Source organism: Streptomyces sp. NPDC043726 (assembly GCF_056436565.1).
In genome coordinates, this window is record NZ_JBWKCI010000005.1 from 122040 (window position 1) to 347014 (window position 224975).

The 224975-nt window shown below is 71.8% G+C and carries 205 protein-coding genes, 6 tRNA genes, 3 pseudogenes and 1 riboswitch (2 of these 215 cut by a window edge); of the genes and pseudogenes, 127 read left to right on the forward strand and 87 right to left on the reverse strand.

The genetic code is table 11. The features are described from left to right. On the forward strand, positions 1-1174 hold the 3' portion of the coding sequence (locus tag AC068Z_RS16135; protein ID WP_478555575.1) for a phosphocholine-specific phospholipase C. 878 nt of this gene lie to the left of the window's left edge; the window shows 1174 of its 2052 coding nt (coding positions 879-2052); its start codon lies off the left edge, out of view; it ends in the stop codon at positions 1172-1174. A 22-nt stretch (positions 1175-1196) separates the two neighbouring features. Here AC068Z_RS16135 and AC068Z_RS16140 read toward each other — a convergent pair whose 3' ends face one another. Together AC068Z_RS16140 and AC068Z_RS16145 are read right to left on the reverse strand one after the other, a co-directional pair. Continuing rightward, complete coding sequence (locus AC068Z_RS16140; protein ID WP_478555577.1) at positions 1197-2315, reverse strand: DMT family protein; 1119 nt, start codon at positions 2313-2315, stop codon at positions 1197-1199. Further along, complete coding sequence (locus AC068Z_RS16145) at positions 2312-3145, reverse strand: phosphatase PAP2 family protein (RefSeq protein ID WP_478555579.1); 834 nt, start codon at positions 3143-3145, stop codon at positions 2312-2314. The genes AC068Z_RS16140 and AC068Z_RS16145 overlap by 4 nt, the downstream gene beginning before the upstream one ends. Before the next feature lie 216 nt (positions 3146-3361). On the opposite strand from AC068Z_RS16145, the gene AC068Z_RS16150 reads away from it, so the two are divergent. Further along, positions 3362-3985, forward strand: a complete 624-nt coding sequence (locus AC068Z_RS16150) for a TetR/AcrR family transcriptional regulator (RefSeq protein WP_478555581.1) — start codon at positions 3362-3364, stop codon at positions 3983-3985. Between the two features lie 222 nt (positions 3986-4207). Here the strand turns inward: AC068Z_RS16150 and AC068Z_RS16155 are convergent, their stop codons facing one another. Beyond that, positions 4208-5296 carry a DUF2510 domain-containing protein gene (locus AC068Z_RS16155; protein WP_478555583.1) on the reverse strand — a complete coding sequence of 363 codons (1089 nt, stop codon included), beginning with the start codon at positions 5294-5296 and terminating at the stop codon, positions 4208-4210. A gap of 194 nt (positions 5297-5490) precedes the next feature. On the opposite strand from AC068Z_RS16155, the gene AC068Z_RS16160 reads away from it, so the two are divergent. After that, a complete protein-coding gene (locus AC068Z_RS16160) occupies positions 5491-8175 on the forward strand; it encodes an ATP-binding protein (protein WP_478555585.1) in 2685 nt (894 codons plus the stop codon). Positions 8176-8241: 66 nt separating this feature from the next. Here AC068Z_RS16160 and AC068Z_RS16165 read toward each other — a convergent pair whose 3' ends face one another. The 8 genes from AC068Z_RS16165 to AC068Z_RS16200 form a co-directional block, all read right to left on the reverse strand. Next, a complete protein-coding gene (locus AC068Z_RS16165; protein ID WP_478555587.1) occupies positions 8242-9033 on the reverse strand; it encodes an SDR family NAD(P)-dependent oxidoreductase in 792 nt (263 codons plus the stop codon). Between the two features lie 64 nt (positions 9034-9097). Then, positions 9098-10216 (reverse strand): bifunctional 3-oxoadipate enol-lactonase/4-carboxymuconolactone decarboxylase PcaDC, encoded by a 1119-nt coding sequence (gene pcaDC, locus AC068Z_RS16170; RefSeq protein WP_478555589.1) that lies wholly within the window; start codon positions 10214-10216, stop codon positions 9098-9100. Continuing rightward, a complete protein-coding gene (gene pcaB, locus AC068Z_RS16175) occupies positions 10213-11520 on the reverse strand; it encodes a 3-carboxy-cis,cis-muconate cycloisomerase (RefSeq protein ID WP_478555591.1) in 1308 nt (435 codons plus the stop codon). The genes pcaDC and pcaB overlap by 4 nt, the downstream gene beginning before the upstream one ends. After that, positions 11517-12122 carry a protocatechuate 3,4-dioxygenase subunit alpha gene (gene pcaG, locus AC068Z_RS16180; RefSeq protein ID WP_478555593.1) on the reverse strand — a complete coding sequence of 202 codons (606 nt, stop codon included), beginning with the start codon at positions 12120-12122 and terminating at the stop codon, positions 11517-11519. The genes pcaB and pcaG overlap by 4 nt, the downstream gene beginning before the upstream one ends. A 5-nt stretch (positions 12123-12127) precedes the next feature. Then, positions 12128-12901 (reverse strand): protocatechuate 3,4-dioxygenase subunit beta, encoded by a 774-nt coding sequence (gene pcaH, locus AC068Z_RS16185; protein ID WP_478555595.1) that lies wholly within the window; start codon positions 12899-12901, stop codon positions 12128-12130. A 40-nt stretch (positions 12902-12941) separates the two neighbouring features. After that, positions 12942-14144 carry a thiolase family protein gene (locus AC068Z_RS16190; RefSeq protein WP_478555597.1) on the reverse strand — a complete coding sequence of 401 codons (1203 nt, stop codon included), beginning with the start codon at positions 14142-14144 and terminating at the stop codon, positions 12942-12944. Continuing rightward, positions 14141-14785 carry a CoA transferase subunit B gene (locus AC068Z_RS16195; protein WP_478555599.1) on the reverse strand — a complete coding sequence of 215 codons (645 nt, stop codon included), beginning with the start codon at positions 14783-14785 and terminating at the stop codon, positions 14141-14143. The genes AC068Z_RS16190 and AC068Z_RS16195 overlap by 4 nt, the downstream gene beginning before the upstream one ends. Next, positions 14785-15540: a CoA transferase subunit A gene (locus tag AC068Z_RS16200; protein ID WP_478555601.1), complete on the reverse strand. Its 756-nt coding sequence runs from the start codon at positions 15538-15540 to the stop codon at positions 14785-14787. The genes AC068Z_RS16195 and AC068Z_RS16200 overlap by 1 nt, the downstream gene beginning before the upstream one ends. A gap of 197 nt (positions 15541-15737) precedes the next feature. Here AC068Z_RS16200 and AC068Z_RS16205 point away from each other — a divergent pair, with 197 nt between their 5' ends. After that, positions 15738-16202, forward strand: coding sequence for a MarR family winged helix-turn-helix transcriptional regulator (locus AC068Z_RS16205; protein ID WP_478555603.1), 465 nt, complete (start codon positions 15738-15740; stop codon positions 16200-16202). Positions 16203-16228: 26 nt separating this feature from the next. Here the strand turns inward: AC068Z_RS16205 and AC068Z_RS16210 are convergent, their stop codons facing one another. Further along, on the reverse strand, positions 16229-17212 hold the full coding sequence (locus tag AC068Z_RS16210; RefSeq protein ID WP_478555605.1) for a DUF3048 domain-containing protein: 984 nt from the start codon (positions 17210-17212) through the stop codon (positions 16229-16231). A gap of 175 nt (positions 17213-17387) precedes the next feature. Here AC068Z_RS16210 and AC068Z_RS16215 point away from each other — a divergent pair, with 175 nt between their 5' ends. Then, entirely contained in the window at positions 17388-18578 is a 1191-nt protein-coding gene (locus AC068Z_RS16215; RefSeq protein WP_478555607.1) for a zinc-dependent alcohol dehydrogenase, read from the forward strand. Here AC068Z_RS16215 and AC068Z_RS16220 read toward each other — a convergent pair whose 3' ends face one another. Then, a complete protein-coding gene (locus AC068Z_RS16220) occupies positions 18579-19643 on the reverse strand; it encodes an ATP-dependent DNA ligase (RefSeq protein WP_478555609.1) in 1065 nt (354 codons plus the stop codon). Between the two features lie 74 nt (positions 19644-19717). On the opposite strand from AC068Z_RS16220, the gene ligD reads away from it, so the two are divergent. Then, positions 19718-20734, forward strand: coding sequence for a non-homologous end-joining DNA ligase (ligD, locus tag AC068Z_RS16225; RefSeq protein WP_478555611.1), 1017 nt, complete (start codon positions 19718-19720; stop codon positions 20732-20734). 42 nt (positions 20735-20776) lie between these two features. Here the strand turns inward: ligD and AC068Z_RS16230 are convergent, their stop codons facing one another. From AC068Z_RS16230 to AC068Z_RS16240, 3 genes are all read right to left on the reverse strand, one after another. Then, the gene (locus AC068Z_RS16230; protein WP_478555613.1) at positions 20777-22843 is read right to left on the reverse strand and encodes a HEAT repeat domain-containing protein; all 2067 of its coding nucleotides are present in this window, start codon (positions 22841-22843) and stop codon (positions 20777-20779) included. 172 nt (positions 22844-23015) lie between these two features. Beyond that, positions 23016-25193 (reverse strand): OmpL47-type beta-barrel domain-containing protein, encoded by a 2178-nt coding sequence (locus AC068Z_RS16235; protein ID WP_478555615.1) that lies wholly within the window; start codon positions 25191-25193, stop codon positions 23016-23018. After that, entirely contained in the window at positions 25193-27670 is a 2478-nt protein-coding gene (locus tag AC068Z_RS16240) for a ThuA domain-containing protein (RefSeq protein WP_478555617.1), read from the reverse strand. Before AC068Z_RS16240 ends, AC068Z_RS16235 begins: the two co-directional genes overlap by 1 nt. Before the next feature lie 163 nt (positions 27671-27833). Here AC068Z_RS16240 and AC068Z_RS16245 point away from each other — a divergent pair, with 163 nt between their 5' ends. Together AC068Z_RS16245 and AC068Z_RS16250 are read left to right on the forward strand one after the other, a co-directional pair. Continuing rightward, positions 27834-28787, forward strand: coding sequence for a multicopper oxidase domain-containing protein (locus AC068Z_RS16245; RefSeq protein ID WP_478555619.1), 954 nt, complete (start codon positions 27834-27836; stop codon positions 28785-28787). Positions 28788-28830: 43 nt separating this feature from the next. Continuing rightward, positions 28831-29516 (forward strand): annotated as a pseudogene (locus tag AC068Z_RS16250) (substrate-binding domain-containing protein). Here AC068Z_RS16250 and AC068Z_RS16255 read toward each other — a convergent pair. Continuing rightward, positions 29513-30979 (reverse strand): hypothetical protein, encoded by a 1467-nt coding sequence (locus tag AC068Z_RS16255; protein WP_478555621.1) that lies wholly within the window; start codon positions 30977-30979, stop codon positions 29513-29515. The pseudogene AC068Z_RS16250 and the gene AC068Z_RS16255 overlap by 4 nt on opposite strands. Positions 30980-31073: 94 nt before the next feature. On the opposite strand from AC068Z_RS16255, the gene AC068Z_RS16260 reads away from it, so the two are divergent. The 6 genes from AC068Z_RS16260 to AC068Z_RS16285 all read left to right on the forward strand — a co-directional run bounded on the left by AC068Z_RS16260 (position 31074) and on the right by AC068Z_RS16285 (position 35226). After that, positions 31074-31865 carry a VOC family protein gene (locus AC068Z_RS16260; protein WP_478556341.1) on the forward strand — a complete coding sequence of 264 codons (792 nt, stop codon included), beginning with the start codon at positions 31074-31076 and terminating at the stop codon, positions 31863-31865. Between the two features lie 148 nt (positions 31866-32013). Then, positions 32014-32259: a WhiB family transcriptional regulator gene (locus tag AC068Z_RS16265; RefSeq protein ID WP_478555623.1), complete on the forward strand. Its 246-nt coding sequence runs from the start codon at positions 32014-32016 to the stop codon at positions 32257-32259. Positions 32260-32533: 274 nt separating this feature from the next. Further along, positions 32534-32609: transfer RNA gene (locus AC068Z_RS16270), tRNA-Gly, on the forward strand. Between the two features lie 10 nt (positions 32610-32619). Then, positions 32620-32694: transfer RNA gene (locus AC068Z_RS16275), tRNA-Glu, on the forward strand. Positions 32695-32725: 31 nt separating this feature from the next. Beyond that, on the forward strand, positions 32726-34054 hold the full coding sequence (locus tag AC068Z_RS16280; protein ID WP_478555625.1) for an SDR family oxidoreductase: 1329 nt from the start codon (positions 32726-32728) through the stop codon (positions 34052-34054). Then, the gene (locus AC068Z_RS16285; protein ID WP_478555627.1) at positions 34051-35226 is read left to right on the forward strand and encodes a leucine-rich repeat domain-containing protein; all 1176 of its coding nucleotides are present in this window, start codon (positions 34051-34053) and stop codon (positions 35224-35226) included. The genes AC068Z_RS16280 and AC068Z_RS16285 overlap by 4 nt, the downstream gene beginning before the upstream one ends. Positions 35227-35252: 26 nt before the next feature. Here the strand turns inward: AC068Z_RS16285 and AC068Z_RS16290 are convergent, their stop codons facing one another. Both AC068Z_RS16290 and AC068Z_RS16295 read right to left on the reverse strand, forming a co-directional pair. Beyond that, a complete protein-coding gene (locus AC068Z_RS16290) occupies positions 35253-37046 on the reverse strand; it encodes an ATP-binding protein (RefSeq protein WP_478555629.1) in 1794 nt (597 codons plus the stop codon). Beyond that, positions 37047-38450 carry a DUF2201 family putative metallopeptidase gene (locus tag AC068Z_RS16295; protein WP_478555631.1) on the reverse strand — a complete coding sequence of 468 codons (1404 nt, stop codon included), beginning with the start codon at positions 38448-38450 and terminating at the stop codon, positions 37047-37049. It abuts the gene before it with no gap. 90 nt (positions 38451-38540) lie between these two features. Here AC068Z_RS16295 and AC068Z_RS16300 point away from each other — a divergent pair. Beyond that, positions 38541-38616 (forward strand) — tRNA-Trp (locus tag AC068Z_RS16300). A 75-nt stretch (positions 38617-38691) separates the two neighbouring features. Here AC068Z_RS16300 and AC068Z_RS16305 read toward each other — a convergent pair. The 4 genes from AC068Z_RS16305 to AC068Z_RS16320 form a co-directional block, all read right to left on the reverse strand. After that, a complete protein-coding gene (locus AC068Z_RS16305; protein ID WP_478555633.1) occupies positions 38692-39531 on the reverse strand; it encodes a hypothetical protein in 840 nt (279 codons plus the stop codon). A 90-nt stretch (positions 39532-39621) separates the two neighbouring features. Beyond that, positions 39622-40599, reverse strand: a complete 978-nt coding sequence (locus tag AC068Z_RS16310; protein WP_478555635.1) for an acyl-ACP desaturase — start codon at positions 40597-40599, stop codon at positions 39622-39624. Positions 40600-40816: 217 nt separating this feature from the next. Then, positions 40817-41593 (reverse strand): dimethylargininase, encoded by a 777-nt coding sequence (gene ddaH / locus AC068Z_RS16315; protein ID WP_478555637.1) that lies wholly within the window; start codon positions 41591-41593, stop codon positions 40817-40819. 174 nt (positions 41594-41767) lie between these two features. Then, entirely contained in the window at positions 41768-43393 is a 1626-nt protein-coding gene (locus AC068Z_RS16320; protein WP_478555639.1) for an ABC-F family ATP-binding cassette domain-containing protein, read from the reverse strand. 337 nt (positions 43394-43730) lie between these two features. On the opposite strand from AC068Z_RS16320, the gene AC068Z_RS16325 reads away from it, so the two are divergent. Further along, entirely contained in the window at positions 43731-44561 is an 831-nt protein-coding gene (locus AC068Z_RS16325) for an isocitrate lyase/PEP mutase family protein (protein ID WP_478555641.1), read from the forward strand. 13 nt (positions 44562-44574) lie between these two features. Here AC068Z_RS16325 and ssgD read toward each other — a convergent pair whose 3' ends face one another. Further along, positions 44575-44991, reverse strand: coding sequence for a spore wall synthesis regulator SsgD (ssgD, locus tag AC068Z_RS16330; protein WP_478555643.1), 417 nt, complete (start codon positions 44989-44991; stop codon positions 44575-44577). Positions 44992-45206: 215 nt separating this feature from the next. On the opposite strand from ssgD, the gene AC068Z_RS16335 reads away from it, so the two are divergent. The 4 genes and pseudogenes from AC068Z_RS16335 to mmpA all read left to right on the forward strand — a co-directional run bounded on the left by AC068Z_RS16335 (position 45207) and on the right by mmpA (position 48077). Next, positions 45207-46322 carry a WD40/YVTN/BNR-like repeat-containing protein gene (locus AC068Z_RS16335; protein WP_478555645.1) on the forward strand — a complete coding sequence of 372 codons (1116 nt, stop codon included), beginning with the start codon at positions 45207-45209 and terminating at the stop codon, positions 46320-46322. Positions 46323-46387: 65 nt separating this feature from the next. Continuing rightward, a complete protein-coding gene (locus tag AC068Z_RS16340) occupies positions 46388-46717 on the forward strand; it encodes a plasmid stabilization protein (RefSeq protein ID WP_478555647.1) in 330 nt (109 codons plus the stop codon). 28 nt (positions 46718-46745) lie between these two features. Next, positions 46746-47426, forward strand: a pseudogene (locus AC068Z_RS16345) (endonuclease V); the annotation flags it as partial. A gap of 504 nt (positions 47427-47930) precedes the next feature. Further along, positions 47931-48077 (forward strand): morphogenic membrane protein MmpA, encoded by a 147-nt coding sequence (gene mmpA / locus AC068Z_RS16350; RefSeq protein ID WP_478555649.1) that lies wholly within the window; start codon positions 47931-47933, stop codon positions 48075-48077. 311 nt (positions 48078-48388) lie between these two features. Here mmpA and AC068Z_RS16355 read toward each other — a convergent pair whose 3' ends face one another. Then, the gene (locus tag AC068Z_RS16355) at positions 48389-49567 is read right to left on the reverse strand and encodes a saccharopine dehydrogenase family protein (RefSeq protein WP_478555651.1); all 1179 of its coding nucleotides are present in this window, start codon (positions 49565-49567) and stop codon (positions 48389-48391) included. A 92-nt stretch (positions 49568-49659) separates the two neighbouring features. Here AC068Z_RS16355 and AC068Z_RS16360 point away from each other — a divergent pair, with 92 nt between their 5' ends. The 5 genes from AC068Z_RS16360 to AC068Z_RS16380 all read left to right on the forward strand — a co-directional run bounded on the left by AC068Z_RS16360 (position 49660) and on the right by AC068Z_RS16380 (position 55977). Further along, positions 49660-50040: an MmcQ/YjbR family DNA-binding protein gene (locus tag AC068Z_RS16360; protein WP_478555653.1), complete on the forward strand. Its 381-nt coding sequence runs from the start codon at positions 49660-49662 to the stop codon at positions 50038-50040. 180 nt (positions 50041-50220) lie between these two features. Beyond that, a complete protein-coding gene (locus AC068Z_RS16365) occupies positions 50221-51351 on the forward strand; it encodes a CaiB/BaiF CoA transferase family protein (RefSeq protein ID WP_478555655.1) in 1131 nt (376 codons plus the stop codon). Then, complete coding sequence (locus AC068Z_RS16370) at positions 51348-52490, forward strand: acyl-CoA dehydrogenase family protein (protein WP_478555657.1); 1143 nt, start codon at positions 51348-51350, stop codon at positions 52488-52490. The genes AC068Z_RS16365 and AC068Z_RS16370 overlap by 4 nt, the downstream gene beginning before the upstream one ends. Positions 52491-52549: 59 nt before the next feature. Next, entirely contained in the window at positions 52550-53764 is a 1215-nt protein-coding gene (locus AC068Z_RS16375) for an acetyl-CoA C-acetyltransferase (protein WP_478555659.1), read from the forward strand. Between the two features lie 41 nt (positions 53765-53805). Next, on the forward strand, positions 53806-55977 hold the full coding sequence (locus AC068Z_RS16380) for a 3-hydroxyacyl-CoA dehydrogenase NAD-binding domain-containing protein (RefSeq protein WP_478555661.1): 2172 nt from the start codon (positions 53806-53808) through the stop codon (positions 55975-55977). Between the two features lie 433 nt (positions 55978-56410). Here the strand turns inward: AC068Z_RS16380 and AC068Z_RS16385 are convergent, their stop codons facing one another. Next, entirely contained in the window at positions 56411-57124 is a 714-nt protein-coding gene (locus AC068Z_RS16385; protein ID WP_478555663.1) for a MerR family transcriptional regulator, read from the reverse strand. Between the two features lie 212 nt (positions 57125-57336). On the opposite strand from AC068Z_RS16385, the gene AC068Z_RS16390 reads away from it, so the two are divergent. Further along, entirely contained in the window at positions 57337-58803 is a 1467-nt protein-coding gene (locus tag AC068Z_RS16390; protein WP_478555665.1) for an amino acid permease, read from the forward strand. Between the two features lie 59 nt (positions 58804-58862). Continuing rightward, positions 58863-59342, forward strand: a complete 480-nt coding sequence (locus AC068Z_RS16395; protein ID WP_478555667.1) for a macro domain-containing protein — start codon at positions 58863-58865, stop codon at positions 59340-59342. Positions 59343-59385: 43 nt separating this feature from the next. Here the strand turns inward: AC068Z_RS16395 and AC068Z_RS16400 are convergent, their stop codons facing one another. Next, a complete protein-coding gene (locus tag AC068Z_RS16400; protein WP_478555669.1) occupies positions 59386-60897 on the reverse strand; it encodes a M1 family metallopeptidase in 1512 nt (503 codons plus the stop codon). 199 nt (positions 60898-61096) lie between these two features. Between AC068Z_RS16400 and AC068Z_RS16405 the strand changes: the two genes are divergently transcribed. From AC068Z_RS16405 to AC068Z_RS16415, 3 genes are all read left to right on the forward strand, one after another. Beyond that, a complete protein-coding gene (locus tag AC068Z_RS16405) occupies positions 61097-63037 on the forward strand; it encodes a Xaa-Pro dipeptidyl-peptidase (protein ID WP_478555671.1) in 1941 nt (646 codons plus the stop codon). Positions 63038-63227: 190 nt separating this feature from the next. After that, positions 63228-64475 (forward strand): M14 family metallopeptidase, encoded by a 1248-nt coding sequence (locus AC068Z_RS16410; RefSeq protein ID WP_478555673.1) that lies wholly within the window; start codon positions 63228-63230, stop codon positions 64473-64475. Positions 64476-64550: 75 nt separating this feature from the next. Further along, a complete protein-coding gene (locus AC068Z_RS16415) occupies positions 64551-66254 on the forward strand; it encodes a BCCT family transporter (RefSeq protein ID WP_478555675.1) in 1704 nt (567 codons plus the stop codon). A 34-nt stretch (positions 66255-66288) separates the two neighbouring features. On the opposite strand, the gene AC068Z_RS16420 is transcribed toward AC068Z_RS16415, so the two are convergent. Continuing rightward, on the reverse strand, positions 66289-67239 hold the full coding sequence (locus AC068Z_RS16420; protein WP_478555677.1) for an FAD-dependent oxidoreductase: 951 nt from the start codon (positions 67237-67239) through the stop codon (positions 66289-66291). 66 nt (positions 67240-67305) lie between these two features. Here AC068Z_RS16420 and AC068Z_RS16425 point away from each other — a divergent pair, with 66 nt between their 5' ends. After that, positions 67306-68328, forward strand: coding sequence for an oxidoreductase (locus AC068Z_RS16425; protein ID WP_478555679.1), 1023 nt, complete (start codon positions 67306-67308; stop codon positions 68326-68328). A gap of 49 nt (positions 68329-68377) precedes the next feature. Next, positions 68378-70018 carry an ABC-F family ATP-binding cassette domain-containing protein gene (locus AC068Z_RS16430; RefSeq protein WP_478555681.1) on the forward strand — a complete coding sequence of 547 codons (1641 nt, stop codon included), beginning with the start codon at positions 68378-68380 and terminating at the stop codon, positions 70016-70018. Here AC068Z_RS16430 and AC068Z_RS16435 read toward each other — a convergent pair. The 4 genes from AC068Z_RS16435 to AC068Z_RS16450 form a co-directional block, all read right to left on the reverse strand. After that, positions 70015-71196, reverse strand: a complete 1182-nt coding sequence (locus tag AC068Z_RS16435) for a serine hydrolase domain-containing protein (RefSeq protein ID WP_478555683.1) — start codon at positions 71194-71196, stop codon at positions 70015-70017. The genes AC068Z_RS16430 and AC068Z_RS16435 overlap by 4 nt on opposite strands. A gap of 127 nt (positions 71197-71323) precedes the next feature. Further along, positions 71324-73696 carry a Tex family protein gene (locus AC068Z_RS16440; RefSeq protein WP_478555685.1) on the reverse strand — a complete coding sequence of 791 codons (2373 nt, stop codon included), beginning with the start codon at positions 73694-73696 and terminating at the stop codon, positions 71324-71326. A 103-nt stretch (positions 73697-73799) separates the two neighbouring features. After that, a complete protein-coding gene (locus tag AC068Z_RS16445; protein ID WP_257027966.1) occupies positions 73800-73931 on the reverse strand; it encodes an LPFR motif small protein in 132 nt (43 codons plus the stop codon). Positions 73932-74012: 81 nt separating this feature from the next. Next, positions 74013-74882 (reverse strand): SCO6745 family protein, encoded by an 870-nt coding sequence (locus AC068Z_RS16450; RefSeq protein WP_478555687.1) that lies wholly within the window; start codon positions 74880-74882, stop codon positions 74013-74015. Between the two features lie 116 nt (positions 74883-74998). Here AC068Z_RS16450 and AC068Z_RS16455 point away from each other — a divergent pair, with 116 nt between their 5' ends. Both AC068Z_RS16455 and AC068Z_RS16460 read left to right on the forward strand, forming a co-directional pair. Next, the gene (locus AC068Z_RS16455; RefSeq protein ID WP_478555689.1) at positions 74999-75958 is read left to right on the forward strand and encodes a GlxA family transcriptional regulator; all 960 of its coding nucleotides are present in this window, start codon (positions 74999-75001) and stop codon (positions 75956-75958) included. A 54-nt stretch (positions 75959-76012) separates the two neighbouring features. Further along, positions 76013-76648: a DJ-1/PfpI family protein gene (locus AC068Z_RS16460; RefSeq protein WP_478555691.1), complete on the forward strand. Its 636-nt coding sequence runs from the start codon at positions 76013-76015 to the stop codon at positions 76646-76648. Here AC068Z_RS16460 and AC068Z_RS16465 read toward each other — a convergent pair. Continuing rightward, complete coding sequence (locus AC068Z_RS16465) at positions 76635-77390, reverse strand: enoyl-CoA hydratase/isomerase family protein (RefSeq protein ID WP_478555693.1); 756 nt, start codon at positions 77388-77390, stop codon at positions 76635-76637. The two genes, AC068Z_RS16460 and AC068Z_RS16465, sit on opposite strands and share 14 nt — an antisense overlap. Positions 77391-77503: 113 nt before the next feature. On the opposite strand from AC068Z_RS16465, the gene AC068Z_RS16470 reads away from it, so the two are divergent. Beyond that, positions 77504-78079, forward strand: a complete 576-nt coding sequence (locus tag AC068Z_RS16470) for an HdeD family acid-resistance protein (protein WP_478555695.1) — start codon at positions 77504-77506, stop codon at positions 78077-78079. Positions 78080-78254: 175 nt separating this feature from the next. After that, positions 78255-78731 (forward strand): ATP-binding protein, encoded by a 477-nt coding sequence (locus AC068Z_RS16475; protein WP_478556343.1) that lies wholly within the window; start codon positions 78255-78257, stop codon positions 78729-78731. 7 nt (positions 78732-78738) lie between these two features. Here AC068Z_RS16475 and idi read toward each other — a convergent pair whose 3' ends face one another. The 3 genes from idi to galE (AC068Z_RS16490) all read right to left on the reverse strand — a co-directional run bounded on the left by idi (position 78739) and on the right by galE (AC068Z_RS16490) (position 81543). Continuing rightward, the gene (gene idi, locus AC068Z_RS16480; RefSeq protein WP_478555697.1) at positions 78739-79332 is read right to left on the reverse strand and encodes an isopentenyl-diphosphate Delta-isomerase; all 594 of its coding nucleotides are present in this window, start codon (positions 79330-79332) and stop codon (positions 78739-78741) included. 164 nt (positions 79333-79496) lie between these two features. Next, positions 79497-80435, reverse strand: a complete 939-nt coding sequence (locus AC068Z_RS16485; protein ID WP_478555699.1) for a cation diffusion facilitator family transporter — start codon at positions 80433-80435, stop codon at positions 79497-79499. A 142-nt stretch (positions 80436-80577) separates the two neighbouring features. Further along, positions 80578-81543 (reverse strand): UDP-glucose 4-epimerase GalE, encoded by a 966-nt coding sequence (galE, locus tag AC068Z_RS16490; RefSeq protein WP_478555701.1) that lies wholly within the window; start codon positions 81541-81543, stop codon positions 80578-80580. Positions 81544-81819: 276 nt separating this feature from the next. On the opposite strand from galE (AC068Z_RS16490), the gene AC068Z_RS16495 reads away from it, so the two are divergent. The 20 genes from AC068Z_RS16495 to AC068Z_RS16590 all read left to right on the forward strand — a co-directional run bounded on the left by AC068Z_RS16495 (position 81820) and on the right by AC068Z_RS16590 (position 102830). After that, entirely contained in the window at positions 81820-83613 is a 1794-nt protein-coding gene (locus tag AC068Z_RS16495) for a DUF5941 domain-containing protein (RefSeq protein WP_478555703.1), read from the forward strand. Then, complete coding sequence (locus tag AC068Z_RS16500) at positions 83610-84362, forward strand: phosphocholine cytidylyltransferase family protein (RefSeq protein WP_478555705.1); 753 nt, start codon at positions 83610-83612, stop codon at positions 84360-84362. The genes AC068Z_RS16495 and AC068Z_RS16500 overlap by 4 nt, the downstream gene beginning before the upstream one ends. Then, positions 84350-85411 carry an iron-containing alcohol dehydrogenase family protein gene (locus tag AC068Z_RS16505; RefSeq protein ID WP_478555707.1) on the forward strand — a complete coding sequence of 354 codons (1062 nt, stop codon included), beginning with the start codon at positions 84350-84352 and terminating at the stop codon, positions 85409-85411. Before AC068Z_RS16500 ends, AC068Z_RS16505 begins: the two co-directional genes overlap by 13 nt. Next, complete coding sequence (locus AC068Z_RS16510) at positions 85389-86168, forward strand: CDP-alcohol phosphatidyltransferase family protein (RefSeq protein WP_478555709.1); 780 nt, start codon at positions 85389-85391, stop codon at positions 86166-86168. Before AC068Z_RS16505 ends, AC068Z_RS16510 begins: the two co-directional genes overlap by 23 nt. Next, positions 86165-87049, forward strand: coding sequence for a glycosyltransferase family 2 protein (locus tag AC068Z_RS16515; protein ID WP_478555711.1), 885 nt, complete (start codon positions 86165-86167; stop codon positions 87047-87049). Before AC068Z_RS16510 ends, AC068Z_RS16515 begins: the two co-directional genes overlap by 4 nt. A 96-nt stretch (positions 87050-87145) precedes the next feature. Beyond that, the gene (locus AC068Z_RS16520) at positions 87146-88075 is read left to right on the forward strand and encodes an ABC transporter permease (protein ID WP_478555713.1); all 930 of its coding nucleotides are present in this window, start codon (positions 87146-87148) and stop codon (positions 88073-88075) included. Beyond that, complete coding sequence (locus AC068Z_RS16525) at positions 88068-88844, forward strand: ABC transporter ATP-binding protein (RefSeq protein WP_478555715.1); 777 nt, start codon at positions 88068-88070, stop codon at positions 88842-88844. Before AC068Z_RS16520 ends, AC068Z_RS16525 begins: the two co-directional genes overlap by 8 nt. A 356-nt stretch (positions 88845-89200) precedes the next feature. After that, a complete protein-coding gene (gene hpnC, locus AC068Z_RS16530) occupies positions 89201-90133 on the forward strand; it encodes a squalene synthase HpnC (RefSeq protein WP_478555717.1) in 933 nt (310 codons plus the stop codon). After that, complete coding sequence (gene hpnD / locus AC068Z_RS16535) at positions 90130-91080, forward strand: presqualene diphosphate synthase HpnD (RefSeq protein WP_478555719.1); 951 nt, start codon at positions 90130-90132, stop codon at positions 91078-91080. The genes hpnC and hpnD overlap by 4 nt, the downstream gene beginning before the upstream one ends. Beyond that, complete coding sequence (locus AC068Z_RS16540) at positions 91080-91220, forward strand: DUF6380 family protein (protein WP_478555721.1); 141 nt, start codon at positions 91080-91082, stop codon at positions 91218-91220. The genes hpnD and AC068Z_RS16540 overlap by 1 nt, the downstream gene beginning before the upstream one ends. Then, positions 91217-92611 carry a hydroxysqualene dehydroxylase HpnE gene (hpnE, locus tag AC068Z_RS16545; RefSeq protein WP_478555723.1) on the forward strand — a complete coding sequence of 465 codons (1395 nt, stop codon included), beginning with the start codon at positions 91217-91219 and terminating at the stop codon, positions 92609-92611. The genes AC068Z_RS16540 and hpnE overlap by 4 nt, the downstream gene beginning before the upstream one ends. Then, positions 92608-93750 carry a polyprenyl synthetase family protein gene (locus AC068Z_RS16550; RefSeq protein WP_478555725.1) on the forward strand — a complete coding sequence of 381 codons (1143 nt, stop codon included), beginning with the start codon at positions 92608-92610 and terminating at the stop codon, positions 93748-93750. The genes hpnE and AC068Z_RS16550 overlap by 4 nt, the downstream gene beginning before the upstream one ends. Before the next feature lie 117 nt (positions 93751-93867). Continuing rightward, a complete protein-coding gene (gene shc, locus AC068Z_RS16555) occupies positions 93868-95859 on the forward strand; it encodes a squalene--hopene cyclase (protein ID WP_478555727.1) in 1992 nt (663 codons plus the stop codon). Next, complete coding sequence (locus AC068Z_RS16560; protein ID WP_478555729.1) at positions 95859-96500, forward strand: phosphorylase family protein; 642 nt, start codon at positions 95859-95861, stop codon at positions 96498-96500. The genes shc and AC068Z_RS16560 overlap by 1 nt, the downstream gene beginning before the upstream one ends. A 5-nt stretch (positions 96501-96505) precedes the next feature. After that, on the forward strand, positions 96506-97528 hold the full coding sequence (hpnH, locus tag AC068Z_RS16565) for an adenosyl-hopene transferase HpnH (RefSeq protein ID WP_478555731.1): 1023 nt from the start codon (positions 96506-96508) through the stop codon (positions 97526-97528). A 4-nt stretch (positions 97529-97532) separates the two neighbouring features. Then, on the forward strand, positions 97533-98690 hold the full coding sequence (gene ispG / locus AC068Z_RS16570; RefSeq protein WP_478555733.1) for a flavodoxin-dependent (E)-4-hydroxy-3-methylbut-2-enyl-diphosphate synthase: 1158 nt from the start codon (positions 97533-97535) through the stop codon (positions 98688-98690). Positions 98691-98717: 27 nt separating this feature from the next. After that, on the forward strand, positions 98718-100613 hold the full coding sequence (dxs, locus tag AC068Z_RS16575; RefSeq protein ID WP_478555735.1) for a 1-deoxy-D-xylulose-5-phosphate synthase: 1896 nt from the start codon (positions 98718-98720) through the stop codon (positions 100611-100613). Beyond that, positions 100610-101995, forward strand: coding sequence for an aspartate aminotransferase family protein (locus tag AC068Z_RS16580; protein ID WP_478555737.1), 1386 nt, complete (start codon positions 100610-100612; stop codon positions 101993-101995). The genes dxs and AC068Z_RS16580 overlap by 4 nt, the downstream gene beginning before the upstream one ends. Positions 101996-102090: 95 nt before the next feature. Next, a complete protein-coding gene (locus AC068Z_RS16585) occupies positions 102091-102711 on the forward strand; it encodes a helix-turn-helix domain-containing protein (RefSeq protein ID WP_478555739.1) in 621 nt (206 codons plus the stop codon). Beyond that, positions 102708-102830 (forward strand): DUF6126 family protein, encoded by a 123-nt coding sequence (locus tag AC068Z_RS16590; RefSeq protein WP_093717978.1) that lies wholly within the window; start codon positions 102708-102710, stop codon positions 102828-102830. The genes AC068Z_RS16585 and AC068Z_RS16590 overlap by 4 nt, the downstream gene beginning before the upstream one ends. A gap of 9 nt (positions 102831-102839) precedes the next feature. On the opposite strand, the gene AC068Z_RS16595 is transcribed toward AC068Z_RS16590, so the two are convergent. Beyond that, the gene (locus AC068Z_RS16595) at positions 102840-103625 is read right to left on the reverse strand and encodes a tyrosine-protein phosphatase (RefSeq protein ID WP_478555742.1); all 786 of its coding nucleotides are present in this window, start codon (positions 103623-103625) and stop codon (positions 102840-102842) included. A gap of 489 nt (positions 103626-104114) precedes the next feature. Beyond that, positions 104115-104274: riboswitch (cyclic di-AMP (ydaO/yuaA leader) on the forward strand. Between the two features lie 4 nt (positions 104275-104278). Between AC068Z_RS16595 and AC068Z_RS16600 the strand changes: the two genes are divergently transcribed. The 4 genes from AC068Z_RS16600 to AC068Z_RS16615 all read left to right on the forward strand — a co-directional run bounded on the left by AC068Z_RS16600 (position 104279) and on the right by AC068Z_RS16615 (position 107935). Next, positions 104279-105253 carry a peptidoglycan DD-metalloendopeptidase family protein gene (locus tag AC068Z_RS16600; RefSeq protein ID WP_478555744.1) on the forward strand — a complete coding sequence of 325 codons (975 nt, stop codon included), beginning with the start codon at positions 104279-104281 and terminating at the stop codon, positions 105251-105253. A 140-nt stretch (positions 105254-105393) separates the two neighbouring features. Then, on the forward strand, positions 105394-106107 hold the full coding sequence (locus AC068Z_RS16605; protein WP_478555746.1) for a DUF6250 domain-containing protein: 714 nt from the start codon (positions 105394-105396) through the stop codon (positions 106105-106107). A gap of 145 nt (positions 106108-106252) precedes the next feature. After that, positions 106253-107038 (forward strand): SGNH/GDSL hydrolase family protein, encoded by a 786-nt coding sequence (locus AC068Z_RS16610; protein WP_478555748.1) that lies wholly within the window; start codon positions 106253-106255, stop codon positions 107036-107038. A 129-nt stretch (positions 107039-107167) separates the two neighbouring features. Beyond that, complete coding sequence (locus AC068Z_RS16615; protein WP_478555750.1) at positions 107168-107935, forward strand: SIMPL domain-containing protein; 768 nt, start codon at positions 107168-107170, stop codon at positions 107933-107935. Positions 107936-107945: 10 nt separating this feature from the next. On the opposite strand, the gene AC068Z_RS16620 is transcribed toward AC068Z_RS16615, so the two are convergent. Both AC068Z_RS16620 and AC068Z_RS16625 read right to left on the reverse strand, forming a co-directional pair. Then, complete coding sequence (locus AC068Z_RS16620) at positions 107946-108566, reverse strand: TetR/AcrR family transcriptional regulator (protein WP_478555752.1); 621 nt, start codon at positions 108564-108566, stop codon at positions 107946-107948. A 55-nt stretch (positions 108567-108621) separates the two neighbouring features. After that, on the reverse strand, positions 108622-109800 hold the full coding sequence (locus tag AC068Z_RS16625) for a Glu/Leu/Phe/Val dehydrogenase dimerization domain-containing protein (protein ID WP_478555754.1): 1179 nt from the start codon (positions 109798-109800) through the stop codon (positions 108622-108624). A 149-nt stretch (positions 109801-109949) separates the two neighbouring features. On the opposite strand from AC068Z_RS16625, the pseudogene AC068Z_RS16630 reads away from it, so the two are divergent. The 15 genes and pseudogenes from AC068Z_RS16630 to AC068Z_RS16700 form a co-directional block, all read left to right on the forward strand. Beyond that, positions 109950-111092: pseudogene (locus tag AC068Z_RS16630) on the forward strand (MBL fold metallo-hydrolase); the annotation flags it as partial. Between the two features lie 601 nt (positions 111093-111693). Next, complete coding sequence (locus AC068Z_RS16635) at positions 111694-113505, forward strand: sensor histidine kinase (protein WP_478555756.1); 1812 nt, start codon at positions 111694-111696, stop codon at positions 113503-113505. Positions 113506-113579: 74 nt separating this feature from the next. Further along, positions 113580-114014 carry a roadblock/LC7 domain-containing protein gene (locus AC068Z_RS16640; protein ID WP_478555758.1) on the forward strand — a complete coding sequence of 145 codons (435 nt, stop codon included), beginning with the start codon at positions 113580-113582 and terminating at the stop codon, positions 114012-114014. Between the two features lie 2 nt (positions 114015-114016). Then, positions 114017-114388, forward strand: coding sequence for a DUF742 domain-containing protein (locus tag AC068Z_RS16645; RefSeq protein ID WP_269664727.1), 372 nt, complete (start codon positions 114017-114019; stop codon positions 114386-114388). Beyond that, complete coding sequence (locus AC068Z_RS16650; protein WP_478555759.1) at positions 114366-114980, forward strand: GTP-binding protein; 615 nt, start codon at positions 114366-114368, stop codon at positions 114978-114980. The genes AC068Z_RS16645 and AC068Z_RS16650 overlap by 23 nt, the downstream gene beginning before the upstream one ends. Positions 114981-115040: 60 nt before the next feature. Then, on the forward strand, positions 115041-115616 hold the full coding sequence (locus AC068Z_RS16655; RefSeq protein WP_478555761.1) for a GAF domain-containing protein: 576 nt from the start codon (positions 115041-115043) through the stop codon (positions 115614-115616). A 154-nt stretch (positions 115617-115770) separates the two neighbouring features. Next, entirely contained in the window at positions 115771-116799 is a 1029-nt protein-coding gene (gene tdh / locus AC068Z_RS16660; RefSeq protein ID WP_478555763.1) for an L-threonine 3-dehydrogenase, read from the forward strand. 18 nt (positions 116800-116817) lie between these two features. Next, positions 116818-118011, forward strand: coding sequence for a glycine C-acetyltransferase (locus tag AC068Z_RS16665; RefSeq protein ID WP_478555765.1), 1194 nt, complete (start codon positions 116818-116820; stop codon positions 118009-118011). 17 nt (positions 118012-118028) lie between these two features. Then, complete coding sequence (locus tag AC068Z_RS16670) at positions 118029-118931, forward strand: LysR substrate-binding domain-containing protein (RefSeq protein WP_478555767.1); 903 nt, start codon at positions 118029-118031, stop codon at positions 118929-118931. Positions 118932-118976: 45 nt separating this feature from the next. Further along, the gene (locus AC068Z_RS16675) at positions 118977-120350 is read left to right on the forward strand and encodes a B12-binding domain-containing radical SAM protein (protein ID WP_478555769.1); all 1374 of its coding nucleotides are present in this window, start codon (positions 118977-118979) and stop codon (positions 120348-120350) included. A gap of 33 nt (positions 120351-120383) precedes the next feature. Beyond that, a complete protein-coding gene (locus tag AC068Z_RS16680) occupies positions 120384-120968 on the forward strand; it encodes a helix-turn-helix domain-containing protein (protein WP_478555771.1) in 585 nt (194 codons plus the stop codon). After that, positions 120965-121474: an N-acetyltransferase family protein gene (locus AC068Z_RS16685; protein ID WP_478555773.1), complete on the forward strand. Its 510-nt coding sequence runs from the start codon at positions 120965-120967 to the stop codon at positions 121472-121474. The genes AC068Z_RS16680 and AC068Z_RS16685 overlap by 4 nt, the downstream gene beginning before the upstream one ends. A gap of 30 nt (positions 121475-121504) precedes the next feature. Further along, positions 121505-121864: an MmcQ/YjbR family DNA-binding protein gene (locus AC068Z_RS16690; RefSeq protein ID WP_478555775.1), complete on the forward strand. Its 360-nt coding sequence runs from the start codon at positions 121505-121507 to the stop codon at positions 121862-121864. 116 nt (positions 121865-121980) lie between these two features. Continuing rightward, on the forward strand, positions 121981-123276 hold the full coding sequence (locus AC068Z_RS16695; RefSeq protein ID WP_478555777.1) for an MFS transporter: 1296 nt from the start codon (positions 121981-121983) through the stop codon (positions 123274-123276). A gap of 81 nt (positions 123277-123357) precedes the next feature. After that, positions 123358-123434 (forward strand) — tRNA-Pro (locus AC068Z_RS16700). A gap of 74 nt (positions 123435-123508) precedes the next feature. Here the strand turns inward: AC068Z_RS16700 and AC068Z_RS16705 are convergent. From AC068Z_RS16705 to AC068Z_RS16765, 13 genes are all read right to left on the reverse strand, one after another. Then, on the reverse strand, positions 123509-123637 hold the full coding sequence (locus AC068Z_RS16705) for a hypothetical protein (RefSeq protein WP_478555779.1): 129 nt from the start codon (positions 123635-123637) through the stop codon (positions 123509-123511). 86 nt (positions 123638-123723) lie between these two features. Continuing rightward, positions 123724-125943, reverse strand: coding sequence for a catalase/peroxidase HPI (gene katG, locus AC068Z_RS16710; RefSeq protein ID WP_478555781.1), 2220 nt, complete (start codon positions 125941-125943; stop codon positions 123724-123726). Between the two features lie 35 nt (positions 125944-125978). Further along, complete coding sequence (locus AC068Z_RS16715; protein ID WP_451728748.1) at positions 125979-126416, reverse strand: Fur family transcriptional regulator; 438 nt, start codon at positions 126414-126416, stop codon at positions 125979-125981. A 110-nt stretch (positions 126417-126526) separates the two neighbouring features. Continuing rightward, positions 126527-127054: an NUDIX hydrolase family protein gene (locus AC068Z_RS16720; protein ID WP_478556346.1), complete on the reverse strand. Its 528-nt coding sequence runs from the start codon at positions 127052-127054 to the stop codon at positions 126527-126529. 42 nt (positions 127055-127096) lie between these two features. Further along, positions 127097-128242, reverse strand: a complete 1146-nt coding sequence (locus tag AC068Z_RS16725) for an amidohydrolase family protein (protein WP_478555783.1) — start codon at positions 128240-128242, stop codon at positions 127097-127099. Between the two features lies 1 nt (position 128243). After that, positions 128244-129647 carry a glutamine synthetase family protein gene (locus AC068Z_RS16730; protein WP_478555785.1) on the reverse strand — a complete coding sequence of 468 codons (1404 nt, stop codon included), beginning with the start codon at positions 129645-129647 and terminating at the stop codon, positions 128244-128246. 43 nt (positions 129648-129690) lie between these two features. Beyond that, positions 129691-130503: an SAM-dependent methyltransferase gene (locus tag AC068Z_RS16735; protein ID WP_478555787.1), complete on the reverse strand. Its 813-nt coding sequence runs from the start codon at positions 130501-130503 to the stop codon at positions 129691-129693. Positions 130504-130646: 143 nt separating this feature from the next. Continuing rightward, complete coding sequence (locus AC068Z_RS16740) at positions 130647-131456, reverse strand: hypothetical protein (protein ID WP_478555789.1); 810 nt, start codon at positions 131454-131456, stop codon at positions 130647-130649. Positions 131457-131579: 123 nt separating this feature from the next. Next, positions 131580-132389: an SAM-dependent methyltransferase gene (locus tag AC068Z_RS16745; RefSeq protein ID WP_478555791.1), complete on the reverse strand. Its 810-nt coding sequence runs from the start codon at positions 132387-132389 to the stop codon at positions 131580-131582. Positions 132390-132584: 195 nt separating this feature from the next. Further along, entirely contained in the window at positions 132585-132917 is a 333-nt protein-coding gene (locus AC068Z_RS16750) for a DUF3140 domain-containing protein (RefSeq protein ID WP_478555793.1), read from the reverse strand. 31 nt (positions 132918-132948) lie between these two features. Next, positions 132949-133431, reverse strand: coding sequence for a Dps family protein (locus AC068Z_RS16755; protein WP_478555795.1), 483 nt, complete (start codon positions 133429-133431; stop codon positions 132949-132951). After that, positions 133428-133685 (reverse strand): WhiB family transcriptional regulator, encoded by a 258-nt coding sequence (locus AC068Z_RS16760; RefSeq protein WP_478555797.1) that lies wholly within the window; start codon positions 133683-133685, stop codon positions 133428-133430. Before AC068Z_RS16760 ends, AC068Z_RS16755 begins: the two co-directional genes overlap by 4 nt. Positions 133686-133745: 60 nt before the next feature. Then, a complete protein-coding gene (locus AC068Z_RS16765; RefSeq protein WP_478555798.1) occupies positions 133746-134555 on the reverse strand; it encodes a lysophospholipase in 810 nt (269 codons plus the stop codon). 163 nt (positions 134556-134718) lie between these two features. On the opposite strand from AC068Z_RS16765, the gene AC068Z_RS16770 reads away from it, so the two are divergent. Both AC068Z_RS16770 and AC068Z_RS16775 read left to right on the forward strand, forming a co-directional pair. Beyond that, positions 134719-135906, forward strand: a complete 1188-nt coding sequence (locus tag AC068Z_RS16770; protein WP_478556348.1) for a thiolase family protein — start codon at positions 134719-134721, stop codon at positions 135904-135906. A 136-nt stretch (positions 135907-136042) separates the two neighbouring features. Further along, positions 136043-136816, forward strand: a complete 774-nt coding sequence (locus AC068Z_RS16775) for a sulfite exporter TauE/SafE family protein (RefSeq protein ID WP_478555800.1) — start codon at positions 136043-136045, stop codon at positions 136814-136816. Positions 136817-136820: 4 nt separating this feature from the next. On the opposite strand, the gene AC068Z_RS16780 is transcribed toward AC068Z_RS16775, so the two are convergent. Beyond that, a complete protein-coding gene (locus tag AC068Z_RS16780) occupies positions 136821-137606 on the reverse strand; it encodes a TIGR01458 family HAD-type hydrolase (protein WP_478555802.1) in 786 nt (261 codons plus the stop codon). Between the two features lie 26 nt (positions 137607-137632). Continuing rightward, complete coding sequence (locus AC068Z_RS16785; protein ID WP_478555804.1) at positions 137633-139039, reverse strand: DUF6351 family protein; 1407 nt, start codon at positions 139037-139039, stop codon at positions 137633-137635. A 145-nt stretch (positions 139040-139184) separates the two neighbouring features. Between AC068Z_RS16785 and AC068Z_RS16790 the strand changes: the two genes are divergently transcribed. Beyond that, the gene (locus tag AC068Z_RS16790; protein ID WP_478555806.1) at positions 139185-139931 is read left to right on the forward strand and encodes a cobalt-precorrin-6A reductase; all 747 of its coding nucleotides are present in this window, start codon (positions 139185-139187) and stop codon (positions 139929-139931) included. Here AC068Z_RS16790 and AC068Z_RS16795 read toward each other — a convergent pair. The 4 genes from AC068Z_RS16795 to AC068Z_RS16810 form a co-directional block, all read right to left on the reverse strand. Next, positions 139918-140325: a hypothetical protein gene (locus AC068Z_RS16795; protein ID WP_478555808.1), complete on the reverse strand. Its 408-nt coding sequence runs from the start codon at positions 140323-140325 to the stop codon at positions 139918-139920. The two genes, AC068Z_RS16790 and AC068Z_RS16795, sit on opposite strands and share 14 nt — an antisense overlap. Positions 140326-140400: 75 nt before the next feature. Beyond that, on the reverse strand, positions 140401-142482 hold the full coding sequence (locus AC068Z_RS16800; RefSeq protein WP_478555810.1) for an MDR family MFS transporter: 2082 nt from the start codon (positions 142480-142482) through the stop codon (positions 140401-140403). Positions 142483-142540: 58 nt separating this feature from the next. Continuing rightward, positions 142541-143314: a precorrin-6A synthase (deacetylating) gene (gene cobF / locus AC068Z_RS16805; protein ID WP_478555812.1), complete on the reverse strand. Its 774-nt coding sequence runs from the start codon at positions 143312-143314 to the stop codon at positions 142541-142543. Between the two features lie 63 nt (positions 143315-143377). Then, positions 143378-143899: a DUF309 domain-containing protein gene (locus tag AC068Z_RS16810; protein ID WP_478555814.1), complete on the reverse strand. Its 522-nt coding sequence runs from the start codon at positions 143897-143899 to the stop codon at positions 143378-143380. A 101-nt stretch (positions 143900-144000) separates the two neighbouring features. Here AC068Z_RS16810 and AC068Z_RS16815 point away from each other — a divergent pair. The 5 genes from AC068Z_RS16815 to AC068Z_RS16835 all read left to right on the forward strand — a co-directional run bounded on the left by AC068Z_RS16815 (position 144001) and on the right by AC068Z_RS16835 (position 147706). Then, a tRNA-Pro gene (locus AC068Z_RS16815) sits at positions 144001-144074 on the forward strand. Positions 144075-144190: 116 nt separating this feature from the next. Beyond that, entirely contained in the window at positions 144191-144832 is a 642-nt protein-coding gene (locus AC068Z_RS16820) for a phosphoribosyltransferase (protein ID WP_478555816.1), read from the forward strand. A gap of 27 nt (positions 144833-144859) precedes the next feature. Then, positions 144860-145573, forward strand: coding sequence for an NUDIX domain-containing protein (locus AC068Z_RS16825; RefSeq protein ID WP_478555818.1), 714 nt, complete (start codon positions 144860-144862; stop codon positions 145571-145573). Positions 145574-145683: 110 nt separating this feature from the next. Then, on the forward strand, positions 145684-146670 hold the full coding sequence (locus AC068Z_RS16830; protein WP_478555820.1) for an aldo/keto reductase: 987 nt from the start codon (positions 145684-145686) through the stop codon (positions 146668-146670). 229 nt (positions 146671-146899) lie between these two features. Then, complete coding sequence (locus AC068Z_RS16835; RefSeq protein WP_478555822.1) at positions 146900-147706, forward strand: DUF427 domain-containing protein; 807 nt, start codon at positions 146900-146902, stop codon at positions 147704-147706. Here AC068Z_RS16835 and AC068Z_RS16840 read toward each other — a convergent pair. From AC068Z_RS16840 to AC068Z_RS16850, 3 genes are all read right to left on the reverse strand, one after another. Beyond that, a complete protein-coding gene (locus AC068Z_RS16840; RefSeq protein WP_478555824.1) occupies positions 147696-148397 on the reverse strand; it encodes a TetR/AcrR family transcriptional regulator in 702 nt (233 codons plus the stop codon). The two genes, AC068Z_RS16835 and AC068Z_RS16840, sit on opposite strands and share 11 nt — an antisense overlap. Before the next feature lie 672 nt (positions 148398-149069). Beyond that, positions 149070-150293, reverse strand: a complete 1224-nt coding sequence (locus AC068Z_RS16845) for a carboxylate--amine ligase (RefSeq protein WP_478555826.1) — start codon at positions 150291-150293, stop codon at positions 149070-149072. A gap of 16 nt (positions 150294-150309) precedes the next feature. Further along, positions 150310-151653, reverse strand: a complete 1344-nt coding sequence (locus AC068Z_RS16850) for a sugar transferase (RefSeq protein WP_478555828.1) — start codon at positions 151651-151653, stop codon at positions 150310-150312. A 259-nt stretch (positions 151654-151912) separates the two neighbouring features. On the opposite strand from AC068Z_RS16850, the gene AC068Z_RS16855 reads away from it, so the two are divergent. Then, positions 151913-153112, forward strand: a complete 1200-nt coding sequence (locus tag AC068Z_RS16855; RefSeq protein ID WP_478555830.1) for a glycosyltransferase — start codon at positions 151913-151915, stop codon at positions 153110-153112. A 35-nt stretch (positions 153113-153147) separates the two neighbouring features. Here AC068Z_RS16855 and AC068Z_RS16860 read toward each other — a convergent pair whose 3' ends face one another. The 7 genes from AC068Z_RS16860 to AC068Z_RS16890 form a co-directional block, all read right to left on the reverse strand. Beyond that, positions 153148-155256, reverse strand: a complete 2109-nt coding sequence (locus AC068Z_RS16860) for a glycosyltransferase (protein WP_478555832.1) — start codon at positions 155254-155256, stop codon at positions 153148-153150. A 37-nt stretch (positions 155257-155293) separates the two neighbouring features. Further along, positions 155294-156049: a polysaccharide deacetylase family protein gene (locus AC068Z_RS16865; RefSeq protein WP_478555834.1), complete on the reverse strand. Its 756-nt coding sequence runs from the start codon at positions 156047-156049 to the stop codon at positions 155294-155296. Further along, positions 156046-156630, reverse strand: coding sequence for a YveK family protein (locus tag AC068Z_RS16870; protein ID WP_478555836.1), 585 nt, complete (start codon positions 156628-156630; stop codon positions 156046-156048). Before AC068Z_RS16870 ends, AC068Z_RS16865 begins: the two co-directional genes overlap by 4 nt. Beyond that, a complete protein-coding gene (locus AC068Z_RS16875; RefSeq protein ID WP_478555838.1) occupies positions 156627-158087 on the reverse strand; it encodes an O-antigen ligase family protein in 1461 nt (486 codons plus the stop codon). Before AC068Z_RS16875 ends, AC068Z_RS16870 begins: the two co-directional genes overlap by 4 nt. After that, positions 158087-160339, reverse strand: coding sequence for a glycosyltransferase (locus AC068Z_RS16880; RefSeq protein WP_478555840.1), 2253 nt, complete (start codon positions 160337-160339; stop codon positions 158087-158089). Before AC068Z_RS16880 ends, AC068Z_RS16875 begins: the two co-directional genes overlap by 1 nt. Beyond that, on the reverse strand, positions 160336-161775 hold the full coding sequence (locus tag AC068Z_RS16885) for a flippase (RefSeq protein ID WP_478555842.1): 1440 nt from the start codon (positions 161773-161775) through the stop codon (positions 160336-160338). Before AC068Z_RS16885 ends, AC068Z_RS16880 begins: the two co-directional genes overlap by 4 nt. Positions 161776-162104: 329 nt before the next feature. After that, entirely contained in the window at positions 162105-163253 is a 1149-nt protein-coding gene (locus tag AC068Z_RS16890) for a cellulase family glycosylhydrolase (protein WP_478555844.1), read from the reverse strand. Positions 163254-163342: 89 nt separating this feature from the next. Between AC068Z_RS16890 and AC068Z_RS16895 the strand changes: the two genes are divergently transcribed. Together AC068Z_RS16895 and AC068Z_RS16900 are read left to right on the forward strand one after the other, a co-directional pair. Further along, positions 163343-164362: an LCP family protein gene (locus AC068Z_RS16895; RefSeq protein ID WP_478555846.1), complete on the forward strand. Its 1020-nt coding sequence runs from the start codon at positions 163343-163345 to the stop codon at positions 164360-164362. 190 nt (positions 164363-164552) lie between these two features. Continuing rightward, positions 164553-166424, forward strand: coding sequence for a glycoside hydrolase family 15 protein (locus tag AC068Z_RS16900; protein WP_478555848.1), 1872 nt, complete (start codon positions 164553-164555; stop codon positions 166422-166424). Here the strand turns inward: AC068Z_RS16900 and galE (AC068Z_RS16905) are convergent. Then, entirely contained in the window at positions 166378-167427 is a 1050-nt protein-coding gene (gene galE / locus AC068Z_RS16905; RefSeq protein WP_478555850.1) for a UDP-glucose 4-epimerase GalE, read from the reverse strand. The genes AC068Z_RS16900 and galE (AC068Z_RS16905) overlap by 47 nt on opposite strands. Before the next feature lie 111 nt (positions 167428-167538). After that, positions 167539-168312 (reverse strand): GntR family transcriptional regulator, encoded by a 774-nt coding sequence (locus tag AC068Z_RS16910; protein ID WP_478555852.1) that lies wholly within the window; start codon positions 168310-168312, stop codon positions 167539-167541. Positions 168313-168558: 246 nt separating this feature from the next. On the opposite strand from AC068Z_RS16910, the gene AC068Z_RS16915 reads away from it, so the two are divergent. The 6 genes from AC068Z_RS16915 to AC068Z_RS16940 all read left to right on the forward strand — a co-directional run bounded on the left by AC068Z_RS16915 (position 168559) and on the right by AC068Z_RS16940 (position 173973). Beyond that, entirely contained in the window at positions 168559-169578 is a 1020-nt protein-coding gene (locus AC068Z_RS16915; RefSeq protein ID WP_478555854.1) for a sugar ABC transporter substrate-binding protein, read from the forward strand. After that, entirely contained in the window at positions 169578-170654 is a 1077-nt protein-coding gene (locus AC068Z_RS16920; RefSeq protein ID WP_478555856.1) for an ABC transporter permease, read from the forward strand. The genes AC068Z_RS16915 and AC068Z_RS16920 overlap by 1 nt, the downstream gene beginning before the upstream one ends. Before the next feature lie 5 nt (positions 170655-170659). Further along, on the forward strand, positions 170660-171559 hold the full coding sequence (locus tag AC068Z_RS16925) for an ATP-binding cassette domain-containing protein (RefSeq protein WP_478555858.1): 900 nt from the start codon (positions 170660-170662) through the stop codon (positions 171557-171559). 2 nt (positions 171560-171561) lie between these two features. Further along, entirely contained in the window at positions 171562-172461 is a 900-nt protein-coding gene (locus tag AC068Z_RS16930) for a sugar phosphate isomerase/epimerase family protein (RefSeq protein WP_478555860.1), read from the forward strand. 10 nt (positions 172462-172471) lie between these two features. Then, the gene (locus tag AC068Z_RS16935) at positions 172472-173485 is read left to right on the forward strand and encodes a Gfo/Idh/MocA family protein (RefSeq protein WP_478555862.1); all 1014 of its coding nucleotides are present in this window, start codon (positions 172472-172474) and stop codon (positions 173483-173485) included. A 74-nt stretch (positions 173486-173559) separates the two neighbouring features. Continuing rightward, complete coding sequence (locus AC068Z_RS16940; RefSeq protein WP_478555864.1) at positions 173560-173973, forward strand: VOC family protein; 414 nt, start codon at positions 173560-173562, stop codon at positions 173971-173973. Between the two features lie 52 nt (positions 173974-174025). On the opposite strand, the gene AC068Z_RS16945 is transcribed toward AC068Z_RS16940, so the two are convergent. The 3 genes from AC068Z_RS16945 to AC068Z_RS16955 are packed head-to-tail and all read right to left on the reverse strand — an operon-like array spanning position 174026 to position 176983. Next, positions 174026-175030 carry a Gfo/Idh/MocA family protein gene (locus AC068Z_RS16945; protein WP_478555866.1) on the reverse strand — a complete coding sequence of 335 codons (1005 nt, stop codon included), beginning with the start codon at positions 175028-175030 and terminating at the stop codon, positions 174026-174028. 47 nt (positions 175031-175077) lie between these two features. Continuing rightward, positions 175078-175854, reverse strand: a complete 777-nt coding sequence (locus AC068Z_RS16950) for an SDR family oxidoreductase (protein WP_478555868.1) — start codon at positions 175852-175854, stop codon at positions 175078-175080. Between the two features lie 16 nt (positions 175855-175870). Further along, positions 175871-176983 (reverse strand): phytanoyl-CoA dioxygenase family protein, encoded by a 1113-nt coding sequence (locus tag AC068Z_RS16955; RefSeq protein ID WP_478555870.1) that lies wholly within the window; start codon positions 176981-176983, stop codon positions 175871-175873. Positions 176984-177090: 107 nt separating this feature from the next. On the opposite strand from AC068Z_RS16955, the gene AC068Z_RS16960 reads away from it, so the two are divergent. Further along, on the forward strand, positions 177091-178113 hold the full coding sequence (locus tag AC068Z_RS16960) for a LacI family DNA-binding transcriptional regulator (RefSeq protein ID WP_478555872.1): 1023 nt from the start codon (positions 177091-177093) through the stop codon (positions 178111-178113). A gap of 15 nt (positions 178114-178128) precedes the next feature. Here AC068Z_RS16960 and AC068Z_RS16965 read toward each other — a convergent pair whose 3' ends face one another. Then, positions 178129-179283, reverse strand: a complete 1155-nt coding sequence (locus AC068Z_RS16965) for a Gfo/Idh/MocA family protein (protein WP_478555874.1) — start codon at positions 179281-179283, stop codon at positions 178129-178131. Positions 179284-179394: 111 nt separating this feature from the next. Between AC068Z_RS16965 and AC068Z_RS16970 the strand changes: the two genes are divergently transcribed. Further along, on the forward strand, positions 179395-180399 hold the full coding sequence (locus AC068Z_RS16970; protein WP_478555876.1) for a LacI family DNA-binding transcriptional regulator: 1005 nt from the start codon (positions 179395-179397) through the stop codon (positions 180397-180399). Here AC068Z_RS16970 and AC068Z_RS16975 read toward each other — a convergent pair. Further along, a complete protein-coding gene (locus AC068Z_RS16975) occupies positions 180389-180733 on the reverse strand; it encodes a cupin domain-containing protein (protein WP_478555878.1) in 345 nt (114 codons plus the stop codon). The genes AC068Z_RS16970 and AC068Z_RS16975 overlap by 11 nt on opposite strands. Positions 180734-180855: 122 nt before the next feature. Here AC068Z_RS16975 and AC068Z_RS16980 point away from each other — a divergent pair, with 122 nt between their 5' ends. The 9 genes from AC068Z_RS16980 to AC068Z_RS17020 all read left to right on the forward strand — a co-directional run bounded on the left by AC068Z_RS16980 (position 180856) and on the right by AC068Z_RS17020 (position 188648). Continuing rightward, complete coding sequence (locus AC068Z_RS16980) at positions 180856-181371, forward strand: hypothetical protein (protein ID WP_478555880.1); 516 nt, start codon at positions 180856-180858, stop codon at positions 181369-181371. A gap of 29 nt (positions 181372-181400) precedes the next feature. Further along, complete coding sequence (locus AC068Z_RS16985; RefSeq protein WP_478555882.1) at positions 181401-182492, forward strand: maleylacetate reductase; 1092 nt, start codon at positions 181401-181403, stop codon at positions 182490-182492. Between the two features lie 135 nt (positions 182493-182627). Next, on the forward strand, positions 182628-183278 hold the full coding sequence (locus AC068Z_RS16990; RefSeq protein ID WP_478555884.1) for a GntR family transcriptional regulator: 651 nt from the start codon (positions 182628-182630) through the stop codon (positions 183276-183278). A gap of 47 nt (positions 183279-183325) precedes the next feature. After that, a complete protein-coding gene (locus tag AC068Z_RS16995; RefSeq protein ID WP_478555885.1) occupies positions 183326-184075 on the forward strand; it encodes a PIG-L deacetylase family protein in 750 nt (249 codons plus the stop codon). Beyond that, entirely contained in the window at positions 184072-184776 is a 705-nt protein-coding gene (locus AC068Z_RS17000) for a 4-carboxy-4-hydroxy-2-oxoadipate aldolase/oxaloacetate decarboxylase (RefSeq protein ID WP_478555887.1), read from the forward strand. Before AC068Z_RS16995 ends, AC068Z_RS17000 begins: the two co-directional genes overlap by 4 nt. Positions 184777-184799: 23 nt before the next feature. Further along, the gene (locus AC068Z_RS17005) at positions 184800-185861 is read left to right on the forward strand and encodes a 4-oxalomesaconate tautomerase (RefSeq protein WP_478556350.1); all 1062 of its coding nucleotides are present in this window, start codon (positions 184800-184802) and stop codon (positions 185859-185861) included. Then, positions 185858-186808, forward strand: coding sequence for a VOC family protein (locus AC068Z_RS17010; protein WP_478555889.1), 951 nt, complete (start codon positions 185858-185860; stop codon positions 186806-186808). Before AC068Z_RS17005 ends, AC068Z_RS17010 begins: the two co-directional genes overlap by 4 nt. 137 nt (positions 186809-186945) lie before the next feature. Further along, complete coding sequence (locus tag AC068Z_RS17015) at positions 186946-188271, forward strand: MFS transporter (RefSeq protein ID WP_478555891.1); 1326 nt, start codon at positions 186946-186948, stop codon at positions 188269-188271. Positions 188272-188480: 209 nt separating this feature from the next. After that, positions 188481-188648 (forward strand): hypothetical protein, encoded by a 168-nt coding sequence (locus AC068Z_RS17020; protein WP_478555893.1) that lies wholly within the window; start codon positions 188481-188483, stop codon positions 188646-188648. A 4-nt stretch (positions 188649-188652) separates the two neighbouring features. Here the strand turns inward: AC068Z_RS17020 and AC068Z_RS17025 are convergent, their stop codons facing one another. Next, positions 188653-189057 (reverse strand): cupin domain-containing protein, encoded by a 405-nt coding sequence (locus AC068Z_RS17025; RefSeq protein ID WP_478555895.1) that lies wholly within the window; start codon positions 189055-189057, stop codon positions 188653-188655. 234 nt (positions 189058-189291) lie between these two features. Between AC068Z_RS17025 and AC068Z_RS17030 the strand changes: the two genes are divergently transcribed. The 12 genes from AC068Z_RS17030 (at position 189292) to AC068Z_RS17085 (ending at position 200229) form a co-directional block, all read left to right on the forward strand. After that, complete coding sequence (locus tag AC068Z_RS17030; protein ID WP_478555897.1) at positions 189292-189846, forward strand: carboxymuconolactone decarboxylase family protein; 555 nt, start codon at positions 189292-189294, stop codon at positions 189844-189846. Continuing rightward, positions 189843-191336: a sugar ABC transporter ATP-binding protein gene (locus AC068Z_RS17035; RefSeq protein ID WP_478555899.1), complete on the forward strand. Its 1494-nt coding sequence runs from the start codon at positions 189843-189845 to the stop codon at positions 191334-191336. Before AC068Z_RS17030 ends, AC068Z_RS17035 begins: the two co-directional genes overlap by 4 nt. Then, positions 191333-192349 carry an ABC transporter permease gene (locus AC068Z_RS17040; RefSeq protein WP_478555901.1) on the forward strand — a complete coding sequence of 339 codons (1017 nt, stop codon included), beginning with the start codon at positions 191333-191335 and terminating at the stop codon, positions 192347-192349. Before AC068Z_RS17035 ends, AC068Z_RS17040 begins: the two co-directional genes overlap by 4 nt. A gap of 31 nt (positions 192350-192380) precedes the next feature. Then, a complete protein-coding gene (locus tag AC068Z_RS17045; protein ID WP_478555903.1) occupies positions 192381-193343 on the forward strand; it encodes a sugar ABC transporter substrate-binding protein in 963 nt (320 codons plus the stop codon). 93 nt (positions 193344-193436) lie between these two features. Next, the gene (locus tag AC068Z_RS17050; RefSeq protein WP_478555905.1) at positions 193437-194348 is read left to right on the forward strand and encodes a LysR family transcriptional regulator; all 912 of its coding nucleotides are present in this window, start codon (positions 193437-193439) and stop codon (positions 194346-194348) included. A 111-nt stretch (positions 194349-194459) separates the two neighbouring features. Further along, positions 194460-195362 carry a VOC family protein gene (locus tag AC068Z_RS17055; RefSeq protein ID WP_478555907.1) on the forward strand — a complete coding sequence of 301 codons (903 nt, stop codon included), beginning with the start codon at positions 194460-194462 and terminating at the stop codon, positions 195360-195362. A 22-nt stretch (positions 195363-195384) separates the two neighbouring features. Continuing rightward, a complete protein-coding gene (locus AC068Z_RS17060) occupies positions 195385-196833 on the forward strand; it encodes an NAD-dependent succinate-semialdehyde dehydrogenase (protein WP_478555909.1) in 1449 nt (482 codons plus the stop codon). Further along, on the forward strand, positions 196830-197600 hold the full coding sequence (locus AC068Z_RS17065) for a fumarylacetoacetate hydrolase family protein (RefSeq protein ID WP_478555911.1): 771 nt from the start codon (positions 196830-196832) through the stop codon (positions 197598-197600). The genes AC068Z_RS17060 and AC068Z_RS17065 overlap by 4 nt, the downstream gene beginning before the upstream one ends. After that, entirely contained in the window at positions 197597-197968 is a 372-nt protein-coding gene (locus AC068Z_RS17070; protein ID WP_478555913.1) for a VOC family protein, read from the forward strand. The genes AC068Z_RS17065 and AC068Z_RS17070 overlap by 4 nt, the downstream gene beginning before the upstream one ends. A 25-nt stretch (positions 197969-197993) precedes the next feature. After that, positions 197994-198773, forward strand: a complete 780-nt coding sequence (locus AC068Z_RS17075) for an alpha/beta fold hydrolase (RefSeq protein WP_478555915.1) — start codon at positions 197994-197996, stop codon at positions 198771-198773. Beyond that, the gene (locus AC068Z_RS17080; RefSeq protein ID WP_478555917.1) at positions 198770-199246 is read left to right on the forward strand and encodes a GlcG/HbpS family heme-binding protein; all 477 of its coding nucleotides are present in this window, start codon (positions 198770-198772) and stop codon (positions 199244-199246) included. Before AC068Z_RS17075 ends, AC068Z_RS17080 begins: the two co-directional genes overlap by 4 nt. 2 nt (positions 199247-199248) lie before the next feature. Then, on the forward strand, positions 199249-200229 hold the full coding sequence (locus AC068Z_RS17085; RefSeq protein ID WP_478555919.1) for a uroporphyrinogen decarboxylase/cobalamine-independent methonine synthase family protein: 981 nt from the start codon (positions 199249-199251) through the stop codon (positions 200227-200229). Here the strand turns inward: AC068Z_RS17085 and AC068Z_RS17090 are convergent. Continuing rightward, positions 200205-200513 carry a putative quinol monooxygenase gene (locus AC068Z_RS17090; RefSeq protein WP_478555921.1) on the reverse strand — a complete coding sequence of 103 codons (309 nt, stop codon included), beginning with the start codon at positions 200511-200513 and terminating at the stop codon, positions 200205-200207. The two genes, AC068Z_RS17085 and AC068Z_RS17090, sit on opposite strands and share 25 nt — an antisense overlap. Before the next feature lie 103 nt (positions 200514-200616). Here AC068Z_RS17090 and AC068Z_RS17095 point away from each other — a divergent pair, with 103 nt between their 5' ends. The 5 genes from AC068Z_RS17095 (at position 200617) to AC068Z_RS17115 (ending at position 207038) form a co-directional block, all read left to right on the forward strand. After that, positions 200617-202071, forward strand: a complete 1455-nt coding sequence (locus AC068Z_RS17095) for an aldehyde dehydrogenase family protein (RefSeq protein WP_478555923.1) — start codon at positions 200617-200619, stop codon at positions 202069-202071. After that, positions 202071-203282 carry an L-2-hydroxyglutarate oxidase gene (gene lhgO / locus AC068Z_RS17100; protein ID WP_478555925.1) on the forward strand — a complete coding sequence of 404 codons (1212 nt, stop codon included), beginning with the start codon at positions 202071-202073 and terminating at the stop codon, positions 203280-203282. Before AC068Z_RS17095 ends, lhgO begins: the two co-directional genes overlap by 1 nt. 129 nt (positions 203283-203411) lie before the next feature. Next, a complete protein-coding gene (locus AC068Z_RS17105; RefSeq protein ID WP_478555927.1) occupies positions 203412-204272 on the forward strand; it encodes an amidohydrolase family protein in 861 nt (286 codons plus the stop codon). 1 nt (position 204273) lies between these two features. After that, positions 204274-205974, forward strand: coding sequence for a thiamine pyrophosphate-dependent enzyme (locus tag AC068Z_RS17110; RefSeq protein WP_478555929.1), 1701 nt, complete (start codon positions 204274-204276; stop codon positions 205972-205974). Positions 205975-206003: 29 nt separating this feature from the next. Then, positions 206004-207038: an Ldh family oxidoreductase gene (locus tag AC068Z_RS17115; RefSeq protein ID WP_478555931.1), complete on the forward strand. Its 1035-nt coding sequence runs from the start codon at positions 206004-206006 to the stop codon at positions 207036-207038. A 40-nt stretch (positions 207039-207078) separates the two neighbouring features. On the opposite strand, the gene AC068Z_RS17120 is transcribed toward AC068Z_RS17115, so the two are convergent. Further along, complete coding sequence (locus AC068Z_RS17120; RefSeq protein WP_478555933.1) at positions 207079-207657, reverse strand: TetR/AcrR family transcriptional regulator; 579 nt, start codon at positions 207655-207657, stop codon at positions 207079-207081. Between the two features lie 120 nt (positions 207658-207777). On the opposite strand from AC068Z_RS17120, the gene AC068Z_RS17125 reads away from it, so the two are divergent. Both AC068Z_RS17125 and AC068Z_RS17130 read left to right on the forward strand, forming a co-directional pair. Further along, the gene (locus AC068Z_RS17125) at positions 207778-209220 is read left to right on the forward strand and encodes an MFS transporter (protein ID WP_478555935.1); all 1443 of its coding nucleotides are present in this window, start codon (positions 207778-207780) and stop codon (positions 209218-209220) included. 45 nt (positions 209221-209265) lie between these two features. Next, positions 209266-209339 (forward strand) — tRNA-Pro (locus AC068Z_RS17130). Positions 209340-209436: 97 nt separating this feature from the next. Here AC068Z_RS17130 and AC068Z_RS17135 read toward each other — a convergent pair. Genes AC068Z_RS17135 through AC068Z_RS17145 form a run of 3 tightly spaced genes read right to left on the reverse strand, consistent with a single transcriptional unit; the run spans position 209437 to position 212194 of the window. Beyond that, positions 209437-210036, reverse strand: coding sequence for a GerMN domain-containing protein (locus AC068Z_RS17135; protein WP_478555937.1), 600 nt, complete (start codon positions 210034-210036; stop codon positions 209437-209439). Beyond that, positions 210033-211466, reverse strand: coding sequence for a sensor histidine kinase (locus tag AC068Z_RS17140; RefSeq protein ID WP_478556352.1), 1434 nt, complete (start codon positions 211464-211466; stop codon positions 210033-210035). Before AC068Z_RS17140 ends, AC068Z_RS17135 begins: the two co-directional genes overlap by 4 nt. Before the next feature lie 35 nt (positions 211467-211501). Further along, on the reverse strand, positions 211502-212194 hold the full coding sequence (locus tag AC068Z_RS17145) for a response regulator (protein ID WP_478555939.1): 693 nt from the start codon (positions 212192-212194) through the stop codon (positions 211502-211504). 229 nt (positions 212195-212423) lie between these two features. Here AC068Z_RS17145 and AC068Z_RS17150 point away from each other — a divergent pair, with 229 nt between their 5' ends. Next, the gene (locus AC068Z_RS17150; protein WP_478555941.1) at positions 212424-213164 is read left to right on the forward strand and encodes a DUF3152 domain-containing protein; all 741 of its coding nucleotides are present in this window, start codon (positions 212424-212426) and stop codon (positions 213162-213164) included. A 7-nt stretch (positions 213165-213171) separates the two neighbouring features. On the opposite strand, the gene AC068Z_RS17155 is transcribed toward AC068Z_RS17150, so the two are convergent. Both AC068Z_RS17155 and absR1 read right to left on the reverse strand, forming a co-directional pair. Continuing rightward, a complete protein-coding gene (locus AC068Z_RS17155) occupies positions 213172-214257 on the reverse strand; it encodes a glycoside hydrolase family 19 protein (protein WP_478555943.1) in 1086 nt (361 codons plus the stop codon). Positions 214258-214386: 129 nt separating this feature from the next. Then, a complete protein-coding gene (gene absR1 / locus AC068Z_RS17160) occupies positions 214387-215472 on the reverse strand; it encodes a beta-glucuronidase AbsR1 (protein ID WP_478555945.1) in 1086 nt (361 codons plus the stop codon). A gap of 97 nt (positions 215473-215569) precedes the next feature. Here absR1 and AC068Z_RS17165 point away from each other — a divergent pair, with 97 nt between their 5' ends. Next, on the forward strand, positions 215570-217348 hold the full coding sequence (locus AC068Z_RS17165; protein ID WP_478555947.1) for a LuxR family transcriptional regulator AbsR2: 1779 nt from the start codon (positions 215570-215572) through the stop codon (positions 217346-217348). Positions 217349-217396: 48 nt separating this feature from the next. Here the strand turns inward: AC068Z_RS17165 and AC068Z_RS17170 are convergent, their stop codons facing one another. Then, the gene (locus tag AC068Z_RS17170; RefSeq protein WP_478555949.1) at positions 217397-220006 is read right to left on the reverse strand and encodes a CHAT domain-containing protein; all 2610 of its coding nucleotides are present in this window, start codon (positions 220004-220006) and stop codon (positions 217397-217399) included. A gap of 108 nt (positions 220007-220114) precedes the next feature. Here AC068Z_RS17170 and AC068Z_RS17175 point away from each other — a divergent pair, with 108 nt between their 5' ends. From AC068Z_RS17175 to AC068Z_RS17185, 3 genes are read left to right on the forward strand one after another with little or no spacing between them, the layout of a single operon-like run. Continuing rightward, positions 220115-221554, forward strand: coding sequence for a S8/S53 family peptidase (locus tag AC068Z_RS17175; RefSeq protein WP_478555951.1), 1440 nt, complete (start codon positions 220115-220117; stop codon positions 221552-221554). Then, positions 221551-222189 carry an RNA polymerase sigma factor gene (locus AC068Z_RS17180; protein WP_478555953.1) on the forward strand — a complete coding sequence of 213 codons (639 nt, stop codon included), beginning with the start codon at positions 221551-221553 and terminating at the stop codon, positions 222187-222189. Before AC068Z_RS17175 ends, AC068Z_RS17180 begins: the two co-directional genes overlap by 4 nt. After that, positions 222186-222692 (forward strand): hypothetical protein, encoded by a 507-nt coding sequence (locus tag AC068Z_RS17185; protein WP_478555955.1) that lies wholly within the window; start codon positions 222186-222188, stop codon positions 222690-222692. Before AC068Z_RS17180 ends, AC068Z_RS17185 begins: the two co-directional genes overlap by 4 nt. Position 222693: 1 nt before the next feature. Here AC068Z_RS17185 and AC068Z_RS17190 read toward each other — a convergent pair whose 3' ends face one another. The 3 genes from AC068Z_RS17190 to AC068Z_RS17200 all read right to left on the reverse strand — a co-directional run. Then, positions 222694-223914, reverse strand: a complete 1221-nt coding sequence (locus tag AC068Z_RS17190) for a cytochrome P450 (protein WP_478555957.1) — start codon at positions 223912-223914, stop codon at positions 222694-222696. Positions 223915-224040: 126 nt separating this feature from the next. Continuing rightward, complete coding sequence (locus AC068Z_RS17195; RefSeq protein ID WP_478555959.1) at positions 224041-224823, reverse strand: N-formylglutamate amidohydrolase; 783 nt, start codon at positions 224821-224823, stop codon at positions 224041-224043. A 16-nt stretch (positions 224824-224839) separates the two neighbouring features. Continuing rightward, positions 224840-224975 carry the 3' end of a DinB family protein gene (locus tag AC068Z_RS17200; RefSeq protein WP_478555961.1) on the reverse strand. It continues 425 nt past the right edge of the window, so only the last 136 of its 561 coding nucleotides appear in the window; its start codon lies off the right edge, out of view — the gene reads right to left on this strand; the stop codon is at positions 224840-224842.

The window sequence follows — 224975 nt, forward strand, 5'->3', positions numbered from 1 at the left end:
GCTGCCGCAGATCTCCTGGATCGCCGCCCCCGAGGCCTTCAGCGAGCACTCCAACTGGCCCTCGAACTACGGCGCCTGGTACATCGCCCAGGTCCTGGACGCCCTCACCGCCAACCCGGCGGTCTGGTCGAAGACGGCTTTGTTCATCACGTACGACGAGAACGACGGCTTCTTCGACCACCTGGTGCCGCCGCTCCCGCCGAAGGACGCCTCCCAGGGCAAGTCCACCGTCGACGTCTCCCTCGACCTCTACCCGGGCGACAGCCGCCGCCCGGCCGGTCCCTACGGCCTCGGCCCGCGCGTGCCGATGCTCGTCGTCTCGCCGTGGAGCAAGGGCGGTTACGTCTGCTCCGAGACCCTGGACCACACCTCGATCCTGCAGTTCATGGAGCGCCGGTTCGGCGTGAAGGAGACCAACATCTCCCCGTGGCGGCGGACCGTGTGCGGCGACCTGACCTCGGCCTTCGACTTCTCCCGCAAGGACAGCCGCCCGGCCGCCCTGCCGGGGACGGACGAGTACGAGCCGCAGGACCGCGAGCGGCACCCCGACTACAGGCCGACCCCGCCGGCCGACCCGGACATGCCCCGCCAGGAGCGCGGCCTGCGCCCGGCCCGCCCGCTGAAGTACGCCCCGTACGTGGACGGCTCGGTGGACGCGGCGGCCGGCAAGTTCACGCTGACCTTCGCCTCCGGCCCCAAGGCGGGCGCCGCCTTCCTGGTGACCTCCGGCAACCGCACCGACGGACCGTGGCAGTACACCACCGAGGCCGGCAAGTCCCTCGCGGACACCTGGAACTCGGTGTACTCGAACGGCTCGTACAACCTGACCGTGCACGGCCCGAACGGCTTCCTGCGCGTCTTCAAGGGCCCGAACAAGAGCGCCGGGCCCGAGGTCACCGCCCGCCACACCGGTGACCGCGTCGAGCTGACCCTCACCAACAAGGGCTCCGGGACCGTCCGGCTGAAGGTCACCAGTGCCTACGGCGGTTCACCGCGGACCTTCACGGTGCGCCCCGGCGCCACGGTCCGGCACACCGCCGACCTCACGGCGAGCCGGCGCTGGTACGACCTGTCCGTCACCTCCGACGTCGACCCGGCGTACCTGCGGCGGTTCGCGGGCCACGTCGAGAACGGCCGTCCCGGCGTGAGCGACCCGGCGATCGCCACCGACTAGGCCGGCCAGGCCGGCGCGCTTTTCACAGCGGCGTGAGGTGTCCCGGCTGCGGCTGCCGGGGCACCAGCGCCGGCTCCGCCGCCGCCGTGCCCGGCTCCAGCGCCAGCACGGCGGCGACGGGGTGGTCGTCGTCGGCGTAGGGCACCGGGTGGTCGTCGCCGGTGTACGGCAGGACGGGCTCGGTGTCGGCGTACGGCAGGACGGGCTCGGTGTCGGCGTACGGCCGGACGTGCGTGGTGTCGGCGTACGGCACCGAGTGGTCGCCGGTGGTGTGCGGCACCGCGTCGGCGTCGGTGGTGTGCGGCACCGCGTCGGCGTCCACGGGGTGCGTGACCCGCGTCAGCATGATCACGCCCCACGCCGCGAGGCAGGCGCCCGCCAGCGCGAGCAGGATGCCGGCCGCGCCGCCCTTGACGCGCTCGTCCAGCAGGGCGAGGCCGATCAGCGCGGCGGCCACCGGGTTGGACAGGGTCACCAGCGCGAGCGGTGCGTCCAGGCCGTCCCGGTAGGCCGACTGCGACAGCAGCAGTCCGCCCGCCGCGAAGGTCGCGACGACCAGGGCCACTCCGATCACCTGCATGCTCAGCAGCGATCCCGAGCGGTCCGTCGCGGCCACCGTCACGGTCTGGGTGAGCGCCGAGGCCACTCCGGAGGCGACCCCGGACGCGGTCGCGTGCCGCAGCCCCTGGCGCTTGCCGGGCCGGCCCAGCGCCGCGATCAGCACCGAGGTGACCCCGGCGACCGCCACCGCCTCGGAGACGCTCAGCACGTCGTCGGGGGCGTGTCCGGAGGCCGTGACGAGGATCGCCGCGAGGCCGAGCAGGGTGAGGGCGGTGCCCCGCCACTCCACGGCGCTCACCCGGCGGCCCGCGACCCGCGCGCCCAGCGGCACGGCCGCGACCAGGGTGAGCGCGCCGAGCGGCTGGACCACGGTGAGCGGCCCGTACTTCAGGGCGACCACGTGCAGCAGCGCGCCGGTGGCGTTCAGACCCACCGTCGACCACCAGGCGCCCGAGCCCAGCAGCCGCAGCACTCCGGTGCCCGGTGTGCGCGAGGCGAGCCGTTCCTGGGCGACGGCGGCGGCCGCGTAGGCGACGGCCGAGAACAGGGACAGCACTACCGCGAGCAGTGTGGCGTTCATCGGCCCGCTCCCACGAGAGTCGGTTCATCGGACAGTGCTCCGGCCGGTGCTTCGGTCCGTGTTTCGGCCGGTACGAGGTGCCTGGTGCCGCGTCCCGCGGTGGTCCTGGTGCGGTGCGGCGGGTGGATCACGGCGAGGGCGAGGCCCAGCAGGGCCGCGGCCACGATCGCGTCGAGCCAGTAGTGGTTGGCGGTGCCCACGATCACCAGCAGGGTCAGCAGCGGATGCAGCAGCCACAGCCAGCGATGGCGGGAGCGGGTGGCGACGATCAGCCCGATCGCCACCATCAGGGCCCAGCCGAAGTGCAGCGAGGGCATCGCCGCGAACTGGTTCGACAGGTGGTCGTCGGCGGGCGGGCCGTACACGGAGGGGCCGTACACCCGCGCGGTGTCGACCAGGCCGGTCGCGTCGAGCATCCGCGGCGGGGCCAGCGGGAAGAGCAGGTGTCCGACCAGGGCGACCGCGGTGACGGTGGCCAGGATCCGGCGGGCCCACACGTAGTGCGCGGGGCGGCGCAGGTAGAGCCAGACCAGGAAGGCCACGGTGGCCGGGAAGTGGACGGTCGCGTAGTAGGTGTTCGCGACATGCACCAGGGTGTCGCCGCTCAGCAGCACCGACTGCACCGAGCCCTCGCCGGGCAGACGGACGGCTCGCTCCAGGTCCCACACACGGTGCGCGTTGCGGAAGGCCTCGCCGGTGTGGCCCGTGGCCAGCTGCCGGCCGAACTTGTAGACGAGGAAGAGCCCTGCGACGAGCAGGAGCTCACGGACGAGCGGCGGACGCGCTATCGCGTCCGACTCGGCTTCTGCAGGCTCGGTGCGGGCATTCATTCCCCCGGCCCTTTCGCTGACGGTGGTGCGTGGGTGGTGCGGGCGGCGGCCCGCGGGGTGGGTGACTCCGCGGACGCGCCGAACTCATCGATACGGGTGAGTACCGAAACGACACTGTACCGATACGGCAGTGTACCGATACGGTGGGGTACCGGTACACTGGCGTATCGATTGACATAGGCCACACTGGAAGAACCCGAGCGAGGAGAAGAGCCGATGACGTCGCAGGCCGCGGACGGACCGGAGACGGTCGCCGCCTCGCGCCGCTCCAAGATCACGCCCGAGCGTGAGCGGGAGTTCTTCGACGCCGTCCTCGACCAGATCCGCGAGTGCGGATATGACGCCGTCACGATGGAGGGCATCGCCGCGAGCACGCGATGCAGCAAGTCCACGCTCTACCGGCAGTGGAAGACCAAGCCCCAGTTCGTCGCGGCGGCCCTGCGCTCCAGCCGCCGCCCGCGCTTCGCCGGCATCGACACCGGGACCCTCGCGGGGGACCTGCGGGAGGCCGGCCGGGCGGTGGGCGACTGGTCCGGCGACACCACGGTCCTGCTCCAGGCCTTCGGGCACGCGGTCACCCAGGACCGTGAGCTCCAGCACGCGCTGCGCGAGGCGCTCGTCGAGCCCGAGCTGGCCGCCCTCCAGGCGATCATCCAGCGCGGGGTCGAGCGCGGCGAGGTCGCCGCCGACCATCCGGCCCTGCCGTACGTCGCCGCGCAGATCTTCGGCGTGCTGCGCGCCCGGCCGGTCCTGGAGGGCGAGTTCGCCGACCCGGACTATCTGCTCCGGTTCGTGGAGGCCGCCGTACTGCCCGCGCTGGGCCTGACACAACAGACATGAGACCCAGGCCGCCGTCCACGGGATGACTGGACGGTGACCTGCGACGCGCCGCACCGTGGGGACGGGGGCGGCGCGCACCCCCCGGCCGGGTGGGGTCCCTCTTTGAGCGGAGAGGTGCCCCACCCGGCCGTTCGCTCACCCGGGTGCCGTGCGCATGCCTTTCCTGGCATGCCGCTGCTTTACCCGGATGCCGCTGCTGTCCCGGGATGCCGAGCGACGGCGTCAGACGTCCTGGCCGCTGCCGCCGCCGGACGCCACCTCGATCCCCTCGGTGATCTCGTCGATCACGCTCTGCTTCTCGCCGACGTCGACACCGAAGCGGACCACCACGATCTGCCCGGAGTCCGCGGGGGAGGGGAAGGCGAGCGATTCGACGTAACCGTCGGCGCCCTTGCTGGTGATCGCCTTCCAGCGGACCAGATAGCCCTTCTGCCCGGCCACGGTCACCGCCTTGGAGGCCAGGACCTCGTGCGAGGTGATCTCGCCGTACCCCTCGCCGTAGGACTGCTCGGCGTTCTTCTCGATGTCCGCCTTGGCGACCGCCTCGGCGGTCTCCCCCGAGGTTCCCAGCACCCGCGCGGGCGCCGAGTAGGCGCCGCCCTTGGTGCAGTTCTGGGAGGTGTCGCCAGGGCACTTGTACGAGTCCTCCGAGGTCACCGAGGCGCCCACGGTGATCTCCTGGCCGTACCAGCCGTCCGGCACCGGCAGGCTGATCCCGCTGATCGAGTCGGTCACCGAACCGCTCTCGATCCGGGGCGCCTCGGAACCCTCGGGGGACGGCGACTGCTGCCCGTCCGGACCGCCGTCCTCGAAGGGATCCTGGCCGTCCGGTCCGCCCTGGTCGTCCGGTCCGCCCTGACTGCCCGGGGTCCGCTGCGCGGTGGCGGTGCCGCCGTCCGAGTCCCCGCTGTCGGCGAGGACGTACACGCCCACCCCGATGCTCGCGAGAACCGCGACAGCCACCGCCACGGCTATGCCGGTGCGCAACCCGCGCCGTCGGCCGTCGGGCGGTGTCGGATACCCCGGATACCCGGAATGCCCCGGATACCCCTGATACCCCGAGTAAGCCGGATAGCCCTGGTTCGGCGGATAAGCCGGGTTGCCCGCGTCGACCGGGTGGGCCGGGTGGGCCGGGTGGGCCGGCTGTCCCCCGGCGGCCGGCGAAGGCGCCGGCGGACCCCATGCGGCGGCGGATCCCGCGGGGCGGGTCTGCTCCGTCCATGCCCTGCCGTCCCACCAGCGCTCGCCGGCCGGACCGTCGTTCGTCTGCCCCGGGTCGGGATACCACCCGGGAGGAGTCACCTGCGTCATGGGTCCACCGTATGAGGCGACGGTGAAAGCCGTATGAGAGGGATCCGGACCGGTCTGAACCCCCGCGCTGTCATCTTCCCGAACGATCTGTCACCCGTGACGGCAACAGCTGCCCGGACCGCCCTCCAAGCCGACTGCTCGAGGACTACGCTCAAGTCCTGTACGTCGTTCGGGCGACTTGGGGAGGTAGCGGGATGACGGAGGTACGGCCCACGCCGGCCACCTCGGCTTCCCTGTGGGAGCGCGACGCCGAAGTCGCCGCCGTCGTACGGGCGGTGGAGACCCTGGCCGCCGACCGTTCCTCCCCGGGCAGCCTGTTGGTGATCCGCGGCGAGGCGGGCCTCGGCAAGACCGCCCTGCTGGCCGAGACCCGGCGCATCGCCGAGGCGCGCGGCTGCCAGGTATGGTCGGCCCGCGGCGGCGAGACCCTGCGGTCCGTCCCCTTCAACGTCGTACGACAGTTGCTCCAGCCCGCGCTGGTGTCGCTGCTGCCGGAGGAGGCCCGCGAGTACCTCGGTGACTGGTACGACATCGCCGGCCCCGCCCTCGGCATAACGGAACCGGGCGAGCGCCGCGCCGACCCGCAGGGCGTGTGCGACGGTCTGGTCGCCGCCGTACGCCGGCTGGCGCGGCGCGACTGGCCGCTGGTGCTGCTCATCGACGACGCGCACTGGGCCGACCAGGAGACCCTGCGCTGGCTCGCCGCCTTCACCGAGCGCCTCGACGACGTGTCCGTGCTGGTCGTCGTGGCCCGGCGGCCCGGTGACGTGCGCGGCGAGAGCGCCCGCCACCTCGACGCGGTGGCCGCCGCCGCGAGCCGCCCCGTCAACACCCTCAGCGCACTGAGCCCGGACGCCACCGCGAGCCTCACCCGCGCCACCGTCGGCGGACACGCCGACGCCGCGTTCTGCCGCGAGGTCTGGGCCGTCACCGCCGGGAACCCCTACGAGACCGTCGAACTCCTCGCCAAGGTGCAGGACACCGAGATGGACCCGGTCGAGTCCTCCGCGGCCGAACTGCGCGCCCTGAACCGCTCCGCCCGCGGCGGCGGACTCGTCGCCCGCCTCGAAGGGCTCGGCATCGAGGCCACCCGGTTCGCCTGGGCCGCCGCCATACTCGGTGCCGGAATCACCGTCGGCCAGGTCGCCCGGCTCGCCACCATGAGCCACGAGGACGCCGTGCGCTGCGCCGACCTGCTGTGCAACGCCCGTATCCTCACCGCCCCCGACCCGGCCGCCGCCCCGGTCGAGGAGGGCGACCTGGAGTTCGTCCACCCGCTGATCGCCTCCGCCGTCTACAACTCCATCCCGCCCGCGCTGTGCACCGCCATGCACGGCATCGCCGCCCGCGTGGTCACCGACTCCGGGCGCGGCGCCGCGGCCGCCTCCCGCCACCTGCTGGAGGTCCACCCGGACGACGACGCCGAACTCGTTGGGCAGTTGCGCGAGGCCGCCGCCGAGCACCTCGCCGTCGGCGCCCCGGACGCGGCCCGCCGCTGTCTGGAACGCGCGCTGCGCGAACCGCCCCTGCCCGAGGTTCACCCCCATGTGCTCTACGAACTCGGCTGTGCCGCCCTGCTGACCGCACCGGCCACCACCATCAGCCATCTGCGCAGCGCCCTCGCCATGCCCGGACTCGACGGCCCCGAGCGGGTGGACGCGGTGTACCGGCTCTCCCAGGCGCTGCTGCACAACGACCAGCTGGAGGAGGCGGTCCGTACCGTCGAGGCGGAGGCCGCCCGGCATGAATCCGGCCCCGCCCGGCTGCGGTTGCAGGCCGTGCAGTACATGTGGGAGGGCATCCACGCGGGCGAGGCCAGCTCGCCGGAGCGCTCCGAGCGGCTCGCCGCACTCGCCCGCACCTGCACCGGCCGGGACAACTCCGAGCGCGCCCTGCTCATCCTGCGCGGCTTCGACGCCATGGCCCACGGGGAGAACGCCGAAGAGGTCGTCGAGCTGTGCGACCGTGCCCTCGTCAACGGCCGCCTCGCGCCCGGACTCGGCTGGACCGACCCCGAGTGGGGCGTCGAGATCCTGATGATGCTGGCCAGCGCGTACACCTACACCGACCGGCTCGACCGCGCCGAGACCATGTTCACGGAGGCCCTGCGCACCTACGAGTCGGCCGGCTGGAGCGGCGGCCACCTCGCCCTGGCGCACGCCTTCCTCGGCTTCGCCCACCGCCGGCGCGGCCGTCTGAAGGAGGCCGAGAGCTCCCTGCGCGAGTCCCTGCGGATCGCCGAGCGTGTGGGCCGGGGACTGCCGCTGTACTGGTCGGCGAGCTGCAACCTCGTCGACACCCTGCTGGCCCGCGGCCATGTCCAGGAGGCCTGGGACGTCGCCGAGCAGTACGGCTTCGCCCCGCCCTACCCGTCCACCATCGTGCTGCCCGACCCGCGCTCCGTGCGGGGCAGGCTGCTGCTCGCGGTGGGCCGCACCCAGGACGCCGTCAACGAACTGGAGGCGGCCGAGAAGGCGGCGAACGCCCGGGGCCATCACAACCCGGTGATGGTCCCGTGGGCCGTCGACCTGGCCCGGGCCCTCGCGACCGAGGACCCGGCGCGGGCCGCCCAGCTCGCCACCGACGTCCGTCGGCGGGCCGAGCGCTTCGGCACCGACACGGCCATCGGCGAGGCCCTGCGCTGCGCCGCCGCCCTGGAGACCGGCCAGCGCGCGGTGCGGCTCGCCGCGCAGGCGGTCACCTTCCTGGAGGCCTCGCCCTGCCAGTACGAACACGCGGCGGCCCGCATCGAGTACGGCATCGCGTCCCGCTCCACCGCCGAACTGACCCGCGGCCTGACCTTGGCCCGCAAGTGCGGAGCGGACGGCCTGGCAACCCAGGCGGAGGAACTGCTGGCGTCCGGGGCGGGGTTGGACTAGAGGGCGGTCGATGGGCGGGGTTGGACTGGTGGGGAGGTGCAGCCTTCCTGGAGCGGCGGCGACGGCTCAGGCGCCGAGCAGCTGGTCCGTGACCGCCGCCAGCCGCTTGCGCACGTCCGGGTCGTACGTCGCCTCGTGCGACCGGGCCGGGGCCGTGCCGTCGAAGAAGCCGCCGCTGCCCAAGTCCCGGGTCGCCAGGGCCAGTACGCCCGGCGCTCCGTCGGCGACGGTGCTCCAGGGCGTGACGCCGCCCTCGCGGACCATCGCGGTGTCCATGAAGGTGGCCGGGTGCAGCACGTTCACCGAGACCCCGGTGCCCGCCAGCTCCTCGGCGAGCGAGAAGGTGTGCGCGGCGAGCGCGAACTTGCTGCGGCAGTACGCGGCGAAGCCCTCGTACCCGCGTGTGAACCCGGGGTCGTCGAAGTCGACGGGCTCCTGGCCGACCGAGCCGACGTTGACGATCCGGGCGGGAGCGTTCGCGCGCAGCACCGGCAACAGGGCGCGGGTGAGCGCGACCGGCGCCAAGTAGTTCACCGCGAGCCGCAGTTCGTGCCCGTCGGCGCTCGACTCCCGGCCCGAGCCGCGCGAACCGCCGCCCACGCCGGCGTTGTTGATCAGCACATCGAGATCCGGATGCGCGGTGGCTACATGGGAGCCCAGCTCACGCACCTGCGACAGCGAGGCGAGGTCGGCGACGAAGCCCTCCGCGTCGCCCTCCGCGCGCAGCTCCTCGACGAGCCGCTCGGTGCGCCCGGCGTCGCGGCCGTGGGCCAGGACGACATGCCCGGCGCGGACCAGCTCGAAGGCGACGTAGCGGCCGAGACCGGAGGTGGCGCCGGTGATCAGAATCGTGGACATGCCTCCACCGTAGCCACGCGGGGGCGACGGGTGCGCGCCGTCGGTGCGGGCGGGACCGCCGAGGTCAGCCCTCCTCTTCCGCGAGCACCCGCTGCGCCGTCGCGAACGCCGAGTTCGCCGCCGGAACTCCGCAGTACACGGCCGTCTGGAGGAGTACCGCGCCGATCTCCTCCGGGGTGAGCCCGTTGCGCCGGGCCGCCCGGACGTGCATCGCCAGTTCCTCGTAGTGGCCATGGGCGACCAGCGCGGTCAGTGTGATCATGCTGCGTTCCCGGCGGCTGAGCGTCGGGTCGGTCCAGATCTCGCCCCACGCGTAGCGGGAGATGAAGTCCTGGAACCGGGCCGTGAAGGGGGTCTGGCGGGCCTGGGCCCGGTCCACGTGCGCGTCGCCGAGCACCTCCCGGCGCACCTCCATGCCGCGCGGGGCGGAGCCGCCGAGGTGGGCGCGCAGGGCGGTCAGGACGGCCTCCGGGCACTGGGCGGGCGCCAGATGGGAGGCGCCCGGGATCTCCACGAGTGCGGCACCCGGTACCGCGTCGGCGATCTCCCGGAGATGGGCCGGCGGTGTCGCCGGATCCTCCCGGCCCGCGATCAGCAGCGTCGGGGCGGAGATCTCCGTGAGCCGGTCGCGCAGGTCGAACGCGGCCAGCGCGTCACAGCAGGCCGCGTACGCCTCCGGATCGGCGTCCCGATGGTCCTGGACCAGCCGCGGCACGGTGAACCCGGGCGTGAACCAACGGGAGTTCGCGCCCTCGGCAAGCCCGGCGAGCCCTTCGGCGCGCACCAGCGCGGCCCGCTCCTCCCAGGGCTTGGCCCCGTTGAAGTGGGCCGAGGAACAGATCACGGCGAGCGAGGACACCCGCTCCGGATGGTGCACCGCCAGATGCAGGCCGACGGCCCCGCCGAGCGACACCCCGGCATAGGCGAACCGCTCGACGCCGAGCGAGTCGGCGAGCCGCAGCACCAGTTCCGCCAGGTCGCCGACGGTGGCGCCGGGCCCGATCAGGTCCGCCGCCGAGCCGCCGTGCCCGGGCAGGTCCCAGCGCACCACCCGGTGCCCGATGGACAGTTCGGGCGCGACCGCGTCCCACAGGGCGTAGGAGGTGCCGAGCGACGGACCGAGCAGCAGCGGGGGAGCGGAGGCGGAACCCTCGTCACGGTGGTTGAGGAGTAGGTCGGTCAACGTCGCTCCAGAGCACGGTCGGTGAGGGCAGCGGCGCTGCCGGTGTAGCGGGTGGGGTCGGTGGGCTCGGAGAGGTCTACGTCCTTCAACTCCGGCTCTGCAGAGAGGAGTTCGGCAAGCGAGCGACCCTCCGCGTGGGCGCGCCGGGCCAGCTTTGTCAACAGTTCCTTGGCGCGGGCGCGGCCCAGCAGCGGGGTCAGCTCGGCGGACAGCCGCTCCGAGACGATCAACCCGTGGGTGAGATCGAGGTGTTCCCGCATCGCGGACGCGTCGACCCGCAGCCCCTCGGCGAGTTCGGCCGCGTCCCGGGCTGCGCCGCCGGTCAGCCGGAGCAGCTCACGCAGCGGTTCCCACTCGGCGTGCCAGGCCCCGGCCGGCCGCTCGTCCTCGGCGGCCAGTGAGCCGTACAGCGTCGCCGCGAGCTGCGGCGCCCGCCGGGCCGCCGCTGCGATGAGCGTGGACCGCACGGGATTGGCCTTGTGCGGCATGGCCGACGAGCCGCCGCCGCTGCCCTCCGCCAGCTCGGCGATCTCGGTCCGGGACAGCGTCAGCACATCCGCCGCGACCTTGCCGAGCGCCCCGGCCGTGAACGCCAGGCACCCGGCCAGATCGGCGACCGGGGTCCGCAGGGTGTGCCAGGGCAGCGTCGGCGCCGCGAGCCCCGCCTCCCGGGCGTAGGCCGCGACCAGCGCGGTCGGGTCCTCGATGCCGTACGCCGTGAAGGCGGCCAACGTCCCGGCCGCGCCGCCGAGTTGGACGGGAAGCGACTCCCGTACGGGCCTGACCCGGTCCCGCGCGTCCAGCACCAGCGCCCGCCAGCCGGCGGCCTTCAGCCCGAACGTCGTCGGTACGGCGTGCTGGGTGAGCGTGCGCCCCGGCATCGCCGTGTCCCGGTGCTCGGCGGCCAGCCGGGCCAGCGCCGAGCCGGTGCGGTCCAGGTCGGCGAGGAGAAGGCCGAGGGTGCGGTGGGCGACCAGCATCGTGGCGGTGTCCATGATGTCCTGGCTGGTCGCGCCCCGGTGCACGTACGGGCCGTACTCCTCGCCCACCGCCTTCGTCAGATCGGCGACGAGCGGGATGACGGGGTTGCCCCCGGCGCGGGCGCGCGCCGCGATCGACCCGAGGTCGAATCGGCCCGCGTCGGCGGCCTCGGTCACCGCCGCCGCGGCACCGGCCGGGCCCTGGGCCCGGGTCAGCGCGGCCTCGGCGTCGAGCAGGGCCTGCAGAAAGGCGGTGTCACTCGTCGCGGACGCGGCGGCGCAGGACGCCCACCCGGGGCCGAGCAGACTGTCGGCAGAAGTCACTGGAACTCCAGGAAGACCGTCTCGCCTTCGCCCTGAAGGCGGATGTCGAAACGGTAGGTGCCCTGGCCCTGATCTTCGGCGATCAGCGTGGCGCGTCGCTCCGGCGCCACCCGCGACAGCAGCGGGTCCGCGGCGAGGGCGGCCTCGTCGCCCGGCAGGTAGATCCGCGTGTACAGGTGCACGAGCAGCCCCCGCGCGAAGAGACACACGCTGAGGTACGGAGCGCTCTGCCCGCGCGCGCCCGGCCGCAGCGTCCGCGCCGTCCAGTGACCGTTGGCGTCGGTCTGGACGCGCCCCCAGCCGGTGAACTCCACGCCGTTGCGGCCCAGGAAGCCGCCGCTGGCGGGGTCGCGCCGCATGGAGCCGTCGACCTGGGACACCCGGCCCTCCGGGTCGGGGCCCCACAGCTCCAGGAACGCGTCCGGCAGCGGGTTGCCCTCGCCGTCGTGGACGTATCCCCGGAGCGCGATCGTGTCCGGGTGGCCCACCGGGGCGATGTCACCGCCGCCGGGGAAGGGCAGGGCGTGGCCGTAGAAGGGGCCGACGGTGTGCGACGGGGTCGGCAGCACGGTCTCGGGGCGGCTGGTGTCGATCTTCGTCATGGCGGTCAGCGCCCTTCCTCGATCCAGGTGGCGTTCGGGCCGTCGAGCACGATGTCCCAGTGGTAGCCCATGGAGAACTCCGGCACCGACAGACTGTGGTCGTACGTCGCGATCAGCCGCTGCCGGGCCGCGTCGTCCGTCACCGACTGGATGATCGGGTCGTACGGGAACAGCGGGTCGCTCGGGAAGTACATCTGCGTCACCAGCCGCTGCGTGAACGCCGTACCGAAGACCGAGAAGTGGATGTGCGCAGGACGCCAGGCGTTGAGGTGCTGACGCCAGGGGTACGGGCCCGGCTGGATCGTCGTGAAGTGGTACTGCCCGCTGTCGTCGGTCAGCGTCCGGCCTACGCCGGTGAAGTTCGGGTCCAGCGGGGCGTCGTGCTGCTCGCGCTGATGGGCGTACCGGCCGGCCGAGTTGGCCTGCCAGATCTCCACGAGCTGACCGCGGATCGGACGTCCGTCGCGGTCGAGCAGGCGCCCGGAGACGGTGATGCGCTCACCGATCGGCTCGCCGTTGTGCTGCCGGGTCAGGTCGTTGTCGATCTCGGTGATGTCCCGCTCCCCGAAGGCGGGGGAGTGCAGCTCCACCAGCTCCGGATCCTTGCTGACGTCGATCGCGACCGGCGGCTGCTTGGGGTGGCGCAGAACGGAGGAGCGGTACGGCGCGTAGTCGCGGCGCGGGTGATGCTCGACGGGGGCGCCGTCGGCGACGCGCTTCTCGTAGGCGGCGTGCTCGGCCGCGATCTCCTGGTCGATGTCGTGCTGGGTGAGAGTCATGGGATGGATTCCTCGGGGTTCTTCGCGCTCGACGGGTGTCTCAGCGCTCAAGGACGAGGGCGAGGCCCTGGCCGACGCCGATGCAGAGGGTGGCGACGCCGATGCCACTGCCCTTGCGGGCGAGTTGGTGGGCGACGGTGCCGGCGAGGCGGGCACCGGAGGCGCCGAGGGGGTGGCCGAGGGCGATGGCGCCGCCCTGCGGGTTGAGGACGGCGGGGTCGAACTCGGGCCATTCGGCGACGCATCCGAGGACCTGGGCGGCGAAGGCCTCGTTGAGTTCGAGGACGTCGAGGTCGGCGAAGGTCTTGCCGGCCTTGGTCAGGGCACGGTGGACGGCTTCGACGGGGGCGAGGCCGAAGTAGTGCGGGTCCAGGGCGTTGACGCCGGTGGCGCAGACGCGGGCGAGGGGTTCACGGCCGGTGGCCTTCAGGCCCTCCTCGTCGACGAGGAGGAGGGCGGCCGCGCCGTCGTTGAGGGGCGAGGCGTTGCCAGCGGTCACGGTCCCGTCGTCCTTGCGGAACGACGGCTTCAGCTTGGCCATGGCTTCCAGGGAGGCGTCCTGGCGCACGCATTCGTCGGCGCCGAAGACGACGGGGTCGCCCTTGCGCCGGGGGACCGGGACGGGCGCGAGCTCCGCGTCGAACAGGCCCGCCTGCTGGGCCGCGGCCGCCTTCTGGTGGCTGCGCAGCGCGAACTCGTCCTGCTGGTCCCGCGTGATCTTGTGCTTGTCGGCGATGAGTTCGGCGGACTCGCCGAGCGGGACGGTCCACTGGGGTTGCATCCGCGGGTTGACCATGCGCCAGCCCAGGGTGGTGGAGTACAGCTCGGTGTGCGCGGCCGGGAAGGGCTTGTCGTTCTTGGGCAGCACGTACGGCGCCCGGGTCATGGACTCCACACCGCCCGCTACGGCGATGTGGGCGTCCCCGGCCGCGATGGCGCGGGCCGCCTGGATGACCGCCTCCAGGCCGGAGGCGCACAGGCGGTTGACGGTGACGCCGGGCACCGAGGTGGGCAGGCCCGCCAGCAGGGCGGCCATGCGGCCGACGTTGCGGTTCTCCTCGCCGGCGCCGTTGGCGTTGCCGAAGTAGACGTCCTCGATCCGGGACGGGTCCAAGTCCGGCGTACGGGCGAGGAGTTCACGCAGGGCGTGGGCGCCGAGGTCGTCGGGGCGGACGCTCGCGAGAGCGCCGTTGTAACGGCCGATCGGCGTCCGTACCGCGTCGACGATGTAAACCGGGTTCACAGCCCATCCTCCGCAACGGTCAGTTTCGCGTCGGTCTTCGCGACGATCTCGTCAACGCCCACCCCGGGCGCCGTCTCGACGAGCACCAGACCCTCCGGCGTCACATCGATCACCCCGAGGTCGGTGATGACTCGGTTCACGCACGCCTTGCCCGTGAGCGGCAGCGCGCACTCGGTGAGGATCTTCGGCGAGCCGTCCTTGGCGGTGTGGGTCATCACCACGATGACCGTACGGGCGCCGTGGACCAGGTCCATCGCCCCGCCGATCCCGGTGATCAGCTTCCCCGGGATGGCCCAGTTCGCCAGATCACCGCCCGCCGACACCTGCATCGCCCCCAGCACGGCCACATCGATATGACCGCCCCGGATCATCGAGAACGACAGCGCCGAGTCGAAGAAGGAAGCCCCCGGCAGAACCGTGACCGTCTCCTTGCCCGCGTTGATCAGATCCGGATCGACCTGATCGTCCCTCGGATACGGGCCGGTGCCGAGGATCCCGTTCTCCGACTCCAGGATCACCTCCACACCCTCCGGGAGGTAGTTCGGGATCAGCGTCGGCAGCCCGATCCCGAGGTTGACGTACTGCCCGTCCTCGAGCTCACGCGCCGCCCGCGCGGCCATCTCTTCCCGCGTCCAGGCCATCAGCTGCTCACCGTCCGCTGCTCGATCTTCTTGTCCGCCGCCTGCTCCGGCGTGAGCGCCAGGACCCGCTGCACGAAGACGCCCGGCAGGTGCACCGCGTCCGGGTCGATCTCGCCGGGCTCGACGAGCTCCTCCACCTCGGCGATCGTGACCCGTCCGGCCATCGCCGCGAGCGGGTTGAAGTTGCGGGAGGACTTGCTGAACACCAGGTTCCCGTGCCGGTCACCCTTCGCCGCCCGGACCAGGGCGAAGTCGGTGCGGATCCCGTGCTCCAGCACGTACTCGGTGCCCTCGAACTCCCGCACCTCCTTCGCCGGCGAGGCGAGCGCCACGCCGCCGGAGCCGTCGTAGCGCCAGGGCAGCCCGCCCTCGGCGACCTGCGTGCCCACCCCGGCCGGGGTGTAGAAGGCGGGGATCCCGGCGCCGCCCGCCCGCAGCCGTTCGGCGAGCGTGCCCTGCGGGATCATCTCCACCTCCAGCTCCCCGGCCAGGTACTGCCGGGCGAACTCCTTGTTCGCGCCGATGTAGGAGCCGGTCACCCGCGCGATCCGCCCGGCCGCGAGCAGCACCGCCAGCCCGGACTCCATCGCCCCGCAGTTGTTGGACACCACCGACAGGCCGCTCACGCCCCGCTCGTACAGGGCCCCGATCAGCACGTTCGGCACACCGCTCAGCCCGAAACCACCCACCGCCAGCGACGCGCCGTCCGGCACATCAGCCACCGCCTCGACAGCCGTGGCGACCACCTTGTCCATCCGTGAAGCCCCATCTCGTCCGAGCGCCCGGTCCACAATTAATCAGGGCACTGAGTATTTCAGCGGGTGTCCCTCACGCTGCCATCGGGGGGCTTGGGCGTCAAGGCCTGCGCAAAACGGCAGGTCGCCGGTGCAGACGGTCTTCGTCGAGGCGGGTATCGTTCAGTGCACCGACGAATTCGATGACGGGAGCGCACATGGCCGCGGTGGATCTGACCACCCACCCCGGGCACCTGGCCCGGCGGTTGCAGCAGGCGCACTACCTGTTGTGGAACACGATGGTCTCGGAGGAGATCACCTCGCCGCAGTTCGCCGTCCTGAACGCGCTCGTCGCCGAGCCGGGCCTGGACCAGCGGACCGTGGGGGAGCGGGTGGGGCTCGACCGGTCCACGATCGCGGAGGTCATCAGCCGGCTCGGCCGCCGCGGGCTGCTGGACAAGGTCCGTGACCCGCAGGACGGCCGGCGCTTCCTGCTGCGCCTGACGGACGACGGGGTGCGCACCCACCGCAAGCTCACCGTGCGCACGGCCCGGATGAACCAGATCTTCCTCGCCCCGCTCTCAGCCGAGGAACAGACCGTCTTCTTCGACCTCATCCAGCGGGTCGCGGACGCGGCCGAGGGGCTCCGCAATCCGACGGAACCCCTCGTGGCGCAGAACTGAGCCGCGTGTCCTGAACCGGCTCCGGCTCAGGCGCCCTTCACCAGCACCACCCACACCTGGCCCTCCGCGAAGTTCACCGGGCTGCCGTCCGAGGTGGTGAACTCGGTGCCGTCCCCCGCGCTCGAGCGCTTCCAGCCGACGTCGTAGGCCCGCCCGTCGCGCAGCACCTTCGCCTTCCCCGAGCCCACGGTCTCGGTGTACGGCGTGTAGTTGCCGTTCGAGTCGTGGAAGTCGGACCTGCGGATGTTCACGTACTGCACGACGACCGTGGCCGGGGCCACCCGGGTGCCGTCCGCCATCACCGTGGGAGCGCCGTCCTGCGAGACCAGCCAGCGGCCGTGGCTCTCGGACCAGGTGAAGTCGAAGCGGGCGGCCGGGTAGCCGACGGTCTCCGAGGTGTCGGCCGTACCGCCGGAGGGCGCGGGTCCGAACCGGAAGCCGGTGGTCAGGGCCTCGGCGCCGGGGGCGGAGCCGACCAGCCGGTCGGGGCGGACATAGAGGTTGTGCGGGGAGGGTTTGTCGGTGCCGCGGAAGTAGGCGTCGGAGGTCCTGCCCGGCGGCTGGGCGTTCAGGGGCGCCTTGTCGATCAGCGGGAGCAGCTTGCGCTGGGCGCCGGAGAAGGCGAGCGTCGGCTCGTCGAACTGGCGCAGCAGCTCCAGGTCGGACTCGCGGGCGCTGCGCACCGGGCCGATGACCTCGGGCAGCTCGCTGGCGTACACCGCCATCAGCCGGCTCAGTCCGCCCTCGACCTGTTCGACGTAGACGAGGTCCGCCGAGTCCAGGCCCGTCTGGGGCTTCGCCTTGCGGACATTGTCGATCTTCACGGCCAGGACCGATCCCTCGGCCGCGCGGGTGGGTCCGACGCTCCCCCGCCGCTCGTCGTCGGATCCGCGGCCGTCGTCCCGGCCGCCGTCCGGCGTGCCGCACCCCGCCGCCAGGGAGATCGTCATCGCCGTGGCCAGCAGTGCCGCGGTCGTCCCGGCGCGTCTCCTGCGCGTCCTGCGTCCCATGCTCACCGGAGCCACCCCGTTCTGTTGTCATGATTGTGCGCTTATAAGTTCATTGCTGGCCATACCCGCTCGAATCTGGTTGACCGCGTGGAATACACCGATCGGCGCACGCGCGGTTCACCGCAGGGGCCATGGGTACCCGGGGCGCCCGAGCTGATGGAGGGAGCCGGTCCTCGTGAAGGCTGTGACGTGGCAGGGCAAGCGGGACGTGCGGGTGGAGAACGTGCCCGATCCGACCATCCAGGAGCCGACCGACGCGGTCATCCGCATCACCTCCACCGGGCTGTGCGGCTCCGACCTGCATCTTTACGAGGTGCTCACCCCGTTCATGACCCCGGGCGACATCCTCGGACACGAACCGATGGGCATCGTCGAGGAGGTCGGCGCGGGCGTCATGGACCTGAGCGTCGGGGACCGGGTCGTGGTGCCCTTCCAGATCGCCTGCGGCGACTGCTGGATGTGCCTGAACGGGCTGCCCACCCAGTGCGAGACCACCCAGGTCACCGGCGAGGGCATGGGCGCCGCGCTCTTCGGCTACACCCGGCTGTACGGCGCGGTACCGGGCGGTCAGGCCGAGTACCTGCGCGTCCCGCAGGCGCAGTTCGGCCCGATCAAGGTGCCCGAGGGCCCGTCCGACGACCGTTTCCTCTACCTCTCCGATGTGCTGCCCACCGCCTGGCAGGCGGTCGAGTACGCCGGAGTCCCCGAGGGCGGCAGCGTCGCCGTGCTCGGACTCGGGCCGATCGGCGACATGGCCTGCCGGATCGCCATGGCGCGCGGCGCCGGCAGCGTGTTCGGCGTGGACCTGGTCACCGAACGGCTGAACAGGGCCCGGGAGCGGGGCGTGGAGACCTTCGACCTGCGGGACTTCGACAGCGAGAAGGAGCTCGTCAGCGCGATCCGCGACCGCACCGACGGACGCGGCCCCGACGCCGTGATCGACGCGGTCGGCACCGAGGCGCACGGCAGCGCGGCCGCCCGCCTCGTCCAGCAGGCCAGCAGCATGCTCCCGCGGGCGCTGAGCGGCCGGATCGCGGAACGCTTCAGCGTGGACCGGCTCGCCGCCCTGTACACCGCCATCGACCTGGTCCGCCGCGGCGGCACGCTCTCGCTCGTCGGTGTGTACGGCGGTCAGGCGGACCCGATCCCGCTGCTCACCCTGTTCGACAAGCAGGTCCAGATCCGCATGGGGCAGGCCAACGTACGCCGCTGGACCGACGAGATCCTGCCGTTCCTGACCGACGAGGACCCGCTCGGCGTCGACGACTTCGCCACCCACCACGTGCCGCTGGCCGACGCCCCGCACGCGTACGAGATGTTCCAGCGCAAGCAGGACGGCGCGGTCAAGGTGGTGATGCGGCCCTGATCAGCGGCCGAGGATCTCCTCCAGGTCGTAGCGGACGGGCTCCTCGAGCTGGGCGTAGGTGCAGCTCTCCGGGGTCCGGTCCGGGCGCCAGCGGCGGAAGCGGGCGGTGTGCCGGAAGCGCGCCCCGTTCTCCATGTGGTCGTACGCCACCTCGATCACCCGCTCCGGCCTGAGCGGCACCCAGGACAGGTCCTTCTTGCCCGACCAACGGCTCGGCGCCCCCGGCAGCCGGGCCGTCTCGTGCGCCGCCTCCTCGGCCCAGGCCGCCCAGGGATGTCCCTTGGTGTCGTCCATGCGCAGCGGCTCCAGCTCCTCGATCAGCTGGGCGCGCACCTTCATGGCGAAGGCGGCGGAGACCCCGACATGCTGGAGGGCGCCCTGGTCGTCGTAGAGCCCGAGCAGCAGTGAGCCGACGACGGGCCCGCTCTTGTGCAGCCGGTACCCGGCCACGACGACATCGGCCGTCCGTTCGTGCTTGATCTTGAACATGGCCCGCTCGTCCTGGAGATAGCGCGAGGCGAGCGGCTTGGCGATCACCCCGTCCAGACCGGCCCCCTCGTACTGCTCGAACCACTGCTCGGCCACCTCGACATCGGTGGTCGCCGGCGCCACGTGCACCGGCGGCGTCGCCCCCGCCAGCGCCCTGGTCAGCAGCTCCCTGCGATCGGTCAGCGGCACGTTCAGCAGCGACTCGTCCGCCAGGGCCAGCAGGTCGAAGGCCACGAAGGACGCCGGGGTCCGCTCGGCGAGCGTCCTCACCCGGGAGGCCGCCGGATGGATCCGCTCGGTGAGCGCGTCGAAGTCCAGCCGCCCCTCCCGGGCGATCACGATCTCCCCGTCCAGCACGCACCGCTCGGGCACCCGCTCCTTCAAAGCCTCCACCAGCTCGGGAAAGTACCTGGTCAACGGCTTGGTCGTACGACTCCCCAGCTCGACCTCGTCCCCATCGCGAAACACGATCGCCCGAAACCCGTCCCACTTCGCCTCGTACTGCATCCCCGCAGGAATCTTCGCCACGGACTTGGCGAGCATGGGCTTCACGGGGGGCATCACGGGGAGGTCCATGGTCCGATTCTGCGCGCACCCGCACGCCCCTGCCCGGTGTGCGAGCCGTGAGAGGTAGGCCTACCGTGGCTCGCATGGGCGATGCGGTGGAGCTGGAGGTGGGTGGGCGGACTGTTCGGCTGTCCAGCCCCGACAAGGTCTTCTTCCCGGAGCGCGGGTTCACCAAGCTGGACCTCGCCCGGTACTACCAGGCCGTCGCGCCCGGCATCCTGCGCGCGCTGCGGAACCGGCCCACCACCCTGGAGCGCTACCCGGACGGCGTGAACGGCGAGAACTTCTTCCAGAAGCGTGCCCCGAAGAACATGCCCGACTGGATCCCGACCGCCCACATCACCTTCCCCAGCGGTCGCAGCGCCGACGAGATGTGCCCCACCGAGGAGGCGGCCGTGCTGTGGGCCGCCCAGTACGGCACCCTCACCTTCCATCCCTGGCCGGTGCGCCGGGACGACGTCGACCGCCCCGACGAACTCCGCATCGACCTCGACCCCCAGCCCGGCACCGACTTCGACGACGCCGTCCGCGCCGCCCACGAACTGCGGGCCGTGCTCGACGAGTTCGGTGGCCTGAAGGGCTGGCCCAAGACCTCCGGCGGACGCGGGCTGCATGTCTTCGTGCCCATCGAGCCCCGCTGGACCTTCACCCAGGTCCGGCGGGCCGCCATCGCCGTCGGCCGGGAGCTGGAGCGCCGGATGCCGGAGCAGGTGACCATCAAGTGGTGGAAGGAGGAGCGGGGCGAGCGCATCTTCGTCGACTACAACCAGACCGCCCGCGACCGCACCATCGCCTCCGCCTACTCCGTACGCCCCCGCCCGCACGCCCCCGTCTCCGCCCCCCTGCGCTGGGAGGAGGTCGGCGTCGCGCACCCCCGTGACTTCGACCTCGCCACCATGCCCGTGCGCTACGCCGAACTCGGTGACGTCCACGCGGACATGGACGACCACCGCTTCTCCCTGGAGGCCCTGCTGGAGCTGGCCCACAAGGACGAGCAGGACCACGGGCTCGGCGATCTGCCCTACCCGCCGGAGTACCCCAAGATGCCGGGGGAGCCCAAGCGGGTCCAGCCGAGCAGGGCCAAGCACGACCTCACGTGACCAAGCGCGACCCTACGTGACCAAGCACGACCCCACGTCGGGTCAGGCCGCCAGCACGCGCCGGCAGTCGGCCAGCAACTCCTCGTCCTGGTCCACGTGGTACCGCGTCCTCGCCACCGGCCCGTCGTTGCCGTGCCGCCGCGCACGAGCCAGCTCGGCCCGGACCAACGGCACCGCGGGCGCCGCCGCCGGTCCCAGCTCCGCCAGACAGCGGGCTATGGCGGGACGCTCGTTGTAGGCACCGGACCACCCTTCGAGCAGAGCGGGCACGACCTCCTCGGCGCACCCTGTCACTCCCCACAGCGCGATGGCCGCCCTGACCGGGTCGTCGCCGTCTCTCATCGCCGACCGCAGGAGCGGCGCCAGCGGCTCGGCGGCGCGGCCCACCCGGCCGGCCACCACGCAGGCGTCCGCCCGGCGGTTCGCCTTCTCCTCGCGCAGTGTCTCCCCGAGCACCTCCAGCACCAGACCCAGGTCCCCCGCGCCCGTCACCGCCCACAGCGTCTCGACGGCGCGCACCCGCCGGTACGGCTCGGACTCGGCGGCGACGAACTGCCGTATTCGCTCGGCGTGTTCGGCCGCGTCCGCGCCGTACCGGGCCAGTCCGCGCAGGGCCGTCATACGGGTCGCGACGTCCTCGCTGTCCAGGAAGTAGGCCATCACGCGCAGCGCCCCCGCCGGCGCGGGCACGCTCAGGGCGTCGAGGATCCGGGCCCGGCTGCGGTGCGCCTCGGGACGCAGGTCCCTGAGCCGCTTCGCCAGCGCCAGGAGCAGCTCCTCGGAGTAGTGCGGGCCCAGCGCCTCCACGCTTCTTTGGAGGTCGTAGGAGAGGGACGCGCCCGAGTCGACTGCCCAGGCCAGCTCCGGTACGGCCCGTGGGTCGCCCTGGAGTGCCAGGGCCTCCAGCGCGCGGCCGTAGCGGGTGGTCCACCACCAGTTGTTCTCGCCCGCCTCCTGCCGTAACGCGGGCAGCGCCTCGGCGAGGGTGTCGGCGACGCCCCGGGCGAGGGGGTGGAGATGGGCCAGCGCGCCGAGGGCGTCCCGCGCCACACGCTCGTCCTCGTCGAGGGCAAGCCGGGCCAGCAGCCGCACCGGCTCCTCGCCCGGCAGCCGCCAGCCCGACAGCAGCAGGGCCGCCTGGTCGATCGCCGCGATCCGCTGGCCGCGGTGCGGGCTCGCCAACTGGTCGGTCAGCAGGGCGAGCCGCTCGTCGGTGCGGTCACCGAGCGCGAAGTGGAGCCGCTCCAGCAGCTCGACAGCCCCGTCGGCGTCGACCTCCGCGCGGTGGTCCGCCTCCAGCTCACGCAGATACGACACCAGGGTCTCGGTGCGCGGCCGGGGTTCGACGGGCGCGTCAGCGGGTGCGTCGCGCGCGATGCGCATCGCCTCCCGCGCGGAATCAGCCGTGTCGGGAGGCAGCAGGTGCGGGGCGCAGCGGGCCAGCGCGGTGAGGGCCGTGAGCAGGAGCGCGGGGCGCGGGCGGGCGTCGTAGACCACCCGCAGCAGGCATCGGCCCGCCTCCTCGCCCAGCTCCTCGGGGTGGCGTGCGCCCAGGTCGCCGAACGCCGACAGGACGGCGCGCGCGACATCGGGGTCCGGTTCGGCGGGGAGCCTTCGGCGCAGGGCGGTCAGCACCTGGCCGCCGTCCGGGTGCAGTCGTACGAGCGCGTCCGGTACCTGGGCGCGCAGTTCCGGGTCCGGATCGTCGAGGAGGGGCAGCAGGTCGGCGGAGCGGCCGCGGATCAGGGCCGAGGCCGTGACGTAGTTCGCCACCCATGCCTCGTGCTCCGCCTCGTCCTCGAAGTCGGTCCAGATCTCCTCCGGGTCCGGTTCTTGCTCGCCCGCGATGCTGCCGAGCAGCGCCAGGACCGCGCCCCGGTCCCGGACCGCCGGCTCGGTGAGCAGCTCGAAGAGGAAGGGCACGCAGGCGACCGTGCAGTCGTACACATCACCCTGGTGGTGCACCGCGCCGTACATGCCGTCCAGCGCGCGGTCCCGCTCGGCCGGGTCGTCGGACGCCAGCCCGCGCAGCAGGTCCGGCACGTCCGAGGCGTCGCCGTAGGCGTGGTGCATGGACGCCCAGTCGACGTCCTCGATCCCCGTGAACACGCGTCCAGCCCCCGTTCGTCCGTGGCGTGCGACCGCCGTTGATCACAGCATGCCGCACGCCACTGACAATCGATCACGAGCGCCGGGCTCGCCGGACTCCGCTCACGGAGCCTTGCTCACGGGACTCCGCTCACGGAGCCTCGCTCACGGGATTTCGCTCACGGACCCCCGCTCACAGCTCCTTGATCCGGATGTCCCGGTACGACACCACGTCCGTCGTGCCGTGCACCTGGAGCCCGAGGTAGCCGGAGGCGAACCGCCGCCCGTCCGTGCCCGGGTCGTCCGAGCGGGGCGGGTAGAAGTCCTGGCCGCCGGTGTTGTCGAACTCGTTGATCAGCACGCCGTTGCGGTAGACCGAGTAGTGCTGGTCCACGACCCGGATCTCGTAGTCGTTCCAGGTGCCCTTCTCGGTCACGCCCGCGCCGGCCAGGCCCACGCGGTCGAAGCCGTAGATCGAACCGGTCTTGTACATGTCGCCGTCGGGCCGGTCCAGCACCTGCACCTCGTGCCCGTACTTGATGGCGACCCACTCGGGCCGGGTCTCCTCGGGGTGGTCATGGACCCACGGGAAGCGCACGAACACCCCGGAGTTGGCGTTGCCCGTGCCCGGAGCGTCGTCCCGCCACTGCAGGCGCAGCGAGAAGTCGCCGTACTTCCGCTCGGGGAACCACAGCATGCCGAGCCCGGCCTTGGTCGTGCCGCTGGTCATCGACCCGTCGGGGTTCAGCCCGAACGAACCGCCGCCCACGTGCTGCCACTTGGCGAACGAGCCCGCGCTCCCGTCGAAGATGGTGCGGTAGCCCTCGGTCTGCCCCGGCCTGCCGATCCCGGACTGACGGGCGGCCTTGGTGACGGCGTTGTACTCGCGCTGGTCGACGACCCCTTCCCTCAGGAGCCGGTCGAGGACCGTCTTCACGTGCTTGAGGAACAACGCGTGGGACGTCCACTCCTTCTCGTCCTCGATCAACTCGTTGATGCGGCACCGGTTGTTGGTGAGCCGGTTCGGCACCCCGGAGTCGACCGTGCCGACGATCACCGTCAGTCGCTCGTCGTACTCCGGACAGGGCGGTGCCGGAACCCCGCCCGCCACGACCGTGAAGCTCACGGTCCGCGCCGCGGAGGTGTTGCCCGCCTCGTCGGTCGCCCGGTACGCCAGCGTGTGCGCGCCCGCGCGGTCGACGATCACCGGCGCCGAGTACGCGAGATAGGGCCCGCCGTCGAGCGAGTACTCCACGCTCTCGACGCCCCCCTCGTCGGTCGCGCTGACCGTGACCTTGGCGCTCGCCACATACGCGCCGTCGGAGTTGCGTGTGCCCTCCACGGTCACCCCGGTCACCGGCGGCGTGGTGTCCTCGGGCGGCGCGGCGACCACCGTGAACTCCACGCTCTTCTCGGCGGCGACGTTCCCCGCCTTGTCGGTGGCGCGGAACCGCACGGTGTGCGTGCCGACCTGATGGACCATCACCGGCATGGTGTACGGCTGCCAGGCGCCCGTTCCGATCGCGTACTCGATGGTGTTGACGCCCGAGCCGGTGTCGGAGGCGGTGACGGTGACGGTGGCCATGTCGACGTAGGTGCCGTCAGGGTTGCGTTCACCGCTCACCGTGGCCGAGGTCTCCGGCGCGGTCGTGTCGTCGGTGGGCGGGGCCACGACGGTGAACTCGGCGCTCTTCTCGGCGGCGACGTTCCCCGCCTTGTCACTGGCCCGGTAGCGGATCTTGTGGCTGCCGACCTGGTCCACCACGACCGGCGTGGTGTACGGCTGCCACGCCCCCGCGTCCCCGATCGCGTACTCGACACGGTCCACCCCGGAGCCGCCCTCGTCGGTGGCGTGGATCATCACGCTCGCCGAACCGACGTACTGCCCCTGGGAGTTCTGCGTGCCGCTGACGTGCGCCGAGGTCACGGGCGCGGTGGTGTCCTCGCCGGTTCCCTCGGTGACGACCAGGATGCCCTGCATCTGGCCGTGGCCCGGGATCGTGCAGGAGTAGAAGTAGCGGCCCGGGGTGAGCGTGACCTGGGCGGTGTGGCGGCCGCCCATGTCGTCGCCCGGGGTCGCCAGGATGTTGAGGTTGACATCGCTGTTGAACTCGGGGTCGCTGGTGGCGAACGTCAGCGTGTGCGGCATGCCGGTGGTGTTGCCGGTCGCCGCGCTGTTCTCGAAGACGATCGTCGCCGTGCCCGCGACGGCGGTCGTGGGCGCCGAGTTGTACTTGGTGATGTCGTCGCCCGCGGTCCAGGTCAGCACCTGTTCCGCGGCGACCTGTTCGGGCTGCGCGGTGGACGGCGCGGCCTGGAGGCCGAGCATGAGCAGTACGGCCGCCAGCAGGGCCGTGAAGAGTCTTCGCATCACTGAACTCCTCTCGCCAGCCGGTCCGCGGCCGGGGTCGGCCCGCCGCCCGAGTAAGTGACACGCCACAGCGCCGACTTGGCGTCCGAGGTGAAGAAGCCCCGGCCGTAGTCGAGGACGTAGAGCGCGCCGTCCGGACCGAACTTCCAGTCCATGAGGTTCTTGATGCCGTCGTTGCCGATCGGCACGATCTTCTTCAACGACTCGGAGTGCACGGGCAGTCCGCCCTCACCGTGGTTCTTGGGATCGGTGAGGACCGCGTTGCGCGGCTGGTCGGCGTCGTAGAAGTCACCGACGAACCACTTGCCGTCCCAGTAGGCGGGCCATTTCACGGCACTCGCGCTCGCCCCGTCGTACCGGTAGACCGGGCCGTTCATCGCGGCCTGTCCGCCGCCCTTGAGCCACGGCAGCAGGTACTTCGCCTCCTCCTGCTTGTAGGAGGGCACCCCGTTCGCGTCCCGCGGGAAGTCCGGGGCGCCGCCCTGGGGCGAGTACCAGATGTTGTTGCCGGTGACCGGCGGCAGATTGACCAGGCCGTCGTTGTTCGGCGACTCGTTCTTCGGGCGGTCGCAGTCGTACCAGCCCAGCGGCTTGGCCGGATCGGGCAGATTGCGGTCCCGGTAGGGCTGCTTGTTGCCCATGCAGTACGGCCAGCCGCGGTTGCTCGCCTTGGTGATCACCGCGAAGGTGTCGTACTTGGCCGGACCCCAGGTCGGCGACGGCGCACCCGCGTCCGGGCCGACCCAGCCCGCGTAGAGGATGTCGGTCGACTTGTCGACGAAGATACGGGCGGGGTTGCGCACGCCCATCACATAGATCTCGCCGCGCGTCTTGCCGCCGCCCTCGTCGGTCTCCCGGCCGGTGAACAGGTTGCCCTCCGGCAGGGTGTACGTCCCGTCCGGCTCCGGATGGATGCGCAGGATCTTGCCGTTGAGGTTGTTGGTGTTGCCGGCGGTGCGCCGCGCGTCGGCGAAGGAGACGCCCTTGTAGTTCGGCTGGGGGTTGTTGCCCGAGTAACCGTCGCTGAAGCGGCTGGAGTTGTTGTCACCGGTCGCGATGTACAGGTTGCCCTTGGAGTCCCAGGCCATCCCGCCACCGGAGTGACAGCAACTGTGGATCTGAACCGGCCACTTGAGCAGCGTCTTCTCACTGCTCAGGTCGAGCTTGTTCGTCGCGAGGTCCAGCGTGAAACGCGAGACCCGCCGCTCGGCCATCCGGGTGTCCCGGTTGATCTGGGAGTGCGGGGTGTAGTGCAGGTACACCCACCCGTTCTCCTGGAAGCGCGGGTCGAGTTCGATGCCGAGCAGCCCTTCCTCGACCTTGACCAGCTCGTCGCCGCCGCCCTTGTTGCCGAAGACGGTGAGCCCGCCCGCCAGGGTGACCTTCTTGGTCTTCGGGTCGTAGACGTGGATCTCGCCCCTGCCCTTGCCGATGTCGGGGTTGTTCCAGTCGGTGATCACGGGCTGGGAGGAGTCGGCGCCGCCGCGCCCGATGTAGAGCACCCGCCCGTCGGGGGCGGTGACCAGCCCGTGCGGTTCGCCGATCTGGTCGTTCTGACCGGGCTGGTTGGGCTGGGTGAGCCGCTCGGCCGTGTAGTTCCCGGTGACGGTGGCCTTGCAGTCGGCCTGTGCCAGCCGGGTCGTCCACAGCAGGGCGCCGCGCAGATGGGCGCGGAACTCGGTCTCGTCGTACGACGACACCGTGCCGCCCATGCCGGTGTAGAAGGACCGGCCGCCGTCGTAGTCCCGGCACCAGCTCACCGGGTGGTCCCAGCCGTTGGCGCTCGCGCCGGGCTGGTACGTCGACTCGCGCACCCGGGCGACGGTGTGCACCGAACCGGTCGGGTTCTTAACCCAGTTGAGCCAGCGGTCGGGCCGCTTCCACTGCACCGGCAGGTCCTTGGTGGCCGGATGCCGCCGGTCGCCGACCTCGACGGTGGCCCGCTGGGCGGTGGTCGGACCGGTGGTGGCGGGCCGCGCGCCGATCAGGCCCGTGAACCACTCCGAGTACGGCTCCGCGCGCGCCGCGTCGTGCAGGCCGACGAAGCCGCCGCCCGCCTCCATGTAGGCCTCGAGCCCCGCTTCCTGCTCGGGATCGAGGACGTCGCCGCCGCCGGTCGGGAACACGACGGCGTTGTAGCGGCCCAGTTGGGCCTCGTCGGTGAAGACCGAGGCGTCGTCGGTCGCCTCGACCTTGAAGCGCTCGGCCGTCGGGCCCGACAGCCCGATCTTCTCGACCGTCTCGATCGCCGCGTTCACCAGGGGTGACTCGTCACCGGCGGCGGCCGAGCCGTAGAAGATCAGCACCCGTACGTTCGCGCCGCCCGGGGGCGACTTGATGGACATCGTTGTCAGGGACGGGTCCGGGGCAGGGCGCGCGCTCGCGGGCGGACCCGTCACCAGTCCGGCGGTGACGACCCCGGCCGCGACGAGTGCCGCCCAGCCGCGTCTTCTCGTGCTCAACCCTCGTAAGTGCATGGGCACCTCCTCGGTCACAGCAACAGCGCCAAGGAAGCTAGACCTCTTTGCTTCACTCGCCAATACCTATGGCCGTAATGGCACGAACTTTGTCCTGAGTGTGGATAAACGCCTCGCGTCCCGCTACTGTCTCGAACTCCGTACCGGAATTGGGGAGTTCGGCATGGACAGACGCGGGTTCAACCGGCGGGTACTGCTGGGCGGAGCGGCCCTGACGACGACATCGTTGTCGCTGGCGCCCGACGCGATCAGCGCCGACCGTGCGGCACGGACGGCGGCCGCCGGTGGCGTGGTCAGGCACATCAAGCTGTACGCCGAAAAGCTGGCCGACGGGCAGATGGGCTACGGACTGGAGAAGGGCAAGGCGACGATCCCGGGCCCGCTGATCGAGATCGCCGAGGGTGACACCCTGCACATAGAGTTCGAGAACACGATGGACGTGGCGGCGAGTCTCCATGTGCACGGGCTGGACTACGAGATCACCAGCGACGGCACCAAGCTGAACAAGAGCGACGTCGAGCCCGGCGGCACCCGCACCTACACCTGGCGCACCCATGCTCCCGGCCGCCGCAAGGACGGCACCTGGCGGGCGGGCAGCGCCGGCTACTGGCACTACCACGACCACGTGGTGGGGACCGAGCACGGAACGGGCGGCATCCGTAAGGGACTTTACGGGCCGGTGATCGTCCGGCGGGCGGGTGACGTCCTGCCGGACAAGACGTACACGATCGTCTTCAACGACATGCTGATCAACAACAAGCCGGCGCACTCCGGGCCCAACTTCGAGTCCACCGTGGGGGATCGGGTCGAGTTCGTGATGATCACGCACGGCGAGTACTACCACACCTTCCACATGCACGGTCACCGCTGGGCCGACAACCGCACGGGCATGCTCACCGGCCCCGACGACCCGAGCCAGGTGATCGACAACAAGATCGTGGGCCCGGCGGACTCCTTCGGCTTCCAGGTGATCGCCGGGGAGGGGGTCGGCGCGGGCGCGTGGATGTACCACTGCCATGTGCAGAGCCACTCCGACATGGGGATGGTGGGGCTGTTCCTCGTGAAGAAGACGGACGGGACGATCCCGGGCTACGAGCCGCACGAACACGTGCACTGAGGCTCACGGCACCCCGGCTGTCTGACTCGATGAGGAGCCCGACGTGACCCGTGGGGCCCCGCGTCCCACGCTGGAGGCCGTGTCCGCGCGGGCCGGGGTTTCGCGGGCCACCGGGGTACGTGCCCCATCGGGCCGCCCGCAGTCTGGTCCCGCGGTGCCACGACGCTGACAACCAACTCGTCCTGCTGCTCACCGAGGGCCGCGACGGCCACGCCCGCCACCTCTCCGGCGGGCACGTCGACGGCGCCCTCGTCGTCTCGCCGCACCTCGACGACCCGCTGCCCGGACTCATCCCATCCAACAGGCCGCGATTTCAACGGTGTTCGGTGGTCGGCCCGGCTGGAGCGGGAATCGGGACGGGGTGGTGTACGTCGACAGCGACAACCGGGGCCGCGCGCGAGGTCGTGCGGCACCTGGTCGCCCTCGGGCACCCTCGGGTCGCCCACATCACCGGGGCCCTGGACCAGACCTCGGCCGTTGACCGGCCCGACGGCTATCGGGACGTGATGGGGGACGCCGGCCCGAGCCTGATCTCCGAGGGTGAATGCACGCCGGGCGGGGGTGAGCGGGCGATGCACGAACTCCTCGACCGCTGCCCGCCGCACGACGGTCCGTCAGGACATGGAGCGGATGGGCCGGTTGATGGCACAGCTGCTGCTACGGGGGCTCGGCGGCGGGCCGGCCGGCGTCGTGATGCCGACGACCGTCGTGCGGCGGGCGTCGGCCTAGGACGCCGGCGGGCGGAGTGCGTCCAGGACCTCCTGCAACAGCTCCTCACGGTCCTCGGGGTCCGGGTAGAGCTCGTCGTCCACGGGGAGTTCGGGCCAGCCGTCGTAGTCGAGGCGCTCCAGGAGCCCCGCCCATTCCGCGCGTACGTCGTCGGGCGCGACGTTCTTCAGGCCGCAGACGAATGTGGCGACGCCCAGGAACACCGGCTCCACGTCCGGGCGTCGGAGTTCGCGCGTCAGGCGGGCGAAGCTTCCCGGCTCCTCTCGGAACAGCGCCCCTTCCACGCTCGCGGCACGCACCGCCGCGTCGGTCGCGTCCGCCTGGCGGGCCAGGGCCTGCGAAGCCGCACGGGTGTTGACCGCGTCCTCGCACACGAACAGGGCGAGCGAGGAAGCGGCACCGCGTACGACGGTGATGTCCCGGTCGTGCTCCAGGGCCCGGATGAGCGCGGCCACGGCATCGGCCTCGCGTGCATGCCCCGCCGCGAGGCAGGGCAGGCCGGACGCGGCGGCGTGCCGTACCTTCGCCGCGGGGTGGTCCAGGGCCGTCAGGAAGGCGTCGACCGGGGGATCGTCCAGCGCGCGGTCGTCGTGCAGCGTGGCGTAGCAGCGCAGCACCCCGGCTAGCGTGAAGGGCTCCGGATCGGTCGCCCGTACCCCTTCGAGCGCCTCCCGGACGGCGTCGTGCCGCATCACCTCGTCCATCAGGAGCACGCAGTCCAGCGCGTCCACCCCCAGCGTCACCCGTTCGGGTGCGGAGCTGCGGCACAGCGTCAGCGCCTCCTCGAGGCGCAGCGTGGCTCGGGCGCGGTCCTGCCAGGTCCGTGCGGCGTCGGGAGCGCACAGGGCGACCAGCACATCACCGCGCTCCTCGCTCTCCGCCGGCAGGGCCAGGGCCCGCTCAAGCGCCTCGCGGGTCTCCGCGCGGGCGCGCTCGGCCTCCGACGCGGGCAGCGGAGCCGCCTGGAGCACCGCCTCGTGCACCAGCCCGACGGCGACGCCGAAGGCCACCACGTAATCGAAGGAATCCGGCCGCATCCGGGCCAGCTCATGGTGGCGCCAGCCCTGCCCGCGCAGCCGCTTCAGCCTGCCGCGCACATGGTCGGCCAGATCGTCGTCGACGGTCTCCATGGCCGCGCCCACGCCCAGCTCGGCCAGGAACCCGGTCCACTCACGCACCAGAGCGGCAGGGTCGTCGACAGGTGAGGCAAGCACGTGTTCGACACGCTGCCGTGTCGCCCGGTCCCGGCACAGCGCGTCACAGAACGGCCCCGCGATCGCGTCGAACGTCTCCGGTGTGGGCTCCCCGTCCAGCGCCCCCGCCAGCGTTCGTACGGCCCACGCGGCATCCCGCGCCTCGGCGATCTCCTTCGCCGCGGCCGCCCGGACCTCCGCGTCCGCGGACTCCAGCCGTGCCGTGAGCCTCCGCTGCCGCTCCTGCTCCCTGCGCTTTCCGAAGAACACGCCGACAGCCTAGGACGCGCTCCTGCGGCGATTGTCAGTGGGCGGTGGAAGACTCGGCAGAGCAGGCGACGGGAGTCCGTAAGAGGAGGGCATGATGCTCACCACCCGTTTTGTCCACGGCGCGCCCAACTGGGTCGATGTCGGTACCTCCGACATCGAGGGCGCCAGAGCCTTCTACCGCGCCCTGTTCGGCTGGGAGTTCCAGTCGGCGGGACCCGAGGCCGGCGGGTACGGCTTCTTCCAGTTGGACGGCAGGACCGCCGCCGCGGGCATGCAGACCACGGCCGAGCAGGGCCCGCCCGCCTGGACCGTGTACTTCCAGAGCGGCGACGCGGACGCCACCGCCGAGGCGGTCCGCAAGGCCGGGGGCAGCGTGCTGGTGCCTCCCGACGACGTCATGGGCCAGGGGCGGATGGCGATCCTCGCCGACCACGCGGGCGTGTCCTTCGGGATCTGGCAGCCCGCCGCGCTGAAGGGCCTCGATGTCGTCGGCGATCCCGGCTCGCTGTGCTGGGTCGAGCTGTACACCCGGGACATGGCCCGGGAGGCCGCCTTCTTCGACGCCGTGTTCGGCTGGGAGACCTCCGCCCAGCACTTCCCCGGCGGCGTCTACACCTGCATCAACCCCGCGGGCGCGGCCGAGGACGCCATGTTCGGCGGCCTGGTCGCCCTGGCCGACGACCCGACCGGGTCGGAGACCGAGCCGTACTGGCTGCCGTACTTCGAGGTCGAGGACACCGACGTCGTCGTCACCAAGGCGCAGGAGCAGGGCGGCCGCGTCCGGATGCCCGCCACCGACGTCGAGGGGGTCGGCCGTATGGCCAAGCTGGAGGACCCCTACGGCGCGCGCTTCGCGGTGATCAAGAGCGCCCCGCAGGAGAACTGACGGACGACGCCCCGGCGATATCTCGCGCGCGCCGCCGTGCTTTCGCGGATGCGGCGGGGGCATCATCGTGGCGCGCCCGGGGCCCCGCCCGCGCGGCGTTGATCCGGCGTTGATCGAACGTTTTTCGCCGTCGGGCACGCTTCGGGCCATGTTCATCGACACCGTCACCACGCCCGACCTCGCCTGGCAGCAGGAGGCGTTGTGCGCACAGACCGGCGCGGACTTCTTCTTCCCCGAGCCGGGCAGCTCCGTACGGGAGGCGAAGCGGATCTGCGGCCTCTGCCCGATCCGCTCCGCCTGCCTGGAGTACGCCCTCGACAATGACGAGCGCTTCGGCGTGTGGGGCGGCCTCTCGGAGAAGGAACGCCTCGCGCTCAGGCGTACGTCACACTGAACCGCCGCGTCCCGGCCGGCATCCGCACGTCCCGGCCCGTCACAGGCAGCTCCCGCCCGTCCGCGGACACCGACCGCACTCCGCCGAACGCGCCTTGATCGAGGAGCGGTGCGGCGCCGGACTCCTGACGGTGGTCCTGACGGTGGTCCTTCACCCCGACCACGCGCCAGTAGCCGTACAGGGCGTTGGAGGCGAGGGCGCCTCCTTGACGTCGGGGCGGTCCGTAAATGCGTGCTACCGGCCGTCCGGAGTGGGGTTAGGATCCGGGGGCGCACCCGGGCGTAGCGCAGAGGCAGGCGCACCCGCCTTGCCCAGGCGGAACCACATCGGTTCGAATCCGATCCCCGGGTCCGCTTCGGGGGCCCTGTAGAGCAGAGGCAGACTCGCCGCCTTCTCAGGGCGGATACGCCGGTTCGAATCCGGCCGGGGCCACCACAGTCACACGGTACGCACGGGGCGGGGACGGATGGGCGACGGCATCGACGCGGAGGAACTGGCCGCCTTCCACCGTACGGTCGGCAAGCTGCGGGCGCTGCCCGTCGACGACCCGGTGCGGCTGCGGGCCGAACAGGTCGCCGCCTCCTTCGCCCGGGACGGACGGCTGCGGCGGCGCAAGGCCCGCGGCGCGGAGTCCTCCGCGGCCGACGCGGCGGCCATGGCGGCGACCGCGACCGGGGCACTGGACCGGCGCGAGGACGCCCCGCTGACCGACCCCGGGGCGTCCGGCGTCTTCCACAAGCCGCGCACCTGCTATGTCTGCAAGTCCCCCTATCGACAGGTCGACGCCTTCTACCACCGGCTGTGCCCGGAGTGCGCCGCCGACAACACGGCCCGCCGCCTGCTGAGCACCGATCTGAGCGGGCGCCGGGCCCTGCTCACCGGCGGCCGGGTGAAGATCGGTTTCCAGCTCGCGCTGATGATGCTGCGGGACGGCGCGGAACTGCTGGTGACCAGCCGGTTCCCGCACGACACCGTGCGTCGCTTCCGGGCCGTCCCGGGCAGCGAGAAGTGGCTCGACCGGCTCACCGTCCTCGCCGTGGACCTGCGCGATCCGCGCCAGGTGCTCGGCCTGTGCGAGGAGCTGCGGGCCGAGGGCGAGCCGCTGGACATCCTCGTCAACAACGCCGCGCAGACGGTACGGCGCCCACCCGAGTCCTACGCCCTGCTCGCCGGCGGGGAGTACGACGCGCTGCCCGAAGGCGCCCGGCAGGCCCCCGGCTTCACGCCGATGCGGATGCTGGGGAGCGGGGCCGCCGCCCTGCCCGCCGCGCTGCGCGAGGCCGACGAGGCCGGGCTGCTGCCCGACCCCGCCCCGGAGAACTCCTGGTCCGCGAGACTCGGCGCGCTCGACCCGGCCGAGGTGCTGGAGACACAGCTGGTCAACGCCCTCGCCCCGGCGCTCCTCTGCGACCGGCTGCTGCCGCTGCTGCTCGCGTCCCCGCGTCCGCGCCGGTACGTCGTGAACGTGACGGCGGTGGAGGGCCGTTTCGCGGTCCGCAACAAGATGCCGGGCCACCCGCACACCAACATGGCCAAGGCCGCCCTCAACATGCTCACCCGCACCAGCGCGGCCGAACTCGCCGCCCAGGGCGTCCACATGTGCGCCGTCGACACCGGCTGGATCACCGACGAGAACCCGGCCCCGAAGAAGGCGCGCATGGCCGGGGCGGGTTTCCGCACCCCGCTGGACATCGTGGACGGCGCGGCCCGGGTGTACGACCCGATCGTGCGCGGCGAGGCGGGCGATCCGGTGTCCGGGGTGTTCCTGAAGGACTACCGGGAGGCGGAGTGGTGAGCGAGGAACCGGGGTTCGCCGGAGTGCCACGGGTCGTGCCGCGGCCCGTCGTCGATCTCGGGCCCCTGCTGACGTGGCTGCGGTCCGGACAGGCGGTCGGCGAACGGGTCGACTTCACGGCCGGTACGGCGCTGCCCGACGGGCGGCTCGATCTGTGCAAGCAGGGGCTCGGCGCGGAGGGGGCCGCTTTGGTCGCCGAGGCGCTGTCCGAGGGGCCCGCTCCGGTACGGCATCTGCTCCTCGGCACGGACGGGCTCGGGGACGAGGGCGCCGCCGTGGTGGCCGGGACCGGCGCCGAGGTCGAGACGCTCTACCTCGGCTGCAACGGCATCACCTCCGGCGGCGCCTGCCGCATCGCCGACCAACTGCGCGCCTCCCCGCAGGTCGTCACCGGAGTGTGGCTGAAGCGGAACCCCCTGGGCGGCGGGGGAGGGCATGCGGCGGCCGACATCGTCGACGCCGCCCGCTCCCTGCGCACCCTCGACCTGGTCCAGACGGGACTCGACGCCCCGGGCGCCGCCGTGCTCGCCGAAGCCCTGCTCACCGCCGCCGCGAACGGGCGCCGCATCGAACGGCTCTTCGTCGGCGGCAACCCCCTCGGAGCGGCCGGTGCCGAGCCGCTGGGCGCGGTGATCGCCGCGGGCGCGATCGGCGAACTCTACGTCTCCGCCGCCCGGTTGGGCGACGAGGGTGCCGAGCGGCTGGCGGACGCGCTGGAGGGGGCCCCGTACGGACGGCTCGCGCGGCTCTCCGTGGCCAGCAACGGCATCGGCCCGCGGGCCGCGGCGCGGCTGGTGACGGCGGCCACGGCGGCCGGGGTGACCCTGCTGGACCTCGGCCGGGTCCGGGCGGCCGCCGTGCTCGGCGCGGCCGACAACCACCTCGACCTGACGGCCGCCGAGACCGTCGCCGACGCCCTCGCGGCCGCCGAACACCGGCTGACCCACCTCGTCCTGACCCACACCGGCATGCGCAGCCGCGAGGCCCATCGCCTCCTGGACGCCGCCCCGCGCGCCACGACGGCCACCCGGTTCGTCCTCGGCCAGGGCATCGCCGCCAGCGTCAAAAGGCGCCTGGACGCCCTGAGCGCCCATGTGCCGCCCCCGACGGTCCCGGCCGACGTGGCGGCGGTACGCAGTGTCCACCGCACCGCGCCACCCGTCCCGCCCTGACCTCAGGAGCCCTTCCCCGCCGCAGCTCAGCGTCGCATCCCCATGAACACCTCCGTCCAGAAACGCTGTTGCTGCCGCGAGGCGCCCACCAGATAGGTCGCCCGCAGCTTCGCCGGAAGCAGGGCGACCAGGCGGGTCACCACCGCCCGGTGCTTCTTCAGCTGGGACAGCTCGGCGTTGGCGAGGATCTGGTGGACGACGTCGCTGTCGTCGGCGCCCTCGTCGCTCGCCTCCGCCGCCCGCCGCAGCCGCGCCTCCCACGCCTGGGCGTCCCGGGCGAGTTCGGCGAGGCCCGTGACCGGGCGGCCCTTGAGACGGTCGATCAGGGCGGTGAGCGGCACCGGCGCGTACTCGCCGTCACCGAGGTAGACCGTCGCCATCTCCAGCGGCAGCCCCCGCCGGTGCAGCTTGATCAGCCGCTCCAGCGTGCGCTTGGTGATCCAGGCCCGGCCCTCGTCGTCGATGTCGTGCTTCCACCACTCCAGCACCGTCTCGGCGTCCGCGCCGTACCGCGCGAGCAGCCACTCGTTGGCCGGGATGTCCTCGGGCTCCACCTGGAGCGAGGCCGTGAACCGCGTCGCCTGCGCGATGTTGTTCCGCGCTACCAGCAGCTTGCGGCCCAGGTGGTACGGCGGGTTCTGGACCGCTATCTGCGCGCGCAGGTTCTCGATCGGCCGTCCCGCCAGCGACCACTCCTGGGTGAGCTCCATCAGCTTGGCGAACGCGGCCTTGTCCTTGGGCCGGTTGTACTCGTCCCAGACGATCGCCTTGGGCTCGGGCCCGGTGAACTTCGCGGCCAGCAGGTTGTCCAGGGTGCCGTCGGCCGAGGGGATCGGCGCGCACAGGTCCTCGACGTTGGTCACGGGCAGCGAGAAGTACAGCGCGTCCCGGCCGAGCCCCTCGCGCAGGGTCTGCCGCACCAGCTCCGTCTTGCCGCACCCCGGCGGACCCTGCAGCAGCACGGTCCAGCGGTTGCGCAGCGCGGCCCGCACCACCTGCCGTACCGGGTCCGGGATCGTCGACGGATTGGGCACGCCCAGCGCCGTGGCGATCCGGTCCAGGATCTCGGCCGTGCGGTTCTGCCCCGGCCTGCCGTCCGGGCCGGGCTCCGCGAGCCGCAGCCGCTCGCCGTCGACCAGCGGCAGACCCCAGCGCAGCGGGAAACCCTCCCGCGCGTTGGCCAGCACATGGTCGAGCGTGCGCGGGGACAGCAGCTCCCGCAGGGCCGGGGACAGCGACGCCCAGAAGGAGAACACCGGACGCAGGTCCCACGGGCGGTACTTGGCCGCCAGATGGCGCCGCCAGGACGTGTCGTTCGCGGTGATCCGCATCGTCACCATGCGGTCCAGCAGCGCCAGGTCGCCGCGCCGCGCCGAGGTCTCCGCCAGCGACTCGTTGTCGGTGAGGAAGACACCGACACAGCCCAGCGCCCGCAGATCGTGCTCGCCCAGCGTCCAGTCGCAGGCGACCTGCATCAGCTGCGACTGGATCGTCTCGCCGGCCTGCAGCGAGTCGTCGATGAGCAGCACGAACGGCCTGCCCGGCTTCAGCTGGCTCATCACCAGCTGGCGCAGCACCAGTTCACCGGTGTGCGGATCGCGCACCGGCGCGTTGACGAGCAGGTCGTCCGGCGTCAGGTTCGCCGCGGGGACGTAGACCAGCGCCGTGTCCGGGTGCGCGCGAGCGATGTGCGAGAAGAACGTCGACGTCTTGCCGATGCCGTGCTCGCCGAAGATCTGTCCCGTCTGGCCCATGTCGATCATCGCGTCGACGAAGGACTCCAGGCGGGAGAGCGTCTGCCGCTTCACTTCCGTGGTCATCTACCGTGATCCTGTGGTCACGCGATGGCAGTCCATCGCAGGGGTGTGCCGCTCGGGCCACTCGTCGCCGCCCTCAGTGATCAGCCAGATCCATTTCTCCGGCTCGGCGGGCGTGATCGTCGGCGCGTATCCGTCGGTGAGGACGACCACCGCGTCCGGGGTCTCCTCGAAGCGGCGGCCGTGTATCTCCGTACGGCCCTCCACGTAGTCGGCGACCACCTGGAAGCTGGTGCCGCCTCCGCCGTAGACGCGCTCGCCCGGTACGAAGGGCATCACCACGGCGTCGAAGGACAGCCAGTGGGCGTGCACGCCGTCGATGCGGCCGACGAGTTCGGTGAGCCAGGTGATCACGCGCTGGGGCATCGAGCCCGAGGTGTCGTAGGCGATGACCAGCACCTTGTCCCGGACCGGGCCGCGGCGCGACAGCATCGGGTCCTGGCCGAGCGCGGCGAGCAGGGCGCCGCGCTTCTTCGGGTACAGCAGCCGCTCGCCCTCGCGCAGCCGGGACGCGAGCACGTCGACCAGCCAGCGCTGCCACCAGTCGACGGTCCGGGTGCGGGTGGTCTCGCCGCGCAGGGCGCCCGCGCCCAGGTTGCCCCAGAGCTTGGCCGCGCGGCTGTTGCCGTCCTCGGTGCGGCCCATGAGGTCCAGCAGTTCGGCCTCGGCGCCCGCGTGTCCGCGCCGGGCCGCCAGCAGGGAGTTGAGCAGCGCGGAGCCGGCGACCAGGTCGACGGTCTCCTGGTCGGCGGGGACCGCGCCGTCCACCAGGTGCAGACACAGGCGCCGTTCGGGCACGGGTGGGCGGTGCATGCGCTTGAGTTCGCCGTAGACGCGCATGTCGGTCTCCACGAACCGGTCGTACTCCAGCGGCTCCAGGTCGTGGGCCGTCAGGTCCGCGCGGTACCGCTCGTACACCTCGCGCGGGTCGACTCCCGTAGGCCGGCCGTCCAGCAGGGGCAGTTCCCGCCGGTCGAGCCGGGCCAGGGCGACATGGTTGATGGACACCTCGCAGGCCAGCTCGAAGACCGGGTCGGCACGCAGCTCGGGATCGGCGAACAGGTGCCGGTGCACCAGATGCCGGGCCTCGTGGAAGAGCACGAACTTCACGCCGGGCAGGCCGAGTCCGACGAAGAAGTCCGGGTTGTACAGCAGCAGGCACGAGCCGTCGCCGGACGCGACCACGGCCGCCGTGTCCACGGCCGTCGTCGGGATCTGGTGCCGGCATTTCGCGTACAGCCAGGACGCCACGGCCGATTCCGTCAGCCCGAAGTCCAGCAGCGCGGCCTCCTTCAGCCGCCGCGCCTCCTCGATCACCCCGGCGTCCGCCGGGCGGTACCGCTCCAGCGCCCTGCGGTCGGTCAGCTCGACCACGGGGACATGCCGACCCCGCTCTCCGTACGCCATGTGCGGCCCCCCGTGCTGGACTTCCCCCTGGGATCATTGGTACCAGGCCCCACTGACAACGGGCCAAGGCATTACGATCTGGCCCCAAGGGCGGGGTCGTAGCGCAGAGGCAGGCGCACCGGTCTCCAAAACCAGAACACGCCGGTTCGAATCCGGCCGCCCCGCCCCCTTTTCCCGGCCGCCCCGCCCCCCTGTTCCCGGCCGCCCCGCCCCCTGGTCGCCGGTCGGGCGAGCGCCCGGCTCAGGCGATGGCGCCCGCGGTGACGATCAGTTCGGGCGCGGTCCCGTGGAACGTCTCCATCAGCTGCGCCAACACCGCCCACGCCTCCTCCCGGTCGCCCAAGTGCTCCCGGACGAGCGGTCGCAGGGCGTCCCGCGCCTCGGACAGGCGCCGGGGAAAGAGCGCGTGGCCCATCCCCAGCACCTCCAGCACGGTGACGGCGGGGTCGTGGGTTAGCGCGAAGTCGGCCGGTCCCTCCAGGACGCCCGCCTGCCGCAGCCGGTGGGTGAACTTGGCGTGCGAGCCGAAGCCGGCGCGTACGGCGGGCGGGCAGTCGGGGCGGACGGACAGCGCCCAGCGGGCGTAGCCGGGCAGGGGGCGCTCGCGGTCCGCAGCGCCGACCGTCTCCCAGTCCTCGCGGGTGAGGACCATCGACGCGGCCGCGCGGCCCTCGTTCATCGCGGTGACCGCGCGCAGGCAGCCGACGAGGCCTTGGCGGACGTAACTCTGCGGTACCTCCGGCTCCTGGTCCCGCAGCAGCGCGTCCACCCGGACCGGGTCGGTGCGGCCGGGGCCGAACGGCACCCCGCGGACGACGGCCCGGCGCAGGCCCGCGTCCGTCTCCAGGTACCGCCACACCACGGCGTTGAGCGTCGGGTCGTCGTTCTCGAGGATCCACAGGGCGACCGAGACGGGCAGGCGGTTGCCCCAGTTCCAGGCGCGATGCAGCCGTCGTACGGACGCCTCGGGGGCCTCGGGCTCGGGCAGGCCGGTGCGGACCCGGACCCGGGCCGCGGTCTCCTCGTCGACCAGGCCGAGCAGAAATCCGACCGCCTGTTCCGACCTGGTGTTCTCACGCATGGGCTGCATGATGCCGCAGGCCCGCGATCTCGCCCAAGGAAAATACGGCGGGCCCGCTCCACCGGAGCGGGCCCGCCGAAGAGATGCGCGTCAGCCGGCCGCGCGCGCCGCCATCCGCGCCTTGCGCGCGGCGAGCTTCTCGTCGAACTTCGCGGCCTCGGCGTCCAGGCCGCCCATGAACAGACCGAGTTCGTCCTGCGCCTGCTGACCCTCGGGGCCGAGGCCGTCGATCTCCATGATCTTCAGGAAGCGCAGCACCGGCTGGAGCACGTCGTCGTGGTGGATGCGCATGTTGTAGACCTCGCCGATGGCCATCTGCGCGGCGAACCGCTCGAAGCCGGGCATGCCGTGGCCGGGCATCCGGAAGTTCACGACGACGTCCCGCACGGCCTGCATGGTCAGGTCGGGGGCGAGCTCGAACGCGGCCTTCAGCAGGTTCCGGTAGAAGATCATGTGCAGGTTCTCGTCGGCCGCGATCCGGGCCAGCATGCGGTCGCAGACCGGGTCGCCGGACTGGTGGCCGGTGTTGCGGTGCGAGATGCGGGTGGCGAGCTCCTGGAAGGCGACGTAGGCCACCGAGTGGAGCATCGAGTGCCGGTTGTCCGACTCGAAGCCCTCGCTCATGTGGGCCATGCGGAACTGCTCCAGCTTGTCCGGGTCCACCGCGCGCGAGGTCAACAGGTAGTCGCGCATCACGATGCCGTGCCGGCCCTCCTCGGCGGTCCAGCGGTGCACCCAGGTGCCCCAGGCGCCGTCCCGGCCGAACAGGCTGGCGATCTCGTGGTGGTAGCTGGGGAGGTTGTCCTCGGTCAGCAGGTTCACCACCAGCGCGATCCGGCCGATCTCGGTGACCTTGGACTGCTCCTTGTCCCAGGCCTCGCCGTCCTCGAAGAAGCCGGGGAAGTTACGGCCGTCGGCCCAGGGCACGTACTCGTGCGGCATCCAGTCCTTGGCCACCTTCATGTGGCGGTTCAGTTCCTTCTCGACCACTTCCTCGAGCGCGTAGAGCAGCCGGGCGTCGGTCCAGGCCGAGGAGGGGCTGCCGAGGTGCGGGGAAGTGATCGTCACGGGAACTCCAGGGGACGTAACACGAGCGGGAGCGGACCGCCGGGCGGTCGGTGGAACCTACGGGATCGTAGGCTACGAATCCGTAGGTTACGAAGCCGTAGGTTAAGAGTGCTGTAAAGATCGCTGCTCAGGCCGGGTTCCCAAGGACGTCGAGGGCATGCCGAAGGGCCCCGGGAAGCGCAGGTCCCGGGGCTGGGAGGGTGAGGGTGTCACCCGGTCAGGCGTACAGCTCCCGCACGCGCACCGAGAGACATGTCACACATCCTTCGAGCTTCTCGAACTCGCTGATGTCGACCACGACCGGATCATGGCCGAGGTCGGCGAGGAGTTCCGCCGTCTTCGGCGCGCTCGCGGAGATCAGCAGCTTGTGGCCGCCGAGCAGGACGACATGGCCGCCGGCCTCCTCGGGCACCGACAGGAAGCGCGGGAACAGCGCCGGCCGGTCGACCTTCGGGATGTGTCCGATCACCGTGCCGTCGGGCAGCGCGGTGACCGCGGACTTCAGGTGCAGCACCTTGCTCACCGGTACGGCGACGACCCGCGCCCCGAGCGGTTCGAAGGCGGCCCGCACCTGCTGGACCCCGGCCGCGTTGGTGCGCCCGCCGCGGCCGACGTAGATCGTGTCACCGACCTTCAGCACGTCGCCGCCGTCGAGGGTGCCCGGCTCCCAGATCCAGTTGACCGAGCAGCCGAGCGAGGCGACGGCCTCCTCGACGCCGATGGTCTCGGCGCGGCGGGCCTCGGCGCCGGGGCGGGTGATCAGCGCGACGTTCTTGTACATGACGACGGTGTCCTCGACGAACACCGAGTCGGGGCAGTCGTCCGCCGGCTCCACCTCGACGGTCTCCCAGCCGTGCGTGCGCAGGGCCTCGACGTAGGCCTCCCACTGCTCCTTCGCGAGGTCGACGTCGACCTTCTCCCGCTCGATGTGGGTCACCAGACCCTCGGCGAGGCGCGGGCTGGGGCGGCGGACGAGGGCCTTCTTGCTGGGCACGGGGTTCTCCGAATCGGCGGCAGGTTCCGGCGCCGTCGTCCGGCACCGACTGGACATCATGCAGGCCGGGTCGGCCGGGACAAAACCCTCGTCACCAGGCTGTGGCCCTCCTGAGACGGTCCGCGGTGGAGGTTCCCGGGACGTCGCGGAGACCCCGCGACGTCCCGGTGAAGATCACCTCCCCACCACCGACCCGAGAGCCTCGGGCGTGGTCTCCGTCAGCTCGCCGTCCAGCAGCAGCCACCGGGTGATGCCGATCGACTCCAGGAACGGCAGGTCGTGGCTGGCCACGATCAGCGCCCCCTCGTACGACTCCAGGGCCGTGGTGAGCTGTCGTACGCTCGCCATGTCCAGGTTGTTCGTCGGCTCGTCCAGCATCAGCAGCTGCGGTGCGGGCTCGGCCAGCATCAGCGCCGCCAGCGCCGCCCGGAAGCGCTCGCCGCCGGAGAGCGTCGCCGCCTTCTGGTCGGCACGGGCGCCCCGGAACAGGAAGCGCGCGAGCCGCGCCCGGACCCGGTTGTTGGTGGCGCCGGGCGCGAACCGGGCCACGTTCTCGGCGACGGTCAGCTCGTCGTCGAGCACATCGAGCCGCTGCGGCAGGAACCGCATCGGCACCTGTGTCCGCGCCTCGCCCGACACCGGCGAAAGCTCCCCGGCGATCGTGCGCAGCAGCGTGGTCTTGCCCGAGCCGTTGCGCCCGATCAGCGCGATCCGCTCCGGCCCGCGCAGATCGAGACCACCCACCCGCGCGCCGTACGCCAGCTCCAGATCCATGAGGGTGAGGACCTCACGGCCCGGCGGTACGGCCGTGTGGGGCAGGTCGACGCGGATCAGGTCGTCGTCCCGTACCGCCTCCACCGCCTCGTCGAGCCGCTCCTTGGCCTCGGCGAGCTTCTCCTCGTGCATGATCCGGTGCTTGCCCGCGGACTCCTGCGCCGCCCGCTTGCGTGCCCCCATGACGATCTTGGGCTCGCGCTTCTGATCCCACATCTTCTGGCCGTACCGCTTGCGGCGGGCCAACTTGACCTGGGCGTCGGTCAGTTCGCGCTTCTGCTTCTTCAGGTCGGCCTCGGCGACCCGCACCATGCGCTCGGCCGCCTCCTGCTCGACGGCGAGCGCCTTCTCGTACGCCGAGAAGTTGCCGCCGTAGAAGGTGATCTCCCCGGAGCGCAGATCCGCGATCTGGTCGACGAGGTCGAGGAGTTCACGGTCGTGGCTGACCACGACCAGGACCCCCGGCCAGGAAGACACGGCCGCGTACAGCCGTCGGCGCGCGTACAGGTCGAGGTTGTTGGTGGGCTCGTCCAGCAGCAGCACGTCGGGCCGGCGCAGCAGCAGCGCGGCCAGCCGCAGCAGCACCGACTCGCCGCCCGACACCTCGCCGACCGTGCGGTCCAACTGGATGTGTCCGAGGCCGAGTTCGCCGAGGGTGGCGAGCGCCCGCTCCTCCACGTCCCAGTCGTCGCCGACCGTCTCGAAGTGCTCCTCGGCCACGTCACCCGCCTCGATGGCGTGCAGCGCGGCCCGCTGAGCGGCGATGCCGAGCGCCTCGTCGACGCGCAACCGGGTGTCGAGCGTGACGTTCTGCGGGAGGTAACCGACCTCGCCGGCCACCCGGACGGTGCCGTCGGCCGGGCGCAGCTCCCCGGCGACGAGCTTCAACAGGGTCGACTTTCCCGACCCGTTGACCCCGACGAGCCCGGTGCGGCCGGGGCCGAAGGCGGTGTCGAGCCCCTCGAAGACGGGGGTGCCGTCGGGCCAGGTGCAGGCGAGGGACGTGAGGGTGATGGAACTGGACATGCGGGCCTCCGCGGTTGCTCGAAGCGATCAAGGGCAAACGCGTATCGAGACACCGGCGACCCACGGGGGAGGCCTCACGGGGGCATGAGAAAAGCCCTGCACCGGAGGACGGCTCGAACGCCGAGGTCGCACGCTGCGCACACACCTCTGGGGCGTGATGACGCGGTGTCTCAGGACCTCAGACGAGCAACGTCCTTCTCCAATCGGCGGCAACAGGGACGCTTTACACCGTACGAGGGGGCCGGGAGGGTGTCAACGGAATTGATGCGGAACGGCCGCACGGTGCTGTCGGATTCCTGCCAGCGCCCGCCCCGGCCAGGCTGGTTGAGTTGACGGCATGACGAAGGACACCCTCCGCGCCCGCGCTCTCGCCTTCCGCTCCCTGCACGTGCCGGGCACCCCGCTCGTGCTGCCGAACGTCTGGGACGCCTCCAGCGCCCGGATCGTCGCGGACGCCGGTGCCGCCGCCGTGGCCACCACCAGCGCGGGGCTCGCCTGGGACCTCGGCGCCGCGGACGGCGACCGGCTGGACCGGGACCGCGCGCTGGAGGCGGTCGCGGGCATCGCGGCGGCCGTGGACCTGCCGGTGACCGCGGACATCGAGAGCGGCTACGCCGAGGACCCCGCGGGCGTCGGCGAGACGGTCCGGGCGGTGCTCGCGGCCGGCGCGGTGGGGGTGAACATCGAGGACGCCCTGCACGAGGGCGGGGTGCTGCGGGCGGTCTCCGAGCAGGCAGACAGGATCGCCGCCGCCCGTAGGGCCGCGGACGCCGAGGGGGTGCCGCTGTTCGTGAACGCCCGGATCGACACGTTCCTGCGGGGCGCCGGGGGAGTGGAGGAGACGGTGGAGCGGGCCGCCGCCTACCTCGCCGCGGGCGCCGACGGGATCTTCGTCCCCGGGGCCGTCGAACCGGGGACGGTGAAGCCGCTCGTCGATGCGATCGACGCGCCGCTGAACGTCATGGCGGGTCCCGGCGCTCCGACGGTGGCCGAGCTGGCCGCGCTCGGCGTGGCACGCGTCAGCGTCGGCTCGGGCATCGCCCAGGCCGCCCACGCTCTCGTCCGGCGCGCCGCGCGGGAGCTGCTCGGGGCCGGGACGTATGAGTCACTGGCGGACGGGCTCGACTACGGCGAGCTCAACGCGCTGCTCGGGTCGGGCGGCCGCTGACCGGCACCGTCCGTCAGCAGGCGTCCCGCATCAGTTCCGCGAGGTCGTGGTCCAGGTCGAGCTGGAGGTGCTCGAGACCGACCGGCACCAGCTCGCTCGTGGCCGCCAGGAAGCGGCGGACCTCGCCCGTGCGGACGTGCACGACGGCGGTGCCCTCGGGGGCGTGGAACTCCACGACGGTGCGGTCGTAGCCGTAGGGCCGGACGCGTACGTCGCCCTGGCCCACGTTCTCCCGCAGACCGTCCGTGAGCAGTTCACGGCTGAAGGTCCAGCAGACCTCCACCCCCTCCAGGGTGGCCGGGGCCGGGAAGGTCATGCGGACGGCGAACGGGTCGCGCCGGTCGTAGTGCAGCGTGGCGGGAATGCTCTGCATCCGCGGCGCGGCGGCGACGAGACGGGCCTCTACGGGCTGCTCGATGACGTAGGACAACGCCTTGCTCCCTTGCGACGGCTGGACGGGCCCCGGGCTGAGGCGGCCGGGCACTGTAAGAGACGACGGAATCCGCCGATGCGTGCACACCGGAGGCGAGTGACCTCGGTCACCGCGTTTCATGCACAGGAGTGACGCGGTTCGCCTCCCGGTACCCCGCACGCCATATGAGGCGGTCTGGACGACGTGGGACGTGTGGGCTAGCTTCGCCCGCCATGAGGGCCTTGGGGAACACGCGACGCTGGGGACGCACGGTTCGCACGACGGCCGCGGGGGTGGTGTGCGCGGCGGCGCTGGCCGCGGGGACGGCCGTACCGGCCGGGGCGCACGAGGCCGGGCGGCCCGAGGTGTCCGACCGCGCGCACTGGGAGCTGAAGGACACGGGCACCCCGACGGTCCGCTACCGCGGTCTCGCCGCCGTCAGCCGGGACACCGCCTGGGTGGCCGGCAGCGCGGGGACGGTCCTGCGCACGACGGACGGCGGGGCGAGCTGGCGCAACGTCTCGCCGCCGGGGGCCGGGGAGTTGCAGTTCCGGGACGTCGAGGCGTTCGACGCGCGCCGGGCCGTGGTGCTCGCCATCGGCGAGGGGGAGGCGTCGCGGGTGTACCGCACCGAGGACGGCGGCGCGACCTGGACCGAGGCCTTCCGCAACACCGACCCGCGCGCCTTCTACGACTGCATGGCGTTCTTCGACCGCCGGCACGGGCTCGCGATGAGCGACCCGGTGGACGGGAGGTTCCGGATCCTGTCCACGGCCGACGGCGGCCGTTCCTGGACGGTCCTGCCCGACGCCGGGATGCCCGCGGCGCAGGACGGCGAGGCCGGGTTCGCGGCCAGTGGGCAGTGCCTGGTGACGGCCGGGCCGAAGGACGTCTGGCTGGCCACCGGCGGGGCGGCACGCGCGCGTGTCCTGCACTCCGCCGACCGCGGGCGCACCTGGACGGCCGCCGACACCCCGATCCCGGCCGGCGACCCCGCGCGGGGCGTCTTCGCCCTCGCCTTCCGCGACCGCGTCCACGGACTCGCCGTAGGCGGCGACTACCGCCCCGACCAGACCTCCCCGCGCGCGGCGGCCCGCACCACCGACGGCGGCGCCGGCTGGCAGCCCGCCACGACACCCGTGAGCGCCTACCGCTCCGGCGTGACCTGGCTCCCGCACAGCCGCACCGCCGCCCTCGCGGTCGGCCCCACCGGAACCGACCTGACCACCGACGGCGGCCGCACCTGGCGGACCGTCGACACCGGTTCGTACGACACCGTCGACTGCACGCCCGACCGGGGCTGCTGGGCGGCGGGCGAGAAGGGACGCGTGGCCCGCCTGGAGCGCTGATCCGGAATGTGGGTACTCGGCCGCTGACCGTGCGACGACGCTGACAGCGGAAGGAGTGGGTTCCCATGCCGGCCGGTTCGAGTCCCAAGCGGGAACGGCAGTACGAGCACATCAAGAAGAGCGCGCAGGAGCGGGGCGAGAGCACCGGGCGGGCCGAGGAGATCGCGGCCCGCACCGTGAACAAGGAGCGCGCCCGCTCCGGCGAGTCCAAGACCGCCAGCCGCACCTCGACACAGGACATGTCGTCCGGCAAGCGGGGCGGACAGCGGTCCGGGAAGGGCTCCCAGGGTCCGACCTACGACCAGCTCTACGAGGAGGCCAAGCGCCGCAACATCCAGGGCCGTTCGGACATGAACAAGAGCCAGCTCAAGCGCGCCCTGGGGGACAAGGGCTGACCCCTGGACCCGTACGCTCGTCCGCATCATGACGACCGTACGCATCCCCGCGGGCTGGCCCGCGACCGAGGAAGACGCCCGCGCCGTCCAGGACGACCTGCGCACCCGCGTGGTGCTCGACGAGCCGGGGCCACCGCCCGGGACCGGGCGGGTGACCGGGGTCGACGTGGCATACGACGACGAGCTGGACGTCGTCGCCGCGGCGGCCGTCGTCCTGGACGCGTCCACCCTCGACGTCGTCGCGGAGGCGACGGCCGTCGGCCGCATCTCCTTCCCGTATGTCCCCGGCCTGCTCGCCTTCCGTGAGATCCCCACGGTCCTGGCCGCCCTCGAAGCGCTCCCGTGCGAACCGGGCCTGGTGGTCTGCGACGGCTACGGCCTCGCCCACCCCCGCCGCTTCGGCCTGGCCAGCCACCTGGGCGTCCTCACGGGCCTTGCGACCATCGGCGTGGCCAAGAACCCCTTCACCTTCGCCTACGACGACCCCGGCGCGGCCAGAGGATCCTCGTCCCCGCTGCTCTCCGGCACCGAGGAGGTCGGCCGGGCCCTGCGCACCCGGGAGGCCGTCAAACCGGTCTTCGTCTCCGTCGGCCACCGGGTGAGCCTCGACAACGCCTGCGCCCACACCCTGACCCTCACCCCGGCCTACCGCCTCCCGGAGACGACCCGCAGGGCGGACGCCCTGTGCCGCCACGCCCTGCGGGCCGCTGTCGCGCCGAACGAGGAACTCGCGGCACGCGCGCGTGCGGACCGTCATCAGTCCTGGGGCCGCGCCCTGTTCGAGCGGCAGCGCGACCCGGTCGCCTGGGCGGGCCGCGTGCTCGAAGCCGCCGTCGCGGACGGGCGGCGGGCGCCGGAGATCGTCGTGGCGCTGGACCTCGCGGGCGACCCGGACCAGTGGCACCGGGGCCGTGAGGTGTTCGAGCTGCTGCGGGGCGCCGGTGCGGCCGAGGGGCTCGCGGCGCAGGAGCACCTGGTGCTCAGGCTCGGGGAGCTGGTCGGCAAGCTCGCCCACAACGCGGCGGGCCCGCCGCCCTTCTTCGACCATCACGCGGGCTGGGAGATCGGCCCCCTCGCGTGCCGCATCGCGGCCGAGGAGCCGGCGCTCCGGGACCACCTCGAAGCCGCGCTCGGGGGCTGGGCCCCGTCTGAGTACGTCGACTGAGTACCCGTACGGATGTCCGCGCCCGGCCCGCCCGGCAGGCTCGGGCGCATGACGTCCCACCGGTCCCCGAAGCCCCTCGCCGACCCGAACCGTCCCGTCGAGCGTGCCGTGACGGCGGCGCTCGTGCTCGCCCTGCTCGCGGGGCTCGCCTGGATCGGAGGGATGATCTACACGGTCGCTCAGTGGCCGTTTTAGGCGTACGGCGGCCGTGCTGCCCTGTGGCCGTTGTGGGCGTATAGCGGCCGTGGTGCCCAGGGGGCCGCTGTAGGCATGCGGCGGCCGTGCTGCCCAGGGCTGCTGCAGTCGTACAGCGGCCGTGCTGCCCAGGGCTGCTGCAGTCGTACAGCGGCCGTGCTGCCCAGGGCTGCTGCAGTCGCACAGCGGCCGTGCTGCCCAGGGCTGCTGCAGTCGCACAGCGGCCGTGCTGCCCAGGGCTGCTGCAGTCGCACAGCGGCCGTGCTACCCAGTGGCCGCCGCAGGCGTGCAGCGGCCGTGCTGGGAGCCCTCTAGCGGCTCGCCGCCACCCGGAACACGATTCCCGCCCGCCGCAGGCGTTCGATCAGCGCGTCGCCCATCGCCACCGCCGTGGTGACCTGGCCGGACGTCGGCGGGAGATCGTCGAACGCCAGGCAGAGGGCCGACTCGGCGAGCATCTTCGCCGTCTCGTCGTAGCCGGGGTCACCGCCCGAGACCTCGGTGAAGACCCGGCGGCCGCCGCCCTGGCCGACGAAGCGGACCGAGAACCAGCTCCGCGCGCGCTTCTCCGGGCTGGGTCCCTCGCCCGGCTTGAGCCGGTCCGACAGCCAGCGGCGGGCGGGCGGCAGTTGGGCGGCGGCGGCGAGACCGCCCACGCCGACCAGGCCGGCCACGGCGACGGGCAGATGCCGTACCGCCGCGTAGTGCCGGTAGCGGAAGTCCGGGCCGTAGCGGTCCAGGGCCTTCGCGGAGCGGCGCACGATCTGCGGGTCGATGGTCGGCAGCGGCACCGCCCACGCGCCCACCTCCCCGGCGAACCGGGGCGCGCCCGTCGGGGCCAGGGCCCGGCGTCCCACCAGCCGCGGCTCGTGCCGGTGGCGTTCCCGCGCGGCGGCCAGCATCTGGCGTCCGCGTGCCATCTGGCCCAGCGCCGAGGCGAAGGTCCCGCCGGAGAACATGGCACCGGCCGTCACGAAGCCGTCGACCGTCAGCGGCACGCCCTCGGGCAGCTGCCGGACCGTGAAGTACGCGCCCAGGTCGTGCGGGACGGAGTCGAACCCGGCCGCGTGCACGAGCCGGGCGCCGGTCTCCCGCGCGCGGGCGTCATGACGCACGTACATCAGGTCCACGAACTCAGGCTCGCCGCTGAGGTCGAGATAGTCCGTCCCGTTGTCCGCGCAGGCCGCGACCAGATCCTCGCCGTACCGCACATAGGGCCCCACCGTCGTGGCCACCACGCGCGCGTGCCGGGCGAGTTCACGCACGGAGTCGGGGTCCGCCACGTCCGCGCGCAGCACCCCGACGCCCTCGCCGCCCGGCAGTGACTCGCGCAGCCGCCTCAGTTTCGCCTCGTCGCGGCCCGCGATCGCCCAGCGCAGCCCCTCCGGCGCGTTGGCCGCCAGGTACTCCGCCGTGAGCGCCCCGGCGAAGCCGGTCGCCCCGAAGAGCACGATGTCGTACGGACGGTCCGTCCTGTTCAGCCTGCTCATGACACCTCTCGGTCCCGTACCTCGCGCCGTTGTCGGTGGCCGAGGCTAGCGTGAGGGATGCGGAGCCCGACGACGAGCCCGGGAGGCAGCGCATGGCCGTGGACCGGAACGCCCTGAAGAAGTGGGAGAAAGTACGCCAGTTCGCCCTGGGCATGCCCGGCGCGACCGAAGAGTTCCCGTGGGGTGAGACCGTCGCCAAGGTCAACAAGAAGGTGTTCGTCTTCCTCGGCGTCGACGACGGCAGCTATCCGCTGGGCGTCACCGTGAAGCTCAAGGACGAGGCCGCCCACGCCCACGCGCTGACCTGCCCCGGCGCCGAGCCCGCCGGATACGGCCTGGGCAAGGCGGGCTGGGTCAGCGTCCCGCTGGAGCACAAGGGCGCCCCGGCGGCGGAGCTGCTGTGCGACTGGGTGGAGGAGAGCTACCGCACGATCGCGCCGAAGCGGCTCGTCGCGGAACTCGACACCGAGTGAAGCGCGGAACTCGACACGGAGTGAAGCGCGGAACTCGACACGGAGTGAAGCGCGGTACTCGACACGGAGTGAAGCGCGGTGTAATTGACTAAGCGCTCGCTCTGCTCTTGTGCTCGGTCGGACAAATTCCTAACATCACTGGTGTTACAGCAGTAGTGTCACACCTACCCTGGGGACCGGATGGCAAAGACGCCAGGACACGGCCCGCTCACCGGCGTACGCGTGGTGGAGCTGGCCGGAATCGGGCCCGGCCCGTTCGCCGCGATGCTCCTCGCCGACCTCGGCGCCGACGTGGTCCGCGTGGACCGGCCCGGCGGCCCCGGCCTCGCGATCGATCCCGCGTACGACGTGACCAACCGCAACAAGCGCTCGGTGATCGTCGACCTGAAGGCACCCGACGGACCCGCGCGCGTGCTCGATCTCGCCGCCCGCGCGGACCTCCTGATCGAGGGCTACCGCCCCGGAGTGGCCGAGCGTCTCGGCGTCGGCCCGGAGGACTGCCGGGCGCGCAACCCCCGGCTCGTCTACGGCCGGATGACCGGCTGGGGCCAGGACGGCCCGCTCGCCCCGCGCGCGGGCCACGACATCGCGTACATCGCGCTCACCGGCACCCTCGGCATGATCGGCGTCCCCGGCACGCCCCCGCCCGCCCCGGCCAACCTGCTCGGCGACTACGCGGGCGGCTCCCTCTACCTCGTCGTCGGCCTGCTCGCCGCCCTGCATCACGCGCGCGCGACCGGCACCGGCCAGGTCGTGGACGCCGCCATCGTCGACGGCGCCTCCCACCTCTCCGCGATGATCCACGGCATGGTCGCCGCCGGCGGCTGGCAGGACCGCCGCGGCGCCAACCTCCTCGACGGCGGCTGCCCGTACTACGGCACCTACGAGACCGCGGACGGCAAGTACATGGCGGTCGGCGCGCTGGAACCGCAGTTCTACGACCGGTTCCTGGACCTGCTCGGCGTCGAGGGCCACGCGGACGCCCGCAAGGACTGGGCCCGCTGGGGCGAGCTGCGCGAGGCCGTCACCGCACGCTTCAAGTCCCGTACGAGAGACGAGTGGACGGCGGTGTTCGAGGGCTCCGACGCCTGCGTCGCCCCCGTCCTCACGCTCCGCGAGGCCCCGCACCACCCGCACCTGGCCGCCCGTGGCACCTTCACCGACCACGGCGGCATCACCCAGCCCGCCCCGGCGCCCCGCTTCTCCGCGACCCCCACCGCCGTCCGCTCCGGGCCCGCGCGGCCCGGCGCCGACACCGAGGACGTGGCGCGCGACTGGGACGTACCCGATCTGATGAAGGGCCCCGAATGAAGCGGCGGATCTACTCCGACGAGCACGAAGCGTTCCGTGAGACCGTGCGCGGCTTCCTCGCCAGGGAGGTGCTGCCGCACTACGAGCAGTGGGAGAAGGACGGCGTCGTCTCCCGCGACGCCTGGCGCGCGGCCGGGAAGCAGGGCCTGCTCGGGCTCGCCGTGCCCGAGGAGTACGGGGGCGGCGGCACCGCGGACTTCCGCTACAGCGCCGTCATGGCCGAGGAGTTCACCCGTGCGGGGACGCCGGGGCTCGCCCTCGGACTGCACAACGACATCATCGGGCCTTATCTGACCTCTCTCGCCACCGAGGAGCAGAAGCGCCGCTGGCTGCCCGGCTTCTGCGACGGCTCGCTGATCACGGCCATCGCCATGACCGAGCCGGGCGCGGGCTCCGACCTCCAGGGCATCACGACGCGCGCCGAGGACCGGGGCGACCACTGGCTGCTGAACGGCTCCAAGACGTTCATCTCCAACGGCATCCTCGCCGACCTGGTGATCGTGGTGGCGAAGACGACCCCGGAGGGCGGCGCGCACGGCCTGTCCCTGCTCGTGGTCGAGCGAGGCACGGAGGGCTTTCAGCGCGGCCGGAACCTCGACAAGATCGGCCAGAAGGCGCAGGACACGGCCGAGTTGTTCTTCCAGGACGTCCGGGTGCCCAAGGAGAACCTCCTGGGTGAGCTGAACGGCGCCTTCGTCCACCTGATGACGAACCTCGCCCAGGAGCGGCTCAGCATCGCGATCGCCGCCATCGCGGGCGCGGAGCACCTGCTGGAGATCACCACGCGGTACGTCAAGGAGCGCGAGGCCTTCGGCCGGCCGCTCGCGACCAAGCAGCACATCCGGTTCGAGATAGCCGAGATGGCCACGGAGTGCGCGGTCACCCGCACGTTCCTCGACCGGTGCGTCGAGGAGCACTCGGCCGGGGGGCTCGACGCCGTCCACGCCTCCATGGCCAAGTGGTGGGCGACCGAGCTGCAGAAGCGGGTCGCCGACCGCTGTCTGCAACTGCACGGCGGCTACGGCTACATGAGCGAGTATCCCGTCGCCCGGGCGTTCACGGACGGACGCATCCAGACCATCTACGGCGGTACGACCGAGATCATGAAGGAGATCATCGGCCGTTCCCTGCTCGGCTGACAGCCCTCCCGCTCGGCCGAAGCCTCCTGCCGGGCCGACCCTCACCGAAAGGCTTCCCTGTGAGCACCGAAGCGTACGTGTACGACGCGATCCGCACCCCGCGCGGCCGCGGCAAGGCGAACGGCGCCCTGCACGGCACCAAGCCCATCGACCTGGTCGTCGGACTCATCCACGAGATCCGCGCCCGCTTCCCCGGCCTCGACCCGGCCGCCGTCGACGACATCGTGCTGGGCGTCGTCGGCCCGGTCGGCGACCAGGGCTCCGACATCGCCCGGATCGCCGCGGTCGCCGCCGGACTTCCGGACACCGTGGCCGGCGTACAGGAGAACCGCTTCTGCGCGTCCGGTCTCGAGGCCGTCAACATGGCCGCCGCCAAGGTCCGTTCCGGCTGGGAGGACCTGGTCCTCGCGGGCGGTGTGGAGTCCATGTCCCGGGTGCCGATGGCCTCCGACGGAGGCGCCTGGTTCAACGACCCGATGACCAACCTCTCCGTCAACTTCGTGCCCCAGGGCATCGGCGCCGACCTGATCGCCACGATCGAGGGATTCTCCCGGCGCGACGTCGACGAGTACGCGGCGCTGTCGCAGGAGCGGGCGGCCGCCGCCTGGAAGGAGGGCCGGTTCGAGAAGTCGGTCGTCCCCGTGCGCGACCGCAGCGGCCTGACCGTCCTCGACCACGACGAGCACATGCGCCCCGGCACCACCGCCGACTCCCTCGCCAAGCTGAAGCCGTCCTTCGCGGACATCGGCGACCTGGGCGGCTTCGACGCCGTGGCGCTGCAGAAGTACCACTGGGTGGAGAAGATCGACCACGTCCACCACGCGGGCAACTCCTCCGGCATCGTGGACGGCGCCGCGCTGGTCGCCATCGGCTCCAAGGAGGTCGGCGAGCGCTACGGCCTCACCCCGCGCGCGCGGATCGTCTCCGCCGCCGTCTCCGGCTCCGAGCCCACCATCATGCTCACCGGTCCGGCCCCGGCCACCCGCAAGGCCCTCGCCAAGGCCGGTCTGACCATCGACGACATCGACCTCGTCGAGATCAACGAGGCCTTCGCCGCGGTCGTCCTGCGCTTCGTGAAGGACATGGGCCTGTCGCTGGACAAGGTCAACGTCAACGGCGGCGCCATCGCCCTCGGCCACCCGCTCGGTGCCACCGGCGCGATGATCCTCGGCTCGCTCGTCGACGAACTGGAGCGCCAGGACAAGCGCTACGGCCTCGCCACACTGTGCGTGGGCGGCGGCATGGGCATCGCCACCGTCGTCGAGCGCGTCTGACCACCCCAGCGGCCACACGAGACTTATACGGAGACCCCCTCATGACCACCACCATCCGCTGGGAACAGGACCGCACGGGCGTCGTCACCCTCGTCATCGACGACCCGAACCAGTCCGCCAACACCATGAACCAGGCCTTCCGCGACTCCCTCGCCCAGGTCACCGACCGGCTGGAGGCCGAGAAGGACACCATCCGCGGTGTCATCATCACCTCCGCCAAGAAGACCTTCTTCGCCGGCGGCGACCTGCGCGACCTGATCCGGGTCACCCCCGAGACGGCACAGGAACTGTTCGACGGGGGCATGGCCATCAAGCGCCATCTGCGCCGCATCGAGACCCTCGGCAAGCCGGTCGTCGCGGCGCTGAACGGCGCGGCCCTCGGCGGCGGTTACGAGATCGCGCTCGCCTGCCACCACCGCGTCGCCCTCGACGCGCCCGGCTCCAAGATCGGCTGCCCCGAGGTCACGCTCGGCCTGCTCCCGGGCGGCGGCGGAGTCGTCCGCACGGTCCGCCTCCTCGGCATCGCCGACGCGCTGCTGAAGGTCCTCCTCCAGGGCACCCAGTACAACCCGCGGCGCGCCCTGGAGAACGGCCTCGTCGACGACGTGGCCGCCACCCAGGAGGAGATGCTGGCCAAGGCCCGCGCCTTCATCGAGGCCAACCCCGAGTCCCAGCAGCCCTGGGACAGGCCCGGCTACCGCATCCCCGGCGGCACCCCCGCCAACCCCAAGTTCGCGGCCAACCTCCCCGCCTTCCCCGCCAACCTGCGCAAGCAGACGAACGGCGCCCCCTACCCGGCCCCGCGCAACATCCTCGCGGCGGCGGTCGAGGGCTCCCAGGTCGACTTCGAGACGGCCCAGGTGATCGAGGCGCGCTACTTCGTCGAGCTGGCCGCCGGGCAGACCTCGAAGAACATGATCCAGGCGTTCTTCTTCGACCTCCAGGCCGTCAACTCCGGCGCCAACCGCCCGAAGGGGATCGAACCGCGCCAGGTCCGCAAGGTGGCGGTGCTGGGGGCCGGGATGATGGGCGCGGGCATCGCCTACTCGTGCGCCCGCGCGGGCATCGAGGTCGTCCTGAAGGACGTGGCCCTGGAAGCGGCCGTCAAGGGCAAGGGCTACTCCGAGAAGCTCTGCGCGAAGGCCGTGAGCCGGGGCCGTACGACGCAGGAGAAGGCGGACGCCCTGCTGGCCCGCATCACGCCGACGGCCGACCCGCAGGACGTCGCCGGCTGTGACGTGGTGATCGAGGCGGTCTTCGAGAACCCCGAGCTCAAGCACAAGGTCTTCCAGGAGATCCAGCACATCGTGGAGCCGGACGCGCTGCTGTGCTCCAACACCTCGACGCTGCCGATCACCGCGCTCGCCGAGGGCGTGGAGCGCCAGGCCGACTTCATCGGACTGCACTTCTTCTCCCCGGTCGACAAGATGCCCCTCGTCGAGATCATCAAGGGCGAGCGGACGGGGGAGGAGGCGCTGGCGCGCGCCTTCGACCTGGTGCGCCGGATCAACAAGACGCCGATCGTGGTGAACGACTCCCGCGGCTTCTTCACCTCCCGCGTCATCGGCCACTTCATCAACGAGGGCGTGGCCATGGTCGGCGAGGGCATCGAGCCCGCGTCGGTCGAGCAGGCGGCGGCCCAGGCGGGCTACCCCGCGAAGGTGCTGTCCCTGATGGACGAGCTGACGCTCACGCTGCCGAGGAAGATCCGCAACGAGTCGAAGCGCGCCGTGGAGGAGGCGGGCGGCACCTGGGCCACGCACCCCGCGGAGGCCGTGATCGACCGCATGGTCGACGAGTTCGGCCGCGAGGGCCGCAGCGCCGGCGCCGGGTTCTACGACTACGACGAGTCCGGCAAGCGCGCGGGCCTGTGGCCGGGGCTGCGCGAGCACTTCACCCGCGACGGCGCGCGCATCCCCTTCGAGGACATGCAGGAACGCATGCTGTTCTCCGAGGCGCTGGACACCGTCCGCCTGCTGGAGGAGGGCGTCCTCACCTCGGTGGCCGACGCCAACATCGGCTCCGTCTTCGGCATCGGCTTCCCCGGCTGGACCGGCGGCGTCCTGCAGTACGTCAACGGCTACGAGGGCGGCCTGCCCGGCTTCGTGGCACGCGCGCGCGAACTCGCCGAGCGCTACGGCGACCGCTTCACGCCGCCCGCGCTGCTGGTGGAGAAGGCGGAGAAGGGGGAGACGTTCAGCGACGCCCGCTGAGGCACTGACGTACCGCTGAGCGACACGCTCGGCCTGCTCCTCGGGGGACCGCGGCCCGACGCTGACCCGCGAACCGGTCCCCGTCCCCCGAGAAGCCCTCATGGGAACCCGTCCCGCCCTCGCCCTCCTGGAGATCCTCCGCGGCGAGGGCGTGGACGAGCCTTCCGCAACCCCGGCACCACCGAACTCCCGTTCCTGGCCGCCCTGTCGGCACCGGCCGCCCCGCCTTCGTCAGCCTGCACATCGCAGCGGGCCTCGCCAACGCAGCTGGTCGCCGACGTCACCGCCGAGGGGCGGATATCCGCCGTCTCAGGGCGGCCGTGTTCACCGCGCCGCCCACGATGGTGCGGCGGCCGCGGACGGCGGGTTCGAGCGGATCCGCGCGGGGCAGGCCGTGGCGCGCACCCAGGAGCACCTCTGAGCCCTTCGTGTCTCAGGCGGGTCCGTCCACCTCCGACGCCTTCACCCAGTCCCGCAGCTCCTCCTTCAGCGACCGCTGGAACGTCGTCAACAGGGCCTGCACGACGAGCGGTTGCATGTCGGAGGAGAGCGACTTGACGTCGTGGGCGGCGCGTTCGGACACCTCGCCGCGGAACAGCTGCGCCAGCTCGTGGGCGGCGGCGCGGGAGTGCTCGATCAGCACCTTCCGCGCGGCGAGGATCGCCTCCTGCGACAACGGCATCTCGAGCAGCCGGACCCCGAGCCGCAGCACCCCGACGTCCACCCGGAACGCCTCTCCGTCGGCCCCGATCACACCCATCGCGGCGAGCCGCTCCAGATCCTCGTCAGCCAGCTCCCGCCCCGCCCGCCGCTGCAGTTCCGTCCGCGACACCGTCTCCACGGCGTCCGGGGCCCAGGAGGCCACCACAGCCCGGTGGATGGCGAGATCCTCGGTGCTCAGGCCGGACGGCAGCCGCTGCATGTACCGCTCGATCGCGGCCAGCGTCATCCCCTGCTGCTGCAACTCCTCGATGAGCGCGAGCCGCGCCAGGTGGTCCCCGCCGTAGTGCCCCACCCGGCGCGGACCGATCACCGGCGGCGGCAGCAGCCCCTTGGTGCCGTAGAACCGGACCGTGCGGACCGTGACGCCGGCCCGCGCGGCCAGCTCGTCGATGGTGAGGGTCGGCTGCTCGGCGTCGGTCGTCATGTGCAGCAGTATCGCTGTCTCACCAGAACTGTGAAACCTCCGGCGCCCCTGTGAGAAGTAGCGCTCTGTGACGTTTGCCACCGCATACGGTGCGATCGGCGTGGGAAGGTGCGCTCCTGGTCTGTGCTGCCCCACACGGCGGTACGGACCACACCTGTGTAAGGACACCCGGGCACACCCCCGCCCGGGCGCACCAGAGAGTGGTACCCCCTGTGAGCAAGGACGCCGTGGACACGGCACAGGTCGCCGGCCACCCCCGGGCGACCGGTATCCCCGCGGACGCGGGCGACGCCGGCTACAGCAAGGACCTCAAGCCCCGCCACGTCAACATGATCGCCATCGGCGGCGCCATCGGCACCGGCCTCTTCCTCGGCGCCGGCGGCCGTCTGCACAACGCGGGCCCCGCGCTCGCGATCGCCTACCTGATCTGCGGCATCTTCGCCTTCTTCGTGGTGCGGGCCCTCGGTGAGCTCGTCCTCTACCGCCCCTCCTCGGGCTCCTTCGTGTCGTACGCGCGCGAGTTCCTCGGCGAGAAGGGCGCCTACGTCGCCGGCTGGATGTACTTCCTGAACTGGTCCACGACCGGTATCGCGGACATCACCGCCATCGCCCTCTACACGCACTACTGGAGCGCGTTCACCGACATCCCGCAGTGGGTGCTGGCCCTCGTCGCCCTGGCGGTGGTCCTGGCGGTCAACCTCATCTCGGTGAAGATCTTCGGCGAGATGGAGTTCTGGTTCGCGATCATCAAGGTCGCCACACTCGTGGCCTTCATGTTCGTCGGCATCTTCCTGCTCGCGACCCAGCACGAGGTCGGCGGCCAGACGCCCGGCCTGGACGTGATCACCGACCACGGCGGTGTCCTCCCGCACGGCCTGATGCCGGTCGTCCTGGTGATGCAGGGCGTGATCTTCGCGTACGCCGCCCTGGAGCTGGTCGGCGTCGCCGCCGGCGAGACCGCCGAGCCGGAGAAGGTCGTCCCGCGCGCGGTGAACTCGATCATGTGGCGGGTCGGCCTCTTCTACGTCGGCTCGGTCGTCCTGCTGGCCCTGCTGCTCCCCGGCTCGGTGTACTCCGCCGACGAGAGCCCCTTCGTCACGGTCCTGTCGAAGATCGGCGTCGAGGGCGCGGGCGACGTGATGAACCTGGTCGTGCTCACGGCCGCGATGTCGTCCCTGAACTCCGGCCTGTACTCGACGGGCCGGATCCTGCGCTCGATGGCGATGGCGGGCTCGGCCCCGAAGTTCACCGCCCGCATGAACCGCAGCCAGGTGCCCTACGGCGGCATCCTGCTGACCTGCGCGGTGTGCGTGCTCGGCGTCGGCCTGAACTTCCTCATGCCGAGCCAGGCCTTCGAGATCGTGCTGAACGTCGCCTCCCTCGGCATCATCAGCACCTGGGTGATCATCATGATCTGCCACCTGATGTTCGTTCGCCGCGCCAAGGCGGGCCTGGTCACCCGCCCGTCCTTCCGGCTCCCGGGCAGCCCGGTCACCGAGATCGTCACGATCGTCTTCCTGCTCGCCGTGCTCGGCCTGATGTGGAACGACCCCGAGGTCGGCCGCAAGACCCTGCTGCTGATCCCGGTCATCGCCGTGATGCTGGTCGCCGGCTGGTTCGGCGTCCGGCGCCGGGTGGCCAGGACCGCGGAACAGGAGCTGACCGAGCTCACCAAGTAGCACCGGACTCACCAGGCAATTCAGGGGCCACTGTCAGTGGCACCGCCTACGGTGGCGTCATGTCGGAGATCACGTACGTCCGGGGTGACGCCACCGTTCCGTCGGTCAAGGGCGTCAAGCTGATCGCCCATGTCTGCAATGACATCGGGGGCTGGGGGAAGGGCTTCGTGCTCGCCGTCTCGCGCCGCTGGCCGGAGCCGGAGAAGGCCTACCGCTCCTGGCACCGGGACCGCGCCGGCAACGACTTCGGCCTGGGAGCCGTCCAGTTCGTCCAGGTCGAGCCGTACGTGTGGGTGGCCAACATGGTCGGCCAGCGCGGCATACGCACCGGCAGCAAAGGCGTCCCCGTACGCTACGACGCGATCGACGCGGCGCTGGAACGGCTGGCGGTGAGGGCGGCCGACCTGGGCGCCTCCGTCCACATGCCCCGGATCGGCTGCGGCCTCGCGGGCGGCAAGTGGTCCCGCGTGGAGCCGCTCATAGAGGAGCGGCTCGTGCGCCGGGGGATACCCGTCACGGTCTACGACCACGGGGAGTGAGGCGGTCCGGGCCGGAGCCGGTCCCGGGCCGCCCCACGACCGCCTAGTGCTCGTGCTCGTGCTCGTGCTCGTGCACGTCGTTCGTCGCCGCGATCTTCTCCCACGACCTCGGCTTCGCCGGAGCGGACGCCTCGCGCGCGATGGACGCGGAGCGCGCCGCGGGCGCGGCCGGCTTCGTCGGCTGGAACAGCCACGTGTCGAAGAGCGCCCCCAGCGGCTGCCCGGACACCTGCTCCGCGTACCGCTGGAAGTCGGCCACCGTCGCGTTGCCGTAGGCGTACTTCGCCCCCCAGCCCTTCAGGATCGCGAAGAAGTCCTCGTCCCCGATCTCGTTCCGCAGCGCCTGGAGCGCGAGGGCGCCCCGGTCGTACACCGCGATGTGGAACTGGTTCTCCGGACCCGGGTCACCCGGCCGTACGGTCCAGAAGGGATCGTCGGCCGCGCGGGAGGCGTACACGTAATCGGCGAGTTCCTGCGCCGTTCCCTCGCCCTCGTGCTCGGACCACAGCCACTCCGAGTAGCGCGCGAAGCCCTCGTTGATCCAGATGTCCTTCCATCCGGAGACCGACACGAAGTTGCCGTACCACTGGTGGGCCAGCTCGTGCACGACCAGATAGGTGTTCGTGCCGCCCGCGAACCGCACCGGGCTGTAGAAGGGCCGGGTCTGGGTCTCCAGCGCGAACCGGGTGGTGGTGTTCGGCACGTACCCGCCGAGCGCGTTGTACGGATACGGCCCGAAGTACTCGCTCAGCCAGTCCGCGATCTCGCCCGACCGCTCGATGCTGGCCCTCGCGGCGTTGTAGTTGTCGCCGAGGTCCTTGCTGTAGGCGTTGACCACCGGGATGCCGCTCTCGGTCGTGCCGGTGGTGAGGTCGAAGCGGCCGACCGCGAGCGTGGCGAGATACGTGGCCTGCGGTTTGCTGGAGCGCCAGTTCCAGCGGGTCCAGCCGAGCCGGGAACTCGTCGACTGGAGCGTGCCGTTGGAGACGGCCTGGGTGCCGTCCGGCACCGCCACCGACACGTCGTAGGTGGCCTTGTCCAGCGGGTGGTCGTTGCTGGGGAACCACCACCAGGCGGCCTCGGGCTCACCGGAGGCGACCCCGCCGTCCGGGGTGCGGTGCCAGCTGGTGAATCCGTACGCCTGCTTCGACGACGGCACCCCGCTGTAGCGCACCACCACGGCGACCTCGGTGCCCTTGGCGAGCGGCTTCTTCGGGGTGATCTCCAGTTCGTGCTCGCCGGAGGTCGTGAACGACGCCTTCGCGCCGCCCACCCGCACCTCGCTGACGTCCAGCAGGAAGTCCAGGTTGAACCGCGACAGGTCCTGGGTGGTGCGGACCAGCAGGGTGGCGGTGCCGTCCAGCTGGTCCGTCTCCGGCTGGTACTTCAGCCGCAGGTCGTAGTGGGAGACGTCGTAGCCGCCGTTGCCGTAGGCCGGGTAGTAGGGATCGCCGATGCCCGGGGCGCCGGGGGAGGAACTCGCGGCCGATGCCGGGATCGCCAGCAGGAGGGAGGCGGCCGCGAGCGCGCCCGGTGCGAAGAATCTGCGGTGCACGAAAGCTCCAAGTCGTTGGGGACCGAAGGCTGTTCGGAGCCTATTCACTCCCTGTGTGCCCGCCCGTGTCCATGGCCGCGACTGTCACACGATCGCCATTCGGCCGACATGAACCGCCGGGCTCCGCCGTCTCCCGCGGCTCCTTGAGCGTCCGGTTGCCCTCTTCTGCGCGGGAGTTGACCGATGTACCGTCCCGCGCATGCCGATACGCACGCGCTTCACGACCTGGAGACCGCTCGCGACGGCGGCCACGGCCGCCCTGATGGCCACCTTCCTCACACCGGCGACGGCCCAAGCGGGCCCGCGCACCAGTGAACCCGTCTACTCCTACGACGCCGCCATCCGCGAGGCCGTCTGGGTGGACACCGGGCTCGACGGCGACGGAGACGGACGCACCGACCGGGTCGCCGTCGACATCGTCCGCCCCAGCGAACCCGCCCAGAAGGGCCGCAAGATCCCCGTCATCATGGACGCCAGCCCCTACTACTCCTGCTGCGGCCGGGGCAACGAGAGCCAGAAGAAGACGTACGACGCCGACGGCGACGTCGTCCAGATGCCGCTCTTCTACGACAACTACTTCGTGCCGCGCGGCTACGCCTTCGTCGCCGTCGACCTGGCCGGCACCAACCGCTCCGACGGCTGCGTCGACGTCGGTGGACGCTCCGACATCCAGTCCGCCAAGGCCGTCGTCGACTGGCTGGGCGGCCGCGGCAGGGCGTACACCACCCGGACGGGCGACACCAAGGCCCGGGCCACCGGCTGGACCAACGGCAAGACCGGCATGATCGGCAAGAGTTACGACGGCACGATCGCCAACGGCGTCGCCGCGACCGGAGTCGAGGGCCTGGAGACGATCGTCCCCATCGGCGCCATCTCCTCCTGGTACGACTACTACTTCGCCCAGGGCGCCCCCCTCTTCGACTCGGGCCCCGACTGGCTGTCGAACTACGTCGAGAGCCCCGACGCCCGCGCCCGCTGCGCCGCCGTCCAGCAGAAGATCGTCGCCGGCGCCCCGCGCACCGGCGCCTGGACGCCGCTGTGGAGCGAGCGGAACTACGTGCCGGACGCCGACAAGGTCGAGGCCAGCGTCTTCGTGATCCACGGCATGCAGGACCTCAACGTCCGGACCAAGCACTTCGGCCAGTGGTGGGACGCCCTCGCGAAGAACGGCGTGGACCGCAAGATCTGGCTCTCCCAGGTCGGGCACGTCGACCCCTTCGACTTCCGGCGCGCCGAGTGGGTGAACACCCTGCACCGCTGGTTCGACCATGAACTCCTCGGTTACGACAACGGCATCGACGACGAACCGATGGCCGACATCGAACGGCACCCCGACCAGTGGTCCACCTCGAAGGTCTGGCCCCCGCGCGGCACCGAGCGGACGACCCTGCGCCCCGCCGAAGGAGCCCAGGAGGGCGTCGGCACCCTCGGCCTGACCCGGGGCACCGGAACCGAGACCTTCACCGACGACCCGGCGCACGACGAGACCGACTGGGCCGCCCGCATCGATCAGGCCACACCCGACAAGGCGGGCTTCGTCACCGGACCGCTCACCCGGGACCTGCGTCTGTCCGGCTCCTCGAAGGTCACCGTCACGGCCACCCCGACCACGTCGAGCGCGCATCTGTCGGCCGTGCTCGTGGACCTCGGCCCCGACACCATCCGGGACTACGCCACCGCGGGCGAGGGCATCACCACGCTCCCCGAGCGCACCTGCTGGGGCGCGAGCACCTCCGGCGACAGCGCCTGCTTCAAGGAGACCGCCGCCAAGACGGCCGACGTCGACTACACGGTCCTCAGCCGCGGCTGGGCCGATCTCGCCTCGACCGGGGGCGCCCCCCTCACGCCGGGCAAGCCGTACACCGTCACCCTCGACCTGGCGGCCACCGACCACGTCGTCCCGGCCGGCCACCGGCTCGCGCTGATCGTGGCGGGCACCGACAAGGACCTCATCGAACCGCCGTCCACGAAGCCGACCCTGACGCTCGATCTGTCCCGCACCTCGGCCCGGGTGCCGCTGACCGGCGGCGCCGACGCCTTCCGCGCGGCCACCTCGGGCCCGGCCGCCGCACCGGGCGAGGCCGTCCTGGACGGCGTACGAGACCCACGCACCGCCCAGCGCGTTCCGGAGGCGTCGTGAAGTCCCGCCGAGCCGCAGCGAGTCCCGGAGGCGTCGTGAGATCCCGCAGAGCCGCGGCGAGTGCGGCAGGCGTCGTGAAGTCCGCCCATGCCGCGGCGAGCCCATCAGGCGTCGTGAAGTGCCCCGAAGCCGGCGTGAGTCCCGTACGCATCATGAGCCCCGCACAGCCGCAGCGAATCCCGGAGGCACTGTGAAGTCCCGTATCGCCGCGGTGATCGCGGCCGCCCTCGCCGTACCCCTGCTGTCGGTCCCGGCGCACGCGGCGGACACCCCGCCCCGCACCGGCTTCGAGGAGTCCGGCGGGGCCCGCTGGACCGGTCAGTCCGAGGAACAGGACTTCCTCGCGGCCGTCGACCGGGGGAGCGACCGGGTGTCGATCAGCCGGATCGGCACCACGAAGCAGGACCGGCCGCTCCAGCTCGTGCGGATCGGCACCCGCCCCACCACCCGCACGGTCCTGCTGGTGTGCAGCCAGCACGGCGACGAGCCCTCCGGCCGTGAGGCCTGCCTGACCACGATCCGTGACCTCGCCTACGGCGACGACGCCAGGACCCGGCGCCTGCTGGCGACGACCACCGTGCTCGTGGTGCCCACCGCCAACCCCGACGGCCGGGCCGCCGACACCCGCGGCAACAGCGACGGCGTCGACATCAACCGCGACCACATCGCCCTGCAGACCAAGGAGGGCCGGGCGCTGGCGGCGGTGATCCGCGACCGGAAGCCGGACGTGGTCTACGACCTGCACGAGTACGGCGGCACACCCCCGTACTACGACAAGGACCTGTTCGACCTCTGGCCGCGCAACCTCAACACCGCCCCCGCCCTGCACGACGAGGGCCGGAACCTGTCGCTGGACCATGTGCGCCCCGCCGCCACGGCCGAGGGATACACCACCGGCACCTACGGCATCTGGACCGACCCCGTCACCGGCGAACCCGTCCGGCAGGTCGCGGGCGACGGCCAGGAGCGCATCCTGCGGAACATGTCCGGTATCAAGCACACCGTCGGCCTGCTCATCGAAAGCCGGGTGGAACCACTGACGGAGGTGCCCGAGCAGATCAACAACCTGCGCCGGGTCAACTCCCAACTCGCCGCGCTGAAGGGCCTGTTCTCCTTCGCCGGGGAGCGCGGCCGGCAGGTCGACGCGGCCACCGCCGCCGCCCGGCTCGCCGGCTGGCGGGACACCGGCCCGGTCTACCTCGGCGGCGCCGACAACGACCCGCCCGAGCCCGCCGAGGTGCTCCAGGACCCGCCCTGCGGCTACCGGCTGACGGACGCCCAGTACGCCGGGATCAAGGACGAACTCGCCCTGCACGGCGTGCGTACGCAGGGCACGTACGTCCCGCTCCGCCAGTCCCTGCGCGCCCTCGTGCCGCTGCTGCTCGACGAACGGGCTCCGTACCACGTCACGGTCGGGGAGCCCGACACCGACTGCTGAAGCGGCTGAGAACCGCGGTACCTGTGGTAGGCCGTAGGGGCCACTAAACGGGCATACCTACGGAAGGTGCCACAGTTGACGCAGGACCTGAAGAAAAGGGGTGACTGGGAAGGCCCGTCGGGTGTTCCCGGTCACCAGGCCACGGACCGGGTGGTGTTCGGCGTCACCGCCGCCATCACCGTGGCCTTCGTGATCTGGGGCTCGGTGGCGACTGACTCGCTGGAGAGCGCCTCCACCAAGATGCTCAACGGCCTGATCCACAACGGCGGCTGGGCCTTCATGCTCGCGGCCTCCTGCTTCGTCGTCTTCGCCCTGTGGCTCGCGATCAGCCGCTACGGCCGGATCCACCTCGGCGCCGAGGGCGAGGAGCCCGAGTTCCGCACGGTCTCCTGGGTCGCGATGATGTTCAGCGCCGGCATGGGCATCGGCCTGATGTTCTACGGCGTCAGCGAGCCGCTCACGCACTACCTGACCCCGCCGCCGGGCACCGACCCCGCCGACTCCGCCGAGCGCATGGAGACGGCGATGGCGACCACCCTGTTCCACTGGACGCTGCACCCCTGGGCGATCTACGCGGTGGTCGGCCTCGGCATCGCCTACAGCACCTTCCGCATGCGCCGCCGGCAGACCATCAGCGCGGTCTTCACCCCGCTCATCGGCGAGAAGCACGCGAACGGCGTCGGGGGCCGGGTGATCGACATCCTCGCGATCATCGCCACCGTCTTCGGCTCCGCCGCCTCCCTCGGCCTCGGCGCGCTCCAGATCGGCTCCGGCTTCCAGGAGCTGGACTGGATGGACGACGTCAGCGACGGGCTGCTGGTCGCCATCATCGCCGTACTGACCCTGGCCTTCGTGGCCTCGGCCGTCTCCGGTGTCGAGCGGGGCATCCAGTGGCTGTCCAACACCAACATGGTGCTGGCGCTGATCCTCGCGGTCTTCGTGTTCATCGCGGGCCCCACGATCATCGTGCTCGACCTGCTGCCCACCTCGATCTTCGCCTACCTCGGCGACCTGCCCCAGCTCGCCGGACGCACCGAGGCCAGCTCCGGCGAGGGCGTCGCGGACTGGCTCGGCAGCTGGACCGTCTTCTACTGGGCCTGGTGGATCTCCTGGACGCCCTTCGTGGGCATGTTCATCGCCCGGATCAGCCGGGGCCGCACCATCCGGCAGTTCGTCGGCGGGGTCATCCTGGTGCCCAGCACGGTCAGCCTGGTCTGGTTCGCGATCTTCGGCGGTACGGCGATGAAGCTGGCGGAGGGCGGCGCGCTGGAGGGCGAGGACACGCCCGAAGGGCAACTCTTCGGCGTGCTCCAGGAGTTCCCCATCGCCACCGCCACCAGTCTGCTGGTGATGATCCTGGTCGGCATCTTCTTCGTCTCCGGAGCCGACGCCGCCTCCATCGTGATGGGCACGCTCTCCCAGCGCGGAGCGCTCGAACCCGGCCGTCTCGTCGTGGTGTTCTGGGGTGTGGTGACCGGCGCGGTCGCCGCGATCATGCTGCTCGTCGGCAGCGGTCAGGGCGACGCGCTCACGGGCCTGCAGAACCTCACGATCCTGGCGGCGGCGCCCTTCGTCCTGGTGATGATCGGCATGTGCGTGGCACTCATGCGCGATCTGCGCCGGGATCCGTTGATCGTGCGGGGCGAGATGGCCGACGAGGCCGTCGAACTCGCCGTCATCGCCGGACATCGCGAGTACGACGGCGAGTTCGAGATCAAGATCGGCCCGGGCCCGGGCACCGAGACCGAGGGCGACCCCCTGGGCCACGACCACTCCTGAGCCGAACGGAGAGGCGAGGGGCCCGCGATCGGCCTCAGGGGGAGGTGAGCGCCGCCGCCTCCTCCGCGCAGCCCCAGGCCACCGTGACCCCGGCCCCGCCGTGGCCGTAGTTGTGCACCAGGATCCGTCCGTCCGGCAGGAGTTCGCGCTCCAGCCGGACCGCGTCCCGCACCGGCCGCAGCCCCACCCGGTGCTCCAGCACCCGTGCCCCGGCGATCTCGGGCCGCAGCTCGGCACAGCGCCGCACGATCGCCTCGGCCACCTTCGGGTCCGGCTCCGTCGACCAGGCGCCCTCGTCGGCCGTCCCGCCGAGCAGCAGCCGGCCGGGCTGCGGGAAGAAGTACGCCATCTCCCCGGCGGCGTCACTGGAGGTGAGCCAGGTGTCGATGCCGGGGTTCTCCACGACCACCAGCTGCCCCCGCACCGGCCGCACCGACGGATCAGGGACGAGCTCATGGGCGCCGAGCCCCGTGCAGTTGACCACGACCGGCGCCTCGGCCTCCGTGAGCGCGGACACCGTACGCGTCTCGACCGACCCGCCCGCCCTACGGAATCGTTCCCGCAGCCACGGCAGATGAGTCGACATGTCGATGAGCGGCAGCCGGGCCCACAGCCCCGCTCCGCCGTACTCCTCGTCCGTGGTGGCCCGCAGCTCCGGCACGGCCGAGGCCGCCCAGGCGTCCGTCCCGTCCAGGTCCCCTTCGCCCAGTACCCCCTCGATCATCCGTACGCCCGTGGCGCCGGGGTCCGCCGCCAGTTCCGTGTACACGGCGAGGGAGCGCAGGGCCCAGTCCCGGGCCAGCGCGAGGGGTTCGATCCGGTACGGCCACCACAGCGCGCCCGCGACCGCCGAGGTGGTCCGCTCGACGGGGTCCCGGGTCCACACCCGGACCCGGCGGCCCCGCTCGGCCAGGACCACCGCCGTCGTCAGCCCGATGACCCCGCCACCGACCACGATGACTTCGTCGTTCCGCCCGGTCTCCACCCGGCGACCGTAGCGGAATGTGCCATGCCGTGCTCACATCACCCCCGCGCTGGGGATACTCACATCATGTCTGCCGAGTACGCGACCTTCGGCCTGGCACCGGCGATGCGGGCCGGTGGAGTCCTCGCCAACGGTGACTACCAAGTGCACCGGGACTTCGTGGACTTCATCGTCGACGGCCGCCCGCTGCTGTTCCAGCTCTCCGACCTCGACGCCGTCTCCCCGCTCGCCTCCGACGTCCCACCCGCGATCTTCACCGCCCAGGTCCAGAGCCTCCTGCTCGAGGCGGACGCCCCGCTTCCGGACGGCCGTTACGTCATCTATGGCTGCCCCGAGTGCGAGAGCCTGGCCTGCGGCGCGGTCACCGCCGCCATCGAGCCGGACGGCGAGGACTTCATCTGGCGCGACTTCGCCTGGCAGACCGGCGAGCACGCCGATCTGCAGCTCAACGGCTACCACGGCATAGGGCCGTTCCGCTTCCACGGCGCCGAGTACCGCGCGGCCCTCGCCTCCCTCCTCGACCAGGCGCCCGCCGCCGCCCGGCGCCGGGTCCTGCTGATCGGCGCCCGGGTAGCGCTGCTGGCCAAGCTCGCCGCCGCCCTGCGCACCATCGGCATCGGCGCCGACATCACCCGCGACGCCGAGGGCGTGCCCGCCGACGAACTCCGCCAGTACGGAGCCGTCGCCTTCGGCCGCGCGGTCAGCCAGGAGGAACGCTCCGCCGTACGCCGCGCCTTCGACCGCGCCGGGCTGGAGGTGGCGTACGTCGACGGACTCGCCCCGATCGTCCCGCTCCTCGTGGCCCAGATAGAGCACGCCCTGGACCGCAGCCCGGTGCAGCAGCGTCGGCTGACCCGGCTGGTCGCGGTGGACGGTGAGGCGGGCCTGGAGGTGACGTCCCCCTGCCGGGTCCAGCTCACGGCGTATCGCCTGGACCGCCTCTACCGCACCCACGCGCACGAGGTCTTCGACGGCGTCCTGGAGGCCGGCCGCCACCGGATCGCCCTCGACGCGAGGGCGGTGAAGGGGGAGTCGTTCGTGGTGGCGCGGACGTCGGGGAGCGTGCTGGTGGAGGCGATGGCCCGCTGAGACGGGGCGAGGGGACCGCCCGCACCCGGCCGTTAGGATCGGGGGTCTGATGACTGCCACCCTCGTCGTGAAGAACCTCGCCGCCGGCCACGGCGACCGCGCCCTGTTCAGCGGGCTCGACCTCGTCGTCGCGCCCGGAGACGTGATCGGCCTGGTCGGGGCCAACGGCGCCGGGAAGTCCACGCTGCTCAGGATGCTCGCGGGCCTGGCCACGCCCGAGGAGGGCGAGCTGCGGCTCTCCCCGCCGACCGCGACCGTCGGCCACCTCCCGCAGGAGCCGGAACGGCGGTCCGGCGAGACCGTCCGCCAGTTCCTGGCCCGGCGCACCGGTGTCGCCGAGGCCCAGCACACCATGGACGAGGCCACGCAGGCCCTCGTCGACGGAGCGCCGGGCGCGGACGACGCGTACGCGACGAGCCTGGAGCGCTGGCTGGACCTGGGCGGCGCCGACCTGGACGAGCGCGCGGAGGAGATCGCCGACTCCCTGGGCCTGGCCGTGGACCTGGACCAGCCCATGACCTCCCTGTCGGGCGGCCAGGCGGCCCGCGCCGGACTCGCCTCCCTGCTGCTCTCCCGCTACGACGTCTTCCTCCTCGACGAGCCGACCAACGACCTCGACCTGGACGGCCTGGAACGCCTGGAGCGCTTCGTCACGGGCCTGCGCGCCGGCACCGTCGTCGTCAGCCACGACCGCGAGTTCCTCACCCGCACGGTCACCAAGGTCCTCGAACTCGACCTCGCCCAGCAGCAGATCAACCTCTACGGCGGCGGCTACGCGGCCTACCTGGAGGAGCGCGAGGTCGCCCGCAGGCACGCGCGCGACGACTACGAGGAGTACGCCGACAAGAAGGCCGCCCTCCAGGACCGGGCGCAGATGCAGCGCTCCTGGATGGACAAGGGCGTGAAGAACGCGCGCCGCAAGTCGGGCAACGACAACGACAAGATCGGCCGTAAGTTCCGCAGCGAGGCCAGCGAGAAACAGGCCGCGAAGGCCCGCCAGACCCAGCGCATGATCGAACGTCTCGACGTGGTCGAGGAGCCGCGCAAGGAGTGGGAACTGCGCATGGAGATCGCCTCGGCCCCGCGCTCCGGAGCGGTGGTGGCGACCCTGCGGGACGCGGAGGTGCGCCGGGGCGGCTTCACGCTGGGCCCGGTCTCCCTCCAGATCGACTGGGCGGACCGGGTCGCGGTCACCGGCGCCAACGGCGCGGGCAAGTCGACGCTGCTGGGCGCCCTGCTCGGCCGGGTCCCGCTGACCTCGGGACAGTCGGCGCTCGGCTCGGGCGTGCTGATCGGCGAGGTCGACCAGGCCCGCAAGCTCTTCCACGGCGAGGAGGCGCTGCTGGACGCCTTCGCCGCGGCCGTCCCGGACACCGAACCGGTGGAAGTGCGCACCCTTCTGGCCAAGTTCGGTCTCAAGGCGGACCATGTGCTGCGCCCGGCGGCCACCCTGTCACCCGGCGAACGCACCCGCGCCGCCCTGGCGCTGCTCCAGGGCAGGGGCGTCAACCTGCTCGTCCTCGACGAGCCGACGAACCACCTGGATCTGCCGGCCATCGAGCAGCTGGAGTCGGCGCTGGACTCCTACGAGGGCACCCTCCTGCTGGTGACCCATGACCGGCGCATGCTGGACGCGGTCCGGGTCACCAGGCGCCTGGAGGTCGCGAACGGGAAGGTCACCGAGCGCTAGTCCTTGCCCTTCAGCAGGGCGCAGACGAAGTTCTCCTGGACGGCGCGCATCCTGCGGAGCAGATCCGGCTTGAGGGCCTGGTTGATCTGTGTCGTGGTGGAGAAGGTCAGGGACTTGCGCCCGTCCGGAGTCGCCGCGATGAGCTGGGTGTAGCCGGGGGTGTTGCCGGCGTGGCCGAGGACCACTCCGCAGCGGGTCGTGTACCGGAAGACGGCGAGGCCGGCATGGTTCCTGCCCGGCCCCGCGGGCTCGGACGCGCCGTCGATCCAGGCGCGCTGCTCCTGGACGACCTTTCGGCCGTAGAGCTTGCCCCCGGCGTAGCCGCGGACGAAGCGGGTCATGTCGGCGGGCGTGGAGACGATGCCGCCCGAGGCCCACACCCCGGACATGCTGATGAGTTCGCTGACGTCCTCCGGCGGCTCCGGCGGGGACACGTCGTAGCCGTGCAGGTACGGCGTGGGCATCCGGTAGCCCTGCGGCAGGCTGGTGTCGCGCAGGCCCAGCGGTCGGTAGACCAGTTCCCTCAGCAGCCGCTCGTACCGCTCGCCGGTGGCCGCCTCGGCCATCAGGGCCACGGCGATGTTGTCGGAGTTGGAGTACTGGTACCGGCTGCCCGGCGGGAACTCGAGGGGGCGGTCGGCGACAAAGTCGAGCAGCTTGCGGGAGTCGAAGCGGTGCCGCGGGTCGGCCAGCAGGATCTCCACGAACCCGGGTGACCTGGAGTAGTCCGGCAGCCCGCTGGTGTGGTTCAGCAACTGCCGCAGGGTCACGGCACTCCACGCGTCCGGCAGGTCGGGCAGGCGCTCGCCCAGGGTGTCGTCCAGGCTCAGATCGCCGAGCTGGACGAGCGAGAGGGCGACCGCGCCGCTGAACGCCTTCGCGGTGCTGGCGATCCGCATGTGGTCGTGCGGGCGGGGCTCGCGCTCGGTGCCGAGCTCGGCCACGCCCGCCTTCACGACCTGGGTCCTGCGGCCGTCCTTGAGGACGGCGATGATGCCGGGCGGACCGCCGGGTCTGCGGATCAGGTCCTCCAACTGGCGCTGGAGGGCGGGGTCGCCGTCCGGCCGGGGCTGCGTCGCGGCGCCCGCCACGGCGGGGGACAGGGTGGTCAGACAGAGCGCGAGGAGCGGGACCGCACCCCTCAGGGGGCGGCGCGGGACGTGGCGGCGGATCGGCATGGGCACTCCCGGGGGGCGTGGGCTGGACGCGCTCCAGCCTCGCTTCCCGCGCCGCCGTGGGCCGCTCGTGTTGCTGCACACGGCTCAACGGCCCGGCCGCTCCGCGCGGGAGCGGCCGGGCCACGGGTCAGCGCTTGCCCTTCTTCGGGTCCAGCAGCCCCGCGCGCCGCAGGGCGTCGGCCATCGCGCTGTTCGCGGGCGGCGGCGCCTGGCGCGAACCGCCACCACCGCCACCGCCGCCACGCCCCTGGCGCTGCTGCGGGGGACGCCCGCCGCGCTGCTGACGGCGCTCACCACCGGCGCCACCGCCCTGCCCCTGCGCGGCCGCCGCCTCGTCGTCCAGGCGCAGCGTCAGCGAGATCCGCTTGCGCGGGATGTCGATGTCGAGGACCTTCACCTTGACGATGTCACCGGGCTTGACCACGTCCCGCGGGTCCTTGACGAACGTCTTCGACATCGCGGAGACATGCACCAGACCGTCCTGGTGGACACCGACGTCGACGAAGGCACCGAAGGCCGCGACATTGGTGACGACCCCTTCCAGGACCATCCCGGAGGACAGGTCGGAGATCTTCTCCACGCCCTCCTTGAAGGTGGCCGTCTTGAAGGCGGGCCGCGGGTCGCGCCCGGGCTTCTCCAGTTCCTTGAGGATGTCGGTGACGGTCGGCAGACCGAAGGTCTCGTCCACGAACTCCTGCGGCTTCAGCGACCGCAGCACACCGGTGTTGCCGATGAGCGAGGCCACCTCCTGGCCGGAGGACTTCACCATCCGCCGGACCACCGGGTACGCCTCCGGGTGCACGCTGGAGGCGTCCAGCGGGTCGTCGCCGCCCCGGATCCGGAGGAAGCCCGCGCACTGCTCGTACGCCTTCGGGCCGAGCCGGGCGACCTTCTTCAGCTCGGAGCGGGAGGTGAACGGGCCGTTGGCGTCGCGGTGGGACACGATGTTCTCGGCGAGTCCGGAGGTGATGCCGGAGACCCGGGCGAGCAGCGGCGCGGACGCGGTGTTCACGTCGACCCCGACGCCGTTCACACAGTCCTCCACGACCGCGTCCAGGGAGCGCGACAGCTTCACCTCGGACAGGTCGTGCTGGTACTGGCCGACGCCGATCGACTTCGGGTCGATCTTCACCAGCTCGGCCAGGGGGTCCTGGAGACGGCGGGCGATGGAGACGGCGCCGCGCAGCGACACGTCCATGTCGGGCAGCTCCTGCGAGGCGAACGCGGAGGCCGAGTACACCGAGGCCCCCGCCTCGGACACCATCACCTTGGTGAGCTTCAGCTCGGGGTGCCGGGTGATGAGTTCCCCGGCGAGCTTGTCGGTCTCGCGGGACGCGGTGCCGTTGCCGATCGCGACCAGCTCGACCGCGTGCTCCTCGGCGAGCCGGGCCAGCTTGGCGATGGCCTCGTCCCACTTGTTGGCCGGGACGTGCGGGTAGACGACGTCCGTGGCGACGACCTTGCCGGTCGCGTCGATGACGGCGACCTTCACGCCCGTACGGAAGCCCGGGTCCAGGCCCAGCGTCGCGCGCGTGCCGGCCGGGGCGGCGAGCAGGAGGTCCCGCAGGTTCGCCGCGAAGACGTTCACCGCCTCGTCCTCCGCGGCCGTGCGCAGCCGCAGCCTGAGGTCGATGCCGAGGTGCACCAGGATCCGGGTCCGCCAGGCCCACCGGACCGTGTCCGTCAGCCACTTGTCGGCGGGACGGCCGCGGTCGGCGATCCGGAACCTGCTCGCGACGATCCCCTCGTACGACGACGGCCCCTCGGTCGGCTCCTCCGGCTCCAGGACGAGGTCGAGCACCTCCTCCTTCTCGCCGCGCAGCATGGCGAGGATCCGGTGCGAGGGCAGTTCGGTGAACGGCTCGGCGAAGTCGAAGTAGTCGGCGAACTTGGCGCCCGCCTCCTCCTTGCCCTCGCGCACCTTGGCGGCGAGCCGTCCGCGCACCCACATGCGCTCACGCAGCTCGCCGATCAGGTCGGCGTCCTCCGAGAACCGCTCGGTGAGGATCGCGCGGGCGCCGTCGAGGGCAGCCAGCGGATCGGCCACGCCCTTGTCGGCGTCCACGAACGCGGCCGCCGCCGCGAGCGGCTCGACCGTGGGGTCGCTGAGCAGTCCCTCGGCGAGCGGCTCGAGACCTGCCTCGCGGGCGATCTGCGCCTTGGTCCGCCGCTTGGGCTTGTACGGCAGGTAGATGTCCTCCAGGCGCGCCTTGGTCTCGGCGCCCCGGATCCGCGCCTGAAGCTCGTCGGTGAGCTTGCCCTGCTCGCGCACGGACTCCAGGATCGCCGTCCGGCGCTCCTCCAGCTCCCGCAGATAGCGCAGCCGCTCCTCGATCGTGCGCAGCTGCGCGTCGTCGAGCATCTCGGTCGCTTCCTTGCGGTAGCGGGCGATGAAGGGCACCGTCGAACCGCCGTCCAGCAGTTCCACGGCGGCCTTCACCTGCCGCTCCCGTACGCCGAGCTCCTCGGCGATCCTGCCTTCGATGGACCCTGTTGCCATGGACCCGCCGGGTGTCGTCACGATCCCGTACCGCCTTCTCACTGAGGTTGCGCGGCAATTGTGGCAGGTGACACCGACAGCGGGGGATCAGGGCGGGGCCGAGTCAGGCACGGCGCCCACGCGTGCTGCTCGAGGCGCCGCCGAACAGCCGGGCGAGGGCCCGGAAGGGCAGCGTCACCACGGTGGCTATGGCGCCGCCGATCTGGCGCAGTACGTCTGCGATTGCACGGAACACGAGAGTCCCCTTTCCTTTTCGGTCACGTCGGCCGATGGACTACGGGTACCTCGTCAGCTCCGCGGTATGCCCGGATGTTGATCAGGCCTTGCCGATCAGGTCCGCCGGGAAGGCGCCCGCGGCCAGCGCGGTCCGGACGAAGCCGGAGCCGAGCTCCGTCAGCCGGGCCACGTCCTCGGCGCCCAGGTGCTCGTAGGGGGCCCGGTCCAGACGGTCCGTCTCGCGCTCGATCCGGTCGCGCAGCGCGACGCCCTGCTCGGTCAGCTCGCCGGCCTCGTCCAGCAGCCCGCGCTCGCGCAGGCGGGCGGCGGCCGCGTCCCATTCCTCCTGGCTCCAGCCCCGGGTGACCAGCTGCCACCTCGGGGTGAAGCCGCGGCCGGTCGCCGTGTGCGTCACCAGGGCCTCCAGGCCGTCGAGTTCCGCGGCCAGCAGGGCGGTGAGGTGTCCGTCGCCGCGGTACTCGCGCAGCAGCGTGGCGGCGTGGAAGTACGCCATGTGCGGCTCCTCGGGCACGGGCAGATCGGCGTGGGCCGCGTACAGCGGTCGCGCGTGGCGCTCGCACGCCTCGGTCGCTCGCAGGGCGAGGCGGGCGGCCTCGGCCATCTCGGCGGAGGCGAGGACCTCCTCGCCGAGCAGCCTGCGGAGCATGGCGTCGACGGCACGCGCGCGTGCCGCCAGGACCTGCTCCGGGCGGGCGGTCTCCCACACGGCGGGGACGTGCCGGGCCACGGCCTCGTACTTGTAGTTGTAGAAGGTCGCCGTGACCGTGCCCGGCCCCACGGCGCCGAGCGCGGCGGCCCGCACCGCGAAGTTCACGGCCTTGGGGTGGGTGATCCCGAGGGCGCTCGCCTCCTCGCCCAGTTCGGGCGCGAAGTAGTGCATGGAGTGCAGCGTGTTGAGCGCGTTGTGGCAGCGGCGGCCCGCGCGCGGATCCAGGGCGGCTGTAGTCATGCCGGGCAGGTTACCGACCGCTTGGTATCCCCGGTCCAGGCGGGTGTCGGCAGGTGGCAGGAAAGGTGGGGAACTCGTCATTGCGGCCATCGCCGGGCCCGCCAAGAATCGTGTTCATGGCGCAGCGAACGATTCTCCTGGTCCTCTTCGACGGAGTGCAGAGCCTCGATGTCACCGGGCCCCTGGAGGTCTTCACGGGGGCGGAGAGGCAGACTCCGGGCACCTACGGCGTCCGTACGGCCTCCTTGGGCGGCGGTCCCGTCCGCAGCTCCAGCGGCCTGACCCTCGTACCGGACACGTCCCTCGCCGAGGCGTCCGAGCCGCACACCCTCCTGGTCCCGGGCGGCCAGGGCACCCGAGCCCCCGACCCGCGGCTGACGGCGTGGCTGCGCGAGCACGGGCCGCGCGCCGAGCGGCTGGTCTCCGTCTGCACCGGAGCGATCCTGCTCGCCGAGGCGGGTCTGCTGGACGGCCGCCGGGCGACGACCCACTGGGCCTACTGCGCCAAGCTGGCCCGCGACCACCCGGCCGTGGAGGTCGACCCCGATCCCATCTACGTCCGCGACGGCTCCGTCTCCACCTCCGCCGGCGTCACCTCCGGCATCGACCTCGCGCTCGCCCTGGTCGAGGAGGACCTCGGCCGGGACACCGCCCTGTCCATCGCCCGCCATCTGGTGGTCTTCCTGCGCCGACCGGGCAACCAGGCCCAGTTCAGCGCGCAGCTCGCCGCCCAGACCGCCCGGCGCGCACCGCTGCGGGACGTCCAGCAGTGGATCACCGAGCACCCGGCGGACGACCTCGGCGTCGAGGCCCTGGCCGCCCGCGCGGGACTCTCCCCGCGCCACTTCGCCCGCGCCTTCCACGCCGAGACCGGCACGACGCCCGGCCGGTACGTGGACCAGGTCCGCCTGGAACACGCCCGGCGTCTGCTGGAGGACACCGCGGGAGGTGTCGAGGAGATCTCCCGGGCCAGCGGCTACGGCACCCCCGAGGCGATGCGCCGAGCCTTCCTCAAGACCCTCGGCACGGCCCCGTCGGAGTACCGCCGCCGCTTCCACCCGGCCCCGACGGCCTGAAAGCCGACGCGCACCACTGGGCCCCATCCTCAATACCGACCCGAGAGGTTCCCGATGCAGATCGCCATCGTCCTGTTCGACCGTTTCACCGCCCTGGACGCCGTGGGCCCCTACGAGACCCTCAGCCGCCTCCCGGACGCGGAGACCGTGTTCGTGGCCGAGGAGGCGGGCCCCGTGCGCACCGACACCGGGCACCTCGCGCTCACCGCCGACCGGACCCTGGCCGAGGTTCCGAGCCCGGACATCGTCGTCGTGTCGGGCGGTCCCGGCCAGACCCCGCAGATGGAGAACACGGTGCTGCTGGACTGGCTGCGCGCCGCCGACGCCACCAGCACCTGGACGACGTCCGTGTGCACCGGCTCGCTGCTGCTGGCCGCGGCCGGCCTCCTCGAAGGGCGCCGGGCGACCTCGCACTGGCTGGCCCTGGACTTCCTGAAGCGGTACGGGGCCGAGCCCACGGGGGAGCGGGTGGTCGTGGACGGCAAGTACGTCACCGCCGCCGGCGTCTCCTCCGGCATCGACATGGGGCTGACGCTCCTGGGGCGCATCGCGGGCGACGAACACGCCCAGGCCGTACAGCTGTTGACGGAGTACGACCCGCAGCCGCCCTACGACGCGGGCTCCCCCGAGAAGGCGCCCGCGCACCTGGTCGAGGAGTTCCGCTCCAAGAGCCGCTTCATCCTGACGTAGGCACGCGCCAGGTGAAGCGCGGCTGCCTGCGCTGCAGGAAGGCGGTGACCCCCTCGGCGAGGTCGCCGCTGCCGCGCGCCTGCTCGGCCCAGTGGGCGTCCCGGTCCAGACGGCCGTCGGCGAACTCCTTCGCCGCGGCCTGCGTCAGCTGCGAGCGGCCGACCAGGATCCGGGTGAACTCCGCCACCCGCTTGCCCAGTTCGCCCGCGGGCAGCACCTCGTCGACCAAGCCGGTGCGCAGCGCCCGCGCGGAGTCGATCAACTCGCCCGAGAACAGCAGGTACTTGGTGGCGGACGGACCCGTGAGCGCCACCAGCCGCCGGGTGGCGGAGGCCGGATACACCACGCCCAGCTTCGCCGGTGTCACCCCGAACACCGAGCCCTCCTCGGCGAACCGCAGATCGCAGGCCGCCGCGAGCTGGGTGCCCCCGCCCACGCAGTGCCCGCGGACGGCGGCGAGCGTCGGCTTGGGAAACGCGGCGAGCGCCTCCTCGGCCCGCCGGGCGAGACCCTGCGCCTCCTCGGGCGTGTCCCGGAGCGCGCCGATGTCCGCCCCCGCGCAGAACGTCCCGCCCGCCCCGGTCAGCACCAGCGCCCGCACCTCGGGGTCGGCGGCCAGCGTGTCGAGCAGCGGGGGCAGCGCCGCCCACATCGCCGAGGTCATCGCGTTGCGCTTCTCGGGGTGGTGGATGACGACGGTGGCCACCGAGTCGGTGACGCTGTGCAGCAGCTGGGGCTCCATGCGCCGGATGCTATCCGGCCCGCCGGACGGCCGATCAGGAAGGGCGACGCGGAGGGTTACGGCACCGGCCGCGGAGGGGACCCGGAGGCAGGGGACCGAGCGAGGAGGCGCCGATGGCCGAGTCCACTCAGGAGCTGCGCCGGGGTTTCGGCAGGCTCACCGTACTGGGCGTGATCCTCGTCGTCGCGGGGCTGGTCGGCCTGGTCTACACCGCCGCGGCCACGCTCACCTCGATGCTGCTGTTCGGCTGGCTGCTGCTGATCGGCGGCGTCGTCGGGCTGCTGCACGCGGTCCAGGCACGCGGGGACAGTTTCTTCTGGCTCGGCCTGGTGATCGCGGCGCTGAACATCGCGGCGGGTGTGGTGATCATCAGCAAGCCGGAGGCGGCGGCCGAGGCGCTGACCATGTTCGCCGCGCTGCTGTTCCTCACCGGCGGGGTGTTCCGGCTGGTGGGCGGCGCGGTCGTGCGCGGCCCGCAGTTCGGCTGGACGCTGGTCCAGGGCGCCTTCGACCTGTTGCTGGGCATCCTCGTGCTGGCCTCCTGGCCGAGCAGCAGCAAGTACGTGATCGGCACCTTCTTCGCGCTCGCGCTGCTCTTCGACGGGCTCGGACTGATCGCCACGGGGTACGGCGGGCGGCGCGTGGTGGGCATGGTCTCCGAGGCGGCCAAACCCGTACAACCCGAATAGTTCGTAAAGTCGGCACAGGTGGGACAGGAGCGGTCCCGCTCATCACCACGTCATACGTCATCGATCACAAAGCGCTCGAAAACCGCTGACTTGTGTTCAGTTCCATGGGTCGGAGCGGCTCGTTATCAACACTCGACTCGTGGTGACAATCGAGCGCAAGGGTGGCGACCGGACGATGGAGAACCACGGGCGCGGGTCCGCCCCTCGCCCAACGGGCGACCCACAGCCCTACGAGGGCGTGTGGCGGTTCACCGCCTCGGCCGTCGACGCGTCCGTCCCGCAGGCACGGCACGCCGTACGGGACCTGCTGTACCGCCAAGGGGTGCCGCTGACGGACGACCAGGTGCACGGTCTGCTGCTGATCGTCTCCGAGCTGGTCACGAACGCCGTCCGGCACGCGGCGCTGCTGTCGCCGATGCTCGCCGTGGAGGTCGCCGTCGGCGCCGAGTGGGTGCGCGTGTCCGTGGAGGACAACCACCCCTACCGCCCGACCGCCCTGGAGGCCGACCACGGCCAGACCGGCGGACGCGGGCTGCTGCTGGTGCGCGAGGTCGCCCGGGAGGCCGGCGGGGTGTGCGACGTCGAGCACACCGCGAGCGGCGGCAAGGTGATCTGGGCAGCCCTGCCGCTCAGGCCCGCGCACGTGCCGTAGAAGACGCTCACCAGCCGGCGGACGGGCCCGTCAGCTCGCGCACCGCGGGACGGGCCGCGTCCAGCACCGTCATGAACCAGGACGAGAAGGTGTCCTTCGCGTGCCGCTCCGCCAGCTCCTCGGGCGTCACGAACGCGGTGTCCCCGACCTCCTCCGGGTCGGGGCGCAGCCGCGACTGCACCAGACCCACGAACAGGTGGTTGTACTCCTGCTCCACCAGGCCCGAGTCCGGGTCCGGGTGGTTGTAGCGGACCGTGCCCGCCTCAGCCATCAGCGACGGCGAGACCCCGAGCTCCTCGTACGTCCGCCGGGCCGCCGCCGCGAAGGGCGCCTCGCCGGGGTAGGGGTGACCGCAGCAGGTGTTGGACCACACACCGGGGGAGTGGTACTTGCCGAGCGCCCGCTGCTGGAGCAGCAGCCGGCCCCGCTCGTCGAAGAGGAACACGGAGAATGCGCGGTGCAGCTGCCCCGGCGGCTGATGGGCGGCGAGCTTCTCCGCGGTGCCGATCGTCACACCGTTCTCGTCGACCAGTTCGAGCAGAATCTCGTCCGCGGTGCCGTTCGACGGAGTGTGCGTCTCGGCGGCAGGTGTGATCGGCATACCCATCCTTCACATCGGTTGTGCGCCCCAAGTGTGCCGCACGAATCCGGCACTCCCGGCAGTTGATCGTGCCCGGCGCGGCGGCGACGGAACCCTGGCGGGACCCGGCTGTGGGAGTGAAGACGCCGCCGCGCGCCGGACCGCTGCGCTCCACGAGAACCGGGTCAGTGACAGAGCCGTGCCTCGTGCTCGGCGTGCCCGCCGGGCTCCAGCTGGAAGGTGCAGTGCTCCACGTCGAAGTGGTCGCCGAGGCAGTTCTGGAGCTCGTGGAGCATCTTCTCGTGCCCGATCGCGCTGAGCGCCTCGGAGCTGACGACCACATGCGCGGAGAGCACCGGCATGCCGGAGGTGATGGTCCAGGCGTGCAGGTCGTGGACGTCCTCGACGCCGTCCAGCGCCAGTATGTGGGCCCGTACGTCCGCCATGTCGACGTTCTTGGGGGCGGCCTCCAGCAGCACGTCGAGGGTCTCGCGCAGCAGCTTGACGGTACGCGGCACGATCATCAGGCCGATCAGCAGCGAGGCGATCGGGTCGGCCGCCTGCCAGCCCGTGGTCAGGATCACCACGGCGGAGATCAGCACCGCCACCGAGCCCAGCGCGTCGGCGGCCACCTCCAGGAAGGCCCCCCGGACGTTCAGGCTCTCCTTCTGGCCGCGCATCAGCAGGGTGAGCGAGATCATGTTCGCGACCAGACCGATCGCGCCGAACACGATGGTCAGCCCGCCCTCGGTGTCGGCGGGGGTGATGAACCGCTGGATCGCCTCGTACAGCACGTAGGTGCCGACGCCGAGCAGCAGCACGCAGTTGGCGAGCGCGGCGAGGATCTCGGCACGGGCGTAGCCGAAGGTGCGGTTGCCGGTCGCCGGGCGGTTCGCGAAGTGGATCGCCAGCAGCGCCATGGCGAGCCCCACCGCGTCGGTCGCCATGTGCGCGGCGTCCGCGACGAGCGCGAGCGAGTCGGCGACCACGCCGCCGACGATCTCCACCACCATGACGGTGAGCGTGATCGACAGCGCGACGCGCAGTCTGCCGCGGTACGCCGTGGTCGCCGTACCGCCGGCGTGAGCACCGTGCGTGTGGCCGTGGTCGTGCCCAGCCCCCATGGAGAGCCGCCTCCTGTCATCGCTTCCGGATCACAGTGAACTACGGGTGGGGGGTATGGGGCAACGCGGCACTGAACACCGTTGTCATCTGCTCTGACCTGCGGAAACGATCCGCAGGTCAGCCAACTGCCGACGCCGGTGATCACCCGCCGCGATGCAGTCGCCAGCCTTGCCAGGCGGACTCGACCATCTCTCGAACCGACCGGGAGGCCGCCCAGCCCAGCTCCTCGGCGGCCCGCGCCGCCGAGGCCACCGCGCGCGGGGCGTCCCCGGGGCGCCGCCCCTCCACCACCGGCGGCCGGGTGTCACCGGTCACCTCGCCGATGACGTCGATCAGCTCGCGCACCGAGACGCCCTTGCCGCGGCCGATGTTCACGGTGAGATCGCCGTCGAGACCGGTGAGCCGGCGGGCGGCGGCGAGGTGCGCCTCGGCGAGGTCGGCGACATGGATGTAGTCCCGGACACACGTGCCGTCCGGCGTCGGATAGTCGTCGCCGAAGATCCGCGGGGCCTCGTCGCGGGTGAGCCGGTCGAACACCATGGGGACGATGTTGAAGACGCCCGTGTCGGCGAGCTCGGGCGCCGCCGCCCCGGCCACGTTGAAATAGCGCAGACAGACCGTGGAGATCCCGTGGGCCCGTCCGGCGGCCCGGACCAGCCATTCGCCGGTGAGCTTCGTCTCGCCGTAGGGGTTCACCGGGGCGCACGGGGTGTCCTCGGTGATGAGGTCCACATCGGGGTTGCCGTAGACCGCGGCCGAGGAGGAGAACACCAGCCGCCGGACGCCCGCCTCGGCGACCGCGTCCAGGAGCGTGGCCAGACCGCCCACGTTCTCCCGGTAGTAGCGGGTGGGCTGCGCCACGGACTCGGCGACCTGCTTGCGCGCCGCGAGATGCACCACACCGGTCACCGCGTGCTCCGCGAGAACCCGCTTGAGCAGCTCGCCGTCGAGGGACGAGCCCTGGATCAGCGGCACTCCGGCGGGCAGCCGCGCGGGCACCCCGGCCGAGAGGTCGTCCAGCGCCAGCACCCGCTCCCCGGCGTCGTTCATGACCCGGGCCACATGGGCCCCTATGTATCCGGCCCCGCCTGTGATCAGCCATGTCATGGTGGCCCACCCTATGCTCAGGCCGCGCGGGCGAAGGAAATGCGTCAAATGTCCGCTCTGGAAGCACAGTTTGTGGCCCGGGCCCCGTTTCCCCGATGATGATCGCGGCAAGGCGGTGGCGAACCGTGTCGATCGGGCCGTGAAACGGTCGGTGAACGCCAAGTTCCCGAGATCCGATAGCCTCTGCCGACATGCCGCCCGGGTGTCACGGCTCAGGGCGCCCCCACCATGTCAACGACCGACGCCGGTGCGTCGGCACCCAGGGAGTGAGTTCGGTTGTCGACCGCCATCCTCACCGGTCAGCCGGTCCCCGGATCGTCGATCGAGGGCGACCTGCGCTCCCTCGGCTTCGACGTGCGGGCCGCGGCCGACGCCGCGGAGGCCGAGACGCTGCTGGCCCAGGTGCCGAGCCGGGAGCGGGTCGCCGTGGTCGACGCCCGCTTCGTCGGCCATGTGCACGCGCTGCGCCTCGGCCTGACCGACCCCCGCTTCCCGCTCGCCGCGATCCCCGGTGCCGTCACCGCCCAGCCGGCCGCCCGGCAGGCCCTGACCCGGGCGCTGGCCCGTGAGAACTCCGCCGCCGGCACCACCCTGGTGGACAGCCTCGCCGACCGGCTCGTCGAGGCCCTCGACACCGAGGTGCACCGCCCCGAGCTGGGCAGCCTCGTCGCGGAGGTCCCCGCCGACCCCCAGGCCCGCAACGAGGCACGGCAGTCCGTCGCCTCCGTCGACGACGAGGCCGTACGCCTGAAGTCCGCCGTGAAGGCGCGGGACGGCTTCTTCACGACCTACTGCATCAGCCCCTACTCCCGCTACCTCGCGCGCTGGTGCGCCCGCCGCGGACTGACCCCGAATCAGGTCACCACCGCCTCGCTGCTCACCGCGCTCATAGCGGCGGCCTGCGCGGCCACCGGCACCCGGGGCGGCTTCGTCGCCGCCGGCGTGCTCCTGCTCTTCTCCTTCGTGCTGGACTGCACCGACGGCCAGCTCGCCCGCTACTCCCTGCAGTACTCCACCCTCGGCGCCTGGCTCGACGCCACCTTCGACCGGGCCAAGGAGTACGCCTACTACGCCGGCCTCGCCCTCGGGGCCGCCCGGGGCGGCGATGACGTCTGGGCCCTCGCCCTCGGCGCGATGGTCCTCCAGACCTGCCGGCACGTCGTGGACTTCTCCTTCAACGAGGCCAACCACGACGCCACCGCCAACACCAGCCCCACCGCCGCCCTCTCCGGCAGGCTCGACAGCGTCGGCTGGACGGTCTGGGTGCGCCGCATGATCGTGCTGCCGATCGGCGAGCGCTGGGCGATGATCGCGGTGCTCACGGCGGTCACGACCCCCCGGATCACCTTCTACGCCCTGCTCGTCGGCTGCGCCTTCGCCGCGACGTACACCACGGCGGGCCGCGTCCTGCGCTCCCTGACCCGCAAGGCCCGGCGCACGGACCGAGCGGCGCAGGCGCTGGCGGACCTGGCCGACTCCGGCCCGCTCGCCCACGGGCTCGCGGCGGCGCTCAAGAACACCGTCCGCAAGCTGCCCGGCTTCGCCGCCCCCGCCGTCGCCCTGCTCGGCGGCCTCACGGTGGTCGCCACGGCGGCGTTCACCGACTTCGGCGGTCCCTGGCCGGTCGTCGGCGCCCTCGTCTACGCCGTGGCCGCCGGCCTCGCCGTCGCCCGCCCTCTCAAGGGCGCCCTCGACTGGCTGGTCCCGCCGTTCTTCCGGGCGGCCGAGTACGGAACGCTGCTCGCCCTCGGAGTTGAAGCCGGGGTGAACGGAGCCCTTCCTGCGGCTTTCGGGCTGGTGGCCGCTGTCGCCTACCATCACTACGACACGGTGTACCGCATCCGCGGCAACGCCGGAGCGCCCCCGGCCTGGCTGGTGCGCGCCATTGGGGGGCACGAAGGACGGACGCTGCTCGTCACCGTTCTCGCCGCGGTGCTCTCCGCCTCGCAGTTCACGGTCGCGCTCACGGTCCTGGCCGTGGCCGTCGCCCTGGTGGTGCTCGTCGAGAGCATCCGCTTCTGGGTCTCCGCTGGAGCCCCTGCCGTACACGATGAAGGAGAACCCGCATGATCGGCCTCGTGCTGGCGGCCGGCGCCGGACGGCGTCTGCGCCCCTACACCGACAGCCTTCCCAAGGCTCTGGTGCCGGTGGGCCCCGCGGGCATAGAGGGCGAACCCACGGTTCTGGACCTGACCCTCGGCAACTTCGCCGAGATCGGTCTGACCGAGGTCGCGATCATCGTCGGCTACCGCAAGGAGGCCGTGTACGCGCGCAAGGAAGCCCTCGAGGCGAAGTACGGCCTGAAGCTCACCCTCATCGACAACGACAAGGCCGAGGAGTGGAACAACGCCTACTCCCTGTGGTGCGGCCGTGACGCCCTCAAGGACGGCGTGATCCTCGCCAACGGCGACACCGTCCACCCGGTCTCCGTCGAGAAGACGCTGCTCGCCGCCCGCGGCGAGGGCAAGAAGATCATCCTCGCCCTCGACACCGTGAAGTCGCTGGCGGACGAGGAGATGAAGGTCGTCGTCGACCCCGCCAAGGGCGTCACGAAGATCACCAAGCTGATGGACCCGGCCGAGGCCACCGGCGAGTACATCGGCGTCACCCTCATCGAGGGAGACGCCGCCCCCGAGCTGGCCGACGCCCTGAAGACGGTCTGGGAGACCGACCCGCAGCAGTTCTACGAGCACGGCTACCAGGAGCTCGTGAACCGCGGCTTCACGATCGACACGGCGCCGATCGGCGACGTTCAGTGGGTGGAGATCGACAACCACGACGATCTCGCCCGCGGACGGGAGATCGCGTGCCGGTACTGACCAGGCTGATCCCCTCGCCGGTCGTCGTGGACATCCGCCCGGGTGCCCTCGACGACCTGGCCTGTGTGCTCGCCGACGAGCGCGTCTCGCACTCGGGCAAGCTGGCCGTCGCCGTCAGCGGCGGCTCCGGCGCCCGGCTGAAGGAGCGGCTCGCCCCCTCGCTGCCCGGCGCCAGCTGGTACGAGGTCGGCGGCGGCACCCTCGACGACGCGGTCCGGCTGGCGAGCGACATAAAGGCCGGCCACTACGACGCGGTCGTCGGGCTCGGCGGCGGCAAGATCATCGACTGCGCCAAGTTCGCCGCGGCCCGGGTCGGCCTCCCGCTGGTCGCCGTGCCGACGAACCTCGCGCACGACGGTCTGTGCTCGCCGGTCGCCACGCTCGACAACGACGCCGGGCGCGGCTCCTACGGCGTGCCCAACCCGATCGCGGTCGTCATCGACCTCGACGTCATCCGTGAGGCCCCGGTCCGCTTCGTGCGCGCCGGGATCGGGGACGCCGTCTCCAACATCTCCGCCATCGCGGACTGGGAGCTGGCCAACCGCGTCACGGGCGAGAAGATCGACGGCCTGGCCGCCGCCATCGCCCGGCAGGCGGGCGAGGCGGTGCTGCGGCACCCCGGAGGCATCGGGGACACCGACTTCCTCCAGGTGCTCGCCGAGGCGCTGGTCCTCAGCGGCATCGCCATGTCGGTGTCGGGCGACTCCCGCCCGTCCTCCGGCGCCTGCCACGAGATCAACCACGCGTTCGACCTGCTCTACCCCAGGCGCGCCGCAGCCCACGGCGAGCAGTGCGGCCTGGGCGCGGCCTTCGCGATGTACCTGCGCGGAGCCCACGAGGAGTCGGCCTACATGGCCGAGGTCCTGCGCCGGCACGGGCTTCCGGTGCTGCCGGAGGAGATCGGCTTCAGCACGGAGGAGTTCGTCCGTGCCGTCGAGTTCGCCCCGCAGACCCGGCCCGGCCGCTACACGATCCTCGAACACCTCGACCTGAAAACCGACCAGATCAAGGACATCTACGCCGACTATGTCAAGGCCATCGGTAGCTGAACTCCGTCCGGTCGTCCACCCCGCGGGGGTGAAGGACCGGCGCAGCGGTGAGCACTGGATGGGGCGCCTCTACATGCGTGAGGTGTCCCTGCGGGTCGACCGCTACCTGGTGAACACCAGGGTGACGCCCAACCAGCTCACGTACCTGATGACCGTCTTCGGCGTGCTCGCGGCCCCGGCACTGCTCGTGCCGGGGATCCCGGGCGCCGTGCTCGGCGTGGTCTGCGTCCAGATGTATCTGCTGCTCGACTGCGTCGACGGCGAGATCGCCCGCTGGAAGAAGCAGTACTCGCTCAACGGCGTCTACCTCGACCGGGTCGGCGCCTACCTCACCGACGCCGCCGTGCTCACCGGCTTCGGGCTGCGCGCCGCCGACCTGTGGGGCAGCGGCCGTATCGACTGGCTGTGGGCCTTCCTCGGCACGCTGGCAGCGCTCGGCGCCATCCTGATCAAGGCCGAGACCGACCTGGTCGGGGTCGCCCGGCACCAGGCCGGCAAGCCGCCGGTCCAGGAGTCGGCGGCCGAGATGCGCTCCTCCGGCATGGCCCTGGCCCGCAAGGCCGCCTCCCTGCTCAAGTTCCACCGGCTGATCCTCGGCATCGAGGCATCGCTGCTGATCCTGGTGCTGGCGATCGCCGACCAGATGCGCGGCGACCTGTTCTTCTCGCGGCTCGGTGTCGCCGTACTCGCCGGCATCGCGCTGCTGCAGACCCTGCTGCACCTGGTGTCCATCCTCGCGTCGAGCAGGCTGAAGTGAGCGCGCCCATGAAGGTCGGCGCGGTGATCATCACCATGGGCAACCGCCCCGACGAACTGCGCGCCCTCCTCGACTCGGTCGCCAAGCAGGACGGCGACCGCGTCGAGGTGGTCGTCGTCGGCAACGGCTCACCGGTCCCGGACGTCCCCGAGGGCGTCCGCACGATCGAGCTGCCCGAGAACCTCGGCATCCCCGGCGGCCGCAACGTCGGCATCGAGGCCTTCGGCCCCAGCGGCCGCGACGTCGACATATTGCTCTTCCTCGACGACGACGGGCTCCTCGCCCAGCACGACACCGCGGAACTCTGCCGCAACGCCTTCGCCGCCGACTCCAGGCTCGGCATCGTCAGCTTCCGCATCGCCGACCCGGACACCGGCGAGACCCAGCGCCGCCACGTCCCCCGGCTGCGGGCCGCCGACCCGATGCGCTCCTCCCGGGTCACCACCTTCCTCGGCGGCGCCAACGCCGTCCGCACCCAGGTCTTCGCCGAAGTCGGCGGGCTCCCGGACGAATTCTTCTACGCCCACGAGGAAACCGACCTGGCATGGCGGGCCCTCGACGCGGGCTGGATGATCGACTACCGGTCCGACATGGTGCTGTACCACCCCACGACCGCGCCCTCGCGGCACGCGGTCTACCACCGCATGGTCGCCCGCAACCGCGTGTGGCTGGCCCGCCGCAACCTCCCCACGCTCCTCGTCCCGGTCTACCTGGGCGTCTGGATGCTGCTCACTTTGCTGCGCCGCCCCTCGCGGCCCGCGCTCAAGGCCTGGTTCGGCGGCTTCCGCGAGGGCTGGACGAGCCCGTGCGGCCCCCGGCGCCCGATGAAGTGGCGTACGGTGTGGCGGCTGACCCGGCTGGGCCGTCCTCCTGTCGTCTGACAAGCTTCACTGAACGCACAGGAGGTCCACACCCAGGCCTCAGGCACACGGCATGCCCGCACAGGCTGCGCATCCCGAAGACGAAAGTTTCCACTAGTGAGTGAGACAACGCACGACGGACAGGTCGCGGTGACCGCGCCTCCGTCGCCCGACGAGGGACTCACGGCGGCCGACCTCGCCGCCAAGTACGGGCTGAGCGTGAGCGGCGCGCGCCCCTCGCTCGTCGAGTACGTCCGCCAGCTCTGGGACCGGCGTCACTTCATCCTCGCCTTCTCACGGGCGAAGCTGACCGCCCAGTACAGCCAGGCCAAGCTCGGCCAGCTCTGGCAGGTGGTGACACCGCTGCTCAACGCGGCCGTGTACTTCTTCATCTTCGGCGTCATCCTGGAAGCCGACCGGGGCATGTCCCGCGAGGTGTACATCCCGTTCCTGGTCACCGGCGTGTTCGTGTTCACCTTCACGCAGAGCTCGGTGATGGCGGGCGTCCGCGCGATCTCCGGCAACCTCGGCCTGGTCCGCGCGCTGCACTTCCCGCGCGCCTCGCTGCCGGTGTCCTTCTCGCTCCAGCAGCTCCAGCAGCTGCTCGCCTCGATGGTCGTGCTGGTGGGCGTGACCTGCGCCTTCGGCAGCTACCCGGATCTGTCCTGGCTGCTGATGGTCCCGGTCCTCGCCCTGCAGTTCCTGTTCAACACGGGCCTCGCCCTGATCATGGCCCGGGCCGGCGCGAAGACCCCGGACCTGGCGCAGCTGATGCCGTTCGTGATGCGGACCTGGATGTACGCCTCGGGCGTCATGTACTCGATCCCGATCATGCTGGCGGACAAGCCGCAGTGGATCGCGGACATCCTCCAGTGGAACCCGGCCGCCATCTACATGGACCTGATGCGCTTCGCGCTCATCGACGGCTACGGCTCCGAGAACCTCCCCAACCATGTCTGGGCGGTCGCGGGCGGCTGGGCCCTGCTGTTCGTGGTCGGCGGCTTCGTGTACTTCTGGAAGGCGGAGGAGAGGTACGGCCGTGGCTGACACCCTGGTTCCCACCGTCATCGCCGACGAGCTGCACATCGTCTACCGCGTCAACGGCGCCAAGGCCGGCAAGGGCAGCGCCACCGCCGCGCTCAGCCGCATACTCAAGCGGGGCTCCGACGACGCGGCGCGCGGGGTGCGCAAGGTGCACGCCGTCAAGGGCGTCTCCTTCACCGCCTACCGCGGCGAGGCCATCGGCCTGATCGGCTCCAACGGCTCCGGCAAGTCCACCCTGCTGCGCGCCATCGCCGGGCTGCTGCCCGCGGAGAGCGGCAAGGTCTACACCGACGGCCAGCCCTCCCTGCTCGGCGTCAACGCGGCCCTGATGAACGACCTCACCGGTGAGCGGAACGTCATACTGGGCGGGCTCGCCATGGGCATGTCCCGGGAGCAGATCAAGGAGCGGTACCAGGACATCGTCGACTTCTCCGGGATCAACGAGAAGGGCGACTTCATCACCCTGCCGATGCGCACCTACTCCTCCGGTATGGCGGCCCGGCTGCGGTTCTCCATCGCCGCCGCCAAGGACCACGACGTCCTGATGATCGACGAGGCCCTGGCCACCGGCGACCGCAAGTTCCAGAAGCGCTCCGAGCAGCGCATCCGGGAGCTGCGCAAGGAGGCCGGCACGGTGTTCCTGGTCAGCCACAACAACAAGTCGATCCGTGACACCTGCAACCGGGTGCTGTGGTTGGAACGGGGCGAGCTGCGCATGGACGGGCCGACCGACGAGGTCCTCAAGGAGTACGAGAAGTTCACGGGCAAGTAGTCCACCCCGGACCGGCTCACCCGGCCCACCCCGCTTCCCACGGCCCCGCCGGAACCCTTCCGGCGGGGCTCCGCGTCTGCAAAGGAAACGTCAACTTCGGCTGGTCTTAGGAATCTTGGGACCAATCGGTGTGTTCTTGTGATGCGCAGGACACCCCGGCGAACCACCGTGCGTTGTACAACGTAAGCTGTACCGGTCCCCAATCGCGGCAAGTGGGGCCATAATGCCCCACACCCTCTGCCAGGGAGCCGCGCGGACAGCCGGGCGGCGTGTCCGAAATAGTGTGTATTGGGTCGGCAGTGTAGAACGGGAGATGTGACGGCAATGGCTACGGAAACTCCCCAGCTCAACGCAGCATGTGCCGTCCCCGCCCCGGGAAGTCCGCGGTGACGGGAACCGGCACGCCGCACGCCGGAGACGCGGAGCGCGGCACGCTCGACAAGGCCGCGCACGAGAACTTCCCCGTGGCCCCCTTCTTCCTGCCCCGGGCCTGGCGCACCGACCTCATGGCGGTCTACGGCTTCGCCCGCCTCGTCGACGACATCGGTGACGGCGATCTCGCCCCCGGCGGCGCCGACGCCCGTTTCCTCGGCGTGTCGGCCAAGGACGCCGACGACCGCCTGCTGATGCTGGACGCCTTCGAGGCCGACCTGCGACGCGTGTTCGACGCCACCCCCCGGCACCCCCTGCTGCGCCGCCTCCAGTCCACGGTCCGCAGCCGCTCGCTCACCCCCGAGCCCTTCCTCGGCCTGATCCAGGCCAACCGCCAGGACCAGCTCGTCAGCCGCTACGAGACCTACGACGACCTGCTCGCGTACTGCGAACTGTCCGCCAACCCCGTCGGGCACCTCGTCCTCGCCGTCACCGGCACCGCCACCCCCGAGCGGATGCGCCGCTCCGACGCGATCTGCACCGCCCTCCAGATCGTCGAGCACCTCCAGGACGTCGCCGAGGACCTCGGCCGCGACCGCATCTATCTGCCCGCCGTGGACATGAAACGTTTTCATGTCCAGGAGGCGGATCTCGCCACGAAAACCGCGGGCGCATCAGTGCGCGCACTGGTTGCATACGAAGCACAACGCGCCCGCGAACTCCTGAATGAAGGCGCCCCTCTGGTGGGTAGCGTCCACGGCAGGCTGAGACTGCTGCTCGCGGGGTTCGTGGCGGGGGGAAGGGCGGCGATCCGTGCGATCGCCGCCGCCGAATACGACGTACTTCCCGGCCCGCCCAAGCCCGGCAAGGTTCAGTTGCTGCGCGAGGTGGGCGTGACTCTGCGAGGAGAGGGGTGATCCGGACCGTGGAGTTCGCACCACACGCGTCCGCACCGGTACTCGCCGCCTACAGCTACTGCGAGGCCGTCACCGGACAGCAGGCCCGTAATTTCGCGTACGGCATCCGGCTGCTGCCCACGCCGAAGCGCCGCGCGATGTCGGCGCTGTACGCGTTCTCGCGCCGTGTCGACGACATCGGTGACGGGGCGCTGGCCGACGACGTCAAGATCGCCAGGCTCGAGGAGACCCGGGCCCTGCTGAGCCGGGTCCGCGGCGGCGCGGTCGACGAGGACGACACCGACCCGGTCGCGGTCGCGCTCGCCCATGCCGCCGAGGTCTTCCCGATCCCGCTCGAGGGCCTGGACGAGCTGATCGACGGCGTGCTGATGGACGTACGCGGCGAGACCTACGAGACCTGGGACGACCTGAAGGTGTACTGCCGCTGTGTGGCCGGCGCCATCGGACGGCTCTCGCTCGGCGTGTTCGGCACCGAACCGGGGGCGCGCGGCGCCGAGCGCGCGCCGGAGTATGCCGACACGCTCGGGCTCGCACTCCAGCTCACCAACATCCTCAGGGATGTGCGCGAGGACGCCGAGGGTGGCCGTACCTACCTGCCCGCCGACGATCTCGCCAAGTTCGGCTGCACGGCCGGGTTCGCCGCGCCGACCGTGCCGGAGGGCGCCGACTTCGCGGGCCTCGTGCACTTCGAAGTGCGCCGCGCCCGCGCCCTGTTCGCCGAGGGATACCGGCTGCTGCCGATGCTCGACCGGCGCAGCGGCGCCTGTGTCGCCGCCATGGCCGGCATCTACCGCCGCCTCCTGGACCGCATCGAGCGGGAACCGGAGGCGGTGCTGCGTGGGCGGGTCTCGCTGCCCGGACGCGAGAAGGCGTATGTCGCCGTACGCGGTCTGTCCGGTCTGGACGCCCGCCATGTGACCCGGCGGGCCGTCAGGAGGCGGGCCTGATGGACAATCCGGTCCAAGGTGATGCCACCGGTGAAAAGTGGCAGGCAACCCTCCGCGGCACGACGGCGTCCCTGACTGAGACGGCCGACCGTGCAGGGTTCAAGCATCGCGGCGACCGTTCGGGGGAGGGCACACGATGACCGACGGCATCACACCCGGCGGCGAAGCCGTCGTGGTCGGCGGCGGCCTGGCCGGCGTCACCGCGGCGCTGGCGCTGGCCGACGCCGGAGTGCGTGTGACGCTGCTGGAGGGCAGGCCGCGCCTCGGCGGGCTCGCCTTCTCCTTCCAGCGCGGCGACCTCACCGTCGACAACGGCCAGCACGTCTACCTGCGCTGCTGCACCGCATACCGCTGGTTCCTCGACCGCATCGAGGGGACCGCGCTGGCGCCGCTGCAGGATCGTCTCGACGTGCCCGTACTCGATCTGGCCCGGCCCGAGGGGCGGCGCCTGGGCAGGATCCAGCGCGATCCGCTGCCCGTACCGCTGCATCTGGGGCGCAGCCTCGCCACCTACCCGCACCTCTCGCTCACCGAGCGCGCCGCCGTCGGGCGTGCCGCGCTCGCGCTGAGGGGGCTCGACCTCGCTGATCCGGCGCTGGACGACCAGAACTTCGGCACCTGGCTGGCCGCGCACGGTCAGTCCGAGCGTGCCGTCAAGGCCCTGTGGAACCTGGTCGGGATCGCCACCCTCAACGCGGTCGCGGAGGACGCCTCGCTGGGGCTCGCCGCGATGGTGTTCAAGACCGGTCTGCTGTCCGACCCGGGCGCCGCCGACATCGGCTGGGCCCATGTCCCGCTGGGCGAACTGCACGACCGGCTGGCCCGCAAGGCGCTCGACTCCGCGGGCGTGCGCACCGAGGTCCGTACCCGTGTCACCTCCATCTCCGCTGACGACAACGGCCGTTGGGCCGTGGAGGTTCCCGGCGAGACGCTCCGGGCGGACGCCGTCGTGCTCGCCGTGGCGCAGAGCGAGGCCCACGGCCTGCTGCCCGAGGGAGCCCTGGACGACCCGGGGGCGCTGCTCAGGATCGGCACCGCGCCGATCCTCAACGTCCACGTCGTGTACGACCGTCCGGTGCTCAGCACCCCCTTCTTCGCGGCCCTCGGGACGCCGGTGCAGTGGGTGTTCGACCGGACCCGTTCCTCCGGGCTGCGCGAGGGGCAGTACCTCGCGCTGTCCCAGTCGGCCGCGCACGGCGAGATCGACGCGCCGGTGGCCGAACTGCGCGAGCGCTATCTGCCGGAACTGGCCCGGCTGCTGCCGCTCGCCCGGAAGGCCGAGGTGCAGGACTTCTTCGTGACCCGGGAGCGCACGGCGACGTTCGCCCCCACCCCCGGGGTCGGGCGGCTGCGGCCCGGCACCCGGACCAAGGCACCCGGCCTGTACCTGGCCGGAGCGTGGACCGCCACCGGGTGGCCCGCGACCATGGAGAGTGCGGTCCGCAGCGGTGTGAGCGCGGCCGACGCCGCGCTGAGCGCCCTGGGCAGGCCCCGCCCCCGCCACCTCTTCGAGTTCGAGGAGGCGGCATGAGGCTCGACGAACCCGAGCGCGCGGCAGGCCCCCGCACCCCCGGTACCGCAACAAGAGGAGAGACTGTGCCCACTGTGCCCCCGGCCTCGAAGGCCGCTGCAGCGACCGCGGTGGACGTGACCGCGCTCCTGGAGCGCGGCCGGACCCTGGCCACGCCGGTACTGCGGGCGGCGATCGACCGCCTGGCGCCTCCCATGGACACCGTTTCCGCCTACCACTTCGGCTGGCTCGACGCCCAGGGCAGGCCCACGGCCGGCGACGGAGGCAAGGCCGTGCGCCCCGCCCTCGCCGTGCTCTCAGCCGAGGTCGTCGGCGCCGCTCCCGAGGTCGGCATCCCCGGCGCGGTCGCCGTCGAGCTGGTGCACAACTTCTCCCTGCTGCACGACGACCTGATGGACGGCGACGAGCAGCGCCGCCACCGCGACACGGTGTGGAAGGTGCACGGCCCCGCCCAGGCCATCCTGGTCGGCGACGCCCTGTTCGCCCTCGCCAACGAACTCCTGCTGGAGCTCGGCACCGTCGAGGCCGGCCGCGCCACCCGCCGGCTGACCACCGCCACCCGGGCCCTCATCGACGGCCAGGCCCAGGACATCTCCTACGAGCACCGCGACCGCGTGAGCGTCGAGGAGTGCCTGGAGATGGAGGGCAACAAGACCGGCGCCCTGCTGGCCTGCGCCAGCTCCATCGGCGCCGTGCTCGGCGGGGCGGGCGACCGCGTCGCCGACACGCTGGAGAAGTACGGCTACCACCTCGGCCTCGCCTTCCAGGCCGTCGACGACCTCCTCGGCATCTGGGGCGACCCGGAGTCCACCGGCAAGCAGACCTGGAGCGACCTGCGCCAGCGCAAGAAGTCGCTGCCGGTCGTGGCCGCGCTCGCGGCGGGCGGCAGCGCCTCCGAGCGGCTCGGCGAGATCCTCGCCGCCGACGCCAAGAGCAGTGACTTCGAGAACTTCTCCGAGGAGGAGTTCGCCGCCCGCGCCGCCCTCATCGAGGAGGCCGGCGGACGCGAGTGGACCGCCGAAGAGGCCCGCCGTCAGCACACCGTCGCCATCGAAGCGCTGGACGCCGTCGACATGCCCGACCGGGTGCGGGCGCAGTTCACGGCGCTCGCCGACTTCGTCGTCGTACGAAAGAGATGATCACTATCGGTCGAATAGCCCTCGCGTAGTCGCCGGCCGGTGTCGCGGGAAGAGCAGCACCGGCCGACGGCGGACCCACAGCAGAGCACCACTTGCACACTGCACGAAGGGGAAGCCATGACAGCGACGACCGACGGAAGCACCGGGGCCCTGCCGCCCCGCGCTGCCGCGGCCAGCGAAACCGACAGCACCATCCCCCTGGCGACGGGGGTTCACGACGCCGCCGAACGCGCCGTACGGCGCGCCACCGACTACCTGCTGTCCCGGCAGAACGTCGAGGGCTGGTGGAAGGGCGACCTCGAGACGAACGTCACCATGGACGCCGAGGACCTGCTGCTCCGTCAGTTCCTGGGCATCCAGGACGAGTCCACCACCAGCGCCGCCGCCCTGTTCATCCGCGGCGAGCAGCGCGCGGACGGCACCTGGGCGAGCTTCTTCGGCGGGCCCGGCGAACTCTCCACCACCATCGAGGCCTACGTCGCCCTGCGGCTGGCCGGTGACACCCCGGACGCCCCGCACATGGCGAAGGCGGCGGAGTGGATCAGGGCCCAGGGAGGCATCGCCGCCGCCCGGGTCTTCACCCGGATCTGGCTGGCCCTGTTCGGCTGGTGGAAGTGGGAGGACCTGCCCGAACTCCCGCCCGAACTGATCTACTTCCCGACCTGGGTGCCGCTCAACATCTACGACTTCGGCTGCTGGGCCCGGCAGACCATCGTCCCGCTGACGATCGTCTCCGCCAAGCGCCCGGTGCGGCCCGCGCCCTTCGCGCTGGACGAGCTGCACACCGACCCGGCCAACCCCAATCCGCCCAAGCCCCTTGCTCCGGTGGCGAGTTGGGACGGCGCCTTCCAGCGGCTCGACAAGGCGCTGCACCAGCTGCGCAAGATCGCCCCGCGCGGGCTGCGCCGGGCCGCGATGCGCTCGGCCGCCCGCTGGATCATCGAGCGGCAGGAGAACGACGGCTGCTGGGGCGGTATCCAGCCGCCCGCGGTGTACTCCATCATCGCCCTGCATCTGCTCGGCTACGACCTCAAGCACCCCGTGATGCGTGAGGGCCTGGCCTCGCTGGACCGTTTCGCCATCTGGCGCGATGACGGGTCCCGGATGATCGAGGCCTGTCAGTCCCCGGTCTGGGACACCTGCCTGGCCACCATCGCGCTGGCCGACGCAGGCGTGCCCGCCGACCATCCGCAGCTGGTCAAGGCCGCCGACTGGATGCTCGGCGAGGAGATCGTCCGGCCCGGCGACTGGGCGGTCAAGCGCCCCGGACTGCCGCCCGGGGGCTGGGCGTTCGAGTTCCACAACGACAACTACCCCGACATCGACGACACCGCCGAGGTCGTGCTCGCGCTGCGCCGGGTCCGTCACCACGACCCGGAGCGGGTGGAGAAGGCGATCGGGCGCGGGGTGCGCTGGAACCTCGGCATGCAGTCCCGCAACGGCGCGTGGGGCGCCTTCGACGTCGACAACACCAGCCCCTTCCCCAACCGGCTGCCGTTCTGCGACTTCGGCGAGGTCATCGACCCGCCGTCGGCCGACGTCACCGCGCACGTCGTCGAGATGCTCGCGGTCGAGGGCCTCGCCCACGACCCGCGCACCCGGCGGGGCATCCAGTGGCTGCTGGCCGAACAGGAGCCGGACGGCTCGTGGTTCGGACGCTGGGGCGTCAACTACATCTACGGCACCGGCTCCGTCGTACCCGCCCTCGTCGCCGCCGGATTCCCCGGCTCGCACCCGGCGATCCGCCGGGCCGTGACCTGGCTGGAGTCCGTGCAGAACGACGACGGCGGCTGGGGCGAGGACCTGCGCTCCTACAAGGACGTCAAGGGCTGGAGCGGCCGGGGGGCCTCCACCGCCTCGCAGACGGCGTGGGCCCTGATGGCGCTGCTCGCCGCGGGGGAGAAGGACTCCAAGGCCGTAGAGCGCGGCGTCGCATGGCTCGCGGCCACGCAGCGCGCTGACGGCTCCTGGGACGAGCCGTACTTCACCGGTACCGGGTTCCCCTGGGACTTCTCCATCAACTATCACCTGTACCGGCAGGTCTTCCCGCTCACCGCGCTGGGCCGGTACGTGCACGGCGAACCCTTCGCCGCGGCCGAGGGGGGCTGATGAGCACCCAGCCCGCTCCGGCTCCGCTGCTGATCGCCTGCGCGCTCGGCATCGAGCACCTCGCGCTGCGCACGAGCGACCGCGGCGGCGCCGACGGGCCGGTCACCGTGGTGCGGACCGGCATGGGCCCGAAGGCGGCCGAGCGGTCCGTCACCCGGGTCCTGGCCGACCCGGCGCTCGCCGGGGCCGCGGTCCTGGCCACCGGCTTCTGCGCGGGGCTCGCCCCCGGGATGCACCCCGGCGACCTGGTCGTCGCCGAGGAGACCCGGGATCCGCGCGGGACCACCCAGTGCGTCGGGACCGAGCTGCTCGTCAAGGAACTGGTCCGCGCCGTTCCGGGGCGGACCGTGCACACCGGACCGCTCACCGGATCCGACCATGTGGTCCGGGGCCAGGAACGGTCCGATCTGCGTGCGACCGGCGCAATCGCGGTCGACATGGAGTCGGCGGCGACACTCCTGAGCGCCGTGCGCGCGGGCGAGCGCCCCGTTGCGGCCGTACGGGTGGTCGTGGACGCTCCAGAACATGAACTGGTCCGGATCGGCACGGTACGCGGGGGAATATCAGCGTTCCGTGTCCTCAGGTCGGTCCTTCCCGCATTTTTCGAATGGCACCGTTCTTTGCTGCTCCCCAGGAGGTGAGCCAGATGGCCATGCCGCTGCGCCAGTCCATCAAGGTCGCTACTTACTTGGCAGAACAAAAGCTCCGCAAGCGCGACAAGTTCCCGCTGATCGTCGAGCTGGAACCGCTGTTCGCGTGCAACCTCAAGTGCGAGGGCTGCGGGAAGATCCAGCATCCGGCGGGGGTGCTCAAGCAGCGCATGCCGGTCGCTCAGGCCGTGGGAGCGGTGCTCGAATCCGGCGCGCCGATGGTGTCGATCGCCGGGGGCGAACCGCTGATGCACCCTCAGATCGACGAGATCGTGCGGCAGTTGGTGGCCAAGCGGAAATACGTCTTCCTGTGCACCAATGCCATGCTGCTGCGCAAGAAGATGGACAACTTCAAGCCCTCACCCTATTTCGCCTTCGCCGTGCACATCGACGGCCTGCGCGAGCGCCACGACGAGTCGGTGGCGAAGGAGGGCGTGTTCGACGAGGCGGTGGAGGCGATCAAGGAGGCCAAGCGGCGCGGCTTCCGGGTCACCACCAACTCCACCTTCTTCAACACCGACACCCCGCAGACCATCGTCGAGGTGCTGAACTTCCTCAACGACGACCTCAAGGTCGACGAGATGATGATCTCGCCCGCCTACGCCTACGAGAAGGCGCCCGACCAGGAGCACTTCCTGGGTGTGGAGCAGACCCGCGAGCTGTTCAAGAAGGCCTTCGCGGGCGGCAACCGGCGCCGCTGGCGGCTCAACCACTCCCCGCTCTTCCTGGACTTCCTGGAGGGCAAGGTCGACTTCCCGTGCACCGCGTGGGCGATCCCGAACTACTCCCTCTTCGGCTGGCAGCGCCCCTGCTACCTGATGAGCGACGGCTATGTGCCGACGTACCGCGAACTCATCGAGGAGACCGACTGGGACAAGTACGGCCGCGGCAAGGACCCGCGCTGCGCCAACTGCATGGCGCACTGCGGCTACGAGCCCACCGCCGTCCTCGCCACCATGGGCTCCCTGAAGGAGTCGCTGCGCGCCATGCGCGAGACGGTCAACGGAAACCGGGAGTGAGGTCATGACCGCCATCCCCTTGGGCCTCCCCGAGGTACCCCTCCGGCCGATCGCCGAGCGGCGCGTGTCGCGGCGGATCCAGGTCGGACCGGTGGCGGTCGGGGGCGGCGCCCCGGTCTCGGTGCAGTCGATGACCACCACCCGTACGTCGGACATCGGCGCCACGCTCCAGCAGATCGCCGAACTCACCGCGTCCGGCTGCCAGATCGTCCGCGTCGCCTGCCCCACGCAGGACGACGCGGACGCCCTCGCCACCATCGCGCGCAAGTCGCAGATCCCGGTGATCGCCGACATCCACTTCCAGCCCAAGTACGTGTTCGCGGCGATCGAGGCCGGCTGTGCGGCCGTACGCGTCAATCCCGGCAACATCAAGCAGTTCGACGACAAGGTCAAGGAGATCGCGCGGGCCGCGAAGGACCACGGCACGCCGATCCGGATCGGGGTCAACGCCGGTTCACTGGACCGGCGGCTGCTGCAGAAGTACGGCAGGGCCACGCCCGAGGCGCTGGTGGAGTCCGCCCTGTGGGAGGCGTCCCTCTTCGAGGAGCACGGCTTCCGGGACATCAAGATCTCCGTGAAGCACAACGACCCCGTGGTCATGGTCAGCGCCTACCAGCAGCTCGCCGAGCAGTGCGACTACCCGCTGCACCTGGGCGTCACCGAGGCCGGTCCGGCCTTCCAGGGCACGATCAAGTCGGCGGTGGCCTTCGGCGCCCTGCTCAGCAGGGGGATCGGCGACACCATCCGGGTGTCCCTGTCGGCGCCGCCCGCCGAGGAGGTCAAGGTCGGCATCCAGATCCTGGAGTCCCTGGGGCTCAGGCAGCGGCGGCTGGAGATCGTCTCGTGCCCCTCCTGCGGGCGCGCCCAGGTCGACGTCTACAAGCTGGCCGACGAGGTCACCGCCGGCCTGGAGGGCATGGAGGTGCCGCTGCGGGTGGCGGTCATGGGGTGTGTGGTCAACGGTCCCGGCGAGGCCCGGGAGGCGGATCTGGGGGTCGCCTCCGGCAACGGCAAGGGGCAGATCTTCGTGAAGGGCGAGGTCATCAAGACCGTCCCCGAGTCGAAGATCGTGGAGACCCTGATCGAGGAGGCGATGAAGATCGCCGAGCAGATGGAGCAGGACGGCGTCGAGTCGGGGGAGCCGGCCGTCACCGTGAGTTGAGCAGCACGGACCGAAGGGGGCCCGATCGTGACGATGCTGGAGAACATCCGGGGACCACGCGACCTGAAGGCGCTGTCCGAGGCGGAACTCGGGGAACTGTCCGACGAGATCAGGGAGTTCCTGGTGCACGCGGTCGCCAGGACCGGCGGGCATCTCGGGCCCAACCTGGGGGTGGTGGAACTGTCCATCGCGCTCCACCGGGTCTTCGAGTCGCCGGTCGACCGGATCGTCTGGGACACCGGCCATCAGAGCTATGTGCACAAGCTTTTGACGGGGCGCCAGGACTTTTCCAAGCTGCGCGGCAAGGGTGGCCTGTCCGGCTATCCCTCGCGTGAGGAGTCCGAGCACGACATCGTCGAGAACAGCCATGCCTCCACCGCGCTGGGCTGGGCCGACGGGCTCGCCAAGGCCCGCCAGGTGCTGGGCGAGAAGGGGCATGTCGTCGCGGTCGTCGGGGACGGCGCGCTGACCGGCGGCATGGCCTGGGAGGCGCTGAACAACATCGCGGCCGCCAAGGACCGGCCGCTGATCATCGTCGTCAACGACAACGAGCGGTCGTACGCGCCCACCATCGGCGGCCTGGCCAACCACCTCGCCACCCTGCGCACCACCGACAGCTACGAGCGGGTCCTGGCCTGGGGCAAGGACGTCCTGCTGCGCACGCCGGTGGTCGGGCACACCGTCTACGAGGCCCTGCACGGCGCCAAGAAGGGCTTCAAGGACGCCTTCGCCCCGCAGGGCCTCTTCGAGGACCTCGGCCTGAAGTACGTCGGCCCGATCGACGGCCACGACATCGGCGCCGTGGAGTCCGCGCTGCGCCGCGCGAAGCGCTTCCACGGGCCCGTCCTCGTCCACTGCCTCACCGAGAAGGGCCGCGGCTACGAACCCGCCCTCGCCCACGAGGAGGACCACTTCCACACCGTCGGGGTGATGGACCCGCTCACCTGCGAGCCCCTCAAGCCGTCCGGCGGACCCTCCTGGACCTCGGTGTTCGGCGACGAGATCGTGAAGATCGGCGAGGAGCGGGAGGACGTCGTGGCGATCACGGCGGCCATGCTGCACCCGGTGGGCCTCGGCAAGTTCGCCGAGCGGTTCCCGGACCGGGTCTGGGACGTCGGCATCGCCGAGCAGCACGCGGCCGTGTCCGCCGCGGGCCTCGCCACCGGCGGCGTCCATCCGGTCGTCGCCGTCTACGCCACCTTCCTCAACCGCGCCTTCGACCAGCTGCTGATGGACGTCGCCCTGCACCACTGCGGGGTCACCTTCGTCCTGGACCGGGCCGGGGTCACCGGAGTCGACGGCGCCTCCCACAACGGCATGTGGGACATGTCGATCCTCCAGGTCGTCCCCGGTCTCCGGATCGCCGCCCCGCGCGACGCCGACCAGCTCCGGGCCCAGCTGCGGGAGGCGGTCGCCGTGGACGACGCGCCCACGCTGGTGCGGTTCCCGAAGGAGTGCGTCGGCCCCTCCGTCCCGGCGGTCGACCGGATCGGCGGCCTCGACGTGCTGCACCGCTCGCCGGGCGAGCCGGACGTCCTGCTGGTCGCCGTCGGAGTGATGGCCCCCGTCTGCCTCCAGGCCGCCGAGCTGCTGGCGGCTCGCGGCATCAACTGCACGGTCGTGGACCCCCGTTGGGTCAAGCCCGTCGACCCGGCGCTGCCCGGCCTCGCCGCCGGGCACCGCCTCGTCGCCGTCGTCGAGGACAACAGCCGCGCCGCCGGAGTGGGCGGCGCCGTGGCGCTCGCCCTGGGCGACGCCGACGTCGACGTGCCCGTACGGCGGTTCGGCATCCCCGAGCAGTTCCTCGCCCACGCCAAACGCGGCGAGGTGCTGGCGGACATCGGCCTCACGCCCGTCGAGGTCGCCGGACGGATCAGCGCGAGCCTGGCCGTCCAGGAGCAAGCCAAGGAGACAGCCCCATGACCACGGAGTTCGACCTCGGCGCACTGCTGGCCGAGCGCGGCGCCGAGCGCTACGAGCTGCACGGCAGGTACCTGAACCACCAGCTCCCGCGCATGCTGCACACCATCGGCTTCGACAAGGTCTACGAGCGGGCCGAGGGCGCCTACTTCTGGGACGCCGACGGCGCCGACTACCTGGACATGCTCGCCGGGTTCGGGGTGATGGGCCTCGGCCGCCATCACCCCGTCGTCCGGCAGGCGCTGCACGACGTCCTGGACGCCCGGCTCGCCGACCTCACCCGCTTCGACTGCCAGCCCCTGCCCGGGCTGCTGGCCGAGCGGCTGCTCGCGCACAGTCCGCACCTGGACCGGGCCTTCTTCTCCAACAGCGGCACCGAGGCGGTCGAGACCGCGCTGAAGTTCGCCCGACGGGCGACCGGAAAGCCACGGATCCTCTATTGCGACCACGCCTTCCACGGGCTGACCACCGGCTCCCTGTCCGTCAACGGCGAGGACGGCTTCCGGGACGGCTTCGCCCCGCTGCTGCCCGACACCGCTGTCCAGCTGGGCGATCTCGACGCCCTGGAAAGGGAGTTGAAGAGGGGCGACGTCGCCGCGCTGATCGTCGAGCCGATCCAGGGCAAGGGCGTGCACGAGGCCCCGCCCGGCTACCTCCGGGCCGCCCAGGAACTGCTCCACCGGCACAAGGCGCTGCTCATCGCCGACGAGGTGCAGACCGGGCTCGGCCGCACCGGGGACTTCTACGCCTTCCAGCACGAGGACGGCGTGGAGCCGGACCTGGTGTGCGTGGCCAAGGCGCTCTCCGGCGGCTATGTGCCGGTCGGCGCCACCCTCGGCAAGGACTGGATCTTCAAGAAGGTCTACTCGTCCATGGACCGGGTGCTCGTGCACTCCGCGAGCTTCGGGTCCAACGCGCAGGCCATGGCGGCGGGGCTCGCCGTGCTCGCCGTCATGGAGAACGAGCAGATCGTGGCGGGCGCCCGCGCCACGGGCGAGCTGCTGAAGTCGCGGCTCGCCGCCCTGGTCGACAAGTACGAGCTGCTCGCCGACGTACGCGGCCGGGGCCTGATGATCGGCATCGAGTTCGGCCGGCCCTCCTCGCTGCGGCTGCGCGGCCGGTGGACCATGCTCCAGACGGCCCGCAAGGGGCTGTTCGCGCAGATGGTCGTCGTACCGCTGCTCCAGCGGCACCGGATCCTCACCCAGGTCTCGGGCGATCATCTGGAGGTGATCAAGCTGATCCCGCCGCTGATCGTCGGTGAGCGGGAGGTGGAGCGGTTCGTGGACGCCTTCACCGAGGTGATGGACGACGCGCACAGCGGTGGCGGGCTGATGTGGGACTTCGGCAAGACGCTGGTGAAGCAGGCGGTCGCCAACCGCTGAGGGGCGCGGCCGGGCCCTCGATGAGGTCGTCACCGAGATTTGCCTCTGGGGCAAGAAATTTGTCGTAGAGGCAAATCCGCGGCTGAATGGAGAGCATGAGCTCTCCCGAGACCGGGCCGGCCGACGACCTGCCCGAGGTGGCGCCGCAGCTGCGTGCCCTGCGGCGCCAGGCCTCCCTCACCCTGGAGGCCGCCGCCCGCGCCGCCGGGCTCTCGCCCGCCCATCTCTCCCGACTGGAGACCGGGCAGCGCCAGCCCTCACTGCCGATGCTGCTCTCGCTCGCCCGTATCTACGGTACGACCGTCTCGGAACTGCTCGGCGAGACGGTCGCCGACCGGGACGCCGTCGTGCGCGCCGCCGACATGGAACCGACCGAGGCCGGCGGCTGGACGTATTGGCAGGCCGGCGCGCCCGGCCGGGGGATGCAGGCGCTGCGCCTGCACGTCCCCTTCGGCTCCCAGGGCGACATCGTGCGGGTGCACCCAGGCGAGGAGTGGCTCTACGTCCTCGGCGGGCGGCTGCGGCTGCGCCTCGGGGACACCACGCACCGGCTCGCACCGGGTGACAGCGCCCACTTCGACTCGCTCACCCCGCACCGGATCGCCGCCCTGGACGAGGGCGGGGTCGAGCTCCTGTTCGTCCACACCCTGCTGCAGAGCCCCACGGCCACGCTGTGCCTGGGACCCCTCCCCTCACCGACCGGAGAGACGCCATGACCGACATGGAAGAGAAGTTCCCGCGCGCCCTGTGGGTCCGCCTGATCATCTACATCGCGGTGGGGCATGTCTTCGCCGCGTTCATCTACCTGCTCTTCGAGCTGGGGGCGAAGCAGTAGCCGTACGGCTCAGTCGAGCAGGCGGTCCCGCAGGCGCTCCCGGACCTCGGGGGTGATCCGCAGCCCCTGCTCCAGGTAGGTGTCGACGTCGCCCCAGGTCTCCTCGATGGTCTCGAAGGCCGCCGTCAGATATTCGGCGCGCGCGTCGAAGAGCGGGCTGAGCAGCTCCATGATCTCGGGGGTGTAGCTGCTGCTGCGCTGCACCTTGTAGCGGCGGTGCTTGGCGTTCGACTCCAGGTAGTCGGCGATGATCGCCTCGCGCTCGACGCCCAGCGCCAGCAGGGTCACCGCGATCGACAGACCGGCCCGGTCCTTGCCCGCCGCGCAGTGCATCAGGGCCGGGACGCTGTCCTCGGCGAGGGAGTGCAGCACCTGGGAGTGCTCGGCCGTGCGCTCCTTGATGATGGTGCGGTACGACTCGATCATCCGGTTCGCGGCCTTGCCGTCGTCCAGGATCTCCCGCAGCTGCTCGATGTCGCCGTCGCGGACCATCTTCCAGAACTCGGCGCCGTCCGCCGGGTCGGACAGCGGCAGGTTCACATTGCGCACCCCCGCGAGCTCGACGTCGGGGCCCTCCAGCTTCTGGTCCGCGGTGTTGCGGAAGTCGAAGATCGTGTGCAGGCCGAGGGAGCCGAGGAACGCAGCGTCCTGGTCGGTCGCGTGCGCGAGATGGCCGCTGCGGAACAGCACGCCCTGGCGCACCCGGCGGCCGTCCACCGTCGGCAGTCCGCCGACATCGCGGAAGTTGCGCACTCCGGCCAGCTCGGGCTCGGTCGACGGGACCTGCTGCGTCACTTGGGCTCCTCCCACCGGATGCCGCCGACTCTGCACGTCTGCGGGCACGGTCCGACGATACGACATGGACCCTGGTCGGCCAGTGAATACGGCAAAACGGGCGAACAACGCTGAAACCCTGCTCATTCACCGCCGGTTTACGCGGCAATCGTGATGCGGCACTTCTCCGACTGCGCCACTTCTGGCCCTTCTGTCCGAATTGCAGCCTTCATTCCAACTCGCTCTGGAATAAAGGACTCTGGAGCAACGTCACGTGAGCAGGGTCATATCCGTGACGGTGCGTCGCCCGTCATGTCCACGTAATTCACGTGCTTTTCAAGGGCATTTGCGGGAACCGGACGCCTCCTAATGCACGGAAAGTGACGGCGAATTCCCACAAGGGATCAAGAGGGATGGGTTCGGGCGGAACCTTCTGCTTGTCCCTTTGCGTCTTGGTCGCTTACGTTCCCACCCATCCGAGCGGATGCCGAATCCTGCCGCCGCTCGGAATCCGCACACTCACCCGTGCACGGCAGGAGCGGGGGACCCACAGGCACCACCGCCTGGTCCGGTCTCCGGAACAGGCTTGGGGTCAAGTCGTGCCCAGCGCGCGGCCGGACATCTCCAGTCCGCACCCGACAGCTCACCTCGTAGGCGCCGGAGAGGAATTCGCCATGCCCGCGAAGGGTAAGCACCGCCGTCCCAAGACCCTGCGTTTCACCCGCACGATCGCCGTCGCCGGAACCGGTGGCGCCGCGCTCGCCCTCCCGCTTCTGGGGGCCACCGGCGCCCACGCGGCCCCGTCGCAGTCCGTTTCGGAAAAGGCCGTTCAGTCGGTTCAGGCGGCAGACAAGAAGGCGGCCGAGAAGAAGGCCACCGCGAAGAAGACGACCGGTGCGAAGACGTACACGGTGCGGTCCGGGGACTACCTCTCGAAGATCGCCGACGAGCAGAATGTCAGCGGTGGCTGGGAGAAGCTCTACCAGGACAACCGTGCCGCCGTCGGCGCCGACCCGTCGCTGATCCACCCGGGTCTGAAGCTGTCGATCGGCAAGAAGGCCGCCTCGACGGCCACCGCCGAGAAGCCGGCCGCGAAGTCCTCCACCCAGTCCTCGGCCGAGTCCTCCTCGGACTCCGCCAAGTCCTCGTCGGACTCCGCCAAGTCGTCGCAGTCCTCGGAGGCTTCGCAGGCCGCCGAGTCCAAGGCGACCACGACCACGCAGGCCGCCCAGTCCTCCGCGAGCGGCTTCACCGCTCCGGTCTCCGGCGCCGGTGTCGGCACCGCCTACAAGGTCGCGGGCAGCATGTGGTCCAGCGGCTACCACACCGGCGTCGACTTCGTCGTCCCGACCGGCACCTCGCTGAAGGCCGTGGGCGCGGGCACCGTCGTCTCGGCCGGCTGGGCCGGCGCGTACGGCAACCAGGTCGTCATCCAGCTCGCCGATGGCCACTACGCCCAGTACGCCCACCTGTCCTCGCTGTCCGTCTCCAGCGGTCAGTCCGTGACGGCGGGCCAGCAGGTCGGCCTCTCCGGCACCACCGGCAACTCGACCGGACCGCACCTGCACTTCGAGATCCGCACCACGCCGGACTACGGCTCGGACGTCGACCCGGTCGCCTACCTCCGCGCCCAGGGCGTCTCCCTCTGACGGAGGCTCCTCCAGGACAACCTGCCTGACACGCCACCGAAGGCCGGACCCCCGATCCCCGGGTCCGGCCTTCGGTGGTGTCGCGCGCTTCCCCCGGTGGTGCGCGCTTTCCCCGAGGGTCAATGGGGTAAGCGCTTTCCATGACGATCACCCGGAGATCCTTCGGCGCCCTGGCGGCCGGTGCGGCGGCCCTCACCGTCCTCTCGGCGCCCGCGAGTGCCACACCCGCCCACCGTCGCCTCCTCGCCCGCGACGACTTCCGCCACGGCCTCGGGCGGTGGGTCGCCGAACTCCAGGACGGCGGCACCGTCGCCGCCTCCCGCGGTGTGCTGGAGATCGACGTGCCGAGCGGCGCCACGGTCTGGTTCAAGGAGCGGCTCGCAGGGCCGTACCTCCTCGAGTACACCGCCACCCCGGTCGCGCGGGGCGGTGCCAACGACCGGGTCTCCGACCTCAACAACTTCTGGAACGCCACCGACGTCCGCTCCCCGGACGACCTCTTCGGCGTCGCACGCGGCGGTGCGCTCGACGAGTACGACCACCTGACGACGTACTACGTCGGCTACGGCGCCAACTACAACACCACCACGCGGATGCGGCGGTACGTCGGTCGCGCCGGGGTCCGTCCGCTGCTCCACGACTACACCGAGCCGCTGCTGGTGCCGAACGAGCCGAACCGGGTCCGGATCGTCTCCGACGGCTCGACGGTCCAGTGGTGGAACAACGGGCGGCTCGTCTTCGACTACGTCGACCCGGAGCCGTACACCGGTGGGCACTTCGCGTTCCGGACCGTCTGGAGCCACTTCCTGATCACGGACTTCCGGGTGTGGCGGTTGCGGCCTCAACAGCCATGATCCGGGGTCTATTCCGGAGTTGGCGAAGGCTTTAGGAGTGGCTTATCTCACCGACCGTCAACCCCTGCCTACGGTCGCGTAGGTCACATTCGAAGGTGAATCATGAGCCGATGTGGCAGACGATTCGAAGAGTGACAAAAGAGCGGTGATCGGGTCGTACGTGGCGGTGGGGGACAGCTTCACCGAGGGCGTCGGCGATCCCGGCCCCGACGGGGCGTTCGTCGGCTGGGCCGACCGGTTCGCGGTGCTCCTCGCGGACCGTCGGCCCGAGGGCGACTTCGGCTACACGAACCTGGCGGTGCGCGGCAAACTGCTGGACCAGATCGTGGCGGACCAGCTTCCGCGTGCCCTGGAACTCGCCCCGGACCTGGTCTCGTTCTGCGCCGGCGGCAACGACATCATCCGGCCCGGCACCGACCCCGACGAGGTCGCCGAGCGTTTCGAGCGGGCCGTCGCCCGGCTCACCGAAGCGGTCGGCACCGTCATGGTGACCACCGGCTTCGACACCCGCGGTGTGCCCGTGCTGAGGCATCTGCGCGGCAAGATCGCGACGTACAACCTGCATGTGCGGGCCATCGCCGACCGGTACGGCTGCCCGGTGCTCGACCTGTGGTCCCTGAAAACCGTGCAGGACCGGCGCGCCTGGGACGGCGACCGGCTGCACCTCTCGCCGGAGGGGCACACACGCGTGGCGCTGCGCGCCGGCCAGGTGCTCGGCCTCGAGGTGCCGGCCGACCCGGACCAGCCGTGGCCCCCGCTGCCGCCGCGCGGCACCTTCGAGGTCCGGCGGGACGACGTGCACTGGGCGCGTGAGTACCTGGTGCCGTGGATCGGACGCCGTCTGCGCGGGGAGTCCTCGGGCGACCACGTGACGGCCAAGGGCGCCCTGTCGCCGGGCGACATCAAGATGCGGATCGAGGCGGCGGTCTGAGCACCGTCGACCCGGCGCGCGGGGGGCTCGACCAGTGAGGTGACGGCGGGGGAGTGGTGCACGCGCGCGTGCGGGCCCCGGTGCTGGGATGGGCGCGAACCGCCCCGACGTCCGGAAGGCCGGCACCGTATGTCCGCACCGCTGCCCCGCACCACCGCCACCCTCGCCGTCGCCCTGCTCGCCCTCGGCCTGCCGTTCCTCGCCGCCGCACCGGCGACCGCCCTGACCGCCACCGCTCCCGCCTCCGCCGTATCGGTCGTGCGCGGCGCGCCGGAGTCGGCGACGGTCACCGTGACCGGTGTCGGGTCCGCGACCGCGGCGCCCGACCTGGCGACCGTCAGCGTCGGGGTGGAAGCCGTCGGCAAGACCTCCCAGGCCGCGCTGGAGGCCCAGAGCAAGGCCGCGAAGGCGCTGCTGAACGCGGCGCGGGAGCGGGGCGTGGGTGACCAGGACGTCCGTACCGAAGGGCTGACCCTGATGCCCGTGTACGACCACCAGGAGGGCAAGTCCGCCCTGACCGGCTATCAGGCCACGCAGATGTTCTCGCTCAAGGTCCGCGAGGTCGAGCGGACCGGCGAGGTCCTCCAGGCCGTCACGGACGCCACGGGCGACGCCGGCCGGATCCACGGCGTCGTCTTCGACGTGGCCGACCGCACCGAACTGCGGGCACGCGCGCGTGGCGCCGCGCACAGGGACGCGCACGCGAAGGCGCTCCAGTACGCCGAGTTGAGCGGGCGGCGGCTCGGCCGGCTGGTCTCCCTCACCGAGAGCACGTCCGGCGGCCCCTCCCCGCTGCCGCTGCCGGCGGACGTCGTCGCGGGCGGGGCGGGCGTGCCGGTCGCGCCGGGGGAGATCCAGGACGAGGTCCGGGTCACGGCGGTGTACGAGCTGGACTGACCGGGGCGGCTCACCGCGCCGCCGCGGTCAAGGCCTCCCGCTCCACGCCCAGTTCACGCGCGAGAGCCTCCTCGGCCCACTCCTGGGCCCGCGCGCGGGAGAGCGCGCCCTGGTAGGACGTCAGCTGGACGGCGAGCCCGTCCAGCAGGGCCGTCAGACGCAGCGCGGCGCCGGTGGGGTCGGGGCAGTGGAACTCGCCCGCGGCCACCCCTTCGGCGATGACCTCGGCGAGAGCGGCCTTCCACTCCCGGTCCAGGGCCTGGGTGACCTCGCGCAGCGCGGGCTCGCGCAGCGCCGCCGCCCAGCCCTCGATCCACAGCCGCCAGCCCTTGGCCTGGCCGGTGGGCGCGTACCAGCGCACGGCGGTGCGCAGCCGGCGCAGCGCGGTCGTACGGCGGCCGAGCAGCTTGCGCAGATGCGCCAGGTCGTCCTCGGCGGCGTACGCGAAGGCGGCGGCGACCAGCTTCTCCTTGGTGGAGAAGTGGTAGAGCACCAGGGCGTTGCTCACGCCGAGCGCCGAGGCCACGTCGGCGATCCTGACCGCCGCCACGCCCCGCGCCTCGATCTGCTCGATGGCGGCCCGCAGCAACTCCTCGCGCCGCTCCGCCACGCTCAACCGCACCCTCGCCACGCGGCTCACCCTAACGCCTGGGACCGGGGCGCTCCCGGCGGGTGGGCGGGTGCGCTCACCGATAGCTGCCGTACCGCTCCACGATCACCGGCAGCAGGTCCGCGGCGAGGGCGTGGGCCGCCGCGCGGGGGGTCGTGCCCTCGGTCTCCGCGCGGGTCAGCACGCGGTCGGTCAGGGTGCGCATCGCGCGGCGGGTGTGGGTGAAGGCCTCGGTCGCGTCCGGGCCGATGTCGCCGAAGAGCGTCCACCACCACCAGGCGTTCGTCCCGGAGTTGACCACGACGTCCGGCAGCACGGTGACGCCCCGCGCGGCCAGCAGGGCCTCTGCCTCGGGCAGGACCGGCATGTTGGCCGCCTCGACGATCCAGCGGGCGGTGATCCGCTCCTGGTTGACCGTGTCGACGGCGTACGACACGGCCGCGGGCACCAGCACCTCCGCCTCCGCCGACAGCCACGCGTCGCCCGGCAGCTCGCGGTCCCCGGGGCGCAGTGCGGCGCGGTCCACGATGCCGTAGCCGTCCCGTGCCGCGAGCAGGGCCTCGACGTCCAGGCCCGCCGGGTTGGCGACGGTGCCCTTGAGGTCGGCGACGGCGACCACCGTGAGCCCCGCGCGTGTGAGGAAGCGGGCCGTGGCCCCGCCCATGGTGCCGAGCCCCTGGACGGACACGCGCGTGCCCGCGTACGGCACCCCGGCCCGGTCGAGGGCCGTGAGCACCGACTCCGCGACCCCGCAGCCGCCGACCAGCTCGTCCAGGCCGATGCCGTCGACCTCCACGGCGAAGGCGTCCGCCAGCCGTCGCCGGGCGCCGGTCTCGTCGTCGAGCAGGGGGTACACCGCCTGGATCGACGACAGCAGCCCCGCCTCGGCGGCCGCCCGGTCCACCAGGTCCTGGCCGAGCCCGAGGTCCTCGCCCGTGGTCCAGCAGGTCTCGACGTACGGCCGTACCGCCCGCAGATAGCGCACGAGGAGGTCGTACGCGCCCGGATCCCGCGGATCGCAGTCGATGCCGCCCTTGGCGCCGCCGAGCGGGACGTAGCGGCCGGCCGGGTCGTAGTGCAGCGCTTCCTTCATGGACATGCCCCGGGCGAGGCCGGTGACCTCGTCCAGGGTGCAGCCCTCGCGCATCCGCAGCCCGCCGCTGGACACCCCGCGCACCAGGCCGTCGATCACGAGAAATCCCTGGCGGCCGGTGACGTGGTCGGTCCAGACGAGGGACAGCAGGGGGGCGGTCATGGGACTCCTTACTGAATTACCAGTCAGTATCCTGAGCGGGCGTCCGCACTGTCAACGTGTGCACGGATCTTCAGTGAGCGGCCGGCGAGGGTCGTTGTCACAGGCGGCGACCATAATGGGATGCCTCGACGACTCCACCTGGAGGTACCGTGACCGGTTTCCGTTCCCTGAGCTCCGTGCTCCGTGCGCTGGAGCCGGCGGGCTTCGGCGCGGAGCCGACCGGTGAGCGCCTGGCGCGCATCCGCAGATCGCCCCACTTCAAGGACGGCGTGTTCCAGAACCCCGGGGGAGTGGCGCGGACCCGGCCCTCCGGTTCGATGCTGGAGTTCGCGAAGGTCTTCTTCGCCAAGGACGAACGGCCGCGCAGATCCCCGCGCGGCACCGTGCCCGTGCACGCCACCACGCTCGCCGACCTCGCGCACCCGCCCGCCACCGGACTGCGGATCACCTGGATGGGGCACTCCAGCGTGCTCGCGGAGATCGACGGGCACCGGGTGCTCTTCGACCCGGTGTGGGGTGAGCGCTGCTCCCCGTTCTCCTTCGCCGGGCCCAAGCGGCTGCACCCGGTGCCGCTGCCGCTGGCCGCGCTCGGCCCGGTCGACGTCGTCGTGATCTCGCACGACCACTACGACCACCTGGACCTTCCCTCGATCAAGGCGCTGGCCGGCACCGACACGGTGTTCGCCGTGCCGCTCGGCGTCGGCGCCCACCTCGAGCGCTGGGGCGTGCCGGCCGACCGGCTGCGCGAGCTCGACTGGCACGAGTCGACCAAGATCGGCGGGCTGACCCTGACCGCCACCCCGGCCCGGCACTTCTGCGGGCGCGGTCTGCGCAACACCCAGCACACCCTGTGGGCCTCCTGGTCCGTCGCCGGGTCCGAGCACCGGATCTACCACAGCGGGGACACCGGCTACTTCGAGGGCTTCAAGGACATCGGCGCCGAGCACGGCCCGTTCGACGTCACGATGATCCAGCTCGGCGCCTACAGCGACTTCTGGCCGGACATCCACATGACGCCGGAGGAGGCCATGCGCGCCCACCTCGACCTCCAGGGCGGGCAGGCGCACGGCGTGCTGCTGCCGATCCACTGGGCCACCTTCAACCTCGCCACGCACGCGTGGGCGGAGCCCGGGGAGTGGACCAGGGACGCCGCCGACGAGGTCGGCCAGGCGGCCGCCTTCCCCCGGCCCGGTGAGCCCTTCGAGCCCGCCGGACTGCTGCCTGTGCAGCCGTGGTGGCGAGCCGTCTCCGCGCCCCTCACGCACTCGTGGCGCCGTCCGGAGTCCGTGCTCGCGGCCGCGGCAGAGAAGGCCGGACAGGCCGCGGTGACAGGAATGGACGCGGCGGGCAAGGCCGCAGGGACGGAAGAGGCCGCGGCGGCGGGCAAGGCCGCGGAGACGGGGAAGGCCGCGGCGGAGGGGAAGGGCGCTGAGCCCGGAGGGGGCGAGGGGCCGCAGGTCCGGACCGACCTGGACCTGGCGGGCGACCGCTGAAGGCGGGCAGCCGCCGACACGGTGGGTGACGGTCGGGCCAAACCCCCCGGGAGTGTGAAGGCGGCCCCGGCGGGTTGACGGCGGTCCGGGAAAAAGTGAACGGCGAGGGCCGGGAAGCGTGGGGCTTCCCGGCCCTCGCCGTGCGTCTATGACCGCTTCCGACCAGGTGTGATCGGCATCTTTTCGTTCGAGGGCGAGGTTCGACAGTCGCTGTCGGTCTCCTTGGTGAAGCCTCATACCAGAGCCGCACTCCGCGCGTGCGAGTTTGTCAACTGCCCACCGCACATGATGCGTTGCCGACTACTGTCAGTGCCCGTCGGACGACGCAGGGCCGTCTTTTTTGCGCTCTCCCGACCGACATCGCGATGGCGCACGCCCGACGGACAGTACGAGGACCCCGATGTCTCACCTCCGCCCACCGGCCGCACGCGCAGACCGCCGTGAAGGCGGGCGGCACGGTCGGCCTGTCGCCCGCCCCACGCCCGCGCTGCCCGAGACGCACATACGGCCGCAGCTGCTGCGGCTCGCCGTGCTTCCGCCGGTCGCGGTCGCCCTCGCCGCCTGCGCGGCCGTGCTGTTCACCGTCCGCACCACCGGCGCCCGGCCGAGCCTCACCCTGTGGGCCATGCTCACCGGCGCCGTCGCGGTCGCCCTCGCCGGCATCGTGATCGCCGCCGTGGTCGCCGAACGCACCGCCCGCTGCCTGAGCGAGCGCATCGGCGCCCTGCGCCGCAGCAGCGCCCGCGGCGAGGCCGACCTGCGGGCCCTCGTCGAGTCCCTGCGCCGGGGCGACACCCCGACCCGCCGCAAACCACGCAGCCGCCCGCCCGAGGACGCCGACGACCTCGACCTGCTCGCCGCCGACCTGGCCCGCGCCCACGACGGGGCCGTCACCGCCGTCGTCCAGGCCGCGCAGCTCTCCAGCCAGGCCGGCAGCGAACAGAAGCTGGAGGTCTTCGTCAACCTCGCGCGCCGGCTGCAGTCGCTCGTGCACCGCGAGATCTCGATCCTCGACGAGCTGGAGAACGAGATCGAGGACCCCGACCTGCTCAAGGGCCTGTTCCACGTGGACCACCTCGCCACCCGGATCCGCCGCCACGCCGAGAACCTCGCCGTCCTCGGCGGCGCCGTCTCCCGCCGGCAGTGGAGCAACCCGGTCTCCATGACGGAGGTGCTGCGTTCGGCCATCGCCGAGGTCGAGCAGTACTCCCGGGTCAAGCTCGTGCCGCCCATCGACGGCACCCTGCGCGGCCACGCCGTCGCCGACGTCATCCACCTGCTCGCCGAACTCGTCGAGAACGCCACCGTGTTCTCCGCCCCGCACACCCAGGTGCTGCTGCGCGCCAACCTCGTCACCTCGGGGCTCGCCGTCGAGGTCGAGGACCGCGGGCTCGGCATGCCCGTCGGCGAGCAGGAGCGGATGAACGCGCTGCTCGCCGACCCCGACCAGGTCAACGTCGCCAGCCTGCTGGCGGACGGCCGCATCGGCCTGTTCGTCGTCTCCCAGCTCGCCCGCCGGCACGGCATCAACGTCCGGCTCCAGACCAACATCTACGGCGGCGTCCAGGCCGTGCTCGTCGTCCCGCAGGGCCTGCTGGGCGCCGAGCCGGGCAGCCCCGCGGCGGTGGCGGGCGGCGCCGCCACGGCCGTAGCGCAGCAGCCGGCGCAGGCGCAGCCGGCCGCGCGGCCGGTGGCACCGCCTCAGCCGCAGCGGCCGGGGCCCCGGGCCGCCGCGCCCACGGCGAACGGCAGCGGGCCCGTGCCCCTGCCCGTGCGCGGGGCCCACGAGGACCGGCGCACCATCGCCGAGGCCGTACCGGGCATCCGGCCCGAGGACCGGCACATCGTCGCCGAGCACACCGCCGCCCCGCCCACCCCGCGCTCCGGCGCCGTGCGCGGCACCATGGGCAAGCCCCAGCTGCCCCGGCGCCGCGCCCAGGAACACATCGCCCCCCAACTGCGCGACGGCCCCGCCCCGCGTCAGGAACCCGAGCACGTCCCCGGGCACGACCCCGGCCTCATGGCCGCCTTCCAGCGCGGCATCGGCCTCGCCGAGGCCCAACAGCACCTGGAGTCGGAGGACTTGGACCACACCGGCGCGGACTTCATGGAGGCGGACGTGCCCACGGCGCGCATAACCGAGGCACGCCCCGCGCACCTGTCCCGCCCCGAGCACACCCACCGGCACGACGGGAGCGCGACAGCCGGATGACCACGCACGCACCCACCCCCACCCCCACGCCCAGCGCTCCCGCAGACCTTCGTACCTCAAGGAGTCGATCCATCATGGCGAGCGAAGCGCCGACCGGCCATGCGTCCGATCTCGACTGGCTGATGAGCGGCCTCGTGCAGCGCGTCCCGCACACCAGCAGTGCGGTGCTCCTCTCCTGCGACGGGCTCGTGAAGTCGGTCCACGGCCTCGACGCGGACAGCGCCGACCACATGGCCGCCCTGGCCTCCGGGCTGTACTCCCTCGGGCGCAGCGCCGGGATCCGCTTCGGTGACGGCGGAGACGTCCGCCAGGTCGTCGTCGAACTCGACTCGACCCTGCTGTTCGTGACCACCGCCGGATCCGGCACCTGTCTCGCGGTACTGGCCGGCCGCGAGGCCGATGCCGCCGTGCTCGGCTACGAGATGGCCATGCTGGTCAAGAGCGTCCGCCCCTACCTGGTCACCGCCCCCCGGCAGCACGCCGTCGAACCGTCGGCGTCGAGGCCTTGAGCGTGGCGGCGGCCGGCGACGGGCCCTGGCTCGACGACGCGGCCGGACGGCTGGTGCGCCCCTTCACGGTCAGCAACGGCCGGACCCGGCCCACCGTCGCCCTCGACCTGATCTCCCAGGTGATGGCCACCGGGGCGACCCCCCTCGGCTATCTGGGCCCCGAACACACGGAGGCGCTCGACCTGTGCCGCGCCCCCGTCTCGGTCGCCGAGGTCGCGGCCCACCTGAAGCTGCCGGCGGCGGTGACCAAGGTGCTGCTGTCCGACCTCGTCGACTGCGGGGCGCTCACCACCAAGCCCCCCGAGTTCCACCACAACCCGACTGACCGGGCTCTTCTGGAGGCAGTGCTCGATGGACTACGACGACAGCTCTGACCACGACGGCGGCGACCCGTTCCCCACCGCGCTGAAGATCCTGGTGGCGGGCGGCTTCGGGGTCGGCAAGACGACCTTCGTCGGCGCCGTCAGCGAGATCGCACCGCTGAGCACCGAGGAGCTGCTCACCACGGTCAGCGCCGCGACCGACAACCTCGACGGCGTCGAGAACAAGGTCGAGACCACGGTGGCCATGGACTTCGGCCGCATCACCCTCGACCCGCAGCATGTCCTGTACCTGTTCGGCACGCCCGGACAGGAGCGGTTCTGGTTCATGTGGGACGAGCTCTGCGAGGGCGCGCTCGGCGCGGTCATCCTCGCCGACACCCGGCGCCTGGAGGACTGCTTCGCCGCCGTCGACTTCTTCGAGCAGCGCGGCCTCGGCTTCATCCTCGCGATCAACGAGTTCGACGGCTCCTACCGCTACGACCCCGAGGAGGTCCGCACCGCCCTCGACCTCGATCCCGACGTCCCCGTCGTGCGCTGCGACGCCCGGATCTCCAGCTCGGGCGTCCAGACCCTGCTGACCCTGGTCAAGCACCTCATCGCCCATGCCCCGGCCGCCCCCACCGGCCATATCGCCCACATGTGATCCCCGCACACCCCAACGGAGCCCGCCCATGTCATACGACCACAGCGACGGAGTGCGCCGATGAGCTACGACCCGCCCCGCCCGGCCGGTCGTCTGCTGCTCACCCCGGAGGACAAGGAGGCCCCGGCCCGCGCGCGCCGACTGCGCGGGCTGGGACTCGGGGAACGCAACGATCCCGCCCTCGACGCCTACGCGGGCCATCTCGCCGAGGTCACCGGGGCGCCGTACGCGATGGTCAACTTCCTCGACGAGCACCGGCAGTTCTTCGCGGGCCTGTGCCGCCCGGCGAGCGTGCCGTACCGCAAGGGCGACGGCACCGGCCCCGAGGTCGGCCGCAGCCTGCCCCGCGACCACGGCTTCTGCCCGCATGTCGTCGTCCGGCGCAAGGCGCTGGTCCTCGAGGACGTGCTCGACTACCCGCGCTTCGCGGGCAACCCGGTCGTCGACGAGTTCGGCATCCGCTCCTACCTCGGCGCGCCCCTCATCGACAGCACGGGCATGGTCCTGGGGACGGTGTGCGTGGCCGACGTGGCGCCCCGGACCTGGGGCAGGACCGGCCTGGAGACGATCAAGTCCACCGCCGCGGACCTCGCCGTACGGCTCGAACAGCGGGACGACGGCGGACTGCCGAGGTGAGGGTGTGAAGCGGAGCTTGGGCCGCGGTTAAGAAATCCTCGATGGACCAGGGGCGCGACGGTACGGCAGATTGCAGTGGTCACCACTCCTCTTCCCGGGTCCGGGCTGTTTCGGCATGCCCATGTCCGGGATCTCACCCTCAGGAGCCGTACGCGTGAAGGCGCTGGTCAAGGAGAAGGCGGAGCCCGGGCTCTGGCTCGCGGACGTCCCCGAGCCCGCCGTCGGACCCGGCGACGTACTCATCAAGGTGCTGCGCACCGGCATCTGCGGCACCGACCTGCACATCCGGTCCTGGGACGGCTGGGCGCAGCAGGCGATCCGCACCCCGCTGGTGCTCGGGCACGAGTTCGTCGGCGAGGTCGTGGAGACCGGCCGGGACGTCACCGACATCAAGCCCGGCGACCGGGTCAGCGGCGAGGGTCACCTGGTGTGCGGCAAGTGCCGCAACTGCCTGGCCGGACGCCGGCACCTGTGCCGGGCCACGATCGGGCTCGGAGTCGGCCGGGACGGCGCCTTCGCCGAGTACGTCGCCCTGCCCGCCGGCAATGTGTGGGTGCACCGGGTCCCGGTCGACCTCGACGTCGCCGCGATCTTCGACCCGTTCGGCAACGCCGTGCACACCGCGCTGTCCTTCCCGCTGGTCGGCGAGGACGTGCTGATCACCGGCGCGGGCCCGATCGGTCTGATGGCCGCCGCGGTGGCCCGGCACGCGGGCGCCCGCAATGTCGTCATCACCGATGTCAGCGAGGAGCGCCTGGACCTGGCCCGGAAGATCGGTGTGAGCCTGGCGCTCAATGTGGCGGAGACCCGGATCGCCGACGGACAGCGGGAGTTGGGGCTGCGCGAGGGCTTCGACATCGGCCTGGAGATGTCCGGCCGGCCCGAGGCCATGCGCGACATGATCGCCAACATGACGCACGGCGGCCGGATCGCCATGCTGGGCCTGCCCGCCGAGGAGTTCCCGGTCGACTGGGCCCGGATCGTCACCTCGATGATCACCATCAAGGGCATCTACGGCCGCGAGATGTTCGAGACCTGGTACGCGATGTCGGTCCTGCTGGAGGCCGGCCTCGACCTCAGCCCCGTGATCACCGGCCGCTACGACTACCGCGACTTCGAGGCGGCCTTCGCGGACGCGGCGAGCGGCCGCGGCGGCAAGGTCATCCTCGACTGGACTGCGTAACCCTTAGGAGCTTCTTCGATGTTCGACTCCGTGCGCGACGACCTGCGCACCACTCTCGACGAGATCCGTGCCGCCGGGCTGCACAAGCCCGAGCGGGTCATCGGCAGCCCGCAGTCCGCGACCGTCGAGGTCACCGCCGGCGGACAGCCCGGTGAGGTGCTCAACTTCTGCGCCAACAACTACCTCGGTCTCGCCGACCACCCCGAGGTGATCGCCGCCGCCCACCAGGCGCTGGACCGCTGGGGCTACGGCATGGCGTCGGTGCGCTTCATCTGCGGTACGCAGGAGGTGCACAAGGAGCTGGAGGCGCGGCTCTCCGCCTTCCTCTGCCAGGAGGACACGATCCTGTACTCCTCCTGCTTCGACGCCAACGGCGGTGTCTTCGAGACGCTGCTCGGCCCCGAGGACGCGGTGATCTCCGACGCCCTCAACCACGCCTCGATCATCGACGGCATCCGGCTGTCCAAGGCCCGCCGCCTCCGCTACGCCAACCGTGATCTGGCCGACCTGGAACAGCAGTTGAAGGAGGCGCAGACCGCCCGCCGCCGGCTGATCGTCACCGACGGCGTCTTCTCCATGGACGGCTATGTCGCGCCGCTCGCCGAGATCTGCGACCTCGCCGACCGCTACGACGCCATGGTGATGGTCGACGACTCGCACGCCGTCGGCTTCGTCGGCCCCAGCGGCCGCGGCACCCCCGAGCTGCACGGCGTCATGGACCGCGTCGACATCATCACCGGCACCCTCGGCAAGGCCCTCGGCGGCGCCTCCGGCGGTTATGTCGCCGCCCGCGCGGAGATCGTCGCCCTGCTCCGGCAGCGCTCCCGCCCGTACCTGTTCTCCAACACCCTCGCCCCGGTGATCGCCGCGGCCTCCCTGAAGGTGCTGGACCTGCTGGAGTCCGCCGACGACCTGCGGGTCAGGCTCCGCGAGAACACCGCGCTGTTCCGCCGCCGGATGACCGAGGAGGGCTTCGACATCCTCCCCGGCGACCACGCCATCGCCCCCGTCATGATCGGCGACGCGGCCGAGGCGGGCCGGATGGCCGAGCTGCTGCTGGAGCGCGGGGTGTACGTGATCGGGTTCTCCTACCCGGTCGTGCCGCAGGGCCAGGCCCGCATCCGCGTCCAGCTGTCCGCCGCGCACTCCACCGAGGACGTCGACCGGGCCGTCGACGCCTTCGTCGCCGCCCGGGCGGAGCTGGCCGGCTGACCTGAGACAATCGACGGGTGATCGAAGCGCGGCGGCTCCACATCCTTCGTGCGGTGGCGGACCATCGCACGGTGACAGCGGCTGCCGCCGCGCTGTATCTCACGCCCTCGGCGGTGTCGCAGCAGCTCACGGCCCTGGAGCAGGAGACGGGCCACCGGCTGGTGGAGCGCAGTGCCAAGGGCGTACGGCTCACCCCGGCCGGTGAAATCCTGCTCAGCCACACCAACGCGGTCCTCGCCCAGCTGGAGCGGGCCGAGGCGGAGCTGGCCGCGTACGGCTCGGGGGCGGCCGGCACGGTCACCGTCGCCTCCTTCGCGACCGGGATCGCCCAGGTCGTCGCCCCGGCCGTGGCCCGCCTCGCGGACGCGGCGCCCGGCATCAGGATCCGGGTCCAGGACGCCGAGGGGGACGCCAGCCTGCCGATGGTGCTGGACCGGCAGGTCGACATTGCGGTCGCCGTCGAGTACCGCGGCGCCCCGCCCGCCGACGATCCCCGGCTGAGCCACCTCCCGCTGTACGCCGAGCCCTTCGACGCGGTGGTGCCGATGACGCACCGGCTCGCCGATGTGGCCGAGGTGCCGCTGGGGGAGCTGGCCAAGGACCCGTGGATCGGGCCGTACCCCGGCAACCCCTGCCATGACGTGGTCGTCCTCGCCTGCGAGAGCGCCGGCTTCCAGCCGCGTCTGGAGCACTCCTCGGACGATTTCCGCGCGGTGGTGGCGCTGGCCTCGGCGGACGTCGGCGTCGCCCTGGTGCCGCGCTCGGCGCTGCGCGGCATGGACCTGACCGGCGTGGTCGTCCGCCCGGTCGACGGGGTGGCACCCACGCGCCGGGTCTTCGCGGCCGTACGCCGGGGCGCGGAGGAGCATCCGCTGATCCGGCCGGTGCTGGACGCGCTGGTGGCCGCGGCGGAGGGCTAGAGGGGGTCGGGAACCGGCCGCGCGCCTTCCGGAGTCTGGGTTGTCATGCGTGTGACGATGATCCTTCCGGCCCTCACCGAGGCGACCAGCCCGCTGTTCCGGCCCATCAAGTACTCGCTGTTCCCGCCGCTCGGCCTCGCCACCCTGGCCGGCTATCTGGACCCCGGCGACGAGGTCACCCTCCACGACGAGCACGTCGAGCGGATCGACCTGGAGTCCCTGGACACCCCCGATCTGCTGGTCGTCCAGCCGTACATCACCTCGGCCCGGCGCAGCTACGAGATAGCCGACCACTTCCGGGCCCGGGGTGTGCATGTCGCCATGGGCGGACTGCATGTCACCTCGCTGCCCGAGGAGGCGGCGGCCCACGCAGACACGATCTTCACCGGCCCCGGGGAGGACACCTGGCCGCTGTTCCTGAAGGACTTCCGTGACGGCGTCCCCGCCCGGCGCTACGACTCGACGCGACGGACGCTGGCCGGACTGCCGCCGGTACGACGGGATCTGATCAAACGTCATCTGTACCTGGTGCCGAACTCGATCGTGGTGTCGAGGGGTTGTCCGCACCACTGCGACTTCTGCTACAAGGACGCCTTCTTCGAGGGCGGGAAGTCCTTCTACACCCAGGCCGTCGACGACGCCCTGGCCGAGATCGACCGCCTGCCCGGCCGTCATCTCTACTTCCTCGACGACCACCTGCTCGGCAACCGCCGCTTCGCCGAGGCCCTGTTCGACGGCATGAAGGGCATGGGCCGGCTGTGGCAGGCGGCCGGCACGGTCAACTCCGTCCTGAAGCCTGACCTGTTGGAGCGTGCGGTGGAGGCGGGGCTGCGCAGCCTGTTCGTCGGGTTCGAGACCGTCAACGACGCCAACCTCGCCGAGCGCCGCAAGAACCAGAACATCGGCACCGACTACGCGGCGGCGGTACGGCGGCTGCACGACGCCGGAGTCATGGTCAACGCCAGTTTCGTCTTCGGGCTCGACCAGGACGGCCCCGACGTCTTCGACCGGACCGTGGCCTGGGCGGTGGAGCAGGGCATCGAGACGGCGACCTTCCACATCATGACGCCGTATCCGTCGACCGGACTGTGGAAGCAGCTGGAGGCCGAGGACCGGATCGTGCACCGGGACTGGGATCTGTACGACACCCGTCACGTCGTCCACCGGCCCAAGCGCATGACACCGCGTCAGCTGGAGGACGGGTACTGGCGGGCGTACCGCGACTTCTACCGCTGGTCCAGCATCTGGCGGGGTGCGGCGGCCCAGCCCGGGACGCACGAGCGGCTGCGGCACCTCGCGTACGCGGGCGGGTGGAAGAAGTTCGAGCCCGCGTGGGATCTGCTGATCCGGTCGAAGCGGGTGGTGCGCGCGCTGCCGGCGCTGGAGCGGACGCTGGCGGCCTTCGGCGGGAGGGAGTGACTGCTGTTTCATATGTGGGATATGGTCCCGAATATGAAACAGGCTGTCGTGGAGGACGGGCCCGATCCCGTCGACGTCCGGCTCGCCGCCCGGCTGGCCGAGCTGCGGGCCGCCCACGGGTGGTCGCTGGGTGAGGTGGCGGAGCGCAGCGGGGTCAGCAAGTCGACCCTGTCCCGGGCCGAGCGGGCGGAGATCAGCCCCACCGCCTCGCTGCTGAACCGGCTGTGCGGGGTGTACGGGCGGACCATGTCCCAGTTGCTCAGCGAGGTGGAACCCGAGCCCGCCCCGCTGGTGCGGGCCGCCGAGCAGCAGGTCTGGTCGGACCGGGCCTCCGGGTTCGTACGGCGGTCCGTGTCCCCGCCGCACCCCGGGTTGCGCGGCGAGCTGATCGAGGGGCGGCTGGCCCCGGGCGCCGATATCGCCTACGACCGGCCGCCCGTGCCGGGTCTGGAGCAGCACGTCTGGGTCCTGGAGGGGGCGCTCGACGTGACGGTGCAGGACGCCGGGCACCACCTGGACGCCGGGGACTGTCTGCGGCTGCGGGTGTGGGGGCCGACACGGTTCCGGTGCGGCGGTCCGGGCGAGGCGCGGTACGTGCTGGCGGTGGTGCTGCCGTGATCGTCACGCGTCTGGACGAGGACCAACTGTCGGACTGCGTCGACCAGTTGGCGGATCTGCTGGTGGACACCGTGGCGGGGGGCGCGTCGATCGGCTTCCTCGCACCCCTGGACCGCGCGGAGGCGCGGGCCTGGTGGAAGGCGCGGGCGGACGGGCGGTTCGCCGTGTGGGTCGCGCTCGACGGCGGGCGGATCGTCGGCACTGTCGGCCTCGCCTTCCCCGACAAGCCCAACAGCCGCCATCGCGCCGAGCTGGTCAAGCTGATGGTGCACCGGGAGGCCCGGGGACGCGGCCTCGGCCGCACGCTCCTGGCCACCGCCGAGGAGGCGGCCGGCGCCGCGGGCGTCACCCTGCTCCACCTGGACACCGAGACCGACAGCCCCGCGGAGCAGCTGTACCGCTCGGCGGGGTGGACGCGAGCCGGGGTGATCCCCGACTACGCGGCGGACCCGGGCGGAGTGCTGCGGCCGACGACCCTGTACTACAAGCGCATCGGCACCGGCTGACTGTCAGTGCGAGCGGCTACGGTGCCTGCCATGCACGATGCCGAAGACGTACGCCGTATCGCCCTGTCCCTGCCGGACACGACGGAGAAGATCGCCTGGAGCATGCCCACGTTCCGGGTGGCGGGGAAGATGTTCGCCACGCTGCCCGAGGAGGAGACCTCCATCGCGGTGCGCTGCCCCAAGGAGGAGCGCGACGAACTGGTGCTGGCCGAGCCGGACAAGTTCTGGATCGCCGATCACGAGGCGCAGTTCGCCTGGGTGCGCGTGCGGCTCGCGGCACTGGAGGACGAGGGGGAGCTGCGGGACATCCTCGCCGACTCCTGGCGTCAGGCGGCGCCCACCCGACTCCTGGAGGCCTACCCGGAGTTGGGGCTGCCGGGCGCCGAGTGAAATCCCTCGGGCATTGTCAGTGCCGCGTGGCATGATCCGGAGGCGAGCGTGGCAGCCGGGGCGGAGGGGGCTCCGGCTGCCTCAGGGGCGGGTGTGCGCGGAGGGGAGCGGGGGGCATGGCGAGGGGGCTGTCGAAGCCGGTGCCGGAGGGGGCGGCCGGGGGTCATCCCGTGTGGTCCCGTGACTTCGGCCTGTTCTTCGTGGCCCGTGCGGTCGCCCGGCTCGGTGACACCATGCTGCCGGTGGCCCTCGCCGCCGGACTGCTCCAGCACGGCTACGGCGCGGGCGCGGTCGGCCTCGCCATGGCCGCCACCGCCGCCGCCTTCGCCGGGTTCGTCGTCTTCGGCGGGGTGATCGCCGACCGGTTCAGCACGCGGCTGCTGATGATCTGGGCGGACGTGGTGCGCCTGGGCACCCAGGCGCTGGCCGCCGGTCTGTTCTTCACCGGGCACGTGGTGCTGTGGGAGATCTGCGCGATCGGCTTCGTCAACGGCGTCGCGGGCGCCGTCTTCCAGCCGGGCGTCGCGAGCACGACACCCCGGCTGGCCGCCGATGTCCAGGGCGCGAACGGCGCGATACGCATCGCGGAGTCGGCGGCCCAGCTGGCCGGGCCGGCCCTCGCCGGCGCCCTGGTGGGCCTCGCCTCCCCGGGCGGGGTCTTCGCGGCCCACGCGGCGACGTACGCCGTGAGCGCGCTGTGCCTGCTGCTGCTCCGCCTGCCCCCGCTGCCCTCCGGCGGCGCCCCGGCACCGAGCACCTTCCGGGCGGACCTGGTCGAGGGCTGGCGGGAGTTCAGGTCACGCGCCTGGCTCTGGGGCGTGATCGCCGTCTGGTGTCTCTACATGCTCACCGTCTGGGGCCCGAGCATCCCCCTGGTGGCGACGGAGGTCGTACAGGAACACGGCCCCGGCGCCTACGGCCTGATCAACTCCGCCCTGGGCGCCGGCACCGTGGTCGGCGGCCTGCTGGCCCTGCGGCTGCGCCCGCGCCGCATGCTCCGCGCGGGCGCGATCAGCCTCTTCGCCTTCGTCGGCTTCCCGGCGACGGTGGGCCTCGGCCTGGACGTACCGGCGATGGCGGCCGGTGCCGCCGTGGCGGGGGCGGGCATGTCCTTCTGGAGCGTGATGTGGGCGACCACCGTCCAGACCCAGGTCCCGCCCGAGGTCCTCAACCGCATCCACGCCTACGACGTGGCGGGCTCCCTGGCGATGATGCCGGTCGGCCAGGCCCTGGCGGGGCCCTCGGCCGCCGCCCTCGGCACCGACCAGGTGCTCCTGGTGGCGGCCGTGATGAGCCTGGTCGTGGCCGCGACCCTGCTCGCGGTGCGCCCGATCCGGGACCTGGAACGCGTCGACGCGCCGACCACCGGCTCGATGCCCGCCGGGGACCCGGAGCGGGTGGGCACCGAATAAACCGGTGCGCGACCACCGAGCCGAGTGCGGTATTGTTTCCATGTTCGTTCGGCCGGGGGAAAGACCAGGTCAGACGGGCATCGGGACGTGGCGCAGCTTGGTAGCGCACTTGACTGGGGGTCAAGGGGTCGCAGGTTCAAATCCTGTCGTCCCGACCAGCTTCATCGCAGGTCGGAGGCCGTCTTCTCAGAGATGAGAGGACGGCCTTTCGTCGTCTCCGTCGCTGCTTTTCTCAGAGACGGACCGTCAGTTCCACCGCCACCTCGTCGCCCGCCGAGAGCCGCTCCGGCTTGCGTACCGCCGCCTTCAGGGGCTCCAGGTCACGCCATTCGATCACCTTGCCGGTGAAGGTGAGATCCACTGAGTCGTCTCCAGCCGGGGGAGAGGAGGAGCAAACGACCGGGCCGGCCGACGGAAGGTCGGCCGGCCCGGGTGTGGCTGGTGTGATCAGACCAGGTCGAAGCGGTCCAGCTCCATGACCTTGGTCCACGCCGCGGCGAAGTCCTTCACGAACTTCTCCTTGGCGTCGTCGCTCGCGTAGACCTCAGCGAGCGCCCGCAGCTCGGAGTTCGAGCCGAAGACCAGGTCGGCACGCGTGCCGGTCCACTTGACCTCGCCCGTGGCCAGGTCGCGGCCCTCGAAGGTGGCCTGGTCGGCGGAGGTCGACTTCCACTCCGTGCCCAGGTCGAGCAGGTTGACGAAGAAGTCGTTCGTCAGCTTGCCCGGGGTCTCGGTGAGCACGCCGTGCTTGGTGCCGTTGTGGTTGGCGCCCAGCACGCGCAGGCCGCCGACCAGGACCGTCATCTCGGGGGCGCTGAGGGTGAGCAGGTTGGCCCGGTCCAGCAGCAGGTACTCGGCCGGCAGACGGTTGCCCTTGCCGAGGTAGTTGCGGAACCCGTCGGACGTCGGCTCGAGGGCCGCGAACGACTCGGTGTCCGTGTGCTCCTCGGTCGCGTCGACACGGCCCGGCGTGAAGGCCACCGCGACCTCGACCCCGGCGTCCTTGGCGGCCTTCTCCACGGCGGCGGTGCCGCCGAGGACGATCAGGTCGGCCAGGGAGACCTTCTTGGCGCCGGAGTTGAACTCGCTCTGGATGCCCTCCAGGGCACGCAGCACCTGGGCGAGCTCGTCCGGGTTGTTGACCTCCCAGCCGCGCTGCGGCTCCAGGCGGATCCGGGCGCCGTTGGCGCCACCGCGCTTGTCGCTGCCGCGGAAGGTGGAGGCGGAGGCCCACGCGGCCGACACCAGCTGCGAGACGCTCAGACCCGAGTCGAGGATCTTCGCCTTCAGCGCCGTGACGTCGGCGGCGTCGATCGGCTCGCCCTCGGCCTGCGGCAGCGGGTCCTGCCAGATCAGCGTCTCGGACGGGACCTCCGGGCCGAGGTACAGCGACTTCGGGCCCATGTCACGGTGGGTCAGCTTGAACCAGGCGCGGGCGAAGGCGTCCGCGAACTCCTGCGGGTTCTCGTAGAACCGGCGGGAGATCGGCTCGTAGATCGGGTCGAACTTCAGCGACAGGTCGGTGGTCAGCATCCGCGGGCGGTGCTTCTTCTCCGCGTCGAAGGCGTCCGGCACGATCTCCGGGGCGTCCTTGGCGATCCACTGGTGGGCGCCGGCCGGGCTGGTGTCCGGCTCGTACTCGTACTCGAAGAGGTTCTTGAAGAAGCCGTTGCTCCACTGGGTCGGCGTCGTGGTCCAGATGACCTCGAGACCACTGGTGATCGTGTCCTTGCCGACACCCGTGCCGTACGTGCTCTTCCAGCCCAGGCCCTGCTCCTCCATGGAGGCGGCCTCGGGGTCGTTGCCCACGTGGTCGGCCGGGCCGGCGCCGTGGGTCTTGCCGAAGGTGTGGCCACCGGCGATGAGGGCGACGGTCTCCTCGTCGTTCATCGCCATCCGGCGGAAGGTCTCGCGGATGTCGCGGGCCGCGGCGATCGGGTCCGGGTTGCCGTTCGGGCCCTCCGGGTTGACGTAGATCAGGCCCATCTGGACCGCGCCGAGCGGGTTCTCCAGCTCACGGTCGCCGGAGTAGCGCTGGTCGTCGAGCCAGGTGGTCTCGGGACCCCAGTACACGTCCTCGTCGGCCTCCCAGACGTCCGCGCGGCCGCCGGCGAAGCCGAAGGTCTCGAAGCCCATCTGCTCAAGGGCGACGTTGCCGGTGAGGATCATCAGGTCGGCCCAGGAGATCGCCTGGCCGTACTTCTTCTTGACCGGCCACAGCAGACGGCGCGCCTTGTCCAGGTTGCCGTTGTCCGGCCAGCTGTTCAGCGGCGCGAAGCGCTGCTGGCCGGCGCCGGCGCCACCGCGGCCGTCGCTGATGCGGTAGGTGCCCGCGCTGTGCCAGGCCATACGGATCATCAGCGGGCCGTAGTGGCCGAAGTCCGCCGGCCACCAGTCCTGCGAGGTGGTCAGCACCTCGGCGATGTCCTGTTTCACGGCCGCCAGGTCCAGGTTCTGGAACGCCTCGGCGTAGTCGAACTCCTCGCCCAGCGGGTTCGTCACCGGCGGGTTCGAGGCAAGGATCTTCAGGTTGAGGCGCTCCGGCCACCACTGACGGTTGCCGCCGCCCTGGGTCGGGTGCGCGGCACGCCCGTGCGCGACGGGGCAGCCCCCCGTGCCCTCCTCCGTCTTGGGGTCGGTGACGATTGCGTCGGGGTTCTCGGCCATTGCGGAATCCTTCCGGGCTTTGGTGGATCTCGTGCTCAGAGACTTTGGGGGGTCGAGCAGTCGGGGCAGGTGCCCCAGTAGATGACCTCGGCCTCGTCGATCGTGAATCCGTGATCGTCCGAGGCGGTCAGGCACGGGGCGTCACCCACCGCGCAGTCGACGTCGGCGACGACACCGCACGACCGGCACAGGATGTGGTGATGGTTGTCCCCGACACGACCCTCGAACCGGGCCGGGCTGCCGGCCGGTTCGATACGGCGTATGAGTCCCGCCGTGGTGAGGGCGTGCAGGCCCTCGTACACGGCTTGCAGGGAGATGTGGCCCACGCGGTCCCGCACTCCGGAGGCGATGGCCTCGACGCCCAGGTGGTCACCGACCCGGACGGTTTCCAGGAGCGCGACGCGCGCGGCCGTCACCCGCAGGCCCGCGCCGCGCAGCTCGTCGGCGGTGGTCGGGGTTCCGGATGAGCTCATGCGCCGAACCTACCCTCAAAAACACGAACGGTTCAAGAAAACGACAGATTCCAATTTGATGGCGGGGAGGCGTCGCGGGGAGGGCCGGCCCGCGAAACGCTCCGTGACCGTCAGATCACGCAGCCCACATGCGCCAGCGCCTGCTTCAGCAGCACGCCGTGGCCGCCCGGCATCTCGCTCTGCACCGCGGGGGACAGGGCCTCCTGCGGGCTGAACCACACCAGGTCGAGGGCGTCCTGCCGGGGGCGGCAGTCACCGGCCACCGGAACCACGTAGGCGAGCGACACCGCGTGCTGACGCGGGTCGTGGTACGGCGTGATGCCCTGCGTCGGGAAGTACTCCGCGACCGTGAACGGCTGGAGGGAGGCCGGGACCCGGGGCAGCGCCACCGGGCCGAGGTCCTTCTCCAGGTGCCGCAGGAGGGCGTCGCGCACCCGCTCGTGGTGCAGCACGCGGCCTGAGACCAGGGTCCGGCTGACCGTTCCGTCCGGTCCGATGCGCAGCAGCAGGCCGATGCTGGTCACCTCGCCGCTGTCGTCGACGCGCACGGGCACGGCCTCGACATACAGAATCGGCATGTTGGCGCGGGCCATCTCCAGCTCGTCGGAGGTCAGCCAACCGGGCGTGGTTTCGGTCATATCAGACATTGCTTGATCATACTTTCCGGTAACGGCGCGCGCTCAGTCGCGACGGGGGACGGTTTCGGCGGGAAGTCCGTACAGGCGGCGGGCGTTGGCGGAGCCGGTCCACCGCACGATCCGTAAGGCGTCGGGCAGACTCAGCTCGTCCTCGTCGACCCGGTCCTGGAGCAGCGCGGCGAGCCCCCGCCGGAAGGAGACCGCGCCGAGCAGGTGGAACTCGGCCAGACCGTAGGCGTCGGAGCTGTACAGCAGCTTGCGGAACGGGGTGATCTCCAGCGCCTCCTCCAGCACCGCACGCGCCCGGGCCGGCCCGACGTGGTGCAGGGTGAGGCCCACATCCAGGTACACCTGCTCGAACACGGCGGCCAAGTAGGCGGCTTGGCGCTGATACGGCCAGCAGTGCAGCAGCAGCACGGGGATCGTGCCCGCCGTCAGATGCAGCCAATCCGTCAGGTGGGTCGGGTCCACGCGGTGCATCCGGATGTCGTTGTCCCCGAACCCGGTGTGCAGTTGGAGCGGCAGCCCGAGGTCCACGGCCGTCCACAGCAACTGCCGTACCAGCACCGGCTCGGCGAGCCGCCCGCCCGCCGCGAGCCAGCGCCGGGCCGCCTCGGTGACCTCCGCCTCGGTGGGCCGGGCCGGGTCGAGGTCGAAGCCGGTGCGGTAGGCGGCGACGGACTTCACCGCCACCACCCCGGGCCGCCGTACGGCCTCCGCGGCGGCCCGGCGGAAGGCGGCACCGTACGCGTCCGGCTCGACACCCGCCCGCGCCACCGACTCGGCGACGTTCTCCAGTCGTACGACCTCGTAGGCGGCGCCCCCGGCCGCCTCGGCCAGCTCGCGCGGCGCCGTCAGCGGGAGCGGGGTGTAGCCGGTGTCGACGCAGAACACCTCGGTCCCGGCGGCGGCGAGCAGGCGCCGGGTCACCTCGCGCGGGCCGAGTTCGGCGCGCCGGTCCAGATAGGCGTCCGGGGCCGCGTGCCGGGGCAGGTCGAGCAGGGGTGCGCAGTGCCGGCGTACGGCCACACCGACCGGGGTGTCGAAGGGGGAGATCCCGGGCCAGGCGGCGCCCTCGGTCAGCAGGGACTCGAAGCCGGGCCGGTCCAGGGCCTCGGTGGCCACGCCATGGCAGTGATGGTCGACCAGGGGGAGCGCGGCCAGCGCCTCCCGCACGGTGGCCGTCACGTCAGTACCGCCAGCGGTAGGCCGCCGCGACCTCCGCGTCGTCGAGTCCGTCGACGGCGGCGATCTCGCCCTCCCGTACGGCCGTCACCGCGTCGGCGAGGACCGGTCCGAGCGCGGCGGACAGCACCTCGTCCCCGCGGAACGCCTCGACCGCCTCCCCGAGCGAGGTCGGCAGCCGGTGCACGCCCCGGGCGTGGGCCTCCTCCGCGCCGAGGCCGCTAGGATCGCCGGTGATCTCCTCGGGCAGGGAGGCCGAGTGCGTGACGCCGTCCAGGCCCGCCGCGATGACGCAGCCGAGGGCGAGATAGGGGTTCGCGGCCAGGTCGACCGGCTTGATCTCGATGTTCGCCGCCAGGCCCCGCAGGCCCGCGGTACCGGTGATCACCCGGACGCCCGCCTCCCGTGTCTCCCGGCCCCAGGCCGTGAACACCCCAGCCCACTGGGAGGGTTTGAGCCGCAGATAGCTGGCCGGACTGGGCGCGGTCACCGCCGTCAGCGCCGGAAGGCGGGTGAGGACGCCCGCCGTGAAGGACTCCGCGTCGGCCGTCATGCCGTGCCGGCGGTCGCCGCCCGCGTGCAGGTTGGCGCCGTCGCGCCAGGCGGAGAGGTGCAGATGGCCGCCGTTGCCGACGCCCTCGGCGAAGACCGCGGGGGCGAAGGAGACCACCAGGCCGTGCCGCCGCGCCACCGCCCGGATCGTCTGCCGCACCAGGACGCTGCGGTCGGCCGCCGCCACCGGGTCCAGCGCGCCCACCGACAGCTCGAACTGCCCCGCCGCGTACTCCGGATGGATCTGGTCGACCTCCACGCCCTGCTCGGCGAGCGCGGCCAGCAGATCGGCGGTGCAGTCGCTCAACTCGATCTGCCGGGTGGCGCCGTACGCCGGACCCGTCACCGCGGGCACGAACTCGCCCTCGGCCAGGGCCCCTTGACCGACGGCCCACTCGATCTCGATGGACGCCCGGAAGGTGAGACCGTGGCGCCGCTCGGCCTCGGCGACCAGGTGCCGCAGGAAGGTGCGGACGCAGCCGGGGTGCCGCTCGCCCTCCTGGGTGATCCGGTCGACCGGCGCCCACGCCCAGCCGGGCTGCGCGGCCAGCACCACCAGCCGGTCCAGGTCGGGATAGAGCCGCAGGTCGCCGTCCGGGGAGCCGAGGACGTCGGTCGTGACGATCGAGTCGTTCGCCAGGAACGTGTCGAACACCGGCGACATCCCGACGCCCCAGGCCGCCGCCGAGGGCAGCTTCGCCGTGGGGATCGCCTTGACCCTGACGATCCCGGCGGTGTCGACATAGGCCAGCACGATGCCGTGCACCCCGCGCCCGGCCAGCTCCCCGCTCAGCGCGGTGGCCCGCTCGATGTCCCCGGGACGCCCTCCGGGCACGGGATCGGCAAGGGTGGTCATGCGCTCTCCTCGTCGAGCTGGGCCGCGAAACTCGCTGTGGGCGTCAGGGTTTCACGGCCACCGCGCCGTACTGCGGCACCGCGACGGGAGAGTCGGACTCGGCGCGCCACACCGAGCACGACACCAGGCCCGGATCGAGCAGTTCCAGCCCTTCGAAGAACGCGGCGATCTCGGCGCCGCTGCGGGCGGTGATCGGGGGAGTGGCGTTCTCGTTCCAGAACTCCATCGCCGGGATCTGGCCCGCGCCGCCCACCTCGTCGTCGAAGGTGGGGTGGGTCAGGACCAGGTAGCTGCCGGAGGGGACGGCGGCCATCACCCGGCGGGCGATGTCGCGGGCCTTGTCGGCGTCGAGGACGAAGTTGAGGATGCCGAGCATCATCACCGCCACGGGCTTGCTGAAGTCCAGCGTGGACGCGGCGCGTTCGAGGATCGCGTCCGGGTCGTGCACATCGGCGTCGACGTAGGCGGTGACGCCGTCGTCGGTGCCGGTGAGCAGGGTGCGGGCGTGCACGAGCACGATCGGGTCGTTGTCGACGTAGACGATCCGCGCGTCCGGGGCCACCCGCTGGGCGATCTCGTGGGTGTTGTCCGCCGTCGGCAGACCGGTGCCGATGTCCAGGAACTGCCGCACCCCGCGCTCCTCGGCGAGGAAGCGCACCGCCCGGCCGAGGAAGTCGCGGTCCGCGCGGGCGATGTCCCGGATGATCGGGAACATCCCGGCGACCTGCTCGCCGACCTGCTGGTCGACCTCGTAGTGGTCCTTGCCGCCGATCCAGTAGTTCCACACACGCGCGTTGTGCGCCACACCGGTGTTCAGCCTCGACGACACGTCCGCCGGGGTGTGGCCTTCGGTCACGACTCGTTCCTCTCCTCGCACGTACGGCCGAAACCGGCCGTGAGGCCATTGTGCCGTCCCTTGATCACCCTGTCTCCGGAATCGGCACAGGACCAGCGGCGATTGGGCGGCGCGAGGGTGAACTCGGCGGAACGTCCTCGCGGTTACGCGGACGGCGTCTTTCCGGCCTGGACGTCCTTCAGGCGCTGGGTGCCCTTCTCCACGGCGTCCTCGACGGAGTCGTCCTCGACGCCGTCCAGGCCGCCCGCGGTGACCGTGATCGCGTCGGAGCCCACCTGCACGGCCGCCACGTCCTGGGTGAGCGTGGTGGGCGAACCCTCGACGTCGCCCTTGACCACCACCCGCAGTCCCTGCCGGGCGTCGCCCTCGTCGGGCAGCGAGGTCCCGGTCACCTCGACCGTCCGCTCCTCGCCCGCCTTGTCGGTGGCGGTGAACCGGTCGCACTTCTCCGGCAGGGTCTTCATCCAGGCCAGGGACTCGCCGACGTCGGTCCGGTCGTACGCGGCGACCTGGTACAGCAGCCGGGAGTCCCCCTCCTGGAAGCCGCGCAGCGCCGACGCGCCGGAGGGCTTGCCGAGCAGGTCCTCACTGTACAGGCCGTCCAGCAGCCGCTGGCAGTCGGCGGCGTCCGCCTTGCCGGTGAGGAAGTCACCCACGTCGACCTGCGCGATGAGCAGGGATTCGCGCCAGTCCTCGGCGTTCTCGACCTGGGTCCAGTCGTCCTCGAGGTCCGTCTCGGTGATCAGCGCGGACTGGGCGCCGGCCTCGGTGAGGGAGGGCGCGGCGGTGGTCTGCGCGGCCAGCGGGGTGGCGGCCACGTCCGAGGGGCTGGCGGTCACGTCCGAGGCGCCGGCGCTGTCCTTCGCGTCGTCCGAGCAGGCGGCGCAGGTCAGCAGGGTGGCTGCCGCCAGGGCCGCGGCGAGAGCGGGGGCCGGTCGACGGGTGCGGGTCATGGCGGGATGCCTCCTCGGGACGCTTTCCCCCAGCGCATCACCGGCCCGTCGCGACCACCAGCGGCACCGGCCCGTTCGGGTGACGGCGCTCAGTGCTTGACGGCGCTCAGTGCTTGACGCCGCTCAGTGCTTGACGCCGACTCCGCCGTACAGCGACACGGGCCCGTCACTCAGCGGGGACTCGTCCCGGCCGAGGTCCGGGCGCCAGTCCCGCACCGAGACGATGCCGGGTTCCATCAGATCAAGTCCCCTGAAGAAGCCGCCCACTTCGGCCCGCGTACGGGCCACGAGGGTGACCCCGCCCGCCGCGTACCGCTCGATGCCCGCCCGGACGTTCGCCGGCTCGAAGTCGGCCGTCATGCAGGACAGGACCAGGCAACTGCCCGGAGCCAGCGCGTCGACGAGGGTGCCGACCAGGTCGTACGCGCCGTCCTCGTCGGCGACGAAGTGCAGCAGGGCGATCAGGGACAGGGCGACCGGGCGGTCGAAGTCGAGGACGCGGGAGGCCTGTTCGAGGATCGCGCGCGGGTCGCGGGCGTCGGCCTGGACGTACTCCGTCACGCCCTCGGGTGTCCCGCGCAGGAGGGCCTCGGCGTGGGCCAGCACGATCGGGTCGTTGTCGACGTAGACGACCCGCGCTTCCGGAGCGAAGGACTGCGCGATCTGGTGGAGGTTGGGCTCGGTGGGTATGCCGGTGCCGATGTCCAGGAACTGGCGGATTCCCGTCGTCCCGGCGAGCTGGCGGATGGCCCGCTGCATGAACCAGCGGTTGCTGCGGGCGGCGCGCGGCGCGCCCGTGTCGATCGCCATGATCTGCCGGCCGAGCTCCTCGTCGACCGGGTAGTTGTCCTTGCCGCCGAGGTACCAGTCGTACACCCGGGCCGGATGGGGCCGGGTCGTGTCGATGCGGACGGCCGGCTCGGTCCCGGTCACGCGGCGCTCCTCTGCTCGGTCGGCACGCTGTGCGTCGCGGGCAGTCTTTCACGATCATCCGATGAGGCTGAGACTGTCTTCGGCCACCTCCGGGGCGGGCGGCTCCGGCCAACACGACGGCGAGAGAGGCGAGTTCGCACCCGCCTCCCTCGCACACGGCGTCAGCTGTTCGTGTCGCTCAGCGGATCGTGTCGCTCACGGCTTCAGCGGATCGTGTCCGACGGACATCAGCAGGTGACGGCGGCGCGGGTCCTGCGCCGCGGGTTCGTTCTCCACGTCCGCCTCCTCGGCGACCGTGTCGACCACCTCGTACATCACCTCGATGTCGGCGTCGGTGAGGTCCGTGCGGCGCTTCTGGAGGATCGCGAGGACGTGCTGTCCCGTCGGTGTCCCCGCGTGCTCCGGCAGCGGTTCGGTCTCCTCGGAGGCCTCGCTGACCCGCAGCCAGGCGGCGAGCTCCTGCGAGGTCATGTTCACCGCGCGGTGGAACTCCTCCCACAGCGTGTCGAGTTCGAGGGAGTCGGTCATCGTCTTTCCCTTCCGCTCTCCGGGGACGTGCTCACTCGTCGCGGGGCCAGTTCTCCGCGTCGAACATCCAGCGCTGCTTCTCCAGTTCGCCGGTGATGCTGATCAGCAGGTCCTGGGTGACCGGATCCGGCCCCTCGGTGGCCTGGATACGGTCCCGCAGCCGGCCGATGGCCGCCTCCAGCGTCTCCACCATGAGCTGGACCACCTCGGTGTCGCGCAGCCAGCCTTCCCCGGCGCCGGGCAGCCCGAAGGACGCGGCGACGGTCTCGGGGCGGCCGTCCGGCGACACGCCGAGCGCGGCGGCGCGTTCGGCCACCGTGTCGGAGAAGGCGCGCGCGGCCGAGACGACCTCGTCCAGCTGCAGGTGGATCGAGCGGAACCTCGGTCCGACGACGTTCCAGTGCGCCTGCTTCCCGACGAGCGACAGACCGAGCAGATCCACCAAGGTGTCCTGCAGGGCGTCGCCGGCGATCCGGCGTTCCTTGTCGGGCAGAGTGCTCCTCACCACGGTCATAGTGCTGTTCTCCTCCTCGCGTGTTCCCTGGTCGTCCGGAGCAGTGCGGCGCGTTCCTCCTCGCAGGTCCCGCCCCACACCCCCGAGACCTGGCCGCTGTGCAGCGCGAAGGCCAGGCATGGGGTGCTCACCGGGCAGCGGGCGCAGACGCTCTTCGCGGCCGTGATCTCCCGCAGCGCCGGTCCCCGGGTGCCCACGGGAAAGAACAACTCGGGGTCCTCACCCGCGCAGGCCGCGTTCCGCAACCACTCCATGGGGGCGCGGGTGCCCCCGGTGTACGGGTGCAAACGCGACGGTCCACGGAGTGGCTTGTCTCACTTGGTGAGTACGTCGTCCAGGAAGCGGACCAGGTCGGCGAAGACCTCCTCCTTGTTCGTCTCGTGGAACACCTCGTGCCGGGCGCCGGGATAGACGTGCTCGGCCAGCCGTTCGCCGCGCAACGCCTCGACGCCGGCCCGGCTGCCGGCGAGTGGCACCAGCCGGTCGTCGTCCCCGTGCAGCCACAGCAGGGGCAGCGGCCCGACGTCGCCGCCCTTGGACACGACGTCCAGCGTCCGGACGAAGGCCTGCAACGTCGGCCGCTTCATCGCGCCGTGCCACACCAGCGGATCGTCGGCGTACGACGAGCCCACCTCGGGGTCGCGGGAGAGCGCGCCCGGGCTGATCGGGGTGTCCGGGATCTCGTCGAGGGCGAGCAGCCGGCGCGGCAGCGCCCAGTCGCCGATGACCGGCCCGGACAGCACCAGCGCGGTGAGTTCCGTGCCGTACCGCTGCGCGAAGCGGGCCGAGATCAGTCCGCCCATGGAGTGCCCGACCATGACCAGCGGGACGCCGGGATGCGCGGTCCGGGCCAGCTCCGCGACGGCGTGCACGTCGGTGACGACGTCCTCGAAGTCCTCGATCAGCACCCGCTCGCCCGACGACTGCCCGTGTCCCGTGTGATCGGGGGCGAAGACCGCCGCGCCGTGGCCTGTGAGGACCCCGGCCACCCCTTCGTACCGGCCGGAGTGCTCCCCGTAGCCGTGCACGACGAGCGCCAGGTACCGCGGATCCCGCCTCGGCCATTCGCGTACGACGATCGGGCCGCGGGTTGCGGCCAGGATGTGTTCGCGGCTGTCGGCCATGTCTCCTCCGGCTGCGTCGGTGAGGGTCCCCGGGGATCTTCCCAGGGGTGCGGTCGGCGGTCTATAGTCCGAAACTAGCGGTGCTAATTAAGCGGTGCTGTCATCAGAGTCGCTGGTCATGACCGGTCGTGAGACCGCCGGCGCTGTCGGTCAGGAGTTCCCCGTGCGTCCCGTCCATTTCGCGGCCGCCCGCCGCACCCCCATCGGCAAACTGCGCGGAGCGCTGTCCTCCGTACGACCCGACGACCTCGCCGCCGCCGTGATCCGGGGCCTGGTCGCCGATGTGCCCGCGCTCGACCCGGCGCGCGTCGACGACGTGTACTGGGGCGCCGCGAACCAGGCCGGCGAGGACAACCGCAATGTCGCCCGCATGGCCGCGCTGCTCGCCGGGCTGCCCGAGTCGGTGCCCGGCGCCACCGTGAACCGGCTGTGCGCGTCCGGCCTGGAGGCCGTCACCACCGCCGCCCGCACCATCGCCGCGGGCGAGGCGGACATCGTGCTCGCGGGCGGCTCCGAGTCGATGAGCCGCGCCCCCTTCGTGTTGCCCCGGCCCGACGAGGCACTGCCGCACCGCGTCGAGACCGTCGACACCCGGCTCGGCTGGCGGCTGGTCAACCCGGCGATGCGGGACCTCCACGGGCTGCTGTCCATGGGGGAGACCGCCGAGGAGGTCGCCGCTCGGTACGGCGTCTCGCGCGAACGGCAGGACGAGTTCGCGCTGCGCAGCCACCGGCTGGCCGCCGAGGCCCGCAAGAACGGCCACTTCGACGACGAACTGCTGCCGGTGGAACGTCCCGACGGGGTCGTCGTCGACAGTGACGAGTGCGTGCGCGAGGACACGTCGTACGAGAAGCTCGCGCGGCTGAAGCCCGTCTTCCGGGAGGGCGGCACGGTCACGGCGGGCAACGCCTCGCCGATGAACGACGGCGCGGCCGGACTGATCCTCGTCAGCGAGGAGGCGCTGAACGACCTCGGGCTCGAGTCGCTCGGGCGGTATGTCGCCGGGGCGTCCGCTGGGGTGCATCCGGATGTGATGGGCATCGGTCCGGTCCCGGCCACCCAGAAGGTGCTCGCGCGGGCGCGGTGGAGCGTGGGGGACCTGCAGGAGGCCGAGTTCAACGAGGCGTTCGCGGCCCAGGCGCTGGCCTGCGTGGACCGGCTGGGCGTCGACCCGGAGCTGGTCAACCCGAGCGGCGGTGCCATCGCGCTCGGGCATCCGCTGGGCTGCTCCGGCGCGCGGATCCTGACCACCCTGCTGCACCGGATGCGGCGTACGGGGGCCGAGCGGGGCCTCGCCACGATGTGCGTGGGCGTCGGGCAGGGCAGCGCGGTGCTGGTGGAGCGGCACTGAACGAGCTGCCTCCGGTGAGCCGGTGCCGCCTGGTGAGCCGGTGCGGCCTGATGGGCCGGTGCCGCCTGGTGAGCCGGTGCCGCCTGATGAGACGGTGCTGACGCGTTGATTGAATGTGCATAGCATCAGTTTCCGCATGAACACGATGACGCTGTGGCACATCACCGGCTGGGAGTTCGCCGCGCTCGCTTTCGCGGCACTGCTCGTCGGCTTCTCGAAGACCGCCGTGAGCGGGGCCAACACGGTCAGCCTGGCGGTCTTCGCCGCGGTGCTGCCCGCCCGCGCCTCCACGGGCGTACTGCTCCCGGTGCTGATCGCCGGGGACGTGCTGGCCGTGCTCACCTACCGGCGGCACGCCCACTGGCCCACCCTGTGGCGGCTGTTCCCCGCGGTCGCGGGCGGAGTGGTGGCGGGCACGCTGTTCCTGATGTGGGCCGACGACGGGATCGTCCGGACCTCCATCGGCGCGATCCTGCTGATGATGGCCGGGGTGACGGTGTGGCGCCGCCGGGTCGCGGACGCCGAGCGGGACCCGGACGCGGTCGTCACCCGCGGCGGCCGGATCAAGGCCCGCTCCTACGGCGTGCTCGGCGGGTTCACCACGATGGTGGCCAACGCCGGTGGCCCGGTGATGTCGATGTACCTGCTCTCGGCGGGCTTCCGGAAGCTCGGCTTCCTGGGCACCTCGGCCTTCTTCTTCCTGATCGTCAATGTGTCGAAGGTGCCGTTCAGTGTCGGCCTCGGTCTGATCGACGGCCGCTCGCTGCTCCTCGACGCGGCGCTCGTGGGGTTCGTGGTGCCCGGTGCGTTGCTCGGCAAATGGGCTGTGAACCGGATCAACCAGCGGCTCTTCGAGCAACTCGTCATCGCGGCGACCGTCGTGGGAGGCGTCCAGCTGCTTCTGCCCTGAACCGCTACTCCCGCCCGGAGCCCCGCAGCAGCTCCGGCAGGTCGGCGAAGGAGTCGAGCACATGGTCGGGCGTGCCGCTCGCCTCCCGCAGGGTCTCCGGGAGGAACTTGCCGGTCCTGACCAGTACCCCGGTGATCCCCGCCCGCTGGGCCGCCAGTACGTCCGACTCCACGTCGTCCCCGACCATCAGCGCCTGGTCCGCGCCCGCCCCGAGCCGGGCCAGCGCCGCCTCGAAGAAGGCCGCCGACGGCTTCCCCGTCACCTCCGCCTCCACCCGCGCCGCCCGTTCCAGGCCCACCAGGAAGGCCCCGGAGTCGAGCCGCAGCCCCTCCTCCGTGCGCCAGTACAGGTTCCGGTGCATGGCGATCAGCCGTGCCCCCCGCTGCAGATGCCCGAACGCCCGATTCAGTTCCGCGTACCCGAACTCCTCCCCGGCGCCTCCGACGATGACGACGTCCGGATCCTCGTCGACGAGCGTCACCCCCTGAAGGTCCTCCGCCACCTCGCCACTGTTCAGCAGCGCGCACCGCGCCCCCGGCATCCGCTCGGCCAGATACGCGGCCGTCACCGAGGGCGCCGTCAGGATGTCCTCGGCCAACACCGGGAACCCCCCGTCCGCGAGCGTCCCGGCGATGGACGCCCGCGTCCGCGAGGTCGTGTTGGTCACCAGCGCCACCCCGAACCCGGCCTCGCGGATCTCCCGCAACGCCTGGACCGCACCGGGGAGCGGCTGCCAGGAGACGGTGAGGACACCGTCGATGTCGATGAGCACGGCACGCACGGATTCCATGCCCGGACCCTAGCGAGCCGGGTGGCTCAGGGCGCGATCCCGACCCCCGCGACACGGCTCCAGGCCCGCTCCTGCGCGCCCGTCATCGCCGGCCACGCCAGCCCGCCCGGCCGGGGCTCGACCCGGGAGGCGTAGGGAGCGGGCCGGAAGCCGGGGTCGTAGAAGCACCCGGAGGCACACCCGGCCGCGACGGACCGGGCCGTCGGCCGCACCCCCGTGCGCACCCACCGCTCCAGCGCGGCCATCGAGTTGGCGTACTCGGCGCCGCTCAGCTCGCTGTGCTCGCTCTCCCGGGTGAACGTCTGCACCAAGTACCGCTCCCGGCCCGCCCCTTGGAGGGTGGCCCGGTAGGCGGCCTCGTGCTCGACGAACGCCGTCGGGTCGTCGATCGCGTGCAGCGTGAGCACGGGGATCCGGACCTTACCGGTCAGATCACTGTCGTACGACAGGTCCCGCACGGCCGTGGGATCGGCGGCGAACCGCTCGACCCCGGCGTTGAGCGCCCGGTCGTCGTGCGAACCGGAGTACCGCACACCGTGGTTGTAGAACGGGTTACGGCCGCCCAGGCGCTCGTGCACGATGTCGCGGAACGTGAACGTGGCGAACCGCAGATGCGACTCCAGGGTGCGCTCCGGGATTCCGGTGACGGCGAGGATGTCGTCGAGGTTGCGCTGTTGCGCGGCCGTGCGGTCCTGCGGGGCGGAGGCGTGGCCCGTGCACTCCTGGAGGCGGGCGCGCAGCCCGGCGGACGTCATCGTGGAGTCGGCGCGCAGCCCCTGCCACAGCGGGTACCGGGGCTCGCTCGGGCGGGGGTGGGTGCCGCAGTAGTACTGGTAGACGACGCGGAGATCGACCCGGTAGTCGTAGCCACGCGAGCCGCCCGCCAGGACGCCGTTGGTGAGCAGCGCGCCGTCGTAGCTGCCCCGGTAGGTCTCGGCCACCTTCGCGGCGACGTTCCCGCCCCACGACTGCCCGTGCACGTACGTGCGTTCCGGTTCGCCGAACGCGCCGACGAACACCCGCCGCACGCTCTCGGTGTCCGCCGCCGCCATCCGCGTGCCGTAGCCGCCGCGCCGGTAGGAGGAACCGGCCCAGGCGTACCCCTCGTCCACCATCACCGACCAGCGGCCCAGGTCGTCGAGGCCGCGCGCGGGGTCGGAGCCCGCGCCCAGGTCGGGGCCGCCGTGGGCGTGCACCACGAGCGAGCCGTTCCAGTCGGCGGGGACGGCGAGGGCGTAGTGGGCGCCGTTCGCGTCCTGGCCGGTGTAGCAGGTGGCCTTCGTGGCGACTTGGGCCGGGCAGGCGGCCGGGACCGGTCCCGCGGCGGCCGCTCCTTCGGCGGCGGGGGCGGCGGCGGTCAGGCTTCCGACGGCCAGGACCGCCAGGCACACGGCAAGGCCGCGTCTCAGCGTGCGGGTTGTCGTCCCGTTCAAGGCACTTCTCCTCGTCTTCTTCGACGTCGGGGCGCGATGCTAGGGAGCGGCGAGGACGAGCGACACCGTCTGATCGTTTGTGTTCATAGAGTTCGCCGACCGGGGGCCCGCACGGTCCGGGCCGGTGCGCCCGTAGGCTCACCCCATGCCCCCGCACGTCCTGATCCTCGGCGGTACGACCGAGGCCCGTGAACTCGCCGCCGCGCTGACCGCGCGCCCCGGCCTGCGCGTCACCACCTCGCTCGCCGGCCGGGTGAGCAGGCCCGGAACCGTCACCGGCGACGTGCGCATCGGCGGTTTCGGCGGCGCGGAGGGGCTCGCGAACTGGCTGCGCGAGGAACGGGTGGACGCTCTGGTCGACGCCACGCATCCGTTCGCCGCCGCGATCACCGCGAACGCGGCACGCGCGGCGGCGGCCACCGGCGTCCCGGCCGTCGTGCTGCGCCGGCCCGGCTGGCGGCCGGGGCCGGAGGACCGCTGGCACTCGGTCCCCTCCCTGGACGCGGCGGCGGACCTGTTGCCGAGCCTCGGCCGCCGGGTCTTCCTGACCACGGGCCGCCTGGGCCTCGCGGCCTTCGCCCGGCTGACCGATCTGCACTTCGTCGTACGCTCCGTGGAGCCGCCCGAGCCGCCGCTGCCGCCCCGCACCGAAGTCCTGCTGGCGCGGGGCCCGTTCACGGTGGCCGACGAGAGGGCCCTTCTCGAGGCCCACTGTGTCGACGTCCTGGTGACGAAGGACAGCGGGGGAGCGGCGACGGCCGCGAAACTGACGGCGGCGCGGGAGCTCGCGCTGCCGGTGGTGGTCGTACGGCGTCCGGAGCTGCCGTCCGGTGTGGTGGCGGTGCCGGACGTGGCCGCCGTACTGGCGCGGCTCGGGCTCAGCCCTGGATGACCGAGGCCCGCATCCGGTCGATGACGCGCAGCACCTCGGCGCGGTTCTTGGCGCTCTTGATCCAGGCGGGGAGCCTGCCGACGCAGGTCATCTTCCGGCCGTGCTCGTACCAGGGGGCCCGCTCCCGCAGGTCCGCCGCGACGAACCGCCGGATCAGGTCGAGGTGTTCGAGGCTGTACGCCCACAGCTCGCCGTGCCGGGTCGCGCCCCGCAGCCACAGCGTGGGCCAGGTGCCCTGGGCGACGGGACCGCACATTCCGCAGGAACGGCAGATCACCCGGGCCCGCTCGAAGTGCGCGATCCGGTCGCAGCGAGGGCAGTGGACCAGCACCGAGTCACGGAAGGCCTGGTCGGTCGTGCCGGGATCGTGGAAGCGGGCCGGGGCGGGGGACATGGCCTGAGCATGACGGCAGCCGGTGCCGCGGGGCAATCCGGTTTCAGCGGGCCGCAGGGACCTACGACCGGGCGTTCACTGTGCCGTGGCCGGCTCCGCCTGCCGGGGTCGGGACGACGGCAGGCCGGTGGTGAGGTCCTCCACCAGGAGCCGCTTGGCGATCGTGTCCACGGCGGCCCGCAGCGCCGTACCGGAGGGGCGGCCGATGTCCTGTTCCACCCGGTCCATGAGCCAGGCGCCCCAGGACTCGGTGATGACCGCCGCCTCGCGGGCGCCCGCCCGGGTGTGCGCGAGCAGGGAGCCGGTGCGCGTCAGATACCCCTCGTCGACCATCCGGTCGAAGACCGGCAGCAGCACCTCCGGCGGCACATGGCGGCGGGCGGCGATCAGCCCGAGGCTGGCGTGCCCGACCACCCGGGTGAGCAGCTCCACCTGCATCACGGCCCAGGCTCCGGCCACGTCGAGCCGGGTGTCGGAGCCCTGCACCAGGCGCCGGGCGGTGTCCAGGTCCGTACTGCCGATGATCTTCGCGACGGAGGCCTCCAGGACCGCCTGCGAGTCGGCGCCGCGCGGCTGGGCGAACCCCTCGCCCATGTCCGTCGATCCCATCCGGGCGCTGTCGCGCAGTTCGACCTGCTTGAGGAAGAGCGCGACGACGAAGCCCAGGGCCGCGACCGGCACACACCACAGGAACACGGTCTGGAGCGTGTCCGCGTAGGCGTCGACGATCGGGGCGGCCACCTCCGGGGGCAGCCCGTGCACGCCCTCGGGACTGGTCGCGGCCTGGGCGACGACCGCCGGATCCGTGCCGGGGAGCGTGGCGGCCTCGGCGACACCTTCCCTCAGGTTGGGGGCGAGGCTGTTGGTGTAGATGGTGCCGAAGACGGCTGTGCCGAAGGAACTGCCCAGCGTGCGGAAGAAGGTGACGCCCGAGGTGGCGGTGCCGAGATCGGCGTACTCGACGGTGTTCTGCACGGCGATCGTCAGCACCTGCATGCACAGGCCGATGCCGGTGCCGAGCACGAACATGTACAGCGACTCCAGCCAGGCACCGGTCGACGGCCCCATGAGGGACATCAGATACAGGCCGACGCCCATCACCAGGGAGCCGACGATCGGGAACAGCCGGTACGTGCCGGTCTTGCTGACCACGTTGCCGCTGAACACCGACGCGATCAGCAGGCCGATCACCATCGGCAGCGTGCGCACGCCGGAGACCGTGGCCGAGTCGCCGTCGACGTACTGGAGATAACTCGGCAGATAGGTCAGCGCGCCGAGCATCGCGAAGCCGACGATGAAGCTGAGGATCGAGCAGACGGTGAAGACCGGATTGGCGAACAGCCGCATGGGCAGCATCGGTTCGGCCGCGCGGGTCTCCACCCAGCAGAACGCGCCGAGGGCGAGCAGCCCGCCCACGAACAGGCCGATGATGACGCCCGAGCCCCACGCGTACTCGTTGCCGCCCCAGCTCGTCGCGAGGATCAGCGCGCCGGCGCCGATCGCGACGAAGGCGATGCCCAGGTAGTCGATGATCGGCCGGGCGGCCGACTTGACGACGGGGATGGTGCGGGCGGCGGCGAAGACGACGACGATCGCGATGGGGACGTTGACGTAGAACGCCCAGCGCCAGGACAGATGGTCGGTGAACAGCCCGCCCAGCAGCGGTCCGATGACGGTGGCCACCCCGAACACGGCCCCGATGGCGCCCTGGTACTTGCCGCGCTCGCGCAGCGGGATCACATCGGCGATCAGGGCCATCGAGGTGACCATCAGACCGCCCGCGCCGACGCCCTGCATCGCCCGCCACACGATCAGCAGCGTCATGTTGTCGGCCAGGCCGCACAGGAACGAGCCCGTGATGAACACGATCGCCGAGACCTGGAAGACCACCTTGCGGCCGAACATGTCACCGAACTTGCCGACCAGGACGGTCGCCACGGTCTCGGCGAGCAGATACGACGTCACCACCCACGACATGTGCGCGGCACCGCCGAGGTCCGACACGATCGTCGGCAGGGCGGTGCCGACGATCGTCTGGTCCAGGGCGGCCAGCAGCATGCCGAGCATGATCGTCACGAAGACGATGTTGCGGCGGCGCACGTCCAGCACGGGGGGTTCGGCGGCGGGCGGCCGCGCGGTTTCCTCGGCGACTGTCACGAGGACACGATCACACCGGGGCACCGGCCGCGCATGCGGGGCCGTCCGCCCGGGTGCGTCAGCTGTTCTCCGGGTTGCGGCGCAGCAGATACGTGTCCATGATCCAGCCCTTGCGCTCCCGGGCCTCGGCCCGCAGCCGCTCGATCCGCGGGGCGGCCTCGGCGATCGGTCCGGAGTCGAGGATCTCGTCCGGGGTGCCTATGTAGGCGCCCCAGTAGATGTCGATGTCCTGGTCGGCATACTGCCGGAAGGTCTGGTGCGCGTCGAGCATCACGACCACGTCGTCCACGCCCTCCGGGAATCCCTCGGCGAGCCGCCGCCCGGTGGTGATCTGCACGGGCCGCGCGACCCGGTTGAGCCCCGTGCGGTGCCGGGCGACGAGCGCGGAGACACTGCTGATGCCGGGCACGACGTCGTACGCGAAGGCCACCCGCCCCCGCTCCAGCACCTCCTGGAGGATCGCGAGCGTGCTGTCGTACAGCGCCGGATCGCCCCAGACCAGGAAGGCGCCGGTGGTGTCCTCCGCCAGTTCCTCGGCGATCATCCGCTCGTAGATGTCGGCGCGGGCGCTGCGCCAGTCGCCGACCGCGGGGGAGTAGGCGGAGCCGCCGGCCGCGCGGTCCCGCTCCGGGTCGCGCGCCTCGACCACGCGGTACGAGCCCTCGGGCACATGTGCGTCGAGCATGTCCCGGCGCAGCTGGGTGAGGTCCGACTTCACCTCGCCCTTGTCCAGGACGAAGAACACGTCCGTGTCCCGCAGCGCCCTGACCGCCTGGAGGGTCAGCTGGTCGGGGTCGCCCGCGCCGATACCGATGACATGAATCTTTCGCACGCCCCGAGTCTGCCGCACGCCACTGACAGCGCCGACACCAGGCCCTGCCGGACCCGGGCGGCCCTAGGGCACGGCACGCAGCCTGGGCGCGCACTCGGCCGCGTCGACCGGAGCGGCCGTCGTCTCCACGGTCGCGGCCAGCTCACGGGCCCAGGCGATCACCCCGGGCAGTTCGATCCCGTACGGCCGTTGGGTCCCCGACGCCGTTTCCCACTCCTCCACCGCGCCGGCCCCGCGCCGGAGCAGCCGCGGGCCGCCGGTGACATTCCCGCGCGCCGAGTGCGTCAGCCCCACGGCGATCTGCGCCAGCCCCTTCCACAGCCCGCGCTCCTCTTCCGGGCCGGACTTCCAGGCGTCCTCGAACACCTCGTGCGCGTGGAAGGGCTTGCCCGCGTCCAGCAGCTCCTGTGCCTCGGCGACGGACTGCTCGGGGGTGCGGACGACGCCCTCCGGCTGGCGGGCGACGCCGTCGGCGCCGTACGGCAGCGGCCGCCCGAGCCCGTCCCGGGGCCGTGCGTTGCGCGCCCGCCCCTCGTTGTCCCGGTCCCGTGCCCCGGCCGCTTCGCTCGACGATGTGCTGCCCATACGCCCGATTGTGCCGCGCCCGGCGCCCCCTTCGAAGGCGCCCCCGCTGTGGGGTAAAGTGCTGTTCGCGCGATCACGCATCTCACCGTGCGTGAGCGCACCGGGACGTGGCGCAGCTTGGTAGCGCACTTGACTGGGGGTCAAGGGGTCGCAGGTTCAAATCCTGTCGTCCCGACGGTGCGGAGGGTCTTCGCGGGCGGAAGCTCGTGGGGGCCCTTTTCGTATGCCCTCGTATGGGCGTGTTTCGTCCTGGGTACGCGGAGCGCGCGGCGCACAAATGGGGTGACGATCATGACGCTGTTCCGTGATCGGGGGCATGCGGGGCGGGAGCTGGCCCGGGAGCTGCGGGGCCGGGACGTGGAGCATCCCGTCGTCCTGGCACTTCCCCGGGGCGGGGTGACCGTGGCCCAGGAGGTGGCCCGCGCCCTGGACGCCCCCCTCGACGTGCTGGTCGCCCGCAAGATCGGCGCGCCCTTCCAGGAGGAGCTGGGGGTCGGCGCGATCTGCGGTGACGACCCTCCGGTCTTCGACGACTGGACCCTCGGGCGGCTCGGCCTCAGCCGGGAGCAACTGGCACCCGTCGTCGCCCGGGAGCGTGCCGAGCTGCATCGGCGCGAGGAGCTCTACCGGCACGGCCGACCCGCCCTCGACCTGCACGGACGTACCGTCATCGTGGTCGACGACGGACTCGCCACGGGAGCCACGGCCCGGGCTGCCCTGCGCTGGATCCGCGGCCGTACGCCCCGGCGGGTACTGCTGGCCGTGCCGGTCGGCTCGCCCGAGGGCCTGGAACTGATGAGCCGGGAGGCCGACGAGGTGATCTGTCCGCACCGGCCGGTCGACTTCATGGCCGTGGGCCTCTGGTACGACGACTTCGACCAGCTCACGGACGCCGATGTGCTGGCCGCGCTGCGGACGGACGCCGGGGGCTGACGAGCGCGGTGATGGTAGAAGCGGACCATGACCTCTTCCTCGGGGCCCGCGGGGCCCTCTGTGCCCCCTGCGCCCTCGTCCGTGCCCGGCGTCGACGCTCCCGACCGCCGCGGCCGTACCGGACTCGACCGGACCGGCCTGGACCTGACCGGTAACCCGCGCGTGAAGGTGCGGAACGTCGAACTGCTCTCCAGCCACTGGTACGTCGAGCGGACCACGACCTTCGACTTCCGGCACGCCGACGGCACCTGGTCCACGCAGGAGCGCGAGACCCACGACCGCGGCAACGGCGCCACCATGCTCCTGTACGACGCCGACCGCGAAACCGTGCTGCTCACCCGCCAGTTCAGGTTCCCGGTGTACGTCAACGGCCACCCCGACGGCATGCTCGTGGAGACCCCCGGCGGACTCCTCGACGACGATGACGAGCACCCCGAGATCGCCGTGCGCCGCGAGGTGGTGGAGGAGACCGGCCACACCATCGGGGCCGTACAGCATGTGTTCGACGTCTACATGAGCCCCGGCTCGGTCACCGAACGGGTGAGCTTCTACGCGGCCCAGTACGGTCCCGCCACCCGGACCCACGAGGGCGGCGGCCTGGACGAGGAGGGCGAGGACATCGAGATCCTCGAACTGCCGTTCAGCAGGGCCCTGGAGATGATCAGGACCGGGGAGATCGCCGACGCCAAGACGATCATGCTGCTCCAATGGGCGGCTCTGGAGGGGCCGTTCGCCAAGTAGCCCGGCCGGCGCTTGACTTGAAGTGCGCTTCAAGCTGAAGACTCCCTCTCGTTCGCCACGGACGCTCGTCCGCCACGGACGCTCGTCCGCCACCGACGGGAGGGGACCCCATGAAGTACCGCACCATCGGCACCGACCCGCTGCACCGCCGCGAGGTCAGCGTCCTCGCGCTCGGCGCGATGCTGTTCGGCTCCTACACCGACGAGGAGACCTCCTTCGCCGTGCTCGACCGCTATGCCGAGGCCGGCGGCACCTTCATCGACACGTCCGACAACTACGCCTTCTGGGCGGACGGCGGCCAGGGCGGCCAGAGCGAGGAACTGCTCGGCCGGTGGCGGCGCAGCCGGGGCGTCGGCGACGAGATCGTCATCGCCACCAAGCTCGGCGCCCGGCCCCTGGCCCCGGGCACCGGCTTCGTCGACAACCCCGAGGGCCTGTCGGCGAAGGTGATCCGGGAGGCCGCCGAGCGCAGCCGGGAGCGGCTCGGCGTCGAGAAGATCGATCTGCTCTACGCCCACATCGAGGACCACCGGGTGCCCCTGGAGGAGACCGTCGAGGGGTTCGCCGAAGTGGTGGCCGAGGGCACGGTCGGCCTGCTGGGCGTCAGCAACCACGCCGTGTGGCGGGTGGAGCGGGCCCGCGCCCTGGCCGCGGCGGCGGGACTGCCCGGCTATCAGGTGCTGCAGTACCAGCACAGCCATCTGCGGCCCCGATTCGACGTGCCGAGCGAGCTCTTCCCGGACGGCAGCCTCGGCCACGCGGGCGCCGAACTCCTCGGCTACCTGCGCGCCGAGCCCGACCTCACCCTGGTCGCCTACTCGCCGCTGCTCGCGGGTGCCTACACCCGGCAGGACAAGCCGCTGCCGCAGGACTACGACCACCCGGGCACCCCGGCCCGGCTGAAGGTGCTGAGGGAGGTGGCCCGGGAGGCCGACGCGACCGTCAACCAGGTGGTGCTGGCCTGGCAGATCGGCGGGGAGCTGCCGGTGATCCCGCTCGCCGGGGCGTCGTCGGTGGCGCAGCTGGAGGAGAACCTGGCGGCGGTGGACCTGGAGCTGACGCCGGAGCAGCGGACCCGGCTGGACGCCGCCCACTGAGCGGAGGGCGCCCGTGGGGGAGCAGGACCGTGAGTGGAGGTGCCCGAGGGGAAACAGGGCCGTGGCAGGGGGCCTGCGGAAAGCAGGGCTGTGCGAGGGGTCCGAGGGGGAGTAGGGCCGTGAGTGCGGGCGCCCGCGGGTAGCAGGGCCGTGCGGAGGCGTCCGTGGAGGCGCCCGCGGGAACCGGGGCCGCAGTAGGCTCCGAACTGGAGCCGAAGGAGAGTGGATCATGTCCGTGTTCCCCACCGAGCGGTCCGTCCGTACCACCCCCGAAGGCCTGCTGTGGGAGCCCTGCGAGCGCTGGGTGCGCGGGATGAAGGGCGAGGTCACCGTCGTCGACAGCCGGCACCCCGTCCTCGTCTGGGAACCCGAGGGGATCCCCGTCCCGCGCTACGCCTTCCCGCGCGAGGAGGTCCGCACCGACCTCCTGCGCCCGGCGGAGAACCCCCCGACGGGCACCCACACCGGCTCGACGGTCTTCTACGACCTCGAAGTCGACGGAGCGCGGGTGGCGAACGCCGCCTGGACGTTCCCGGCGGCCGATCTCGCCGGGCACATCGCCTTCGAGTGGTTCCTGCGCCCGCACAGCGGCCTGGACCACTGGTACGAGGAGGAAGAGGAGATCTTCGTCCACCCGCGCGACCCGCACAAACGGGTCGACGCGGTGCGCAGCAGCCGGCATGTGCAGGTGGAGATCGGCGGCACGGTGGTCGCGGACACACGGCGCCCGGTGCTGCTCTTCGAGACGGGCCTGCCGACCCGGTACTACGTCCCCGCCGAGGACGTCCGCCTCGACCTGTTCGAGGAGACCCGGCACCGCACGTCCTGCCCGTACAAGGGCACCGCCCGGTACTGGACCTTCGCGGGCGGTGCCGACGTCCCGCGCAACATCGTCTGGAGCTACCCGGAACCGCTGCCGGCGGTCGGCGCCATCGAGGGCCTTCTGGCGTTCTTCAACGAGGCCGTCGACCTCGTCGTGGACGACGAACGCCTGGAGCGCCCGCACACCCTCTTCAGCGAGTCGCTCAGGAAGTGAACCGGTCGAGGAGGGCGTCGAGGCCCGCGGTGAGTCCCTCCGGGCCGCCCCGCTCGGCGAGCCCGGGGGCGGCCTCGCGCAGGCGGGGCAGCTCCTGGGACGGCATCCGGTGCAGCCCCAGCCGGAACGCGGGATCCGGCTCGTCGGGGTTGTCGACCATCTCCCGCAGCTCCACGGCCACATAGCCGAGCAGCCAGGCGGTGTAGGCGCGGAACACGGCGGCGGCGCGTGCCTCGTCCAGCCCCGCGTCGCGGAGCAGCGCCAGCACCCGCTCATGCTCCTTGAGCACGGCCAGCGGGCGGCGGGCCAGCGGTACGGCCAGCATCCGGGTGGACAGCAGCGGCACCGCCTGCGGATGGGCGAGACAGACGTCGTACGTCGCCCGCGCGATGGTCCGCAGGCCCTCCCGCCAGTCGGTCGGCGGGACCGTGTCGCTCAGCCGCCGCTCCAGCTCCAGGTAGAGCGCCTCCACCAGGCCGTCGAGCAGGGCGTCCTTGCTGGCGGCGTACCGGTACAGGGCCATCGCCTCCACGCCGAGTTCACTGCCGAGCCGCCGCATGCTCAGCGCAGAAAGCCCCTCCCGGTCCACCAGCTCCAGCGCACTGGAGAGCACCCGCTCCCGGCTCAGGCGTCCGTAGCGGCCGCGGTCACTGGCGCGCCTGCCGGGCGTGGGCCTGCTGTCCTTCGCCATGTTCGCGACCTCGGTCTCTGGGGAGCGACGGCGTGCATGTACGGAGGAAGCGTACAGAGTATTCCTGATGTCGTCAGGCCTGGCCGCGGCTGCTCATTTGAAGGGTCAAAGAAGGGTGTGTATCTGAAGTCATCGCCCTTCTCGTCCTTCATTTCCGCACCTGGCCCCGGGTGGGGGCTAGCGGATTTCCGTGCCGCGGAGGGCAGGACTTCCGGGGGTGAGCGGCAAGAAATTCAGGATCATTTTGGATTCCGGCGAGGAGTTCGACAGTCGAGCCGTGGTCCTGGCCGTGGGAATTGCGCGTTTCGCCGAGGTGCCGTCCGTGCTGGCCCACTTGGTGGACGCCGGACTGGTCTTCTGCTGCGGACCGTTCTCGGTCCCTACGGCGCGTGGGGGCTGCGGGACCGGATCGACGGGCGCGTTCCGGTGCGGTGCGGCGTCCGCCTCGACTCCGCGAAAGCCGACAACGGCGGCGGAGTACGGACCTCGACCGTTTGGACGTGCTGAGCCCGGAGCTGCGTCGCAGGATCGTAAAGAACGCTGGTGCTCCCCGGCTCTCCGGTGATGTCGAGTCCTCGGTCCCGGGCCTGTTCTTCAGCGGACTGTCCGCGGCTCCCACCTTCGGACCCCTCCTGCGGTTCATCTCCGGGGCCGGATTCGCCTCCCGGCAAATCAGCCGCGCGCTTGACGCGCTGGCTTGGTGAGCAGTGGCCTGGTGAGGCGTCGGCCGACCGTGCCACCGAAGCGGACCGACTCGGCGACCGCGGGCCAAGGGTCGTCCCAGCTCAGCCAGGCACGCTCGGTCCCGCGGCGGGGCAGCACAGCGGGGGGGACGCGGCGTTCCTGCCAGGCGTCGACGGTGGCCGACAGAAAGTCCAGCTGACCCACGACGAACGTACGGCCGTAGGTCTGCTCCACTCCGGGAATCCGCTGTCCCGTCAGGTCCAGGTACATCGCCCGGACCACATCGACGCCCTGCCCGGACTCGAAGAGCCGGAACTGTGCCCCGATGCGGGGGTTGAAGTCGACCAGCTTGTACAGGCCGTCCCGCCGGTCGAAGCGCCAGTCCAGATCGGCCACGCCGCTGTACCCGATCCGTCGGCAGAGTCCGGCGGCCAGCCGGGCGAGCCGGGGGTTCGGCTGCGCCCACGCCCTGGTGGTCGCTCCGCTGTGCGCGGGCCAGGACCGGACCTTGTACCCCGTGAAAACGGCCAGGGGTGTGCCGCCGGATCCGCAGTAGAGATGGGTGATCCAGTCCTCGGCCTCAGTGGGCGGGATGTATTCCTGCATCAGTACCGAGGGCGTGATGCGTGACCCGATGAGGGCGAGCAGTTCCTCCTCGTCGCGCACCACGGTGGTGTGGGTCACGACGGGGGAGCGCACCCTGGTGTAGGCCTCCAGGTTCTTCAGCACCAGCGGATAGCCCAAGTCGCTCGCGTAGGCGAGGAGTTGTGCGCGGTCGACAGGGGCGTGGGCCCGCGGTGTGGGTACGTGGTGCTCGGTGCAGACGCGGCGCAGGCCCTCCTTGCTCGCCAGCGTGCGGGGCAGGGCGGCCGGGACCGGGGGCAGCATGAACCACTCGGCGAGCCGTTCCGCGTGCTCCGCCAGAAGGACGGCGGACTCGTCGTCGGTCGGCACGGCGACGGACCGGCGGCCGATCGCCCGGCCGAGCCGAAGGAGTGCTGAGATGAGGATCCGGGGGTCCTCCAGACCCGTTGTCGGCAGGACGAACCGGCCGGCGAGATGGCGGGACACGGCGCAGGGGGTGTACCGGTCCTCGACCATGGCGTACACGGGAACACCCGCCCTGCCCAGGCTCCGCAGCGCGCCGAGGCAGCCGTGGTTCTGCGGGGAGTGGCCCACCTTCACGAGCAGCGCTGGCACATCGTGCTTCATGGCGGCCTCGGTCCTCTCAGTACGCTCCGGTCCCGCGGAAGACCGCGCCCGGAGTGCGGGCCAGGATGCGCAGATCCAGCCCTGTCGACCAGTTCTCGACATAGCTCAGGTCGAGGCGCACCCGCTCCTCCAGCGGAAGCTCGGATCGTCCGCTCACCTGCCACAGTCCGCTCAGGCCGGGCTTGACCAGCAGGCGGAGCCTTCTGATGTCCTCGGGCAGCGCGAACGTCTCGTCCGGTGGCAGCGGCCGTGGGCCGACGAGGGACATCTGACCCGCCACCACGTTCAGCAGCTGGGGGAGTTCATCCAGCGACCAGTGGCGGAGAAACCTTCCCACCCGGGTGATCCGGGGATCGTCGACGACCTTGAACAGGGCGCCGTCGCCGTACTGGTTGAGCGCGGAGAGTTCGGCCTTGCGCCGTTCGGCGTCCCGATGCATGGTCCGGAACTTCAGCACCGTGAACTCGTGGCCGCGCAACCCGATCCGACAGTGCCGGAACAGTGCGGGCCCGGGGCTGTCGAGCCGTATCAGGAGGGCGACGACCAGCATCAGCGGGGCGAGGAGGACGAGACCGGCGGCGGCGAGCACCCGGTCCGACAGTTCCTTGGGGACGCGGGGGAGCCGGGAGAGGGTGGGCGCGTGCAGCTCCATCAGCGGGAGCCCCGCGACCGGTGTCACGGCCAGCCGGGCGGCCGCCACGTCGGCCAGTACCGGCGCGAGCAGGAGCTCCACCCGCTCGGCCTGGAGCTGCCAGGAGAGCCCGCGCAGCTCATCGGCCTCCAGCCCGGGGCCCGGCAGCGCGATCACCGCGTCGCAGCCGCTCCGTCGTACCGCTTCGGCCGTGTCGTCCACGCCGCCGTACGAGGCCACCCCGTCGGGCACGACATGGTCGGCGTGGGCGGGGTCGGTCAGGCAGACGCCGACGATCTCGAGTCCGCAGTCGCCGTTCCGGCGCACCAGGGAGATCAGGTCGGCGGCCGAGGAGGCGGGTCCGACCACCACCGCCCGCTCGAGGTTTCGTCCGTGGTGCCATGCCGCGCGCATGCGTAGTTGCCGCGCCTGGCGCAGCAGGAGCGTCGCCGCGACGGTGGGGGGCAGTGCGAAGAGTGTGTCGTGCAGCGGTCCGGCCTCGGGCGCGAACCACCAGGCCGCGCTCGCCGCCACGGCGAGCAGTCCCGCGGCGCTCAGCACCCGGCGGAATACGTGCGTTCCGGCGCGTAGGCAGTGCTGCTCGTAAGCCCCTTGCACCGCGAGGCAGAGGACCCACGCGGCGGGCAGCAGGGCGGGGACGAGCCACCGGTCGTACAGGAGCAGCACGGTGACGGAGGCCGTGAGGGCGGCGATCACGTCCGTCGTCATGAACGGGATCGTCGGCACATGGCTCCCGCTCGGCCGGTGCGGTGTGCCGGGTGCGGCTCGTCGCAGTCGCTGCGGCGGGTCGCCTCGGGCTGCCCTGAGCGTGGTCATCGGGAAGCGCCCCTTGGAAAGTTGGTGCCCGAATCTGTACATTTACGTTGTAAACATACATGTTCTCTCCGAGTGGCGGTCCTGGTCAAGGGGGCCGAGAGTGTACGTGTACGGCGTAGATCAGACGCTCGCTCCCAGGGAGGCCGCTGAGATGACGACGACGCCGAGCAGCCGGTGCGTCCTGCACGTTGCGCAATCGAGCGAGGGGGGTGTCGCCACCGTCGTCGTCGGCCTCATCCGTGGGCAGAGTGCCTGGGGCGACCGCGTTGTCGTCGCATGTCAGCCGGACAGCCCGCTGGCCGCGCACGCCGCGCGGGCCGGTGCCGAGGTCCTTGCGTGGGAGGCCCGCCGCGCGCCGGGCCCTTGGCTGCTCCGGGAGATGGACACGCTCCGGCGCATGGTGGCCACGGTCCGCCCCGATGTCGTACATCTGCACAGCTCAAAAGCAGGGCTGGCCGGACGCATCGCCGTGCGGGGGCAACTGCCGACCGTGTTCCAGCCCCACGCATGGGCCTTCGATGCCGTGACCGGCCCGCTGCGCGCGGCCACGGTCCGGTGGGAGAGAGCCGGGGCGCGCTGGACGCACCGGTTGGTGTGCGTGAGCGAGGGGGAACGCGCGCGGGGCAGGGCCGCGGGAGTCATGGCTCCGTACGTGGTCGTCCCCAACGGGGTGGACCTCGAGCACTTCGACGACCCGGGCGGCACAACCCGTGTGGCGGCCAGACGCCGCCTGGGCGTGGCCCTTTCCGTGCCGCTCGCGGTGTGCGTCGGACGACTGTGCAGGCAGAAAGGCCAGGACGTACTGCTCAGCAGCTGGGGAGCAGTCGTCGACCGCATCCCCGACGCGCGACTCGCCCTGGTCGGTGACGGACCGGACCAGGGCTCGCTGGAGGAGCGGACCTCCGCCGCAGGGGCCTCCGCGCGAGTGGCCTTCGCGGGCGCGGTGGAGGATCCCCGGGACTGGTACCTCGCGGCGGATCTCGTCGTGCTGCCTTCGCGGTGGGAAGGGATGGCGCTCGCACCCCTGGAGGCCATGGCGACGAGCCGGCCGGTGGTGGTGACCGACGTGGCGGGGGCCCGCGAAGCACTTCCGCCGGACCATGCCGCGCGCTCGGTCGTACCGCCGGACGATCCGCGAGCACTTTCCGACGCGGTCGCCGCTCTGCTGTCTGACCGTGCGGCCTGTGCGGCTCTGGGCCGTGACGCCCGCCGGCACGTGCGCCGACACCACGACATGAACAGGGTCGTCGAGCGCATGCGCACGGTGTACGACTCGGCCTGCGGCCTCTGGGACATGCGCACCCCGCGCTTGCCGCGCCGCTCAGCGCGCGGGACGGGAGTCGGCGTCTGAAGGCCCCGGCAGACCCTCGGCAGGTCGCGGCCGACTCAGGGCCGCCGCTCCGTCCGCCGTAGCGTCAGCCCGTGGACCGCCCCCGCCGCCTTGGTGAGATCGCGTGCCGCCGTGACCAGGGGGATGAAGGGCAGGGCGGACCAGTGCCTCCCGCGCACGGCACGCGCCAACGGCAGTGACAGGTAGGTCAGGGCCGCAGCAGCGGTGAGGACGCGGGCACGGGGGCCGTGCCGTACCGCGGCCGGGGCGGCGAGGTAGGCGACCGCTCTCAGGAGATCGCGGCCCAGCAGGCGAGCGTCGGCCAACTGCCCGTTGCCCTGGCCGTACCGGTAGTACATCACCGCGGTCCTGCGCATCGTGGGCCGCTGCGCCCATTCCACCTCGGCCGACGTGACCAGCACGGCGCGACGGCCTGCCGCGATGACGGCCCGGGCGAAGGCCAAGTCCTCGGCCGTCCTGAGGTGTTCGGCGAATCCGTCGGCGTCCTGCCACGCCGCGCGGGTGAAAGCCATCGAACGGCCGCTGGGCGTCGAGGCGTCGAATGCCCGGCCGAGGAGTCGCGTGTACACGCGCGTCCAGGGCCCAGGACGCAGGACTTCCTCCGGTACCGGGTACCCCACCAGCGCCATGGCCTCGGCCGCCGCGCCGTCGCTGCTCACTCGGTACGCGCCGGTGAGCAGATCGGCGGGGTGCGGCTCGGCCCAGGCCGCACGCAACCGGGCCAGCCAGTCCGGAGCAGGGACGCAGCCCGCGTCGGTGCAGGCGATGAGAGGGTTGCGGACCGCGCGGACGCCCGCGTTGCGCGTCGCGGGTAGACCTTGATGCGGGCGTCTGATGACACGCACCCTGGCGTCAGCGGCCGCCAGGGCGATGGCTCGATCCGCGGTGTCGTCGGTCGAGCCGTCGTCCACCACCACGATCTCGTCACCGTCCACGGTGAGTTGCGGCAGCAGCAGTTCCAGAAGCCGGTCGACATCCTCCCCCTCGTTCCAGAAGCAGGTCATGACCGAGACCGGGGCCGTCCCTGCCAGCCCGGCGCCGGACAGCCGTGCGGCCTCGGAGAGCGCCTGTGCCAACAGGCCCGCGCACGCCTCGGGGCCGGGACGAGGGGGCGGGGACTGCGCGGCGCTGCCCGCCTTCGCTCGGCCGCCCGACCTCGCGAGCCGGTGCAACGCCGCCGCGAACTGCGCCGGTTCCTCGGGCGGCACCGTGATCACGACCCCGCCTGTCCGATGGGCACCCGGATCCCGGACCGTAGTGATCACCGGAACGCCGCAGGCCATCGCCTCTTCGGCGACCGGTCCGGGACCGGCCGACTCCGGCGCTTTGCCGTGCGGCTTCCCCGGCAGTACGGCGAAGGCGTCGGCGGCGGAAAGGAGGCGCCCCATGTCGGGTACAGGACCGGCGAAGTCCACCTGGCCGGCGGCGCCCAGGCTGTTCGTCAGTGCCACCAGCCGCTCTCGCTCGTCAGGTCCGGCCGTGCCGGAGGGACCGAGCACGGCCAGCCTCCACCCCGACAGGCCGGGCTCGGCGAGAGCCGCGACGGCGTCGTCCAGGCCACCGCTGCCGCCCGTGTCCGCAGCGGTGAGCAGGAGCAGTTCGTCCTCGCCGAGCCTTACGCCGTGCCGGACCAGCTCCGCGCGCGCTGCCTCGGGGGGCAGTGCGGCACGACCGGAGGCGGGCACGGGCACCAGTGTGGCATTGGGATGCCTCGAGGCATCGAGCAGATCGTGATCCGTCGCCACACAGCCGTCCGTCATCGCCCCCAGCATCGTCATGACAGGTCCGTCGAGCACGTGGTCGTGCTTGACCCACACGCACCGAACCCCGGCGAGCCAAGCCGCCGGAGCGGCGATCAACGCCGCCCGGACCCCGTGGGCGAGAAGTACGTCGGGGCGGTTCGCGCGGAGGTGGCGTGCCAGCCACAGGGCCGTGCCGCCCAGGGCCGCGACGGAAACGTCGGACGCACGCACGTAGCTCGGTATCCCGCGATGAGTGAACTCGTCCCGCAGCGGTCCGTCCGAGGGCAGCACCGCCTCGACCGACAACCGGTTCGTGGCATCCAGCAGGCCGAGCAGCCAGGTCTCGGCCGCACCGACGCCGCCGGTGGCCGCCACCACGGTGACGCGCAACTGATCCGTCATGGGAAATCACTCTCATCCATCGTTTCCTCGGGCGTGATCACGTCCTGTCGGCCCGGCCGACGAGGGAGTGCAGGGCCGGACGCAGCCCGGGGACGCGTCCGGACATGCGCCGGAGAGCCGTGTAGCCCGGCCGGGTCTTCAGGCGGAAGGTGGTGTCGGTGTCGACGGGGTTGACATCGACACGGGGCACGGCGAACCGGCCGGCCTTCTCGTGGATGCTGAACGCGACGTCGAAGCCCGCATCGGCGACGGCGGTGCGCGCGGTGGCGTCATGCTCCCCGTACGGGTACGCGAACGCGCGTGGCCGACGGCCCGTGAGATCGGCCAGTGCCCGGGCGGCGTCCGTGACGTTGCGGTTCAGCGTCACGGCGTCGGCGCCCGCCAGATGGCTGTGGTCCCACCCGTGGCTTTCCACGTCCAGCCCCGCCTCGGCCATCTCCCGCACACCGTCCGCGTCCACGAGGGGCTCGTCCGGCATGTCGGCCATCCAGCGGGACCTGTCGCCGAGCAGTCCGCTGAGCACGAAGACGGTGGCGGGCACGCCCAGCTCCCGCAACACGGGCAGCCCTTCATCCAGGAACGACCGGTATCCGTCGTCGAAGGTCAGCAGCACGCTGTGCCTCGGGGCATCACCCCGCAGGTACGCCGCGAGCGACAGGAATGTCCAGCCCCGGTTCAGCAGCATGCCGAGCTGTCTGCGCAGACGCTCCGGCGGAACGAACAGATTGTGGGGATCGTTCCGTGCACCGCGCGTGCCGACCGCGTGATACATCAGTACCAGTACGCCGCTCATCGGGCCTCCTTGGCGGTTCGCCGGTCGAAGTGCCGGACGCCGAATGCCACCCAGCCGCCGACCAGCACGGCCGCGATGAACGCGACGGCGAGCAACAGTGCGCGGGAGGGCGTGTGTTCGGCGGCGTCCGGATCGGCGGGAGCGGTCACCTCACCCGAGATCAGCGTGTCGTCGGCGGTCGCGCGGGCGACGGAGGAGGCGATCGCGTTTGCGGCCTGGGCGCCTTGCGCGGCGTTACCGTTCTCCACCTCGATGTCGACGTTGGCGGTGCCCTGTTGCACCGTCACCGAGAGTTGGTCCCGCAGCTCACCGCTCGTCATCGAGCTGCGATCGGCCGCGTAGTCCAGCGTCGTGGTCGCCCCCGCCGTCACCGCGTACTTGGTGGCGGCCAACTGCACCACTTCCGCGCTGATGTTGGGCTGCGAGCGTGGTGCGAAGGAGACGGTACTGGTCACCGCATAGCGAGTCGGCTGCACTCCGATCACGATGATGCCGATGACGAGCACGACCAGCCCGGCGAGCAGACCGGCCACGAGCGGGCGCTTGGACGGCGCCAGGGCTGCCAGTGTCTTCTGCTTCATGTTCGGCCACCTTCGGGATCAACAGCGTCGGACATGGTCGACCGGGTGCTGGCACATGCTGCGAGCAGGCCGATGAGCAGCCATGTCATCGTGCCCAGTACAGGGTTGCGCAGGGAGTAGTCGACAATCCCCTGGGCGGTGACGGCCGCCAGCGCCGCTGCCGCCGCGGCCGAGACACCGACGTACGCCGGCTGCGGCGCGGGGGACGTGGGACCGCCTTGGTCGCTCGAGGAATCCGCCACGGCGGCACGGTTGCGCAGCGCTTCCCGGGCACCGACCCCGATCGTGGTGACGAGGGCCGCGACGCCCAGGGCCCCCTGTTCCGCGCCGACGGTGAGGTACAGGACGTGGGCGTGATCGACCTGGCGCGCATCCGTGAACTGAGCCACCCCCCGCGCGGCCGCGGCCTGATAGGCGGCGGGGCCGCTGCCCAGCAGCGGGCTCCGGCTCATCTGCTCGACGGCCCCGGCCCAGGCCGCCGGCCGCTCGTCGTAAGGGCTGCGCTCGCCGGTGAAGATCGAGGAGAGGCGGTCGGCGAACACGGACGAGCCCGACGTCGCGGGGATGACAGCCACGAACGCCATCACCGCCACGCCCACCGTCGCCAGACAGATCAGCAGGGGCCGGCGCGCCCCGCGCAGCAGGGCTGTCAGAACGGCCAGACCGGCGGCGCAACCGATCCAGGCACCGCGGGAGAGGCTGAGCACGAGGGCCACCAGCGCCAGAGCCGAGGCGACCGCGCACACCACGCTCAGCGCGGTGCGCCGGCGGAGCCACATGACGATGGCCATGGCCAGGCTGAAGCACAGCATCATCGCCGCGCACAGACCGAGTTCGTTGGGCTGTGCGAAGGTTCCCACGGGCCGGTTGTCGACCAGGGTCGCGTCGTAGCGGGCCTCCAGATTCGGAATCGAGACCAGGACGGCGCCGCACAGCCCCGCCCCACCGAGGACGAGACCCAGCGCCGCCACCAGCAGGTCGGAACGCCGCTCCATGGCCGCGACCACGGCTGCGGCCAGCGCCAGGCCGACCACGTAGTTCACGCTCTGCGTCAACGAGTTGCTCAGGTCGAAGCTGGTGAGCGAGGACAGGATCGCGGACACCACGAGAAGCACTGAGGCCGCGAGCAGCGGGCTCCAGCCGATGCGGCGCCCCCGGCCGCTGATCCGGGCCGCGAGCACGATCATGCCGGTGAAGGCGGCGAGGGCCTGCACGAGGTTCATGGCCATGGGCAACGCGACGCCCCCGGCCGGGAGGAGCACGGCGAAGGCGGCCACGGCCAGTACCGGTCGACGAACGGCGGCGACCGCCAGCAAGCACAGCATCGGTATGCCGAACAACAGGCCGAGGCCGAGCGGGACGCTCCGTACACAGACCCAGATGCCCACGGCCGCGTACACGACCGCGCCCGCGATGCCGACGACCCTGTGCCGCTCCAGCGCCACCGCTCCGATCATCAGGCCCCGCCTCCCTCGGAGGTGTCCGGCCGCTGGTCCCTCCCGACGCGGACCACCTGATGGCGGAGCGCACCCCCGACACGCGCCGTCGTGAGCGCGCCGACGGCCGCGGGGACGGCGACCGCCGTCGCCCGGCGGCCCCGGCGGACCGCTCTGGCCACCGGCAGAGAAAGGTAGGCGCAGGCCCCGGCGACCGCCGCCGCCCGGGCGCCCCGATGCGTTCGCGCCATCACCAGGACGCCCGCACACCCGACGGCCCGGAGGACCCCACCGGCCGACTGCCCGCGGCCGGCCGGCAACCCCGGCTCCGCACGCTGCCGGAATGCCCGGCCGACCGCCTCGGTCCATGGCGTCGGCACCTCCTGGTCCACCTCGGCATCGCCGACCACGAGGACGGCCTTCCCCGGAGTCGGCACCTCCTTGCCGACCACGAGGACCGCATGGTCCGGCGTCAGCGCCTCCCTGCCGCCATCGGCATCGCCGACCACGGTCAGGTGGCGACGGGCCTCGGCGCCCGTCCCTCCGAGGCGCCCGTCCGTGTCCGGCGCGGGCCGCTCGAGGGGGCCGTCGACGTCCGGCCGGCTCCGGCAAGCAAAGGCCGGCGGATTGCCGGACCCTTCGGGCGCGCTGAGTCCCGGGCCGAAGATCAGCCGGTGCACCCGGGTCCACGGTCCCGGACCGCGCCGGACCTCTTCGGGGAGCGGACGCGTCATGGCCACGGCATCCGCGAACACCCCGCGTCCTGTCACCCGGCAGGCCCCGACCAGCACCTCGGCCTGCTCCGACTCGCGTGCCGCCGCACGCATCCGGTCCAGCCAGTGGGGCGCCGGCACGCAGTCGTCGTCGATGCAGGCGACCAGGGCGTTGACCGACGCCCGCATCCCCGCGTTCCGCGCCGCGACGGCACTCGCGCGTGGGCGGGCCAGCGAACGGATCCGAGGGTCCTGGGATGCCTGCTCGAGGACGCGGCGCGCGGTGTCGTCGGTCGAGCCGCGATCCACCACCACCAATTCGTCGCCGTCCACGGTGAGCCGGGCCAGGAGCGTCGAGATGATTTCATCGACCGCCTCGCCCCGGTTCAGCAGCGTGACCACGACCGACGCCGGGGCTGTTCCCTCCAGACCGGCGCCGGGCAGGCGGGCGGCCCGGGACAGAGTCCGGGCGAGGAGGCGGGCGCACTCCCGCGGACCGGGGTTGGCGGCGGTCCTGCGGAGCCCGGCCCGGCCCATGGCGGCCCGGGCCTTCGGATCCACGAGGCGGCCCAGGGCATCGGCCACCTCGGCCGGGGCGGCGGGCGGCACCGCGATCCCGCCCGGAGGCGCCGGCGCGGGGCCCGCCACCCGGTCGGCGACCGAACCAGGCCCGGTGGTGATCACCGGTACGCCGTTGAGCATGGCCTCGATCGCGGTCCCGCCGAACGCCTCCTGCCCCGGCCCTGTACCGTCGGGCTTGGTGAGGACGGCGACGCAGTCGGCCGCCGGGATGACACGCCAGGCGTCCTCGATCCAGCCGGCGAAATCCACCCGGTCCGCCACGCCGAGTTCCTCGGCCAGCCGGGTCAGCCGCCCCCGCTCAGCCGGATCGCTCGGATCGTCGGGGCCGACCACCGCGAGCCGCCATCGCTCACCGCCGGGCCGCGCCAGTGCCGTGACCGCGTCGTCCACGCCCTTGTAGGAGACGAGCCGGCCGACAGTGAGCAGCAGACGATCATCGTCGGCGAGTCTCGCCCCGCGCCGGACCAACTCCTCCCGGGCCGCCGCTCGGGACAGCGCCGTCCCGCTCGGCGCGGGGACCGGCACGAGCGCGGGCCGGGGGTGCCGGGAGGCGGCGATCAGGCCGGGCTCAGTGCCGATGCAGGTGTCGGTGACGGTCGCCAGAGCCCGGGTCAGGAGGCCGTCGAAGGAGTGGTCGTGCTTGGCCCAGACGCAGGGCACGCCGCAGAGCCAGGCGGCCGGCGCGGCGACCGCGGCCGCCTTGACGCCGTTGGCGAGAACCACGTCGGGTCTCGCCCCGCGCAGGCGCTGGAACAGCCATGCGGCGGTGCCGGCGATGGCGGCGGCGGAGCGGCCCGTCGGACGGATGACGACCGGGATGTCCCGGCGGGCGAACTCCTCCCGCAGCGGTCCGTCGGCCAGCAGGACGGCGTTCACGTCGAGTCGGTCGGTGACGTCGAGGAGGGAGAGCAGCCAGAGCTCGGCGCCTCCGACGACCCCGTAGGGCGCCACGACGGTGACCCGCAACGGAGAGCTCATGCGATCCTCCCGCGTCGGAGCATTCTGCGCAGGACCTGTATCTGATGGGGATCGACCCAGTGGGTGACGAGCACCCAGGCCGGTACGTACAGGACCGTGGCGGCGATCAGGGCCGGTACGAAGGGCCAGGGCGCCAGCAGCGGTCCCGCGGCGACGACGGACGCCACGGTGGCGGGCAGCAGAGCCCGCGGCAGCCTGGGCGTTCCTGCCCGGCTCCGCCCCAGCAGGATCAGGGCGGCCGCGTAGACCCCGTACGAAAGGGAGGTGGTGAACGCGGCCGCGAGCCCCCCGTAGCTCGGGATGAGGGCGAGATTGAGACCCAGGTTGACCACCAGCGCGATCAGGGAACCGGTGAGGGCGCGCAGGGTCGGCCCCGCCGCGACGATGGCGTACGAGGCCAGATAGGACATGCCGTACAGCAGCGGGGCGGGAGCCAGCCAGGCCAGCATGGCGGTTCCGTCGTCGGCGAACTGGTGGCCGTACAGGATGTCCAGAACGGTGTGCCCCCGGCACCACAGCAGCACCATGTACGGCAGGAAGACCGCCGCCATCATGCTGATGCCCTGCTCGCTGTACCGCTGCACCCGGTCGGGTGCGGGGGTGCTCGCCATCAGGGGGAAGATGGTCCGGGCCGCCACGAAGCTGACGAACAGCGTGGTTTCGAGCAGTCGGTAGACGGCGGCGTAGATGCCGACCTCGCTGGTCCCCGCGAACCAGCCGATCATCAGGGTGTCGATGCGGAAGAGCACGATCAGCACCAGGGAAGCGACGCCGATCACCCAGGTTCCGCGGTTCAGATCCGCCAGACCGGCCCGCGAGACACTTCTCCAGTCGGGCCCATAGCCGGTACGCCGCAGCAGCACCGCGGCCGTCACCGGTCCGAAGAGGGTGCCGGCGAAGAAGGCAACAGCCAGCCCGGTGAGCCCGGTGCCGGCGAACAGTGCCAGCAGCGCCACCCCGGCGGTCAGCAGCCGCTGCACCAGGTGGACGACGGCCATCATGCTCTGCCGCTGCAGCGCGGCGGTGGCGGAGCGGTAGGCCTCCGTGTACGTGTCCATCAGGACGGCGGCGACGATGAGCAGTCCCACCGCGGTCTCGTTGCCACCGGTCAGCGAGGTGAGCCCCGAGACTCCCCCGACGATCGCGAAGACCAGGACGGCGAGGAGTGTTCGCATGACCAGCAGTTCGGCGAGCAGTTCCCGTAGCCTCGACCGCTCGGCGCTGGCTCGCTGGATGACCGTGATGTCGTAGCCCCACAGCGGTATCACGGCGACGAGCGTGCCGATCGCGAGCGCGTAGGAGAAGGCACCGAAGTCGGCCACGCCCAGCAGGCGCGCGGCGCCCACGGTGAGGATCAGCATGGACAGCTTGCCGATGATCTCGGCGACGCCGAGCACCAGCGCGGTGCGGGCCGTGCGGACCGGTCTGTCCTGCACTAGCCCCTGGCCGGGAGGCCGCTGGCGCCGGCCGGTCCATCGTGGCCTGCGGTGCGCGTCGCCGCGGGAACTCATGAGGCCCAGGCCTGACGGCGGGCCGGGTGCGGCGGGGAACCCCGGGGCGAGGCAGGCCACGGGTGCACAGCACAGTGGCGTCCCCATCCGCGCGAAAGCGGCAGGGCCGCAGCGGTTCCACTGAAGATGGTCCGCCATGGAACACCCTGAGTCCGGTCCCCGAGTGCACTCACGATCAATGCTTGCCCATCCGTCCCACCCGTGCCAGCGGAGGATTTCTGCCCCGTCCGTATCGGATGGGCGGCACCCCGCAGTCAATCGCCGAGCGCCGAAATGGCGCGACGCAGCGCGTCGAAGGCGGGCTTCGCGCTGCCGTCCGCGCGGCGCAGACCGAAGAAGTTCTCCCTCGAGGCCGGGTCGGTGCCTTGGTCGCGATCGGTGTACCAGATCAGCGCTCCCACCCGCGGGGTCTCGGCCGCAGAGGGCACCGCGTCCGCGGCGATGGCGGCCTGCTGCTTTTCGGTCACATGAGTCGTGGCCGGTTCGGGAACCCCTGCGCGTCCGTCCGAGGCGTTGCCCGGGCCGTTGGTCGGGGCACCGAATTCGGTGATCCACACGGGCAGCCGGGGGGTGCCGTGCGCGGACAGGGTGCCGCGCAGGCTGTCGTGGGAACCGTCGATGTCCTGCCAGGCAGTGGCGGGGAACGACGAAGCGCTCGCGAGGTGCGGGTATGTGTAGGGGTGGTAGCCGACGGCGTCGACGAGCCGGTTGCCGCCCCGTGCCGACACGGCCGCGAGGAAGTCCGTCGGTGACATGTCCTCATTCACCGTGTTCGCCGTGGCGAGCCCGCCGAGGATGATGTGGGCCGACGGGTCCGCCCGCCGCAGTGCCTGGCTCGTCACTCGCAGGAGCGTGGTGTAGGTGGCCGCGTCGGGTGCGGGTCGCCAGAAGGTCCGGATGTTGGGTTCGTTCCAGATCTCCCAGGTGCGGACGCCGTCCGGCGCGTATCGGGTGGCGGCCCGACCGGCGAAGGCGGCGAACGCCTCGGGGTCGGCCGGTGCGCAGTTGTCGCCGGCGCAGCCGGCGGTCCGCGCCCATCGCGGTGTGTAGGCGAGCACGGGCAGGACCGACAGGCCGCGTTCGGAGGCGGCGGTGACCACACGGTCGAACAGGTGCCACCGGTAGCGGCTCGGCCCCTCCGGCTGGATGTCCGCCCAGGACAGGTCGGCCCGCACCCATCGGACGCCCACCGTAACGGCGTCGTCGAGGGCGTCGGCGAGTTCCTCGTCGGACATTGAGACGAGGCGGTTGCCGTAGGCGATCCCGAAGGACGGCTGCGCTGGGGCCGCGGGCGGCCGCGGCTCGTCGGATGCGCAGCCGGTGGCCAGCAGTGCCCAGACCACCAGGACGACCAGCGCCGTCCGAGTGGCCGGACGAGGGATCCGGCGTGCGTGGACCGCCACCTGATCCAGCCTAGGGCGGCTGTTGACGCTGCGCACTGTCGGCCGCATCGTTGTACGTGTACGCCGTAAATTCACGCTCGGAGCCCGACATGACCGCGCGAGAGTGGCCGCAGTGGGAGAGCAGGTCGCCCGCGCGCAGGCGCCACGTCCTGCGCACCCTTCTCGTGCTCGGCCTCGCCACCGTGCTGGCGCTGGCCGGTCTGGCCGCCGGGGCGGTGTGGTGGGGCACCGATCACTACGGCGACCAGGTCACCCGCATCCCTGACGCCTTCCCCACCGGACCTCGCCCGCCGAAGCCCGCGGAGCACGACGGCGGTACGACCTTCCTGCTCGCCGGTGTCGACAGCCGTTCGAAGGAGCCGACCACGGGCAGTGACGCGAGGGCGCGCATCTGGACGTACGGCGCCCAGCGCAGCGACACGCTGATGCTGGTGCATCTCAGTGGCGACGAGCGTGCCGTGCACTTGATGTCCCTCCCGAGGGACAGCTGGGTGCCCATCCCCGGGCATGGCTCGGCGAAGATCAACGCCGCGTTCTCCTGGGGCGGCCCGCCCCTCATGGTCCAGACGGTGGAGCAGCTCGTCGGAACCCGCGTCGACCACTTCGGCGTCATCGACTGGCACGGCTTCCGGGCGCTCACCGATGCCGTCGGCGGCGTGTCGGTCACCGTGCCCGCGGACTCCTACGACCCGGTGCGGCAACGGCACTTCACGGCCGGAACCCAGGTGATGCACGGCGAGGAGGCGCTCGCGTACGTCGGCCAGCGCAAGGGGCTGCCCGGCGGCGAGCTGGACCGGATCGAACGCCAGCAGCAGTTCCTGCGCGCCCTGATCGAGGAGATACGCGGCGAGGTCGGCCTCACCGACCCGCTCGGCACCGCCGACATGCTGGACGCCATCACCCGCACGGTGAGCGTCGACGACCGGATGTCCAACAGCGACCTGCGCGACCTGGTGTTCGGGCTGCGCCGCGTGGAGGCGTCCGACGCCCGGTTCGGCACGGCACCGATCGTCCGGTCGCAGATGATCCGCGGGCAGTACGCCCTGATCCTGGACCGGGCGGAGCTGCGCGAGCGGTGGCATGCGGTGGAAACGGGTCGGGCCGGCTGACGGGCCTCGGGTGTCGGCGCGGTTTGACCTGGAGAGTCCTTGGGTCGAATATGTATATATACGCCGTAAATATACGACTTCGGTGATCGGTGATGCGGATACGGATGGCACCGCAGGTGGCGCCGACGGTGGAGCTGCCGCCCCCGTCGGCGCCGGCCCCCTACAGTGCCGCGGCGAACGGCCGACGATCATGAGCGCCCCGATCGAGGAGTACGCCCTCCTGAGCGATCAGGAGACCGCTGCCATGGTCGGCCGGGACGGCTCCGTCGACTGGCTGTGCCTGCCCCGCTTCGACTCGCCCGCCTGTTTCGCCGCCCTGCTCGGTACCCGGGAGCACGGTTTCTGGCGGCTCGCTCCGCTCGGTCGCGGTCCCTGTACGAGGAGGGCCTACCGGCGTGACACGCTCGTCCTGGACACGTACTGGGAGACCGCCACCGGAACCGTACGCGTCACCGACTTCATGCCCCCGCGCGCCCAACTTCCCTGCCTGGTCCGGATGGTGGAGGGACTGTCCGGTGAGGTGACTCTCCGCAGCGAGCTGAGGCTGCGGTTCCACCAGGGCCGTGTGGTGCCCTGGGCGCGGACCGACGGCGACGGCACGGTGGCGGTCGCCGGACCCGACGCGGTGTGGGTGAGCGCCGACGGACCGGTGAGGGAACTCGGCGAGGCGTCGGCCGAGTTCACCCTCACGGCCGGGCGCCGGCTGGCGCTGACCCTGGTGTGGGCGCCCTCGCACCTGCCCGGCCCGCCCGCGCCGCTCGCGGTCCCGGCGGAGACCGCGCTGAAGGAGACCGTCGACCACTGGCGGCGCTGGACCGGCCGCTGCCGCTACGACGGACCCTGGCGGGACGCCGTCGTCCGCTCCCTCATCACCCTCAAGGCGCTCACTTACGCTCCCACCGGCGGCATCGTCGCCGCCCCCACCACCTCGCTGCCCGGCTGCCTCGGCGGCGAACGCAACTGGGACCAGCGCTACTGCTGGCTGCGCGACTCCACCCTGGCCCTGTCCTGTCTGCTGCGCTGCGGCTACCACGACGAGGCGACGGCCTGGGTGGACTGGCTGGTGCGGGCCATCGCGGGCGACCCGGCCGACCTCCAGACGGTGTACGGCGTCGGCGGTCAGCGCCTGCTGCCGGAGACCGAGGCGCCCTGGCTGCCCGGCTACGAGGGCTCCCGTCCGGTGCGGTTCGGCAACTCCGCGGTCGGTCAGTTCCAGCTCGACGTCTACGGCGAGGTTCTCGACGCGCTCTGCCTGTCCCTGCTCGCCGGGATTCCCATGCCCGCCCATGTGTGGAACCTGGTCGAGGCGATGATGGGCTTCCTGCTGCGGCACTGGCGTGAACCGGACCGTGGTCTGTGGCAGGTACGCGGACCGCGCCGCCAGTTCGTGCACTCCAAGGTCATGACCTGGGTGGCCGCCGACCGCGCCCTGCGCATGGGCGAGCTCCTCGGCCGCAACGGCTCCTCCGGCCGCTGGCGGGCCATGCGCGACGAGGTCCGCCGCCAGGTCTGCCGCGAGGGCTGGGACCCGGCGCAGCACTCCTTCGTCCAGGCGTACGGCTCACCGGCCCTGGACGCCTCGGCCCTGCTGCTGCCGAAGGTGGGCTTCCTGCCCGCCGCGGATCCCCGGGTGCGCGGGACCGTCCGCGCGATGCGCGGGCTGGACGAGGGCGGGTTCCTGCGTCGCTACGCCGACGGCGGCCCCGGCGTGCACGAGGTGGACGGACTGCGCGGCCGCGAGGGGGCGTTCGTGCCCTGCTCCCTGTGGTACGCCGACGCTCTGGCCGCAACCGGACGCGCCGCCGAGGCCCGGGAGGCATTCGAGCGGGTGCTCGCCGTCCGCAATGACGTGGGGCTCCTGTCCGAGCAGTGGGATCCGCGGGCGGGCCGCCAACTGGGCAACGCCCCGCAGGCCTTCAGCCACCTCGCCCTCGCCGAGACCGCGTTCGCGCTCGCCGGAGCCGGAGCCCTCCACGCAAACGGAAACGGCGCCAGCGTCGGCTCACGCGGGCCCGCTACGACTCCAGCCGCCGCGCGGACCCCGCGTACCCCAGCGGGTTGAGCTGCTGGAAGCGCCAGCTGTCGCGGCACATGTCGGCGAGGTCCCGGGTGGGCCGCCAGCCCCAGGCCCGGTCCACCGCGCTCGCGTCGGCGACCAGCTCGGCAACGTCGCCGGGACGGCGCGGCGCCACCACGTACGGCAACGGCCTGCCGCACACCCGGGAGAACGCGGCGACCACGTCGAGAACCGAACTGCCCAAGCCCTGGCCGAGGTTGAAGACATGCATGCCCGGACCGTCGGTGAAGTGGTCGAGCGCCAGGCGGTGTGCCTCGACGGTGTCCATCACATGCAGATAGTCACGGACCGCCGTGCCGTCCGCGGTCGGGTAGTCGCCCCCGAAGACCTCCAGGCGCGGGTGCAGTCCGACCGCCACCTGCGCCAGATACGGCATGAGGTTGTCGGGCGTGCCCCGCGGGTCCTCGCCGAGCAGTCCGCTCGGGTGGGCGCCGGCCGGGTTGAAGTAGCGCAGGCACAGCACGGTGTACTCGGGACAGCGGCGGCACACGTCGGCGAGGAGCTGTTCGCAGGCCCACTTGGAGGCCGCGTAGGGATGGACGGGCCGCGGGGCAGTGGTCTCGGCGATCGGCCCCGCGCCGCCCTCGCCGTAGACCGAGCAGGTCGAGGAGTACACCAGTTGGCGCACCCCGTGCGTGTGCATGGCCCCGAGCAGGGCCGTGGTGCCGCCGACGTTGACGTCGTAGTACGCGACCGGGGCCCGCAAGGACTCGGTGACCGACTTCAGCCCCGCCAGGTGCAGCACCGCGTCCACGGTGTGCCGGTCGAAGACGGCCGACAGGGCGTGCCGGTCGCGGATGTCGAGGTCGTACACGGCGCCGACGAAGCGGCCCGCGATGCGTTCGACGCGCGCGAAGACCTGTGGGGAGCTGTTGCTGTAGTCGTCGACCACGATCACCTCGTAACCGTGGTCGAGCAGCTCCACGCAGGCGTGGCTGCCGATGAACCCGCCCCCGCCGGTGACGAGGACAGTGGACGGTGCGCTCATGGCCCGGCTCCGCTCCTCGTGCCGACCGGACAGCGTATGTTTACGACGTATATGTCCGACTCTGCTCCCCCTGCGGTCCGGAGTCAACCGCTCGGCCACCGGGCCGTGCCCTCAGGCCCGGACCAGCAACCGAAAGTCGAAGGCGTAACGGGATGCCCGGTAGATGTGGGTGCCGTACTCCACCGCGCGGCCCGTGTCGTCGTACGCCGTGCGTGTCATCGTCAGCAGCGCCGCGCCCTCCTTCTCGTGCAGCCGGGCCGCCTCCTCCGCGGTGGCGCCGCGGGCGCCCACGGTCTGGCGGGCGCTGTGCAGGGTGACCCCGGCAGTGCGCATCATCCGGTACAGGCCGGTGGCCTCCAGCCGGGCGGTGCCGAGTTCCAGCAGGCCGGTGGGCAGGTAGTTGCACAGCAGGGCCACCGGCCGGCCGTGGGTGTTGCGCAGTCGCTCGAGGAGCGTCACCTCGTCGCCCTCCGCGAGGCCCAGGGCGGCCGCGACGTCCGCCGTGGCGGGGACGGTCTCGTTGCGCAGGACCTGCGTGGTGGGGCCCTGTCCGGCCGCCTCCAGATCGTCGTAGAGGCTGCTCAGTTCCAGCGGGCGCTTGACCTGGCTGTGCACCACCTGGGTGCCGACCCCGCGCCGCCGGACCAGCAGCCCCTTGTCGACGAGGGACTGGATGGCCTGGCGGACCGTCGGCCGGGACAGGCCGAGCCGGGTGGACAGGTCGATCTCGTTGCCGAGGAGGTTGCCCGGGGCGAGGGTCCCGTGCTCGATCGCCGCCTCCAGTTGCTGGGCGAGTTGGTGGTACAGCGGTACCGGGCTGTTCCGTTCCAGGGCGAAGTGCAGGGCGTCGAGCGCGGGGGCGCTCTGGGCGCGGGTTTTCGCCATGGACGTACCTGCCTTTCGTGGGGATACGGCCGACCGCGGCGGGTAGAGATCGACTCCGCCGCCTCTCAGGTGTAGGCCTCGCGGCCCCGACTGTCAATGATTTGTACTTACATTCGGACCTGCTTGTGAAATGATGTCTTAACAAAGTATTGACAGCGGGCTGTTCAGGGGATTGGATCCGGGACCAACGCACCAGCCGCGTTTCTTCCCCGTCGTTCCCCCGTCGCACAGTGAGGTGCAGGAAAGATGGACCGCTCTTCGCACTCCCGCTCCCGCAGAATGGCACCCCTCGTGGCCCTGGCCGCCGCGGCCGCCCTGACCCTCGCGGGCTGCTCCAGCAGCTCCGGCGGCAAGGATGCCGAGGAAAGCGCGGAAGGAGCCGCCGCGGGCAAGGCGAACACCCCGCGCATGACGGTCGCCCTGGTCACCCACCAGTCGCCGGGCGACACCTTCTGGGACATCGTCCGCAAGGGCGCCGAGGCCGCCGCCGCCAAGGACAACATCAAGCTCATCTACTCGAACGACCCCAGCGCCGGCGTCCAGGCCAACCTGGTGCAGAACGCCATCGACCAGAAGGTCGACGGCATCGCCGTCACCCTCGCCAAGCCGGACGCCCTGAAGGACGTCATAGCCAAGGCCGAGGCGGCGAACATACCCGTCGTCGGCCTCAACTCCGGTGTGAGCGAGTGGCAGAAGCTCGGCCTGATGGAGTTCTTCGGGCAGGACGAGACGGTCGCGGGCGAGGCGCTCGGCAAGCGGCTGAACGAGGCCGGCGCCAAGAAGGCGGTCTGCGTCATCCAGGAGCAGGGCAACATCGGCCTCACCCAGCGCTGCGACGGCGTGAAGAAGACCTTCTCCGGCTCGGTCGAGACGCTCAACGTCAACGGCACCGACATGCCGTCCGTGAAGTCGACCATCACCGCCAAGCTCGCCGAGGACAAGGCGATCGACTACGTCGTCACCCTCGGCGCCCCCTTCGCGCTGACCGCCGCGCAGTCCGTCGAGGAGTCCGGCAGCAAGGCCAAGATCGCCACCTTCGACCTCAACAAGGACCTGACCGGAGCCATCAGCGAGGGCACCATCGAGTTCGCCGTCGACCAGCAGCCCTACCTCCAGGGCTACCTGGCCATCGACTCGCTGTGGCTCTACAAGAACAACGGCAACTACATGGGCGGCGGAGAGCAGCCGGTGCTGACCGGACCGGCGTTCGTCGACAAGTCCAACGTCGAGGCGGTCGCCGGATTCGCCTCGAAGGGCACCCGGTGATGAGCGTGACCCGGCATGCCGACCCGGCGGTGACCACACCGCCGGTCCCCGGCCCCAAGGAGTCCGACGGGCGGACCGCGCAGCGCCCCTTGGCGCTGCGGCTGCTCGCCCGGCCCGAAGTGGGCGTCTTCCTGGGCGCGGTCGCGGTGTTGGTGTTCTTCCTGATCGCGGCGCCGCCGGTGCGCGACGGCAGTTCGATGGCCAACATCCTCTACCAGTCGTCGACCATCGGCATCATGGCGCTGCCCGTGGCCCTGCTGATGATCGGCGGCGAGTTCGACCTGTCGTCCGGCGTCGCGGTGATCACCTCGGCGCTCACCGCCAGCATGATCAGCTACCAACTGACCATGAACGTCTGGGTCGGTGTGATCGTCGCGCTCGTCGTCTCGCTCGCGGTCGGCCTGTTCAACGGCTGGATGCTGGTGAAGACCGGACTGCCCAGCTTCCTGGTCACGCTCGGCACCTTCCTGATCCTCCAGGGCGCCAACCTGGCCATCACCAAGCTGGTCACCGGCAACGTCGCCACCGACGACATCAGCGACATGGACGGCTTCGACCAGGCCAAGGCCGTCTTCGCCTCCTCGTTCGACGTCGGCGGCGTCCAGGTGAAGATCACCATCGTCTGGTGGCTGGTCTTCGCCGCCCTGGCCACCTGGGTGCTGCTGCGCACCAAGTACGGCAACTGGGTCTTCGCGGTCGGCGGCAACAAGGAGTCCGCCCGGGCCGTCGGCGTGCCGGTCACCTTCACCAAGATCTCGCTGTTCATGCTGGTCGGCTTCGGCGCCTGGTTCGTCGGCATGCACCAGCTGTTCTCCTTCAACACCGTGCAGTCCGGCGAGGGCGTCGGCCAGGAGCTGATCTACATCGCCGCGGCCGTCATCGGCGGCTGTCTGCTCACCGGCGGCTACGGCTCGGCGATCGGCCCGGTCTTCGGCGCGTTCATGTTCGGCATGGTCCAGCAGGGCATCGTGTACGCCGGCTGGAACCCCGACTGGTTCAAGGCGTTCCTGGGCGTGATGCTCCTCGGCGCCACGCTCATCAATCTGTGGGTCCGCCGGACGGCGACCCGGAGGTGACCGCAATGACGACCCCGCACGGAGCCACGCTCAAGGACACGGGCCCCGAGGAGGACCGGCCGATCGTCGAACTGCGCGGCGCCGGAAAGTCCTACGGCAACATCCGCGCCCTGCACGGCGTGGGCCTCGCCGTCCACCCCGGCAAGGTGACTTGTGTGCTCGGCGACAACGGCGCCGGCAAGTCCACCCTCATCAAGATCGTCTCCGGGCTCCACCAGCACACCGAGGGCGAGTTCCTCGTCGACGGCGAACCGGTCCGCTTCACCACCCCGCGCGAGGCCCTGGACCGCGGCATCGCCACCGTCTACCAGGACCTGGCGACCGTCCCGCTGATGCCGGTCTGGCGCAATTTCTTCCTCGGCTCCGAGATGACCAAGGGCCCCTGGCCGGTCCGCCGGCTCGACATCGACCGCATGAAGCGGACCGCGGACGAGGAACTGCGCAACATGGGCATCGTCCTCGACGACCTGGAACAGCCCATCGGCACCCTCTCCGGCGGCCAGCGCCAGTGCGTGGCCATCGCCCGCGCCGTCTACTTCGGCGCCCGCGTCCTGATCCTGGACGAGCCCACCGCCGCCCTCGGCGTGAAGCAGTCCGGCGTGGTCCTGAAGTACATCGCCGCCGCCCGCGACCGCGGCCTCGGCGTCATCTTCATCACCCACAATCCCCACCACGCCTATATGGTCGGCGACCACTTCAGCGTGCTGCGGCTCGGCACCCTGGAGCTGTCCGCGTCGCGTGATCAGGTCAGTCTGGAAGAACTCACCAACCACATGGCGGGCGGCGCCGAACTCGCCGCCCTCAAGCACGAACTGTCGCAGGTGCGCGGCGTCGACGTGGAGGAGCTCCCCGAGGCGGGGGACCTGACCGCGCCGGTCGCCACGACCGACGAAGGAAAGGCGTGAACATGACGGCTCTGGACCGCATCAGGGTCGGCTCGGCCCCGGACTCCTGGGGCGTGTGGTTCCCCGACGACCCCCACCAGGTGCCCTGGGACCGCTTCCTGGACGAGGTCGCCGAGGCCGGTTACGAGTGGATCGAACTCGGCCCGTACGGCTACCTCCCCAGCGACCCGGCCCGGCTCACCGACGAAGTGGCCCGGCGAGGTCTGAAGGTGTCCGCCGGCACGGTCTTCACCGGCCTGCACCGCGGCCCGTCCGTCTGGGAGTCCACCTGGGAGCACGTCAGCCAGGTCGCCGCCCTCACCCAGGCGATGGGCGCGCGGCACCTCGTCGTCATCCCCTCCTTCTGGCGCGACGACAAGACCGCCGAGATCCTGGAGTCCCCGGAGCTCACCGGTGAGCAGTGGGCCCACCTCACCAAGGGCATGGAACGGCTCGGCCACGAGGTCAAGGAGGCCTACGGCCTCGACATCGTCGTCCACCCGCACGCCGACACCCACATCGACACCGAGGACCACGTGGAGCGGTTCCTCGACTCCACCGACTCCGAACTGGTCAACCTCTGCCTGGACACCGGGCACTACGCCTACTGCGGCGGGGACAGCGTCAAGCTGATCGAGACCTACGGCGAGCGCATCGGCTATCTGCACCTCAAGCAGGTCGACCCGGAGATCCTCGCGGACGTCGTGCGGCACGAGATCCCCTTCGGCCCCGCCGTCCAGCGCGGGGTGATGTGCGAACCGCCCTCCGGCGTCCCGGAACTGGAGCCGGTCCTGGTCGCCGCACAGCGGCTCGGGGTCGAGCTGTTCGCCATCGTCGAGCAGGACATGTACCCCTGCGAGCCGGACAAGCCGCTGCCGATCGCGGTGCGCACCCGTAAGTTCCTGCGGTCCTGCGGAGCCTGAGAGGACATCCATGGCCACACCCCTGGGCATCGCCGTGATCGGCACCGGACGCATGGGCGCCGACCACGTCCGCCGGATCCAGGAGGTCGTCAGCGGGGCGCGGGTCACGGCCGTGGTGGACGTCGACGCGGAGCGGGCCAAGGCCGTGGCCGCCCGCGTCGACGGCTGCGCCGTCCACACCGATCCGGCCGCCGCGATGGCCTCGGCCGACGTCGACGCCGTCCTCGTCGCCTCCCCGGGCCCGGCCCACGAGGCGGCCCTGCGCACCGCCTTCGCGCACGACCTCCCGGTGCTGTGCGAGAAGCCCCTCACCCCCGACGCCGCCTCCGCGCTGCGCCTCGTCGAGGCCGAGACCGCCCTCGGCCGGCGCCGCGTCCAGGTCGGCTTCATGCGCCGCTACGACCCCGAGTACACGCGTCTGAAGGCGCTGCTGGAGACCGGGCGACTGGGCCGCCCGCTGATGCTCCACAACCGGCACCGCAACGTGGCGAGCGCGCCCTTCTTCACCTCCGAGATGCTCATCACCGACTCCGTGGCCCATGAGGTGGACGTGACCCGCTGGCTGCTCGGCCACGAGATCACGGCGGTCACCGTCCTGCGCCCCGCGACCTCCGCCGACGCCCCCGAGGGCCTGATCGACCCGCAGTTCGTCGTCCTGGAGACCGCCGGCGGCGCCCTGTCGGACGTGGAGATCTTCGTCAACTGCGGATTCGGCTACCAGGTGCAGGCCGAGGTGGTCGGCGAACGCGGCACCGCGCGCGTGGGTGACGACCACGCCCTGGTCACCACCATGGCGGGCCGCTGGGGCGGCAGCATCGCCCAGGACTGGACGGAGCGGTTCGCGGACGCCTACGACCGGGAGGTCCAGGCCTGGGTCGACGCCACCCGGCGCGGCGAGGTGACCGGACCGAGCGTCTGGGACGGCTACGCGGCGGCCGCCGTCTGCGAGGCGGGGGTGCGGTCGCTGCGCGAGGGCGGCCGGGTGGAAGTTGAGCTGGTCGAGCGACCGTCGCTCTACGGCTGAGCGCCCGACAGGCCGTTGTCAGTGCCGGGCGTTAGCGTGCACAGCACTGACCGTTCCCGTCCAGGGAGGCTTTGATGGCTTCGCGACTCAACCCCTACCTCACCTTCGCGGGCGACGCCCGCCAGGCCATGGAGTTCTACAAGGAGGTCTTCGGCGGCACCCTCAACCTCAACTCCTACGGCGACTTCGGGCAGAAGGACTCGCCGATGGCCGACAAGATCATGCACGGCATGCTGGAGACCCCGAGCGGCTTCACCCTGATGGGCGCCGACAACCCGGAGGGGACCGAGAAGCACGCCGAGAACAACTTCTCGGTCAGCCTCAGCGGCGACGACGAGGCCGAGCTGCGCGGCTACTGGGAGAAGCTCTCCGAAGGCGGTCATGTCGCCGTGACGCTGGAGAAGCAGATGTGGGGCGACGTCTTCGGCATGTGCACCGACCGGTTCGGGGTGCCGTGGATGGTCAACATCAGCGGGCAGGCGGGCTGATCACGGCGAGCCGCGCGCGGCCGGGAGCGCACCCCGGCCGCGCGGACCCGGCTCACGCAGGCTTTACCTCCGCGATCGTGACGGGCCGGTGCTCGTGCAGCGACCGGGTGCACGCGTCGGCGATCCAGCCCGCCTCCAGGGCGTCCGCGACCGTGCACGGGGAGGTCCGGGTGCCGGCCACCACCTCGGTGAACGCGGTGAGTTCGGCGCGGTAGGCCGCCGCGAAGCGGTCCATGAAGAAGTCGTGCGGGGTACCGGCCGGGAAGGTCACCCCCGGCTCGACCGAGCGCAGCGGCAGCTTGTCCTCCAGGCCGACGGCGATGGAGTCGGCGAAGCCGTGGAGCTCCATGCGGACGTCGTGCCCCCGGGCGTTGTGCCGGGAGTTGGAGACCACCGCGATCGTCCCGTCGTCGAGGGTCAGGACCGCGCCGGTGGTGTCGGCGTCCCCGGCCTCCTTGATGTAGTCGGCGCCCCGGTTGCCGCCGACGGCGTACACCTCGGTCACCTCGCGCCCGGTCACCCAGCGGATGATGTCGAAGTCGTGCACCGAGCAGTCCCGGAAGATGCCGCCGGAGGCGGCGATGTACGCGGCGGGCGGCGGGGCCGGGTCCAGCGTGGTCGACCGTACGGTGTGCAGCTTGCCCAGCTCACCGGCCTGCACGGCGGCCCGGGCGGCGACGAAACCGGCGTCGAAGCGGCGGTTGTAGCCGATCTGGATCGGCACGCCGGTGCCCTCGACGGCCTTGAGGACCCGGACGCCCTCACTCATGGTCCGGGCCACGGGCTTCTCACAGAAGACCGGGACGCCCGCCTCGACCCCGGCGAGGATCAGCGCGGGATGGGCGTCCGTGGCCGCGGCGACGACGATGCCGTCCACCCCGGCGGCCAGCAGGGCCTCGGGCGAGTCCACGACCTCGCCGCCGAACCGCTCGGCGGCACTCTTGGCGGCGTCCGCGAACGGGTCGGTGAGGACGAGGGAGTCGACGGCGTCGAGTCCGGAGAGGGTCTCGGCGTGGAAGGCGCCGATGCGGCCGAGGCCGAGGATTCCGATGCGCATGAGGGTGCAGCTCCTTGCGATGTGCGATGTTCGATGTGCGATGAGGGTCAGTCGAGTCCGCCGAGTACGTTCTGGTCCCAGTCGATCACCGATCCGGTCACCACCCCGGACCGCTCCGAGAGCAGGAACACCACGAAGTCGGCGATCTCGTCAGGTTGGCCGAGCTTGCCCATCGGCAGCCGGGCGGCGGCCACCTCGCGCCAGTCGTCCCCGGCGCCGTGGAAGGTCCGCTGGGTCGTGTCCTCGCCCTCGGTCTCCGTCCAGCCGATGTTCAGGCCGTTGATCCGGATCCGGTCGAAGCGGTGCGCGTGGGCGGCGTTGCGGGTGAGCCCGATCAGCCCGGCCTTGGCGGAGACGTAGGGCGCGAGGAAGGGCTGGCCGCCGTGTGCCGAGGAGGTGATGACGTTGACGATCGTGCCGGGCGCCTCGCGGGCCACCATGTCCGCGACCGCGGCCTGCATGGCGAAGAAGGGCGCCTTGAGGTTGATCGCGATGTGCCGGTCGAACAGCTCGGGCGTGGTGTCCAGCAGCGTGCCCCGGGAGGTCAGCCCGGCCGCGTTCACCAGGCAGTCGATCCGGCCGTACGCCGAGACGGCCTGAGCCACCGATGCCTTCGCCTGCCCGGCGTCCGCGAGGTCGGCCCGGACGAACAGCGCCTCGCCGCCCGCGGCGGACAACTCCGCCACCAGGGCCTCACCGGGTTCGGGGCGCCGGCCCGTGACCGCCACGACCGCTCCCTCGCGTACGGCGGCCCGGGCGACGGCGGCACCGACGCCCTGGGTGCCGCCGTTGACGAGGACGACCTTGCCGTCGAGAAGTCCCATGTCGCTCCGGGTCCTTTCAGCTCCGGCGCCGCGTGGCGCCGGCCCGCAGTTCGAGGCGCAGCGCCTCCGGCGTCCAGGCCTCGCGCAGCGCGCGCCGTACGACGTCCGCCTGCGAGGGCGGGGCGAGCCCGTCCACGGGAGGGTCGTTGTCGAGGTTGGTGGGGAAGGGGTAGCCCTCGGCGCTCGCGGCGATCACGTTCTCCAGGCGGGCCTCGTCCGCGCCCGCGGCCCGGCGTTCCAGCAGCACGGGATAGACGGCGTTCACCACCGCCCCGCGGTCCACGGTCTCCATCGCCCGCCCGAACGCGGAGGACACCTGGAGGAGGTTGGCCATCCGCCGGACGTCCGTCGAGCGGTTGGTGCCGGCGGCGTGGAACACCGCCGGATTGAAGAAGGCGGCGTCGCCCTTGGCGAGAGGGAGCTGGACGTGGTGGGCCTCGAAGTAGGCCTGGAACTCGGGGCGCCGCCACGCCAGGTAGCCCGGCCCGTAGGTCTGCGAGTACGGCAGGTACATGGTCGGGCCGGACTCCACCGGCATGTCGCAATGGGCGACGGCGCCCTGGAGGGTCAGCACGGGGGAGAGACGGTGGACGTGCGCCGGGTAGGCGGCAGCGGTGGCGTCGGAGAGGAAACCGAGGTGGTAGTCGCGGTGCGCGGTCTGCGCGGCGCCGCCCGGGTTGACGACGTTGACCTGCGAGGTGACCTGGTAGCCGGGGCCGAGCCAGGCCCGCGAGACCTGGGCCGGCACGTCGTTCGCGTAGTAGTCGGCGAACGCCTCCGGATCGCGCAGGGCCGCCTTCTCCAGCGCGTTCCAGACCCGGTCGTTGGCCCCCGGCGTGGCGAAGTGGTCCCCGGCGCTCGCGCCCGAGGCCCGCTGCTCGGCGATCAGGGCCTCGAACACCTCGGTGAGCCGGTCCACGGACGGCTCGTCGAACGCGCGGCGGAAGACCACGACCCCGGGGCCGTCGGTGAGCGCGCGGACCAGTTCGGCGTCCGGCACGGTCCCCTCGTAGACGAGCACTCCCTGCTCCACGGCGACCGCGTGGGGGTAGTCGGCGGGGTCGGTGGTCCGTTCCACGAGCGTGCGGAAGGCGCCCAGGTCGGGGGACAGCCAGGAGGTGAAGGACATCGGCGTCCTCTCGGTGACAGGGGCGGCTCAGCGCTGTCATTCTTGTCAGGACAAAGCCGTCGAACAACCAGCAGGCATCCATCAAAAACCCCTCAAGGAGCAGCGGCATGGGCCACCCGTTCCCGATCCGGGAGATCGCACGGCAGGCCGGTCTGAGCGAGGCCACCGTGGACCGGGTGCTCAACGGCCGGGGCGGGGTGCGGGAGAGCACCGCGCGCGAGGTCCGCCAGGCCATCGCCGATCTGGACCGGCAGCGCACCCAGGTCCGGCTGGTCGGCCGTACCTTCATGGTCGACATCGTGATGCAGACCCCCGAGCGGTTCAGCACCGCCGTACGGGCCGCCCTGGAGGCCGAACTGCCGTCCCTGCACCCGGCGGTGGTGCGCTCGCGCTTCCACTTCCGGGAGACCGGACCGGCCGCGGAGCTGACCCGGACCCTGGACCGGATCGCCCGGCGCGGCTCGCAGGGCGTGATCCTCAAGGCGCCGGACGTCCCCGAGGTCGCGGCCTCCGTCAGCCGGCTGACGGAGGCGGGCATCCCGGTGGTGACCCTGGTGACCGACCTGCCCTCCACCCCGCGCCTCGCCTACGTGGGCATCGACAACCGGGCCGCCGGGGCGACCGCCGCGTACCTCATGGGCCGTTGGCTCGGCGACCGGCCCGGCAATGTGCTCACCAGCCTCTCCAGCGGCTTCTTCCGCAACGAGGAGGAGCGTGAGATGGGCTTCCGCAGCGCCATGCGCGCCCGCCATCCCGAGCGCGCGCTGGTGGAGATCGCCGAGGGACAGGGCCTGGACGCCACCCAGTACGACCTCGTCCGGGCGGCCCTCGTCCGGGACCCGGAGATCCGGGCCGTCTACTCCATCGGCGGCGGCAACATCGCCACGCTGCGGGCCTTCGCGGACCTCGGCCGCGAGTGCGCGGTGTTCATCGCGCACGACCTCGACCACGACAACACCCGGCTGCTGCGCGAGGAGCGGCTGTCCGTGGTCCTCCACCACGACTTGCGCCAGGACCTGCGGGAGGCCTGCCACCACGTCATGCGGGCGCACGGCGCGCTGCCGCCCGCGGGACCCGCGCTGCCGTCCGCGATCCAGGTGGTGACGCCCTACAACATGCCGACCGGCTAGGCGAGATCGACCGGTTCAGGGCAGGTCGACCCAGCCGCCGGACTCCGCCGAGCGGGCCATCGCGTCCAGCGCCTCGGCGGCCCGCACGGCGTCCGTGAGCGTGGCACCGTAGGGCCGGTCCTCGGCGATCGAGCGCAGGAAGCGGTAGGCCTCCACGACCTTCAGGTCGTCGTAGCCCATGGCGTTCGCGGCGCCGGGCTGGAACGCGCCGAACTCGCCGTCGCCCGGGCCGACGTAGACCGTGCTGACCGGCTGGTCCTGGTACGACGTGCCGCGGCTGACCCCCAGCTCGTTCATCCGGCGGAAGTCCCAGAAGACCGCGCCCCTGGTGCCGTGCACCTCGAAGCCGTAGCTGTTCTGCTCGCCGACCGAGACCCGGCAGGCCTCCAGCACACCGCGGGCGCCGGAGGCGAAGCGGATCAGGCAGCTGACGAAGTCCTCGTTCTCGACCGGGCCGAGTACGCCGCCCGCCGCCCGGGAGTGACCGGCGGTGGCGCCGGTCGGGCGGGCCCGCTCGGTGAGGAAGACCGCCGTGTCGGCGACGAGGGAGGCGAGGTCCCCGAGCAGGAAGCGGGCCAGGTCCACACCGTGCGAGGCGAGGTCGCCGAGGACTCCGCTGCCGCCGCGCTCGCGCTCGTAGCGCCAGGTGAGCGCGGACTCGGGATGGGCGGCGTAGTCGCTGAAGAGCCGCACGCGCGCGTGCGTGACCGTGCCGATCTCCCCGGAGCCGATCAGGTCGCGGGCGGCCTCCACGGCGGGGGCGTTGCGGTAGTTGAAGCCGACCGAGCCCCGCACCCCGGCCTTCGTGACCGCGGCGGCGACCGCGCGGGCGTCCTCGGCGCTCAGGCCCACCGGCTTCTCGATCCACAGGTGCTTGCCCGCCTCGGCCATGGCGACGCCGATCTCGCGGTGCAGGAAGTTCGGGGCGGTGACGCTGACCGCCCGGACCCGGGGGTCGGCGGCCACCTCGCGCCAGTCACGCGTGGTGGAGGCGAAGCCGAACTGCGCGGCGGCCTCCTCGGCCCGGCCCGGCACCTCCTCGGCGACCGTGACCAGCTCCGGACGCACGGCGAGCCGCGGGTAGTGGTGGCGGACGCGGGCGTAGGCCTGGGTGTGCACCCGGCCCATCCAGCCGAATCCGACGACGGCGACCCCGAGCGCATCCACCATGACAGCCCTTCTTTGGACCGGTCCAGAACCTGTCCGACCCACCCTGAGTGCCGTTTCCGCCCGATGTCAACCCTTTGACAAGCCCGTGGCGACCGTGGAACGGTCCAGGACATGAGACCGCCGACGATCCGTGACGTGGCCGAACGGGCCGGCGTCTCCAAGTCCCTGGTCTCGCTGGTGCTGCGCGGCTCCGGACAGGTGCGGCCGGAGCGGCGGGAGGCCGTGCTGCGGGCCGTGCGGGAACTGGGCTACCGCCCCAACACCGCCGCCCGCAGCCTCAGCGAGCGCCGCACCCGGACCGTCGGGGTCCTCCTGAACGACCTGCGCAACCCCTGGTTCGTGGACCTGCTCGACGGGCTCAACTCCCTGCTGCACGACAACGGCCTGCACATGCTGCTCGCCGACGCCCGGCTCAACCGCCGTACCGGCCAGGACCCGGCCGAGCCCTTCCTCGACCTGCGCGTGGACGGCCTCGTCGTGGTCGGCACCCTGCCGGATCCGGCCGCGCTCGGAGCCGTCGCCGAGCGGATGCCGGTGGTCGTGGCGGGCGCCCGTGAGGCGGTGCCGCCCCGGGTCGACGTCGTCGCGGGGGACGACGAGCACGGCGCCCGGCTCGTCACCGAGCACCTCATCGGCCTCGGCCACCGCCGGATCGCGCACATCGCGGGCTACGGCGCGGTCGGCGAGCTGCGCCGGCGCAGCTTCGAGGAGACGATGCGCGCGCACGGCCTCGCGGACACCGCGCGGGTCGAGCCGAGCGACATGACCGAGGAGGGCGGCTACCGCACGACGGTGCGGCTGCTCGGCCGCCCCGACCGGCCGACGGCCGTGTTCGCCGTCAACGACATCGCCTGCGTCGGCGCGCTCTCGGCGGCCGGGGAACTGGGCCTGGAGGTCCCGCGCGACCTGTCCGTCGTCGGCTACGACAACACGAGCATCTCCCGGTTGCGGCACGTGTGGCTGACCACGGTGGACGGCGCCGGCCACGACGTCGGCCGGCGCGCCGCCCGCTGCCTCCTCGACCGGTTCGACCGCCCCGAGACTCCGGGCCGGATCCGACTGGCCGCCCCCGCCCTGGAGATCCGCGGCACGACGGCCCCGCCGCTCACAGACTGATGGCGTAGGCCTTGCGCAGGGTCTCGTGCACGGTCCAGGTCGTACGGTCGCCCGCGCGCAGTACGGCCAGGTCGCCGGGCCCCACCTCCAGCGTCGGGCCGTCCTCGACCTCGATGGTGGCGGAGCCGCTGAGCACCACGAACAGCTCGTCCGCCTCGGTGTCGGTGACCACGCCCGGGGTGATCTGCCAGACCCCGCGGAGCTGCCGCCCGTCGGCCGACTCCCAGACGACCTTGCCGGTCACCTCGGGGGTGCCGGAGACGATCTGCGCCGGGTCGAGCGGCTCGGGTTCGAGCTCGGCGTCGGGGACGTGGACAACGAAACTGTGGCTCATGGCAGGACCCTAACCAGCGGGAGTGGATCACGGCCGTCGACAGAGTGTGCGGTATCGGCCCTGGTGGCAGGACACTTCGTCGCGACTGGCGGGGCCGGGCGGGCCGGGTGATCGTGGAGGGCATGACGCAGGACACCGAGGCCGTCGGCGCGCGACCGAGGGGGCACGACACCCGCGAGGCCGTCCTGTTCGGCGGTGTCTACGGCTCCGTCCTCGCGTGCTCGATGGTCGCCGCCCTCACCCAGTACGGCCACGCCTCCCAGGCCCGCCGCCGCTACGACGCCCTCTGGCTGCTGGTGACCGCACTGGCCTCCGCCCTCGCCCACGGCTACGCCCACTACATCGCCGAGCGTTCCCCGCACCGCCGCTGGGACGCCCTGCGCGCGCTCGCCGAGGAGTGGCCCCTGGTCACGGCGGTGCTGCCCACGCTGGTGATCCTGGCGGGCGCCGGCTGGGGCTGGTGGCCGGCGAACGGCGTGGAGTACCCCGCGTTCGCCCTGAACATCGTCCTGCTGTTCACCCTGGGCCTCGTCACGGCCCGCTGGGCCGGCCGCTCGTGGCCCGCCGCGATCCTGATCGGGCTGGGGGACGCGCTCCTCGGGGTAGGCGTAGTGGTGGCCAACGCGCTGATCAAATGACGCGTACGACGACCTTGTGTGGAGCGATCGTGAAGGACCCGGAAGCCCTCGCATTCACCCATGAGTACCCGCCCGCCCGGATCGTGCTGAGCCCCGGCGCCGCCACCGCCGCGACGCCCGGCGAGGCCCGGCGCCTGGGCCTGCGGAGGCTGTTGGTGCTCTCCGGGCCGCGCGGCGCCGACACCGCGCACGCCGTCGCGGACTCCCTCGGCGCGCTCTGTGCCGGGGTGCACGCCGAGGCGCGGATGCACGTCCCCGTGGAGGTGGCCGGCCGGGCCGTGGAGGCGGCGCGCGCGGCGGGCGCCGACGGGTGCGTCGCGGTCGGCGGCGGCTCCTCGATCGGCCTCGGCAAGGCCGTCGCGCTGCGCACCGGGCTGCCGCTGATCGCGGTGCCGTCGACCTACTCCGGCTCGGAGATGACGCCCGTCTGGGGCCTGACCGAGCACGGCGTCAAACGCACCGGCCGCGACCCCGTCGTCCAGCCGCGCAGCGTCGTCTACGACCCCGAGCTGACCCTCTCCCTGCCCGTGCCGCTCTCCGTGACCAGCGGTGTCAACGCCATCGCGCACGCGGTGGAGGCCCTGTACGCGCCCGACGCCTCGCCCCTGACCGCGCTGACGGCCGAGGAGGGCATCCGCGTGATGTCCGGGGCCCTGCCCGCGGTGGCCGCGGAGCCCGAGTCCCTCCAGGCCCGCGGCCGGGCCCTGTACGGGGCCTGGCTGTGCGGGGCGAGCCTGGGCGCCGCCACCATGGGCCTGCACCACAAGCTCTGCCATGTCCTCGGCGGCTCCTACGGGCTGCCGCACGCCGAGACCCACACGCTGGTGCTGCCGCACGTCCTCGCCCACAACAGCCCCGCCGCCCCCGAGGCCGCCGCCGCGGTGGCCCGCGCCCTCGACACCGAGGACGCCCCGCACGCCCTGTGGGAGCTGCCCAGGCGCCTGGGCGCACCGCGCTCCCTCGCCGAACTCGGCCTGTCCGAAGCCGACTTGGAGCATGCCGCCGCCCAGACCGTGGGCGAGAGCTCAATCAATCCCCGCCCGGTGACGACGGACGGGGTGCTGAGGGTGCTGCGCGGGGCGTACGAGGGGGAGCCGCCGGCGTCGTACGAGATGCCCTGAGCCCCGGCTCCTCAGTCCTCTCAGTCCTCGGACTTCATCCCGGGCCATGTTGCCTTCAATGTGTCGGACAAAATTGTTGACAATCTTGTCTGGCTAGATTTAGGTTCGACAGGCACTCACTCAGGGAGGGCAACGATGCCGAAAGAAGCCCGTCCGAGCACCGGGGAGCAGGCCAAACAGCACGCGCTCGCGCGGCTGCGGCAGGCGATCCTGCACGGCGAGATGGCACCGGCACAGCGGCTGGTGGAGAACGAACTCGCCGAGCAGTTCGGTGTGACACGGGCGAGCATCCGTGCCGCGCTCATCGATCTGGAGGCCCAGGGCCTCGTCGAGCGGATCCGCAACCGCGGCTCGCGGGTCCGGGTCGTGACGGTGGAGGAAGCGGTCGCCATCACCGAGTGCCGCATGGTCCTCGAAGGACTCTGCGCGGCGAAGGCGGCCGTGGCGGCGAGCGACGAGCAGCTGGTCGAACTCACCGAGCTGGGCACGGCGATGACCAAGGCCGTGGCCGCCGGTGAGCCGGTCACCTACTCCGACCTCAACCATGAACTGCACACCAGGATCCGGGAGTTCTCCGGCCAGCGCACCGCGCTGGAGCTGCTGGAGCGGCTCAACGCCCAACTGGTCCGCCACCGCTTCCAGTTGGCACTGAGGCCCGGGCGTCCGCAGCAGTCCCTGAACGAGCACCTGGCGATGATCGAGGCGATCAGGGCCAGGGACCCCGAGGCGGCCGAGACGGCCGTCCGCGCCCACCTCAGCAGCGTGATCGAGGCGCTGCGCGATTAGTCGCACGCGGCGGGCGCCCACCTGTCCACTCCAAGGAGATTTCAGCAATGACGCAGTCAGGCGCGCCCGCCGCCCCACGTTCGACACTGGTGATCACCGCGCATGCCGGGGACTTCGTGTGGCGGGCCGGCGGTGCCATCGCCCTGGCCGCCGCACGCGGTGAGAAGGTCACCATCGCCTGTCTGACCTTCGGCGAGCGCGGCGAGTCCGCCAAGGCGTGGCGCGAGGGCAGGAAGCTGGACGAGATCAAGGCGATACGGCGGGACGAGGCCGAGCGGGCCGCCGCCACCCTCGGCGCCGAGGTCCGCTTCTTCGACGCCGGCGACTACCCGCTGGTCCCGACCGCCGAGCTGACCGACCAGCTCGTCGCCGTCTACCGCGACACGCAGCCCGATGTCGTCCTCACCCACCCGACCGAGGACCCGTACAACGGCGACCACCCGGCCGCCAACCGGATGGCGCTGGAGGCCCGGATCCTCGCCCAGGCCATCGGCTACCCCGGCGAGGGAGACATCATCGGCGCCCCGCCCGTCTTCTACTTCGAGCCGCACCAGCCGGAGATGAGCGGCTTCCGGCCCGAGGTGCTCCTCGACATCACCGAGGTCTGGGAGACCAAGCGCAAGGCGATGGAGTGCCTCGGCGCCCAGCAGCACCTGTGGGACTACTACACCGACCTCGCCGTCCGCCGGGGCGTCCAGCTCAAGCGCAACGCGGGCCCCAACCTGGGCCTCGCCCACAAGACCATGGCCGAGGCGTACATGCGCCCCTTCCCGCAGATCGCGAAGGAGCTGGCATGAGCGGCGTGATCGTCACCGGACCGCCGAAGGCGGAACTGAAGGACGTCGACGCGCTGGCCGCGTACGGCGTGGCCACCGTCAGCGAGGCGATGGGGCGAACGGGCCTGCTGGGCCCGGAGATCCGGCCTGTCCAGCAGGGCGTACGGGTCGCCGGCACCGCGGTCACCGTGCTGAGCTGGCCCGGCGACAACCTCATGATCCATGCGGCCGTGGAGCAGTGCGGCGAGGGCGACATCCTGGTCGTCACCACCACCTCGCCGTGCACCGACGGCCTGTTCGGCGAGCTGTTCGCCACCGCTCTCCAGCAGCGGGGCGTGCGCGGTGTCGTGCTGAACACCGGCATCCGCGACACCCAGGAGCTGCGGGACATGGACTTCGCCGCCTGGTCCCGGGCGGTCTCCTCGCAGGGCACGGTCAAGGCGACGGGCGGTTCGGTCAACGTGCCGATCGCCATCGACGGCCAGGTGGTCCGCCCCGGTGACGCGATCCTCGCCGACGACGACGGAGTCGTGGTCGTCCCGCGTGAGCGCGTGCGCGAGACGGTGGAGAAGTCCGAGGCCCGGGAGGCCAAGGAGGCCGCCACCCGGGCCGCCTTCCTCGACGGCCAGCTCGGCCTGGACCGCTACGGCCTGCGCGAGAAGCTCAAGTCCCTCGGCGTCGAGTACCGGACGTACGAGGAGTACGAGGGAGAGCGGCCGTGACCGACGAGGTGCCCTGTCTGCTGATGCGCGGCGGCACCTCCAAGGGTGCCTACTTCCTCGCCGACGACCTGCCCGCCGAACCGGCCGCCCGGGACGAGCTGCTGCTGCGGATCATGGGCAGCCCGGACGAACGGCAGATCGACGGGCTCGGCGGGGCTCATCCGCTGACCAGCAAGGTGGCCGTGGTGTCGCCGTCGGCCGACCCGCACGCCGATGTCGACTACCTCTTCCTCCAAGTCGCCGTCGACCGGCCAGAGGTGAGCGACCGTCAGAACTGCGGCAACATCCTCGCGGGGATCGGCCCGTTCGCCGTGGAACGCGGGCTCGTCCCGGCGGGGGAGGAGGAGACCGCCGTCCGGATCCGCATGGTCAACAGCGGTGACTACGCGACGGCGACCTTCCCGAGCCCCGGCGGACGGGTCGACTACACCGGGGACGCCGAGATTTCGGGCGTGCCCGGGACGGCCGCCCCCGTGGTGATCGAGTTCCCGCCGGGCGCCTCGGCCCTGCTGCCCACCGGACGCGCCCGGGACGAGATCGACGGCGTGCACGTGACCTGCGTGGACAACGGCATGCCGACGGTCCTGATCGAGGCCACAGCGCTCAAGGTCACCGGCTACGAGTCGCCCCGGGAACTGGAGGAGAACGCCGAACTCGCCGACCGGCTGCGGCGGATCCGGCTGCGGGCGGGCCGCCTCATGGGCCTCGGTGACGTCTCCGACACCACCGTCCCCAAGCTGACCCTGCTCGCCCCGCCCCGGCACGGCGGCGCCGTCAGCACCCGCACCTTCATCCCCGTGCGCTGCCACACCTCCATCGGGGTGCTGGGCGCGGCCAGCGTGGCCGCGGGCCTGCGGATCGACGGCGGTGTGGGGGAGGGCCTCGCCCGCCTCGACCCCGGCGGCGACCGGGTCCGGATCGAACACCCCACGGGCTTCCTGGACATCGAGAGCAGCCTCGGCACCGCCGCCGACGGCCTGCCGTCCGCCCGCCGCACCGCCGTGGTCCGCACGGCCCGCAAGATCTTCGACGGCACCGTCTTCCCCAGGGCCGTCGCCGCACAACCCCTTGGAGGTCAAGGATGACTCCGCCGCTCGGCGACATCGCCCACATCGGCCACGCCCAGCTGTTCACGCCCGATCTGGACGCCAGCGTCGCCTTCTTCACCGACTATCTGGGCCTGACGGTCAATCAGCAGATCGGCGAAGCCGTCTATTTGCGGACCTTCGACGACTACGAGCACCACAGTCTCGTCCTCACGGCCCGCGAACATCCCGGCCTCGGCCGGCTCGCGCTGCGCACCTCCAGCGAGGAGGCGCTGCGGCGCCGGGTGCGGGCGGTCGAGGAGGCCGGCGGGACCGGACACTGGGTCGAGGACGAACCCGGCCTCGGCAAGCTCTACGTCACCACCGACCCGGACGGCCATGAGCACGCCCTGTACTGGGAGAGCCAACACTACGAAGCCCCCGAGGAGTTGCGGCCCGCGCTGAAGAACCAGCCGCAGGCCAAGCCCAACCGGGGCGTGGGCGTACGGCGGCTTGACCACGTCAACTTCCTCGCCGCCGACGTGCTCGCCAACGCCGAGTTCCAGCAGAACGTGCTCGGCGCCCGGCCGACGGAGCAGATCCGGCTCGACACCGGGAAGATCGCGGCGCGCTGGCTGACGTACACGAACAAGTCGTACGACGTCGTCTACACCTCGGACTGGACCGGCTCCACCGGACGGCTGCACCACATCGCCTTCGCCACCGACACCCGCGAGGACGTGCTGCGCGCCGCCGATCTGGCCATCGACAGCGGGGTGTTCATCGAGACGGGACCGCACAAGCACGCCATCCAGCAGACGTTCTTCCTCTACGTCTACGAGCCGGGCGGCAACCGGATCGAGCTGTGCAACCCGCTCACCCGGCTGGTGCTGGCGCCCGACTGGCCGCTGATCACCTGGACCGAGGAGGAGCGCAAGAAGGGGCAGGCCTGGGGCCTGAAGACCATCGAGTCGTTCCACACCCACGGGACCCCGCCGGTCGCGTGAGAGGGGCGCGTGAGGAGCCGTACCGGCAGCGACGAGGCTGCCCGCGAGATTGTCGATGAGATTGTTGACAAAAACGTTGACTCTTTCGGTACGGCTCCTTAGCGTCTAGCGCACCCCGCACGAGAGGAAGAACAAAGATGTCCCCCCTCGCTCCATCCGCCCGCGGCAGCAGACTGGCCTTCCTGGTCGTCGGTCTGTGCTGGCTGGCCGTGCTCTTCGACGGCCTCGACATGTTCATCTACGGCTCGGTGCTGCCGCACCTGCTGGAGACCAAGACCTTCGGCCTGACCCCCGACCAGGCCGGTGACCTCGGCTCCTACGCCACCTTCGGCATGCTGGTCGGCGCCCTCACCGCGGGCACCGTGGCGGACCGGATCGGGCGCAAGAAGCTCATGGTGTCCTGCGTGGTCCTGTTCTCGCTGGCCTCCGGGGTCTGCGCGATCGCCGACTCCGTCGCCGTCTTCGGCCTCGGCCGCACCCTCGCGGGCGTCGGCCTCGGCGGACTGCTCCCCACCGCGATCAGCATGGTGTCCGACTACGCCCCGCGCGGCCGCGGCGCGATCATCATCGGCCTGCTGATGACCGCCCACCACGCGGGCGGCATCCTCTCCGCCTACGTCGCCAAGTGGCTGATCGAGCCGGCCGGCTGGCGTGCCGCCTTCTGGGTCTGCGTGCTCCCGCTGCTCTTCGCCCCGGTGCTCGCCAAGTTCCTGCCCGAGTCCCTCAGCTTCCTGGTCGCCAAGGGCCGCACCGACGAGGCCCGCGCCCTGGCCGCCCGCTACGACGTGGAACTCCCCGCCGCCAAGTCCGAGAAGGCGGGCGCCGCCGACCGCTGGGCCAACCTGATGGGCCTCTTCCGGGGCGGCGAGTGGATCCAGACCCTGCTGTACTGGTGCGCCTCCTTCGGCGGACTGCTGCTGGTCTACGGCGTCGCCACCTGGCTGCCCACCCTGATGCGCGCCGAGGGCTACGAGCTGGGCTCCGCGCTGACCTTCGTGGTCGTCTTCAACCTCGGCGGCATCGTGGGCATGCTGGTCGCGGGCCGGGCCGCCGACCGCTTCGGTGCCCCGCGCATCTCGGCGATCTGGTTCGCGCTCACCGCCGCCGGGGTCTTCCTGCTCAGCGTCCACATGCCGCTCGCGGTGACCATGACGGTCGTCTTCCTCACCGGTGTGTTCCTCAACAGCGCCCAGACGATGATCTACGCGACGGTCTCGATCCGCTCGAACCCCGGGAACCGCGCCACCGCCGTCGGCTGGACCTCCGGCATGGGCCGCTTCGGTGCCGTCTTCGGGCCCTGGCTCGGCGGTCAGCTGCTGGCGGCGAACAACGGCGACTGGGGCTTCACCGCCTTCGCGCTCGCCGGACTGTCGTCCATGGTCTTCATCGGCATCGCCGCTCTGCGCGGCGGACGGAAGACCCCGGCCGACAGCGCCCCGCAGGAGCTGGTCACCACCCACTGACAGCGACGGACGCCGGTCACCGCGAGGAGAGCGGTGACCGGCGTCCGGCGTCACATAAGGGGGGCGGGCATATGCCGGGAGGGTCAGGACGTCCCGCTGTTCATGCGGCTCGGCGCCTACCCGGTCAGGCCGCCATGCACCGAGTACACCCCGCCCGACCTCCACCAGGGTCCGCGGTACCAGGTGCGGGTGACGACGCTCGGCATCCAGTGGCGGGAGCGGTCCGCAGTGCTCTGGCGGATCCGTGGCCGGAACTGCGGGTGATCGTCGACGTGCCGCGGGTACGGCTGCACCGCGACGGCGAGGAGGTCGGGGCCCTGCTGCTGGAGGGCTCGGCGCACGAGGTCCTCGCCGCCCGGCGCCACGGCGCCGGCTGACGCCTCAGCCCATCTGGTCCTCGGCCGACAGATGCTCCACCGTCCGGCCGGTCTCGGTGAAGGTGCGGGTGACATGGCCCGAGGAGTACACCCACAGGATGCGCAACGGGCGGTCGCCGATGTTGCGGAACAGATGGGGGATCGGGGACGGGATGTACGTGGTGTCGAACTGCTCCAGCTTCGTCGCCTCGCCGTTCACCACCACCTCCGCCTCACCCTCGAGGATCGTCACGTGCTCGTCGCAGTTGTGCGAGTGAAGGGGGGCACCGGAGCCCACCGGGTACACGCTCATCCCGCTGGTGATCCTATTCTCGCCGCCCGCCGAGGGCGTGGTGATCAGCGGTGTCGTCACGACGGCTCCGCCGCGGTCCAGCAGCGGCACCGACGCGACCTTGATGATCGTGGTCATCCGGGGGTTCCTCTCCGTCACCTGGTTCCAGGCAACCGACGGTAGGTCGCGCCCCCGCGAAATGGGTGCCCTCCGGCGTGCAGTTTTACCTTGCGCTCCGGGAGGGGTGAGCTTTCCGGACCCGGCTGTAGCGTCGCCTGGCATCGCACGGCGACTCGTTCCGTGCCCGCAACGTGCCGGAAAGAAAAGGCAGGTATCGGCCACATGAGGCTCCCCGTTCTCAGCCAAGAGGAAATGGATCCGCGGCAGCAGGAGCTGGCCGCCCGGATCGCCGGCCGCCGCGGCGCCGTCCGCGGTCCGTTCCGGGTCTGGCTGCACAGCCCGGAGATGTGCGAACGGGCCGAGTCCCTCGGGGCGTTCGCCCGCTTCGACTGCTCCCTGCCCAAGCATCTGCGCGAGTTGAGCCTGCTGATGGCCGCCCGGAACTGGGACGCGCAGTACTCCTGGAACGCCCATGTGCACCAGGCGATCGAGGCCGGGATCCCCGAGGAGGCGGTCCGGGCCGTCGCCGAGAAGCGCGAGGCCGTCTTCGACAGCCCCGCGGACCAGGCCTTCTACCGGTTCTGCCGGGAGGTCCTGGAGGACCACTTCGTCTCCGACGAGACCTTCGCCGACGCCCTCGCCCACTTCGGCCCCAAGGGCCTGGTCGACACCATCGGCGCCCTCGGCAACTTCACCATGCTCGGCATGTGCCTGAACGCCTTCCAGGTGGACCTCCAGGCCGACAAGGAACCGCCGTTCCCGGACGTCCGCGGCTACGCACGGGTCGTGCCCGAGGCGACGCCGTGAGCCCCTCAGCCGTGGTCCGCGTCCGGGGCGTCACCAAGAGCTTCGGCGGCGCCGCCGCGCTCAAGGACGTGGGCCTCGACCTGAACCCCGGCGAGGTGCACGCCCTGATGGGCATGAACGGCGCCGGGAAGTCGACCCTCGTGCACGTCCTCGCCGGGGTCCACCAGCCCGACCGGGGCACCGTCGACATCGACGGCCACGCCCACCGCTCGCTGACCATGCGGCAGGCCCGGCGGCTCGGCATCTCCTTCGTGCCGCAGCGCCGCGAACTCGTCATGGGGCTCACCGTCGCCGAGAACGTCCTGCTCGGCGTGCTGCCCGTCAAAGGCGGCCGGGTCAGCTGGTCCACCGTGAAGGAGGAGGCCCGCAGGGCGCTGCGCGACCTCGGCATCCACCTCGACGTGGAACAGCCGGCCGGGGCGCTTACCGTGGCCGAGCAGACCATGGTCGAGGTCGCCCGCGAGGTGCGCCGCGGCGGCCGGGTCCTCATCCTCGACGAGCCCACCGCCTGTCTGGGCGCCCACGCGGCCGAGCAGGTCAAGGAGTTGGTGCGCAGGCTCCGCGACGAGGGCATCGCCATCGTCTACATCTCGCACTACATCGACGAGGTCCTGGACATCGCCGACCGGGTCACCGTGATGCGCGACGGACGGGTCGTGCACACCGGCGGCGTCGACGACCTCGACGGACCGGGCCTGGTCCGGCACATGGTCGGCCGGGACGTCGTCTCGCACCGCCCGACCCGCCCCGCGCCCAAGGACGAGGTCGGCCTGGAGGTCCGGGGCCTGGGCCGCGGCCGCTTCATCCGCGACTTCGGCGTCGAGGTCCGCCGGGGCGAGGTGGTCGGCGTGCTCGGCGCGGCCGGCGACGCCCAGTCCTACCTCTTCGACCTGCTCTCCGGCCGGGTCCGCCCCGACTCCGGCGAACTCCTCGTGGACGGCCGCCCGGTACCGCTGGGCAAGGTACGGCACTCGCTGCGCAGCGGACTGCGCTGTGTGACCGGCGACCGCCGCAACCTCGGCATCATCCCCGGCCTCTCGGTCGACGAGAACCTGATGCTGGCCAGCGACCGCTTCGACCGGCACCGGCTGCACCGCGAGGCCGAGCAGACCCGCCGCGCCGCCCCGCGCCGCGACACCTACGGCGTGGTCACCCTGGCCCGCAACCCGGCCATCGGCGCGCTGTCGGGCGGCAACCAGCAGAAGGTGCTGCTCGCCAAGTGGCTGGAGACAGCGCCCGCCGCGGTCTTCCTGGAAGACCCCACCAACGGGGTGGACGTCGCCGCCAAGGCCGACATCCACACGATCATCGACGACCTCGCGAGCCGGGGCGTGGCGGTCCTGCTCGCCTCCTCCTCCGCCGAGGAGGTCATGCGCCTGGCCGACCGGGCGGTCGTCGTGCGCTCCGGCCGCGTCGTGGCCGAGCACGACATCGCCCGCATCACCCGCGACGAACTGGTCGCGACCGCCCTGGGAGGGAACAACTCATGAGCCTGAAGACGACGGCCCCCGAGGTGGAGCAGCCCGCTCCGCGCCAGGAGAGCGCCAAGGGCGGCCTCCTCGCCGGCGTGCAGCGGATCCCGCACCTGGGCCTGATCCTGGTGCTGGTCCTGGTCGCGGGCTTCACCGCCACCCAGAGCGACGCCTTCCTGACCCAGGACAACCTGATCAACGTGCTGCGGCAGGTCAGCATCACGGCCGTCATCGCCGCCGCCCTCACCCTGGTGATGACCGCGGGCGGCATGGACTTCTCCATGGGCAGCAACGTCTACGTCGTCGCCGCCTTCGCCGCCCAACTCCTGCACAACGGCAGCTCGGTCGCCGTCACGATCCTCGCCTGCATCGCCCTCGCCATGGCGATCGGCCTGGTCAACGGGCTGGTCATCACCTACACCAAGGTCGCGCCCTTCGTGGTCACGCTGGCCACCGCCACCATCCTGGACGGCGTCCAGCTCGTCATCCTCGACGGCAAGACCGTCTCCGGCGGCGACGCGCTGTCCGACCTGGGCGCCGGCTACTTCATCGGACTGCCCAACCTGACCTGGCTGGCGCTGATCGTCCTCGCGCTGACCGCCGTGGTCATGAAGTACACGACGTACGGCCGCGATCTGTTCGCCATCGGCGGCAACGAGCACGTCGCCCGGCTCAGCGGCATCGGCGTCAACCGCAACAAGCTCCTGCTGTACGCGGGTGCCGGCGCCCTGTCCGGCCTCGCCGGCGTCATGCTCCTGTCCCGTCTGGTGGCGAGCAGCCCCAGCCCCGGCGGCGGACTGATGCTCCAGCTCAGCGCCGTGGCGGCGGTCGTCATCGGCGGTACGGCGCTGGAGGGCGGCCGGGGCACGGTCGTCGGCACGATCCTCGGCGTCGTCCTGCTCGGCGTGGTCGCCAACTCGCTGAACCTGCTCCAGATCTCCTCCTTCTACCAGCCGGTGTCGGTCGGCACGGTCCTGGTGATCGCCGCGATCGCCAACCAGCTCCAGAAGTCCCGCCACTCGGCCCACTGAACCGCACGTCCGACACGAAAGGCACCGCACGATGAGAATCACCTCCCGGTACCGCACCGCCGTCGTCGCCACCGCCGTGGGAGCGGGGCTGCTGCTCAGCGGCTGCTCCAAGGACGAGAACACGGTGAGCACCGCCGCCGGTGACGGCGACTACACGATCGGCTTCGTCAACGGCAACAACACCGAGTTCCACACCTGTCTCCAGGGCGCGATCGAGGCGAAGGCCAAGGAACTGGGCGTCGAGCTGTACACCGCCAACTCCACCCAGGACCCGGGCAAGGAGCTGTCCAACATCGAGGACATGATCTCCCGCGGGGTCGACGCGGTCATCGTCCAGACGGTCAACGTGGACGCCCTGGAGGCCGACATAGCCAAGGCCAAGGCGGCGAACGTGCCGATCTTCCTCACCTCGGTGCTGCTGGACGACATGAAGGACGTGCTCGGCGCCTCGGTCGTCCCGCTCGCCGAGGTCGGCAAGATGGACGCCGAGTTGGTCGCGAAGGACGCCGCCGGCAAGAACGTGCAGGTCGGTGTGGTCGCCGGTGCGCCCGGCGCCGCCTCCGACGTCCTGGTGGGCGGCTTCACCGACAACCTCCCGAAGACCGCGAAGGTCGTCGCCAACCAGCCGGGCATGTTCAGCCCCGCCAAGGCCCAGGAGGTCGCGGAGAACATGATCCAGTCGCACCCCGACCTGGACTACGTCTTCGTCGCCAACGAGGAGATGGCCTTCGGCGCCCTCAACGCCTTCAAGGCGGCCAAGGCCGACGTCAAGATCGTCACGAACAACGGCACCGAGCGCGGTGTCGAGGCCGTCAAGGACGGCACCTTCCTCGGCACGGTCTCCAACCCGGCCCAGCTCACCGGCGCCAACGCCCTGGACAGCACCGTGAAGCTGCTCGACAAGGCCAAGGGCGCCGAGAAGGTGACCCGCACCCCGCTCACCCTCGTGACGAAGGACAACGCCGACCAGGCGCCCGCCTACTGCGCCGAGTGACCCTGGAAAAAGGGCTGGTCACACCCCTTATGGAACGAGATCGTTTCACTTAGGGTGCCCTTACTTCGCCCGCCCCCGAGGAACCGAGGAACCATGGACCGTCTGCTTCTCATGCACAGCTTCGTCACCGTCGCACAGGTCGGCAGCTTCAGCGGGGCCGCCAAGAAGCTGGGCTCGTCGGGCTCCCTGGTCTCCCGTCATGTGGCCGAGCTGGAGCGGCAGATCGGGGTACGGCTCGTCAACCGCACGGCCCGTTCGGTGAGCCTCACCGAACCGGGCCAGCGGTATGCCGAATTCGCCGCCCGGATCCTCCAGGAGATCGAGGCGGAGGACGCCGGAATCGCCCAGCTGCACGACCGGCCCGAGGGCACGCTCAGCATCATCTGCCCGAAATGGATCGGGAGTCTGGACCTCGGGGACGCCATAGCCGCGTTCTCCGCGGCCCACCCCAAAATCCAGGTCCGCTTCGAACTCGGCGGCATGTCGGACCGTACCTACGATTTCCTCGACAGCGGATTCGACATCGCCTTCCACACCCGGGATCTGCGCGACTCCAGCGTCCGCCTCAAGAAGATCGCCTCGCTGCCGTTCGTGCTGTGCGCGTCCAAGGAGTACCTGGACCGCAACGGCCCGCTGACCGAGCCGAACGGCATCGCGCACCACGACTGCCTCGTGCACGTCAACGACCCCGTCTGGCGGATCGGCCACGGCCACGCCTCCACCCTGCACAAGATCCGCAACGTGGCCTTCTCGTCCAACTCCTACCTAGCCCTGCAGAAGGCCGCCGTGCACGGCCGCGGCATCGCCCTGCTCCCGCAGCGGCCGGCCTACGACGACCTCGTCTCCGGCGCGCTGCGGGTCCTGCTCCCCGAACTCGCCGTACCCGACCGGCCGCTGTACGCCATCTACGGTCCCGGGCAGGCCGCCCCGCGCAAGATCAGCGTGTTCCTGGAATTCCTCACCGAGTGGTTCTCGCGCAATCCGATTCCGGTGATTCAGCCGTAGCCCGCCTTTCGCCCGACGCAAGAAACGTTTGCACAACCCGTAGAGCACGGGCGTTGAGCCCCTGCGATCCCCAAACCTAGGCTCACTGGCGACCCGCGAAACGAGGAATCCATGGGAATCCAGAGAATCGAATCGGTCACCTACAGCATCGAGGACCTCGACGAATGCGTCCGGTTCTACGACGACTTCGGACTGTTCCTCGTCGAAAGGACCGACGAACACGCCGTGTTCGAGACGCTGACCGGCCAGACCCTCCACCTCGACACCCGCCCGGGACCCTCGCTCCCGCCGCCGGTGGAGAACGGCCCCACCCTGCGCGAGGTCGTGTGGGGCGTGGACACCGAGGAGGAGCTGGCGCGGCTGGTGACCGCCCTGGACAAGCCCCGGGAGAGCGCCGACGGGGTGCACCACACCGTGGACGAGACCGGTTTAGGCGTCGGCCTCACCCTGGCCCGCCCCAAGCCGGCCCCGGTCACGCCCCGCCCGGCCAACTCCCTGGGCAACGTGAACCGGTGGAACACCGCCCTGGACGCGATCACCCGGGTCCGCCCGCTGCGGATGTGCCATGTGGCGCTCAACATCCCCAAGGAGGGCCGGGAAGCCGCCGTGGCCTTCTACACCGGGCGACTCGGCTTCCGGCCCACCGACGTCGTCGAGCCGATGGGCGTCTTCATGCAAGCCCCCGGGGACGACGACCAGCACACCATGCTGCTGTGCCACCGCCCCGACAAGGCGGGCGTCAACCACATCGCCTACGAGGTGCCGGGCTTCGACGACGTGATCGAGGGCGGCAACCGCATGATCGAGCACGGCTGGCGCGAGGCCCGCAGGCTCGGCCGGCACACCATCGGCTCCAACGTCTTTCGCTTCCTGCACGCGCCGAGCGGCGGCCGCGTCGAGTACGCCGCCGACATGGACCGGGTCGACGACTCCTACGAGACCCGCCGCCACGAGACCACCCCGCCCCACCACATCTGGGCGCTGCGCACCAACCGCGACAGCGAAGCCTCCTGAACCCCCGAGAGGGCACCCACCCATGACCACCGACCACGGCTATCCCGCCGTCCGCATGCACATAGCGGGCGAGTGGTGCCAGGGCGGCACCGGACGTACCGCCCCGATCGTCAACCCCGCCACCGAGGCCACCATCGGCGAGGTCCCGCTCGCCACCACCGCCGACCTGGACCGCGCCCTCGCCGCCGCCGAGCAAGGCTTCCGGCGCTGGCGCGACACCCCCGTAGCCCGGCGCACCGCGATCCTGCACACCGCCGCCGACCTGCTCACCGAGCGGGCCGCCGCCGTCGGCCGGATCATGACCCTGGAGCAGGGCAAGCCCCTCGCGGAGGCCACCGGCGAGGCCCGCCGGGTCGCCGACACCCTGCGCTGGCACGCCGACGACGCCCGCCGCGCGTACGGCCGTATCGTCCCGTCCGCCCCCGGCACCCTGCTGACCGTGCGGCGCGAACCGATCGGTCCCGTCGCCGCGTTCGTGCCGTGGAACTTCCCCGCGGGCGGCCCGATGCGCAAGATCTCCTCGGCGCTGTCGGCGGGCTGTTCGATCGTCATCAAGGCCTCGGAGGAGACCCCGGCGACCGCGATGGAGCTGGTCCGCTGCTTCGTGGACGCGGGCCTGCCGGACGGCGTGCTCAACCTGGTCTTCGGCGACCCCGCCGAGGTCTCCGCCCATCTCATCGCATCACCGGTGACCCGGCTGATCGCCTTCACCGGCTCGGTCCCGGTCGGCAAGCTGCTCGCCGCCGCGGCGGGCGAGGTCATGAAGCCGTCCCTGATGGAGCTCGGCGGACACGCGCCGGTGATCGTGTGCGCGGACGCCGACCCGGTGCGGGCCGCCCGCAGGGCCGCCCAGGCCAAGTTCGTCAACGCCGGACAGGTGTGCACCTCGCCGAGCCGCTTCCTCGTCCACGAGAGCCTCGTCGAGGAGTTCACCGCCGAGTTCGTGAAGGCGGCGGAGGCCGTGGTGGTCGGGGACGGCCTCGACGCGGGCACCACGATGGGTCCGCTCGCCAACGAGCGGCGGCTTCAGTCCATGCAGCGTCTCACCGCGGACGCCACGGCCCGCGGCGCCAAGATCCTCACCGGCGGCGAACGCCCGGACCGACCCGGGTACTTCTTCGCGCCGACTGTCCTGACCGACGTACCGCCGGACGCGGAGCTGATGCGCGAGGAGCCCTTCGGGCCGCTCGCGCCCGTCGTGCCCTTCGCCGAGCTGGACGAGGCGCTGGCGACCGCGAACGCGCTGCCGTACGGCCTGGCCGCCTACGGATTCACCCGCTCCGCCGCCACCGCCGAGCGGCTATCCGCCGAGCTGGAGGCCGGCATCCTGTCCCTCAACCACTGCGGCGGCTCGGTCCACGAGGCCCCGTCCGGCGGGGTGAAGGACAGCGGGTACGGCCGTGAGGGCGGGCCGGAGGCGCTGGACGCCTACCTGGTCACCAAGCGCGTCTCCCACCTGCTGGCGCCATGAGGTACGCACGGGTCTCCGTGGGGGGACGGGCGGTCTGGGGCCGGGTGGGGGAGGAGGACGTGGAGCTGCTGTCCGGGTCCCCGCTCACCGGCGAACCGGACGTGATCGGCACGGTCGCGCGCGCCACCGCCGTATGGCTGCCGCCCGTCGTGCCGCCGGTGTTCTACGCCGTCGGCTACAACTACCCCCGGCACATCGCCCACGCCGGAGCCGCGACGCCGGAGCGGCCCGAGGTCGGCTACCGGGCCAACAACGCGCTCACCGGGCACCTCTCGCCGATCGTCAAGCCGGCCGAGGTGGAGGGCCGGTTCGAGGCCGAGCCCGAACTCGTCGCCGTCATCGGCCGTACGCTCCGGCACGCCACCCCCGAGGAGGCCCGCAAGTCCGTCTTCGGCTGGACCATCGGCAACGACGTCAGCGCCCGCACCTGGCAGCACCGGGACCGCACCTTCTGGCGCGCCAAGAACAGCGACACCTTCAAGCCGATGGGCCCCTGGATCGAGACGGACGTGGACGCGCTCGCCCAGACGACGACGCTGCGGCTCAACGGCGAGGTCCACTCCGAGTTCCGCACCGGCGACATGGTCCACGACCCCTTCGACCACATCGTCGAGATGACCCGGCACCTCACCCTGCACCCCGGCGACGTCCTGTGGATGGGCGCCGAGTCGACCTGCCAGCTGGAGCCGGGCGACACCGTGGACATCGAGATCAGCGGCATCGGTGTGCTGTCCAACCCCGTACAACGCGAAGGGAATCGAGCATGAGCAACGCGCCCCGCTACATCCACCACGTCAACTTCCCCACCACCGACCCCGACCGCACCGCCGAGTGGTACGCCAAGGTCTTCGGGATGAAGCGGATCATGCCCAAGTCCAACACCCGTGTGGTGCTGATGACCCGGGGCAACTTCGATCTGCACTTCACCCCGGTCGAGGAGATGGAGCGCATGGCGCCCTATCACTTCGCCGTCGAGGTCGACGACTGGGACGAGTTCCTGGCGCACCTGAAGGAGCTGGGCATCCGGCACACCCGGCCCGTCCAGCGCCCCGAGAACCAGTCCAAGTTCTGCTACATCCACGACCCCGACCACACCATGATCGAGCTCGTCTACCACGCCAAGCGCCCGAACTGACGCTGCACCTACGGGAGTTCATCTCATGCCCATCGCCGACTCCGACGGCACCGCCATCTACTACGAGCGCCACGGCAGCGGCCCGGCGATCCTGTTCGTGCACGGCAGCGGCGGACACCATGCCGCCTGGTGGCAGCAAGTGGCCGCACTCCGCGAGGAGTTCACGGTCGTCACCCTCGATCTGCGCGGCTTCGGCAAGTCCGACTCCTCCGACTTCGACGGCCAGGACTTCCCCGGTGACGTGGTCGCCGTCCTGGACGCCGAGGAGCTGACCGACGTCATGCTCGTCGGCCAGTCGATCGGCTCGGTCGCCGCGCTGCGGGCGGGCCTCGCCCGCCCCGACCGGGTCTCCTCCGTGGTCCTCGGCCACTCCCTGGGCGGCATCAGCGACCCGGAACTGAAGGAGCTGGCCGCCGCCGACCGGGCCGAGGCCGTCAAACTCCCGGTGATCGACCGGCTGCTCACCCAGCCGTTCCAGCGGGAGCGCGCCGACCTGACCTTCCTGTTCCAGCAGATGGGCACGTTCAACGTCGCCAGGATGCAGGACCTGCGCAACCTCGACACCGACGGCCCGACCCTGGCGCAGATCCAGGACTCGGGCGTCCGGGTCGCCTTCCTCGCGGGCGAGAAAGACGCCGTCCTGAGCGTCAAGACCGTCACCCGCGCCCACGAACTCCTCCCCGGATCGCACCTGGAGATCGTCGAAGGCGCCCCGCACTCCATGTACTGGGAGACACCCCAGAAGTACAACGCGGCCGTCGCCCGTCTGCGCCGCACCCTGACCCCACCGAAGGAAGCCGCATGACCACCCTCACCCTGGACGCCGCCGAGGAGATCCTCGCCGCCGCCCAGCAGCGCGCCCAGGAGATCGGCAAGGCAGTCAGCGTCGCGGTCGTGGACGCCGGCGGTTTCCCGATCGCCATCCGCCGTCCCGACGGAGCGCGCCCCCTCACCCCCGACATCGCCCGCGCCAAGGCCTACACCGCCGCGATCATGCAGCGCCCCGGCACCATGCTGAAGAAGTGGCAGGAGAGCCAGCCCGTCTTCTTCTCCCAGCTCTCCCAGCTCCCCGGCGCGGCCATGCCGATCATGGCCACCGAGGGCAGCGTCACCATCAAGAAGGACGGCGAGATCATCGGCGGCCTCGGCATCGCCGGCGGCACCGCCGCCGAGGACCAGAAGATCGCCGAGGAAGTGCTGGAATCCCTCGGTTACGAACTGGAGTTCGCCGCCTGGGGCGTCGCGGCTCCGCAGCCGGCCGCGCCCGGAAAGGACTGACCATGGCGGACACGTTCAACTACCGCATCGATCACCACGGCAGCCTGGTCCGGCCCCCGGGCCTCGCCCCGGACTCCCTCGCCGAGGCGGTCCAGGACGTGGTGGCCTACCAGCGCAAGCTCCGCTCCACGGTGGTCACCGACGGCGACTTTCCCCGTGCGGACTTCCGCGGGGCCGTCCTTGACGGAGGGTCAGGATTTCGCCGTACCGACGAGACCGTCGACGGCTTCCCGCGCTGGGTGGCGGAGTCCCTGCCCAAGCCGGGCGCCGGCCCGCTCCTCGCGGACTGGGCGGGGCGCCTGGCCGAGCTGACGGTCATCGCCCCCAAGGCGTCCCTGCCGTCGCCGGCGTACCTCGCCGCCACCACGTACGAGCCGGGCCTGGGCCCCGCGTCGGCGCGTGAACTCGGCGAGGCGCTGGCGGAGATCGTCCACACCGAGATCGAGCTGCTGGTGTCGCGCGGGGTCCGGCTGATCCAGCTGAACAACCCGCTGCTGCTCGACTGGCCCGCCGACGCCCCGCTCTCCTTCGAGGAGGCGCTGGCCGTCGAGGCCCTGGCGGTACGGCTCGACGAGCGCCCCGAGGGCGTCCGCATCGGCGTCTGCCCGGGGTGGACCGCCCCGGCCGAGGTGGACAGCGCCCGGGTGGAGCGGATGTACGCCGGCGTCCCGGCCGACCGCTGGGTGCTGCCGTACGACCAGGGCACCAAGGCCGAACTGGACCTTCTCAGGCCGCTGCCGGAGGACCGGGACGTGTGCCTGGGGGTGGTGGACGCGACGGTGCCGGAGCTGGAGGACATCGACACCGTGATGACGCGGATCGACGCGGCGGCCGAGCTCAAGGACATCGAGGACATGGCCGTGTCGCCGTCCAGGGGCTTCGCCGACACGGCGGCGAAGCCCCTGCTCACGGCCGAGCAGCAGCGGCAGAAGCTGGTGCTGGTGGAGACGGTCGCCCGTTACTGCTGGGGCAACGAGTTCTGAAGCAGCTCGGCGAACGTGACCGTGCGCTCGGTCAGCAGCGGCCGTACCGTCCTGACGATCAGCTCGTCGAAGTGGTCGGCCGCTGCGTGTGCCTCGAACCCGGCCCGGTCCGCGTAGACCTCGTACAACACGAAGCCGCCCGCCCGCTCCGCCTCCGCGTGCACCTCGTACACGAGATTCGAGGGCTCCCGCCGGGTGAGTTCCCGCATGTTCAACAGCGCTTCCCGCACCACGACTTCATCGGCGGGCGCACAGCGGTAGTGGGCGAAGACGGCGTACGGCATGGGCGTTCCCCAGAGCTCGAAGGTGCGGTGGTGCCGCCGATTCCAGCACGGAGAACCCGCCCACCGGGCGCAACCAATGTCTGAGAGAAGAGAAGTGAACTCCATGCGCACCCAGGAAGCACTCATCGGCGGCGAGTGGGTGACGTCCGGAGAGTGGATCGACGTCCACGACCCGGCCGACGTCCGAGCACCCCTCGCCCGCGTCCCCGCCCTCCCCGCCAAGGACGTCACCGGCGCCTACGACCACGCCGAGCGCGGCTTCGCGGTCTGGAAGCGGACCAGCCCCTTCGAGCGGGCCCGGATCATGACCGAGGCGGCCCGGCTGATCCGCGAACGCCTCGACGAGATCGCCGCCGACGTCACCGCCGAGAATGGCAAGACCCTGGCCGAGGCGCGCGGCGAGACCGGCAAGGCCGCCGACTTCCTCGACTACTACGCGGGACTCGCCCGCCAGGGCTACGGCACCCTGCTGCACGACGTCCGCCCGGACACTCGCACCCACACCCAGCGCGAGCCCATCGGCGTGATCCTCGTGATCAGCCCGTGGAACGATCCGCTGATCACCCCCGCCCGCAAGCTCGCCCCGCTGCTCGCCACCGGCAACGCGGCCGTCTTCAAGCCGGCCACCGAAACCCCGCTCTCCGGGCTGCACTTCGCCCGCGCCCTGCACGACGCGGGCCTGCCCGCCGGGGTCCTCAACGTGATCACCGGCCGTACGGCCGAGATCGAGGAGGCCCTCCTCGACGACCCCCGGATCGTCGGCGTCACCTTCACCGGCTCCAACGCCGTGGGCAACCGCATCCGCCGCCGCCTCGCCGACCGCAACGTCCGCTTCCAGGGCGAACTCGGCGGCAAGAACGCCTCCGTCGTCCTCGCCGACGCCGATCTCCCCGCCGCCGCCAAGGCCGTGGCCGCCGCGTCCTTCGGACAGGCGGGCCAGCGCTGCACCGCCACCAGCCGGGTGATCGTCGAACGCACGGTCCACCACGACTTCGTACGGCTGCTGCTCGCCGAGGTCGAGGCGCTGACCGTCGGCCCCGGCACTGACCCGGCGACCACGATGTGCCCGCTGTCCAGCCCCCGGCAGCGCGACGCGGTCCTCGCCGACATCGGCCGGGCCGTCGCGGAGGGCGCCACCGTGCTGACCGGGGGAGCCGCAGACCCGGACCGCGCGCACGGCTGCTACGTCCTGCCGACCGTCCTCGGCGACGTCACCCCCGAGACGGCGATCTGGCGCGAGGAGGTCTTCGGGCCGGTCCTCGCCGTGCGCGCGGTCTCCGGCTTCGCGCAGGCCGTCGAGGCCGTCAACGACTCCGGGTTCGGGCTTGCCGCCGCCGTCTTCACCCGCGATCTGTCGCGGGCGTACCGGTTCGCCGACGAGGCCGAGTGCGGCCAGGTCGCCGTCAACACCACGACCACCGGCTGGGACGTGCACCTGCCCTTCGGCGGGTTCCACGACTCCGGCACCGCCTACAAGGAGCAGGGCGAGGAGGTCCTGCGCTTCTCCACCCGCGTCAAGACCGTCGCCGTCCACTACGGGCCCGAGGGGGGCGCCTGATGGCCGACGAGACGATCGGCGTCGTCGGCGCGGGCATCGTGGGGCTGGCCACCGGCCGCGAGATCGCCCTGCGCCGGCCCGGCACCCGCGTCGTGGTGCTGGAGAAGGAGCACGAGGTCGCGGTCCACCAGACCGGCCACAACTCCGGGGTGGTGCACGCCGGGATCTACTACGCCCCGGGCAGCCTCAAGGCGCGGCTGACCGTGCGCGGAGTCGCCCTGCTGCGCGAGTACTGCCAGGAGCGGAAGCTGCCGTACGAGGAGGTCGGCAAGCTGGTCACGGCCGTCCGCGAGGACGAGCTGGGCCGGATGGAGGACCTCTACGAGCGGGCCCGCACCAACCATGTGCCCGAGCTGAGGAAGGTCTCCAGGGAGGAGATCCGCGAGATCGAGCCCGAGGCCGGGGGGATCGCGGCGCTGCACTCGCCGCGCACGGCCATCACGGACTACAAGGCCATCGCCCGCGAGTACGCCAAGGACATCGAGGCCTCCGGCGGCGAGGTACGGCTCGGCTTCCCCGTCACCGCGATCACCGAGGTGACCGGCGGGATCGAGGTGGCCTCGGCCCTGGACCGGGTGCGGGTGGACCGGCTGATCATTTGCGCCGGGCTCCAGTCGGACACCGTCGCCCGGCTCGCCCAGGACCGGCCCGAGCCGCGGATCATCCCCTTCCGGGGCGAGTACATGCTGCTCAAGCCGGAGAAGGCACGGCTGGTGCGCGGTCTCGTCTACCCGGTGCCCGACCCCCGCTACCCCTTCCTCGGCATCCACTTCACCCCCCGCGTCGACGGCACCGTGGAGGTCGGCCCCAACGCCGTCCTGGCCCTGTCCAGGGAGGGCTACCGGCTCGGCGACATCTCGCTCGGGGACCTGGCGAGGCTCGCCGGCTACCCCGGCGCCTGGCGGATGGCGGCCCAGCACTGGCGTACCGGCATCAAGGAGTACCGGGGCTCGCTGTCCCGGCGGGCGTTCATGCGGGACGCGAGCCTGTACATGCCGAACGTCGGAGTCGACGACGTGGTGCGCGGCGGCGCCGGGGTACGGGCCCAGGCGCTGGACCGGGACGGCACGCTCGCGGACGACTTCCGCATCCACCGGGCGGGCCGGGTCACCGCCGTCCGCAACGCGCCCTCGCCGGCCGCCACCGCGTCCATGGCGATCGCCGAGCACATCGTCGACGCCGTCTTCGGCGACGGCTCCGGCAAACAGTGAATGCCCTGCGTAGAGCCGTATTCCGTGCAACAACAGCTTGCGCCCCAAGGTCTCGGCAAGCGCTCGCGCCCCGCCTAGCGTTCCCTCCGCAAGCCCCCACCGCCCTGTTCGACAGAAAGAGTTGAGGCCATGTTCGTCGTCGACACGCAGATCCACATCTGGAAGGAAGAGACCCCGGACCGCCCCTGGGTGCCCGGGGCCCGCGAGCGGATCCGCCTCAACGGCCACCGCGAGGACCCCTTCTCCTACGAGGAGGCCCTGGAGCTGATGGACGAGGCCGGCGTCAACCGGGCGCTGATCCTGCCGCCGTCCTGGGAGGGCGACCGCATCGACTACGCGCTGGAAGCCTGCGAGGCGCACCCGGACCGGTTCGGCATCATGGCCCGCATCCCGCAGAACAAGCCCGAAGAGGGCAAGGCCATGCTGAAGGACTTCGCGCAGAACCCGCATGTGAAGGGCACCCGGCTCACCTTCCACCGGCCGATCGACCGGAACTGGATGATCGACGGCACCAACGACTGGTACTGGCCGATCGCCGAGGAGCTCGGCATCCCCACCATGGTCCACGCGCCCATCTGGAAGCGGGAGCTGGGGGAGATCGCCGAGAAGCACCCCGAGCTGCGGATCATCATCGACCACATGGGCATCATGGCCCGCTGTGTCGACGACGCGATCGGCTACTGGGTCCAGGAGACCGCCGACCTCGCCGTCCACCCGAACATCTACGTCAAGGTCTCGGCGCTGCCCGGCTACTCGACGCACCCCTTCCCCAACAACAACATCCAGAAGTACGTGCGCGAGATGGTCGACAAGCTGGGCCCGCAGCGCTGCTTCTACGGCACCGACATCACCCGGCTGCTCGGCCACGGCATCACCTACACCGACACCATCGAGCAGTTCACCAAGCACTGGGACTTCACCCCCGACGAGCTCGAATGGATCATGGGCCGGGGTATCTCCGAGGTCCTGAACTGGCCGATCGAGGGCTGACATGACCGACACCGCGCACCTGGACGGCGGTGACGCCGCCGTCTCCGCCTTCACCGCCGCCGGCGCCGACTACGTCTTCTGCGCATCGGGGTCCGAATGGGCCCCGGTGTGGGAGTCACTGGCCCGGCACCACCGGGACGGCGTGCCCTGCCCCGGCTATCTCGACCTCACCCACGAGACGGTCGCCGTGGGCATGGCCACCGGCTACGGCCTGGTCACCCGCCGTCCGCAGGGCGTGCTGCTGCACGCGGCGCCCGGACTGCTCCAGGGATCGATGGCCGTGCACGGAGCACTGCTCGCCGGTGTCCCGATGGTGGTCACCTCCTCGGAGTCGGCCACCTACGGCGACGGGCCCGGCAAGGACCCCGGCGGCCAGTGGTACCGCAACCTGTCGGTCGTGGGCGGCCCGCACGGCGTCGCCCAGCCGTTCGCCAAGTGGTCCAACGAGGCGGCCAGCGTCCACACCCTGCCCACGATGATCACGCGCGCGGCCGAGCTGGCCTGGCGCGCCCCGGCCGGACCGGCGTACCTGAACATCCCGCTGGAGATCCTGCTGGAGGAGTGGGACGGCCGGGAGGCGAAGCCGATCGTGCCGCCCGGCTCCACGCACAGCTCGCCCGAAGAGGCCGACGCGGTCGCCCAGTTGATCCGCGAGGCCGCGAACCCGGTGATCGTCACGGAGACCGCCGGCCGGGAGGCGGGCGGCTGGGAGGCGCTGCTCGCCTTCGCCGAGGCCTGGGACATCCCGGTCGTGGAGCCGGACTCGGCGGTGTGCGGGAACTTCCCGCGCTCGCATCCGCTGCACGCGGGCGGCGACATCGGCCCGTGGATGGACGAGGCGGACCTGATCCTCCTGGTGAACTGCCGGGCCCCCTTCTACCCGCCCTCGCGCCGGCCCTCGAAGGCACGGATCGTCGTCATCGACGAGGTGCCGCAGCGCCCGCACATCACCTACCAGGTCCTCTTCGCGGACCGGTACCTGGAGGGCAACGTCGCCAACACCCTGCGCCAGCTGGCCAAGCGGGCGAAGGACCTGGACCCGGTGACGGTCACCGCCAGGCGTACGGCACAGGAGGCGCGGCACGCCGAGGAGCAGGCGGCGGTCGCGGCGGCCGAGGCGAAGGCGGAGGGCGCCGAGGGCATCGACCCGGTCCTGGTGGCCGCGACCCTGCGGCGCCTGCTGGAGGGGCGGGACGGGGTCGTCGTCGACGAGACCATCACGCACAGCCGCGTGGTCAAGCGGCATCTGCGGACCTCCGCCCCCGACTCGTACTTCTACGTACAGGGCGGGCTCGGCCAGGGCATGGCGGTCGCGCTCGGCGTCAAACTCGCCGCGCGGGAGCGCCCGGTGGTCCTCACCATCGGCGACGGCGCGTTCACGTACAACCCCGTGATCCCCTCGTACGACGCCTCGGCGGCATACGAACTGCCGTTGCTGATCGTCGTGTTCAACAACCGTGTCTACAAGTCGATGAACCTCAACCACCGTCGCTTCTACCCCGAGGGCGCCGCCGCGGCGACGGGCGAGTGGCTCGGCACCGATCTGCACCGGCTGCCCCGGCTGGCGGGGTTCGCGGAACCGTTCGGGATGCACACCGAGACGGTCGACGCGCCGGACGCGCTGGGCCCCGCCCTGGAGCGTGCCCTCAAGGCCGTCGGTGAGGGCACCACGGCCGTCGTCGACGTTCTCGTCACCCGCTGATCCTCGTCACGCTCTGATCAAGGAGTCTTATGTCCGACCGGAAGCTCGTGCCCGCGGGGGAGTTGCGGGACTTCTCCGCGGCCCTGCTGGAGCAGGGCGGCCTGAGTGCCGAGCACGCCCGTACCACCGCCGACGTCTTCGTCTGGGCCGCGCTGCGCGGTGTCGACTCGCACGGCATCGCCCGGGTGCCCGCCTATCTGGAGCTGCTGGCCAAGGGGGTGGCCAACGCGCGGGCCGAGATCAGGGTCGAGTCGACCACCCCGGCGGCCGCCGTCCTGGACGCCGACCGCGCCCCGGGACCGGTCGCGCTGAGCGCCGCCGCCGACGAGGCGGTGCGGCGGGCCAGGGCCGGCGGCATCGCCTCGGTGGGAGTGCGCCGTACCGTGCACACGGGGGCCATCGGCTACTACGTGTCCCGGATCGCCGAACAGGGCCTGATCGGCATCGGGTTCGTGGCCGGCATGCCCAACATGGGCTACACCGGCGTCAAGGGCGCCGCGGTCGCCACCAGCCCGCTCGCCATCGCCGTACCGGCGAAGGAGCACGCGCCGCTGCTGCTCGACATGGCCACCGCCACCATCGCGCTCGGGAAGATCAAGCAGGCCAGGGCGAACGGCACCCCGCTCCCGGAGGGCGCCGCCGCCACCGAGGACGGCACGCCGACCACCGACCCCGAGAAGGCGGTGATGCCCTTGCCGCTCGGCGGCGCCAAGGGCTCGGGCATGTCGCTCGCCTTCGAACTGCTGACCAGTGTGCTGGTCGGGGCGCCGATCTTCGCCGCGTTCCACTCGGACGACCCGCAGGGGCGCAAGCACCGCCAGAACGCCCTGCTGATCGCCGTGGACCCGGCGGCCTTCGGGGACCCGGACGCCTTCACGGCCGGGGTCGACGAGACCCTGGCCACCCTCAAGGGCCTCCCCAGCGACAGCGGCGTGTACTACCCCGGCGAGCGCAGCGCCGGTGTGGCCGCCGAGCGGGGCGAGCAGGGCATTCCGGTCGCGCCGAAGGTGTGGCGTGAACTGACCGAGGCGGCGGGCCGGTTGGGGGTCGTACCACCGGCCTGAACAGACGGTCGCCGGCCGCCCCGGGGGACGGTCGGCGACGTCAGCGTGACGTGCGCACCCCGTCCAGCGCGATCGCGAGCACGCGGTCGCGCTGCGCGTCGTCCGTGAACGTCGTCGCGGTGACGCCCGCGACCAGGCGCAGCAGATCGCTGAAGTCCATGTCCGCGCGCGCCACGCCCGCCTTCTGCGCACGCTCCAGCAGCGGCCCGCCCGCGCCGTACATCGAGTCACGGCAGGCGTCGAAGATCTCCGACTGGTCGTCCAGCGCCTCGCGCACGGCCCGCTTGGTGACCATGTAGCCGGTGAACCGTCCCAGCCAGGTGGTGAGGGCCTCCCACGGTTCGAGTTCGGCGACCTCCCGCGCGACCTGGACCAGGTCGTTCACCTCACCCGCGTAGACGCTCTCGAAGAGGTCGCGTCGGGTCGGGAAGTTCCGGTAGAGGGTGCCGATGCCGACCCCGGCGCGCCGGGCGATGTCCTCCAGCGAGGCCTCCGCGCCCCTCTCGGCGAAGGCCTCGCGGGCGGACGCGAGCAAGGCGTCGTAGTTGCGGGCGGCGTCCTTACGGTGCGGGCGCCGGGCCGCGACGATCTCGCTGACGGGGAACGGCTGGGCGGTCACGGCTGCCTCCCGGGGCATCGACGGAACCGGAGGGCATCCTCGACATCGGTTGAAGTGGAGGTGTGCCTCCGCTAGAGTGGAGGTGCACCTCCACTTTACCAAATCCGGAGAGGCCCCCTCATGCCCCGCTCCTCCACGCGGCTCACCTTCGTCGTCCTCGCGACCGGTGCCGCCGTGTTCTCCATGCTCCAGTCGCTGATCGCGCCGGCCCTGCCGACCGTCCAGCAGGCCCTGCACGCCTCGCAGTCCACCGCGACCTGGGTGATGACCGCCTATCTGCTGTCCGCCTCGGTGTTCACCCCGATCCTCGGCCGCGTCGGCGACCTCGTCGGCAAGAAACGTACCCTCGTCGCCGTCCTGTTCGTGGTCGCGCTCGGCTGTCTGCTCGCCGCGCTGGCGCCGAACATCGGCGTCCTGATCGTCGCCCGGGTCGTCCAGGGCGTCGGCGGCGCCCTGTTCCCGCTGTCCTTCGGGATCATCCGGGACGAGTTCGCCCCCGGCGAGGTCGCCCGCAGCATCAGCAACCTCTCCGCCGTGATCGCCGCGGGCGGCGGCGTCGGCATCGTCGCGGCCGGACCCATCGTCAGCGCCCTTGACTACCGCTGGCTGTTCTGGATCCCGGTCGCTGTGGTCGCCGTGACCACGCTGATCGCCCTGCGCCATGTCCCGGAGTCGGCCACCCGGGCCCGGGGGAGTGTCAACTGGCTCGGTGCCGTCCTGCTCTCCGCCTGGCTCGTCGCGCTGCTGCTGCCGATCAGCCAGGCGAGCGTGTGGGGCTGGGGCTCGGCCCGGGTGCTCGGCCTGTTCGCCGCCGCGCTCGTGCTGTTCGCCCTGTGGCTCTCCTCGGAGGCCCGCTCCCGCAGCCCGCTGATCGACCTGAAGGTGATGCGGCTGCCCGCTGTATGGACCACCAACACCGCGGCCCTGCTGTTCGGCGCGGGCATGTACGCGATCTGGTCCTTCCTCCCGGGCTTCGTGCAGACCCCGAGCTCGGCCGGGTACGGCTTCGGCGCCAGCGTCACCGAGTCCGGGCTGCTCATGCTGCCGATGCTGGTGGCGATGTTCCTCTCCGGTGTGCTCGGCGGCCGCCTCCAGCCGGTCGTCGGTGCCAAGGCACTGCTCACCTCCGGCGCCGCGCTCGGCGCACTGGCCTGCGCCTTCCTCGCCCTCTGGCACGACGAGCGGTGGCAAGTGGGCTTCGTCGCGGGTGTGTTCGGCCTTGGCATCGGACTCGCCTTCGCCTCCATGGCCAACCTCATCGTGGGCAGCGTGCCGCCGGACCAGACCGGCGCCGCGACCGGCATGAACGCCAACATCCGCACCATCGGCGGCTCCATCGGCGCCGCGGTGATGAGCGTCCTGGTCACCAGCGGCCTCCAGCCGTCCGGCCTGCCCCGGGCCGACGGCTACACCCACGGCTTCGCCCTGCTCGCGGTGCTCTGCCTGGGCGCCGCCCTGGCCGCGCTGCTCGTCCCGGCCGGCCGCCCCGGCCGCCGGTCCGTCCCGGCCCCGCAACAGGCGCGCACACCCGAGAAGACAGGAGCATCCGGTCGCATACGGTAAGGTTTACCTGCGCGTTCTCGCGGGTTCACCGCGGGAAGGGCGCACCGGGACGTGGCGCAGCTTGGTAGCGCACTTGACTGGGGGTCAAGGGGTCGCAGGTTCAAATCCTGTCGTCCCGACTTTGCGAAGTCGTCGGCCAGGGGCCGTTTCAGAACATCTGAAACGGCCCCTGGCCCTTTCGCGTCCGCCGCTGACGGGCGGGTCGATGTCAGGGCGTCACGGGGTCGTCAGCCCCGAGGTGGGGCGGGCTGGACCAGGCCGGTGTGCGTGAGCGGTCCGCCAGTCCTCAGGGCACCGCACGCCGGCCCCGTCGGCCCGGTGCCCGTCCGCCTCCGTGACCGTCACCGGCAAGGGTTCCGCCCCAGGTTCGGCGACGCGCTGGGCCGAGGTCGCCGTGCAGACGATCTGAGCCACAGCGAGGCCGCTCAACCCGCCCGCCGCGCGGGACAGCTCGACGGTGATCCCGTCCCCCCGCTCGACCACCGTCACGAAGTCGTCCGGGGCGGCCTCCTGTGCCCCGTCCGGCGTCGGGGGCAGACTCCACATGCCCGTCCACGGAGGCAGCGCCGTCCTGATCCGCTTGCTCCGCTCCAGCTCGTTCGGCCCCTGGAAGAGCGCCTCCAGGGCCTGCCTCACGTCGATCGGCGCCGAGATCGGGCGGGGGACGCTCAGCAGCGCGCCGTCCGCCACGAAGTAGACCCGGACCGTCGGCACCATCCCGCTGGCGGGGCCGCCCGCCTCCACCACCCCGGTCGTGGGGATGCCGCAGGAGGTGGTGAGCGCGCACAGGGCCGCGAGGAACCGCAGGCGTCTCATGACGGGCTCTCCGGGCTCGACTCGTCGCCGGGCAGGGGAAGTCGTACGGTGAAGGCGGCGCCGCCGCCGGGCCGGTTCGCCGCGTGCACGGTGCCGCCGTGCATCCGGACGTTCTCCGCGGTGATCGCGAGGCCCAGGCCGCTGCCCTCGGTACGGACGCGGGCGGCGTCGGACTTGTAGAACCGCTCGAAGACATGGGGCAGTACGTCCTCGGGGATGCCGGAGCCCCGGTCGAGCACCTCGATCACCGCGAGCCGCTCCCCGCCCTCGAACAGCCGGAGCCGTACCGGACGTTCGCCGTGCCGCAGGGCGTTGCCGACCAGGTTGGCGACCACGACGTCCAGGCGGCGCGGGTCGACCCGGCCGCGCAGGGCGCCGGGCGGCGGCAGTTCGCACTCCACGAGGCCGGACCAGGCGCGGGCCGCGAGGGTGCGGCGCAGCGACTCGGCGAGGTCGATCTCGTCCAGGTGCAGCACCGCGGCGCCCGCGTCGAAGCGGGAGATCTCCATCAGGTCGTCCACCAGGCGGGCCAGCTTCACGGTCTCCTCGCTGATGAGGCGGACCGCGGTGGCGGTGTCCGGGTCGAGGCGCGCGGCCTCCTCGTCCAGCACGTCGGTGACCGCCGCCATGGCGGCCAGCGGGGTGCGCAGTTCGTGCGACACGTCGGCCGCGAATCTCCGGGCCCTGGCCTCCATGCCGCGCAGTTCGGCGACGGAGGCCTCCAGGGCGGCGGCCGTCTCGTTGAACGTGTGCGACAGATCGGCGAGTTCGTCGGAGCCGTCGACCGCCAGCCGGGTGTCGAGGCGCCCCTCGGCGATGCGCCGGGTGGCGTGGCGCAGCGCCCGCACCGGCCGCAGCACTCCGCGTGCGGCGAGCAGCGCGAGCAGGACGGCGAGCGCGAGGGCGGGCACGGTGGCCCGCTCGACGGCGGTGACCAGGGCGCCGACGTAGGCCCGCTCGGTGGTCTGCGGCACGGTGAGGAAGACCCGGACCCCGGAGGCGTACGCGCCCCCGTCGGAGGAGGTGAAGGTGACCGACATGCCGACGACGAGGGCGGTGTGCTCGCCGCTGTCCACCCGCTGGAACACCGTGGCCAGGCTGGAGCCGACGGACGCCCGCAGGTCGGGGGTGAGTTCCTCGAAGGTCTCCTCCGGGACGGAGGCGCCGCTGAGTTCGCCGTAGGTGACGAGCACCCGCCAGGTACCGGAGGGGTCGGCGCGGGCGATCTCCGTGGCGAACCGGACCAGTTCGTCCTCGTCCGGCGGGAAGGCGAACTCCTCGGCGAGCCGGCCGACCTGGGCGCGCAGTGTCTGGATGACGGTGTCCTGGCTCTGCTGGAGGACGCCGTTGCGCGCCTCGCGGAAGGTCAGGGTGCCGGTGGCGGCGGCGGTGACCGCGGTGACCAGGGCGAAGGCCACCACCAACCGCATCCGCAGGCCGCGCGGTCGGAGGAGGCGTGGGCGCCTCACCGCGCCGCGAACCGGTAGCCGAAGCCCCGCACGGTCTGGATGTAGCGGGGCTCGCGCGGCGGCTCGCCCATCTTGGCGCGCAGCCGCTTCACGCAGGCGTCCACCAGTCGCGCGTCCCCGTGATAGCTGTGCTCCCAGACCGCCTCCAGCAACTGCTGCCGGCTGAAGACCTGGCCGGGGGAGGCCGACAGGGTGAGCAGCAGCCGCAGTTCGGACGGGGCGAGCGCGATCGGCACCCCGGCTCGGGCGACCGAGAGCCCGGCCCGGTCGACGGCCAGCTCCCCGTACGTGTCGATCTTCGGTATGCCGGTGTCGGCGGCCGCTCCCGTCGCCCGGCGCAGCACGGCCCGGATCCGGGCCTGGAGCACCCGCGCCTGCACGGGCTTGACCACGTAGTCGTCGGCCCCCGCCCCCAGGCCTACGACGATGTCCTCGTCGTCGCCCCGGGCGGTGACCATGATGATCGGCAGGGTCTGGTCGAGGGAGCGCAGCGCGCGGCAGACGTCCAGGCCGGGCATGCCGGGCAGCATCAGGTCGAGCACCACGGCGTCGGGACGGAAGGAACGCACCCGGTCGAGACCGCTCTCCCCGGTCTCCACGGCCGCGACCTCGTGCCCCTGGTGGCGCAGGGCCAGGGCGACGGCCTCCCGCACGGCACGGTCGTCTTCGATCAGCAGAACGCGTGGCATGCGCTCAGTATCCGTAGGGGATCAGTCCGTTCGGGCTTCTGTTACGGGATGATCACATAAACCTGGAAGCGGTGGCGCGTTATCGTTTCGTTATCGTTTGCGCCCGGTGCGATCACACTGCGCTCACAGCCTGGCCGGCATGACCACGAGCAGACGATCTTCATCCCGTGGCCGTCGTCGCCGGAGCGGCCCCTCGAACGGCACTCCGCGCCCGCGCAAGGGACCGCTGGTGGGAGGCCTGGCCGCGCTGGCGATCCTGGGCGCCGCCGGATTCGCGGCCGTGGACGCGACCACCTCCGGCGCGGGAGAGCAGCGTACGCAACCCGCCAAGTCCCCCCGGCCGACAACCGATTCACCCTCGACGAAGCCGTCGCCGTCGCAGGAGACCTCCGCCGAGCCCGACATCCCGGCGACCGGACCGGGGACCTTCACCACCGCGCCGGGCTCCGGGCGGAAGGCCGGACAGGGCACCGCCCTGCGCTACCGCGTCGAGATCGAGGACGGGCTCGACCTCGACCCCGCGGACGTGGCCCGGCAGGTGGACCGGATCCTGGCCGACCCGCGCGGCTGGACCGCCGACGGCCACTCGGCGTTCCGGCGGGTGTCGAGCGGTACGGCGGACTTCGTGGTCCGGGTCGCGACGCCCGGCACGGTGGACCGGATCTGCGGACAGTACGGCCTGGACACCGGCGGTGAGTACAACTGCAACGTCACCCGGCACGTGATGGTGAACCTGAAGCGCTGGCTGCTGGCAACGCCCGTCTACGCCAAGGACGTCACCGCCTACCGCGCGCTGATCATCAACCATGAGGTGGGCCACTTCCTCGGCCACGGCCATGTGGGCTGCCCGGGCCCCGGAGAGCCGGCCCCGGCGATGATGCAGCAGATCAAGGGCCTGCACGGCTGCGTGCCCAACGTCTGGCCCTACGACGAGCGGGGCCGGTACGTGACCGGCCCCGCCGTCTCCTGAACGTGCGTCAGCAGTACAGGTTGCCGCCCGGGGCGACCCCGAGGATCGACGTGAACCGCTGGTAGGCGTCCACGCGGCTCTGGACCTGCGCCGGGTTGCGGCCGTCGCACTCCAGGGAGCCGTTGATGCTGCGGATCGTCTGGCCAAAGCCGGCCTGGTTGACCATGGCGTTGTGCGGGGTCATGGTGCCAGGGCCGGACTGGGTGTTCCAGTACCACAGGCCGGTCTTCCAGGCCACGTCCGACTCGTTCTGCACCCGCCAGGGATTGCCCAGAAGGTCGATGCCCAGGGCGTCACCCGCGGCCTTGTAGTTGAAGTTCCAGGACAGCTGGATCGGGCCCCGCCCGTAGTAGGCGGCCTGTCCGGCCGGGCAGCCGTACGGGCGGCTCCAGTCGCAGTAGTGGGGGTAGTTGGCCTGGTTCTGCTCGACGATGTGGACCAGACCGCCGGTCTCGTGGTTGACGTTGGCGAGGAAGGCGGCGGCCTCCTGCCTCCTCACCGTGTCGCTGCCCGTGGTGGCGAACCCGGGGTAGGCGCTCAGCGCTGCGGTCAGCCCGCTGTAGGTGTAGAAGGAGTTCCGGTTCGGGAACATCTGGTTGAACTGGGCCTCGGACACCACGAACCCGGACGGGTTGGTGCCGCCCCCGCTCGAGGGCGCGGTCCACTTCTGGTTGGCGCCGCCCGTGCAGCTCCAGATCTGCAGCCGGGTGCCGTTGGCGCTGCTGTTGTCACGGACGTCCAGGCACTTGTTCGCGGCCGGGTTGACGATGTCCCGCGCCGAGGTGACCACCCATTGCTGGTTGGCCCCTCCGGAGCAGTCCCACAGCTGGACGGCGGCCCCGTCCGCGGTGCCGCGGTCGACCACGTCCAGGCACTTGCCGAGCGCCCGCAGGGTCCCGTCCCCGGAGTTGGACCAGATCTGGGCGCCGGTGCCATTGCAGTCGTAGAGCTGTACGGCGGTGCCGTTGGCGCTGTTCGCGCCGGCCACGTCGACGCACTTGCCGGCGAGACCGGTGATGGCGCCGGAGGCGGCCTGGGCGGGAGTCGCGGAGAACAGGGCGGCGAGCATGGCGAGGACCGTGCCGCGGCCCATGTGGCTTGAGGTAAGTGGGTTGACGCTCGCGGCCGGGAACATCACCCTCCCCCGAAGGCCATGTTCCCGGCCGCTCCCCCGGCGCCGGACAGTGGTCCGTCCGTCCGTGTGCGGTCGTACCCGTGCTGATTACCAGCACATCACCGCGGTTTCCCCCGACCCCCAGGCGGAGTACAGGCGCACACGGACGAAGTAGCGGCGGCCCTTGACGAGATGGGCCTTGATCGTGGCGTTGCCAGGTGTGCCTCCGTCGTCCTGGCCGGTGAGGTAGCGGGGTTCGCCGTCCCGTTCCTCGAAGACCACCACGACGGTGTCGCTGTCACCGAAGGTGCCCACGGTGTACTCGCGGGTCTCCGGCGGCTCGACGGTGAAGTCGGCCTGTTCCCCCGGTCCCAGACCGATCGGCGCCGAGCGGAACGGCACCAGCGCGGGCGGTTGTTCGGGACCGGTCGGCGGGTACCAGCGCAGGACGAACTCCTTGTCGGCGGCGGAGAGCGTGCCGGGCGGGTTCAGACCCGCGCGGTACTGCTCGGGCTCCAGGACGAGCCCCGCCTCGAAGGGATACTCCATGATCGACTGCGGGTCCCAGGCGGAGCCGTTGACCTCGTCCGGGTCCAGCTTGCGCAGGATGTTGAAGAACGTCGTCTCCCGGCTCCAGAAGTTCGGCGGGCCCGCGAGGTCCGCCACTACGGCCTCGTCGTCCCAGTGGAGGCCGGCGAACGGGCTCTGGTGCTCGTGCAGCATGCCCAGCGCGTGCCCGATCTCGTGCAGGGCCGTCCCGCGTTCCCCGGGCACGGTCAGGTCCCAGCCGAAGTTCATGGTCCGCTCGTTCAGGCCGACCTGGAGGGCGTCCTTGCCCACGGTCGACCAGGAACCGTCACCCAGCTGGAACCCGATCCGCAACTCCGCTTCCGAGCGGTCCGCGACCTCGGTGAACGACACCCCGATGCCGAGGTCCTGCCACTCCTGGAAGCACTCGCGCACCACGTCCCGCTGCTCCTTCGCGCCGACCCAGGACACCCGCCGGGACCCCCCGGTACCCGGTACGGGAATCACTGAGGCGTCGGCGCCCCCGTCGAAGAAGCAGTAGTGCAGGACGGTGTTGTTCACCCACATACGGCGTCCGCCGATGAGCGCGCGCTGCCGCTCGGCGGTCAGCCCCGGTGTCAGAACGGGGGCCGACTGCTGCGCGAGAGAGCAGTAGCGAGCGGTCATGCGAGAAGACTGCCGTCGCCGGGCGCCCCGCGCCTGAGTCGGGGGCTACTCAAGTCACCCTGTATCAGGGATGAGTAACCGTGCTCTGGTAGATGTGATGACATTCGAACGGGATGCGAAGACCCTGGAGCTGCCCTGGCCGTTCACCGGACGGGACAGCGAAGTCGAGCTGATCCGCAGGTCCCTGGCCGCGGGGCGGCACGGCATCGTCGTGACGGGAGCCGCGGGCTGCGGCAAGACCCGCCTCGCCGTGGAGGCCACCCGGGGCACGGACTGCGCCAAGGTGGCCGGGACCCCCGAGGCCCGCACCATCCCCTTCGCCGCCTTCGCGCACCTGCTGCCCGAGGGCGTCACCCTGCACCGGGCCGTACAACTGCTCTCCTCCGTACGGCTGTTGCTCGTCGACGACGCCCATCTCCTCGACGACGCCTCCGCCGCCCTGGTCCACCAGCTGGCCGTACAGGGCCGCACCCGGCTGCTGGTCGTCGCCACCGACGGGGTTCCGGCGCCCGGCGCGATCTCCCGGCTGTGGACCGGCGAGCTGCTGCCCCGTCTGGTCCTGGACCCGCTGTCCGCCGAGGAGACGGCCCATCTGCTCGCGGCCGAGGCGGGCGGCAGCCTGGAACCGCTCACCGTGCACCGGCTGAACCGCCTGTGCCAGGGCGATCTGCGCCTCCTGCGCGACCTGTCGGGTGCCCTGCGCGACCGCGGGATGCTCACGCAGGTCCCCGACGCGGACGCCTGGGCCTGGCGCGGTCCTGTGCCGCTGACGGCGACCGTGCGGGAGCGCGCCGCGCAGGTTCTGGACCGGGTCCGCCCGGAGGAGCGCGAGACGCTCGAACGCCTCGCCTTCGGTGAGCCCCTGACCCTGGACATGGACTCCTTCGACCTGTGGGTCCTGGAACGCCTGGAGGCCGAGGGCCTGATCCACATCGACGACCAGGGCGCCGTCCGTCTCGTCCACCCGCTGCACGGCCCGGTGCTGCGGGCCGCGGCCGGCCGGCTCCGGGCGCGGCGCCTCGCCCGCACCCCGGAGCAGTGCGCCGCGGCCCTCGACGCCGAGACCGCCGTACTGGCACGAAGTGTCCAACTGGCCGACGTACGGGCGGTGTCGGCGCCGGTGGGGGAGTGGCTGGTGGACGAAGGGGCTCCCGTCCCGGCCGGATACGCGGTCGTACGCGCCCGGTTCGCCCGGCTCTGCGGACGGCTGCGGGAGGCCGAGGCCTGGGCCAGGGAGGGGCTGCTCGGTGCGCCCGACGACCCGGGCTGCACGCACGAACTCGCCCTGGCCGCCGCCCAGTCGGGTGAGGTCACGGCCGCCGTGGACGGCCGGGACGGCTGGCCCGCCGTGGCGCGCGGGGACATCGACGCGGCCCTGGAGACGGTGGAGCCCTACGACGCCGTACGCCTCGGCGCGCCCGAACGGGCCGTCGGACGGCTCGACGGCGTCTTCGCCGAGCACGCCGAGGCGCTCGCCCGGGGCGACGGACCCGCGCTCGACCGGGCCGCCGAGGCGTTGCGGGAGCGGGGGCTGCTGCTGTACGCGGCGGAGGCGCACGCACAGGCCGTACGGGCCCACCGCGACCCCAGGGCCGCCCGCACCTCACGCACCCGGGCCGTCTCCCTCGCCCGCCGCTGCCAGGGCGCCCGCACCCCGGCCCTGTCCGGGCTGGTCCTCGGCGAACTCACCGCCCGCCAGCGCCAGATCGTCACGCTGGCCGCGGCCGGCCTGAGCAACCGTCAGATCGCCGAACGCCTCACCCTGTCCGTCCGCACGGTCGGCAACCACCTCTACAGCGCCTACGCCCGCCTGGGCGCGAGTGACCGGGGCGCGCTGCCGTGGCTCGTGGAACTCCCGGACGCGCAACCGGCGTAGACCCGCCGCCCGTCACGCCGCCCGTCACACCGCCCGTCACACCGCCCTTCACGCCGCTCCGAACGCGGTGAACGCCCACCCCGTCGCCCGGTGTGTCGCGTCCGCCGGTACGGCGGCTCGCGCGTCGCGGAGGGCCTCGGCCAGGGACAGACCCGCGCCGAGGCCCTTGTGCAGGGCGACCATCAGCGGGACGACCGCCTCGTCGTTGACGGGGGCGCTGCACGCCACCACCCCGGCCGTGCCCAGCGGCAGCAACGCCGTGACCAGGCCCAGGAGTTCGTCCGCACCCACCTGGGCGAAACGGGCCGTGTCGCAGCAGGAGAGGATGATGCGGTAGGGGCTGCGGTCGAGGCGCTCGAAGTCATGGACGATCAGCGGTCCGTCGGCCATCCGCAGCGCCGAGAACAGCGGGCTGTCCGCCCGGAAGGTGCCGTGCGCGGCGATGTGCGCGAGCGCGGCCCCGTCCAGCTCCTCCAGCACCCGCGGCACACTCGCGTCCTCGTACTCCAGCAGCGTCGGCTTGCCGCCGTACCCGTCCGCGAGTTCGGGCACCTCCGCGCCCCCCGTGGCCAGACCCGGACCGCGCACCAGCACCTGGCGGCCGCCCGGCGGCGGTTCCGTCTCCCGGGCACGCAGCCAACTGCTCGCCGAGGGCGACACGCTGACCACCCGCTCCCGCAGCGACGGCAGCAGCGCCCACGGCACGCGGTGCAGCCGCCCCGGCGGTACGACCACGACCGGGCCGTCGCCCAGCTGGTCGGCCGCCGGACCGAGCAGCAGCTCCTCCAGACGCCTGCCCGCCGCCTCCACCACGGGCAGCCTGCCCTCGGCCCCGGGGTGCGCCAGCCGCCGCAGCCCCGCCTGCACATGTTCCGCCTCGGTCTCCGCGTCGGCGAGCAGCCCGCCCTCGAACCGCCGCACCCGACCCTGCCCGCACAGCAGCACCTGCACCCGCCCGTCCACCACGACCAGTTCGACGAGCCGGGTGTCGCCGCCGAGACGGTTCAGCAGCCGCCCCGGGTCGAAGCGGTCCCCGTCGCCCGGCGCCTCCCCGCGCATGTGCAGGGTGCGCGAGCGGATCTCCCGTTCCAGACGGCGCTGTTCACGCTCCAGGGCCGGCACCGGCCGCCCCTCCATGCGCGCCGCCTCCGCGCGCGCCGCGATCTCCCGGAAGGCGGTGAGCCCGCTCTGCAGGGCGGGATCGGCGGGCGGCCGGGTCGGCGGCGCGGTCAGTACGGTCGCCCGCCACCGCTCGCTCCACACCAGCAGCCGCCGCGGCCCGCCGGAGTCCAGGCTCACCCGCTGCGCCAGCGCCGCGAGTTCGGCGCCCTGCGCGGTCGCCCGCGCCCTCAGCTCCGAGGCGCCCAGCGTCGTACGGTGGTCGTCCAGGACGTCCAGGCCGCGGCGGCACGCCTCCAGCACCCCGCGCCCCGAACCGGCGGCCCGCGCCCGCAGGGCCTGCGCCGCCCAGCCCGTCATCCGCGCCAGCGGCGGGCCCGCGTGCCGGCTGCGGGCGGCGATGCCCAAGTGCCGTTCCGCGTCCGCCCGCCAGCCCAGCTCCAGCGCGATCCGGCCCGCGAGCAGCGAGGCCTCAGGGGCGGCCGGGGCGCCGAAGGAGGCCAGCCGGTCGGCGACCCCGGCGGCGTCCGCGACCAGCCGCCCCGAGGCGCGTCCCGCGGCGAGCCGTGCCTCGATCAGCACCAGCCGGGCGTGCGTCTCCCACCAGGTGCGCCGCTGCCCGGCGAACAGCCGTACCGCCAGCGCCGCGCGGGCGATCGCGGTGTGCGGATCACCCGTGAGCCGGGCCGCCCGCGCGGCCACCAGCAGCAGCTCCGCCTTGCGCGTGGACTGTCCGCCGAGCTCGTCCAGGACGCCGATCGCCGCGTCCGCCTCGGCCAGCGCCTCCGGGGCGAGCCCGGCCGCCATCAGCACCTCGCAGCGCCGGATGTCCAGCATGAACGTCGGCGTGCCGAGCTTGGCGTACCGCTCCTCGGCCTCGTCCAGCAGCCGCAGCGCCACCGGGATGTCCCCGGCCCGGAACGCCGCGAGCCCCCGGCTCTCGACCGCGTCCGCCTTGTCGTGCTCCTGGCCCGTGGTGTCCCACAGCGCCTCGGCCGCCGTGAAGTCCGCGTCCGCCCGCTCCACCGCGCCCAGCGCCAGATGGACCGTCGCCCGCAACGTCAGCGCCCGCGCCGTCCAGATCACGTCGTCCGCCTGCCGCAGCACCGGGATCGCCCGCCGGACGTCCTCCTGCGCCTGACGGTGATGCCCGAGCACCCACCACACGTACGCCCGCCGGTACAGCACCCGCGCCCGGGTGTGCCCCGAACCGCGGGCGACTCCCTGGTCGAAGGCGGCCAGGCCCTGCCGGGTGCGCCCCGCGTGCACCAGCGCCACGCCGAGCGTGCCCAGCACGTCGGCCTCCCGCTCCGCCGAGTCCGCGCGCGCCGCGAGATCACGCGCCCGTCGCAGATGGTCCAGCGCGAGCCGCAGATCACCGAAGTCCCGCTGCCAGATACCGATCACCTGATGCGCGACGGAGGCGTGCAGCGGTGAGGGATCGGCGCCGAGCACCTCTTCCGCCCCGGCCAGAGCCTCCCCGGGCGCGGCGAACACCTTCGGCAGCAGTTCGAGAACCGAGTCGCTTCCCGCTGTCACTCAACGGATAGTAGTGCTCCGCCTTGCCGGCCACACAGGTCGGCGCTGTATCAATCGCGGGCTCCGCGACTCTGTCTGACGACCGTCGCCTCAGCGGGAGGACACGCCATGGCACCACAGCGATTCCACGAGCAGTTCGAGCAGATCCAGCGTTGCATGCCCGACGTCCCCCTGGCGATGGGTCCTGACGACTCCGCCGAGTTCTTCTACGAGAAGGGTGTCGTGCTGGCCCGGGACGGTGAGGAGGCCCGCGTCGTCGAGGACGCCGTGCGCGAGCACTTCACCGCGTTCACCGGGCTCACCGCCGACCATGTGCGCCGGGCGAGCCCGGAGACCAACCGCTCGGGCATCACCCGGATCCAGGTCGGCGACCCCGGCCACGGCGACCGGCGCGGCGACCGTGCCGTCGCCGGAGCGCTCCGGGCCCTGCGCACCGCGGAGGGCCGGGCCGGACGCCGCCTGGTCAGCCGTAACCATGTGGTGTCCATCGCCGTCAACGCCTGCCCGGGCGACGAGCCGCTGCCCGCGCCGCTCACCCAGCCGCCCAACCCGGCCGCCGCCGAGGGCCTTTACGACGCGGACACCGCCGTCGGCGTCCTCGTCATCGACACCGGGCTGATGAAGGACTACCGCTCCTACCCGCTGCTCGCGCACACCGACGGCGACGGGCAGATCAAGGAGTGCGACGACGACGGGATCCTCCAGCAGTACGTCGGACACGGCACGTTCATCGCCGGACTCGTCGCCGCCGTCGCCCCCAACACCGACATCACCGTCCGCAACACCCTCAACGACGCCGGGGCCATCCTGGAGTCCGAGTTCGGCGACAAGCTCTTCGAGGCGGTCGAGGCCGGTGGCTGGCCGGACATCCTGAGCCTCTCCGCGGGCACCTCCAACGGCCGTACCGACGGACTGCTCGGCCTGGACGCCTTCATGCGGGAACTGCGCGCGCAGCGCACCCTGTTGGTGGCCGCCGCCGGCAACAACGCCAGCGCCACCCCCTTCTGGCCCGCGGCCTACGCCGAACTGCCCGACTACGCCGACTGCGTGCTGTCGATCGGCGCGCTGCGCGGGGACGGCGAGTACGGCGCCTGCTTCTCCAACCACGGCTCCTGGGTGAAGGCCTACGCCCCCGGCGAGCGCCTCACCAGCTCCTTCACCGGCTTCGACGCGCCCGTGCCGTACGTCTACCAGCACTCCACGTACGACTCCTGCCGCTACGGCTTCGCCTACGTGTGCACCTGCCAGTCGCCGCGCCACACCGGCCTGTTGAGCGAGGAGCGGGCCGCAGCGAGCACCGGCAAGCCGGACCAGGTGATGTTCGAGGGGTTCGCGCACTGGAGCGGCACCTCCTTCGCCACCCCCGTGGTGGCCGGCATGATCGCCGCGCACATGACCGCGCACAAGGAGACCGACCCGCGCACCGCCCGCACCCAGCTGCTCGCCGCGAACACGGAGTTCGCGGAGGTGCGCGGGGCGCATGTGCCGGCGCTGCGCCCGCCCACCTGGCGCCCGGTCCCCGTCGTGCCGCTCACTCCTCCGGCATGAGGCTCGGAACCGCCCCCTCCGCGGCGTACGATGACTTGCCGTACACGAGGGGTGGGGCCGTGGAACGTGCAGAGGTCGGCGCGCTCGTCCAGTCCGCCGTCGACGGTGAGGCGGCGGCCTGGAAAGCGCTCGTGGAAGGGCTGAGCCCGCTGGTGTGGTCGGTGGTGCGCGCCCACCGGCTCTCCGACGCCGACGCGCACGAGGTGTACCAGACCGTCTGGTTCCGCTTCGCCCAGCATCTGGGGCGGATCCGGGAGCCGGAGAAGGCCGGGTCCTGGCTCGCCAGCACCGCCCGGCACGAGAGCCTGAAGGTCCTCAAGAGCTCCCGGCGGCTGACGCCGACCGACGACCCGCAACTGCTGGACCGGGTCAGCGAGGACCGTACGCCCGAGGAGTCGCTGCTGGACTCCGAGGAGGCGGCCGCGCAGAGCGAGCGCGTCCGGCGGCTGTGGCAGGAGTTCGAGGAACTCGGCGAACGCTGCCGCGAGTTGCTGCGCGTGCTGATGTCCACACCACCGCCCAGCTACCAGGAGGTGTCCGCGGCACTGGGCATCGCCGTGGGCAGCATCGGGCCGCTGCGTCAGCGCTGTCTGCGCCGCCTGAGGGCCCGACTCGACGCACGGGGAGCGCTGTGAACGAGGAAGAGTTCGACGAGCGGGGCCTCGACGAAGGGGGCCTCGGCGACGGGGGTTTAGGCGACGGGGGTTTCGACGACGCCCTGCTGGAGGAGGAGCTGAGGCGGGCCGCCGCGATCCTGGACCCGGTCCCGGCGGAGCTGAGCCGGATCGCCGTCGACGCCTACGCGCTGCACGACCTCGACGCCCGGATCGCCGAGCTGACCTTCGACTCGGTGGTGGACGCCATCCCGGTCCGGGGTGCCACCGACGTGCCGCGGATGCTGACCTTCCGCGCGGGGGAGGTCACCGTGGACGTCGAGGTGACCGGGCACGGCCTGATGGGGCAGGTGCTGCCGCCCCAGCCGGCCCGGATCGAGGTGCTCAGCGGCCCTCAGGCGGCGGCGCCGCTCACGGCGGACGCCATGGGCCGCTTCGTCAGTGACGCCCCGCCCGCGGGTCCGTTCGCACTCCGGCTGCGGACCGGCGGGGAGGTGGTCGTCACGGAGTGGCTGCGCGCCTGACTCACCAGGCGCAGGGCAGGGACTGCGGACCCCGGATCATGGTCCTACGGCGCCACGGCACCTCCTCGGGTGCCACCGCGAGCCGCAGTCCCGGCAGCCGCTCCAGCAGCGTGTCCAGCAGCAGCTCGGTCTGGAGCCGGGCGAGCACCGCGCCGGTGCAGTAGTGCGAGCCGTTGCCGAAGGCCAGATGCGGCGGTGCCGCGCGGTCCGGGTCGATCCGGTCCGGCTCGGCGAAGGCCTCGGGATCGCGGTTGGCGGCCAGGTAGGACACGTACACCGCATCCCCTGCGCGGATGCGGAACCCGTGCAGGTCGACGTCCTCCAGGGCGATCCGGGCGAGGCCCACGCTGCTGCGGTGCGGGATGAAGCGCAGCAGCTCGTCGAGGAGCACGCCCCGCTCCTCGGGCCGCCCGCGCATCCGTTCCAGCAGCTCCGGGCGGGTGAGCAGCAGATACAGCATCTGACCGCAGTTGTGGGTGACGGCCTCGCCGCCGATCTGCAGGGGACCGGCGAGGCCGACCGCCTCGGTCTCGCTGATCTCACCGCGGTGCACGGCGGACCCCAGCAGCGAGTACACGTCGTCCCCGGGGCTCGTGGCGCGGGCCCGGATGGTGTCGGCGATCCACCCGTACATCCCGTTCTTGGCCCGCTCGGCGTCCTCGGCGCCGGTGGTGGAGATGATGGTCCGGGTCCAGGAGTGCACCTGGGCGCGGTCGGCGGCCGGTACGCCCATGACCTCGCTGACCACGGCGATGGGGAACGGCTCCAGCACTCGCTCGACGAGGTCGGCGGGCGGACCGTCGCGTACGACGCCGTCGACCAGTTCGTCCAGCATGCGCTGCGCGTGCGGGCGCAGCCGCTTCATCGCGCCGACGGTGAAGGCGCCGGCCACCGGCTTGCGCAGCCGGTTGTGGTCGGGCTGGTCGGCGAAGGCCAGCGAGCCGGGGCGGGGCTTGAAGTGCGGGGCCATCCGGGTCACCTGACGGGTGGTGACCTCCGCCCGGCTGAACCGCGGGTCGTTGGTGATCGCCTTGACGTCGTCGTAGCGGGTGGCCAGCCAGGCCCAGCCCTCGCCGAACGGCAGCCGGATGCGGGTGAGCGGGCCCTCGCGCATGAGTTCGGCGAGGACCGGGTCGAAGTCGGTGCCGTCGACGTCCATGGCGGGCCAGTCCCGTACGGGGGGAGGCGCCTGCCCGGTGAGCGTGGTGGTCTCCTCAGTCATGCCCTCAACCCTCGGCCCCGCCCGCCCGGCTGTCGCCCGGAAGTGCTCCAGGCGGTGGTCGTTGGGGTGGGTTCTGGACGTCTCGACCCGTGGCGGCGGCGCCGGCGGGGTCCCGCCCGACGGAGTTCACCCGGGCAGGGCGTCGACCAGCCGGGCGAGGGCGGAGGCGAGCCGGGGGAGCCCGGCCCCGGCGGGCCCGCCGGGTTCCGCCATGTACGTGTCCCGCCGGATCTCCACCATCAGCGCGCTGACCCGCGGGTCGGCCCCGTAGAACTCCAGCGGTACGTACGTCCCGCCGAAGGGACTGTCGAGTCCGACGTCCCCGCACTCCGCGAACGCCTCCCGGGCCGCCGCGAGCAGCCCCGGGGGCGTGTGGAAGGAGTCGGTCCCGAGACAGACCGCCGGCCGGGGCCCGTCCCCGTGCAGCTCATAGGGCAGAGGCCGGCTCGGATAGGAGTGCACGTCGATGATCACGGCCCGCCCGGTCGCGGCGAGCCGCCCGGCCACGGCATCGCTCATCGCCCGCGCGTACGGCCGGAAGTACCGGTCGAGCAGCGGCTCGGGATCTCCGTCGTCCTCCCGCAGCACGTCCTTGTGCGTGGTCCGCGTGTAGACGGCGCCCATGCCGACGGCGAGCATCTCCTCCCGCTCGTCGGGAAACCGCTCCGGGTCCACGACCAGCCGGGACAGCCGGTTGGCGAACACCCAGGGCGTGACCGCGCACGCCTCGGCCGCCGCGTCGGCGATCCGCGCGGTGTGCGCGTCGGTGATGTGATCGAGCTCCCGCTCGAGCGCCGCGTCGTCGAGCACGATCCCGCTCCGCACCTCGTCCGGGATCTCGCGTGCGGAGTGCGGGACATGGAGGACGACGGGGGAGTGCTCGGCGCCGGGGGTGAGGGCGAAGTTCATGGGTGGGCTCCTGTGTCTACTGTCCCACCCGGCCGTCGATCCGTTCGCGCAGCAGGTCGGCGTGGCCGCAGTGGCGGGCGTACTCCTCGATGCGGTGCACCCACAGTTCGCGCAGCGAGTTGTCGTCCTCGCCCACCCGGGTGGCCGGGTCC

What these genes read in the sequence shown, in the direction of transcription:
- AC068Z_RS16140 (WP_478555577.1), bottom strand. Translation starts at nt 2,315, where the DNA reads ATGAACGCCACACTGCTCGCGGTAGTGCTGTCCCTGTTCTCGGCCGTC.
- AC068Z_RS16145 (WP_478555579.1), bottom strand. Translation starts at nt 3,145, where the DNA reads ATGAATGCCCGCACCGAGCCTGCAGAAGCCGAGTCGGACGCGATAGCG.
- AC068Z_RS16150 (WP_478555581.1), top strand. Translation starts at nt 3,362, where the DNA reads ATGACGTCGCAGGCCGCGGACGGACCGGAGACGGTCGCCGCCTCGCGC.
- AC068Z_RS16155 (WP_478555583.1), bottom strand. Translation starts at nt 5,296, where the DNA reads ATGACGCAGGTGACTCCTCCCGGGTGGTATCCCGACCCGGGGCAGACG.
- AC068Z_RS16160 (WP_478555585.1), top strand. Translation starts at nt 5,491, where the DNA reads ATGACGGAGGTACGGCCCACGCCGGCCACCTCGGCTTCCCTGTGGGAG.
- AC068Z_RS16165 (WP_478555587.1), bottom strand. Translation starts at nt 9,033, where the DNA reads ATGTCCACGATTCTGATCACCGGCGCCACCTCCGGTCTCGGCCGCTAC.
- pcaG (WP_478555593.1), bottom strand. Translation starts at nt 12,122, where the DNA reads ATGACGAAGATCGACACCAGCCGCCCCGAGACCGTGCTGCCGACCCCG.
- pcaH (WP_478555595.1), bottom strand. Translation starts at nt 12,901, where the DNA reads ATGACTCTCACCCAGCACGACATCGACCAGGAGATCGCGGCCGAGCAC.
- AC068Z_RS16195 (WP_478555599.1), bottom strand. Translation starts at nt 14,785, where the DNA reads ATGGCCTGGACGCGGGAAGAGATGGCCGCGCGGGCGGCGCGTGAGCTC.
- AC068Z_RS16200 (WP_478555601.1), bottom strand. Translation starts at nt 15,540, where the DNA reads ATGGACAAGGTGGTCGCCACGGCTGTCGAGGCGGTGGCTGATGTGCCG.
- AC068Z_RS16205 (WP_478555603.1), top strand. Translation starts at nt 15,738, where the DNA reads ATGGCCGCGGTGGATCTGACCACCCACCCCGGGCACCTGGCCCGGCGG.
- AC068Z_RS16210 (WP_478555605.1), bottom strand. Translation starts at nt 17,212, where the DNA reads ATGGGACGCAGGACGCGCAGGAGACGCGCCGGGACGACCGCGGCACTG.
- AC068Z_RS16220 (WP_478555609.1), bottom strand. Translation starts at nt 19,643, where the DNA reads ATGGACCTCCCCGTGATGCCCCCCGTGAAGCCCATGCTCGCCAAGTCC.
- ligD (WP_478555611.1), top strand. Translation starts at nt 19,718, where the DNA reads ATGGGCGATGCGGTGGAGCTGGAGGTGGGTGGGCGGACTGTTCGGCTG.
- AC068Z_RS16235 (WP_478555615.1), bottom strand. Translation starts at nt 25,193, where the DNA reads ATGCGAAGACTCTTCACGGCCCTGCTGGCGGCCGTACTGCTCATGCTC.
- AC068Z_RS16240 (WP_478555617.1), bottom strand. Translation starts at nt 27,670, where the DNA reads ATGCACTTACGAGGGTTGAGCACGAGAAGACGCGGCTGGGCGGCACTC.
- AC068Z_RS16245 (WP_478555619.1), top strand. Translation starts at nt 27,834, where the DNA reads ATGGACAGACGCGGGTTCAACCGGCGGGTACTGCTGGGCGGAGCGGCC.
- AC068Z_RS16260 (WP_478556341.1), top strand. Translation starts at nt 31,074, where the DNA reads ATGCTCACCACCCGTTTTGTCCACGGCGCGCCCAACTGGGTCGATGTC.
- AC068Z_RS16265 (WP_478555623.1), top strand. Translation starts at nt 32,014, where the DNA reads ATGTTCATCGACACCGTCACCACGCCCGACCTCGCCTGGCAGCAGGAG.
- AC068Z_RS16280 (WP_478555625.1), top strand. Translation starts at nt 32,726, where the DNA reads ATGGGCGACGGCATCGACGCGGAGGAACTGGCCGCCTTCCACCGTACG.
- AC068Z_RS16290 (WP_478555629.1), bottom strand. Translation starts at nt 37,046, where the DNA reads ATGACCACGGAAGTGAAGCGGCAGACGCTCTCCCGCCTGGAGTCCTTC.
- AC068Z_RS16295 (WP_478555631.1), bottom strand. Translation starts at nt 38,450, where the DNA reads ATGGCGTACGGAGAGCGGGGTCGGCATGTCCCCGTGGTCGAGCTGACC.
- AC068Z_RS16305 (WP_478555633.1), bottom strand. Translation starts at nt 39,531, where the DNA reads ATGCGTGAGAACACCAGGTCGGAACAGGCGGTCGGATTTCTGCTCGGC.
- AC068Z_RS16320 (WP_478555639.1), bottom strand. Translation starts at nt 43,393, where the DNA reads ATGTCCAGTTCCATCACCCTCACGTCCCTCGCCTGCACCTGGCCCGAC.
- AC068Z_RS16325 (WP_478555641.1), top strand. Translation starts at nt 43,731, where the DNA reads ATGACGAAGGACACCCTCCGCGCCCGCGCTCTCGCCTTCCGCTCCCTG.
- AC068Z_RS16335 (WP_478555645.1), top strand. Translation starts at nt 45,207, where the DNA reads ATGAGGGCCTTGGGGAACACGCGACGCTGGGGACGCACGGTTCGCACG.
- AC068Z_RS16340 (WP_478555647.1), top strand. Translation starts at nt 46,388, where the DNA reads ATGCCGGCCGGTTCGAGTCCCAAGCGGGAACGGCAGTACGAGCACATC.
- mmpA (WP_478555649.1), top strand. Translation starts at nt 47,931, where the DNA reads ATGACGTCCCACCGGTCCCCGAAGCCCCTCGCCGACCCGAACCGTCCC.
- AC068Z_RS16355 (WP_478555651.1), bottom strand. Translation starts at nt 49,567, where the DNA reads ATGAGCAGGCTGAACAGGACGGACCGTCCGTACGACATCGTGCTCTTC.
- AC068Z_RS16360 (WP_478555653.1), top strand. Translation starts at nt 49,660, where the DNA reads ATGGCCGTGGACCGGAACGCCCTGAAGAAGTGGGAGAAAGTACGCCAG.
- AC068Z_RS16365 (WP_478555655.1), top strand. Translation starts at nt 50,221, where the DNA reads ATGGCAAAGACGCCAGGACACGGCCCGCTCACCGGCGTACGCGTGGTG.
- AC068Z_RS16370 (WP_478555657.1), top strand. Translation starts at nt 51,348, where the DNA reads ATGAAGCGGCGGATCTACTCCGACGAGCACGAAGCGTTCCGTGAGACC.
- AC068Z_RS16380 (WP_478555661.1), top strand. Translation starts at nt 53,806, where the DNA reads ATGACCACCACCATCCGCTGGGAACAGGACCGCACGGGCGTCGTCACC.
- AC068Z_RS16385 (WP_478555663.1), bottom strand. Translation starts at nt 57,124, where the DNA reads ATGACGACCGACGCCGAGCAGCCGACCCTCACCATCGACGAGCTGGCC.
- AC068Z_RS16395 (WP_478555667.1), top strand. Translation starts at nt 58,863, where the DNA reads ATGTCGGAGATCACGTACGTCCGGGGTGACGCCACCGTTCCGTCGGTC.
- AC068Z_RS16405 (WP_478555671.1), top strand. Translation starts at nt 61,097, where the DNA reads ATGCCGATACGCACGCGCTTCACGACCTGGAGACCGCTCGCGACGGCG.
- AC068Z_RS16425 (WP_478555679.1), top strand. Translation starts at nt 67,306, where the DNA reads ATGTCTGCCGAGTACGCGACCTTCGGCCTGGCACCGGCGATGCGGGCC.
- AC068Z_RS16430 (WP_478555681.1), top strand. Translation starts at nt 68,378, where the DNA reads ATGACTGCCACCCTCGTCGTGAAGAACCTCGCCGCCGGCCACGGCGAC.
- AC068Z_RS16435 (WP_478555683.1), bottom strand. Translation starts at nt 71,196, where the DNA reads ATGCCGATCCGCCGCCACGTCCCGCGCCGCCCCCTGAGGGGTGCGGTC.
- AC068Z_RS16440 (WP_478555685.1), bottom strand. Translation starts at nt 73,696, where the DNA reads ATGGCAACAGGGTCCATCGAAGGCAGGATCGCCGAGGAGCTCGGCGTA.
- AC068Z_RS16450 (WP_478555687.1), bottom strand. Translation starts at nt 74,882, where the DNA reads ATGACTACAGCCGCCCTGGATCCGCGCGCGGGCCGCCGCTGCCACAAC.
- AC068Z_RS16455 (WP_478555689.1), top strand. Translation starts at nt 74,999, where the DNA reads ATGGCGCAGCGAACGATTCTCCTGGTCCTCTTCGACGGAGTGCAGAGC.
- AC068Z_RS16460 (WP_478555691.1), top strand. Translation starts at nt 76,013, where the DNA reads ATGCAGATCGCCATCGTCCTGTTCGACCGTTTCACCGCCCTGGACGCC.
- AC068Z_RS16465 (WP_478555693.1), bottom strand. Translation starts at nt 77,390, where the DNA reads ATGGAGCCCCAGCTGCTGCACAGCGTCACCGACTCGGTGGCCACCGTC.
- AC068Z_RS16470 (WP_478555695.1), top strand. Translation starts at nt 77,504, where the DNA reads ATGGCCGAGTCCACTCAGGAGCTGCGCCGGGGTTTCGGCAGGCTCACC.
- AC068Z_RS16475 (WP_478556343.1), top strand. Translation starts at nt 78,255, where the DNA reads ATGGAGAACCACGGGCGCGGGTCCGCCCCTCGCCCAACGGGCGACCCA.
- idi (WP_478555697.1), bottom strand. Translation starts at nt 79,332, where the DNA reads ATGCCGATCACACCTGCCGCCGAGACGCACACTCCGTCGAACGGCACC.
- AC068Z_RS16485 (WP_478555699.1), bottom strand. Translation starts at nt 80,435, where the DNA reads ATGGGGGCTGGGCACGACCACGGCCACACGCACGGTGCTCACGCCGGC.
- galE (WP_478555701.1), bottom strand. Translation starts at nt 81,543, where the DNA reads ATGACATGGCTGATCACAGGCGGGGCCGGATACATAGGGGCCCATGTG.
- AC068Z_RS16500 (WP_478555705.1), top strand. Translation starts at nt 83,610, where the DNA reads ATGATCGGCCTCGTGCTGGCGGCCGGCGCCGGACGGCGTCTGCGCCCC.
- AC068Z_RS16510 (WP_478555709.1), top strand. Translation starts at nt 85,389, where the DNA reads ATGTCAAGGCCATCGGTAGCTGAACTCCGTCCGGTCGTCCACCCCGCG.
- hpnC (WP_478555717.1), top strand. Translation starts at nt 89,201, where the DNA reads ATGTGCCGTCCCCGCCCCGGGAAGTCCGCGGTGACGGGAACCGGCACG.
- AC068Z_RS16540 (WP_478555721.1), top strand. Translation starts at nt 91,080, where the DNA reads ATGGACAATCCGGTCCAAGGTGATGCCACCGGTGAAAAGTGGCAGGCA.
- hpnE (WP_478555723.1), top strand. Translation starts at nt 91,217, where the DNA reads ATGACCGACGGCATCACACCCGGCGGCGAAGCCGTCGTGGTCGGCGGC.
- AC068Z_RS16550 (WP_478555725.1), top strand. Translation starts at nt 92,608, where the DNA reads ATGAGGCTCGACGAACCCGAGCGCGCGGCAGGCCCCCGCACCCCCGGT.
- shc (WP_478555727.1), top strand. Translation starts at nt 93,868, where the DNA reads ATGACAGCGACGACCGACGGAAGCACCGGGGCCCTGCCGCCCCGCGCT.
- AC068Z_RS16560 (WP_478555729.1), top strand. Translation starts at nt 95,859, where the DNA reads ATGAGCACCCAGCCCGCTCCGGCTCCGCTGCTGATCGCCTGCGCGCTC.
- hpnH (WP_478555731.1), top strand. Translation starts at nt 96,506, where the DNA reads ATGGCCATGCCGCTGCGCCAGTCCATCAAGGTCGCTACTTACTTGGCA.
- ispG (WP_478555733.1), top strand. Translation starts at nt 97,533, where the DNA reads ATGACCGCCATCCCCTTGGGCCTCCCCGAGGTACCCCTCCGGCCGATC.
- AC068Z_RS16580 (WP_478555737.1), top strand. Translation starts at nt 100,610, where the DNA reads ATGACCACGGAGTTCGACCTCGGCGCACTGCTGGCCGAGCGCGGCGCC.
- AC068Z_RS16585 (WP_478555739.1), top strand. Translation starts at nt 102,091, where the DNA reads ATGAGCTCTCCCGAGACCGGGCCGGCCGACGACCTGCCCGAGGTGGCG.
- AC068Z_RS16590 (WP_093717978.1), top strand. Translation starts at nt 102,708, where the DNA reads ATGACCGACATGGAAGAGAAGTTCCCGCGCGCCCTGTGGGTCCGCCTG.
- AC068Z_RS16600 (WP_478555744.1), top strand. Translation starts at nt 104,279, where the DNA reads ATGCCCGCGAAGGGTAAGCACCGCCGTCCCAAGACCCTGCGTTTCACC.
- AC068Z_RS16605 (WP_478555746.1), top strand. Translation starts at nt 105,394, where the DNA reads ATGACGATCACCCGGAGATCCTTCGGCGCCCTGGCGGCCGGTGCGGCG.
- AC068Z_RS16615 (WP_478555750.1), top strand. Translation starts at nt 107,168, where the DNA reads ATGTCCGCACCGCTGCCCCGCACCACCGCCACCCTCGCCGTCGCCCTG.
- AC068Z_RS16625 (WP_478555754.1), bottom strand. Translation starts at nt 109,800, where the DNA reads ATGACCGCCCCCCTGCTGTCCCTCGTCTGGACCGACCACGTCACCGGC.
- AC068Z_RS16635 (WP_478555756.1), top strand. Translation starts at nt 111,694, where the DNA reads ATGTCTCACCTCCGCCCACCGGCCGCACGCGCAGACCGCCGTGAAGGC.
- AC068Z_RS16640 (WP_478555758.1), top strand. Translation starts at nt 113,580, where the DNA reads ATGGCGAGCGAAGCGCCGACCGGCCATGCGTCCGATCTCGACTGGCTG.
- AC068Z_RS16650 (WP_478555759.1), top strand. Translation starts at nt 114,366, where the DNA reads ATGGACTACGACGACAGCTCTGACCACGACGGCGGCGACCCGTTCCCC.
- AC068Z_RS16655 (WP_478555761.1), top strand. Translation starts at nt 115,041, where the DNA reads ATGAGCTACGACCCGCCCCGCCCGGCCGGTCGTCTGCTGCTCACCCCG.
- AC068Z_RS16665 (WP_478555765.1), top strand. Translation starts at nt 116,818, where the DNA reads ATGTTCGACTCCGTGCGCGACGACCTGCGCACCACTCTCGACGAGATC.
- AC068Z_RS16675 (WP_478555769.1), top strand. Translation starts at nt 118,977, where the DNA reads ATGCGTGTGACGATGATCCTTCCGGCCCTCACCGAGGCGACCAGCCCG.
- AC068Z_RS16680 (WP_478555771.1), top strand. Translation starts at nt 120,384, where the DNA reads ATGAAACAGGCTGTCGTGGAGGACGGGCCCGATCCCGTCGACGTCCGG.
- AC068Z_RS16690 (WP_478555775.1), top strand. Translation starts at nt 121,505, where the DNA reads ATGCACGATGCCGAAGACGTACGCCGTATCGCCCTGTCCCTGCCGGAC.
- AC068Z_RS16695 (WP_478555777.1), top strand. Translation starts at nt 121,981, where the DNA reads ATGGCGAGGGGGCTGTCGAAGCCGGTGCCGGAGGGGGCGGCCGGGGGT.
- katG (WP_478555781.1), bottom strand. Translation starts at nt 125,943, where the DNA reads ATGGCCGAGAACCCCGACGCAATCGTCACCGACCCCAAGACGGAGGAG.
- AC068Z_RS16715 (WP_451728748.1), bottom strand. Translation starts at nt 126,416, where the DNA reads ATGAGCTCATCCGGAACCCCGACCACCGCCGACGAGCTGCGCGGCGCG.
- AC068Z_RS16720 (WP_478556346.1), bottom strand. Translation starts at nt 127,054, where the DNA reads ATGACCGAAACCACGCCCGGTTGGCTGACCTCCGACGAGCTGGAGATG.
- AC068Z_RS16730 (WP_478555785.1), bottom strand. Translation starts at nt 129,647, where the DNA reads ATGACCACCCTTGCCGATCCCGTGCCCGGAGGGCGTCCCGGGGACATC.
- AC068Z_RS16740 (WP_478555789.1), bottom strand. Translation starts at nt 131,456, where the DNA reads ATGACCCGCACCCGTCGACCGGCCCCCGCTCTCGCCGCGGCCCTGGCG.
- AC068Z_RS16750 (WP_478555793.1), bottom strand. Translation starts at nt 132,917, where the DNA reads ATGACCGACTCCCTCGAACTCGACACGCTGTGGGAGGAGTTCCACCGC.
- AC068Z_RS16755 (WP_478555795.1), bottom strand. Translation starts at nt 133,431, where the DNA reads ATGACCGTGGTGAGGAGCACTCTGCCCGACAAGGAACGCCGGATCGCC.
- AC068Z_RS16760 (WP_478555797.1), bottom strand. Translation starts at nt 133,685, where the DNA reads ATGGAGTGGTTGCGGAACGCGGCCTGCGCGGGTGAGGACCCCGAGTTG.
- AC068Z_RS16765 (WP_478555798.1), bottom strand. Translation starts at nt 134,555, where the DNA reads ATGGCCGACAGCCGCGAACACATCCTGGCCGCAACCCGCGGCCCGATC.
- AC068Z_RS16775 (WP_478555800.1), top strand. Translation starts at nt 136,043, where the DNA reads ATGAACACGATGACGCTGTGGCACATCACCGGCTGGGAGTTCGCCGCG.
- AC068Z_RS16780 (WP_478555802.1), bottom strand. Translation starts at nt 137,606, where the DNA reads ATGGAATCCGTGCGTGCCGTGCTCATCGACATCGACGGTGTCCTCACC.
- AC068Z_RS16790 (WP_478555806.1), top strand. Translation starts at nt 139,185, where the DNA reads ATGCCCCCGCACGTCCTGATCCTCGGCGGTACGACCGAGGCCCGTGAA.
- AC068Z_RS16795 (WP_478555808.1), bottom strand. Translation starts at nt 140,325, where the DNA reads ATGTCCCCCGCCCCGGCCCGCTTCCACGATCCCGGCACGACCGACCAG.
- AC068Z_RS16810 (WP_478555814.1), bottom strand. Translation starts at nt 143,899, where the DNA reads ATGGGCAGCACATCGTCGAGCGAAGCGGCCGGGGCACGGGACCGGGAC.
- AC068Z_RS16820 (WP_478555816.1), top strand. Translation starts at nt 144,191, where the DNA reads ATGACGCTGTTCCGTGATCGGGGGCATGCGGGGCGGGAGCTGGCCCGG.
- AC068Z_RS16825 (WP_478555818.1), top strand. Translation starts at nt 144,860, where the DNA reads ATGACCTCTTCCTCGGGGCCCGCGGGGCCCTCTGTGCCCCCTGCGCCC.
- AC068Z_RS16830 (WP_478555820.1), top strand. Translation starts at nt 145,684, where the DNA reads ATGAAGTACCGCACCATCGGCACCGACCCGCTGCACCGCCGCGAGGTC.
- AC068Z_RS16835 (WP_478555822.1), top strand. Translation starts at nt 146,900, where the DNA reads ATGTCCGTGTTCCCCACCGAGCGGTCCGTCCGTACCACCCCCGAAGGC.
- AC068Z_RS16840 (WP_478555824.1), bottom strand. Translation starts at nt 148,397, where the DNA reads ATGGCGAAGGACAGCAGGCCCACGCCCGGCAGGCGCGCCAGTGACCGC.
- AC068Z_RS16845 (WP_478555826.1), bottom strand. Translation starts at nt 150,293, where the DNA reads ATGAAGCACGATGTGCCAGCGCTGCTCGTGAAGGTGGGCCACTCCCCG.
- AC068Z_RS16850 (WP_478555828.1), bottom strand. Translation starts at nt 151,653, where the DNA reads ATGACGACGGACGTGATCGCCGCCCTCACGGCCTCCGTCACCGTGCTG.
- AC068Z_RS16855 (WP_478555830.1), top strand. Translation starts at nt 151,913, where the DNA reads ATGACGACGACGCCGAGCAGCCGGTGCGTCCTGCACGTTGCGCAATCG.
- AC068Z_RS16860 (WP_478555832.1), bottom strand. Translation starts at nt 155,256, where the DNA reads ATGACGGATCAGTTGCGCGTCACCGTGGTGGCGGCCACCGGCGGCGTC.
- AC068Z_RS16865 (WP_478555834.1), bottom strand. Translation starts at nt 156,049, where the DNA reads ATGAGCGGCGTACTGGTACTGATGTATCACGCGGTCGGCACGCGCGGT.
- AC068Z_RS16870 (WP_478555836.1), bottom strand. Translation starts at nt 156,630, where the DNA reads ATGAAGCAGAAGACACTGGCAGCCCTGGCGCCGTCCAAGCGCCCGCTC.
- AC068Z_RS16875 (WP_478555838.1), bottom strand. Translation starts at nt 158,087, where the DNA reads ATGATCGGAGCGGTGGCGCTGGAGCGGCACAGGGTCGTCGGCATCGCG.
- AC068Z_RS16880 (WP_478555840.1), bottom strand. Translation starts at nt 160,339, where the DNA reads ATGAGCTCTCCGTTGCGGGTCACCGTCGTGGCGCCCTACGGGGTCGTC.
- AC068Z_RS16895 (WP_478555846.1), top strand. Translation starts at nt 163,343, where the DNA reads ATGACCGCGCGAGAGTGGCCGCAGTGGGAGAGCAGGTCGCCCGCGCGC.
- AC068Z_RS16900 (WP_478555848.1), top strand. Translation starts at nt 164,553, where the DNA reads ATGAGCGCCCCGATCGAGGAGTACGCCCTCCTGAGCGATCAGGAGACC.
- galE (WP_478555850.1), bottom strand. Translation starts at nt 167,427, where the DNA reads ATGAGCGCACCGTCCACTGTCCTCGTCACCGGCGGGGGCGGGTTCATC.
- AC068Z_RS16910 (WP_478555852.1), bottom strand. Translation starts at nt 168,312, where the DNA reads ATGGCGAAAACCCGCGCCCAGAGCGCCCCCGCGCTCGACGCCCTGCAC.
- AC068Z_RS16915 (WP_478555854.1), top strand. Translation starts at nt 168,559, where the DNA reads ATGGACCGCTCTTCGCACTCCCGCTCCCGCAGAATGGCACCCCTCGTG.
- AC068Z_RS16920 (WP_478555856.1), top strand. Translation starts at nt 169,578, where the DNA reads ATGAGCGTGACCCGGCATGCCGACCCGGCGGTGACCACACCGCCGGTC.
- AC068Z_RS16925 (WP_478555858.1), top strand. Translation starts at nt 170,660, where the DNA reads ATGACGACCCCGCACGGAGCCACGCTCAAGGACACGGGCCCCGAGGAG.
- AC068Z_RS16930 (WP_478555860.1), top strand. Translation starts at nt 171,562, where the DNA reads ATGACGGCTCTGGACCGCATCAGGGTCGGCTCGGCCCCGGACTCCTGG.
- AC068Z_RS16935 (WP_478555862.1), top strand. Translation starts at nt 172,472, where the DNA reads ATGGCCACACCCCTGGGCATCGCCGTGATCGGCACCGGACGCATGGGC.
- AC068Z_RS16940 (WP_478555864.1), top strand. Translation starts at nt 173,560, where the DNA reads ATGGCTTCGCGACTCAACCCCTACCTCACCTTCGCGGGCGACGCCCGC.
- AC068Z_RS16945 (WP_478555866.1), bottom strand. Translation starts at nt 175,030, where the DNA reads ATGCGCATCGGAATCCTCGGCCTCGGCCGCATCGGCGCCTTCCACGCC.
- AC068Z_RS16950 (WP_478555868.1), bottom strand. Translation starts at nt 175,854, where the DNA reads ATGGGACTTCTCGACGGCAAGGTCGTCCTCGTCAACGGCGGCACCCAG.
- AC068Z_RS16955 (WP_478555870.1), bottom strand. Translation starts at nt 176,983, where the DNA reads ATGTCCTTCACCTCCTGGCTGTCCCCCGACCTGGGCGCCTTCCGCACG.
- AC068Z_RS16960 (WP_478555872.1), top strand. Translation starts at nt 177,091, where the DNA reads ATGGGCCACCCGTTCCCGATCCGGGAGATCGCACGGCAGGCCGGTCTG.
- AC068Z_RS16965 (WP_478555874.1), bottom strand. Translation starts at nt 179,283, where the DNA reads ATGGTGGATGCGCTCGGGGTCGCCGTCGTCGGATTCGGCTGGATGGGC.
- AC068Z_RS16970 (WP_478555876.1), top strand. Translation starts at nt 179,395, where the DNA reads ATGAGACCGCCGACGATCCGTGACGTGGCCGAACGGGCCGGCGTCTCC.
- AC068Z_RS16975 (WP_478555878.1), bottom strand. Translation starts at nt 180,733, where the DNA reads ATGAGCCACAGTTTCGTTGTCCACGTCCCCGACGCCGAGCTCGAACCC.
- AC068Z_RS16980 (WP_478555880.1), top strand. Translation starts at nt 180,856, where the DNA reads ATGACGCAGGACACCGAGGCCGTCGGCGCGCGACCGAGGGGGCACGAC.
- AC068Z_RS16990 (WP_478555884.1), top strand. Translation starts at nt 182,628, where the DNA reads ATGCCGAAAGAAGCCCGTCCGAGCACCGGGGAGCAGGCCAAACAGCAC.
- AC068Z_RS16995 (WP_478555885.1), top strand. Translation starts at nt 183,326, where the DNA reads ATGACGCAGTCAGGCGCGCCCGCCGCCCCACGTTCGACACTGGTGATC.
- AC068Z_RS17000 (WP_478555887.1), top strand. Translation starts at nt 184,072, where the DNA reads ATGAGCGGCGTGATCGTCACCGGACCGCCGAAGGCGGAACTGAAGGAC.
- AC068Z_RS17005 (WP_478556350.1), top strand. Translation starts at nt 184,800, where the DNA reads ATGCGCGGCGGCACCTCCAAGGGTGCCTACTTCCTCGCCGACGACCTG.
- AC068Z_RS17010 (WP_478555889.1), top strand. Translation starts at nt 185,858, where the DNA reads ATGACTCCGCCGCTCGGCGACATCGCCCACATCGGCCACGCCCAGCTG.
- AC068Z_RS17015 (WP_478555891.1), top strand. Translation starts at nt 186,946, where the DNA reads ATGTCCCCCCTCGCTCCATCCGCCCGCGGCAGCAGACTGGCCTTCCTG.
- AC068Z_RS17025 (WP_478555895.1), bottom strand. Translation starts at nt 189,057, where the DNA reads ATGACCACGATCATCAAGGTCGCGTCGGTGCCGCTGCTGGACCGCGGC.
- AC068Z_RS17030 (WP_478555897.1), top strand. Translation starts at nt 189,292, where the DNA reads ATGGATCCGCGGCAGCAGGAGCTGGCCGCCCGGATCGCCGGCCGCCGC.
- AC068Z_RS17040 (WP_478555901.1), top strand. Translation starts at nt 191,333, where the DNA reads ATGAGCCTGAAGACGACGGCCCCCGAGGTGGAGCAGCCCGCTCCGCGC.
- AC068Z_RS17045 (WP_478555903.1), top strand. Translation starts at nt 192,381, where the DNA reads ATGAGAATCACCTCCCGGTACCGCACCGCCGTCGTCGCCACCGCCGTG.
- AC068Z_RS17050 (WP_478555905.1), top strand. Translation starts at nt 193,437, where the DNA reads ATGGACCGTCTGCTTCTCATGCACAGCTTCGTCACCGTCGCACAGGTC.
- AC068Z_RS17055 (WP_478555907.1), top strand. Translation starts at nt 194,460, where the DNA reads ATGGGAATCCAGAGAATCGAATCGGTCACCTACAGCATCGAGGACCTC.
- AC068Z_RS17060 (WP_478555909.1), top strand. Translation starts at nt 195,385, where the DNA reads ATGACCACCGACCACGGCTATCCCGCCGTCCGCATGCACATAGCGGGC.
- AC068Z_RS17065 (WP_478555911.1), top strand. Translation starts at nt 196,830, where the DNA reads ATGAGGTACGCACGGGTCTCCGTGGGGGGACGGGCGGTCTGGGGCCGG.
- AC068Z_RS17070 (WP_478555913.1), top strand. Translation starts at nt 197,597, where the DNA reads ATGAGCAACGCGCCCCGCTACATCCACCACGTCAACTTCCCCACCACC.
- AC068Z_RS17075 (WP_478555915.1), top strand. Translation starts at nt 197,994, where the DNA reads ATGCCCATCGCCGACTCCGACGGCACCGCCATCTACTACGAGCGCCAC.
- AC068Z_RS17080 (WP_478555917.1), top strand. Translation starts at nt 198,770, where the DNA reads ATGACCACCCTCACCCTGGACGCCGCCGAGGAGATCCTCGCCGCCGCC.
- AC068Z_RS17085 (WP_478555919.1), top strand. Translation starts at nt 199,249, where the DNA reads ATGGCGGACACGTTCAACTACCGCATCGATCACCACGGCAGCCTGGTC.
- AC068Z_RS17090 (WP_478555921.1), bottom strand. Translation starts at nt 200,513, where the DNA reads ATGCCGTACGCCGTCTTCGCCCACTACCGCTGTGCGCCCGCCGATGAA.
- AC068Z_RS17095 (WP_478555923.1), top strand. Translation starts at nt 200,617, where the DNA reads ATGCGCACCCAGGAAGCACTCATCGGCGGCGAGTGGGTGACGTCCGGA.
- lhgO (WP_478555925.1), top strand. Translation starts at nt 202,071, where the DNA reads ATGGCCGACGAGACGATCGGCGTCGTCGGCGCGGGCATCGTGGGGCTG.
- AC068Z_RS17105 (WP_478555927.1), top strand. Translation starts at nt 203,412, where the DNA reads ATGTTCGTCGTCGACACGCAGATCCACATCTGGAAGGAAGAGACCCCG.
- AC068Z_RS17110 (WP_478555929.1), top strand. Translation starts at nt 204,274, where the DNA reads ATGACCGACACCGCGCACCTGGACGGCGGTGACGCCGCCGTCTCCGCC.
- AC068Z_RS17115 (WP_478555931.1), top strand. Translation starts at nt 206,004, where the DNA reads ATGTCCGACCGGAAGCTCGTGCCCGCGGGGGAGTTGCGGGACTTCTCC.
- AC068Z_RS17125 (WP_478555935.1), top strand. Translation starts at nt 207,778, where the DNA reads ATGCCCCGCTCCTCCACGCGGCTCACCTTCGTCGTCCTCGCGACCGGT.
- AC068Z_RS17135 (WP_478555937.1), bottom strand. Translation starts at nt 210,036, where the DNA reads ATGAGACGCCTGCGGTTCCTCGCGGCCCTGTGCGCGCTCACCACCTCC.
- AC068Z_RS17140 (WP_478556352.1), bottom strand. Translation starts at nt 211,466, where the DNA reads ATGCGGTTGGTGGTGGCCTTCGCCCTGGTCACCGCGGTCACCGCCGCC.
- AC068Z_RS17145 (WP_478555939.1), bottom strand. Translation starts at nt 212,194, where the DNA reads ATGCCACGCGTTCTGCTGATCGAAGACGACCGTGCCGTGCGGGAGGCC.
- AC068Z_RS17155 (WP_478555943.1), bottom strand. Translation starts at nt 214,257, where the DNA reads ATGGGCCGCGGCACGGTCCTCGCCATGCTCGCCGCCCTGTTCTCCGCG.
- absR1 (WP_478555945.1), bottom strand. Translation starts at nt 215,472, where the DNA reads ATGACCGCTCGCTACTGCTCTCTCGCGCAGCAGTCGGCCCCCGTTCTG.
- AC068Z_RS17165 (WP_478555947.1), top strand. Translation starts at nt 215,570, where the DNA reads ATGACATTCGAACGGGATGCGAAGACCCTGGAGCTGCCCTGGCCGTTC.
- AC068Z_RS17175 (WP_478555951.1), top strand. Translation starts at nt 220,115, where the DNA reads ATGGCACCACAGCGATTCCACGAGCAGTTCGAGCAGATCCAGCGTTGC.
- AC068Z_RS17180 (WP_478555953.1), top strand. Translation starts at nt 221,551, where the DNA reads ATGAGGCTCGGAACCGCCCCCTCCGCGGCGTACGATGACTTGCCGTAC.
- AC068Z_RS17190 (WP_478555957.1), bottom strand. Translation starts at nt 223,914, where the DNA reads ATGACTGAGGAGACCACCACGCTCACCGGGCAGGCGCCTCCCCCCGTA.
- AC068Z_RS17195 (WP_478555959.1), bottom strand. Translation starts at nt 224,823, where the DNA reads ATGAACTTCGCCCTCACCCCCGGCGCCGAGCACTCCCCCGTCGTCCTC.